General features: G+C 71.0%; 206 protein-coding genes, 7 tRNA genes, 3 pseudogenes and 1 riboswitch (1 of these 217 cut by a window edge). Of the genes and pseudogenes, 137 read left to right on the top strand and 79 right to left on the bottom strand.

Going from position 1 to position 224242, the window contains the following annotated elements:
- Both ACGFJ7_RS01080 and ACGFJ7_RS01075 read left to right on the top strand, forming a co-directional pair.
- Positions 1-393, top strand: partial view of an ATP-dependent DNA ligase gene (locus ACGFJ7_RS01080; RefSeq protein WP_360241416.1) — the 3' end only. It extends 675 nt beyond the left edge of the window; 393 of the gene's 1068 nt are visible here — the last part of the coding sequence; its start codon lies beyond the left edge, outside the window; the stop codon is at positions 391-393.
- Positions 394-455: 62 nt separating this feature from the next.
- Positions 456-2018, top strand: coding sequence for an alpha/beta hydrolase (locus ACGFJ7_RS01075; protein WP_392640075.1), 1563 nt, complete (start codon positions 456-458; stop codon positions 2016-2018).
- Here ACGFJ7_RS01075 and ACGFJ7_RS01070 read toward each other — a convergent pair.
- Complete coding sequence (locus ACGFJ7_RS01070) at positions 1969-2415, bottom strand: potassium channel family protein (protein ID WP_392640072.1); 447 nt, start codon at positions 2413-2415, stop codon at positions 1969-1971. The genes ACGFJ7_RS01075 and ACGFJ7_RS01070 overlap by 50 nt on opposite strands.
- A gap of 45 nt (positions 2416-2460) precedes the next feature.
- On the opposite strand from ACGFJ7_RS01070, the gene ACGFJ7_RS01065 reads away from it, so the two are divergent.
- Positions 2461-2907 (top strand): GNAT family N-acetyltransferase, encoded by a 447-nt coding sequence (locus ACGFJ7_RS01065; protein WP_392640069.1) that lies wholly within the window; start codon positions 2461-2463, stop codon positions 2905-2907.
- On the opposite strand, the gene ACGFJ7_RS01060 is transcribed toward ACGFJ7_RS01065, so the two are convergent.
- The 3 genes from ACGFJ7_RS01060 to ACGFJ7_RS01050 all read right to left on the bottom strand — a co-directional run bounded on the left by ACGFJ7_RS01060 (position 2904) and on the right by ACGFJ7_RS01050 (position 5110).
- Positions 2904-3287, bottom strand: a complete 384-nt coding sequence (locus tag ACGFJ7_RS01060; RefSeq protein ID WP_392640066.1) for a VOC family protein — start codon at positions 3285-3287, stop codon at positions 2904-2906. The two genes, ACGFJ7_RS01065 and ACGFJ7_RS01060, sit on opposite strands and share 4 nt — an antisense overlap.
- Before the next feature lie 58 nt (positions 3288-3345).
- Positions 3346-4413 (bottom strand): non-homologous end-joining DNA ligase, encoded by a 1068-nt coding sequence (ligD, locus tag ACGFJ7_RS01055; RefSeq protein ID WP_392640063.1) that lies wholly within the window; start codon positions 4411-4413, stop codon positions 3346-3348.
- Positions 4414-4762: 349 nt separating this feature from the next.
- Positions 4763-5110: a hypothetical protein gene (locus tag ACGFJ7_RS01050; RefSeq protein ID WP_392640060.1), complete on the bottom strand. Its 348-nt coding sequence runs from the start codon at positions 5108-5110 to the stop codon at positions 4763-4765.
- A gap of 90 nt (positions 5111-5200) precedes the next feature.
- On the opposite strand from ACGFJ7_RS01050, the gene ACGFJ7_RS01045 reads away from it, so the two are divergent.
- Complete coding sequence (locus tag ACGFJ7_RS01045) at positions 5201-5395, top strand: hypothetical protein (RefSeq protein ID WP_360241395.1); 195 nt, start codon at positions 5201-5203, stop codon at positions 5393-5395.
- Here the strand turns inward: ACGFJ7_RS01045 and ACGFJ7_RS01040 are convergent.
- Positions 5392-6837 (bottom strand): dGTP triphosphohydrolase, encoded by a 1446-nt coding sequence (locus ACGFJ7_RS01040; RefSeq protein ID WP_360241392.1) that lies wholly within the window; start codon positions 6835-6837, stop codon positions 5392-5394. The two genes, ACGFJ7_RS01045 and ACGFJ7_RS01040, sit on opposite strands and share 4 nt — an antisense overlap.
- Positions 6838-6847: 10 nt before the next feature.
- A complete protein-coding gene (locus tag ACGFJ7_RS01035) occupies positions 6848-7426 on the bottom strand; it encodes a hypothetical protein (RefSeq protein ID WP_360241389.1) in 579 nt (192 codons plus the stop codon).
- Between the two features lie 90 nt (positions 7427-7516).
- Between ACGFJ7_RS01035 and ACGFJ7_RS01030 the strand changes: the two genes are divergently transcribed.
- From ACGFJ7_RS01030 to ACGFJ7_RS01020, 3 genes are read left to right on the top strand one after another with little or no spacing between them, the layout of a single operon-like run.
- The gene (locus tag ACGFJ7_RS01030) at positions 7517-8620 is read left to right on the top strand and encodes an MBL fold metallo-hydrolase (protein ID WP_392640056.1); all 1104 of its coding nucleotides are present in this window, start codon (positions 7517-7519) and stop codon (positions 8618-8620) included.
- Positions 8602-9189, top strand: a complete 588-nt coding sequence (locus ACGFJ7_RS01025; protein WP_392640053.1) for a YdcF family protein — start codon at positions 8602-8604, stop codon at positions 9187-9189. Before ACGFJ7_RS01030 ends, ACGFJ7_RS01025 begins: the two co-directional genes overlap by 19 nt.
- Before the next feature lie 8 nt (positions 9190-9197).
- Positions 9198-9827 carry a glycosyltransferase family 2 protein gene (locus ACGFJ7_RS01020; protein ID WP_360241380.1) on the top strand — a complete coding sequence of 210 codons (630 nt, stop codon included), beginning with the start codon at positions 9198-9200 and terminating at the stop codon, positions 9825-9827.
- On the opposite strand, the gene ACGFJ7_RS01015 is transcribed toward ACGFJ7_RS01020, so the two are convergent.
- Genes ACGFJ7_RS01015 through ACGFJ7_RS01005 form a run of 3 tightly spaced genes read right to left on the bottom strand, consistent with a single transcriptional unit; the run spans position 9824 to position 11764 of the window.
- Positions 9824-9949, bottom strand: coding sequence for a hypothetical protein (locus tag ACGFJ7_RS01015; RefSeq protein ID WP_360241377.1), 126 nt, complete (start codon positions 9947-9949; stop codon positions 9824-9826). The two genes, ACGFJ7_RS01020 and ACGFJ7_RS01015, sit on opposite strands and share 4 nt — an antisense overlap.
- A gap of 58 nt (positions 9950-10007) precedes the next feature.
- On the bottom strand, positions 10008-11216 hold the full coding sequence (locus tag ACGFJ7_RS01010) for an MFS transporter (protein ID WP_392640050.1): 1209 nt from the start codon (positions 11214-11216) through the stop codon (positions 10008-10010).
- Positions 11216-11764, bottom strand: a complete 549-nt coding sequence (locus ACGFJ7_RS01005) for a helix-turn-helix domain-containing protein (RefSeq protein ID WP_392640047.1) — start codon at positions 11762-11764, stop codon at positions 11216-11218. Before ACGFJ7_RS01005 ends, ACGFJ7_RS01010 begins: the two co-directional genes overlap by 1 nt.
- A 73-nt stretch (positions 11765-11837) precedes the next feature.
- Here ACGFJ7_RS01005 and ACGFJ7_RS01000 point away from each other — a divergent pair, with 73 nt between their 5' ends.
- Positions 11838-12317, top strand: a complete 480-nt coding sequence (locus tag ACGFJ7_RS01000) for a YcxB family protein (RefSeq protein ID WP_360241368.1) — start codon at positions 11838-11840, stop codon at positions 12315-12317.
- A gap of 4 nt (positions 12318-12321) precedes the next feature.
- Here ACGFJ7_RS01000 and ACGFJ7_RS00995 read toward each other — a convergent pair whose 3' ends face one another.
- From ACGFJ7_RS00995 to ACGFJ7_RS00985, 3 genes are read right to left on the bottom strand one after another with little or no spacing between them, the layout of a single operon-like run.
- Positions 12322-12843 (bottom strand): DUF1697 domain-containing protein, encoded by a 522-nt coding sequence (locus tag ACGFJ7_RS00995; protein WP_392640044.1) that lies wholly within the window; start codon positions 12841-12843, stop codon positions 12322-12324.
- The gene (locus ACGFJ7_RS00990) at positions 12840-15032 is read right to left on the bottom strand and encodes a glycosyl hydrolase family 65 protein (RefSeq protein ID WP_360241362.1); all 2193 of its coding nucleotides are present in this window, start codon (positions 15030-15032) and stop codon (positions 12840-12842) included. Before ACGFJ7_RS00990 ends, ACGFJ7_RS00995 begins: the two co-directional genes overlap by 4 nt.
- Positions 15025-15864 (bottom strand): PfkB family carbohydrate kinase, encoded by an 840-nt coding sequence (locus ACGFJ7_RS00985; RefSeq protein WP_360241359.1) that lies wholly within the window; start codon positions 15862-15864, stop codon positions 15025-15027. The genes ACGFJ7_RS00990 and ACGFJ7_RS00985 overlap by 8 nt, the downstream gene beginning before the upstream one ends.
- Before the next feature lie 148 nt (positions 15865-16012).
- Here ACGFJ7_RS00985 and ACGFJ7_RS00980 point away from each other — a divergent pair, with 148 nt between their 5' ends.
- Both ACGFJ7_RS00980 and ACGFJ7_RS00975 read left to right on the top strand, forming a co-directional pair.
- Positions 16013-16591: a GAF domain-containing protein gene (locus ACGFJ7_RS00980; protein ID WP_360241356.1), complete on the top strand. Its 579-nt coding sequence runs from the start codon at positions 16013-16015 to the stop codon at positions 16589-16591.
- Positions 16592-16625: 34 nt separating this feature from the next.
- Entirely contained in the window at positions 16626-17540 is a 915-nt protein-coding gene (locus ACGFJ7_RS00975; RefSeq protein WP_392640039.1) for a diacylglycerol/lipid kinase family protein, read from the top strand.
- Here ACGFJ7_RS00975 and ACGFJ7_RS00970 read toward each other — a convergent pair.
- Both ACGFJ7_RS00970 and ACGFJ7_RS00965 read right to left on the bottom strand, forming a co-directional pair.
- Entirely contained in the window at positions 17523-17918 is a 396-nt protein-coding gene (locus ACGFJ7_RS00970; protein ID WP_392640036.1) for a hypothetical protein, read from the bottom strand. The genes ACGFJ7_RS00975 and ACGFJ7_RS00970 overlap by 18 nt on opposite strands.
- A 47-nt stretch (positions 17919-17965) precedes the next feature.
- Positions 17966-18631, bottom strand: coding sequence for a TetR/AcrR family transcriptional regulator (locus ACGFJ7_RS00965; protein WP_392640034.1), 666 nt, complete (start codon positions 18629-18631; stop codon positions 17966-17968).
- An 81-nt stretch (positions 18632-18712) separates the two neighbouring features.
- Between ACGFJ7_RS00965 and ACGFJ7_RS00960 the strand changes: the two genes are divergently transcribed.
- Positions 18713-19624, top strand: a complete 912-nt coding sequence (locus ACGFJ7_RS00960; protein WP_360243521.1) for an SDR family NAD(P)-dependent oxidoreductase — start codon at positions 18713-18715, stop codon at positions 19622-19624.
- Here ACGFJ7_RS00960 and ACGFJ7_RS00955 read toward each other — a convergent pair.
- From ACGFJ7_RS00955 to ACGFJ7_RS00930, 6 genes are all read right to left on the bottom strand, one after another.
- Positions 19621-20019: a DUF1707 domain-containing protein gene (locus ACGFJ7_RS00955; RefSeq protein WP_392640031.1), complete on the bottom strand. Its 399-nt coding sequence runs from the start codon at positions 20017-20019 to the stop codon at positions 19621-19623. The genes ACGFJ7_RS00960 and ACGFJ7_RS00955 overlap by 4 nt on opposite strands.
- Before the next feature lie 103 nt (positions 20020-20122).
- Entirely contained in the window at positions 20123-20812 is a 690-nt protein-coding gene (locus tag ACGFJ7_RS00950) for a SprT-like domain-containing protein (protein WP_360241344.1), read from the bottom strand.
- Between the two features lie 47 nt (positions 20813-20859).
- Positions 20860-21831, bottom strand: coding sequence for a hypothetical protein (locus tag ACGFJ7_RS00945; protein WP_360241341.1), 972 nt, complete (start codon positions 21829-21831; stop codon positions 20860-20862).
- Positions 21828-24377, bottom strand: coding sequence for an SMC family ATPase (locus tag ACGFJ7_RS00940; RefSeq protein WP_360241338.1), 2550 nt, complete (start codon positions 24375-24377; stop codon positions 21828-21830). Before ACGFJ7_RS00940 ends, ACGFJ7_RS00945 begins: the two co-directional genes overlap by 4 nt.
- A 70-nt stretch (positions 24378-24447) precedes the next feature.
- Entirely contained in the window at positions 24448-25599 is a 1152-nt protein-coding gene (locus tag ACGFJ7_RS00935) for an exonuclease SbcCD subunit D (RefSeq protein WP_360241335.1), read from the bottom strand.
- A gap of 9 nt (positions 25600-25608) precedes the next feature.
- Positions 25609-27390, bottom strand: a complete 1782-nt coding sequence (locus ACGFJ7_RS00930) for an ATP-binding protein (protein WP_392640025.1) — start codon at positions 27388-27390, stop codon at positions 25609-25611.
- A 141-nt stretch (positions 27391-27531) separates the two neighbouring features.
- Here ACGFJ7_RS00930 and ACGFJ7_RS00925 point away from each other — a divergent pair, with 141 nt between their 5' ends.
- The 3 genes from ACGFJ7_RS00925 (at position 27532) to ACGFJ7_RS00915 (ending at position 30389) form a co-directional block, all read left to right on the top strand.
- Positions 27532-28242 carry an SDR family NAD(P)-dependent oxidoreductase gene (locus ACGFJ7_RS00925; protein WP_360241329.1) on the top strand — a complete coding sequence of 237 codons (711 nt, stop codon included), beginning with the start codon at positions 27532-27534 and terminating at the stop codon, positions 28240-28242.
- 272 nt (positions 28243-28514) lie between these two features.
- The gene (locus ACGFJ7_RS00920; RefSeq protein ID WP_360241326.1) at positions 28515-29222 is read left to right on the top strand and encodes an amino acid-binding protein; all 708 of its coding nucleotides are present in this window, start codon (positions 28515-28517) and stop codon (positions 29220-29222) included.
- Between the two features lie 120 nt (positions 29223-29342).
- Complete coding sequence (locus ACGFJ7_RS00915; protein WP_360241323.1) at positions 29343-30389, top strand: GNAT family N-acetyltransferase; 1047 nt, start codon at positions 29343-29345, stop codon at positions 30387-30389.
- A gap of 172 nt (positions 30390-30561) precedes the next feature.
- Here ACGFJ7_RS00915 and bioB read toward each other — a convergent pair whose 3' ends face one another.
- Complete coding sequence (gene bioB / locus ACGFJ7_RS00910) at positions 30562-31557, bottom strand: biotin synthase BioB (protein WP_360241320.1); 996 nt, start codon at positions 31555-31557, stop codon at positions 30562-30564.
- A 66-nt stretch (positions 31558-31623) separates the two neighbouring features.
- Here bioB and ACGFJ7_RS00905 point away from each other — a divergent pair.
- The 3 genes and pseudogenes from ACGFJ7_RS00905 to bioD form a co-directional block, all read left to right on the top strand.
- A pseudogene (locus tag ACGFJ7_RS00905) lies at positions 31624-32085 on the top strand (aminotransferase class I/II-fold pyridoxal phosphate-dependent enzyme); the annotation flags it as partial.
- A gap of 261 nt (positions 32086-32346) precedes the next feature.
- Positions 32347-33231 (top strand): annotated as a pseudogene (locus ACGFJ7_RS00900) (aminotransferase class I/II-fold pyridoxal phosphate-dependent enzyme); the annotation flags it as partial.
- Positions 33232-34601: 1370 nt separating this feature from the next.
- Positions 34602-35342 carry a dethiobiotin synthase gene (gene bioD / locus ACGFJ7_RS00895; RefSeq protein WP_360243518.1) on the top strand — a complete coding sequence of 247 codons (741 nt, stop codon included), beginning with the start codon at positions 34602-34604 and terminating at the stop codon, positions 35340-35342.
- A gap of 11 nt (positions 35343-35353) precedes the next feature.
- Here the strand turns inward: bioD and ACGFJ7_RS00890 are convergent, their stop codons facing one another.
- The gene (locus tag ACGFJ7_RS00890) at positions 35354-35929 is read right to left on the bottom strand and encodes a TetR/AcrR family transcriptional regulator (protein ID WP_392640020.1); all 576 of its coding nucleotides are present in this window, start codon (positions 35927-35929) and stop codon (positions 35354-35356) included.
- A 45-nt stretch (positions 35930-35974) separates the two neighbouring features.
- Here ACGFJ7_RS00890 and ACGFJ7_RS00885 point away from each other — a divergent pair, with 45 nt between their 5' ends.
- The 8 genes from ACGFJ7_RS00885 (at position 35975) to ACGFJ7_RS00850 (ending at position 44127) form a co-directional block, all read left to right on the top strand.
- A complete protein-coding gene (locus ACGFJ7_RS00885) occupies positions 35975-36784 on the top strand; it encodes a class I SAM-dependent methyltransferase (protein WP_392640017.1) in 810 nt (269 codons plus the stop codon).
- A gap of 437 nt (positions 36785-37221) precedes the next feature.
- Positions 37222-37902 (top strand): sigma-70 family RNA polymerase sigma factor, encoded by a 681-nt coding sequence (locus tag ACGFJ7_RS00880; protein WP_360241311.1) that lies wholly within the window; start codon positions 37222-37224, stop codon positions 37900-37902.
- Positions 37899-38672, top strand: coding sequence for a zf-HC2 domain-containing protein (locus tag ACGFJ7_RS00875; RefSeq protein WP_360241309.1), 774 nt, complete (start codon positions 37899-37901; stop codon positions 38670-38672). The genes ACGFJ7_RS00880 and ACGFJ7_RS00875 overlap by 4 nt, the downstream gene beginning before the upstream one ends.
- Positions 38673-38893: 221 nt before the next feature.
- A complete protein-coding gene (locus ACGFJ7_RS00870) occupies positions 38894-39613 on the top strand; it encodes a hypothetical protein (RefSeq protein ID WP_360241306.1) in 720 nt (239 codons plus the stop codon).
- A 43-nt stretch (positions 39614-39656) separates the two neighbouring features.
- Complete coding sequence (locus ACGFJ7_RS00865) at positions 39657-40424, top strand: DUF4142 domain-containing protein (protein ID WP_360241303.1); 768 nt, start codon at positions 39657-39659, stop codon at positions 40422-40424.
- Between the two features lie 42 nt (positions 40425-40466).
- On the top strand, positions 40467-41660 hold the full coding sequence (locus tag ACGFJ7_RS00860; RefSeq protein WP_360241300.1) for a Pecanex-like protein 1: 1194 nt from the start codon (positions 40467-40469) through the stop codon (positions 41658-41660).
- A 265-nt stretch (positions 41661-41925) separates the two neighbouring features.
- Complete coding sequence (locus tag ACGFJ7_RS00855; protein WP_360241297.1) at positions 41926-42834, top strand: DNA-3-methyladenine glycosylase 2 family protein; 909 nt, start codon at positions 41926-41928, stop codon at positions 42832-42834.
- 45 nt (positions 42835-42879) lie between these two features.
- Positions 42880-44127 (top strand): hemolysin family protein, encoded by a 1248-nt coding sequence (locus tag ACGFJ7_RS00850; protein WP_392640013.1) that lies wholly within the window; start codon positions 42880-42882, stop codon positions 44125-44127.
- Here the strand turns inward: ACGFJ7_RS00850 and ACGFJ7_RS00845 are convergent.
- Positions 44090-44902, bottom strand: coding sequence for a TrmH family RNA methyltransferase (locus ACGFJ7_RS00845; protein WP_392640010.1), 813 nt, complete (start codon positions 44900-44902; stop codon positions 44090-44092). The two genes, ACGFJ7_RS00850 and ACGFJ7_RS00845, sit on opposite strands and share 38 nt — an antisense overlap.
- 79 nt (positions 44903-44981) lie before the next feature.
- Here ACGFJ7_RS00845 and ACGFJ7_RS00840 point away from each other — a divergent pair, with 79 nt between their 5' ends.
- Both ACGFJ7_RS00840 and ACGFJ7_RS00835 read left to right on the top strand, forming a co-directional pair.
- Positions 44982-45737, top strand: coding sequence for an ROK family protein (locus tag ACGFJ7_RS00840; RefSeq protein ID WP_360241288.1), 756 nt, complete (start codon positions 44982-44984; stop codon positions 45735-45737).
- Position 45738: 1 nt separating this feature from the next.
- Positions 45739-46458: an HAD family hydrolase gene (locus tag ACGFJ7_RS00835; protein ID WP_392640007.1), complete on the top strand. Its 720-nt coding sequence runs from the start codon at positions 45739-45741 to the stop codon at positions 46456-46458.
- Positions 46459-46519: 61 nt separating this feature from the next.
- On the opposite strand, the gene ACGFJ7_RS00830 is transcribed toward ACGFJ7_RS00835, so the two are convergent.
- Positions 46520-47161, bottom strand: a complete 642-nt coding sequence (locus ACGFJ7_RS00830; protein WP_360241282.1) for a 50S ribosomal protein L11 methyltransferase — start codon at positions 47159-47161, stop codon at positions 46520-46522.
- A gap of 93 nt (positions 47162-47254) precedes the next feature.
- On the opposite strand from ACGFJ7_RS00830, the gene ACGFJ7_RS00825 reads away from it, so the two are divergent.
- Entirely contained in the window at positions 47255-50221 is a 2967-nt protein-coding gene (locus ACGFJ7_RS00825) for a putative bifunctional diguanylate cyclase/phosphodiesterase (protein WP_392640004.1), read from the top strand.
- A gap of 9 nt (positions 50222-50230) precedes the next feature.
- Here ACGFJ7_RS00825 and ACGFJ7_RS00820 read toward each other — a convergent pair whose 3' ends face one another.
- The gene (locus ACGFJ7_RS00820; protein WP_392640001.1) at positions 50231-51307 is read right to left on the bottom strand and encodes an NAD-dependent epimerase/dehydratase family protein; all 1077 of its coding nucleotides are present in this window, start codon (positions 51305-51307) and stop codon (positions 50231-50233) included.
- Between the two features lie 61 nt (positions 51308-51368).
- Here ACGFJ7_RS00820 and ACGFJ7_RS00815 point away from each other — a divergent pair, with 61 nt between their 5' ends.
- Genes ACGFJ7_RS00815 through ACGFJ7_RS00805 form a run of 3 tightly spaced genes read left to right on the top strand, consistent with a single transcriptional unit; the run spans position 51369 to position 54834 of the window.
- Positions 51369-51842, top strand: a complete 474-nt coding sequence (locus ACGFJ7_RS00815; RefSeq protein ID WP_392639999.1) for a 2Fe-2S iron-sulfur cluster-binding protein — start codon at positions 51369-51371, stop codon at positions 51840-51842.
- Positions 51839-52786: a xanthine dehydrogenase family protein subunit M gene (locus ACGFJ7_RS00810; protein WP_360241270.1), complete on the top strand. Its 948-nt coding sequence runs from the start codon at positions 51839-51841 to the stop codon at positions 52784-52786. Before ACGFJ7_RS00815 ends, ACGFJ7_RS00810 begins: the two co-directional genes overlap by 4 nt.
- Positions 52783-54834, top strand: a complete 2052-nt coding sequence (locus ACGFJ7_RS00805) for a xanthine dehydrogenase family protein molybdopterin-binding subunit (RefSeq protein ID WP_360241267.1) — start codon at positions 52783-52785, stop codon at positions 54832-54834. Before ACGFJ7_RS00810 ends, ACGFJ7_RS00805 begins: the two co-directional genes overlap by 4 nt.
- Positions 54835-54861: 27 nt before the next feature.
- Here ACGFJ7_RS00805 and ACGFJ7_RS00800 read toward each other — a convergent pair whose 3' ends face one another.
- Both ACGFJ7_RS00800 and ACGFJ7_RS00795 read right to left on the bottom strand, forming a co-directional pair.
- On the bottom strand, positions 54862-55917 hold the full coding sequence (locus ACGFJ7_RS00800) for an amidohydrolase family protein (protein ID WP_360241264.1): 1056 nt from the start codon (positions 55915-55917) through the stop codon (positions 54862-54864).
- A gap of 129 nt (positions 55918-56046) precedes the next feature.
- Complete coding sequence (locus tag ACGFJ7_RS00795; protein ID WP_392639994.1) at positions 56047-57171, bottom strand: cellulose binding domain-containing protein; 1125 nt, start codon at positions 57169-57171, stop codon at positions 56047-56049.
- Positions 57172-57406: 235 nt separating this feature from the next.
- Between ACGFJ7_RS00795 and ACGFJ7_RS00790 the strand changes: the two genes are divergently transcribed.
- The 5 genes from ACGFJ7_RS00790 (at position 57407) to ACGFJ7_RS00770 (ending at position 61369) form a co-directional block, all read left to right on the top strand.
- Entirely contained in the window at positions 57407-57751 is a 345-nt protein-coding gene (locus ACGFJ7_RS00790) for an Lsr2 family protein (RefSeq protein WP_360241258.1), read from the top strand.
- A gap of 61 nt (positions 57752-57812) precedes the next feature.
- Positions 57813-58550 (top strand): SDR family NAD(P)-dependent oxidoreductase, encoded by a 738-nt coding sequence (locus tag ACGFJ7_RS00785; RefSeq protein WP_360241255.1) that lies wholly within the window; start codon positions 57813-57815, stop codon positions 58548-58550.
- Positions 58551-58618: 68 nt separating this feature from the next.
- Positions 58619-58918, top strand: coding sequence for a hypothetical protein (locus ACGFJ7_RS00780; RefSeq protein ID WP_360241252.1), 300 nt, complete (start codon positions 58619-58621; stop codon positions 58916-58918).
- A 461-nt stretch (positions 58919-59379) separates the two neighbouring features.
- Entirely contained in the window at positions 59380-59781 is a 402-nt protein-coding gene (locus ACGFJ7_RS00775) for a hypothetical protein (protein WP_360241249.1), read from the top strand.
- Positions 59782-59791: 10 nt separating this feature from the next.
- The gene (locus ACGFJ7_RS00770; RefSeq protein WP_360241246.1) at positions 59792-61369 is read left to right on the top strand and encodes a glycosyltransferase family 39 protein; all 1578 of its coding nucleotides are present in this window, start codon (positions 59792-59794) and stop codon (positions 61367-61369) included.
- Here the strand turns inward: ACGFJ7_RS00770 and ACGFJ7_RS00765 are convergent.
- From ACGFJ7_RS00765 to ACGFJ7_RS00750, 4 genes are all read right to left on the bottom strand, one after another.
- Complete coding sequence (locus ACGFJ7_RS00765) at positions 61346-62002, bottom strand: TetR family transcriptional regulator (RefSeq protein WP_360241243.1); 657 nt, start codon at positions 62000-62002, stop codon at positions 61346-61348. The genes ACGFJ7_RS00770 and ACGFJ7_RS00765 overlap by 24 nt on opposite strands.
- An 11-nt stretch (positions 62003-62013) precedes the next feature.
- On the bottom strand, positions 62014-62841 hold the full coding sequence (locus tag ACGFJ7_RS00760) for an oxidoreductase (protein WP_360241240.1): 828 nt from the start codon (positions 62839-62841) through the stop codon (positions 62014-62016).
- Between the two features lie 85 nt (positions 62842-62926).
- Entirely contained in the window at positions 62927-64498 is a 1572-nt protein-coding gene (locus tag ACGFJ7_RS00755; RefSeq protein WP_360241237.1) for an AMP-binding protein, read from the bottom strand.
- 68 nt (positions 64499-64566) lie between these two features.
- A complete protein-coding gene (locus ACGFJ7_RS00750) occupies positions 64567-64851 on the bottom strand; it encodes a hypothetical protein (protein WP_392639989.1) in 285 nt (94 codons plus the stop codon).
- Between the two features lie 143 nt (positions 64852-64994).
- Here ACGFJ7_RS00750 and ACGFJ7_RS00745 point away from each other — a divergent pair, with 143 nt between their 5' ends.
- Entirely contained in the window at positions 64995-66002 is a 1008-nt protein-coding gene (locus ACGFJ7_RS00745) for a zinc-binding dehydrogenase (RefSeq protein WP_392639986.1), read from the top strand.
- 39 nt (positions 66003-66041) lie between these two features.
- Positions 66042-67673, top strand: coding sequence for a GMC oxidoreductase (locus tag ACGFJ7_RS00740; protein ID WP_392639984.1), 1632 nt, complete (start codon positions 66042-66044; stop codon positions 67671-67673).
- Between the two features lie 153 nt (positions 67674-67826).
- Here the strand turns inward: ACGFJ7_RS00740 and ACGFJ7_RS00735 are convergent, their stop codons facing one another.
- Together ACGFJ7_RS00735 and ACGFJ7_RS00730 are read right to left on the bottom strand one after the other, a co-directional pair.
- A complete protein-coding gene (locus ACGFJ7_RS00735; protein ID WP_392639982.1) occupies positions 67827-69497 on the bottom strand; it encodes an AMP-binding protein in 1671 nt (556 codons plus the stop codon).
- Between the two features lie 25 nt (positions 69498-69522).
- A complete protein-coding gene (locus ACGFJ7_RS00730; RefSeq protein WP_392639980.1) occupies positions 69523-70167 on the bottom strand; it encodes an intradiol ring-cleavage dioxygenase in 645 nt (214 codons plus the stop codon).
- Between the two features lie 71 nt (positions 70168-70238).
- Here ACGFJ7_RS00730 and ACGFJ7_RS00725 point away from each other — a divergent pair, with 71 nt between their 5' ends.
- The 18 genes from ACGFJ7_RS00725 (at position 70239) to ACGFJ7_RS00640 (ending at position 91280) form a co-directional block, all read left to right on the top strand.
- Positions 70239-72635: a TRAP transporter fused permease subunit gene (locus ACGFJ7_RS00725; protein WP_392639978.1), complete on the top strand. Its 2397-nt coding sequence runs from the start codon at positions 70239-70241 to the stop codon at positions 72633-72635.
- Between the two features lie 388 nt (positions 72636-73023).
- Positions 73024-74004 (top strand): TAXI family TRAP transporter solute-binding subunit, encoded by a 981-nt coding sequence (locus tag ACGFJ7_RS00720; protein WP_392641261.1) that lies wholly within the window; start codon positions 73024-73026, stop codon positions 74002-74004.
- Positions 74005-74071: 67 nt separating this feature from the next.
- Positions 74072-74848: a DUF6745 domain-containing protein gene (locus tag ACGFJ7_RS00715; protein ID WP_360241216.1), complete on the top strand. Its 777-nt coding sequence runs from the start codon at positions 74072-74074 to the stop codon at positions 74846-74848.
- 56 nt (positions 74849-74904) lie between these two features.
- Positions 74905-76413 (top strand): dolichyl-phosphate-mannose--protein mannosyltransferase, encoded by a 1509-nt coding sequence (locus ACGFJ7_RS00710; protein WP_392639975.1) that lies wholly within the window; start codon positions 74905-74907, stop codon positions 76411-76413.
- A gap of 44 nt (positions 76414-76457) precedes the next feature.
- On the top strand, positions 76458-78401 hold the full coding sequence (locus ACGFJ7_RS00705) for a methyl-accepting chemotaxis protein (RefSeq protein ID WP_392639973.1): 1944 nt from the start codon (positions 76458-76460) through the stop codon (positions 78399-78401).
- A 465-nt stretch (positions 78402-78866) separates the two neighbouring features.
- Positions 78867-78939: transfer RNA gene (locus ACGFJ7_RS00700), tRNA-Trp, on the top strand.
- 725 nt (positions 78940-79664) lie between these two features.
- Positions 79665-79737: transfer RNA gene (locus ACGFJ7_RS00695), tRNA-Ala, on the top strand.
- Between the two features lie 31 nt (positions 79738-79768).
- Positions 79769-79841: transfer RNA gene (locus ACGFJ7_RS00690), tRNA-Met, on the top strand.
- Between the two features lie 5 nt (positions 79842-79846).
- Positions 79847-79920: transfer RNA gene (locus ACGFJ7_RS00685), tRNA-Arg, on the top strand.
- A gap of 138 nt (positions 79921-80058) precedes the next feature.
- Positions 80059-81510: a LamG domain-containing protein gene (locus ACGFJ7_RS00680; RefSeq protein WP_392639970.1), complete on the top strand. Its 1452-nt coding sequence runs from the start codon at positions 80059-80061 to the stop codon at positions 81508-81510.
- Between the two features lie 91 nt (positions 81511-81601).
- On the top strand, positions 81602-83593 hold the full coding sequence (locus ACGFJ7_RS00675; protein WP_392639968.1) for a BTAD domain-containing putative transcriptional regulator: 1992 nt from the start codon (positions 81602-81604) through the stop codon (positions 83591-83593).
- Between the two features lie 89 nt (positions 83594-83682).
- On the top strand, positions 83683-83832 hold the full coding sequence (locus tag ACGFJ7_RS00670) for a hypothetical protein (RefSeq protein WP_360241201.1): 150 nt from the start codon (positions 83683-83685) through the stop codon (positions 83830-83832).
- 76 nt (positions 83833-83908) lie between these two features.
- Complete coding sequence (locus tag ACGFJ7_RS00665; protein WP_360241198.1) at positions 83909-85171, top strand: YcaO-like family protein; 1263 nt, start codon at positions 83909-83911, stop codon at positions 85169-85171.
- Positions 85150-85752: a TOMM precursor leader peptide-binding protein gene (locus ACGFJ7_RS00660; protein ID WP_392639965.1), complete on the top strand. Its 603-nt coding sequence runs from the start codon at positions 85150-85152 to the stop codon at positions 85750-85752. The genes ACGFJ7_RS00665 and ACGFJ7_RS00660 overlap by 22 nt, the downstream gene beginning before the upstream one ends.
- On the top strand, positions 85749-87230 hold the full coding sequence (locus tag ACGFJ7_RS00655; RefSeq protein WP_360241192.1) for a nitroreductase family protein: 1482 nt from the start codon (positions 85749-85751) through the stop codon (positions 87228-87230). Before ACGFJ7_RS00660 ends, ACGFJ7_RS00655 begins: the two co-directional genes overlap by 4 nt.
- A 15-nt stretch (positions 87231-87245) precedes the next feature.
- Complete coding sequence (locus tag ACGFJ7_RS00650; RefSeq protein ID WP_360241189.1) at positions 87246-87773, top strand: hypothetical protein; 528 nt, start codon at positions 87246-87248, stop codon at positions 87771-87773.
- The gene (locus tag ACGFJ7_RS00645) at positions 87770-89509 is read left to right on the top strand and encodes an ABC transporter ATP-binding protein (protein ID WP_392639960.1); all 1740 of its coding nucleotides are present in this window, start codon (positions 87770-87772) and stop codon (positions 89507-89509) included. The genes ACGFJ7_RS00650 and ACGFJ7_RS00645 overlap by 4 nt, the downstream gene beginning before the upstream one ends.
- A gap of 31 nt (positions 89510-89540) precedes the next feature.
- The gene (locus ACGFJ7_RS00640) at positions 89541-91280 is read left to right on the top strand and encodes a pyruvate dehydrogenase (RefSeq protein WP_392639957.1); all 1740 of its coding nucleotides are present in this window, start codon (positions 89541-89543) and stop codon (positions 91278-91280) included.
- On the opposite strand, the gene ACGFJ7_RS00635 is transcribed toward ACGFJ7_RS00640, so the two are convergent.
- A complete protein-coding gene (locus ACGFJ7_RS00635) occupies positions 91277-92284 on the bottom strand; it encodes an acyl-CoA desaturase (RefSeq protein WP_360241180.1) in 1008 nt (335 codons plus the stop codon). The genes ACGFJ7_RS00640 and ACGFJ7_RS00635 overlap by 4 nt on opposite strands.
- Before the next feature lie 110 nt (positions 92285-92394).
- Here ACGFJ7_RS00635 and ACGFJ7_RS00630 point away from each other — a divergent pair, with 110 nt between their 5' ends.
- Positions 92395-93681 carry a sensor histidine kinase gene (locus ACGFJ7_RS00630; protein ID WP_392639954.1) on the top strand — a complete coding sequence of 429 codons (1287 nt, stop codon included), beginning with the start codon at positions 92395-92397 and terminating at the stop codon, positions 93679-93681.
- The gene (locus ACGFJ7_RS00625; RefSeq protein WP_360241174.1) at positions 93633-94268 is read left to right on the top strand and encodes a response regulator transcription factor; all 636 of its coding nucleotides are present in this window, start codon (positions 93633-93635) and stop codon (positions 94266-94268) included. Before ACGFJ7_RS00630 ends, ACGFJ7_RS00625 begins: the two co-directional genes overlap by 49 nt.
- On the opposite strand, the gene ACGFJ7_RS00620 is transcribed toward ACGFJ7_RS00625, so the two are convergent.
- Entirely contained in the window at positions 94253-95179 is a 927-nt protein-coding gene (locus tag ACGFJ7_RS00620; RefSeq protein ID WP_360243512.1) for an LLM class F420-dependent oxidoreductase, read from the bottom strand. The two genes, ACGFJ7_RS00625 and ACGFJ7_RS00620, sit on opposite strands and share 16 nt — an antisense overlap.
- Before the next feature lie 259 nt (positions 95180-95438).
- Here ACGFJ7_RS00620 and ACGFJ7_RS00615 point away from each other — a divergent pair, with 259 nt between their 5' ends.
- The 4 genes from ACGFJ7_RS00615 to ACGFJ7_RS00600 all read left to right on the top strand — a co-directional run bounded on the left by ACGFJ7_RS00615 (position 95439) and on the right by ACGFJ7_RS00600 (position 98955).
- Complete coding sequence (locus ACGFJ7_RS00615) at positions 95439-96428, top strand: ABC transporter substrate-binding protein (RefSeq protein WP_360243509.1); 990 nt, start codon at positions 95439-95441, stop codon at positions 96426-96428.
- A 56-nt stretch (positions 96429-96484) separates the two neighbouring features.
- On the top strand, positions 96485-97306 hold the full coding sequence (locus ACGFJ7_RS00610; protein ID WP_392639951.1) for an ABC transporter permease: 822 nt from the start codon (positions 96485-96487) through the stop codon (positions 97304-97306).
- 99 nt (positions 97307-97405) lie between these two features.
- Positions 97406-97813, top strand: coding sequence for a YciI family protein (locus ACGFJ7_RS00605; protein WP_360241168.1), 408 nt, complete (start codon positions 97406-97408; stop codon positions 97811-97813).
- Positions 97810-98955, top strand: a complete 1146-nt coding sequence (locus tag ACGFJ7_RS00600; RefSeq protein WP_360241165.1) for a sigma-70 family RNA polymerase sigma factor — start codon at positions 97810-97812, stop codon at positions 98953-98955. Before ACGFJ7_RS00605 ends, ACGFJ7_RS00600 begins: the two co-directional genes overlap by 4 nt.
- On the opposite strand, the gene ACGFJ7_RS00595 is transcribed toward ACGFJ7_RS00600, so the two are convergent.
- Positions 98952-99749: a HEAT repeat domain-containing protein gene (locus tag ACGFJ7_RS00595; RefSeq protein ID WP_360241162.1), complete on the bottom strand. Its 798-nt coding sequence runs from the start codon at positions 99747-99749 to the stop codon at positions 98952-98954. The two genes, ACGFJ7_RS00600 and ACGFJ7_RS00595, sit on opposite strands and share 4 nt — an antisense overlap.
- A 31-nt stretch (positions 99750-99780) precedes the next feature.
- Here ACGFJ7_RS00595 and ACGFJ7_RS00590 point away from each other — a divergent pair, with 31 nt between their 5' ends.
- Both ACGFJ7_RS00590 and ACGFJ7_RS00585 read left to right on the top strand, forming a co-directional pair.
- A complete protein-coding gene (locus ACGFJ7_RS00590) occupies positions 99781-100113 on the top strand; it encodes a hypothetical protein (RefSeq protein ID WP_392639947.1) in 333 nt (110 codons plus the stop codon).
- Between the two features lie 41 nt (positions 100114-100154).
- Positions 100155-100925 (top strand): SAM-dependent methyltransferase, encoded by a 771-nt coding sequence (locus ACGFJ7_RS00585; protein WP_360241156.1) that lies wholly within the window; start codon positions 100155-100157, stop codon positions 100923-100925.
- A gap of 11 nt (positions 100926-100936) precedes the next feature.
- On the opposite strand, the gene ACGFJ7_RS00580 is transcribed toward ACGFJ7_RS00585, so the two are convergent.
- Both ACGFJ7_RS00580 and ACGFJ7_RS00575 read right to left on the bottom strand, forming a co-directional pair.
- Complete coding sequence (locus ACGFJ7_RS00580; protein WP_360241153.1) at positions 100937-101119, bottom strand: hypothetical protein; 183 nt, start codon at positions 101117-101119, stop codon at positions 100937-100939.
- Between the two features lie 98 nt (positions 101120-101217).
- Positions 101218-101889, bottom strand: a complete 672-nt coding sequence (locus ACGFJ7_RS00575; RefSeq protein WP_392639944.1) for a VOC family protein — start codon at positions 101887-101889, stop codon at positions 101218-101220.
- A gap of 99 nt (positions 101890-101988) precedes the next feature.
- Here ACGFJ7_RS00575 and ACGFJ7_RS00570 point away from each other — a divergent pair, with 99 nt between their 5' ends.
- Positions 101989-102207: a hypothetical protein gene (locus ACGFJ7_RS00570; RefSeq protein WP_392639942.1), complete on the top strand. Its 219-nt coding sequence runs from the start codon at positions 101989-101991 to the stop codon at positions 102205-102207.
- A gap of 353 nt (positions 102208-102560) precedes the next feature.
- On the opposite strand, the gene ACGFJ7_RS00565 is transcribed toward ACGFJ7_RS00570, so the two are convergent.
- On the bottom strand, positions 102561-103040 hold the full coding sequence (locus tag ACGFJ7_RS00565; RefSeq protein ID WP_360241144.1) for an SRPBCC family protein: 480 nt from the start codon (positions 103038-103040) through the stop codon (positions 102561-102563).
- Entirely contained in the window at positions 103037-103399 is a 363-nt protein-coding gene (locus ACGFJ7_RS00560) for a metalloregulator ArsR/SmtB family transcription factor (RefSeq protein WP_360241141.1), read from the bottom strand. Before ACGFJ7_RS00560 ends, ACGFJ7_RS00565 begins: the two co-directional genes overlap by 4 nt.
- A gap of 230 nt (positions 103400-103629) precedes the next feature.
- Here ACGFJ7_RS00560 and ACGFJ7_RS00555 point away from each other — a divergent pair, with 230 nt between their 5' ends.
- On the top strand, positions 103630-104388 hold the full coding sequence (locus tag ACGFJ7_RS00555) for a GNAT family N-acetyltransferase (RefSeq protein WP_392639939.1): 759 nt from the start codon (positions 103630-103632) through the stop codon (positions 104386-104388).
- Positions 104389-104486: 98 nt separating this feature from the next.
- Here the strand turns inward: ACGFJ7_RS00555 and ACGFJ7_RS00550 are convergent, their stop codons facing one another.
- Positions 104487-105530 (bottom strand): WD40/YVTN/BNR-like repeat-containing protein, encoded by a 1044-nt coding sequence (locus tag ACGFJ7_RS00550; protein ID WP_392639937.1) that lies wholly within the window; start codon positions 105528-105530, stop codon positions 104487-104489.
- Positions 105531-105613: 83 nt separating this feature from the next.
- Between ACGFJ7_RS00550 and ACGFJ7_RS00545 the strand changes: the two genes are divergently transcribed.
- The gene (locus ACGFJ7_RS00545; RefSeq protein ID WP_360241132.1) at positions 105614-106165 is read left to right on the top strand and encodes an antibiotic biosynthesis monooxygenase; all 552 of its coding nucleotides are present in this window, start codon (positions 105614-105616) and stop codon (positions 106163-106165) included.
- Here ACGFJ7_RS00545 and ACGFJ7_RS00540 read toward each other — a convergent pair.
- Positions 106162-107853, bottom strand: a complete 1692-nt coding sequence (locus ACGFJ7_RS00540) for an alpha/beta hydrolase (protein WP_392639935.1) — start codon at positions 107851-107853, stop codon at positions 106162-106164. The two genes, ACGFJ7_RS00545 and ACGFJ7_RS00540, sit on opposite strands and share 4 nt — an antisense overlap.
- A 165-nt stretch (positions 107854-108018) precedes the next feature.
- On the opposite strand from ACGFJ7_RS00540, the gene ACGFJ7_RS00535 reads away from it, so the two are divergent.
- The 7 genes from ACGFJ7_RS00535 to ACGFJ7_RS00505 all read left to right on the top strand — a co-directional run bounded on the left by ACGFJ7_RS00535 (position 108019) and on the right by ACGFJ7_RS00505 (position 117712).
- Positions 108019-109806, top strand: coding sequence for a sensor domain-containing diguanylate cyclase (locus tag ACGFJ7_RS00535; protein ID WP_360241126.1), 1788 nt, complete (start codon positions 108019-108021; stop codon positions 109804-109806).
- A gap of 47 nt (positions 109807-109853) precedes the next feature.
- The gene (locus tag ACGFJ7_RS00530; protein WP_360243506.1) at positions 109854-111560 is read left to right on the top strand and encodes an acyl-CoA dehydrogenase; all 1707 of its coding nucleotides are present in this window, start codon (positions 109854-109856) and stop codon (positions 111558-111560) included.
- Between the two features lies 1 nt (position 111561).
- A complete protein-coding gene (gene ligD, locus ACGFJ7_RS00525; protein WP_360241123.1) occupies positions 111562-112512 on the top strand; it encodes a non-homologous end-joining DNA ligase in 951 nt (316 codons plus the stop codon).
- Positions 112513-112563: 51 nt separating this feature from the next.
- Positions 112564-115008, top strand: a complete 2445-nt coding sequence (locus tag ACGFJ7_RS00520; RefSeq protein WP_392639931.1) for an excinuclease ABC subunit UvrA — start codon at positions 112564-112566, stop codon at positions 115006-115008.
- Positions 115009-115071: 63 nt separating this feature from the next.
- The gene (locus ACGFJ7_RS00515) at positions 115072-115203 is read left to right on the top strand and encodes a hypothetical protein (RefSeq protein ID WP_392639928.1); all 132 of its coding nucleotides are present in this window, start codon (positions 115072-115074) and stop codon (positions 115201-115203) included.
- Between the two features lie 276 nt (positions 115204-115479).
- Positions 115480-117258, top strand: coding sequence for a penicillin acylase family protein (locus ACGFJ7_RS00510; RefSeq protein ID WP_392639925.1), 1779 nt, complete (start codon positions 115480-115482; stop codon positions 117256-117258).
- Between the two features lie 4 nt (positions 117259-117262).
- Positions 117263-117712, top strand: a complete 450-nt coding sequence (locus ACGFJ7_RS00505) for a YdeI/OmpD-associated family protein (protein ID WP_360241111.1) — start codon at positions 117263-117265, stop codon at positions 117710-117712.
- A gap of 2 nt (positions 117713-117714) precedes the next feature.
- Here the strand turns inward: ACGFJ7_RS00505 and ACGFJ7_RS00500 are convergent, their stop codons facing one another.
- Positions 117715-118926 (bottom strand): hypothetical protein, encoded by a 1212-nt coding sequence (locus ACGFJ7_RS00500; RefSeq protein WP_392639922.1) that lies wholly within the window; start codon positions 118924-118926, stop codon positions 117715-117717.
- Between the two features lie 141 nt (positions 118927-119067).
- Here ACGFJ7_RS00500 and ACGFJ7_RS00495 point away from each other — a divergent pair, with 141 nt between their 5' ends.
- The 7 genes from ACGFJ7_RS00495 to ACGFJ7_RS00465 all read left to right on the top strand — a co-directional run bounded on the left by ACGFJ7_RS00495 (position 119068) and on the right by ACGFJ7_RS00465 (position 126616).
- Positions 119068-119760, top strand: a complete 693-nt coding sequence (locus ACGFJ7_RS00495; protein WP_392639919.1) for a SemiSWEET transporter — start codon at positions 119068-119070, stop codon at positions 119758-119760.
- Between the two features lie 96 nt (positions 119761-119856).
- Positions 119857-121518: an alpha/beta hydrolase gene (locus ACGFJ7_RS00490; RefSeq protein WP_392639917.1), complete on the top strand. Its 1662-nt coding sequence runs from the start codon at positions 119857-119859 to the stop codon at positions 121516-121518.
- A 228-nt stretch (positions 121519-121746) separates the two neighbouring features.
- A complete protein-coding gene (locus ACGFJ7_RS00485) occupies positions 121747-122706 on the top strand; it encodes a helix-turn-helix domain-containing protein (protein ID WP_360241099.1) in 960 nt (319 codons plus the stop codon).
- 30 nt (positions 122707-122736) lie between these two features.
- Positions 122737-124128, top strand: a complete 1392-nt coding sequence (zwf, locus tag ACGFJ7_RS00480; protein WP_392639914.1) for a glucose-6-phosphate dehydrogenase — start codon at positions 122737-122739, stop codon at positions 124126-124128.
- Between the two features lie 105 nt (positions 124129-124233).
- The gene (locus ACGFJ7_RS00475) at positions 124234-124671 is read left to right on the top strand and encodes a MarR family transcriptional regulator (protein WP_360241093.1); all 438 of its coding nucleotides are present in this window, start codon (positions 124234-124236) and stop codon (positions 124669-124671) included.
- Complete coding sequence (locus ACGFJ7_RS00470; RefSeq protein WP_392639911.1) at positions 124668-126035, top strand: MFS transporter; 1368 nt, start codon at positions 124668-124670, stop codon at positions 126033-126035. Before ACGFJ7_RS00475 ends, ACGFJ7_RS00470 begins: the two co-directional genes overlap by 4 nt.
- An 11-nt stretch (positions 126036-126046) precedes the next feature.
- Entirely contained in the window at positions 126047-126616 is a 570-nt protein-coding gene (locus ACGFJ7_RS00465) for a hydrolase (RefSeq protein ID WP_360241087.1), read from the top strand.
- A gap of 17 nt (positions 126617-126633) precedes the next feature.
- Here the strand turns inward: ACGFJ7_RS00465 and ACGFJ7_RS00460 are convergent, their stop codons facing one another.
- The 4 genes from ACGFJ7_RS00460 to cbiE all read right to left on the bottom strand — a co-directional run bounded on the left by ACGFJ7_RS00460 (position 126634) and on the right by cbiE (position 130238).
- Positions 126634-127119: a hypothetical protein gene (locus tag ACGFJ7_RS00460; protein ID WP_392639908.1), complete on the bottom strand. Its 486-nt coding sequence runs from the start codon at positions 127117-127119 to the stop codon at positions 126634-126636.
- Between the two features lie 199 nt (positions 127120-127318).
- Positions 127319-127972: a cobalt-precorrin-6A reductase gene (locus tag ACGFJ7_RS00455; protein WP_392639906.1), complete on the bottom strand. Its 654-nt coding sequence runs from the start codon at positions 127970-127972 to the stop codon at positions 127319-127321.
- Between the two features lie 332 nt (positions 127973-128304).
- Positions 128305-129090, bottom strand: coding sequence for a precorrin-4 C(11)-methyltransferase (gene cobM / locus ACGFJ7_RS00450; protein ID WP_360241078.1), 786 nt, complete (start codon positions 129088-129090; stop codon positions 128305-128307).
- A complete protein-coding gene (gene cbiE / locus ACGFJ7_RS00445) occupies positions 129045-130238 on the bottom strand; it encodes a precorrin-6y C5,15-methyltransferase (decarboxylating) subunit CbiE (RefSeq protein ID WP_392639903.1) in 1194 nt (397 codons plus the stop codon). Before cbiE ends, cobM begins: the two co-directional genes overlap by 46 nt.
- A gap of 117 nt (positions 130239-130355) precedes the next feature.
- On the opposite strand from cbiE, the gene ACGFJ7_RS00440 reads away from it, so the two are divergent.
- The 3 genes from ACGFJ7_RS00440 to ACGFJ7_RS00430 are packed head-to-tail and all read left to right on the top strand — an operon-like array spanning position 130356 to position 133214.
- Positions 130356-131954 carry a ferric reductase-like transmembrane domain-containing protein gene (locus tag ACGFJ7_RS00440; protein WP_392639900.1) on the top strand — a complete coding sequence of 533 codons (1599 nt, stop codon included), beginning with the start codon at positions 130356-130358 and terminating at the stop codon, positions 131952-131954.
- Positions 131955-131967: 13 nt separating this feature from the next.
- Positions 131968-132453 (top strand): FMN-binding protein, encoded by a 486-nt coding sequence (locus tag ACGFJ7_RS00435; protein WP_360241069.1) that lies wholly within the window; start codon positions 131968-131970, stop codon positions 132451-132453.
- Between the two features lie 32 nt (positions 132454-132485).
- On the top strand, positions 132486-133214 hold the full coding sequence (locus ACGFJ7_RS00430; RefSeq protein ID WP_360243503.1) for an FAD:protein FMN transferase: 729 nt from the start codon (positions 132486-132488) through the stop codon (positions 133212-133214).
- Positions 133215-133336: 122 nt separating this feature from the next.
- Here ACGFJ7_RS00430 and ACGFJ7_RS00425 read toward each other — a convergent pair whose 3' ends face one another.
- A complete protein-coding gene (locus ACGFJ7_RS00425; RefSeq protein ID WP_392639896.1) occupies positions 133337-134182 on the bottom strand; it encodes an enoyl-CoA hydratase/isomerase family protein in 846 nt (281 codons plus the stop codon).
- 37 nt (positions 134183-134219) lie between these two features.
- Positions 134220-136706 (bottom strand): LuxR C-terminal-related transcriptional regulator, encoded by a 2487-nt coding sequence (locus ACGFJ7_RS00420; protein ID WP_392639893.1) that lies wholly within the window; start codon positions 136704-136706, stop codon positions 134220-134222.
- Between the two features lie 120 nt (positions 136707-136826).
- Between ACGFJ7_RS00420 and ACGFJ7_RS00415 the strand changes: the two genes are divergently transcribed.
- On the top strand, positions 136827-137711 hold the full coding sequence (locus ACGFJ7_RS00415) for an NADP-dependent oxidoreductase (RefSeq protein ID WP_392639890.1): 885 nt from the start codon (positions 136827-136829) through the stop codon (positions 137709-137711).
- Here the strand turns inward: ACGFJ7_RS00415 and ACGFJ7_RS00410 are convergent.
- Positions 137706-138305 (bottom strand): TetR/AcrR family transcriptional regulator, encoded by a 600-nt coding sequence (locus tag ACGFJ7_RS00410; protein WP_360241057.1) that lies wholly within the window; start codon positions 138303-138305, stop codon positions 137706-137708. The genes ACGFJ7_RS00415 and ACGFJ7_RS00410 overlap by 6 nt on opposite strands.
- Positions 138306-138389: 84 nt before the next feature.
- On the opposite strand from ACGFJ7_RS00410, the gene ACGFJ7_RS00405 reads away from it, so the two are divergent.
- Both ACGFJ7_RS00405 and ACGFJ7_RS00400 read left to right on the top strand, forming a co-directional pair.
- Positions 138390-139175: a TIGR03620 family F420-dependent LLM class oxidoreductase gene (locus ACGFJ7_RS00405; protein ID WP_360241054.1), complete on the top strand. Its 786-nt coding sequence runs from the start codon at positions 138390-138392 to the stop codon at positions 139173-139175.
- 2 nt (positions 139176-139177) lie between these two features.
- Positions 139178-139915, top strand: coding sequence for an SDR family oxidoreductase (locus tag ACGFJ7_RS00400; protein WP_360241051.1), 738 nt, complete (start codon positions 139178-139180; stop codon positions 139913-139915).
- On the opposite strand, the gene ACGFJ7_RS00395 is transcribed toward ACGFJ7_RS00400, so the two are convergent.
- From ACGFJ7_RS00395 to ACGFJ7_RS00385, 3 genes are all read right to left on the bottom strand, one after another.
- Positions 139885-140946, bottom strand: coding sequence for a PH domain-containing protein (locus tag ACGFJ7_RS00395; RefSeq protein WP_360241048.1), 1062 nt, complete (start codon positions 140944-140946; stop codon positions 139885-139887). The genes ACGFJ7_RS00400 and ACGFJ7_RS00395 overlap by 31 nt on opposite strands.
- On the bottom strand, positions 140943-141278 hold the full coding sequence (locus ACGFJ7_RS00390) for a helix-turn-helix transcriptional regulator (protein WP_360241045.1): 336 nt from the start codon (positions 141276-141278) through the stop codon (positions 140943-140945). Before ACGFJ7_RS00390 ends, ACGFJ7_RS00395 begins: the two co-directional genes overlap by 4 nt.
- Positions 141279-141353: 75 nt before the next feature.
- Positions 141354-144239 carry a tetratricopeptide repeat protein gene (locus tag ACGFJ7_RS00385; protein ID WP_392639884.1) on the bottom strand — a complete coding sequence of 962 codons (2886 nt, stop codon included), beginning with the start codon at positions 144237-144239 and terminating at the stop codon, positions 141354-141356.
- A 291-nt stretch (positions 144240-144530) separates the two neighbouring features.
- Here ACGFJ7_RS00385 and ACGFJ7_RS00380 point away from each other — a divergent pair, with 291 nt between their 5' ends.
- Positions 144531-145589: a hypothetical protein gene (locus ACGFJ7_RS00380; RefSeq protein WP_360241039.1), complete on the top strand. Its 1059-nt coding sequence runs from the start codon at positions 144531-144533 to the stop codon at positions 145587-145589.
- Positions 145586-145861, top strand: coding sequence for a hypothetical protein (locus ACGFJ7_RS00375; protein WP_392639881.1), 276 nt, complete (start codon positions 145586-145588; stop codon positions 145859-145861). Before ACGFJ7_RS00380 ends, ACGFJ7_RS00375 begins: the two co-directional genes overlap by 4 nt.
- Here the strand turns inward: ACGFJ7_RS00375 and ACGFJ7_RS00370 are convergent.
- Positions 145772-147943: a tetratricopeptide repeat protein gene (locus tag ACGFJ7_RS00370; protein ID WP_392639878.1), complete on the bottom strand. Its 2172-nt coding sequence runs from the start codon at positions 147941-147943 to the stop codon at positions 145772-145774. The genes ACGFJ7_RS00375 and ACGFJ7_RS00370 overlap by 90 nt on opposite strands.
- On the bottom strand, positions 147924-148301 hold the full coding sequence (locus ACGFJ7_RS00365; RefSeq protein WP_392639875.1) for a hypothetical protein: 378 nt from the start codon (positions 148299-148301) through the stop codon (positions 147924-147926). Before ACGFJ7_RS00365 ends, ACGFJ7_RS00370 begins: the two co-directional genes overlap by 20 nt.
- 286 nt (positions 148302-148587) lie before the next feature.
- On the opposite strand from ACGFJ7_RS00365, the gene ACGFJ7_RS00360 reads away from it, so the two are divergent.
- The 3 genes from ACGFJ7_RS00360 to ACGFJ7_RS00350 all read left to right on the top strand — a co-directional run bounded on the left by ACGFJ7_RS00360 (position 148588) and on the right by ACGFJ7_RS00350 (position 152380).
- On the top strand, positions 148588-148710 hold the full coding sequence (locus ACGFJ7_RS00360) for a hypothetical protein (RefSeq protein WP_360241027.1): 123 nt from the start codon (positions 148588-148590) through the stop codon (positions 148708-148710).
- Positions 148711-149078: 368 nt separating this feature from the next.
- Positions 149079-150668 (top strand): ABC transporter ATP-binding protein, encoded by a 1590-nt coding sequence (locus tag ACGFJ7_RS00355; protein ID WP_360243500.1) that lies wholly within the window; start codon positions 149079-149081, stop codon positions 150666-150668.
- Positions 150665-152380 carry an ABC transporter ATP-binding protein gene (locus ACGFJ7_RS00350; RefSeq protein ID WP_392639872.1) on the top strand — a complete coding sequence of 572 codons (1716 nt, stop codon included), beginning with the start codon at positions 150665-150667 and terminating at the stop codon, positions 152378-152380. Before ACGFJ7_RS00355 ends, ACGFJ7_RS00350 begins: the two co-directional genes overlap by 4 nt.
- On the opposite strand, the gene ACGFJ7_RS00345 is transcribed toward ACGFJ7_RS00350, so the two are convergent.
- From ACGFJ7_RS00345 to eis, 3 genes are all read right to left on the bottom strand, one after another.
- Positions 152354-153205, bottom strand: a complete 852-nt coding sequence (locus ACGFJ7_RS00345; protein WP_392639870.1) for a TetR/AcrR family transcriptional regulator — start codon at positions 153203-153205, stop codon at positions 152354-152356. The genes ACGFJ7_RS00350 and ACGFJ7_RS00345 overlap by 27 nt on opposite strands.
- A gap of 158 nt (positions 153206-153363) precedes the next feature.
- On the bottom strand, positions 153364-153597 hold the full coding sequence (locus ACGFJ7_RS00340; protein WP_392639867.1) for a hypothetical protein: 234 nt from the start codon (positions 153595-153597) through the stop codon (positions 153364-153366).
- A gap of 11 nt (positions 153598-153608) precedes the next feature.
- The gene (eis, locus tag ACGFJ7_RS00335) at positions 153609-154790 is read right to left on the bottom strand and encodes a GNAT family N-acetyltransferase (protein ID WP_360241015.1); all 1182 of its coding nucleotides are present in this window, start codon (positions 154788-154790) and stop codon (positions 153609-153611) included.
- Positions 154791-154967: 177 nt separating this feature from the next.
- Here eis and ACGFJ7_RS00330 point away from each other — a divergent pair.
- The 3 genes from ACGFJ7_RS00330 (at position 154968) to ACGFJ7_RS00320 (ending at position 155240) form a co-directional block, all read left to right on the top strand.
- A tRNA-Gly gene (locus tag ACGFJ7_RS00330) sits at positions 154968-155040 on the top strand.
- 37 nt (positions 155041-155077) lie between these two features.
- Positions 155078-155148: transfer RNA gene (locus tag ACGFJ7_RS00325), tRNA-Cys, on the top strand.
- Positions 155149-155168: 20 nt separating this feature from the next.
- Positions 155169-155240: transfer RNA gene (locus tag ACGFJ7_RS00320), tRNA-Val, on the top strand.
- 216 nt (positions 155241-155456) lie between these two features.
- On the opposite strand, the gene ACGFJ7_RS00315 is transcribed toward ACGFJ7_RS00320, so the two are convergent.
- Positions 155457-155654: a DNA-binding protein gene (locus tag ACGFJ7_RS00315; RefSeq protein ID WP_392639864.1), complete on the bottom strand. Its 198-nt coding sequence runs from the start codon at positions 155652-155654 to the stop codon at positions 155457-155459.
- A gap of 174 nt (positions 155655-155828) precedes the next feature.
- Between ACGFJ7_RS00315 and ACGFJ7_RS00310 the strand changes: the two genes are divergently transcribed.
- The 3 genes from ACGFJ7_RS00310 (at position 155829) to ACGFJ7_RS00300 (ending at position 157148) form a co-directional block, all read left to right on the top strand.
- Positions 155829-156038: a hypothetical protein gene (locus tag ACGFJ7_RS00310; RefSeq protein WP_392639861.1), complete on the top strand. Its 210-nt coding sequence runs from the start codon at positions 155829-155831 to the stop codon at positions 156036-156038.
- A 764-nt stretch (positions 156039-156802) separates the two neighbouring features.
- Positions 156803-156991 carry a hypothetical protein gene (locus ACGFJ7_RS00305; RefSeq protein WP_392639859.1) on the top strand — a complete coding sequence of 63 codons (189 nt, stop codon included), beginning with the start codon at positions 156803-156805 and terminating at the stop codon, positions 156989-156991.
- On the top strand, positions 156984-157148 hold the full coding sequence (locus tag ACGFJ7_RS00300; RefSeq protein WP_392639856.1) for a hypothetical protein: 165 nt from the start codon (positions 156984-156986) through the stop codon (positions 157146-157148). Before ACGFJ7_RS00305 ends, ACGFJ7_RS00300 begins: the two co-directional genes overlap by 8 nt.
- A gap of 486 nt (positions 157149-157634) precedes the next feature.
- Here the strand turns inward: ACGFJ7_RS00300 and ACGFJ7_RS00295 are convergent, their stop codons facing one another.
- Complete coding sequence (locus tag ACGFJ7_RS00295; RefSeq protein ID WP_392639854.1) at positions 157635-158222, bottom strand: hypothetical protein; 588 nt, start codon at positions 158220-158222, stop codon at positions 157635-157637.
- A gap of 298 nt (positions 158223-158520) precedes the next feature.
- Between ACGFJ7_RS00295 and ACGFJ7_RS00290 the strand changes: the two genes are divergently transcribed.
- The 8 genes from ACGFJ7_RS00290 to ACGFJ7_RS00255 all read left to right on the top strand — a co-directional run bounded on the left by ACGFJ7_RS00290 (position 158521) and on the right by ACGFJ7_RS00255 (position 165911).
- Positions 158521-158775, top strand: coding sequence for a hypothetical protein (locus ACGFJ7_RS00290; protein ID WP_392639851.1), 255 nt, complete (start codon positions 158521-158523; stop codon positions 158773-158775).
- 313 nt (positions 158776-159088) lie between these two features.
- Positions 159089-160588, top strand: coding sequence for a TROVE domain-containing protein (locus ACGFJ7_RS00285; RefSeq protein WP_392639849.1), 1500 nt, complete (start codon positions 159089-159091; stop codon positions 160586-160588).
- Between the two features lie 20 nt (positions 160589-160608).
- Positions 160609-161580, top strand: a complete 972-nt coding sequence (locus tag ACGFJ7_RS00280; RefSeq protein ID WP_360241000.1) for an NAD(P)-dependent oxidoreductase — start codon at positions 160609-160611, stop codon at positions 161578-161580.
- Between the two features lie 11 nt (positions 161581-161591).
- On the top strand, positions 161592-162194 hold the full coding sequence (locus ACGFJ7_RS00275; protein ID WP_360240997.1) for an ElyC/SanA/YdcF family protein: 603 nt from the start codon (positions 161592-161594) through the stop codon (positions 162192-162194).
- 25 nt (positions 162195-162219) lie between these two features.
- Positions 162220-162732, top strand: coding sequence for an NADAR family protein (locus ACGFJ7_RS00270; protein ID WP_360240995.1), 513 nt, complete (start codon positions 162220-162222; stop codon positions 162730-162732).
- 80 nt (positions 162733-162812) lie between these two features.
- On the top strand, positions 162813-163550 hold the full coding sequence (locus ACGFJ7_RS00265) for a hypothetical protein (RefSeq protein WP_392639845.1): 738 nt from the start codon (positions 162813-162815) through the stop codon (positions 163548-163550).
- A gap of 24 nt (positions 163551-163574) precedes the next feature.
- On the top strand, positions 163575-164201 hold the full coding sequence (locus tag ACGFJ7_RS00260) for an NAD(P)H-dependent oxidoreductase (RefSeq protein ID WP_360240989.1): 627 nt from the start codon (positions 163575-163577) through the stop codon (positions 164199-164201).
- Between the two features lie 147 nt (positions 164202-164348).
- Positions 164349-165911 (top strand): protein kinase, encoded by a 1563-nt coding sequence (locus ACGFJ7_RS00255; protein WP_392639841.1) that lies wholly within the window; start codon positions 164349-164351, stop codon positions 165909-165911.
- On the opposite strand, the gene ACGFJ7_RS00250 is transcribed toward ACGFJ7_RS00255, so the two are convergent.
- Complete coding sequence (locus tag ACGFJ7_RS00250) at positions 165908-167560, bottom strand: alpha-keto acid decarboxylase family protein (RefSeq protein ID WP_392639838.1); 1653 nt, start codon at positions 167558-167560, stop codon at positions 165908-165910. The genes ACGFJ7_RS00255 and ACGFJ7_RS00250 overlap by 4 nt on opposite strands.
- A 103-nt stretch (positions 167561-167663) precedes the next feature.
- Here ACGFJ7_RS00250 and ACGFJ7_RS00245 point away from each other — a divergent pair, with 103 nt between their 5' ends.
- Positions 167664-168173, top strand: coding sequence for an Lrp/AsnC family transcriptional regulator (locus ACGFJ7_RS00245; protein ID WP_360240980.1), 510 nt, complete (start codon positions 167664-167666; stop codon positions 168171-168173).
- A 360-nt stretch (positions 168174-168533) separates the two neighbouring features.
- Complete coding sequence (locus tag ACGFJ7_RS00240; RefSeq protein WP_097322302.1) at positions 168534-169085, top strand: GNAT family N-acetyltransferase; 552 nt, start codon at positions 168534-168536, stop codon at positions 169083-169085.
- A 23-nt stretch (positions 169086-169108) separates the two neighbouring features.
- On the opposite strand, the gene ACGFJ7_RS00235 is transcribed toward ACGFJ7_RS00240, so the two are convergent.
- The 3 genes from ACGFJ7_RS00235 to ACGFJ7_RS00225 all read right to left on the bottom strand — a co-directional run bounded on the left by ACGFJ7_RS00235 (position 169109) and on the right by ACGFJ7_RS00225 (position 171992).
- A complete protein-coding gene (locus tag ACGFJ7_RS00235; RefSeq protein ID WP_360240977.1) occupies positions 169109-169723 on the bottom strand; it encodes a GNAT family N-acetyltransferase in 615 nt (204 codons plus the stop codon).
- A 29-nt stretch (positions 169724-169752) separates the two neighbouring features.
- The gene (locus ACGFJ7_RS00230) at positions 169753-171291 is read right to left on the bottom strand and encodes an APC family permease (protein ID WP_392639834.1); all 1539 of its coding nucleotides are present in this window, start codon (positions 171289-171291) and stop codon (positions 169753-169755) included.
- Between the two features lie 62 nt (positions 171292-171353).
- On the bottom strand, positions 171354-171992 hold the full coding sequence (locus ACGFJ7_RS00225) for a GPP34 family phosphoprotein (RefSeq protein WP_097322305.1): 639 nt from the start codon (positions 171990-171992) through the stop codon (positions 171354-171356).
- Between the two features lie 224 nt (positions 171993-172216).
- Here ACGFJ7_RS00225 and ACGFJ7_RS00220 point away from each other — a divergent pair, with 224 nt between their 5' ends.
- From ACGFJ7_RS00220 to ACGFJ7_RS00210, 3 genes are all read left to right on the top strand, one after another.
- Complete coding sequence (locus tag ACGFJ7_RS00220) at positions 172217-173065, top strand: helix-turn-helix transcriptional regulator (protein ID WP_360240970.1); 849 nt, start codon at positions 172217-172219, stop codon at positions 173063-173065.
- A 41-nt stretch (positions 173066-173106) separates the two neighbouring features.
- Positions 173107-173340: a DUF397 domain-containing protein gene (locus ACGFJ7_RS00215; RefSeq protein WP_245923337.1), complete on the top strand. Its 234-nt coding sequence runs from the start codon at positions 173107-173109 to the stop codon at positions 173338-173340.
- A gap of 251 nt (positions 173341-173591) precedes the next feature.
- The gene (locus tag ACGFJ7_RS00210) at positions 173592-173780 is read left to right on the top strand and encodes a hypothetical protein (protein WP_392639830.1); all 189 of its coding nucleotides are present in this window, start codon (positions 173592-173594) and stop codon (positions 173778-173780) included.
- A gap of 230 nt (positions 173781-174010) precedes the next feature.
- Here ACGFJ7_RS00210 and ACGFJ7_RS00205 read toward each other — a convergent pair whose 3' ends face one another.
- The 3 genes from ACGFJ7_RS00205 to ACGFJ7_RS00195 form a co-directional block, all read right to left on the bottom strand.
- Entirely contained in the window at positions 174011-176977 is a 2967-nt protein-coding gene (locus tag ACGFJ7_RS00205; RefSeq protein WP_392639827.1) for a hypothetical protein, read from the bottom strand.
- Between the two features lie 50 nt (positions 176978-177027).
- On the bottom strand, positions 177028-177522 hold the full coding sequence (locus ACGFJ7_RS00200) for a CAP domain-containing protein (RefSeq protein ID WP_360240961.1): 495 nt from the start codon (positions 177520-177522) through the stop codon (positions 177028-177030).
- Positions 177523-177648: 126 nt separating this feature from the next.
- Positions 177649-179556: a M4 family metallopeptidase gene (locus ACGFJ7_RS00195; RefSeq protein ID WP_392641257.1), complete on the bottom strand. Its 1908-nt coding sequence runs from the start codon at positions 179554-179556 to the stop codon at positions 177649-177651.
- A 202-nt stretch (positions 179557-179758) separates the two neighbouring features.
- Between ACGFJ7_RS00195 and ACGFJ7_RS00190 the strand changes: the two genes are divergently transcribed.
- The gene (locus ACGFJ7_RS00190) at positions 179759-180688 is read left to right on the top strand and encodes a helix-turn-helix transcriptional regulator (RefSeq protein WP_360240958.1); all 930 of its coding nucleotides are present in this window, start codon (positions 179759-179761) and stop codon (positions 180686-180688) included.
- On the opposite strand, the gene ACGFJ7_RS00185 is transcribed toward ACGFJ7_RS00190, so the two are convergent.
- The 6 genes from ACGFJ7_RS00185 to ACGFJ7_RS00160 form a co-directional block, all read right to left on the bottom strand.
- Positions 180668-181234, bottom strand: a complete 567-nt coding sequence (locus ACGFJ7_RS00185) for a peptide deformylase (protein ID WP_392639824.1) — start codon at positions 181232-181234, stop codon at positions 180668-180670. The genes ACGFJ7_RS00190 and ACGFJ7_RS00185 overlap by 21 nt on opposite strands.
- A 102-nt stretch (positions 181235-181336) precedes the next feature.
- The gene (locus ACGFJ7_RS00180) at positions 181337-182095 is read right to left on the bottom strand and encodes a class I SAM-dependent methyltransferase (protein WP_392639821.1); all 759 of its coding nucleotides are present in this window, start codon (positions 182093-182095) and stop codon (positions 181337-181339) included.
- A 66-nt stretch (positions 182096-182161) separates the two neighbouring features.
- On the bottom strand, positions 182162-183358 hold the full coding sequence (locus ACGFJ7_RS00175) for a CynX/NimT family MFS transporter (RefSeq protein ID WP_392639819.1): 1197 nt from the start codon (positions 183356-183358) through the stop codon (positions 182162-182164).
- Between the two features lie 31 nt (positions 183359-183389).
- Positions 183390-184214, bottom strand: a complete 825-nt coding sequence (locus ACGFJ7_RS00170; protein WP_360240946.1) for a siderophore-interacting protein — start codon at positions 184212-184214, stop codon at positions 183390-183392.
- A gap of 113 nt (positions 184215-184327) precedes the next feature.
- A complete protein-coding gene (locus ACGFJ7_RS00165; protein ID WP_392639816.1) occupies positions 184328-185884 on the bottom strand; it encodes a hypothetical protein in 1557 nt (518 codons plus the stop codon).
- Positions 185885-186195: 311 nt separating this feature from the next.
- A complete protein-coding gene (locus ACGFJ7_RS00160) occupies positions 186196-186963 on the bottom strand; it encodes a glycerophosphodiester phosphodiesterase (protein ID WP_392639814.1) in 768 nt (255 codons plus the stop codon).
- A gap of 151 nt (positions 186964-187114) precedes the next feature.
- On the opposite strand from ACGFJ7_RS00160, the gene ACGFJ7_RS00155 reads away from it, so the two are divergent.
- The 8 genes from ACGFJ7_RS00155 to ACGFJ7_RS00120 all read left to right on the top strand — a co-directional run bounded on the left by ACGFJ7_RS00155 (position 187115) and on the right by ACGFJ7_RS00120 (position 196421).
- A complete protein-coding gene (locus ACGFJ7_RS00155; protein WP_360240940.1) occupies positions 187115-187897 on the top strand; it encodes an L-type lectin-domain containing protein in 783 nt (260 codons plus the stop codon).
- An 81-nt stretch (positions 187898-187978) separates the two neighbouring features.
- On the top strand, positions 187979-188809 hold the full coding sequence (locus tag ACGFJ7_RS00150) for a glycosyltransferase family 2 protein (RefSeq protein WP_360240937.1): 831 nt from the start codon (positions 187979-187981) through the stop codon (positions 188807-188809).
- Positions 188806-189909 (top strand): glycosyltransferase family 4 protein, encoded by a 1104-nt coding sequence (locus ACGFJ7_RS00145; RefSeq protein WP_392639809.1) that lies wholly within the window; start codon positions 188806-188808, stop codon positions 189907-189909. The genes ACGFJ7_RS00150 and ACGFJ7_RS00145 overlap by 4 nt, the downstream gene beginning before the upstream one ends.
- The gene (locus tag ACGFJ7_RS00140) at positions 189906-191810 is read left to right on the top strand and encodes a hypothetical protein (RefSeq protein WP_360240931.1); all 1905 of its coding nucleotides are present in this window, start codon (positions 189906-189908) and stop codon (positions 191808-191810) included. The genes ACGFJ7_RS00145 and ACGFJ7_RS00140 overlap by 4 nt, the downstream gene beginning before the upstream one ends.
- Entirely contained in the window at positions 191807-192763 is a 957-nt protein-coding gene (locus ACGFJ7_RS00135; protein ID WP_392639806.1) for a hypothetical protein, read from the top strand. The genes ACGFJ7_RS00140 and ACGFJ7_RS00135 overlap by 4 nt, the downstream gene beginning before the upstream one ends.
- Entirely contained in the window at positions 192757-194055 is a 1299-nt protein-coding gene (locus ACGFJ7_RS00130) for a sugar transporter (RefSeq protein WP_360240925.1), read from the top strand. Before ACGFJ7_RS00135 ends, ACGFJ7_RS00130 begins: the two co-directional genes overlap by 7 nt.
- Positions 194003-195217: a glycosyltransferase family 4 protein gene (locus ACGFJ7_RS00125; protein ID WP_360240922.1), complete on the top strand. Its 1215-nt coding sequence runs from the start codon at positions 194003-194005 to the stop codon at positions 195215-195217. Before ACGFJ7_RS00130 ends, ACGFJ7_RS00125 begins: the two co-directional genes overlap by 53 nt.
- Complete coding sequence (locus tag ACGFJ7_RS00120; RefSeq protein WP_392639802.1) at positions 195201-196421, top strand: glycosyltransferase; 1221 nt, start codon at positions 195201-195203, stop codon at positions 196419-196421. Before ACGFJ7_RS00125 ends, ACGFJ7_RS00120 begins: the two co-directional genes overlap by 17 nt.
- On the opposite strand, the gene ACGFJ7_RS00115 is transcribed toward ACGFJ7_RS00120, so the two are convergent.
- From ACGFJ7_RS00115 to ACGFJ7_RS00100, 4 genes are all read right to left on the bottom strand, one after another.
- Positions 196355-197875 (bottom strand): cellulase family glycosylhydrolase, encoded by a 1521-nt coding sequence (locus ACGFJ7_RS00115; RefSeq protein WP_360240916.1) that lies wholly within the window; start codon positions 197873-197875, stop codon positions 196355-196357. The two genes, ACGFJ7_RS00120 and ACGFJ7_RS00115, sit on opposite strands and share 67 nt — an antisense overlap.
- Before the next feature lie 138 nt (positions 197876-198013).
- On the bottom strand, positions 198014-199516 hold the full coding sequence (locus ACGFJ7_RS00110) for a precorrin-2 C(20)-methyltransferase (protein WP_392639799.1): 1503 nt from the start codon (positions 199514-199516) through the stop codon (positions 198014-198016).
- A gap of 2 nt (positions 199517-199518) precedes the next feature.
- Positions 199519-200139, bottom strand: coding sequence for a precorrin-8X methylmutase (locus ACGFJ7_RS00105; protein WP_360243494.1), 621 nt, complete (start codon positions 200137-200139; stop codon positions 199519-199521).
- A complete protein-coding gene (locus ACGFJ7_RS00100; protein ID WP_392639796.1) occupies positions 200136-201272 on the bottom strand; it encodes a precorrin-3B synthase in 1137 nt (378 codons plus the stop codon). The genes ACGFJ7_RS00105 and ACGFJ7_RS00100 overlap by 4 nt, the downstream gene beginning before the upstream one ends.
- Before the next feature lie 129 nt (positions 201273-201401).
- Positions 201402-201474, top strand: a riboswitch (cobalamin riboswitch).
- Between the two features lie 52 nt (positions 201475-201526).
- Here ACGFJ7_RS00100 and cobN point away from each other — a divergent pair.
- From cobN to ACGFJ7_RS00065, 7 genes are all read left to right on the top strand, one after another.
- On the top strand, positions 201527-205087 hold the full coding sequence (gene cobN, locus ACGFJ7_RS00095) for a cobaltochelatase subunit CobN (protein WP_360240907.1): 3561 nt from the start codon (positions 201527-201529) through the stop codon (positions 205085-205087).
- Between the two features lie 198 nt (positions 205088-205285).
- Positions 205286-206983 (top strand): discoidin domain-containing protein, encoded by a 1698-nt coding sequence (locus tag ACGFJ7_RS00090; protein WP_392639792.1) that lies wholly within the window; start codon positions 205286-205288, stop codon positions 206981-206983.
- Positions 206980-208227: a DUF1996 domain-containing protein gene (locus tag ACGFJ7_RS00085; protein WP_392639789.1), complete on the top strand. Its 1248-nt coding sequence runs from the start codon at positions 206980-206982 to the stop codon at positions 208225-208227. The genes ACGFJ7_RS00090 and ACGFJ7_RS00085 overlap by 4 nt, the downstream gene beginning before the upstream one ends.
- A 29-nt stretch (positions 208228-208256) precedes the next feature.
- A complete protein-coding gene (locus ACGFJ7_RS00080) occupies positions 208257-209282 on the top strand; it encodes a LacI family DNA-binding transcriptional regulator (RefSeq protein WP_360240898.1) in 1026 nt (341 codons plus the stop codon).
- Positions 209283-209317: 35 nt separating this feature from the next.
- Positions 209318-210049, top strand: coding sequence for a tetratricopeptide repeat protein (locus ACGFJ7_RS00075; RefSeq protein ID WP_392639785.1), 732 nt, complete (start codon positions 209318-209320; stop codon positions 210047-210049).
- Positions 210050-210136: 87 nt separating this feature from the next.
- A complete protein-coding gene (locus tag ACGFJ7_RS00070; RefSeq protein WP_392639782.1) occupies positions 210137-210490 on the top strand; it encodes a hypothetical protein in 354 nt (117 codons plus the stop codon).
- Between the two features lie 81 nt (positions 210491-210571).
- A complete protein-coding gene (locus ACGFJ7_RS00065) occupies positions 210572-211246 on the top strand; it encodes a DUF6766 family protein (protein ID WP_360240889.1) in 675 nt (224 codons plus the stop codon).
- On the opposite strand, the gene ACGFJ7_RS00060 is transcribed toward ACGFJ7_RS00065, so the two are convergent.
- Entirely contained in the window at positions 211243-212145 is a 903-nt protein-coding gene (locus tag ACGFJ7_RS00060) for a GNAT family N-acetyltransferase (RefSeq protein WP_360240886.1), read from the bottom strand. The two genes, ACGFJ7_RS00065 and ACGFJ7_RS00060, sit on opposite strands and share 4 nt — an antisense overlap.
- Before the next feature lie 114 nt (positions 212146-212259).
- Between ACGFJ7_RS00060 and ACGFJ7_RS00055 the strand changes: the two genes are divergently transcribed.
- From ACGFJ7_RS00055 to ACGFJ7_RS00020, 8 genes are all read left to right on the top strand, one after another.
- Entirely contained in the window at positions 212260-213690 is a 1431-nt protein-coding gene (locus ACGFJ7_RS00055; protein ID WP_360240883.1) for an Hsp70 family protein, read from the top strand.
- A 9-nt stretch (positions 213691-213699) separates the two neighbouring features.
- Positions 213700-214614, top strand: a complete 915-nt coding sequence (locus tag ACGFJ7_RS00050) for a TIGR03619 family F420-dependent LLM class oxidoreductase (RefSeq protein ID WP_392639778.1) — start codon at positions 213700-213702, stop codon at positions 214612-214614.
- Positions 214615-215202: 588 nt separating this feature from the next.
- The gene (locus tag ACGFJ7_RS00045; RefSeq protein ID WP_360240877.1) at positions 215203-216228 is read left to right on the top strand and encodes an ABC transporter permease; all 1026 of its coding nucleotides are present in this window, start codon (positions 215203-215205) and stop codon (positions 216226-216228) included.
- A gap of 31 nt (positions 216229-216259) precedes the next feature.
- The gene (locus ACGFJ7_RS00040; protein WP_360240874.1) at positions 216260-218011 is read left to right on the top strand and encodes an ABC transporter substrate-binding protein; all 1752 of its coding nucleotides are present in this window, start codon (positions 216260-216262) and stop codon (positions 218009-218011) included.
- A gap of 135 nt (positions 218012-218146) precedes the next feature.
- Positions 218147-219124: an ABC transporter permease gene (locus ACGFJ7_RS00035; protein ID WP_392639775.1), complete on the top strand. Its 978-nt coding sequence runs from the start codon at positions 218147-218149 to the stop codon at positions 219122-219124.
- A gap of 46 nt (positions 219125-219170) precedes the next feature.
- Complete coding sequence (locus ACGFJ7_RS00030) at positions 219171-220259, top strand: ABC transporter ATP-binding protein (protein WP_360240868.1); 1089 nt, start codon at positions 219171-219173, stop codon at positions 220257-220259.
- 14 nt (positions 220260-220273) lie between these two features.
- Positions 220274-221332, top strand: coding sequence for an oligopeptide/dipeptide ABC transporter ATP-binding protein (locus ACGFJ7_RS00025; RefSeq protein ID WP_360240865.1), 1059 nt, complete (start codon positions 220274-220276; stop codon positions 221330-221332).
- 199 nt (positions 221333-221531) lie between these two features.
- Positions 221532-222095 carry a carbohydrate-binding protein gene (locus ACGFJ7_RS00020; protein ID WP_360240862.1) on the top strand — a complete coding sequence of 188 codons (564 nt, stop codon included), beginning with the start codon at positions 221532-221534 and terminating at the stop codon, positions 222093-222095.
- Positions 222096-222131: 36 nt separating this feature from the next.
- On the opposite strand, the gene ACGFJ7_RS00015 is transcribed toward ACGFJ7_RS00020, so the two are convergent.
- A complete protein-coding gene (locus ACGFJ7_RS00015) occupies positions 222132-222533 on the bottom strand; it encodes an Hsp20/alpha crystallin family protein (protein WP_360240859.1) in 402 nt (133 codons plus the stop codon).
- Between the two features lie 217 nt (positions 222534-222750).
- Between ACGFJ7_RS00015 and dinB the strand changes: the two genes are divergently transcribed.
- Together dinB and ACGFJ7_RS00005 are read left to right on the top strand one after the other, a co-directional pair.
- On the top strand, positions 222751-223926 hold the full coding sequence (gene dinB / locus ACGFJ7_RS00010; protein ID WP_392639770.1) for a DNA polymerase IV: 1176 nt from the start codon (positions 222751-222753) through the stop codon (positions 223924-223926).
- Positions 223927-223973: 47 nt separating this feature from the next.
- A pseudogene (locus tag ACGFJ7_RS00005) lies at positions 223974-224242 on the top strand (transposase); the annotation flags it as partial.

Genomic DNA, 224242 nt, shown 5'->3' with positions numbered 1-224242 from the left:
CTGGGCCTCTACGACGAGCGGGACGTGCTGGTGTCGGTCGGCGTCATCGGTTCGTTCCCCATGGCCGTACGGGAAGAGCTCTTCATCGAACTTCAGCCCCTGGTGACCGAGTTCGAGGGCCATCCGTGGAACTGGGCGGCCCACGAGCAGGGCGAGCGCACGCCGCGCAAGAACGAGGTGAGCCGCTGGAACGCCGGCAAGGACCTGTCGTTCACGCCGTTGCGGCCGGAGCGGGTGGTCGAGGTCCGCTACGACTACATGGAGGGTGTGCGGTTCCGCCACACCGCCCAGTTCGAACGGTGGCGCACCGACCGTGATCCGCACTCGTGCACCTACGAGCAGCTCGAGCGCCCGGTCCAGTTCAATCTGGCCGAGGTACTGACCAGCCGCTGACCGCGGATTGTCAGACTCACCGGATAGCCTCGGTGGGACAGTCCGACGTCGAAAGGGCAAACGTGCGCCGCTCTCTGCTGGCCGTCGCGGCCGCGCTCGTGGTCACCATCTCGGGCTGCACCGTGCCCTCGTTCGCCCCGGACGGGTCGGGCGACACCACGCCCGCGCCGCAGAGCACGAGCAGCGCGGCGCCGAACACGAGCGGCACCGCCTGGAAGCCCTGCCCCGAGATCCCCGACCAGCTCGTGGGCCGGGGCGCGGCCGGCATGACGTACGACTGCGCCACGGTCTCCGTCCCGCGTGACTGGTCCGATCGGGGCAACGGCCAGACGTACGCGATCGCGATGATCCGGATCCGCTCGGCCACCCAGAAACAGCGGACCGGCTCGCTGCTGATCAACCCGGGCGGCCCCGGCGGCTCCGGCATCGACACCGCGGTCTACCTGTCGTTCGGCCAGCAGTTCGGCGGCCTGCCGACCGCGATCACCGACAAGTTCGACATCATCGGCTTCGACCCGCGCGGCGTCGGCCGTTCCGATCCGGTCAAGTGCATCAGCGCCCAGGACCAGGACGCGAGCTTCGCCGCCGTGCCCGACCCGGTCAGCCAGGCCGACTTCACCAAGGTGGTCGCGCTGAACGAGAGGATCGCCGGCGACTGCGCGAAGAAATACAGCCCGGCCCAGCTGGCCACGTTCTCGACCGTGCAGGCGGCCAAGGACATGGACGCGATCCGCGACGCGGTCGGCGACGAGAAGCTCACCTACCTGGGCTATTCGTACGGCACGCTGCTCGGGGCCACGTACGCCCAGCTCTTCCCCACCAAGATCCGCGCGCTCGTGCTGGACGGCGCGGTCGACCCGAAGCAGAGCTTCATCGAGGGCTCGGAGACCCAGGCCAAAGGCTTCGAGCGCGCGTTCACGAACTTCACGAACTGGTGCAAGGCCAACACCGGCGACTGCCCGATCGCGCCGGACGCGCGAAAGGCGGTCACCGACGCGCTCAAGGCGGCCGACAAGAACCCGGTGAAGGGCGCCGACGGCCGTAACGCCACCTCCGGCTGGATCTTCGTGGCCGTGGTCTCCTCGCTCTACACCGAGACCGGCTGGACGGCGCTGGCCAAGGCGATCGGCGAACTCAAGACGGGCGACGCCGAGGGCGTCTTCGAACTGGCCGACCAGTACGCCGAGCGCAAGCCCGACGGCACGTACAGCAACCTGTTCGACGCCAACCTCGCGGTGAACTGCTCCGACACCAAGGACGCGCCGACGATCGAGGAGGTGCGCCGGCTCCAGGGCGAGTGGCGCAAGAAGTACCCGCTGTTCGGCGGCTCGATGGCGATCGGGATGCTGGCCTGCGCCGTTTGGAAGGGCGACCGTGATCCCTACCCGGCCGCGGCGGCCGTGGGCGCCCCGCCCATCGTCGTGGTCGGCACGACCGGCGACCCCGCCACCCCGTACGAGAACACCGCCGATCTGGCCTCGATGCTCGGCGTCGGGCACGTGCTGACCTGGGAGGGTGAGGGCCACACGGCCTACCCGAGCACGCCGTGCATCGTGCAGGCGGTCGACGGTTATCTCATCGATCTGAAGGTGCCGCGGGAGGGGCTGCGCTGTCCGGCGAAGTGATGCCGTCGCGCGCCGCCATCTGCTCGAGCAGGGCCCGTACGTGCCGCAGGTTCTGCTTGAGCTCCTCCTGCTCCTCGTGCCGGAAGACGTCCCGGTCGACGATGAGCTTGCTGGCGAAGTGCGCGGTGATCAGCGGGATCACGACCAGCACCATCAGCGAGATCAGCAGCCCGGCGATCACCCGGCCCTGCCACGACGCGGGCGAGATGTCGCCGTACCCGACGGTCGACGCGGTCACCACGGCCCACCAGATCGCGTCGCCGAGCGACTTGCCCTTCTCGAAAATGGAGAAGAGCGCACCGCAGACGACGATCAGGATGGCGTACGAGAGAATCAGCGTGCCCGGCGAGTTAGCCAGCCAGACGATCCCGCGATAGACCCTGAGCAGCATCTTCATGGCAGACATCGTGCCCGAGCAACGATCGGAAGGGGAGAGGCGCCGATGTTCCGGATCGCCGAGCGGGCCGACGTTCCCGCGATTCTGGCCCTGTTGGCCGATGACGAGATCAGCCGTTCGCGCGGTTTCGTGTCCGAGGACGTCGACGCGACGATCTGGGCCGCCTTCGAGCAGATCGACGCCGACCCGAACAACGAGCTGATCGTCGGCGACAACGGCGAGATCATCGCGACCTGCCAGCTCACGGTCATCCCCGGCCTCAGCCGGGGCGGGACCAAGCGGATGACCATCGAGGCGGTCCGGGTCCGGGCCGACCGTCGTGGCGGCGGCCTGGGGCGGGCCATGATGGCGTACGCGATGACGCGCGCCCGCGAGCAGGGCGCCGGCCTCATCCAGCTCACCACCGACAAGCGCCGCACCGAGGCCCGGCGCTTCTACGAGTCGCTCGGCTTCACCGCCTCCCACGAGGGCATGAAGCTGACCCTCGGCTAGGCCCAGTTCCGGGCCAGGCGGTCGAAGACCTCCGGGTCGCTGTGCGGCGGGATCACGCAGAGCAGGTGGCCGCCCGGGGCCTTCAGCGTCACGCACTCGAGCCAGCGGCCCACCTCGACCGCGCCGAGGCCGATCAGCCGGGCCGTCTCGGCCTCGACGTCGTCGGTCTCGATGTCGAAGTGGTAGCGGGGCGCGTCGTCGACGGCCTGCACGGCCAGGTCGTGGTCGGGCAGCACACCGCGCAGCGAGATGAACTGCTCCTCGCCGGGCACGGGCTGGGCCGGTACGCCGAGCGCCTGTGACCAGAAGCCGGCGGCCTGTGGGGCCTCTTTCCGGGGCGCGTCGATCAGGAAGGTCGAGAGCCGACTGCGATGTGCCATGACCGCGTAGTCTCCCGTTCCGGACCGGTTCAATCCACAGGTTTCCCGGGCCGCGCTGTCACTGTGACGAGCGCAATCCCGGAGGTTCTTTCCGGCCCGACCCACCCTCCCAGTTGGCCTTGTTCATCTTGCTGGGCTGCACGCGGGGCGGCTCGCCCGGCATCTTCGGGTGATCGGGCGGGTAGGGCAGGTCACCCAGGCCGTCCTTCTCGTCGCGGGCCGACCACTCCAGCAGCGGGGTGATGTCGTGGGCGACGTCGTCGATAGCCGCGTGCGGGTCACCGATCGCGGCGAAACGTTTCGGCACCGTCCGCAAATCGAAGTCGTCCGGCTCCACATCGGCCAGCTCGTCCCAGGTCACGGGGGCGGAGGCGGTGGCCCGGCCGTTGGCCCGCAGCGAATAGGCGCAGGCGATCGTGCGGTCCCGCGCCATCTGGTTGTAGTCGATGAAGACCCGCTCGCCGCGCTCCTCCTTCCACCACGACGTGGTGATCGCCTCGGGCCGGCGCCGCTCCACCTCGCGCCCCAGCGCGATCGCGGCCCGCCGCACCTGCACGAAATCCCACTGGGGCGCGATCCGCACGTAGACGTGAACGCCGCGCCCACCCGACGTCTTGGGAAAGCCCACCCAGCCCAGATCGTCGAGCACCTCCCGGATCACCCCGGCCGCAGTCCGTACGTCATCGAAGTCGGTACCCGGCTGCGGGTCGAGATCGATCCGCAGCTCATCGGGCTGATCGGCGGCCGCGGCCCGCACCGGCCACGGGTGAAACACGATCGTCCCCATCTGCGCGGCCCAGGCCACATGAGCGAGATCGACCGGGCACAGTTCCTCCGCCGTACGCATGCTGGGGAACTTGATCGTCGCCCGCTGGATCCAGTCGGGCACCCCGCGCGTCCCGATCCGCTTCTGGAAGAAGGTCTCCCCCTCGATCCCGTCGGGAAAGCGCTGCAACGTCGTCGGCCGCTCCCGCAGCGCCCGCATGATCCCGTCCCCGACGGCCAGGTAGTACTCGAAGACATCGCGCTTGGTGTATCCCTTACCCGGGAACACCACCTTGTCCGGACTGCTCAGCCGCACCGTGTGGCCGGCGATCTCATGCTCTTCCGCTGCGGCTTTCGGCATACCCCGACCCTAAGCCCTGGGTACGACACTCGCGCCCACCCGGCACGGGGAAGCCCAGCCACCCTTCAGTTCCTGGAGAACGATCTCGTCGATGCGGGCATGGTCCGGCGCGACAAGTACTGCTTCGGCTTCCAGATCCGGCTCGTGCAGGACCCGGCAGACAACTCAAGAGCAGCTACTGCGCGAAGCTCTCCGCCGGAGAGGGCGGCCTGCCCAATAAGTGCCGGGTGCGAGTCGTCGCCGTCCAGCCGCTGCTCAAGTCGGCGGAGCGGCTCGAAGAAATTCAGGCTCGGCTCTTCCCGTACCTGGGGCTGGCGATCGAAGACCTGGACGGCCGGTCGTCGACTAGTCAGGACTTGTCGGCGGCGCGGGTCAGGCGCAGCACCAGCAAGGTTCCCTCGGTCAGGAGCGTGAGCACGGTCAGGCCCGCGGCGGTTCCAAGGCCCAGCAGGGAGGTCTGGCCGAGCCAGGTGATCGCCGGTGAGGTGGAGCCGAAGGCGTCGGCCCAGTGCTGCACGCCGCTGCCCGGGGTGTCCGGGCCGCCGAGTGCGGCGACCAGGCCGATGACGAGACCGGTCCCGCAGGCCAGGGGGGCGAAGTAGAGCCGGAACTCCCACGTGCTGAACCGCCACGACAGGGCCCAGAGCGCCGTGATCAGGGCGGGCGCGGTCCAGGCGAGCGGGGTTACGGACGCCACCCTGCCATATCGCCTTTTTCGAAGCGGCGACCGTGTCACCCGGTCGGGCATTGCCGGGCGGGTGATGGTGTGCGGCCTTAGGCTCGAGGCATGGACTATCAAGTATCGGTCAAGTGCGAACAAATCGCCGAGTGGTACGTGAGGGTCAAGGGGCTCGCGGACGCTCACCACGGGCATGCCACGGGCGATCATCTGAAGGCGCTCGCGGACGAAATCTACGCCGAGGTGCCGTCGGAGTGGTGGGTCAGCCAGCCGGCCCCGCTCGACAACCGGGTGCGGTCCTAGAGGACGAAGGCGTCGGTCCAGAGCTGGCGTGACCGGCCGCCCAGGGCCTCCATCAGGCCGACCGCCTGCTGGTCGGTCAGGCCCGCGACGAAGTCGACGACAGCGCGGCCGCGAGCCCGGTGGAGGCGCTCGGGGGTGCCGGGCGGCAGCTCGGCCTCTGCCAGTTCGACCAGGTCCTGCAGGCGGCGCGGGATGCGTTCCTGCTCGTCGGGGTCGGTCAGCCAGGCCGAGAGCGCCTCGACCAGGGAGGCCAGCAGCCGGCCCTGGCCGCGCTGGTGCAGGGCCAGGTCGGGGCGGGCCAGGACGAACCTGTTCTGCACGAACTTGAGGATCTGTACCTCGTGCCACTGGGCGGTGGCCAGCTGGACGTGGCCGGAGCGGACCGCGGGGTCGGCGATCGTCTGGCACGACTCGACCAGGCGGCGGGTCCAGGTGGCGGAGAACGCCGCTACCCGGGCCTCCGCCTCCAGCGAGCCGTCGAACGGGCGGGCCAGCAGGCCGTCGACCAGCTCGGCCCGCACCAGCTCGACGGCGGCCGCGAAGGCCTCGTCGTCGGCCATCCAGCCGTCCTTGCGGTGCAGCTGGCGGCGCAGCGACTCGATGGCGCCGCCGGCCCGGTTCAGGTCGGTCGACGTGCCCCAGCGCTGCCACGCCATCAGCTCGGTGGCGACCGCGCCCTGCTGCAGGACGCCGACCCGGTGCACGTCCTCGAGGTCGTGGATGGCGTAGGCGATGTCGTCGGCGGTGTCCATGACCGAGGCCTCGACCGTCTGCTGCCAGTCGGCGACCCGGCCCGCGAACGGGGCCCGGGCCGCGCGCATGTCGTTCGCCTCGGTCGAGTAGGCGTTGAACTTCACCGAGCCGCCGTCGGGGTCGTCGGCCGGCGGGGCCGCTCCGCGCGGCGGCGGGTCCATGAAGCGCGCGGCGCCGCGGCGCGTCCACGGATATTTGAGGATCGCCGCCCGTACGGCGTTCGTCAGATTGAGCCCCAGAGTGGTCTGGCCGCGGCTCTCGGTGCTGGTGACGATGCGGTACGACTGGGCGTTGCCCTCGAAACCGTCGTTGAGGCCCAGGCGATGGCGGGCCAGCCGGTCGAGGACCCGCTCGCCGAGGTGCCCGAAGGGCGGGTGGCCCAGGTCGTGGGCCAGGGCGGCCGCCTCGACCACGTCGGGGTCGCAGCCGCCCAGCTTCTCGGCCAGCGACGGGTCGACCCGGTCGGCGATGGCCCGGGCCACCTGGGCGACCTTGAGGCTGTGGGTCATCCGGTTGTGCACCAGCAGGCCGGCGCCGCCCGGGCTGATGACCTGGGTGACGCCGGCGAGCCGGGCGAAGAAGGGTGAACTGACGATCCGGTCGCGATCGACCCGGAACGGGCTCGACGCGAGGTCACCGGGGGCGACGAGACTGTCGCCGAACAGGCGCTGAGCCCGGGGATCATCCATCCCGCGAAGGTTACCTGGCCTGCAGAGCGTCCAGCGCGACGGACATGGCGGCGACCAGACGGCGGTCGACGCGCGGGTCGTGGATGGTGACGACGTACTTGTCGCGCAGGCCCCACTTCTTCACGACCGAGAAGACCGGGCGGTCCGCGATCACGAAGTCGAAGTGGTACGGCAGCCAGGACAGGCTGTCGACGAAGCGGCGCAGGACGGCCACCCACACGTTGGTCTCGCGGCCGATCATCTCGCCGAAGCCGGGCTGCTCGAGGTGCCACGTCGAGCGCAGCAGCGACTCCTTGAAGTTCTTGCGGAACAGCCCGATCGGGGCGCCGTTCGCGTCGACCACGTCGTAGGTGGCGCCCAGGTCGATCACCTGGCGGGCCTTGAAGCCGAGCACCGGCACCGACTTGGTGTCGTCGCTGTAGAGGGTGACCTGCTCCTTGAACGCCATCCGCTTCTGCTGAGCGAACGCGAGCATGCCGGCCTCTTGGCCGTCGGGGGTGACGGCGTGGATCTCGTATTGGTTGACCATCAGCCGGACGCGCTGACGGACGATCAGCTGCTGCTGAGTTTGAAGGGTGTCGACAGTCACGGCGAGAGAGTGTGTCATACCCGGCGAATACTGTGGGGAACCCGAGCACCTCGGTGGCGGCACCCCTGGCCTGGAGGTCAGACTGGGTCAATGGCGAAACGAGGACGTACGGGTTCATTGATCGCGCTGGCTCTGGGCGCGGCGGCGGTCTGGGTGGCGAAAGACATACCCCGCCAGATGGGCGCCAAGGCCAAGGGCGAGCGGCTGGCCCGCATGCAAGCCTCCCCGCAGTACGCCGACGGCAAGTTCCGTAACACCGTGCCGGCCACCGAGATCACGTTCTCCTCGATGCCGCGGCTGCTCGCCGCGACCCTGCGCGACCGCGACGGCCGCCACCCGCACCAGCCGGTCCCGCTGGTCACTCCCGACCCGGGCGCCACGGCCGACGGCCTGCACGTCACCTGGTACGGGCACTCGTCGGCGCTGGTCGAGATCGAGGGCAAGCGGGTGCTGCTCGACCCGGTCTGGAGCGAACGCTGCTCGCCCTCGCGCCTGTCCGGCCCCAAACGGCTGCACGAGCCGCCGGTGGCGCTGCGTGACCTGCCGCCCCTCGACGCGGTGCTGATCTCGCACGACCACTACGACCACCTCGACATGGAGACCATCCACAACCTGGTCGACCTGCAGGCGGCGCCGTTCCTGGTCCCGCTGGGCGTCGGGGCCCACCTGGAGCGCTGGGGCGTGCCGGCCACCCGCATCGTCGAGATGGACTGGAACGACACCCACCAGGTCGCCGGTATCGAGTTCGTGGCCACCGCCGCCCGGCACTTCTCGGGCCGAGGGCTGGGCCGCGACGAGACGCTCTGGACCAGCTGGGCCATCAAGGGACCGAACCGCAAGGTCTTCTACTCGGGCGACACCGGCTACTTCCCGGGCTTCGCCCGGATCGGCGAGGAGCACGGCCCGTTCGACGTCACGCTGATCCAGGTCGGTGCGTACGGCGACGCCTGGCCCGACATCCACATGGTGCCCGAGGACGGCGTCGCCACCCACGTCGACGTCCAGGGCGCCCTGATGATTCCGGTGCACTGGGCGACGTTCAACCTGGCCCTGCACGAGTGGCCCGAGCCGGCCGACCGCGCGTGGGCCGAGGCCAAGGCCCGGGGGGTACGGCTGGCCGTCCCGCGCCCGGGCGAGCGCGTCGACGTCGACAACCCGCCGGCGGTGGACGGCTGGTGGCAGCAGATCGCGTAGCGGTCGCGCTGCTGGTGCTCGGCTACGGGGTGACGCCCGCGGGGCTCACCCCCGGCAGCCTGGCCCGGGTGCGGGCGGCGATCTCGTACGTCGAGGCCGGCGGCCGGCCGTCGCGGATCATCTTCAGCGGCGGCTGGGCGCAGGTCCGCGACGGCGCGGCCGAACCGCCGCCGGCCTGCCGCGAGGCCACGCTGATGCTGGAGGCGGCCCGCGAGGCCGGCCTGGGCGAGGTGGCCGAGCTGCGCGCGGAGTGCCGCTCGCGCAGCACGCTGGAGAACCTGCTGCACATCCAGGCCGACGGGCTGCTGGACGGGCTCGATCTGGGCCCGTCGCGGCCGCTCGGGGTGGTCACCCACGCCTGGCATCTGCCGCGCGTGCGATACCTGGCCGGGAAGGTCCTGGGGCTGCGCGGCGAGGCCCTTCTGGGCATTCCGGCCGCCGGCTCGCCGCCGCTCGACGAGTACGGGATCAGGGCCGCGTCCCGGATCGGCTTCCTCGGCGTACGGGATCCGCAGGAGTTGCTCCGCCGCGAGCGACGGATGGTGGCGTTGTTGCGGCGCGGGGTATAGAGGCCGGCATGGTCCTGCTGCTGCCCGTATATCAGCCCTCGTCCCATCTGCCCGAATTGATCGCCCAGGCCGACGGCCCGGTCGTGGTGGTCGACGACGGCAGCACGCCGCCGGTCACCGGACTGCCCTGCACGGTGTTGCGGCACCCGCGCAACCTGGGGAAGGGCGCGGCCCTGCGTACGGGACTCCGGCATGTCGCCTCGGCTTTTCCGGGGTCGTCGGTGGTGTGCGCGGACGCGGACGGGCAGCATGACATCGCGGACATCAGGCGGGTGGCCGAACTCGTCGATCAGAGCGGCCACATGGTGCTGGGCGTGCGGCGGGTCCGGCGGATGCCGTGGCGCAGCCGGATCGGCAACGCGGTGACACGGCTGCTGTTCCGGGCCACCACCGGCCGCTCGGTGCGCGACACCCAGACCGGCCTGCGCGGATTCCCCGGCGACCTGATCCCGTGGCTGCTCACGGTGCCCGGCGACCGCTTCGAGTACGAGATGAACGTGCTCATGGAGGCGGCGCGCGAGGGCCACCCGTACTCGCAGGTGGAGATCGCCACGACGTACCTGAACGACAACGCGTCGTCCCACTTCGGCCCGGTCGGCGACGCGGTGCGCGTCTATCGGTCGCTGCTGCGTTTCTAGCCGGTGGCGACGGTGTAGGCGGCGAGGAACAGGGTGCCGAGGACCAGGAGCAGACCGACTATCAGCCGGGCGGTGCTTGCGCTTTCCCGGCGTACGGGCCGGGACCTCTGACGTGACGGCATGGCGCCAGTGTGGGGCCCGGCCAGGGTGCGGACCAGGGGATATGTGGGCGGATAGCGCCTAGCCGGGCACCAAGCTCCTGTCGTCTATCCGTCTTTGCGCCAGGGTGAACGGCACAAGCGAGACGGCCAGATAGAGACCGCCCGCGAGCAGGAGCGCCGGGCGCGGGCCGGCGTGGTCGACGGCGAGGCCGCCCAGGAGACCGCCGAGGGGTACGCCGGCGAAGCCGATCGCCACGGCCGGGCCGAGGACGCGGCCGCGAAGGTGGCCCGGGACGCGTTCGTAGCCCAGGGCCATCAGGATCGGGTTGACGGCGGCGACCGCGAGGCCGGCGCCGAAGGCGATGGCGAGGACCGGCCAGAGGCGGCCGGTGGCGGCGAGCGCGAAGAACCGGGGCGAACCGGCGAGCAGGAAGCAGACGGCGAAGGTGGGCACCCGGGGCAGGCGGGTGGCCAGGGCCGCGTAGAGCAGCGAGCCGACGACGGCGCCGAGCCCGAAGACGCCGCCGAGCAGGCCGAGGACGGCCGGGCCGGCGCCGGACTCGCGCACCCAGACCGGGACGAAGACGATGCTGTACGCCTGGTCGGCCAGATTGGTGAAGAACAGCACGCCGACGATGAGGGCGAAAAGCTTGTCCCGGCGCAGGAACGCGAACCCGGCGGCGAGGGAGGCCAGGTAGCTCTCTCCGGGCTCGCCGGTTTTCACCGAGGTCGGACCGCGGACTCCGGCGGCGATCACCGCTGCGCCGGCGGCGAACGAGGCGGCGTCGATGGCCAGGACGGCGGCCGGGCCGATGGTGGCGACCAGAACGCCGCCGAGGGGGAGGCCGACCAGGATGGCGGCCCGGCCGATGCCGTCGAACAGGGCTGTGGCCCGGGCCATGGGGGTGTCCCCGACGGCCTGGGGGAGCAGCGCGCGCTTGGCCGTGTTGGTGGCGCCGCCCAGGGCGCCGGCGGCCGCGACGATCGCCACCAGCGGCCCGAACGAGAGCAGGCCCAGAACGTGCAGCAGCGGGACCAGGGCGACGACGGCGGCGCTCGCCGCGTCCGACACGATCGCCACCCGCCGGGCGCCGAGGCGGTCGACGAGCGGGCCGCCGAACATCCCGGCCAGCACGAACGGCAGCGTCTGGGCGAGCGCGACGGCGCCGACCCGGGTCGCCGACCCGGTGGTGGTCAGCACCAGCCAGGGGACGGCCACACTGGACACATGGCTGCCGGCCAGCGACACCGCCTCGGCGACCAGTAGACTCGCCAGCGGGCGCCGCATCAGCCGTCGCTCAGCGGAAGGATCTGCCACTGCACGGCCACGCGGCCGTCCCCGTGGTCGCCGCCGTACTCGGCGACCAGGGCGGACATCCGCTCGCGCAACTCGGCGGCCCGCTCGGGACGAAGCCGCAGGATGTCGGTGCCGAGGTGGAGCGCGTCCTGCCACTCGCGCGACACGGCCGGCAGGTTGGCGATGGCGGCCTCGGTCCGCTGGAAGTCGGCCTGGGCCACGGCCCGCAGGTAGCCCTCGGCCAGCTCCCACGACTGCCGGCTCTCCTCCGGCGTCAGCACCGTGCGCCGGCGCGCGGCCCGCCACCAGCGTTCCCGGGCGGTGCCGCGCCCGGCGTCCTCGACCACGAAGCCGTACGCCGCGAGCTGCCGGAGGTGGTAGCTGGTGGCGCCGCTCGATTGCCCGAGCTGCTCGCCCAGCCGCGAGGCCGTCGACGGCCCGCGCTCGCGGAGCAGATTCAACAGCCGTACCCGCAAGGGATGGGCCAGCCCGCGCAGCGTTCGCGGGTCCAGCGCAACCGTCTCGTCGTCGTCCATCATGGATGCAAAGATAAATTTGCAAAGCTTTCTTTGCAATAGCACGGCCGATGTCCGGGGTGGCATACTGCCGCGCATGGTGTTGACGGGGGAGATCCACATCACGTACGGGATCTATCGCAAGATGGCTTTGAGTTCGTACGGTATTCGGCCCACCATCGGGCGGGCGCTGCCGCTGGCGTTCCTGGTCATCGGGGCGGTGCAGACGCTGATCGCGGAGAACCCGGACCCGCCGTTTCTGCGCATGGGAGTGTTCTTCCTCGTCATCCCGGCGTTCTTCGAGCTGATGGTGCTGATCAGCTGGGCGCTGCGGCACCAGGCGTACGCCCAGCCGTTCCGGTACGAGTTCGGCGCCACCGGCATGACCGAGCGGACCGCCACCGGCCGCACCGACCTGCCGTGGACCGACGTCACCCGGGTCGACCGCTGGCCCTCCACGTGGATCATCCACTTCCGCGGCGGCCGCTACCTGCGCGTACCCCGCAAGGCGCTGGCCCCGGCCGACCGCCGGACTCTCAACGAGTTCTTCCTGGCCAACCCCGCCGTCTTCGGTTAGCGCCTCAGAGCAGGGCGGCGATCTCGGCCAGCTTGGTGACGGTGGCCCAGTTGCGCTCGGTGCCGTGCAGGCCCAGGCGGCGGGCAATCATGGCGGCGTTGACCGGGTTGCCGTGAACGCGATCGCGGTAGTCGATGTAGACCTCGCGGTCGAGCAGGCGTACGTCGTCGTGGGATTCCAGGAGCTTGGCGCGGGCGGCCGGCGGGTGGTCGGCCAGGAAGACCACCCGCAGGAACGTGGGGCGTGACGTCGCCGCGGCCGGGAACGGGTTGGCGGCGATGATCTCCATGAGGCGGGCGTGGCTGCGGACCATGACCGGCTCGTTCAGGTCGAAGCGCTCGCGCAGGACCTTGTGGATGATGGGGCCGACGTCCAGGTCGGAGCGGACCACCACGTTGCCGCTCTGCAGGTGGGTTCTCGCGCCGGGCAGGCCGGCCGCCTCCAGTTCGGCGCGCAGGGCCGCCATCGGGACCTTGTTGCGGGTGCCGAGGTTGACCGCCCGCAGCAGGGCCACCCAGACCGTCATTCGCTGATCGTACGAGGTGGGCGCGGGGTCGGCGGGGCGGGCAGCTCCTCGATCGGGTCCAGCGTGAAGGTCTTCTCCTGGCCGGCGGTCAGCCGCACGTCCTCGCCCTGGTGGCGGAACTCGACGGGTGCGTGCCGGGCCGCGTACGTCACGGAATCGGGGGTGACCGCGACCGAGAGACGGCAGCCGCGCCAGCGCAGGCCGAAGGCCAGGCGGGTCAGCCGGGGCGGCAGGCGCGGCGCGAAGGACAGCCGGCCGTCGTGGTCGCGGAGGCCGCCGAAGCCCATGACCAGGGCCGTCCACGCGCCGGCGCAGGCGGCGATGTGCAGGCCGTCGCCGCCGGACTCGCCGCTGCCGCGCAGGTCGAGCAACGCCGATTCGGCCAGGTATTCGTGGGCTCGGGTCAGGTAGCCGAGTTCGGCCGCGAGCACGGCCTGGATCGGGGCCGACAGGGACGAGTCACGCACCGTGCGGGCCTCGTAGTACGCGAAGTTGCGGCGCTTCTCGTCCAGGGTGAACGCGTCGGGCCGCTTCATCATCGCCAGTACGAGGTCGGCCTGCTTGATCACCTGCTTGCGGTAGAGGTTCAGGTAGTGGTGATGGAGCATCAGCGGATACGCGTCGTCCGAAAAATCCCAGGCGGGCAGCCGGGTGAAGCCGGCCGACTGATCGTGGACCTCCCGCCGCTCGTCATAGGGCACATGGAGCCGTACGGGCGAGCCCGCGGCCCGCAGGTTCTGTTCCACCATCAGGTTCGTGTAGATGTTGTCGTCCATCAGCGCCGTGTATTCGTCGGGCCCGGTGACCCCGGCGATGTGGCCGACGTGCTCCTCGTCGAAGTAGACGACCGACTTCCACAGGCGCGCCGTCTCGTCCAGGAGCTCCTTGCCGGCCGAGCGCATGAAGTCCTCGTCGCCGGTCGCGGCGTGGTAGCGCAGCACCGCGTCGGCGATGTCGGCGTTGACGTGCAGCGCGGCCGTGCCGGCCGGCCAGTAGCCGGAGCACTCGGGGCCGCTGATCGTGCGCCACGGGAAGGCGGCGCCGTCCAGGCGCAGCTCACGGGCCCGGGCGCGGGCCTGGTCGAGGGTGCTGTGCCGCCAGCGCAGGGCCAGTCCCGCGCAGTCGGGATGGGTGTAGGTGAGCACCGGCAGCACGTACGTCTCGGTGTCCCAGAGGGTGTGCCCGTCGTAGCCGTTGCCGGTCAGGCCCTTGGCCGGGATGGGATGCGGGCCGGCCTGGGCCGCCGCCTGCAGGACGTGGAAGAGCCCGAACCGGACGGCCTGCTGGATGTCGGGGTCGCCGTCGACCTCGACGTCGGCGCCGTCCCAGAACTCGTCGAGGTAGTCGCGCTGCTCGGCCAGGAGCACGTCGAAGCCGTCGCGGGCGGCGGCGTCCCGGTCCTTCAGCGCCTGCCCGCGGAGGTCGTCCTCGTTCCAGCGGTACGCGGTGAACTTGTCGAAGCTGATCTCGCCGTGCCCGGTGGCCGTCCACCGGATCAGGTCGAGCGAGGTCACGACGGTGCCCTCGTGACCGGTATGGATCACCGCGGCGGCGACCGGCAGGCCGCTGCGGCGGGTGCGGTGAACCAGCACGTCCGGGTCGCTGGAGACGCTGCGGAAGGGCGTCGTGATGATCGCGCTGGCCCGCGGGTCGTCGCGTTCCGCGGGCAGGGCCTCGTTGACCACCAGATCGGATTCGACGGTCAGGGGCGCGTCGGCTCGCACGGTGTAGCGGACGGCGGTCACCGAGGGGCGTGGGAACGAGACCAGCCGTACGCTGCGTACCCGCACCTCCACTCCGGAGGGTGAGGTCCATTCGACCTCGCGGGTCAGCGTGCCGGCCCGCAGATCGAGGACCCGTTCGTGCCGGGTCAGCGTCCCCGTGCGTACGTCGAAGGGATCATCGCCGACGCGCAGCGCGATCGGCTTCGCGTTGGGCGCGTTCACCACCGTCTCGGTGCGTTCCGGGAACGCGTACCCGGCCTCGGGGTAGGTGACGTCCCGTTCCTCGAAGAGCGAGTTGAGGAAGGTGCCGGGCATCCCGCCCGCGTGCGGCTCGTCGAGGTTGCCGCGCAGGCCGACGTGGCCGTTGCCCAGCGCGAAGATCGACTCGGCCTGGCGCAGTCCGTCGTCGCCGGGCAGGGCGGTCTCGCGTACGGCCCAGGGCTCGGCCGCTCCGATCTCAGACATAGCGCAGGTCCGGCCGCCCGCTGACGTGCATGACGGTGACGCCGGAGGCCAGGGTCGCCCGGCGGCCGGCCTCCTCGTACGACCCGCCGGTGAGCAGGGTCGCGGTCAGGGCGGCCGTGAAGGAGTCGCCGCCGCCGGTGGTGTCCACCGGCTCGCCGTCGGTCAGCGGGATCGTCGCCTGGCCGTCCTTCCAGATGAGAAGGTTGCCGTCCTCCCGGGCCAGGGCGAGCAGGGACGGGCCGCCGTCGAGGACGCCGGCGTCCAGCCCGTCGGCCTCCTTCTCGTCGGCGCGCACCACATCCGCGTACGCCAGAATCGCCCGGTCTTTCACCTCGCCGTCGAGGACGACCAGCTTGCCGGCCTGATGGCCGATCCGGGCCGCGGCCAGCGCCGCCTCGAACGGCTGCTGCAACTGCACGAGTACGGCGTCGGCGCCGGCGATGACGTCCCGCGCGGCCAGCACGTCGTCCTCGGTCAGCAGCACCTCCGGCGGAAGGTGCTCGACGTAGCGGTAGTGCGACCCCGGTTCGAGAATTTCGACGATCAGGCCGGTCAGCGCGCCGCGCCGGCGCACCACCCGGCGTACGTCGATGCCGTCCTGCCGGGCCTGATCGATAAGCACGTCGCCGATCACGTCGTCGCCGGCCACCGCGACCAGCGACGGGCGCACCCCGAGCTGGGCCAGCGCGACGGCCTGGTTGGCGCCCTTGCCGCCCAGCTGCTCGCGGCGGCTGGTCGCCGCGGCCGAGGAACCGACGTCCGGGAGTTCGTCAACGGTCAATACGAGGTCGCGGGCGAGCTGTCCGATCACGGCGGCGGTTGGTGGCGTCACGCCCGACCAATACCCCGCCGACCGACAGAATGTGCGACATCCCAGCCTCTTCACAGGATCGGCGGCCGATCCGGCCACCGAGGGCATTGCGGGACACCAATGCCCTTTCTAGGCTTCCAGGCATCGTAGCCACCTGCGAGGAGCAGCCATGACGAGCAGCAGCCCGGTGTCGTCGGACGCCTACGAATACTTGGACAACATCAACCCCGAGGAGCAGGCCCGTCTCGAGGCCGTCCGCCGCTACCGGCTGGTCGACCAGCCGGTCGAGGACGCGTACGACCGGATCGCCTTCGTCGCGGGCGCCATCTTCGACACCCCGATCGCCACCGTCTCGCTGGTCGAACAGGACCGGGTCTGGCTGGCCGCGTGCCAGGGGCTCAGCGGGGTACGCCAGGTCGGCCGCGAGCCGGGCCTGTGCGCGTCGGTGATCGCCCAGGACGACGTGTACGTCATCAACAACGCCGCGGTCGACCCCCGCACGCTCGAACACCCGCTGGTCCGGGGCGAGCTGGGCCTGCGCTTCTACGCCGCGGCGCCGATCCGGACGCACGACGGCTACCGTCTCGGCACGGTCAACGTGATCGACAACAAGCCCCGCGAGGCCAACCCGCGCCAGCTCAAGGCCCTCGAGCACCTCGCCTCGATGGTCTCGGACGAGCTCGAGCTGCGCCTCATGGTCATCCGCAGCGCGGCCGCCGAGCAGCGCATGCGAGAAACCGTCAACTGATTACGTTTTCGTCGATACGGGTAGTGCGCTGCCCATGAGCACCCCCCGAACGATCGCTGTAGTGGCGCACCAGCGCAAGACGTTCGGCGGCGGCCTGGACGAGCTCCGCCGCCGCCTCACCGACACGGGCGTCGAGGACCTGCTGTGGTTCGAGGTGCCCAAGAGCAAGAAGGCCCCCGACCAGGTCCGGAAAGTCGTCAAGGCCAAGCCGGATCTGCTGGTGGTGTGGGGCGGCGACGGCATGGTCCAGCGCTCGATCGACGTCCTGGCCCGCGAGAAGGGCGGCTCGAAGATCCCGCTGGCCATCATGCCGGCCGGCACCGGCAACCTGCTCGCGTCCAACCTGGGCATCCCCACCGATCTCGAGCAGGCCGTCGACATCGCCCTGCACGGCGACCGGCGCCGCATCGACCTGGGCAAGCTCAACGGCGAGTACTTCGGCGTGATGGCCGGCGTCGGCTTCGACGGCGCGATGATCAGCGACGCCGACCGCAACATGAAGGACCGGCTGGGCAAATTGGCGTACGTGTGGGCCGGCGTCCGCCACGTCAACGGCGAGGCGCCGAAGGCCCTGATCAAGATCGACGGCAACGACTGGTTCGAGGACGAGGCCAGCTGCGTCCTGATCGGCAACGTCAGCAAGATCACCGGCGGCATCAAGGCGTTCGACGACGCGAAACCGGACGACGGCTGGCTCGACGTCGGCGTCGCCACGGCCCAGGGCGCCCTGCAGTGGGCCCGCGCCCTCGGCACGATGGCGGTCGGCCGCAGCGACAGCTCCCCGTTCGTCCGCACCACCCGGGCCCGGCGGGTCGAGGTCAAACTCAAGTCCAAGATGGAGTACGAGCTGGACGGCGGCGCCCGGACGAAGACGAAGACCTTCACGGCCAAGGTCGCCCCGGCCGCGGTGCGGGTATGCGTCCCGCGGGAGTCAGCCGACCAGCGCTAACGCGTGCGCCCGGCCCGGGCGGCGCCGCGGGCCGGCCCCGAACGCCGTCTCGCCCGCCAGCCGCTCGACGGCCGGATCGGCCAGGTCGGCGTCCCCGGTGCCTGGCTGACAGGCCTGAGCCACGTCCTCCACCAGCGGCGCCACGCCCGGATCGGCGGCGCCCATGGCCCGGGCCAGCACGGCGACCGGATGCCCGCGCCGCCCGCTCAGCGTCTCCGGCGGGATCCCGTCGAGAATCGCCTCGGCCAGCCCGCGCCGCCGCACGTGATCGGCCCCTTCGCAGAACCGCCCGACCGTGGCCCGAAGCCACCCCACACCCGTGTCTCCCGGCGGCACGGCGGGCACGACGTACGCCGGGTCGTACAGAATCTCTCGCATCGCCGCAGGCTAGGCCCGGAAATCTTCGGCGATGGCCGAAGCGGGGATCACGGCCGGGGGAGCGCGCCCAGCAGGGTCGCGGTCAGGGCCTGCTCCAGGTAGGGCCCCGGCTCCGGGTGAAAGCGGGCCAGCTCCGGTTCGGCCTCGTAGGCGGCCCGGAGGCTGGCCGGGGGCGTGCTGTACGCGGCCAGGATGCCCGCCGTGAGCATGGCCTGCAGGCTGAAGAACGTCGCGTTGTCGCCCAGTTCCGGCAGGTGCTCGCGGAGCAGGGTGGTCATGGTGGTCAGGCGCTCGAGGGAGACGCGCTTGTAGTGGGCGACCACCTCGACCGACACATTGTGCTCGAGGACGCTGCCCTGCGCGCCGAACAGGTCGCACAGCACCGGCCGCTCGGCCAGGGAGCGGCCGAGGACCGCGGCCACCGCCGTGGCCCGCTCGTCCATCGGCCCCTGGGCGTCGACGCCGGCCGCCAGCTCTCCGGACAGCTCGGCCAGCCACTCCTCGAGGAAGCGGTTCAGCAGTTCCAGCAGGACGGCCTCGCGCGACTCGAAATAGCGCAGCACGTTCGGCTTGGCCAGGCCGACCCGGCGGCTGAGCTCGTTCAACGTCACCGCGGCCACCGGCATCTCGCCGAGCATGGCCGACGCCGTGTCGAGGATCGCCCGCCGGCGGATCTCCCGCTGCTCCTCGGTTCGCGCCCGCTGGAAGGTCATGATCGCCAGTTTAACTTACGTACCTCCGGTACGTTGACAACGTACCGGAGGTACTTTAACGTTCGTCGCATGGGAAACGACATGAGCGAAAAGTGGACGACAGCCGCCATTCCGAGCCAGCACGGGCGAGTGGCCGTGGTGACCGGGGCCAATACCGGGCTCGGGTACGAGACCGCCAAGGCGCTCGCCGAGCGCGGAGCGACGGTGGTGCTCGCCGTGCGCGACATCGAAAAGGGCGAGCGGGCCGCGTCCCGCATGAGCGGCGACGTCTCCGTACAGGCGCTGGACCTGACCTCGCTCGACTCCGTCCGGACCGCGGCGGCGGCCCTCCGGTCCCGCTTCACCGGAATCGACCTGCTGATCAACAACGCCGGCGTGATGTACACGCCGAAGCAGACGACCCGCGACGGTTTCGAGGCCCAGTTCGGCACCAACCACCTCGGGCACTTCGCGCTCACCGGGCTGCTGCTCGACCGGATGCTGCCGGTGCCCGGCTCCCGCGTGGTCACGGTCAGCAGCACCGGCCACCGGATCCGGGCCGCCATCCACTTCGACGACCTGAACTGGGAACGGTCCTACAGCCGGACCGCCGCCTACGGCCAGTCCAAACTGGCCAACCTGATGTTCACGTACGAGCTGCAGCGCCGGCTCGCCGCGCACGGCACCACCGTCGCGCTGGCCGCACACCCCGGCCTGTCCAGCACCGAACTCGCCCGCAACAGCCCGGCCGCCCTGCGGATCCCGCTGACCTGGCTGACCCCGCTGATCACCCAGCCGCCGGCGATGGGCGCGCTGCCGACATTGCGCGCGGCCACGGATCCGGCCGCGCTGGGTGGCCAGTACTACGGGCCCGGCGGGCGCTACGAGATCAAGGGCCACCCCCGGCTGGTCACGTCCAGCCGGCAGTCGTACGACGTGGCCGTCCAGCAGCGGCTGTGGGCGGTGTCCGAAGACCTCACCGGGGTGACGTTCCCCAGCGTGGTGCCCGCTTAACGGGAGCGCAGGTGCTCGACGTAGGCCATCGCCACGGTGGCCACGACCGGAAGGGCCAAGGTCCACCACAGGCCGTACGCGAAACCGAGCACCACCGCGACCGGCAGCCCGAGGGCGAGCGTCAGCACGCCGACCAGGAAGATCGGCGGCGGGTTGTCCTCATCCGGATCGGGCGGCGCCGAGGGCGGCAGCTCGGGGTGAGGCAGCGGCAGGTCGGCGAAGATCAGGGCCAGCTCGGACCGGGTCCGGGCCCGCTGGACGGCTGCGACGCGCCGCTCGTACTCGGGCGAAGGCAGGCGTTTCTCGGCCAGATGCTCTTCGAGCGCCTCCTGCGCCGAGTCACGCTCGGGCTCACCGATCAGCAGGTCGGGCGACGGCTCCGGCTCATGCGGCATCGCACTCACCGGCGAGCGGCTTGGACGACGGCTCCGGGCCTCACCCGGCCAGAGTAGACAGCTTCGGCTCGCCCGGCGCCCCGCTCACTCGTGGGTGCGGTGGTCAGCGGTCGGTGGCGGTCAGCGGCTGGGCGGCGGCGAAGGCGACGCTGAGCAGGCCGGCTCGGGTGCGGACCTGGTAGCGGGTGCGGCCGCGCTTCTCGACGGTGCCGGTGAGGCCGGCGTACTTGCCGGCGCCGGTCAGGCGGACTCGGGCGCCGACGGGGATGGGGGCCGGGGTGGGCTCGGGGTGGTGGTTGCTCAGGCGGGCCAGTTCGGCGTCGTAGCGGGGGTCCATGGCGGCCGGGCGGCCGTGATGGGTCCAGGTGTAGCGGGCGGCCAGGTCGAAGCGGGGTGTGCACTTCGGGCACGAGCGGACGCGGACCGGGCGGCGGTGGGCGGTCGTGCGGTGGCCGGCCGGGCAGGTGCCGACCCAGGCGCCGTCGACCTGGGGTGCGTCGGCGGGCAGGCAGCGGCCGCCGGTGTAGCCGATGCGCCGGGCGGTCGCGCGCCACACCCTGTCGTGACCGTGGCCGGAGCCGGCCAGGGCGTGCGCGATCTCGTGCAGCATCGTGTCGGTGACCTGCTCAGGTGAGTACAGGCTGATCAGCGGCCGGGACAGGGTGATCTCTTTGCGGTCCGAGCGGCAGGCGCCGGCCCGGGTCTTGGCGTTGTCGAACGACAGCCGCCAGCCGGCCAGCCTGTGCCGGGCCATGAGATCGGTGGCGAGATCGCGGGCTTGCGTGAGGTCCAACTTCGATACTCCGTGGTGCGAAAACGCCGAGGGGTGAGGCGGTGAGGTCAGCGGGTCAGGGCGGTGGCCTTGGTCAAGGCTCGGTGCAGGAAGCGGGCGTCGCCGAGCATGGTGCGCAGGCGGCGTTCCAGGCCGGCGATGGGTACCAGGTTCTGTGGGGCGCGCGGGTCCTTGTAGGACGCCGAGGCGAAGCGGGGCAGGGTGGCGCTGGAGATCTCGGCCAGCTCGATGGCCTCACCGGGGGTGAGGTCGGGGGAGCACTCGACGCGGACGATGCCGGACCAGGGGGCGCCCGAGCCGCCGGGCAGGCGCAGGTACCAGGACCAGCCGCCCCACACCGTGCCCAGGTGGAAGACGGGGGTGCGCTGGCCGGGGCGCAGTGACGTCACGACCGGGGTCAGGGCGCCCGGCAGGTACTGCTTCTGCTGGGTCTTGACGTACCCGATGGTCCGGGGAAGCTGGCGCCGGTTGCGCAGTGGACCGTCGACCACCAGGAGGTCGGCGCCGTCGGAGCCGGTGGCGCGGGCCTCGGACGAGATGTCGATCTCGAGGGCGGTCAGTGACGGCTGGACGGCCGACGGCAGCTTGGACGCCTCGCCCGCGCCCTCGATGCGGTGGACCGTGTAACGGACCGTGCCGGCCTGGACGTCGGAGGCGGTGGGGCTGGCGGTGAACAGGCCGCGGCCGACCTTGGCCCCGACCAGTTCGGCCTGGCCGCGGCCGAGGTCGCAGCGGACCACGCCGGCGGCGTACGAGGCGGCCAGGCCGGCGTACGACGTACCGTCCTCCTCGGCCGTCCACAGGCCGGCGTCGTTGCGGCGGACGCCGTCGACCAGGAAGACGACGTCGGGGCGGCGCACCGAGGCCGACACGTCGATCGGGGCCCACTCGGCGGCCGGGATCTCCACGTCGGTGTCGACCTGGGCGCTGCTGGGCGACGCCGGGCCCTCGCCGCCGTCGGCGCCCTCGTAGGAGGCGCCGTACGAGGGATCCCACGCGTCCACGAACATCCTGGTCAAAGGCCAACCCTCTCCACATGGGCGGTACGCGCGTCCTTGCGCACCTCGAACCGGACCGGCACCCGCTCGGCGAGCGCGTTGACGTGGGTGACGACACCGACCATCCGGTCGCCGCGGGCGGCCAGGTTCTCCAGCGTCGCCGCGACCACGTCCAGCGTGGCCGCGTCGAGGGTCCCGAAGCCCTCGTCCAGCACGATCGACTCGAGGCTGGCGGCGGTGGTCGACATGCCGGCCAGCTGCTCGGACAGGGCGAGCGCGAGGGCCAGCGAGGCCTGGAACGTCTCGCCGCCGGACAGCGTGCGCACGCCGCGGCGCAGGCCGGCGTCGTGGTGGTCGATCACGAAGAACTCGCCCTTGTCGTGGATCAGGTCGTACTGGCCGCCGGTCAGTTCGCGCAGGATCCGCGAGGCGCCGCCGACGAGCAGGTCGAGCGCCTCCTCGAGCAGCCAGCGCTCGAAGTTGTTGGCCCGCAGGTGACCGGCGAGGGCCTTGGCGACGCGGCTCTCGCGCTGCAGGGTCATGCGCTGCTCGGTCAGCTCGGCCGCCGAGGCCCGCCGGTCGTCGAGACGCTTCCACGCGGCCTCGGCCCGCTCCGCCGCCACCGCCGCCGCCCGGATGAGATCCGCATCTGAAAGAGAGGAGATGTCGGAAAGTGGCGCGGAGGCCCGGGCGCCCGAGGAGTAGCCGGCGGAGGAGCGGGAGGGCGCCGGCACTCCCGCCGCCACGAACAAGTCGGAAATGTCGGAGATGGTGGTGAGGGTGGCCTGGTGGGCGGCGGTGACGGCGTCCTCGGCCTCCGCGCGGGCCGAACGGCGGGCGACGACCAGCTCGGCGGCCCAGGCGACCAGTGTGGACCAGGCGGCGGCGAGGTCGTCGCGGTCGGCCGGAGGTGGGGAGAAGCGGGCGACCCCGTCCCGTACGGCGTCGAACTCGCGCCACGCCGTGCGCTGCTGCTCCTCGGCGGCGACCACGGCCGCCTGCGCCTTGCGGTGAGCCGCGCGTGTCGTCCGTACCGACGAAGCGGCCTGATCGAGCTGCTTCTGGAGCCGGCCCAGCTCGTCGAGCCGCCGCCGCAACGCCTCGACCCCGGGCGACTCGGCCACCGCGGCACGGGCCTCGGCCAGGCGCGACAGGTGGTGCTCGTACTGGGCGCGCTTGCGTTCGAGGTTGCTCTCCAGCTTGCGCGCGACCGCGTCCCGCTGCTTCCAGGTCTGCTCGGCGGCCTCGGCGGCGGCCCGCGCGGCCTTGCCCGCGGCCTCGGCCGCCCGCACCGCCGAGCCCTCCGGTACAGCCGGGACCGTCGTCACCGTCTGCTCGCACACCGGGCAGTTGTCACCCACCGCGAGATGGGCTCGCAGGGCGGCCGCCCGGTCCGTACGCTGGGCCTCCGTGTAGTCGAGGCGGGCCTGCTCGAGCAGCTGGGCCGCGCCGGCGTGCTCACTGTGCGCGAGTTCCAGCGCCGCCACCGCGTCCTTGTGCTCGACGTCGGCCACCGACACCTCGCCCGCGAACCACTCCTCCTGCCCGGTCAGCCGCTGCAACTCGGCGTGCCGGTCGAGCATCAGGCTCAGCGAACCCGCGTCGCCGGCCGCGGCCAGCTCACCCCGTACCTTTTCTTCCTTCTCCTCGGCCGCGCGAACCTCGTCCGCGGCCTCGGCGGCGGTCGCCCTCGCGGCCGCCGTCACGCCGGCGGTCTCCACGCTTGCGGCCGGTGTACGTACGTTGCCCAGCTGCCGCAGCTCCGCGTCGAGCTCGTCCCGCTTCGCGGCGGCGGCCGCCTCGGCCTCCCGCTTGTCGCGCAACCCGGGCACGGCCCGCTCGACGGCGGTCGTGAGCTCCCGCATGCGTACGAGATGGGCCTGTGCCTCCTCGACCGCCTCGTCGGTGGCGTCGGCCAGCCCGGCCAGACTCTGATCGACCACGGCCAGTTTGCCCTCGGCCGTCTGCGCGCGCCCGGTGGCCTTGGTCTGCACCTGTTCGTAGACGTGCAGCCCGAGCAGGTTGACCAGGATCTGCTGGCGGGTGGCCGGCTTGGCGTGCAGGAAGTCGGCGAACTGGCCCTGCGGCAGCACGACACAGCTGGTGAACTGCTCGAACGGCAGGCCGACGGCGTGCTGCACGGCCTCGTCCATCTCGGCCGGGGTGCCCGCGAGGACGTCGCCCAGGTCGTCGAGGTCCATGCCGGTGTCGAGCTTGGTGACGTCGAAGCCGGGCGGCATGAGCTGGAGGCCGGCCCCGGCGGTCTTGACGTTGCCCCGGCCGTCGCGGCGGACGACCCGGGTCGCCACGTAGCGGTCGCCGGCCGACTCGAAGACCAGGCGCACCCGGGCCTCGGTGGCCGAGGGGGCGAGCGCGTTGACGATGCCGCGGGCGCCACCCCAGCGCGGGACCGTGCCGTAGAGGGCGAACGTGATCGCGTCGAGCACCGTCGACTTGCCCGAGCCGGTCGGCCCGACCAGCGCGAAGTAGTCGGCGTCGGTGAAGTCCACGGTGGTCTCGTCCCGGAAAACCGTGAACCCTGCCATGTCGAGCCGTATGGGCCTCATGATTCGACTCCGCTTCGCTCGGTCGAACCTGAGACCAGGCCACTGAGCTGCCTGCGCTCGCTACGCTCGCTCATTTGTTGGTGCTCACCTCGTCGTACAGCTCGTCGAACAGCTCGCGGACGCCGTCCTCGGCGTTGTCCTTGCTGTCCAGGTAGTCGCCGAAGAGCTCGCGCGGCGACCGGCCGGCCCGCTGCGCCATCCGCTCTCCCGTCCGGTCCGGCATCATCTCGGGGTCGATCCGCACCTCGAGCGCGTTGGGCAGCAGCTCCTGCACGTCCTCGCGCAGGCCGACCCGCGGCTTCTCGCGCACCAGAACACGGAGCCAGGCGTCCGGAAGGTTCACCGTCGCGAGCTGTTCGAGGGTGCCGCGGACCGTGCGCAGGGCGATCGCCGAGGAGATCGGCACGTCGCGGACCCGGGCCGCCCGATCGACGCCGACCTCGACGATGGCCACCGACGGGATGTTCTCCTCCTCGCCGAAGTCGATCGCGAGCGGGCTGCCGCTGTAGCGGGTCGGGCAGGGGGCGATGACCTGCTGCGAGCGGTGCAGGTGGCCCAGCGCGACGTAGTGGGTGTTCTGCGGGAAGACGGTGGCGGGCACGGCGTACCCCATGACCGTGTGCGCCTCTCGTTCGCCGCCACCCGTGGTGGCCCCGAAGATCGTGAGATGAGCGGTCAGAAGATTGATCACGCCGGGGTCGGCGAACCGCTCGCTGAGCTTGGCGATCAAACGGCCGAGATGATCGGCGTACGTCTGTGAGGCCTCCGCCGCCGTCAATTCGTACATCTCCGCCGCCCGGATCGCGTACCGCTGCGACAGGAACGGCAGGGCGACCAGCTGCCAGCGCTCGCCGTCCTCGGTCTGGCCGGTGATCAGCAGGTCCTCGGGGTTGGCCAGCACCGAGCCGCGCAACTCGATGCCAGCCGCGTCGGCCCACGGGCGCAGCGCGTCGAGGGCGGCCCCGTTGTCGTGGTTGCCGCCGATCGCGACCACCCGCGCGCCGGTCTTGCGCAGCGCCGACAGCGCCCGCGTGACCACCCGGGTGGCGTCGGCCGTCGGAGCTGCGGTGTCGTAGAGATCACCCGCGATGATCACCAGATCGGGCCGCTCGGCCTTGGCGATCTCGACGACCTGGCCCAGCACGCGGATGTGCTCCTCGTGCCGGTTCCGGCCCTTGAGTACCTTGCCGACGTGCCAGTCGGAGGTGTGCAGGATGCGCATCGCGGAACCTTAGAACGGAATGTCGTCGTCGAGCGAACCGCCCACGACGGCGAACGGGTCCGCGCCTTGGACGATGGACTTGAGGGAACCGGCGGGCGGGGGGCCGGACTCGGACTTGCGGGTCGCCCAGGCCGGGAACGGGAACTCCACGCACAGCGGCACCGGGATGTCGGGCTGGTTGACGAACATCGTGCCGGGGCGGGCCAGCAGGGCGCGCTGGCGCATCGCGGGCGGCAGGAAACCGTACTCGGGGCGGGCCGCCTCGGCCGGGTCGAGCCGGCCGACCACGCGGATGGCCGAGTTGGTCACGATGCGCCGCTCGACCTCGCTCGCGGTCTGCTGGGCGCCGATCAGGATGACGCCGAGCGAGCGGCCCCGCTCGGCGATGTCGAGCAGCACCTCTTTGATCGGCGAGGTGCCCTCGCGCGGGGCGTACTTGTTGAGCTCGTCGAGGACCACGAAGAGCAGAGGACGGCCGGTGCCGGACTTCTCCTTCTCCTCGAACTCGGTCTTGAGCGTGACACCGACCACGAACCGCTGCGCGCGGTCCGGCAGATTGTGCAGGTCGACCACGGTGACCTGGGCCGACTCGGCCGTCTTGATCTGGTGCGGGCGGCGCTGGGCCAGGTCGCCGCGGATCAGCCGGGACAGGTCGCGCTTGCTGCCGATCAGGCGGCGGGCGAACGCGTTGACGGTGCCCATGTTCACCGCGCTGCCGGCCCAGGTGGACCGGGTGTCGTCGTCGGTGAGCTGCTCGACGATGTGGTCGACGAGATCGCCGTACGACCCGATCCGGCGGCCGTCGATGCTGATGCCGCCCTCGGCCGGCACCGCGTGGCGGTTCAGGTGGGCGGTGACCGAGTGGACCACCATCGTGTACTGCTGGCGCTCGTCGTCGGCGTCGGCGAACACGTACGGCAACAGGCGGGCCGAGCAGAACTCCTCGAGCGTCCAGTAGAACGCGTCGACGCCGGTGAGGCGGCTGCTGACATCGGGCGCGCCGGAGGAGTCGCCCGTTCGTGGGGGCGCGTACACGCGTACGTCAGGGAAAGGGTTGGCCGGTAGCTCGAGAAGCTTGTAAGCGGCCCGCGTGCTCTCGTCGAGCTTGGTGTTGGGGTGATCGAGGAAGAGCAGGTCCTCGCCCTTGACGTTGAAGATCAGCGCGCGGGCGTTGGCCCCGTCGGCGCCGAGCTGGCCCGAGCGGAAGACCGAGTAGAGCAGGAAGGTCGCGAAACTGGTCTTGGTGGCGACGCCCGAGATGCCGGAGATGGACACGTGGGCACCGCGGGTGCCGTCGAGGAAGTCGGCGTTCAGGAAGACCGGTACGCCGTCGCGGCCGGTGCCCATCGGGATACGCCGCTCCATGCGGTCGAAGTGCAGCGCGGCGTCGCGGGCCTCGCCGGAGGCCCGGTGCACGACGGCGCCGGGAGCGGGTGGCACGTACAGCTCGGGATCGACCCGGGTCGTGGTGATCTCGGCCGCCTCCTGCACCATGGCCGGCAGGGTGCCGTCGGCGATCGCGAAGACGTCGGAGTCGAACTGGGCGCCCTCGTGGCGGGCGCGGACCTGGGTCACCACGCCGGCGATGGTGACCGGCTCGCGGTCGGGGAGCTCGCGCTTGGTGACCACGACGTCGTCGAGCTGCAGGTAGCTGCCGGGGGTCACGGCCGTCCAGAACTGGAGCGGGGTGGCGTCGGCAGTACCCAGAACCCGCCCGACGGGGTCCACGTCCGGTTTGTCATTTTGTTTTCCGCCGCGGGGAAGGGCAGCTTCGTCAGACACGCTGATCATCGTGCACCAGGGGTACGACAAAAGACGCACGCGGAGTGGGTTGGCACACGTTGTCCACAACTTCTGGTGCTCATACACAGAGTTATCCACAAGATCTTGCTCGTACGAGGGAGGCGCGCCCAGCTTCGATACGGTTGCCCGGTGACACTCACTGGGCGCGTCCATGTCGTGGCGGGCGGCACCGGCCGGGCCGGAACGGCCGTCGTGCGCGAATTGATCTCCCGGGGCGCGGTAGTTGCCGTGCCCTCACGTAACCCCTCACGACTCGCCCGGTTGCAGGACAAGATCCAGTCGGATCTGCTGCACGGGTTCGTCGGTGACATATCAGATTTGCCGGATTCGACCCGGCTGCGTTCTTTGATCGCGGCGGAGCTGGGGCCGATCGACGCGGTCGTCGCCTCGCTGGGGGAGTGGTGGGAGGGGGCGCCGCTGGCCGGCCTCGACCCCGCCGTGTGGCAGCGGATCATCTCCGACAACCTGACCAGCCACTTCATGGTGGCGCGGGTGTTCCTGCCGGCGCTGGCCGGGCGGGCGGACTCGGTCTATCTCGCGCTCGGCGGTATCGCCTCGGTGCTCGCCGTGGCGGGCTCCGGGCCGATCTCGGTCACCGGGGCCGCCCAGGCCATGTTGATGCGGGTCCTGGCGGCGGAGAACGAGTCCGTACGGCTGCATGAAGTGGACGTCTACACGCCGATCGTCACCGAGGACTGGGACGGCGGGGCGATCGAACCGGGCTGGCTCAGCGGGCGCGACGTCGGGGCCTTCGTGGCCGACGCGCTCACGCCGGGATTCAAGGGCGAGCTGTTCCTGCCGATCCCGGCGGACACGACCTTCCGGCGCAACGAAGCCTAGAAGGCTTTTACGGACCGGGCGCGCCGGTCGCGGGTGGGGTCGGCTCGGGTGGGCGATGCTGACAGTCGCACCAGGAGCCGCCGCGGCACTTGTCGTGTTCCTTCGCGCGACACGCTGGGCAGATCACGCTACGACGATACTCCGATGACGCGGCGTGACACTTTCTCCTGAGAGCGATTGACACGGCGGCGCAACCGGTGCGAAACGCCGAGTTGGCACGCTGGACGCCGGAGGCCGGCATCGCTGTGCCGGCCTAAGACGGGAGGAGTTGCATGTTGCTGCGGGTACGAGTCACCCTGCCGGACCGTCCCGGTGCCCTCGGCCAGGTCGCGCGCACGCTCGGCGTGGCCGGCGCGGACATCGTCCAGGTCGTCGTGCTCGAGCGACTCGGCGGCCGCGCCGTCGACGACTTCACCGTCGTGTGGCCCGGCGCCTCCCGCGTGGAACGCCTCCTCGCCGGGCTCGCCGCCATCCCGGGCGTGCAGGTCGACGGCGTCTGGAAGGCGATCGGCGCCCCCGTCAACGGCGGCCACGACGCCGAACTGCTGGCCCAGGTCGCCGCGAACCCGGCCGACGGCCTGGCCACCCTGGTCGACGCGATGCCCGCCCTGCTCGCCGCCGACTGGGCCGCGGCCGCTGTCGTGCCGGCCGACTGGGCCTCGCGCACGGGTGCTCCCCGCGCGCTGACCAACGAGCCGGCCGTGACGTACGCCAGCTGGCGCGCCCCGGCCCCGCTCCAGCTGCCCGAGGTCACCCCGCTGCGGGCCCGCCCGCTCACCGGCGCCGACAACACCAAGTACGCGGTGGCCCCGTTCGGCCGCGACGGTCTGGTGCTCGTGGTGGCCCGCTCGGCCGACGACGAGCTGCCGGCGGCCGCCTTCCACGTGACCGAGGTCGACCGGGTGGCCCAGCTGGTCCGCGCGGCCGCCGTCATCCTGGGCGACCGCCTGAGCCCACCCGTGGCGGCAAACCCCGTGTGATCGGACTCGCACTCAAATCCCAGCTCAAGCAATGTCCGGTTAACACCTGCGGGGCAGTATTGGCGTTGGTACAGCTGACGTGACTCGCCGCCCATCCGGGGCGAGAAGGAGGTGCCGGAGATGGCGCTGTGGCGGATCCGGGCAACGGTCGACGACCGTCCGGGCTACCTTTCCGTGCTGACCGCGAGCCTCGCTCTGCGGTCGGTGAACATCCTGGCCGTGCAGGTGCACACCACCGAGGCGGGCGCCGTCGACGACTTCCTGGTCGACGCGCCCGACTCGATGACCGAGACCGAATTGCTCACCGCGGTCGCCAAGGGCCGCGGCCGCGACGCGTTCGTGGCCCGCGCCGAGGCGCAGGGCCTGGCCGACCAGCCGACCCGGGCGCTGGCCCTGGCCGGCCGGCTGGTGCACGAGCCCGACACGCTGGGCGAGGCGCTGGTCGCCCTGCTCGACGCGACCGAGGTGCGCTGGCGCCCCGAGCCGCTGAGCGGCGGCCCCGGCCACGACACCGAGCGGATGCGCCTGGCCGACCCGGGCGGCGGTTCCCTCGAGGTGCTGCGCAGCGCCCCGGCCTTCACCCCGGCCGAGTACGCGCGGGCGCAGGCCCTGATCGAGCTCTCCGCCGCGATGCTGCGCCGCCGGCGCGAACAGTCCACCCTGCTGCTGCCCGACGGCACCGAACTGGCCGTGCGCCTGGCCACCGCCGACGACCTGGAGGGCGTCCGCCGCCTGCACCAGCGCAGCTCCGCGGAAACCCTGCAACGCCGCTACCTGGGCGGCGGCGGCCCGAGCGAGGCCCGGCTGCGCCGCCTGCTCGAACCGTCCGGCGCCGGCCGCACCCTGCTGGCCGTCGTGGGCGACCGCGTGGTGGCGATGGCGAACCTGCTCACCGAGGGCGACCTGGGCGAGATCGCCATCCTGATCGAGGACGCCTGGCAGCGCCGCGGCATCGGCACGGCCCTGCTGCGCCGCCTGATGGCCCACGCCGAGCGCAGCGACATCGCGGCCGTGGTGGCCCACACGGCGGCCGACAACGTCGCCATGCTGCGCACCCTGCGCCGCCTCGGCGCCGGCCCGGCCGACCGCGACGGCGGCATGGTCAGCGTCACCCTGCCGATGCCGGTCGAGCGCCCGGTCGGCTCGGTCGACTCGGTGGTCCCCTAAGAGGCGCGGGTGCCGTGCTCCACGCAGGTGGCTGTCCACCCGGTGGGCACCACCTGCACCTTCATCCGGCGGCGGCACTCGGCGCAGTAACGCGGCGGCTCCAGGGCGCGGGCTTTCTCGCAGGCCGCGTGGTCGCCCTCGGCCGCGGCCCCGCCGCACCGGTCGCAGAACACTAGAGCGTCGCCGACAGGGCTTTGACCGGCATCTTCAGGTCGGCCAGCAGCGCCAGATCCTCGGTGGCCGGCCGGCCCAGGGTGGTCAGGTAGTTGCCGACGATCACCGCGTTGATCCCGCCGAGCAGCCCGTCGCGCGTACCCAGGTCGCCGAGGGTGATCTCCCGCCCACCCGCGTACCGAAGAATGGTCCTGGGCATCGCCAGCCGGAAGGCGGCGATGGCGCGCAGCGCGTCCTTGCCCTCGACCACGGGCTGATCACCCAACGGCGTACCCGGGCGCGGGTTGAGGAAGTTCATCGGCACCTCGTGCGGGTCGAGCTCGGCCAGCTGAGCCGCGAACTCCGCCCGCTGCTCGACGGACTCGCCGAGCCCGAGGATGCCGCCGCAGCAGACCTCCATGCCGGACTCGCGCACCATGGTGAGCGTGCTCCAGCGCTCCTCCCACGAGTGGGTGGTCACCACGGTGGGGAAGAAGGACCGGCAGGTCTCGAGATTGTGGTTGTACCGGTGCACGCCCATCTCGACCAGCTCGTCGACCTGCTCCTGGGAGAGCATGCCGAGGCTGGCCGCGACCTGGATCTCGACGGACTCCCGGATCGCCCTGACCCCCTCGCGCATCTGGGCCATGAGCCGCTTGTCGGGCCCGCGCACGGCGGCGACGATGCAGAACTCGGTGGCCCCGGTCGCGGCGGTCTGCCGGGCCGCCTCGACCAGCGACGGAATGTCGAGCCAGACGGACCGCACCGGCGACGCGAACAGCCCCGACTGCGAGCAGAAGTGACAGTCCTCCGGGCAGCCACCGGTCTTGAGCGAGACGATGCCCTCGACCTCGACTTCAGGACCACACCATTTGGTACGTACGTCGTGGGCGAGCTGAAGAAGCTCGGGCAGGTGATCGTCACCGAGGCGCAGAACGTCGAGAATGCCCGCCTCGTCGAGGCCGGCTCCGCCGGCGAGAACCTGGGCACGGGCCTTGTCGAGGATCTCGGGCATGCCCGTACCCTACAGACCTTTGCGCCCGGTAGGACTGTCAGTGGCGGGTGATAGTTTCCCATTCTCGTGATCGCTGGAGGTGTCTTGTCGGGCTGGCTGGAGGAGCTGGATCGCCTGGCCGCGAGCAGGGCCAAGGCGGGGCTCACCCGTCAGTTGAGCCCCCGCCCGACCGCCGTCGACCTGGCCGGCAACGACTACTTGGGACTGGCCGGCGACCCCCGAGTGACGGCGGCCGCGGCCGAGGCCCTGTCGCGCTACGGCCTGGGCGCCACCGGCTCCCGCCTGGTCCGGGGTTCGACGCCGGCCCACGCCGCCCTGGAATCCGAGCTGGCCGCGTGGCTGGGCACCCCGGCGGCCCTGGTCTTCTCGTCGGGCTACATGGCCAACCTCGCCGCGGTCCGAAGCATGGCCACCTTCTGCGACCTGATCGTCTCCGACGCGTACAACCACGCGTCCTTGATCGACGGCTGCCGCATGGCCACCCCCAGAACGATCGTCGCCCCCCACAATTCACCGTCCGCAGTGGCCGCCATCCTCGACGCCCACGCCGCCGCGACCTCCACCTCGGCCGCGCTCCTGGCTTCCTCCGCTGCCGTGCCGCCGGCTTCCTCCCTGGCCGTCCCGCCGCCTTCCGCGACCATTCCTCAGGCCGCGAACTCTTCTCCGGCCGCGACCACTCCTCAGGGCGCGACCACTCCTCAGAGCGCGGCTACTTCTCCGGCCGCGGCCACTACCACTCCTCCGGCGACAGCCACTTCTCCGGTCGCGGCCACGCCCCCGGCTTCGTCCGCGGTGGCGGCGGCCTATCCCGGGGTCATGCCGCCGTCTTCCGTGGCCGCGTCTCCGGCTTCGTCCGCACCTCTGGCTTCCTCCGCGGCTGCGGCTGCCTCCTCCGGGGTCGCGCACACGGCTTTCCCTGCGGCCGCGCCGCCGACTTCTCCCGGGGCTGTGGCTGCGGCTTGCTCGGCGGGTGCGGGTGCGGGTGCGGGTGTCGGTGTCGGCGGGGTGGGGCGGCCCCTCGCGCTTGTCGTGACGGAGTCGGTGTTCTCGGTTGACGGCGACCTTGCGCCGCTGGCTGAGCTTTACGAAGTGACCTCCTCCCGGGGTGCTCTGCTGCTGGTGGACGACGCGCACGCCCTGGGGCTGCTGGGTCCCGGCGGCGCGGGCGGTGTCGCGGCGGCGGGCCTCGCCGGGCGGCCGGACGTCGTCATCACCGCGACCCTTTCCAAGTCTCTCGGCGGGGCCGGCGGCGTCGTCGCCGGTCCCGCGCAGTTCATCAAACATCTGGTCGACACGGGCCGTACGTTTATCTATGACACCGCACTGCCCCCTGCCGTTGCAGCCGGCGTCCAAGAATCTTTGCGGATCGCCCGGGCCGCCGATGACCGCCGCGAGGTGGTGGCCGAACGGGCCGCTCGGGCCGTCTCTCGTCTGCGGGCGGCCGGTTTCGACGTGAAGGCTCCGGCGGCCGGCGTACTGTCCGTTGTGGCCCCCGGGCCCGAGGCGGCCCTGGCGTGGGCCGCCGACTGCCGCGACCGGGGCGTCGCCGTAGGCTGCTTCCGGCCGCCGTCCACCCCCGACGGCACGTCGCGCCTGCGCCTGACCCTCAACGCGGGTGTCTCCGACTCCGACTTCGCCCGCGCCCTGGACGTGATCGTGGAGTGCGCCCCGTGAGCAGCAAGCCCCGCCCCCTCCCCACCGGCCCGTCCTGCCCGGACGTGACCGAGGTGGTGACCCGCCTCCCCACGGCGAACGTGGTCCTGACCCGCAGCCCCGGCGCCAAGGGCTTCACGTTCCCGCCGCTGCCGGGCCGCGGCACGGTCCGCACCGCGGGGCCGGTTTCCGAGGCTGCGGTGCCTTCCGCCCGTACGCCGGATGAGGCTCCCGCTCTGGTCGCCGCCACAGCGGTTCGCACTGACGCCGCTGCGCCTTCATCACCGTCCGGGCCGGACATCACAGTGCCGGCTGCGGTCTTGTCCAGCGACGGAGCCGGGACGGGGCTGTCCGAGTCGCCTCTTCGCGCCGATGAGCCGGAGGCCGAGCCCGCGGCTGAGTCGGCCGGGAAGTCGAAGACAACAGCCCCGGTCGAGGAGCCGACGGCCTCGTCTATTGATGCTCTCTCCACTTCGCCGGTCGGGAAGACCGAGGCCTCGTCCGTGGGTGAGTCTGTGACGGTGCCGGTCGGGGAGCCCGAGGCCTCGTCCGTGGGTGGGTCTGTGGCGGTGCCGGTCGGGGAGCCTGAGGCCTCGTCCGTGGGTGGGTCTGTGGCGGTGCCGGTCGGGGAGTTCAACGCTTCGACCGCCGGCGAAGAGCAGGCCGGTGTCATGCCGGGGCCTTCCGCCGTGAAGGGCGGGTCCGTGACTGATGATGTCCTGCCTTCTGGGGAAATATCGCCCAAACCTTCGTCTGTTCGAGCTGTGGGTCGTGGGCTTTCGGCCGTAGTGGCGCCGGCTGTCTCCTCGCTCGCTGGGCGATCGGACTTCTCCCCGGGCCAGCAGGCGCCCGCCGAGCCGGCCGGTCACCGCAATTCCACCGAGGCGGCAGGTCGCCGCGATTGGACCGAGGCGGCAGGTCGCCGCGATTGGACCGAGGCGGCGGGTCACCGCGATTGGACCGAGGCGGCGGGCCAGCGCGATTCGATCGAGGCGGCGGATCACCATGATTCGACCGAGGCGGCGGGTCAGCGTGATTCCACCAAAGCGGCGGGTCGCCGCGATTCCACCGAGGCGGCGGGCCGGCGTGATTCGACCGAGGCGGCGGATGGCCGCGATGGCGGCGCGGCCGCAATGTCCTCCGGCGGATTGCCGGGCCGTGCTGACGTGAATGCGGCTGGGGCGTCGTCCGGTGGCGTGGCTGAAACACTGCCGGCTGAGGTGGACGGTCGTGCCGGCGGTGGCGTGGGTGAGGCGCATGCGGAGGGAACGGCGGCCGGGGAGCCGTCGCCCGCCGGCCAGCCGGAAGGTGTTCCCGCGGAGGCCGCTCCGGACGCCGGGGATCTGTCTGGTGCGGATGCCGCCAAGGGGCAGCCCGCGCCGCGGCGGGGTGTGCCGGGTGAGTGGCGGGGGATCGTGCTTGTCACCGGCACCGATACCGATGTCGGCAAGACCATTGTCACCGCCGCTGTGGCCGCCGCCGCGCAAGCTTCGGGGCTTCGGGTGGCTGTGATCAAGCCGGGGCAGACCGGCATCGTGACCGGTGCGCCGACCGACATCGAGGTCATCAGCCGGCTCGCGGGACCCGACACCGCCCGTACGCTCGCCGAATATCCCGAGCCCATGGCGCCGCTGGCCGCCGCCACGGTGGCCTCCATGCCGCCGCTCGAACTCTACGAAGTGGTCGACGCCATTCGGGCCGAGGCCGACAAACACGACCTGGTGCTCGTGGAGGGCGCCGGCGGCCTGCTCGTGCCGATGGGTGTGCGGCCCTCCGGTGAGTCGTGGACCGTTGCCGACCTGGCCACCGCCCTCGGTGTCAGCACGATCGTCGTGGCCCGGGCCGGTCTGGGCACGCTCAACCACACGGCCTTGACCCTGGAAGCCCTCAACCGCCGTGGCATCCCGGCCGGTGTGGTCATCGGCGCCTGGCCCTCCCACCCCGACCTGGTTCATTGGGCCAATCTGAGCGAGATGGTCCCGCACCTGCTCGGCGCCCTGCCCTCGGACGCCGGCCGGATGGACCCGGGTGTCTTCCGCCGGTCAGCGCCGGGCTGGCTCACCCCTTCGTTGTACGGCGTCCTCGACAACTGGCGCGTCTGGGCCGAGGAAACGGGCGACGGCCACCATTAGATGGGCCACCACTAGACAGCGCCGGCGAGGACCGAGGTGACCAGCTTCTCCACCTCGGCCGGGCCGGGTGGGGTGTCCTCGTGGCCGGCGAAGACCAGGTGGCCGGTGCCGATCAGGGTCAGGGCCAGGGTGTCCGGGTCGGCCTGTGGCGCCAGGCGGCCCTCGGTCTGTTCGGCCTTCAGATAGCTGGCCAGCACCGCCGCCGCCTCGGTCAGCAGGGGGATGCCGGTGGGGCGGTGGCGGCGGAGGCGGGTCCGGAGTTCGTCACGGGCGATGATCAGAGCCACGATGTGCAGCGCGACCGGGCTGAAGATCGCGGTCAGGGCGCCGGTCAGGTTGGTGACGACCGTCGCCGTGCCGGCGCGGGCCACGACGGTGTGCGGCAGGGCGGCGACGCGGTCCTCGACCAGGGCGGCCAGGAAGTCGTCGAAGTCGGCGAAGTGCCGGTGCAGCACGCCCTTGGCCACGCCCGCCTCGGCGGTCACGGCACGGCTGGTCAGGCCGGCGGCGCCCGCCCGGCGCAGCACGCGGTCGGCGGCGTCGAAGAGCTGCTGTCGTACGTCGCGCAGGGCCACACCGGTCGGCATGCGACCAGGCTATCCAGGCGGGCGCCGGCTCCCTAGAGTGGGCGCATGCCCACTCAACCTCACCACCAGCGCCAGGTTGCCGAGTCCTTCGGGATCGACCCGGGGAGGTACGACCGGACTCGGCCCCGCTACCCCGGCGAGCTGATCGAGCGGCTGGTGGCGCCGGACGTGCTCGACGTCGGGATCGGTACGGGAATCGTGGCCCGCGCGCTGCGGGATCGGGGCTGTCGTGTGCTCGGGGTCGAGCCCGACCTCCGGATGGCCGAGTTCAGCCGGCGGGACGGGTTCGAGGTCGAGGTGGCGACTTTCGAGCGGTGGGAGCCGCGCGGGCGGGTCTTCGACGCCGTGGTCGCCGGGCAGGCCTGGCACTGGGTCGACCCGGTGGCCGGCGCGGTCAAGGCCGGTCAGGTCCTGAAGGAGGATGGCCGGCTGACTCTGTTCTGGAACGCCGGCCAGCCGTCGCCGGAGGCGGCCGCCGCGTTCAAGGAGGTCTACGAGCGGCTGATGCCGGAGAGCATGATGGCCCGGGCGTACGGGTCCTCGGCCACCGCCGTGCAGATGTACACCTCGATGCTCGACCGGGCCGAGGAGGGCATGCGGGAGGCGGGCGTCTTCGGGCCGGCGGAGCGGTGGCGGTGGGACTGGGAGCAGGTCTACGGCCGCGCGGAATGGCTCGATCAGCTGCCGGCCCAGGGCGCGCACACGACGCTGCCGCCGGAGCGGCTGGCCGCGCTGCTGACCGCGACCGGTGAGGCGATCGACGCGCTCGGCGGCTCCTTCACGATGGGCTTCGCGACCGTCGCGGTGACCGCGACACGCGCCGTACGTCCTGAAGATCTCAAGAATTCCGGGTGACCGTCAGAACGGACGAAATGCGCCAAGCGGTACGCATCCGGCGGAGATCACCTGAACGGGCCGAGACATTGCCTGAACGGCTCAGTTGCCCCTTCGGGCAGTCGCTGGGAGCGCTCCCAGATGGTGGGACGGGAACGCTGCGGAAGCGTGGAACTACTTTCCGGTAATGCCGCACCCGTAGTGCGTCGCGCCTGCTCAGAAGGACGTTTCATGGGACCCGTGTGGCTGAGTATTATTCGGCTGCCCTGGCCGTCATATCGGTGCAGATCGATGAATTTTGATCGTCTGCCCACGCGCCTCGTGACTCCTGGCCGGAGTCTCGCGAGACCGGAGGACCGTTTGAGACCGCTCCCGAAAAATTTCCCGTCGGCGTTGATCCCGAGGGCTGTCCCCAGCCGTATCTCAGGCGACGGGGAAAGCTCCGGGCGGAGGTATCGATGCATGCGGTGGCCGAGGATCGGCTGGCGCCGGGCGGGGTTGGCCTGATGACACAGCGTTCCGGTGGACGGTGGCAGTCACTCGACGGGAGCCGTGGTGTGGGCGATGGTGGTTCGGTGATTCCCCGGCAGGCGCCGCGGCACGAGGCTGCGCCCTCGACCGGCCCCAGCCACGAGGACACCTTGGTCAAGATGCTCTACGAGGAGCATGCGGGCCCGTTGCTGATGTTCGTGCTGCGGCTGACCGGCGGTGACCGGCAGCGAGCCGAGGACATCGTGCAGGAGACCCTGCTGCGGGCCTGGCGCAACGCGCACCGGCTCGGCGCCCAGGGTCAGCAGTCGCTGCGGCCGTGGCTGGTCACGGTGGCCCGGCGGATCGCGATCGACGATCACCGCAGCGCCAGCGCCCGGCCGGCCGAGACGTACGACCGGGAGCTCGAGAGCTTCCCGAGTACGGCGGATGACACCGACCGCGTCCTGCAGTCGATGACCGTCTCGGACGCGCTGCGCGAGCTGAGCCAGTCGCACCGCGAGATCCTCATCGAGACGTACTTCCGGGGCCGTACGGTGCCGGAAGCGGCGGAGAAGCTCGGCCTTCCGTTGGGCACCGCCAAGTCACGCGTGTACTACGCTCTGCGTGCGCTGCGGACCGCGTTGCAGCAGCGGGGGGTGACGGAATGACACAGGAAGACCACTTCGACGTCGCGTCGTACGCCCTGGGCGTGCTCGACAGCCGCGACGCCGAGCGCTTCGAGGACCACCTCATCGAGTGCCCGCGCTGCGCGTACGAGCTCGAGTCGTTCGTCGAGGTCGCCGACCTGCTGGCCGACGTCGACGCGCAGTCGGTGATCGCCGCCGAGGAGACCCGGCGCGACGGGTTCATGCTGCAGAAGGTGATCGGCGAGGTCGCCCACGAGCGTCACCGGGCCAACAGCCGGCGGCTCTACTCGCTGGCCGCGGCCGTCGTCATCTTCGCGATGCTCTCGATCGGCGCCTTCTTCGTCGGTGGCCAGGTGGTCGGCGACAAGGGCGGCACCACCACGGGCAACACCACCGCGCAGGGCGGCAGCAGCCAGACCGACCCACTGCCCAACAGTGGCCAGGGTCCGGGCATCGGTGGCCCCGACCTGACCGGTGAGCGTTTCGACGGCGCCGACCCGCGTACGGGCGTACAGGCCTCGGTCGCCTTCGAGCAGAAGGACTTCGGCACCCAGATCCAGTTCGCCATCTCCAACATCACCGGCCCCAAGACGTGCCGGCTGGTCGCCGTGCACACCAACGGCACCACCGAGCCGCTCGTCTCGTGGACGGTGGGCACCAAGGGCTGGGGCACCGCGGCCAACTCGCAGCCGCTGCTGCTCCAGGCGGTCACCGCGACGCCGCGCGCCGACATCGCGCACGTCCAGGTGCAGGAGGTCCCCTCCGGCGAGACCCTGGTTCGCGTTCCGTAATCAATTCCTCACTAAAAGGGCCCGGCCGATTCGGCCGGGCCCTTTTTTGGTGTGCGCCGGAGAGCTTGGTACGGAACGGGAGCCCGAAGGGTTCAAACAAAATTCTGGGAAATTGATCGGCGCTTTTTTCAACCCGAAGCGATCCCCGCCGCGTACTACAGCCCGGAAACGCCAGTTGCAGAAATGATGGAGGGCACGTGTTCCCGGAGAAGCGAAAGTTGATGGTTGTCGGCACCGCCATCGCCGCAGCGTTCGCACTGCAGGGTTGCGCCCCGGCCGGATACGGCGGCAACGCCGCCGCCGACTACGGAAACGCCGCGGAGCCCGCCTCCGAGAACGTGGCGGCCACCGCCGGCGCCACCGCCGCCCCGAACGCCACGGCCGACCCCGCCGCGGAGGCCGACCCGAACGCGACAGCGCCTCCCGGCTCCGAGGACGCCGCGCCCGAGCTGAGCGAGGCGGCCGAGACCAACAAGCTCACCGGCACCAAGGTGGCCCGGATGGGCCAGGTCGTCGAGAACGAGGAACAGCAGGTGCTGTACCGCTTCGACAACGACACCAACAGCCCGCCGAAGTCCAACTGCGAGGGTGACTGCCTCAAGGTCTGGCCGGCCGCGCTGACCACCGACGGCAAGCCGACCCTCAAGGGCGTCGACTCCAAGCTGGTCGGGACGATCACCCGGTCCGACGGTTCGAAGCAGCTGACCCTGAAGGGCTGGCCGCTCTACACGTACATCGGCGACACCAAGCCGCACGCGTGGAAGGGCCAGAACGTGGCCGGCAAGTGGTTCGTGATCCAGCCCGACGGGGCCAAGAACCTCACCTGCCTTCCGGCGGTCTCGAAGGCGGTCGCCCCGCCCAAGGACGACGCCGCGGACGACGAGGGCGCGGCCGGCGCCGCCGGGTCGAGCGACGACTCCGGCAGTGACTACAGCTACTGACTTAACCGTCTTTTAAGAATTGCTCGATCGGAGGTTGAGGAAAATGCGTTCGCGGTTGCTGGTGGGCATTTCGGCGGCGATTCTGGCGTTCCTGATCGCCCCCGTCACCCCGGCCCACGCGGCCGGCGGCGACGGTGTCCCGGTCCCCGCGGCGACCGGGCTGTCCGACAAGGGCACCGGCGCGATCTCGGATGCCGACAAGGACTTCGTCATCAAGGTCCGGCTGGCCGGCCTGTGGGAGATCCCGGCCGGCAACATGGCGCAGGAGAAGTCGAACGACCCGCGCGTCGTGGCGATCGGCAAGGCCATCGCGGCCCAGCACGTGACCCTCGACGCCCTGGACCGCGCGGCGGCCAAGAAGCTCGACATCGACCTGCCCAACCAGCCGAACACCGACCAGCAGTTCTGGCTGCGCGAGATGCGCAACGCGACCGGCACGCGGTTCGACCAGATCTTCGTCGACCGGCTCCGGGCCGCCCACGGCAAGATCTTCCCCGCGATCGCGACGATCCGGGCCAGCACTCGCAACGACAGCGTTCGCAAGCTGGCCCAGCAGACCAACCAGTTCGTGCTGACTCACATCACGCTGCTCGAGTCGACCGGCATCGTCGACTACGGGTCGCTGCCCACAGCTCCCGCCCCCGCGGCGGCCGGAAAGGGACCGGTCCCAGTGGACGGGCAGATGCTCCAAGCCGCCAGCAGCAACAGCGGCGGCGTACCAGGCGTCAACACCACTGTGATCCTCCTTGTCCTCGCCGCCGCGCTCGTGGCCGGCGTCATCACGACCATGCGCATCTTCCGGGCGCGGTAGCCCCAGCCGCCGTCCGAGTCGCGTAAGAGAAAGGTTCACCCCATGCGAAGGTCCAAGTACCGGCGCGCCGCCAGGAGCAACAACTGGTTCAGCGGAAAACGCCGGATCATCGCGGTGGCTGCCACGCTGGTCGCCTTCGGCGGCATCGTGACCGTCACTCAGGTCTCCAACGCGAGCACCGACCGGAACCAGCGCAAGGCGCTCAGCGCGTGCGATCGGATCCAGGCGCCGCCACCGGCCGAACTGTCCACCAAGACACGCAAGGGCACCTACACCACCAACAACGGCAAGGTGACCCAGCACGCGGACGACGGTGCGGGCGAGACGGTGTCGGTCTCGACGCTGCGTACCCGGTGCCGTAACTGGGTGATGAACAACGTCGGCAACAACGGCAACAACAACGGTGGCGGCAACAACGGTGGTGGCCAGGCCACGACGCCGCCCACCACGCCGGCCACCCCGGCCGCCGACCCGAGTGCGAGCGTGCCCGCGGAAGAGGGCGGCAACAACGGCGGCGGCAACAACGGCGGCGGCAACAACGGCGGCAACAACGGTGGCCAGCCGAGCGAGAGCGCGCCCGCGGAAGAGGGCGGCAACAACGGTGGCGGCCAGGGTAACGGTGGCAACCAGCCCGACCCGCAGCCGACCGAGTCGCAGACCACCCCGCCGCCCGGCGCCGGCCTCGGCGTTTTGACCAACAGCTGCGACACCAGCCAGCTCGCGCCGCACGACGGCTTCCAGAACGGCAACCGCTGCGTCTCCACCGAGTTCGGTGAGGTCGGCGAGGCCGCGAACAACCCGACCCTGCTGATCACGCAGGCGCCGCGCCAGGTCGCGCCCAACACCCCGTTCACGCTGACCGTCAGCACCCGCAACCTGATCCGTGACCGCTTCCTGGCGGCCGGCAAGGGCGGGTACTACGTGGAGAGCTCGGTCCTGCAGAACGGCCTGGTCCGCGGTCACTTCCACACCGCGTGCCGGATGCTCGAGAACACCAACGCCGCCCCGGCGCCGGATCCGGTCCCCGCGTTCTTCGTGGCGACCGAGGACAGCCGCGGCAGCGCCACGCCGGACTCGGTGCAGATCCAGGTTCCGGGCCTGCCCACCGCCGGCACCGCGCAGTGCGCCTCGTGGGCCGGTGACGGCTCGCACCGCATCCCGATGATGCAGCGCGCCAACCAGATCCCCGCGTACGACGCCGTCCGGATCTCGGTCCGCAACGGCCGCGGGCGCTAAAGGTCGAGGAGCGGCGCCGCCTCACCGGCGGTGAACCCGGCCGGGGCGAGGCCACCGACATGGCCTCCGTCCCGGTCCGGGACCCCCCATCCCCGCCGGCTGGTCGTCCTTCCCCCTGATGGACGATGTGCGGCGGTCTCCGCTCCCAACGGCGGTCCGGACCAACTCGGGTGTCCGGTCGCCCCTCCGATGGCCCTGACCGGGAGCGCGGTCAGGGCCATCGGTCTGCCTGGGCAATCGCCGCCGAAGGTGGCACAGTGTTCCGGTGACTTCCGAGGTGACCCGCCGGCTGACGACGCCGCCGCGCTATCACTTCGGCGCCTCGGTCCGTCAGCTCGTGGTCCCCAAGCACGACCCGTGCGGCCACGTCACCGGGGACGACCTCTGGCTCGCGGCCCGCACCCCGGCCGGCCCGGCCACCCTCCATCTCTGCCGCGACAAATCGGGCATGGACGCCACGGCGTACGGGCCCGGCGCCGAGTGGATCATCGAGCGGGCCGACGCCATCGCCGGTCTCCGCGACGATGTCGAGGGCTTCGCCGAGCTGGCGGCGGGCAACCCGCTCGTCGCGCGATTGGCCAAGACCTTTTCCGGTGTACGGATGCCGTCCACCGCCATGGTGTTCCCGCGCGTGCTGCGGGCGATCCTGGAGCAGAAAGTCACCGGCAAGGAGGCCCACCGGTCGTACCGGGGAATCTGTAAGGCTCTGGGCGAGCCGGCGCCGGGCCCGGCCGATCTCGTGCTGCCGCCCGACCCGGCGGCGGTCGCGGCCATGGCGTACTGGGAATTCCATCCGTTCGGGGTCGAGCAGCGCCGCACGCAGGCCCTGCTGCGCGCCGCCCAGGTGGCCGAGCGGCTCGAGCGCTGCGCGGACTCGGCCGAGGCGACCCGCCGGCTCGTCGCCCTGCCGGGGATCGGGCCGTGGACCGCGGCCGAGGTGGTTCGGGTGGCCTACGGCGACGCGGACGCGGTGAGCGTCGGCGACTTCCACATCCCGAACACGGTCGCCTGGGCGCTGGCCGGCGAGGCCCGCGGCACCGACGAGCGCATGCTGGAGCTGCTGGAGCCGTTCCGCGGCCACCGGGGCCGAGTCTGCGACCTGCTCGCGCACGGCGGGATAGGCGCGCCGAAATTCGGCCCCCGGATGCCGATCCGCTCGTTCGCGCGCTTTTGAGGAAGCCGGGAAGCGCCCCTTCAGGGATGCTCTAAAATCGGGCGAATGGGCGAAATCGTCCTGGTGCTCGTGCTCGTCCTGGTCAACGCGGTCTTCTCGGGCAGCGAGATGGCCCTGGTCTCCTTGCGCGACAGCCAGGTGCAGCGGCTCGAACGGCAGTCGGGCGGTGGGCGGGTGCTGGCCCGGCTGACGCGTGACCCCAACCGGTTCCTCGCCACCATTCAGATCGGCATCACGCTGGCCGGCTTCCTCGCCTCGGCCACCGCCGCGGTGTCGCTGTCCGAACCGCTCGTGGGGCCGCTCGGCTTCCTCGGCAGCGCCGCCGAGCCCGCCGCGATCTTCGTCGTGACCGTGCTGCTGACCTTCGTCACCCTGGTCATCGGCGAGCTCGCGCCCAAGCGGATCGCCATGCAGCGCACCGAGGGCTGGGCCCTGCTGGTGGCCCGGCCGCTGGACGTGCTGTCGATGATCTCGCGACCGGCGGTCTGGCTGCTCGGCGCCTCGACCAACCTGATCGTCCGGCTGGCCGGCGGCGACCCGGCCGCCCAGCGCGAGGAGGTCACCACCGAGGAGATCCGCGACATGGTCGCGGCCCAGCAGGACTTCTCGGCCGAGCAGCGGACCATCATCAGTGGCGCCTTCGATATCGCCGACCGGATCCTGCGGGAGATCCTGGTGCCCCGCCGCGACGTGCTCACCCTGCCCAGCGGCGCGTCCGCGCACGACGCGCTGCGCCTGCTGATCGACGGCGGCCACTCGCGGGCCCCGGTGGTCGGCCCGGCCGGCCTGGACGACGTGGTCGGCACGGTGCACCTGCGGGACCTGGTCGACGTCGCCGGCACCGTCGACGAGCACTGCCGCCCCGGCGTCTTCCTGCCCGAGACGTTACGGGTCTCCGACGCCCTCATGCAGCTGCGCGGCGAGCGGCGGCAACTCGCCTTCGTGGTCGACGAGCGCGGCGCCATCGACGGCATCGTCACCATGGAGGACCTGGTCGAGGAGATCGTGGGGGAGATCTACGACGAGACCGACCGGGACGTGGCGGCGGTGGTCCACGAGCCGGACGGCGCCATGTCGATGCCCGGCTCGTTCCCCGTGCACGACCTGCCCGACCTCGGCTTCCACCCCGCGGGCGACTCGACCACGGTGGCCGGCATGGTGCTGGAGGCGCTCGGGCACATCCCCACCTGCCCGGGCGAGGTGGTGGCGCTGCCCGAGTTCACGGCCGAGGTGACCGAGGTGACCGGCCGGGCGATCACCCGTGTGCGGATCCGCGCGACCGCTGCCGGCTGACCTCGTAGAGCACGACGGAGGCGGCGGTGGCCGCGTTCAGTGAGCTGGCCGCCCCGGTGATCGGAATGCGGACCATGGCGTCGGCCGCCTCCCGCCAGCCGGCGCTGAGCCCGGTCGTCTCGTTGCCCACCAGCAGCACGCGCGGCCCGGTGAGGTCGTAGTCGGCCACGTCGACCGTGCCGTGCTCGTCGGTAGCGACGAGCCGCACGTCAAGTCCCTCCGAGCGCAGCCGGGACACCCAGCTCAGCACCTCCTCGTGGCCGTCGGCGCGGATCACCGGCAGCGCGAAGAGCGAACCCGTGCTGGCCCGGACCGCTTTCGGGTCGTACGGATCGGCGGCGTGCCCGGTGATCACCACGGCCGCCGCCCCGAACGCGTCGGCCGACCTGATCAGCGTCCCGATGTTGCCCGGCGTGGACGGCCGGTCGAAGACGACCACGAGAAGATCGTCGCTCCCGCGCGGCAGATCCGCCATTTCCGGAACGCGGACCACGGCCACCAGCTCAGCCGACTCCTTGTCGGCCAGCTCGGCGAACAGATCGGGCGCCATGGCCACCGGGCGCGCGCCGGACCGATCGAGGGTCGACCGAGCCCAGGCCGACAAGGAGTGGTTGTCGGGATAAATCAGGTCGGAGATCTCCCACCCGTAGTCCAGGGCCAGCGAGATCGGGCGCACACCGTGAACCAGAAACGAGCCGGCGCGGTGCCGCTTCGTCCGGTTGGTGAGCAGCGCCTGCCACTGCTGAAAGGAGGCATTCCGGGTAGTTACTCGCACGGCCGTCGACCCTACCCAACCGCACACACGCCAGTCACAATCGCTAGGCGAGGAGGTGTCCGCCATGCAAACTGACGGCGTGGCTTTCACCCTGACGATCGATTGCGGCGGCGGCGGCATCAAGGGGTCCGTCCTCGACGAGGCGGGCACGATGCGGGCGCAGCCGCTGCGCGTCCCGACCCCGTACCCGCTGCCTCCCGACCTCTTCGTGAAGACGCTGGTGCAGCTGGGGGAGCGCCTGCCCAGCGCCGACCGGGTCACCGTCGGCATGCCGGGCATGCTGCGGCACGGCGTGGTGGTCGCGACCCCGCATTACGTGACGCGGAGCGGGCCCCGCACCAAGGTCGATCCCGAGCTCGTCGAGGCGTGGAGCGGGTTCGACGCGCGCACCGCGCTGGCCGAGGCCTTCGGCATGCCGACGCTGGTGCTCAACGACGCCGAGGTGCACGGGGCCGGTGTGGTCGCCGGTACCGGGTGCGAGCTGGTGCTGACGCTCGGCACCGGGCTCGGCTGCGCGCTGTTCGACGGCGGCAAGCTCGCGCCGCACCTGGAGATGTCGCAGGCGCCGGTGCGCTGGGGGATGTCCTACGACACGTACATCGGCGAGCACGAGCGGCGCCGCCTGGGCGACGCCCTCTGGTCGCGGCGCGTCCGCAATGTCATCGAGGGGCTGCGGCCGGTCTTCCTGTGGGACCGGGTCTATCTGGGCGGTGGCAACTCCCGCCTCATCACTCCCGCCCAGCTGGCCCGCATGGGCGACGACGTCGTGGTGGTGCCGAACACGGCGGGCATCGTCGGGGGTGTCCGGGCCTGGACGTTGGGTACCGTTCGTTGACATGCGGCCCGCTGCGCTTCTCCTCGACTTCGGGGGCGTACTGGCGGACGCGCCGCCGCAGCGCAGCGCTCCGCCCGGTCTCGTCCTGCGGATCTTCAATCTGACCCGGGGCGCGCTGTCGCCGGGGGAGATCCAGCGGTCGGTCACCAAGGGCGCGGCCGATTACGCGCGGTGGCGCGACGAGGACTGGCCGGACGAGCTGAGCCAGGCCGAGGTGTTCGAGCGATTCATCCTGCCCGGCTGGCCGCCCGCGGCTCAGGTGCCGGTGCGCGGGGCGGTGCGGAAGCTGGCGTACGAGTGGGCGTGGCGCGACGACTGGGCGCTGCGGGCCGGGATTCCGGAGATGCTGCATTTCGCCGAGCAGGCTGAGATCCCGCTCGCGGTGGTCAGTAACTCGCTGGCCGGCGCGGCCCACCGTGACTTCCTCGACAAGGCCGGTATCGGCGGGTTCTTCGCCGCCCAGATCTACAGCGACGAGGTGGGCGTCCGCAAACCGAACCCGCAGATGATCTGGCACGCGACCGACGCGCTCGGCGTGGAGCCCGAAAAATCCTGGTTCGTCGGGGACACCCCGCGCCGCGACATCGAGTGCGGCCGCCGCGCCGGCGTCGGCCGGGCCCTGCTCATGCCGTCCCCGCGGACCAGGACGGAACCGGACGGCCCGGCCCCGGACGACGTCGTCGAGGACGGTTTCGCCCTGCTCAGGCTCCTGCGGGAATGAGCCCCGCTCAGGCTCCGGCGGGAATGAGCCCCGCTCAGGCTCCGGCGGGAATGAGCCCCGCTCAGGCTCCGGCGGGAATGAGCTGCCAGACGGTGGTGTGACGCACCGGCACGCTTTCCAGCGACACCGGCACCGGTACGTCGTACGACGCCCGCCTGGTCAATCCCTCGGACGGCAGGTAGGCCCGGCCCGGGTCGCCGATCAGCACCAGGCTGCCCCGGCCGGCCGCGCGCCGCAGGAAGGGCAGGACCCGGCCCGCCATCTCGCGGCTGTAGAAGACGTCACCGGCCAGGATCACGCCGTACGGGTCGTCGGTGTCCAGCAGATCGGCCTCCACCGTCAGTACCTCGACGCCGTTGGCCTCCGCGTTCACAGCGGCCGCGGCCAGCGAGTACGGATCGACGTCGTTGGCCGTGACCGGCCGCGCCCCCGCCTTGGCCGCGGCCACGGCCACCAGCCCCGAACCCGTGGCCAGGTCGAGCACGCTGCGCCCGCTCACCAGGTCGGGATGGTCGACCACGTGCCGGGCCAGCGCCTGCCCGCCCGCCCAGGCGAACGCCCAGAACGGCGGCGGCTGCTCGGCCCCGGCCTCCTCGGTCTTCTCCCACAGCGCGATCGGTTCCTCCGCCTGGTACAGCGAGAGCTCGGGGACGAAGGGCACGGGTGCGAGCACGGTGTTGCCGCGGATGAACTCGAGGAGCACACCACGATTGTGCCGGTTTCACTCAGGTCACCCCGCGCCGGGCCGATCAGGCACGCCGCGGAACCGATCGCGGAAGTGGGGGGCGGATCAAGAATGCCGGCACGCTGGGCCGCCGCCTTCGGTGGCTGGATGGCGCTGATCGCCGTCCTTTTCGTGCTGGCGCCGGCCGAGGCGCAGAGCCTCGTGCGGGTGGCCGGTGGTCTCTCGGCGGTCGCCGCTGTCGCTTATGGGGTACGCCGTTCCCAGCCGGCCGACCGCATGCCGTGGCGCCTCCTGGGTCTCGCGGTGGCGCTCTCCTCGGTCGGCGCCGCCGCCGTCGCGGCACCGGCCTGGCTTCTCGGCCACGTTCCGGGCCTGTCCACGGCCGGCTCGGTGCTGGCGCTGGTCGCCTACCCGGTGCTGGCCGGCATGCTCCTCGTGCTGATCCGCCGGCGTACCGGGGGGATCCGCGACCGGGCCGCCCTGCTCGACGCGCTCACCCTCACCGCCGGTGTCGCGCTGCTCGCCTGGAGCTTCGTGCTCGGCCCGGACCCGCAGCGGACCGGCGCCTTCGCCGAGATCGCGTTCCCGCTGGCCGACCTGTTGCTGCTGGGCACGCTGACCCGCCTGCTGACCGCGGGCCGCCCGGTGACGGCCGGCCGGATCCTCGGCGCCGGCCTGCTGGTCATGGTGGTGTCCGACGCCGCCTGGCCGCTGTCCGCTGTCGGCGGCTTCGCCCTGTACGCGGCGGCCGGCCTGGCCGCGCTGCACCCGTCGATGATCGAGCTGAGCCGGACCGCCCCGGCCGCCGAGACCGAGCTGACCCGCGTCCGGCTGGCCCTGCTCGGTCTCGCCTCCATGGTGGCGCCGGCGGTGCTGGTGATGCGGATGTTCCGTGCCGGCGAGGCGCCTGATCTGACCGTCGTCGCGATCCTGAGCGCCCTGACGTTCCTGCTCGTGCTGGTGCGGATGGCCGGCATCATGGCCAGTCACCGGCAGGCGCTGGCCCGGGAGCGGGCGCTCCGCCGGGCCTCGGCCGCCCTGGTCTCGGCCAACGCCACGGACGAGGTCAACGCGGCCGTCCGCGTCGCGGTGGCGGAGCTGCTGCCGCCGGACACCTCGCACGGGGTCGTGCTGGCGCTCGCCGAAAGCGAGGCCGAGCCCGGCGGCACCGAGGCCCGGATCGTGCCGACCAAGGACGTCGACTGGGCGGTCGCGGTGCGGCTCACCAACTTCAGCATGACCCTGCGCAGTCCGATGGTGCTCGGCGATCGCCCGGCCGGGGCATCGCTGCTCGGCGTGCTGCACGTCGGCGCGCCCACCGCGCTGCTGCCCGGCCTGCTGCGGGCGGTCGAGGTGCTGGCCGGGCAAGCGGCGCTGGCGCTGGAACGGATCGCGCTCAGCCACGAGGTGATCCGGCGCAACAGCGAGACGTACTTCCGCACCCTCGTGCAGAACACCTCCGACGTCATCCTCATCGTCGACGAGTTCGACCGGATCCGGTACGCCAGCCCGTCGGCGGCGACGGTGCTCGGCGCCGACCCGAGCGGCACGCTGCTGCCCGGCGTGATCCATCCGGGCGACCGGAGCCGGCTCGACGAGGTGCTGGCCGCTATCCGGGCCGGTGACACGATGCGGGAGGGGCTGGACTTCCGGGCGGTCGGCCACCGCCGTACCTCCGTGCTGCTGGAGATGCGGGCGCAGGATCTGCGGGCCGATCCGACGGTGGCCGGCCTGGTGGTGACCCTGCGGGATGTGACCGAGCGGCGCCGGCTCGAGCAGGAACTGACCCATCAGGCGTTCCACGACTCGATGACCGGGCTCGCCAACCGGGTGCTGTTCCACGACCGGCTCGGGCACGCGCTGCACCGGGGTGCCCGCGACGGCTCGGTCGTGGGCGTGCTCTTCATCGACCTCGACGACTTCAAGAAGGTGAACGACACGCTCGGCCACGCGGTCGGCGACCAGCTGCTGATCACGGTGGCGCACCGGATCGCCGGGGCGCTGCGGGCCGACGACACGGCGGCCCGGCTCGGCGGCGACGAGTTCGCCGCGCTGGTCGAGAACGTGCAGGACCCGGGTGCGGTCGAAGAGACCGCCCAGCGCATCCTGGCCGCGCTGGCCGAGCCGGTGCCGCTCGACGACGGCACGAGCATCATGGCCGTGGCCAGCATCGGCATCACCACCACGCCCGAGGCCGACTCGGCCGACGAGTTGCTGCGCCAGGCCGACCTGGCGCTGTACGTGGCCAAGGGCGCCGGCAAGAACCAGTGGCGCCGCTACCGGGCCGATCTGCACGGCGCGATGGTCGAGCGCCTGGAGCTGCGCTCGGCTCTCGACCACGCCGCCCGGGAGGGGCAGTTCGTGCTCGCCTACCAGCCGATCGTGGACCTCGGCTCGGACGAGCCGGTCGGCTACGAGGCCCTGGTCCGCTGGCACCACCCGGCCCGCGGCGTGGTCCAGCCGGCCGAGTTCATCGAGGTGGCCGAGGAGAGCGGCCTGGTCGTCCCGATGGGCCGCTGGGTGCTGGAGCAGGCGCTGCACACGGTCGCCCAGTGGCGCCGCATCCTGCCGCGCTCGCGCCAGCCGTACGTCAGCGTGAACGTCTCGGTCCGCCAGTTCCGCGAGACCGGCTTCGTCGACGAGGTCAAGCAGGCCCTGGCCCGGGCCGCCGTGCCGCCGCACGCCCTGATGCTGGAACTGAACGAGACGGCGCTGACCCCGGAGAACGAGGCGGTCCGGCCCCTGCTGCGGGAGTTGCGGGAGCACGGCGTCCGGATCGCCGCCGACTACTTCGGCCCGGACCTGGATGGTCTGCCCCTGGACGTCGTGAAGATCGACAAGTCGGCCATCGACGACATCGCCCAGAGCCAGGAGCAGCTGGCCCGGGTGCAGGGCATGGTCGCCCTGGCCCGCCAGTACGGCGTGACGGTCATCGCCGAGGGCATCGAGAGCACGACCCACCGCGACCTGCTGTCCTGGCTCGGCTGCCCGCTGGGACAGGGCTACCTCTTCTCCAGCCCGGTCGACGGCACCGACGCCCTCAGCCAGATGACCGCCCGCCTGCCGCTGACCGCATAGAAAAAAGCGCTAGTACGGGTTGCCGGTGCCGGGCAGGCGCCCCCGGAGCAGGCCGCCGAGGCGGCCCGGGAGGGCGGGGTCGGCCGACAGGGGCGGGCCGTCGCCGTGGGCGCGGTCGGCCATGCCGGCGATCAGCTCCCGCAGCGACTCGACGGCGTCGTGGGCCGGGCGCCAGCCGAGTTCGGTGGCCGCCCGGTCGCAGGACATCAGCGGGGCCTTCAGGGCCAGCCGCACCCAGCCGGCGTCGATCGGCTGCAGGCGCAGCCACCACGACAGGGCGGCCGCGCCGGTCAGGGCGGCGCCCGGAACCGGGACCCGGATCCCGTGGAAGGCCTGGGCCGCGACCCGCGTGTCGAGCACCGGGCCGGCGGCGATGTTGAAGGCGCCGTGCACGTCCGAGAGCACCGACCGGGCGTACGCCTCGGCCACGTCGTCGGCGTGGACGGCCTGGACCCGCAGGGCCGGGTGGGACGGGATGGCCGGGATCCACTGCGGCCGCAGCAGCCGCGCCGGCAACAGCGGCCCCGCGAAGTAGCGGGCGATCTCGGTGCCCACGGCCCGCTGGAAGATCAGGCCGGGGCGCAGGCGGACCACGCGCAGCGTCGGATGTTCCGACTCGACAGCGTCCAGCATCCGTTCGACCTGGGCCTTGTGGCGGCTGTAGGAGGAGGCGAGCACCCCGCCCCGGGCCCAGTTCTCCCGGACGTAGGCGTCCTTCGGCCCCGGCGAGTAGACGCCCACCGACGACGCCTGCACCAGGGCGCGGGCCCCCGAGCGCAGCACCGCCCGGGCCACCGCGCGGCTGCCCAGCACGTTCGTGCGGTACAGCAGGTGCTGGTCGTGGCTGGGCTGGATCTGCCAGGCCAGGTGCACCACCGCGTCGGCGCCGGTGAAGACCTCGGTGAGGCGCTCGGTGGCGTCCTCGGCCCCGATGTCCACCGAGTGCCAGGTCGCGCCCGCGTACACGCCGACGGGGTCGGGCAGCCGCCGGGCCACCCCGGCCACCTCGACCTCGGGTTCCGCGGCCAGACGGCGCAGCAGGGCGGTTCCGGCGTTGCCGGTGGCTCCGACGATGACGACTCGCATGTATTGGCCGTACCCGAGGCGGCGCGGTTGAATCACCCCGGCCGGGGTAGGCAGTCCACTCATGAACCTCGTCGTGAACGGCGTCGAGCACGAGCTTGACCTGGACCCGCGCACCACGCTGCTGGACGCGCTGCGCGAACACCTCGGCCTGACCGGGGCCAAAAAGGGCTGCGACCACGGCCAGTGCGGCGCCTGCACGGTGCTGCTCGACGGCCGCCGGGTGAACAGCTGTCTGATCCTGGCCGTCACCCAATCGGGCACCCCGGTCACCACCATCGAGGGGGTCGATCATCCGGTGCAGCGCGAGTTCCTGGAGCACGACGGCTTCCAGTGCGGGTACTGCACGCCGGGCCAGATCTGCTCGGCGGTCGGCATGCTGGACGAGGTGGCCCGGGGCTGGCCGAGCGCGGTCACCGACGGCGGTGACGATCTGCTCAGCGACGCCGAGATCCGGGAGCGGATGAGCGGCAACCTGTGCCGCTGCGGGGCCTACGCGAACATGGTCCCGGCCATCAAAGAGGCGGCGGCCCGGTGAAGACCTTCACCTACCGGACGGCCACCGACGCGGAGGGCGGCCTCGAGCCGGGCGCGACGTTCCTGGCCGGCGGCACCAACCTGGTCGACCTGATGAAGCTGGGCGTGGCCACGCCGGACGTGCTGGTCGACGTGACCCGGCTCGGCCTGGACGAGGTCAGCGAGCGACCCGGCGGCGGGCTGCGGATCGGAGCCGGCGTGCGCAACAGCGACCTGGCCGCCCATCCGCTTGTGCGCCGCGACTTCCCGGTGCTGAGCCAGGCGTTGCTGGCGGGGGCTTCGGGTCAGCTGCGCAACATGGCCACCACCGGGGGCAACCTGCTGCAGCGAACCCGGTGCCGCTACTTCATGGACCCCACCAAGCCGTGCAACAAACACGCGCCGGGTACGGGCTGTCCCGCGCGCGAGGGCGACCATCGCAACCTGGCCGTCCTGGGCGGCTCCGAGCACTGCATCGCCACGCACCCGTCGGACATGGCGGTGGCCATGGTCGCGCTGGACGCCGTGGTGAACACGTCGCAGCGGGCCATTCCGGTCAGCGATCTCTACCGGCTGCCCGGCGACGACCCGTCCCGGGACACCGTCCTCGAGCACGGTGAGCTGATCACCTCAGTCGATCTTCCCGTTCTGAAGGGGAAGTCGGCCTACCGGAAAGTGCGCGACCGGGCCTCGTACGCCTTCGCCGTCTCCTCCGTCGCGGCCGCGGTGACCGTCGCGGACGGCCGGGTGACCGACGTCCGGCTCGCGTTCGGCGCGGTGGCGCCGAAACCGTGGCGGGCGCTGATCGCCGAGGAGGCGCTGCGCGGACAGCCCGCCACGCGGGAATCCTTCCTGGCCGCGGCCGACGCCGAGCTGGCCGCCGCCGAGCCGCTACGGGACAACGCTTTCAAGATTCCGCTCGTCCGCAACCTGGTCGCCTCCGTGCTCGAAGGGCTGACGTCATGACCGCCACCGCACACCGCGCCGTCGGGCAGCCGCTGCCGCGCGTCGAGGGACCGGACAAGGTCACCGGCACGGCGAAGTACGCGGCCGAGTATCAGGTGGGCGACGACGTCGCGTACGCCTGGGTCGTGCAGTCGCCGGTGCCCCGGGGGCGGCTCGTCGACGTCCAGGTCGATCCGCTGCTCGACGTGATCGCCGTTCTCTGGCACGGCAACGCGCCCCGGCTCGCCGACGGCGACGACCCCGAGCTGGCCGTCCTCCAGTCCGACCAGATCAGCTACCGGGGCCAGGCCGTGGCGCTGGTCGTAGCCCGCACCCTCGAAGCCGCCCGGCGCGGGGCGCAGGAGCTGTCACTGACCATCGAGAAGGAGCCGCACGACGCCGTCCTGCGCACCGACCATCCGGACCTTTACACCCCTTCGGTCGTCAACCCGAGCTTCCCCTCGGAGACCTCGGCCGGCGACGTCTCGGTCGCGGCGCCGGTGACGGTCGACGTCACCTACACGACGCCGGCACTGCACAACAACCCGATGGAACCCCACGCCACGACCGCCGTGTGGTCCGGCGACGACCTCATCCTGTACGACTCGAACCAGCACCCGGCCGGCGTCGCGGCCACCGTGGGCGCGCTCTTCGGTCTCGAACCGGAGCAGGTGCACGTGGTGACCGAGCACGTCGGCGGCGGGTTCGGCTCCAAGGGAACGGCCCGGCCCAACGCCGTCCTGGCCGCGATGGCGGCCCGGGTCACCGGCCACCCGGTGAAGCTGGCCCTGCCCCGGCAGGCGCTGTTCAGCATGGTCGGCCACCGCACGCCGACGATCCAGCGGGTCCGCCTCGGCGCCACCGCCGACGGGGTGCTCACCGTGATCGACCACGAGGCGTACTCGCAAAGCTCCCGTCTCCTGGAATTCGCCGAGCAGACGGCGGTGGCCACCCGGCACATGTACGCGGCCCCGAACCGCCGCACCGGCCACCGCCTGACCCGGCTCGACATGCCGACGCCGCGCTGGATGCGCGCCCCCGGCGAGGCGCCCGGCATGGTGGCGCTGGAATGCGCGATGGACGAGCTGGCCGTGGCGCTCGACATGGACCCGATCGAGCTGCGCGTGCGCAACGAGCCGACGGTCGACCCGGACTCGGGCAAGCCGTTCACGTCACGCCACTACGTGGAATGCCTGCGCCGGGGCGCCGACCGTTTCGGCTGGGTGAACCGCAATCCCCGGCCCCGGCAGCGACGCGAGGGCGACTGGTGGATCGGCACGGGCGTGGCCGGCGCGACGTACCCGACGATGGCCCAGCCGTCCACGGCCCGCGTCCGCGACCTCGGCGAGGACCACTTCGAGGTGGCGATCGCGGCGGCCGACCTGGGCACGGGCGCCCGCACCATCCTGACCCAGATCGCCGCCGACGCCCTCGGCGTGCCGGTCACCCGGGTGCGCCTGCGGATCGGCGACAGCACGCTGCCCAAGGCGTCGGTGGCCGGCGGCTCGTCGGGCAGCGCCTCCTGGGGCTGGGCGGTCACCGGGGCCTGCCGGTCGCTGCGCGAGACCGGACAGAGCGAAGTCGTCTTCGACAGCACGGAGATCGTCGGCCGGCAGGAGAAGGAGGGAAAGCACGCCTTCGGCGCCCACTTCGCCGAGGTACGGGTGGACGCGGTCACCGGCGAGGTGCGCGTGTCCCGGCTCTTCGGCATGTACGCGTGCGGCCGCATCCTGAACCCGCGCACGGCCCGCAGCCAGTTCATCGGCGGCATGACGATGGGCATGGGGATGGCCCTGTTCGAGGAGGGCGTCCTCGACCCGGCCATGGGCGAATGGGTCAACCACGACCTGGCCGAGTACCACATCCCGGCGCACGCCGACATCGAGTCCATCGAGGCGGAGTGGCTGGACGAAGAGGACTCCGCGGTCAACCCGATGGGCAGCAAGGGCATCGGCGAGATCGGCATCGTGGGGTCCCCCGCCGCCATCCTCAACGCCGTCTGGCACGCCACCGGCGTCCGGATCCGCGACCTCCCGGCCCGCCTGGACAAGATCCTGCCGTTCCTCTAGCCCGTTCCGCCGGCCCCCGGGGGCACGTCAGCGGCCGCCGATCCGCCGGCGCCGCCCACGAATGATCACCGCTCGCGGTTCACCGAGCAGGGCGAGATCGTGGCGGGGGTCGGCGTCGTAGACGACCGCGTCCGCCGGAGCGCCCTCGACCAGGCCGGGCAGGCCGAGATAGGCGCGGGCGGTCCAGGACGCGGCGGCGATCGCGTCGTGCGGGGACACCCCGGCCGCGACCATGGCCCGGATCTCCCGGGCGATGCCGCCGTGCGGCCGGGTGTCCGTGCCGGCCAGCACGGTGACCCCGGCCTCGACGGCGGCGGCGGTCAGCCGGCCGTGCGCGCTCGCCCCCGGCACGTACCAGCTCCGGCCGGCCCGATCCGGGTCGGCGGTGATCCGCTCAAGGGACTCGGTGATCACCGCCAGCGTCGGGGTCAGCGCGATGCCTCTCTCCGCCATGCGGGGCAGAAGCCGGGGATCCAGGCCCATGCCGTGCTCGATCGAGTCCACGCACGCCTCGACCGCGACCTCGCCACCCGCCGCGTGCTGCGAGTGCACCGCCAGGCGCCCGCCCACCGCGTGTACCCGCGTGACGGCCTCCCGCAGCACGTCCACCGGCATGACCTCGTCGCCGGGCTTCCAGTCGACGACCACCTTCGCCCATCCCGTACGGGCGGCCTGCTCGGCGGCGACGGCGGGCAGGTCCACCGGCTCGGGCCGGCGACCCCACCCCTCGAAGAACTGTCCGTGCTGGACGATCCACGGCCCGGCGTGCCGGGCCCGGGGGCTGTCGTCGTGCCGGCCGAACCACTCGGGCGGATCGCCGGCCAGGCCCGGGGACCGGATCAGCGTGACCCCCGAGTCCAGGTGCGCCCGGAGGTCGCGGCGCAGGGTGCCGTCGTCCAGCGGCCGGCCGGGCGCCTCCGCCCCCGGGTGCGTGTGCGCGTCGACCAGCCCCGGCAGGATCCAGCCCTCGGCCACCAGTTCGGCGTGGGGAACCGGGTCGGCCGTCCATCGGTCGCCGTCCGCGTAGAGGTCGATCGGCTCACCGTGGGGAAGGGCGAAGCCCCGGATGCGCAGCGCTGCCATGCCGGCGATCCTAAGGTCGATCGACACCTCGCGATGGCCGGCGATCGGCGAACCGTGATGGTGTGCGGAATTGGACGAGCCGCCCCGGCGCCGGAGAATCGGCTACGAGGCGGCTCGGGTCTTTGCGGGCTAGGCCCTGGCGCAGGCGGTGCCGTTGAGGGTGAAGGCGGCCGGGGCCGCGGTGTTGCCGGTGTGGGTGGCCTGGAAACCGAAGCTGGTGCTCGCGTTCGGGGCCAGCGTGCCGTTGTGGGCGACGTTTCTGGCGGTGACCGCACCCGAGGAACCGGTCAGGTTGGCGTTCCAGGAGCCGGTAATGGTCTGGCCGGAAGGCAGCGTGAATCCGAGCGCCCAGCCGTTGAGGGCAGTACTGCCTGTATTGGTCACCGTTACATTTGCGGTAAGGCCGGTGTTCCAAGTGTTGGTCGCATAGGTGACGCGGCAGGCGGAACTGGCGGGCGGCGGCGAGGTTGTTGTCGGCGGGGAAGTGGGGACGCCTCCACCGTTAACCGTGGCCGCGAAATCGGTCACGGCCAGACCGGCGCCGCCGATCCACGGCTCGAATCCGGCTTGAATGCTCGTCAAATACCAAGCGTTGGTGATCGCGCCGCGATTCTGCACGTCGCGGATGAAGTCGAGGACGCTGAACGACCATGACGTGATCGGTGCCGGTGCCACGTACGAAATCACGGCATTGGCGCCGTTGCTCCCCCGCCACACCTCCCAGGACCGGCCGCCGATCGTGGTGGTGCCGACGACCGAGCCGATGGGCTGGATGGAGCCCTGCCGGTTGAACCAGATCATGATTTCCTGCTGGTTGACGCCGTCGGTCCGCGGCGAGGGGTCCAGCCAGATGTCGAACGCGGCGTCGTAGGTGGCGCCCTGCACGTAGTTGAAGCTGACCCGGCTGGTGGCGCTGGAGATGTCGCTGACCCGGATCGGCAGGTTCGTGCCGGGGGAGCACTTGGTGTAGTGGCAGCCGAAATAGACCGCCGGATAGGAGACCGGGGCACCGCTGGTGCTGCCGGTGCCCTGCTGGCTGGTGATGGTGAAACCGCTGCCGGTCACGTTGATGCACTGCTGGGCCGAGGTGCCCCAGCGGTTGTTCATCACGACGTAGCGGCCGCCGATGGTGGTGGTCCCGTATTGCTCGCAGATCTCGGCGTCGGCCGAGGCGGGCCCGGCGACGGCGAACGCCGCCACGCCGGCCGCGGCGAGCAATCCGGCGGCCAGGCAGGCACGGAAGAGGCGTCTCATTTCCACATGCTCCGGGGGAGGGGGACGGGGGTGGGAGCGCTCCCAGCACACGTTACAGGACATTCACAAGCATGAAAAGAGGGGCACCGGAGGAGCGGAATTGCGACATGCGAAGGGGTCAAATTTGCTCTGACAAGGGTCGGGAGACAGAATGAAAGCGTATCGACATTCACGGCGTCGCCGACGTGCGCATAGTCGTGACTCAAATGACATCGCTGTAGGAGCGGGGCACACCATGGCCAAGCAGGTAATAACCCTTCTGACCGACGACCTCGACGGTGGGGAGGCCGACCGCACGGTCGAGTTCGGACTGGACGGTGTGAACTACACGATCGACCTCTCCGAGAAGAACGCCGGCAAGCTGCGCAAGGCGCTCGACCCGTTCCTGAACGCGGCGACCCGGGTCGGCCGCAGTTCGGTCGCGTCGCCGGCGCGCCGGGGCGCCCAGGCCAGCACGGGCCGGGCCAGCCGCGACCAGAACCAGGCGATTCGCGAGTGGGCGAACAAGAACGGCTATGAGGTCTCCGAGCGCGGCCGCATCCCGAGCCACATCGTCGAGGCGTACCACAGCAAGCGCTGAACCGAATCGGCGCCGCCGGGAAACCGGCGGCGCCGCTTTGTTTTGTGGGGGAGGCAAGCGAATGCCGGTCGTCATCGTCACGGGCGCGTCGAGCGGGATCGGGCGCGCCACCGCCCAGCGCCTGGCCCGCAACGGCACCACAGTCGTGCTGGCGGCCCGCCGCGCCGACAAACTGCGGGCGCTGGCCGAGGAGACCGGCGGCCTCGCCGTCCCGACCGACGTCCGCGACCCGGCGGCGATCACCGCCCTGGTCGCCCGGGCCCGCGAACTGACCGGCCGCGTCGACGGCCTGGTGAACAACGCCGGCCTCGGCGGCGCCGCGTCGATCCTCTCGGACGACGAGGTGGTGGTCGGCATGGTCGAGGTGAACCTGATCGCCCCCATCCGCCTGATGCGCGCGGTCATCCCCCTCATGCGCGACCAGGGCACCGGCGCCATCGTCAACATCGGCTCGGTGGCCGGCGAGGTCGGCATGAGCGGCGCCTATTCGGCCACCAAGTTCGCCCTGCGGGGCATGACCGATTCCGTACGCCGTGAGCTGGCCGGCACAGGCATCGGCGTCACCCTGGTGGAGCCCGGCTACATAGCCGGCCCCGCCAACAAGAACCGCCCCGGCCTCCCCGGCCCCGAGATCGTCGCCGCCGCCATCGAAAAGGCCCTGAAACACCCCCGCCGCCGGGTGATCGTCCCCGCCAAATACCGGGCCGCCGTCGCCGCGGCCAACGTTTTCCCGTTTCTCGCCGACCGCATGTACGCGGGCAAGGCCGCCGGCAAGAACGAACTGAAAGGCCGCCTCTGAGCCGGCCGCCCCACCTTGCCGGCTCACTCCGCTTCTCCGCTAGCCGCCTGGCCGCCGACTTCGATCGGGTGAGGCGGCAATTCGCCGCCGCCGCCCGCACCGACGACGATCGACGACCCGGTACGGTGCCGCCGGTGGACCACGGCGCGTCTGGTCGCGCTCGACCTCGAAGGAAGCTCGCCGAGCCGGCCCGGCGGGGTGAGGCCGCCTTCGACGAGATCCGCGGTGACCTGCTCGCCCGGCTGGCCGGTGTCTACCTGGTCGGGCACAACATCGGCGTGGACTGGCGGATGCTGCACTGGCATCTGCCGGAACTGTCGGTCGCGGGGCTGATCGACACTCATCGCCTGGCAAAGCCGCCAACGTGACCGGCGCTAGGCCTCGCCGATCTGCTCCCCACCGTCCGCCTCACCGGCGCCGTCACCCACGCTGCGCCCGGCAGCCGGCCGCATCGGGCGCTGGGGGATGCCGCCGGCGCCGCGTTGCTGCTGCCTGAACTGGTCCGACGGCGACCCGGCGCTTCACTACCGGCATCCCGACGGCGCCGGCAGCCTCACCGCCGTTGGGCTCACGGGCCCGGCTGACCGGCACAGGCGGAGACGCTGCTGCGCACCGCGGTCCGCGGCGTCACCCACATCGACACCGCCGCCGTCCCCGGGCCGCGCACCGTTCTCTGCGCGACGGCGATTCGCCGCTGGTAGCGGGGCGGGCGGGGAGAACGATGGGCGCGGACGTCGCCTTCGGCGCGGGAATTGGTGCTCGGGCTGCCATGGTTGCTCTGGGGCCGCGCGGTTCTACGACCCTTCGCCGGGCTGAGAGGATGGTGGGTGTGGATCTGAGTGAGGCGCGGGAATTGGTGCTCGGGCTGCCGCGGCTGCTCGGGAGCGCACGGCGGGTTCGGATCTACGACCAACGGGGGCCGATGGCGCCGCCGCGGAAGCGGCGGGACTGGGGGGAGTCGTCGCTTCTCGCTGATGTCACGTATGTCCCGGCGGTGGCGGCGTTCGCCGAGGCGCTTCGGGTGCGGGCGGACACCGAATTCATGGACTGGATGGAGCATCCGGGGCTCTGGCTCGTGTTCGACGGGGCGGACGGGCGCCCCCTCGTCCGGCTGGGGCTGCTCGGAACCGAGTGGCTGCGATGGGGCTCGCGCGGCGATGTTCAGCTTGCCTCGCCGGACACGTTGCGGTCGGTGCTGTCCGCGTGGGTAGGTCCGGGCGGCGCGCAGTAGAGTTTGCGCGATGCTGCGACGGCGCCTGCTCTATCCGATCGTGGTCGCGCTGTTGCTCGGGCAGATGGCGTTCGCCATGGTGACGACGGCGGTTCAGCAGTCGCCGACCATCGACGAGCCGGTCTATGTGGGTACGGCGGCGGTCTACGCGCAGCAGCACAGCCTGCGCTACAACCCGGAGCATCCGCCGCTGGCCAAGCTGCTCATGGCGGCCGGGATGGCCTTCGAGGACGCGGAGCTCGATCCGGCTTACCGGGGCGATCAGACGATGCTCGGACGGCATCTGCTGTACGAGTCGGGGAACAACCCGTTCCGGCTGATGCTCGCGGCGCGGCTGCCGATCATCGTGCTCACGCTGCTGTTCGGGCTGGTGGTGCTCTTCTTCGCCCGGGACCTGGCCGGGCCGTGGGCGGGGCTGGTGGCGCTGGCCCTCTACAGCTTCTCGCCCGACCTGATCGCCCACGGATCGCTGGCGACGCTCGACGTGCCGGCGGCGGGTCTCGTGCTGACCACGTTCTGGCTGCTCTGGCGGGGGCGCGAGAAGCCCAAGCTCTACCTGCCGCTGGCCGGGGTCGCGCTGGGCGCGGCGCTGGCGACCCGGGCCAGCACGCTTCCGGCGGTGCCGATCGCTTTGCTTCTTGCGCTCTTTCCCCTCCGTACGCCATGGAAAGCTCTGGGCAGGAAGGTTTTGACCGCCGTGGGGGTCGGGGTGATCGCGGTCGCCGTGGTCTGGGCGGTCTACCTGGCCGTGGATCCGCGGCTCCGCTTCACCACGCCGGCCGGGGTGACGAACCCGGGCGGACTGCGCGGGCTCGCGGTGGACCTGCTGCCGTTCCCGAAGGCGTACCGGGACGGGGTGCTGATCCAGTTCAAGTTCGAGTCGCAGACGTTCAACGGGTTCCTGCTCGGCGAGGCGTACCGGGGGTCGCGCTGGTACTACCTGCCGGCCGCGCTGCTGATCAAGACGCCGCTGGGGATGCTCGCGCTGTGGGTCGCCGGGACGGTCGCGCTGCTGGTCAGGAAGTGGGTCGCGGGGCTGTACACGCTGCTGCCGGCCGGGGTGCTGACGCTGGTGGCGATGACGGGGGCGCGGGACTACGGCAGCCGGTACGTCATCTTCCTGCCGATGTTCCTGGCGGTGGTGGCCGGGACGGTGATGCTGATCCGGTGGAAGTGGACGTGGATCCCGGCCGCGGTGCTGGTCGCGGTCGTGGCGGTGAGTTCGTTGCGCACGTTCCCGTACTACCTGCCGTACTCGAACGAGGCTTTCGGCGGTACCGCGAACACCCACAACAACCTGCACGATTCGAACGTCGACTGGGGTCAGGACCTGCCGCGGCTGGCGGCGACGCTGAAGAAGAAGTACCCGGGCGAGAAAGTGTGGCTGGTCTACAAGGGAAGCGGGGTGCCGAGCTACTACGGCATCGACGCGCCGGACCCGCTCGGGGTGCCGCTCGACGAGGTGCACGGGATCGTCGTGGTGTCGGACTCGCGGGTGGCCCTCGCCACCAACCAGCTGAAGCGGCTGATCGACTCGAGCACGGTGATCGATCAGGTCGGCTTCTCAATGACCGTCTACCGCCGCTGAGCCGAGCGTGAGCAGGCCGGTCACCGCCACCACCAGGGCCCGGCCGAGCCGCGAGGCGAAGTCGACCCGCGAACCCGCCAGCCGGGGGTCTCGAACGGCCTCGGCCACCCCGGGGGACGGGTTGGCGAACGGCCACAGGCCGGCCAGGAGCAGGATCGTGTACGAGACGAGCTCGCGGGACGACGGCCCGGTCAGCTCCGGGATCCGCTCCCGCAGCTTGCCGGCCAGCGCCGCCTGGAGCTCGCCGTTCGCCAGTTTGAAGTCGCGGACCGCCTCGGCCGAGATGTTGCGTTCCAGCTCGGTGCCGAGCGAACTCCACAGATCGCAGATCAGCGGCCGCCCGGCCAGGGACCGGGCCAGCGCCTCCACCACCCCGGCCGGCGGGCCGGCGGGCAGCTCGAGCGTGTCGAGCCACTCGCCGACGGCCTGGTTGAGCAGCGCGAAGAACACCGCCTCGCGCGTCTCGAAGTAGCGGACCACGTTGGTCTTGGACAGGCCGACCCGGCGGGCGAGCTCGCGGAGGCTGATCTCGCTCACCGGCATCTCGGCCAGCAGTTGCTCCGCCACCTCGAGGATCGCCCGCCGGCGGGCCTCGCGCTGTTCGGGGCTGCGGGCCCGCTGGAAGTCAGTCATCGCCGGTCACCTTACGCAAAGCTGACCGACTCGCTCACCGCCCGCCACTCGGCGTCCGAGGCGGCGAGCGCGTCGGCCTTGGCCTGGGCGACCGCGACGGCGTCGGCACCGAGCAGCAGGTGCAACGGCGGCTCGGGGTGGTTTGCCACGTCGATCAGGACCTGGGCGATGCGGGCCGGGTCGCCGGGCTGGTTGCCGTTGTGCTCGCTGAAGCGGGCCACGGCCGGCTCGAGGACCGGCTTGTACGCGTCGCTGATGGGCAGCGTGCCCATCGAGTCGCCGGCCCAGTCGGTGCGCATGCCGCCCGGCTCGGCCACGGTGATCCGGATGCCGAACGGCGCGACCTCCCGGGCCAGTACCTCGGAGAAGCCGCCGACGGCCCACTTGGCCGACTGGTAGCCGCCGAGGCCGATGCTGGCGACGCGGCCGCCGACCGAGGAGATCTGGATGATGTGGCCGCCGCCCTGCTGCCGCATGACCGGCAGCGCGGCCCGGGTGACGTTGACGACGCCGAAGAAGTTGGCCTCGATCTGGGCCCGGAAGACGTCCTCGGGCATGTCCTCGATCGCCGCCACGTCGGCGTATCCGGCGTTGTTGACCAGCACGTCGAGCCGGCCGAAGGCGCTGACCGCCTCGGCGACCGCGTGCCGGGCGGCGGCGGGGTCGGTGACGTCGAGCGCGACGGCACGGACCCGGTCGCCGTAGGTCGTGGTGAGGTCTTCCAGTTGTTCCGGGCGGCGGGCGGTGGCCACGACCCGGTCGCCGTGCTCCAGCACGGAGACGGCCAGCTGGCGGCCCAGGCCGCGGGACGTACCGGTGATCAGCCAAACCTTGCTCATTGCGGGCTCCTTAAGAGGCCAGTGGACTTTTGCTACGTCCACCGTAACGGGCCACCGGCCTCTTATATGCCCGTCGTGTCGGGGGTCACTCGAGTCCGAGGATGCCGGCCGCCTCCTCGCGCATCTGGACCTTGCGGACCTTGCCGGTGACGGTCATCGGGAAGCCGTCGACCACGTGCACGTAGCGCGGGATCTTGTAGTGGCTGAGCTTCCCGGCGCAGAACGCCTTCACGTCGTCGGCGGTCAGCGGGGAGGCCCCGGGGCGCAGGACCACCCAGGCCATCAGCTCCTCGCCGTACTTGGGGTCGGGGACGCCGATCACCTGGACGTCGGCGATGTCGGGATGGGCGTAGAGGAACTCCTCGACCTCGCGCGGATAGACGTTCTCGCCACCGCGGATCACCAGGTCCTTGATCCGGCCGACGATGTTCAGGTAGCCGTCGGCGTCCATGGTCGCCAGGTCGCCGGTGTGCATCCAGCGGGCGGCGTCGATCGCTTCGGCGGTCGCCTCGGGCTGGTTCCAGTAGCCGAGCATCACCGAGTAGCCACGGGTGCACAGCTCGCCCGGCTCGCCGCGGGCCACGGCCAGGCCGGTGGTGGGGTCGACGACCTTCGACTCCAGGTGCGGCATGACGCGGCCGACGGTCTCGGTACGCCGGGCCAGGTTGTCGTCGGGGCGGGTCATGGTGGAGACCGGCGACGTCTCGGTCATGCCGTAACAGATCGCCACCTCGGCCATGTTCATCTCGGCCACGACCCGCCTCATCACCTCGACCGGGCAGGGGGAGCCGGCCATGATGCCCGTACGCAGGGAACTCAGGTCGTACGCGGCGAAGTCGGGCAGGCCCAGTTCCGCGATGAACATGGTGGGCACCCCGTACAGCGAAGTGATCTTCTCTTGCGAGACGGCCCGCAGCGTGGCGGCCGGGTCGAAACCGGGGGCGGGCAGCACGACGCACGCGCCGTGGGAGGTGGCGGCGAGATTGCCCATGACCATGCCGAAGCAGTGGTAGAGCGGCACCGGCAGGCAGACCCGGTCGTGCTCGGTGTAATCGATCAGCTCGCCGACGAAGTAGCCGTTGTTGAGGATGTTGTGATGCGACAGCGTCGCGCCCTTGGGAAATCCGGTCGTTCCGGACGTGTACTGGATGTTGATCGGATCGTCGAACGACAGGTCGGCGACGACCGGACCGCCCTCCTCGTAGATTTCCGGCAAGTCGGAAATGTAGATGACGTCGCGGAACCCGATCTCGCCGATCATCGCGCGATAGTCGCTGGTCTTGAATGAGGCGGCGCTGATCAGCAACCGCATGCCGGACTGTTCGACGACATAGCGCAATTCGTGCGTACGGTAAGCGGGGTTGACATTTACCAGAATTGCCCCGATTTTGGCCGTCGCGTACTGCGTGATCACCCACTCGCCGCAGTTCGGGGCCCAGATGCCGACCCGGTCGCCCTTGGCGATCCCGCGCCGGAGCAGTCCCCGCGCCAGCCGATCCACGTCGTCGTTCAGTTCCGCGTACGTCCAGCGGCGCCCGGCCGCCACGTCCACCAGAGCCTCCCGCTCACCGAAGCGGGACACCGTCCGTTCGAGGTTGGCGCCGATCGTCTCGCCGAGCAGGGGCAGATCCGAGGTTCCCGATGCATACGACAGCATTTCCGCAGCATGGACCGGCCGCCACCGCCGGCGCTAGAGTCAGCGCGGAAGTGGCGGCCGGAGCGGGCTCAGTGCTTCTTGATCCAGGCCTGCTGGTGGTTGTTCGTCTTGTTGCTGCACTTGGCGGCGTCGCCGCGGAGCAGCGTGGCCGTGATGACGTCCACATTGACCTGGCAGATCTGCGCCGCCTGGAGCACCGACACGTTCTGGAACAGGTAGTACTCGTTACCGGAGGCGATGTCGGTCACCGTGATGTCGACGTTGCCGATGTCGATGGTGGCCTGGGCCGGGGCGCTGAAGGCCAGCACCGCGGCGGCGCCGGCGGCCACCGCGAAAGCAGAGCGAATCCGCATGGAGTCCCTTTCTCAACGGCGGGCGTCCTGCCCGCACGGCGGCAATTTGTCCATAAAAAGGGGCTTTGTAAAAGTGGAAACGCCGGGACCGGGAAAGGTCAGACCGCACCGCGACACTTTCGGATTAAGGTCAGCCCGTGAGAATGCAGCGTGCAATTGTCTCGGCCGGCGGAGTCGCGGTCGTGGACGCCGAAGTGCCCACGCCCCGGCCCGGTGAGGTTCAGGTGCGAACGGCGGTGGCCGGGATCTGCGGGTCGGACACGCACGCGCTGCACGGGCTGCATCCGTTCATCGAGCTGCCGTACGCGCCCGGCCACGAGGTCTCCGGCACGATCTCCGCGCTCGGCGACGGCGTCAGCGCGTTCCAGGTGGGGCAGCGGGTCACCGTCGAGCCGTTCCTGCCCTGCTGGGAGTGCAAGCAGTGCCGGGCCGGCCGGCAGAACATCTGCGAGCGGCTGCGGTTCTTCGGCTGCGCCCACGACCAGGGCGGCATGGCCGACTACTTCACCATCGACCAGCGCCGGCTGCACGTCATCCCGGACGAGCTCGACTGGCCGGCGGCGGCGTTCATCGAGCCGCTGAGCACTCCGGTGCACGCGGCCGGGCTGGCCGGCGGCGTGGCCGGAAAGACCGTGGCCATTCTGGGGGCCGGGCCGATCGGGCTTCTCACGCTGCAAACCGCTTGGGTGTACGGGGCCACGCGCGTCGTGATGACCGCGCGTTCCGCCGCCAACCGCGAACGGGCGCTGTCCTTCGGCGCCTCGGCCGCCGTCGACGCGACCGCTGACGATGCCGTCGAGCAGATCCGGGACGCGCTGGGCGAGAGCGCCGACGTGGTGTTCGACTGCGTCGCCACGCAGAGCTCGATCACCCAGGCGCTGGGCCTGGCGGCCAAGGGCGGCACCGTCGTCGTGGTCGGGGTGCCGCCGGCCGACGTGACCATCCCGCTGCCGCTCGTCCAGGACAGTCAGCTGCGGATCCAGGGCAGCGCCACCTACCTGCCGGACGACTTCACCGAGGCGATCCGGCTGCTGGTCACGGGAGCGGTCGACGTGTCCCGGCTGGTGTCGGCCACGTACCCCCTGTCGCAAGCCGCATCGGCCTTCGACGATGCCGCCTCGGGCCGCCATCTCAAGGTTTTACTGGTCTGAGGTCTGGTGGTTACCGGCGGGTAATGCAAAAGTGGGGCCGTGGCTGATTACGACGTCGTGATCGTGGGCAGCGGCTTCGGCGGCAGCGTGAGCGCGCTGCGCCTGGCCGAGAAGGGCTACCGGGTCGGCGTGCTCGAGGCGGGCCGGCGATTCACCGCGCGGACCCTGCCGAAAAGCTCGTGGGATCTGCGGAACTTCCTGTGGGCGCCGAAGCTCGGCTTCCGCGGCATCCAGCGGATCACCCTGCTCAAAGACATCGTGGTGCTGTCGGCGGCGGGGGTCGGCGGCGGCTCCCTGGTGTACGCCAACACGCTGTACCGCCCACCGGCCACGTTCTTCGAGGACGCGCGCTGGTCGGGCATCACCGACTGGGCGGCCGAGCTGGCGCCGTACTACGACCAGGCGTCGCGCATGCTGGGCGTGACCGAACAGCCCACCATGACACCGTCCGACGTGGTCATCCGCGACGTGGCGGAGGAGATGGGGGTCGGGCACACGTTCCGCCGTACGCCGGTCGGGGTCTTCTTCGGCGAAGCCGGCAAGAGCGTCCCCGACCCGTTCTTCGGCGGGGCCGGCCCGGCCCGCACCGGCTGCACCCAATGCGGCAACTGCATGATCGGCTGCAAGGTGGGCGCCAAGAACCGCCTCGACGTCAACTACCTCTACCTGGCCGAACAGGCCGGCGTGACAGTGCACCCGCTGACCACGGCGACCTCGCTGCGGCCCTCGGCCGGCGGCTGGACGGTGACCACCTCGCGGGGTACCTTCACCGCGCGCGACGTGATCCTCTCAGCCGGGGCGCTGGGCACGCAGTCGCTGCTGCACGCCATGCGCGACAAGGGAATCCTGCCGAACATCTCACCCCAGCTGGGCGCCCTGACCCGGACCAACTCGGAGGCGCTGCTGGGCGCGCAGGCGGGCACGGTGCCGGCCGAGCCGTTCTCGACCGGCGTGGCCATCACATCGTCGTTCCACCCCGACGAGACCACCCACATCGAGCCGGTCCGGTACGGCCCCGGCAGCAACGCGATGGGACTGCTGTCGACCCTGCTGGTCGACGGCGGCGGACGGGTGCCCCGCCCGCTGCGCTTCCTGGCCGAGGCGCTGCGCCACCCGTACCTGCTGATGCGGTCGCTGTCGGTGCGCCGCTGGAGCGAACGGACCATCATCGCGCTGGTCATGCAGACGGCGGACAATTCGCTGACCGTACGCCGGACGAAAAGCGGCCGCCTCACGACCGGCCCCGGACACGGCGCCCCCAACCCGGCCTGGATCCCGGTCGGCCACGAGGCGGTACGCCGGATAGCCGCCCGGATCGGCGGCTTCCCGGGCGGCACGGTCGGCGACATCTTCAACATCCCGATGACCGCCCACATCCTCGGCGGCGCCACCATCGGCGCCGACCCGTCCGCGGGCGTGGTCGACGCCTACCACCGGGTCTTCGGCTACCCCGGCCTGCACATCATCGACGGCTCGGCGGTGCCGGCCAACCTGGGCGTGAACCCGTCCCTGACCATCACCGCGATGGCCGAGCGGGCCATCGCCCTGTGGCCCAACAAGGGCGAACCCGACCAGCGCCCGGCCGAGGGCTACGCCCGCCTGGCCCCGATCGCACCGCACACACCGGCCGTCCCGGCCCACGCCCCGGCCGCACTGAGGCTGCTCGGCTGACGTAGCGCCAGCCCTGCTCGATGCCACCATCGAGACGACAAACGCCCACCGCGACACCGCCGGCGACGTCGCCGCCGCCGGCGTTTCGATCCGTGCCGTCCAGCCCGGCGGGACCACGCGGTCAAGGCCGCGGTCGCGGTGCAACGGGTGGGATCAGCCGGTGAACTCGCCGGGTGGGGTGGTGTCGGGGGTGGGGCGCTTGGTGAGTTCGGCGGCCCGTAGTTCCACTCGGCGGATCTTGCCGGAGATGGTTTTCGGGAGGTCGGTGAACTCGAGGCGGCGGATGCGGGCGTACGGCGGCATGTGCTCACGGGCGTACTGGAAAATCGCCTCTGCCGTCTTCTCGTCGGCGGGCCAGCTCTCGGCCAGCACGATGTACGCCTTGGGGACCGCCAGGCGCACCGGGTCGGGGGACGGGACCACGGCCGCCTCGACCACGGCCTCGTGCTCGATGAGGATGCTCTCCAACTCGAACGGGGAGATCCGGTAGTCCGACGCCTTGAAGACGTCGTCGGTGCGTCCCACGTACGTGATGTAGCCGTCCTCGTCGCGGGAGGCCACGTCGCCGGTGTGGTAGTAGCCGCCGGCCATGCGGTCGGCGGTCAGTTCGGCGTCGCCGTGGTAGCCGACCATCAGGCCGGCCGGGCGCGGGTCCAGGGCCACGCAGATCTCGCCCTCGGTGGCCGGCTCGCCCGTGTTCGGGTCGATCAGCTCGATGCGGTATCCGGGGACCGGGCGGCCCATCGACCCCGGCTTGACCGGCTGGCCGGGGGTGTTGGCGATCTGCACCGTCGTCTCGGTCTGGCCGAAACCGTCGCGGATCGTCACGCCCCAGGCCTTGTTCACCTGGTCGATGACCTCCGGATTGAGCGGCTCGCCGGCGCCCACCACCAGGCGGGGTGGGGTGTCCAGGGCGCTCAGGTCGGACTGGATGAGCATCCGCCAGACGGTCGGCGGGGCGCAGAAGCTGGTGACGCCGCAGCGCTGCATCTCGGCCATCAGGCGGCCGGCGTCGAAGCGCGTGTAGTTGTAGATGAAGACGCAGGCCTGGGCGTTCCACGGGGCGAAGACGTTGCTCCACGCGTGTTTCGCCCAGCCCGGCGACGAGATGTTCAGGTGCACGTCGCCCGGTTGCAGGCCGATCCAGTACATGGTCGAGAGATGCCCGGCCGGGTACGAGGCGTGGGTGTGCTCGACCAGTTTCGGGTTGGCCGTCGTGCCCGACGTGAAGTAGAGCAGCAGCGTGTCGTCGGCCCGGGTCACGCCGTCCGGCTCGAAACCCGCGCCGGAGGAGTAGGCCGAGCGGAAGTCGAGCCAGCCGTCGACGGCCGGGCCGACCGCGATGCGCGTGATTCCGGGGTCGACCGCGGCGAACTTCTCGGCCGCGGGCGAGCCGGCGATCACGTGCTTGGCCCCGCCGCGGGCCACCCGGCCGGCGGCGTCGGCCGGGCCCAGCAGCGGCGTGGCCGGGATCAGCACGGCGCCCAGCTTCATCACGGCCAGGATGGTGTCCCACAACTCGACCTGGTTGCCCAGCATCAGCACGATGCGGTCCCCACGGCGTACACCCTGAAGCCGCAACCACGACGCGACCTGATCCGACCGCCGGGACATCTCGGCGAAGGAGAACCGCTGCTCGGAGCCGTCCTCCTCGACGATCCACAGCGCCGGCGCGTCGTTGCCGGCCGCGATCACGTCGAACCAGTCGAGCGCCCAGTTGAACTCGCCGAGCTCGGGCCAGCGGAAACCGGCCAGGGCGCCCTCGTAGTCGGTGGCGTGGGCGAGCAGGAAATCCCGAGCCTGGCGGAACGAATCTGCTGTCATTCGGCCGAGTCTGCCCCCGATGGGCTCAGATGTTAATCGTGCGGGTGGCCGTGAAGCCGCGTTCAAGATCACCCGTGACGCAGGCCATCGCCAGCGCGTGCGGATTCGTGCCGGCCGGGTCGGCCCCGGTCAGGCGGTCGCGGCTGCCCTCGTACCCCTTGGTGGTGTAGACCTGCTGGCAGACGTCGCCGGGCAGGGAGATCTGACCGCGTACGCCAAGCTCGGCCTCGAAGTGCAGATGCGGCCACTCGTCGCGGTAGGCGCCGGGGAAGACGCTGGTGAAGGTGACCCAGCCGGTGTCGTCGGTGGTCTGGAGCCCGCGCAGGTAGTTCTGCCCGGCCAGGCTCGGCGAGTAGAGCGAGTACGCGCCGTCCCGGTCCCCGTGCCAGAGATAGACACCGTGCCCGCTCAGCGGCCGCCCGGAGGTGGCGCTGGTCAGCCGCAGCCGAATGGTCAGCGGGACGCCCTTGGCGACGCCGGTCGCCGTGCCGAAACCCCAGCGCAGGTCGCTGCGCACGATGCCCGAGCGGCTGAGGGCGTCGCCCCCGGGCGTGGCCAGCGCCGCCACCGTGACCCCGGTGACCAGGCCCAGCATGCGGCGCCGCCGCAGCGTGGGGAAGTCGAGCGCGAGGCCGCCGTCGTGCTGCCGGGTTTGCGTCTGCACGGTCATGCCTTCATTGGGCCGGGCCCCGGTTGCCAATCGGGTTTCCCGGCGGGTGCGAGTCGGTTACTGTCCGTTCCATGGGCGGTGATCGATCTTTGAGCCCGGAGGTCGTCTACGACGACGAGGAGCTGCCCGCCCGCCGGCTGGCCGGGCGCGTCGGGCTCGCCGTCTCGATCGTCGCGTTCGCCGTGGCCGTGCTCGTGCTCGTGCAGGTGTTCCGGCCGCTCGCCCGGGGCAGCCAGTACTACCTGATCATCTTCCTGGCCGGGACGCTGCCGCTGGTCTTCCTGGCGTACAAGTTCCGCCTTTCCTCCCGAGAACGCCCGACAACACCGGACTGGATTCTTTCCGGTACGGCGGTGCTCGTCGGCCTCTACCCCTTGAACCCCTTCACCGGCGGGTACGACGCGTTCCTCGACCGCCAGGGCCTGCTCGACCCGATCGACGTGGTCTTCGGCGCGATCATGCTGGTGCTGGTGGTCGAGGCGTGCCGCCGGACCACCGGCTGGGCGCTGCCCGTCGTCTGTCTCGCTTTCCTGGGGTATGCGTATTACGGCGGTCTCCTGCCGCAGAGCTGGCCCATCGCCCACGCCGGTCTCGACTTCGCGCAGATCGTGGACGCGCTCTACAACTCGGGCAGCGGTTTCTACGGCACCCCGCTCGACGTCGCGGCCACGTACATCGTGCTCTTCACCATCTACGGCGCCGTCCTCGACCTCAGCGGCGCCAGCCGCTTCTTCGTCGACCTGTCGGTGGCCGCGTTCCGCCGCTCGCGCAGCGCCGCCGGCCGCACCGCGGTGGCCGCCGGCTTCCTGCTCGGCACGGTCTCCGGCTCCGGCACGGCCACAGCGGTCAGCGTCGGCGCGGTCACCTGGCCGATGCTGCGCCGCGCCGGCTACCCGGCCGAACAGGCGGGCGGCATGCTGGCCGCGGCCGGCGTCGGCGCCATCCTGTCACCACCCACGCTCGGCGCGGCCGCGTTCATCGTCGCCGAATACCTCGACGTCTCCTACCTGACCGTCCTGGGCTGGGCGACGATCCCCACGATCCTCTACTACCTGGGCATCCTGCTGGCCGTCGAGATCGACGTCCGTCGCTTCCGGGTACGGTCGCTGGACACCCCGCCGGTCAGCACGCTCCGGCTGCTGGCCCGGTTCGGCTACCACTTCTCGTCGCTGGTGCTCATCGTCGTCCTGCTGGCCCTGGGGGAGAGCGCCACCCGCGCGGTCGTCTACGCGACGCTGCTGGCGTTCCTGCTCTCGTTCCTCGACCGGAGCTCCCGGCTGACCCCGGGGCGGGTCTTCGAGGCGCTGAGCGCCGGCGTCCGCGGCGTCCTGCCGGTGGTGGCGGTCTGCGCGGCCGCGGGCATCATCACCGCGACCACCACGAAAACCGGACTGGGCGCCCAGCTCGCCTCGCTGCTGGTCCGAGGCGCGCAGGCCCTGTTCACCGACCCGACAGCGGTGCTGGCCACGACGGTGGTGCTGGCGGCGGTGGCACTGGCCCTGCTCGGCCTGGCCGTACCGGTCACGGCCAGCTTCATCATCGGCTGGGTCATCATCGGCCCGGCGCTGCTGGCCCTGGGCGTACCGGCCCCCGCGGCGGCGATGTTCGTCTTCTACTACTCGGTGCTGTCGGAGGTGACACCCCCGACGGCCTTGGCCGCGGTGGGCGCCAGCGCCATCACCGGCGGCCGAACCATCCCGACGATGTGGCAGACGCTGAAGTACGCGCTGCCGGCGTTCCTGGCCCCGATAGCGTTCGTGCTGACCCCCGCCGGCTCCTACCTGTTGGCCCGAGGCTCAGCCCTGGAGGTCACCTGGGCCACAGCGGTCGCCATGCTGGCGGTGACCGCCCTCGCCGTGGCAACCGGCGGCTGGATCCTCGGCCTGGGCCGAGCCGGAACAGCTCCCCGGGTCCTGGCCGCCCTGTCCGGCTTGTTCCTGCTCTACCTGTCCCCGACAGCCATAACGGCCGGCATCGCGCTGTTCGCCGCGGCCATCATCTGGACCTTCGCCCAGCGCCGCCGCTCCTCACCCACCGCCGACCCTTCTCCCGCCCCCTCCGCCGACCCTCGCGCCGATTCTTCCTCCGGGTCGTCGTCCGAGCCTCGCACCGAGCCCTCCTCCGAGCCCCGCGTCCAGCCCCGCTCCGAGTCATCGGTCGTGTCCTCCGTTGAGCCGTCTGCCGAGCCGTCTGCCGAGCCCCTCTCGGGGCCTTTCGGTGAACCCGCCGGGGAGCCTGCTTCCGAGGCTTCGGTCGCGACGCCGACTTCGCCGAGTGGCCGCCCCGTCCAGCCGTCCACGTCCTCCTCACCCGCCCGGCCGTCTGCGGGACACCCCGCGCCGGCGGGGCCGTCTGCGGCGCACCCCGCGCCGGCGGGGCCGGCCGATGCCGCTCTCGGCGAGACCGGCAGCCGGCCCTCCGCTCCGCTCCCTTCTCCGCCCTCCTCCTCTTCCAACGAACGGGGTTGACATGAAGCTAAATATCGGATTTGTCCGAGCGATGACCCGCCGGGCGGCGGGGTTCAGAGCCTGGGCTTTGCCCTCCCGCGGCGTCCGGTCGGCGGCATGGCCGGTTCCCGGCGCCTGGTCGGCTGGCCAGCCTGTCCGCGTTGGGTTGGCGGCCGAGCCTGTCTGCGTTGGGTTGGTGGCCGAGCCTGTCCGCGTTGGGTTGGCGGCCGAGCCTGTCTGCGTTGGGTTGGTGGCCGAGTCCGTCCGCGTTGGGTCGGCGGCCCAGCCATTCCGCGTTCAGTCGGCGGCTTTGGCCGGACATGGCGGTCGTTCTGTGGGCCTGGCCGGTCGTGGCGGTCGGTCTGTGGGGCTAGGCGGTCGTGGCGGTCGGTCGGTGGGTGTGCCTGTGATGCTGGCGGCGACGCTCGTGGTGGGTGTTGCCGGGTGTGGTGGGCGGCAGGACGCCGCCACGACCGATGCCGGTGGGGAAGTTACGTGCACTGTGGACAAGGAGACTCGGGTCGGCATTGCCACCGGGAACGCGACCGGTGTCTACTTCGCCCTGGGCAATGCTTACGCCGAGCAGATCAATGCCGGTGGGGGGAAGCTCAAAGCCACCGCCTCCGAGACCGGCGCCTCCGTGCAGAACATTCAGCAGGTTGTCGCCGGGCAGTATGCCGTTGCCTTTTCGCTGGCCGACACCGCCGCCGATGCCGTCGACGGGAGTGGGAGTTTCGACAGCCGGCAACCTGTGGCCGCGCTGGCCCGGATCCATACGAACTACACGCAGGTGATCGTTCGTAAGGCGGCCGGCATCAAGGATGTCGCCGGCATGAAGGGTAAGCGGGTCTCCACCGGGTCGCCCAAGTCCGGTACCGAGGTGATCGCCAACCGGATGCTCACCGCGGCCGGGCTCGACCCCGCCCAGGATGTCAGCGCGCAGAAGCTCGACCTCACCAAGACCGTCGACGGGATGAAGGACGGCTCGATCGACGCCCTGTTCTGGTCGGGTGGTCTGCCCACGCCCGGCATCACCGACCTGCTCACCACGTCGGCCGGGCAGGTCGAGTTCCTTGACGTCACGCCTCTGCTGCCGGCCCTTCAGAAGATCAATCCGGTGTACGAGGCCGGCGCCATCCCGGCCGCGACCTACAAGCTCGCCGCCGACACGCCGACCGTTGTCGTGCCCAACCTTCTTCTCGTACGCGATGACCTCGACCCGAATGTGGCCTGCGTGCTCACCAAGACCCTGTTCGAACGGCAGCCGCAGCTCGTCCAAGCCAACGCCGCCGCCAAGGAGATCTCGCTCGGCCAGGCCCGCAGGACCGATCCGGTTCCGCTGCACCGTGGGGCCGTGAAAGGGCTCGACGATCTGAACGCCCCCAAGTAACCGGGTTGCCGTTCCGGCGGGAGGGGGTCATCATGGTCGCCATGATGATCTTCTCCCGGAAGGGCGCGTGCGCCCTCGCGCTGTGATCGCGCTCGCGCGGCGGGACGCCGCGCTCCGTACGAACCTCTGGCAGCAGGCGGTGGACATCCGCCGCGAATGGCTGGACATCGGATTCTCCACCGAGCCGGCCGACCGCCAGACCGCTGAAGAGGCCATCGCCTCGATCTGTCATCGCCGGCCCGAGTTCGTCTGGGTCGACTCCCCGCGCGCGGCCCGGCCGTACCTCGCAGGTCTGCCCACGCACGACGACCTGCGCTCCTGGGTCGCCTCCCGGCGCCCACCGGGCCGCCCGCCGATCGCCAGCGACATCGCGGCGGGGCTCTCGTTTCTCAGGTCCACGGTGGACGAGACGTACACCGAACCGCCCTCGGACCGGCCCGCCCCGAAGCGCAAGAAAGGCGAGTCCTGGCCCCTCCTGCCGCCGGAGCGGGCCCTCGAGATGGGCCTTCCGTTTCGGGAGATCCTGGCCCAGGGCGTACGCCAATCGCTGTTCCAGACATTCTCCACCTTCTATCTTGCCGTGCGGGCGGCTCTCGGTCCGGTCCCGGTGGGCTGGTACGGGCAGCAGGACGCCTGGTGGATCGCCCACGTCGACGTTCTGCGCCGGCTCGGGCTGGTCGCGCCCGGCGCCGGTCGTGAGCTGGCCGCCTGGGAGGCGCTGGCCCGGTCGACGGGATGGTGGTGGCCCGGTGAGGACCGCTGTGTGCTCGTCGAGCGACCTGCCGCCGTACACAGCAAGCGTGTCGAATTTCGCGACGGGTGGGTCGTGAACCTGGGCGGCTGACGATTTGATGGTTCGCCGGGCATCGATTTGCCGGTGCCCGGCCCTACGATCGCGGAGTGACGACAACGCTGGCTCCGGAGCCGACGACTCTTCGCGCGGTGCCCGACATCGTCCGGCGCCGGCTGGCCACCCTCGACAACTGGCTCGACCCGCATTCGTGGGCGGTCACCGGGGTGATCGTGGTGATCGCGGCGATCCTGCGGCTCAACGGCATCACCAGCGCCAAGGGTTACGTCTTCGACGAGGTCTACTATCCGACCGACGCCTGGGACATGCTCCAGCACGGCGTCGAGTGGGACGAGAAGACCAACGGCCCGGCGTACGTCGTGCATCCACCGCTGGGCAAATGGCTGATCTCGGTCGGCGAGGCGCTGTTCGGCAACACCGAGCTCGGCTGGCGGTTCATGCCCGCCGTGGCCGGCATCCTGATGATCCTGGTGCTCATCCGGGTGGCGTACCGGCTGTTCCACTCGGTCGTCCTGGCCGGCGCGGCCGGGCTGCTGATGACCCTCGACGGCTATCAGCTGGTGCTGTCGCGGATCTCGCTGCTCGACATCTTCCTCGGCCTGTTCATCCTGATGACGTTCGCCGCCGTCGTGCTCGACCGCGACCACTACCGGCGCGGACTGCTGCGGGCGCTGGAAACCGGCGGCGACCCACCCCGGGTGCCCTGGTGGCTGCTGACCTCGGGAGTGATGCTGGGCCTGGCCTGCGGCGTGAAGTGGAGCGCGCTGTTCTTCGCGCCCTTCTTCGCCGCGCTGGTGCTCGTCTGGCGGATCCAGGCACGCCGCTCGGCCGGCGTCCCGGGGCGGATCGGCCGCGACCTCGGCTGGCTGATCCTGACGCTGGGTGTGGCGCTCGTGGTGTACCTGGCCACGTGGACCGGGTGGTTCGTCACCGACACGGGCTACTTCCGGCACGACCGCGCGCGCAACGGGCGCGACGAACCGCCGGTGATCGGCGCGCTCATGAACCTGTGGCATTACCACCGGATGGCGTACGAGTTCCACAGTGGCCTGACCTCGAAGCATCCGTACCAGTCGTGGCCGTGGCAGTGGCTGCTGCTGGGCCGCCCGGTCAACTTCTACTGGCCCAGCGCGACCGGCTGCGGCGCTCCCAGCTGCGTACGGCAGATCCTGCTCCTCGGCACGCCGGTCCTGTGGTGGTCGTTCCTGCCCGCGCTGGCCGCCCTGACCTGGTTCGGCATCGCCCGGCGGGACTGGCGGGCGTGGGCGATCGGCACCGGCGTGGTGGCCGGCCTGCTCCCGTGGTTCTACTACGCGATCAAGGACGGGCGCACGATGTTCTCGTTCTACGCGCTGCCGGCCCTGCCGTTCCTGATCCTGGCCGTCGTCTACGTGCTCGGCGCGATCATGACCCCGCCGGAGGGCGTCACCACCGGGGCCGCGCGGTCGGACCGGCAGATGATCGGCACGATCGCGGCGGCGGCGTACGTGGTCCTGGTCGCTCTCTGCTTCGCGTACTTCTATCCGATCTTCGTGGGCTCGTCGATCCCGTACGACAGCTGGTCCCAGAGAATGTGGCTGGGGAGCCGCTGGATCTGAGGAATCCCCTCATTCGGGGGCATCCGGCGTGGGAGCCTCCAGAAGTGTCGTTCACGATCAAGATGAGAATCATCGTCTCGATGGTGCTGATGCTGGTGATCTCGATGGTGGCGGTGGTCTGGTACATCACCCACCGCAACGCCGGCAACGCGCGGGACACCGGCTTCGCCTACGCCGACGAGGTCGCCCAGCGCAACGCCGCCGAGGTCCGGCAGGTGGTGCTGGGCGGCCTCGATACGGCGCGGGACATGGCTCAGGCGCTCTCCGTGACCTCGAGCCGGGCCGCCGCCAACGCCCAGCTGCGCTCGGTGCTGGCCGGCCACGACGACTTCCTCGCCGTGTGGACGGCCTGGGAGCCCGGCGCGTTCGACGGGCGGGACAGCCGGCACCGCAACGCGGGCGCGGGTGACGACGCCACCGGGCGCTTCGTGCCGTACTGGTACCGCGACGCCGGCAAGATCGCTCTCACGCCGCTGACCGACTACGACAAGAGCGGGCCGGGCGACTACTACCAGATTCCCAAGACCACCGGCGCCGAGAAGGTCATCGAGCCTTACCTGTACGAGGTCGGCGGTGTCGACACTCTGATCACTTCCGTCTCGGTGCCGATCAAACGCGGCGGTACGGTCGTCGGTGTCTCCGGCATCGACATGTCGCTGGCCAGCCTGCAGACGCTGGTCGGTGCGATCAGGCCGTTCGGCACGGGCCGGGCCGTGCTGGTCAGCACCGCGGGCGTGGTGGTCGGCGGTGGGGACTCCGCCGCGGCCGGCAAGGCGGCCCCGGACGACATCGCGGCGCTGGCGGCCAAGGCCGTGCAAGCGGGCGACACCACCCAGGAGGTCGGCGACACCGGCGACGAGACGCTGTGGACCGCGGCGCCGGTGGCGCTCGGGGCGAGCGACACGTGGACGCTCGTGGTCTCGGTGCCGACCGCCACGATCCTGGGCACGGCGAACACGACCCGCCAGATCAGCGTCGTCCTGACGCTGATCGCCGTGCTCGTCGCCGCGGCGGCGGCGCTGTACCTGGCCCGCACGATCGTGCGCCCGATCGAGAAGCTGCGCGACCGGATGGCCGAGATCGCCGACGGCGACGGCGACCTGACCCAGCGGGTCACCATCGCCCGCGACGACGAGGCCGGGCAGCTCGCCGGCGCCTTCAACCGCTTCGTGGAGAAGGTGGCGGTGACGATCCGCGGCATCGCCGACTCCACGGGCCGGCTGACCGGCGCCGCCCAGGACCTCAACCAGGTCAGCGCCCAGCTGCAGGCGGGCGCGGCCGACGCCTCGGGCCGGGCCCTGACCGCCCGTTCGGCCAGCGAGCAGGTCAACTCGGGCGTGCACTCCATCGCGGCCGGGGCCGAGCAGATGACCGCCTCCATCGGCGAGATCTCCACCAACGCGGCCCGGGCCGCGCAGGTCGCCAACCAGGCCATGTCGGTCGCCGAACGCACGAACAGCCAGGTGGCCGAGCTGGGCTCGGCCAGCGCCGAGGTGAGCGAGGTGGTCCGGCTGATCACGTCGATCGCCGAGCAGACCAACCTGCTGGCCCTAAACGCGACGATCGAGGCGGCCCGGGCCGGCGAGATGGGCAAGGGCTTCGCGGTGGTGGCGGGCGAGGTGAAGGAGCTGGCCCAGCAGACCGCCCAGGCCACCGAGCAGATCACGGCCCGGATCGGTGCCATCCAGTCGTCGAGCACGGCCGCCGCGGCCGCGATCGGCGAGATCGCCGAGGTCATCAACCAGATCGGCGAGTACACGACGACGATCGCCTCGGCGGTCGAGGAACAGACGGCGACAACGGCCGAGATGAGCCGCACGGTGACCGAGGCCGCGGCCAACAGCGGCGACGTGGCCCAGACCATCACCGGCGTGGCCGACGTGGCCTCCTCCACCGCCGGCGTGGCGGCGACGACCCAGCAGGCCGCGGCCAACCTGTCCGAGCTGGCCGCCGACCTGACCACCCTGGTCCGAGCATTCCGCTACTAGGGTTCGCCCGGCACGACGATCACGACCTCGCCCCGGCCGGGCGGGTTCCACCCCTCGCACGGCACAGTCGTACGGCTGGATGCCGGCCGTCCGGATCCGCACACCCACCGGCCCAGCGGGCGCCTCCATCTCCTTCAGAACCTCGGGCGGTCCCGGCGTCTCCGAACGCAGCTGCTCGCATTCCCACCCGCCAACCTGAACCGCGCTTGAGGTCAACCGCTATTGCGCGGGAAAAAGGGATTGTCAGAATGGCGAGCACCGGCTAATGTTCAAAAAGTCAGAACGTCGAACGTACGAGAAAGGGGAGCGAGATGATGTGGCAGGCCACCAACATGGTCGCCCTCCGCGCGTGCGGACCGGCGTCCTGGCGACGAGCCGTCTCGGGAGTGTGCAGGCGAAACAGCTGATCAGCAGCTGTATGGTCGCCGCCCTCCCGGTTCGGGACGGGCGGCTTTTTCATGTCGTATGGGCGTAGCTCAATGGGGAGAGCGGCGGCCTCCAAAGCCGAAGGTTGCGGGTTCGATTCCTGCCGCCCGTGTGCTTAATTCCAAAACAATTTAATAGCACCCAGAAATGGGTCGAGAACGTGGCCACGCGGGCCGGCTGCGGCGGGTAGGACAACCGCCGGGCTAGCTGGGCGGGACTACTTGCGCTACCCACCCAACGCGCCGGCCACCTCTTCCCGAACCCGCCACCCTTCCCACCCCGCGCTCCCCGGCCACCGTCGTCGGCTGGCGTCTCTTCCCGCGTTCCCGGCCACCGCTCTTGCTGTCCGACTCGTCGGCTAGCGTTTCCCGCGTTTCCGGCCACCGCTCTTCCTGCCCCACCTGTCGGCTGGCGTTTCCTCCGCCCACGCTTCTGACCACGGCTCTTCATGCCAGCCCGACGGCTGCCCTTCCGATCCGCGCTCTCGGCCATTCACACCTCACCCCACTTCTCCTTGCCAGCGCAGCCGTGTCGGGTGGGGAGTGGGTGCGGTAGGCGTGGTCGTGCTGGGGGAGTGGGTGCGGTAGGCGTGGTCGTGCTGGTGGCGGTGGGCGCGGAAGGGCTCGCGGTGCTGGGGGCGGGCACGCTAGGGCGCGCGGTACTGGGAGCGGGCGCGGTAGGGCTGGCGGTGCTGGGTGGGAGCGGGCGCGGTACGGCTGGCGGTGCCGGGTGGGCATTGGACGCGGTAAGCCTGGCAGTGCCGGATGGGCAGTGGACGCGGTAAGCCGGGCGGGAGTGGGTGCGGTAAGCCCGGCGCGGCCGAGCCGGGTAAGTGATGGGCTCGTAGCTCAGTAGGGAGAGCGCCCGCCCTGCAAGCGGGAGGTGGCCGGTTCGAGACCGGCCGGGTCCACGGTGGCGCGGCGGTAGCCGTGTCTCGACGCGTCGTCGTAGCTCAGCGGTAGAGCGCCGCCCTCATAAGGCGGAGGCCGGATGGTTCGACACCACCCGACGACATGCAAGCCCCTGTAGCGCAGCTGGACAGCGCGCCGGTCTACGAAGCCGGAGATCGGGAGTTCGAATCTCCCCGGGGGCACGGAGTGCCGCTAGCTCGACAGGTAGAGCAATCGCAGGGTGGAGGAGTTCGGTCTCATGAGCCGGGGATCGAATCCCGCCCCTGCCACCAAATCCCGGCGTTGTCGATACACTCCGGCCTCAACACGAGGGGGGATCGATGCGCGTCAGTCGGCGGGGGTTGTTCGGTGGGGTGGCCGCGGTGGGCGTGGGAGCGTTCGCCGGGTCGGAGCCGGCGCGGGCCGAGAGCTTGGACCGGCCTTTCGCGCCGGTGTCGGCACCCCATCTGATCGTCGCCGAGCAGATGGTGCAATATCAGCGGCTGCTTGCCGCGGGGCATCTGCCGGAAGGGCTGGCCGGGCACTGGCCGCTGTGCGGGGACGGCGTCGACCGTACGGGGCGTGGGGCGCTCGTCCGGGGCGCCGGCACCAGTTTCACCACGCTGCGGGCCGGTGGGGAGCTCAGTTTCGACACGACGCCGGCCGCCAACGCGACTGCCGCCGCCGTTCTCGACACGAGCAAGCCGTTCACCGTGTCGGCCTGGGTTCGGCTCGCGGCGGGTGCCGCCCTCACCACCATGTACACCGCGGTCAGCCAGGATTCGGGGGCGACCAGCCGGTTCCTGTTGCAGTGGGATCCGGAGTTCGGCTGGGCGTTCAAGGTGCGTGACCCGGCCGGAACCGTCAAGGAGTCGGCGGCCGGCGGCAACGGCGGTGATCCGCGTGGGGTCTGGGTCCATCTGGCCGGGGTCAGCGCCGGCGGCACGATCCGGCTTTTCGTCGACGGCGTGCCGGGCGCCGAGGTCGCCTCCTCGATCACGCCGTGGGCCGCGACCACCAGCCTCCACCTCGGACGGGCCACCTGGAACAGCGCGCCGGCCAACCGGTGGAACGGGGCGATCTCCGACGTCCGGGTCTATCAGCGCGCCTTGAGCGCCGACGAGGTCCGGGTGGTGTCCGGGGTCAAGGCCCGGGCCAACAACGTGTACGACATGGACAACCCGGCCGTGCTCACGTTCGGGAGTCCGGGTGATCCGGCCTCCTGGATCGCCCGCGCCCGGTGCGCCTCGTTCATCTCCGGGGTTCTCGGGCGTACGTACCCCTGGGTGACCGCCGCGTTCTTCGACCAGTTCTTCGGCGAGTCCCCGGAGGCCGAGGACTACCAGCGGGTCTTCGCCGCCGGCAGCTGTACCCGCTTCCGGCGCGTGGAGCGGGTCACCGATCTCCAGCCGGGCGACCTGATCGCCATCGACTACGACCCGGCCCGCACCGGACCGGGCCAGGTGAACAGCGGGCACATCGTGATGGTGCGCGAGCTGAAGGGTGAGAACCCGAACGGCCCGGCGATCGAGGGCGCGAAGCAGTACGCGGTGGAGGTGGTCGACTGCACGGCTGACCCGCACGGTGTGTACGGCAAGGCCACCTACGCGCCGTACCCGGACACCCGGATGGTCGACGACGTGAGCAATTTCCAGGGCGCCGGGATCGGCCACATGATGTTCTACGCCGACGCCGCCGGCCTGTTCGCCGGGTACCGCTGGAGCGCGAACAGCGGCAGCGACGGCACGTACCCGATCGCGAAGAGGCCTGTGGCCGCCGCCCGCGTCGTCTGAGCCCGGCGAGAGCGGACCGAGAGCGAAACGGAAGGCGCTCCCCGGATGATCCCTCCTGCCCGCACCTATCGGGCCGGGAGTGGGTTCAGGAGTGAGTGTTCTTTCTTTCCGCGTGCTCGGGCCGCTCGTCGTGGAGCGGGGAACCGAGACGATCGATCTGGGTGGGCCGCAGCGGCGCCTGGTTCTGGGGCTGTTGCTGGCCCACGCCGGCCAGGTGGTCTCGGCCGACGAGCTGGCCGACGCGTTGTGGGGCGAGCACCCGCCACCCTCGTACCGTGTGCAATTGCAGGGGATGGTCTCGGATCTGCGCCGGCGACTCGCGGCCGGCGGCGACCGGGCGGCCGCGCCGATCCTGACCAGGCCGCCCGGCTACCTGGTCCGGGTGAGCGGCGACAGCTTCGACCTGGCGCAGTTCCGCGCTGACGTCGCCGGCGCCCGCGCGCTGCGGGCCTCGGGTGACGACGAGGGCGCGGCCCGGCTGCTCGAAGTGGCCCTGGGGCGCTGGCGCGGGCCGGCCTTCAGCGGCCTCGAGCACGCCGCGATCGGCTTCGTCGCCGCCGCGGCCGAGGAGTCGCGGGCCGAAGCCCATGAGGAGCGGGTCGACGCGCTGCTCGCCGGCGGCCGCGTCGCCGGGCTGGCGGCCGAGTTGACCGCGCTCGTGGCCGAACACCCGCTGCGCGAGACCTTCCACCGGCAACTGATGACCGTGTACGCCGGGACCGGCCGCGCCGCCGAAGCCTTCACCGTCTACCGCGATCTGCGCCGGCGGCTGGTCGACGAGGTCGGCGTCGAGCCGTCCGAGCCACTGCGGGAGCTGCACCGGCGGATCCTGGCCGAGGATCCGGGGGTGCTCGCCGGGGACGGCCGCCCGCCGGTGAACACCTACCGCCAGCTGCCGCCGGACATCGCCGAGTTCACCGGGCGGGCGGCCGAGGTCGCGGCCATGGCCTCGTCCGTGTGCGGCGACCCCGCGACGGCGGCGACCCTGTGGACCGTGGCCGGCATGGCCGGCGTCGGCAAGACGCGTCTCGCGCTGCGCGTGACCCATCAGCTGGTCGCCGCCGGCCGGTACGACGAGGGCCAGCTCTACGTGGATCTGCGGGGCTTCGCGCCGGCCGAGGCGCCGGCCGACCCATCCGCCGTGCTGGAGTCCTTTCTGCGGGCCTCCGGTATGCCGGCCGGCCGGATCCCGCCCGATCTCGGCGGCCGGTCCGCCGTCTACCGCGATCTGCTGGCCGGCCGGCGGATGGTGGTCGTGCTGGACAACGCGGCCGACGAGGAGCAGGTCCTCCCGCTCCTGCCGGGCAGTTCGGCCTGCCTGGTCATCGTCACCAGCCGGCGCACGCTCGCGCTGGACGGGGCCCTTTCGGTCGAGCTGCACCCGTTCACCGAGGCCGAGGCGGTGGAACTGCTCGGCGAGATCGCCGGCCGGGCCCGGCTCGACGCCGAACCGGCCCCGGCCCGCGAACTGGCCGCCCTCTGCGGGCATCTGCCGCTGGCCGTGGCCCTGGCCGGGCAACGGTTGCGGGCGCGACCGTGCTGGACGGTCGAGCACCTGGTGACCCGCCTGTCCGGCCGGGCCCACCGGCTGGACGAGCTGGTGGCCGGCCGCCGGGCGGTCGAGCCGGTTCTGGCCCGGTCGTACGACGCCCTCGACCCGGCCGCTCGCCGCCTGTTCCGCCTGCTCGGCCTGCACCCCGGCGACGACATGACGCCGGCCTCGGTGGCGGCGCTGGCCGGGCTGGAGGTGGCCGAGGCCGAGGCGGGGCTGGAGGCGCTGCTCGACGAGCACCTGCTGCAGCAGTCCGTCCCCGGGCGCTACCACCTGCACGACCTGCTGCGGGAGTACGCGGTCCGGCTGAGCCGTCGCGACGACAGCACCGAGGAACGCGACCGGGCGTTGCGAGCGGTCCTCGACTGGTACCTGCACGGCACCCACGCCGTGCCGCTGCCGGCCGACCGCCGCGCCGCCCGCCAGTGGACCCGCGCCGAGTACGCGAACGTCCGGGCCGCGCTGTTCCTCGCGGCCAGCACGCCCTGGTACGAGCACGCCCAGCAACTGGCCACCTTCCTGCAGGCTTAGCGGTTTGTTAGCGGCCGCCGATACGTTCCGATCCGTTCCGCCGCAAGATCCGCGGCGGGGCGGATCGCACACCATCGAGGAGGTTGGACATGCACGAGCTTCACGTGCTGGACCTGTCCGTCGAGGACGTCACCGAGGGCTTCCAGAAGGAAGACACCGATCTCGGCAGCGAGACCTGGTGCGAGGCCAGCGCCGGCGGTGGCGGCAACGCCTGGTGTGACTGCTCGCGCAACGAGTGACGGTCACCGTGCGGGGTGGCGTGGACGCGCCACCCCGCACGGCATCACCCGACCGAGGCCGCGAAGGGAAAGTCCCATGACATCCACCCTGGACCACCTGGTGTCGCCGGCGGGCATCGTCGCCACCGTCGGCCGCCCCGACGCCGCCCGCGGCCTGGCCCGGCTGACCGGTGTCGGCGCCTCCGCCGGTGGCCCGCGCGACGACCGGACGCGGGGCGGCGGCCGCTCGCTGCGCGGGCCGGAACACGCCCGCCTGATCGCCATCGCGGAGGCGGCGGAGCGGTACGCGGCGCGCGTCTACGGCGAGACCGCGCCGGCCGTGACCGCGACGGCGCGCGACCTCGACGGCATGGTGCTCGACCCGGCCCGGTACCCGCGCTGTTCGGCGGCCGAGCGCGCGCGACCGCAATGCCGTGTCGTGCCGTTCGATGCCGGTACGCCGATCCGCTGGGTGCGCGGGCTGGAGCTCACCTCGGGCGAACCGATCTGGGTGCCCGCGGTGCAGGCGGCCTATCGCCTGCACGACGTGACACCCGCGGAACGGTTCACCTACCGGATCTCCACCGGGTGGTCGGTGCACACCGACCCGGTCGAGGCCGTGATCGGAGCCGTCTGCGAGGTCGTCGAGCGGGACGCCATCGCGCTGACCTGGCTCCAGCGCCTGCCGCTGCCGCTGATCGGCGCGGAGGTCACCTCCGAGGACCTGCGTTATCTGCTCCGCGGGGCCGAGCGGCATTTCGTCCGGACGTACCTGTTCGACGCCACGACCGACCTCGGCGTGCCGACCGTCTACTGCCTGCAGGTCGCCGAGCACGACCCGGTGCTGCGCAACGTGGTCGGCTGTGCGACCGCCCGCGATCTCGTCACGGCGGCCGAGAAGGCGCTGGTCGACACGATGACGATCACCCCGTACCTGCACTCGGCCACCACACCGGTTCCCGACTCGGTGGACCGGATCCGCGAGATCGACGACGGCGCCCGGTACATGGGGTTGCCGGAGCGGGCGCACGCCTTCGACTTCCTGGTCGACGGCGCCCGGGACCGGCCGCGCCGGCGCCGCGAGCCGTTGCCCGCCGATCCGCGGGCCGCTCTGGCCCGGCTGACCGCTGTCTTCGCCGAGCGCGGCATGCCGGTGGCCGTGGTCGACACGACACCGGAAGACCTGGCCGACGCCGGACTGACCTCGGTGAGCGTCGTCATCCCCGACCTCCAGCCGATGAGCCTGCACCCGTACGCCCAGTTCCTGGCCCATCCCCGGCTGTACGGCGCGCCGGCCCGGATGGGACACCGGGTGCTGCCCGAACAGGAGTTGAACACATGGCCCCAACCGTTCGCGTGATCAGTGCCCTGGGCGTCGGCGCGTTCGGCCGCCGCGTCGCCGCCGACCTTCCGGCCACGCCGGCCGGTGATCTGGGAACCGCGTTCGCGAGCCGCCCGGACGTCGTGGTCGTGGCGTTGTGGCGGCCGTCGCCGGCCCTCTGCGACGAGGCCGACCGGATGTCGTTCGGCACCGGCACGCCGTGGCTTCCGGTGATCCTCGACCATCCCGTGGTCCGGATCGGCCCGTGGATCGAGCCGCCGGCGGCGCCGTGTTTCGACTGCTGTCGCCGGCGCCGCGCGCAGCACACCATGCACGGTGACAAGAGCGCGATGCTGCACGAGGCGTACGACCGGGACCCCGCCCTCGGTCCGTCCGGCTTCCTCCCGCATCACGCGCGGGCCACCGCGGCCACCGTCCGGCTCCTGCTGCGGCGCGTGGCGGATCTGGCCGGGCGCGTGGTCACGCTTCAGCCGGACGGGCCGCGCCTGACCGCCGATCCGGTCGCGCCCATGCCCGGCTGCGCCCGCTGCGGGCCGCCGGTGCGTCCCCGCGATCCGGCCGCGCTGTTCGGGCTCGGCACGCCGGTGGGTGCGCGGTGACCGCCCCTCGGCTGGCCCGCGGACTGGCTGTCGTGCCCGGGCCGAACGGCCTGCTCATCGAGGGCGGCCCGAGCCGGCACTGGTTCACCGGCCGCGCCGCCACCACGGTCCTGCCCCGGCTGCTCGACCTGCTCGACGGCCGCCACGACACGGGCGAGCTGGCCGCGGGTCTCGGGCTCGGCCCGGAACAGCTGGCGCCGGCCCTGGCCATGCTCGAGGCCCGCGGGCTGCTGGACGGCTCGCCCGGCGGCGACGCCTATTTCTCCCGCATGCTTCCGGCCGCGGGCGGCTACCGCTCCAGCGCCGAGTTGCGTGACGTCCTGCGCCGCGCGGTGGTCGTGCCGGCCGTCGCGGGTCCCGTCCGTGACCAGCTCGCGGCCGACCTGCTCGAGGCCGGTGTCGGGACGGTCTCGTCCGACCTCGGCGCCGCCCTCGACGGCGACGGGCCGCGGCTGGTGGTCGCCGGTGACGACCAGCTCGAGGCCGTGGTGGCGGTGTGCCGCCCGGCCGGGGTTCCCGTCCTGCGGGCGGCGGCCGGCGCCGATCAGATCCAGCTCGGCCCGCTCTTCGACCGGCAGATGCCGCTGTGCCCGTCGTGTCTGTCGACCGGCCTGGCCGGCGCCGGCTGGACGGTCGGTGGCGCCCCGGACGACGCGACCGCCGGCCTGCTCGCCGGTCTCGCCGCGGGTGAGGTGCTGGCCCGGGTGGCACACACCCATCAGCCCGCGCCGCCGCCTCGGGTCGTCCGGGTCACGGTGGCCGGCCTGACCTCGGAGGCCCGGCTGGCGGTGCCCGAGCCGGGCTGTGCCGAGTGCGGCCTGGCCGGCGGGGACGCCACCACCGCGGAGGCCTACGAGTGGTGGATGCGGACCCGCCGGCACGAGCCGGTGTGGGCGGGCCGGACCACCCCGGAGGAGGAGCGCCGGCTGCTGGAGCTCCAGACGACGCGCCCCGCGTTCTGGTCCTCGCCCCGCCGGCCGCTGCCGTCCGGCGACCCGCTCGGCACGGTCCTGTCCCGCGTCGCCGGGCAGCGGGCCGTGGCGGATCCGGCCGACCGGCGGCGGTGGGCGCCGAGCGGCGGCAATCAGGCGTCGCCGGCCGCCTACGTCATCACCGCCGACGGCGAGGTCTGCCGCTACGACGACCTCACCCACGAGCTCGTCGTGGCCCACGCCGACCGGATCGGCCTGGGCGAAGCCCTGGCCGGCACCGACCTGGCGCCCGGCGGGCTCGACGCGGTGCTGGTGCTGGTCGGTGACGTCGGCCGGCTCGGGCAGAAGTATGGCGCCTTCGCCTTGCGCCTGGCGCACCTCGACGCGGGCTGCGCGGCGATGCAGCTCGCGGTGGTGTCCCGCGAACTCGGCCTGACGGCGCGGCCGGCGACGGCCTGGGACGAGCGCCTCGCGGACGTGCTCGACCTGCGCCCGGACCGGGAGATCGTGACCGTCGTCGCCGGCCTGGCCGGCCTCGTGAGCTGAGAGGAGCGGGCGACCATGCCCCTTGTCGAGGAAACCGTGCTCATGGAGGAGGCCGGGCGTCTGCTGGGCCGTCGCCACAGTGGACCGGCACCCACTCCGGTCCGGCCGGTGGCGGCCCCACGGCCCGGCCCGCGGCCGTGGTCCGACGTTCTCGGCGACCGCCGGTCGGTCCGCCGGTTCACGGCCGATCCACTGTCGCCGGCCGAGCTCGCCTTCATCACGGGCAACGCCGTGGACATGCTCCGGCCGGAGTTCCCCCTCGCCGCGGACCTGCTCACCATCGGGACCACCGAGGTGCTCGGGTCGCTCGCGCCGACGGCCCCGGTGATCCTGGCCGTCCGGGGTGACCTCGTCCGCGCGTGCTCGCCGGCCGGGCCCGGATACGGCGGGCTGCTGGTCGCGGCCGGTGCCCTCGGTTACGCCGCGTGGCTGTCGGCCCTGTCGGTGGGGCTGTCCGCCTCCGTCTACGGCGCGACGACCGAAGCGGCGGGCCGCGCCGGCCTGCGGCATCTGTTCACCGTGGCGATCGGCCGGGCCGCGTGACCGGGGCGTCCCGGTGGCGGCGGATCGCCGCCCGGTTCCGGCCCCACCGCCGGGCGGTGCTGCTCGCGGTGACGCTGATGGCGGTCTCGGTCGGCTTGTCGGCGGGAAGCCAGCTGTTGCTGCGGAGACTCATCGACGAGGCCCTGCCCCGTCACGACGTCACGGCGGTCGGCTGGCTGTGCGGCGGGATGCTGGCCGCCGGCGTGATCGGCACGCTCGCCTCGGTCGGGCAGACCGCGCTCACCCACCGGACCGGCCTGCGGGTCGTGCGGGACCTCCGGGCCGATCTGTACGACCGGGTCCAGCGCCGGCCGCTCGGTTTCTTCACCGAGAACTCCACCGCGGAAGTGCAGGCCCGGCTCGTCAGCGACATGGGCGGCATCAGCGAGATCCTGACCTCGACCGGGCAGAGCGTCGTCTTCGCCGCCCTCGGCCTGATCGCCGGCTTCGCCGTCATGCTGGCCCTCAACTGGCCGCTCGCGCTCATCTCGATCGGCCTCGCCCTGCTGCTGAACCTGGCCAACAACGTGCTGGCCCGCCGGGGCCGGGTGCTGGCCCGGCAGCGCCAGGACGGCGTCGGCGAGATGATGCGCGTCGTCGGCGAGGACCTGAGCCTGTCCGGCATCGTGCTCGGCCGCACGCTCGGCCGGCAGGAGTGGCAGCGTGACCGCTTCGGCACCGTGTCCGAGCGCATCGGCGACCTGTCGTACCGCCAGCGGATGGTCGGCACCAACGCGTGGGCGCTGAGCGCGGTCACCTTCGCCTGCCTCCCGCCGGCGGTGTACTGGCTGTCCGGGACGGTCTTCCCCGGCCTGACTCTGGGCACGGTCGTCGTGATCGCCACGCTCCAGTTGCGGCTGTCCGGCCCGATCCAGCAGCTCCTGCAGCTGAGCACGACCGTGCAGAGCGCCGGGGCGATGGTCGACCGGGTCTTCGACTACCTCGACGCGCCGGCCACTGTGGAGCCGGCCGGCCCGGTGACACCGGGGCCGGTGCCGGCGCTGAGGGTACGGGGGGTCGGATACACGTACCGGAATCGTCGCGCCCTGCACGACGTCGACCTGGAGATCCCGGCCGGATCGTTCGTGCTGATCGCCGGCGCGACCGGATCGGGCAAGAGCACGCTGGCGCTGGCCCTGGCCGGGCTCCTGCCGCCCGGCGAGGGTGTCATCGAGGTGGCCGGCTCGGGCCCGGCCGACGAGAGGCGGCTGCGGGAGCTGGTGACCCTGGTGCCGCAGGAGTCGGTGCTGTTCAACGCCTCGCTGCGGGAGAACCTGATGCTGGCCCGGCCCGGCGCCACGGCCGCCGAGCTGGCCGCGGCGACCTCGGCGGCCGCCCTCGACGAGCTCGTCGCCCGGCTCCCGGACGGGCTCGACACGACGGTGGGCGAGCGCGGTTACCAGTTGTCGGGCGGCGAACGGCAACGCCTCGCGGTGGCCCGCGGCTTGCTGGCGCCCCGTGGCGTGATCGTTCTGGACGAGGCGACGAGCGCCCTCGACCCGGCGACCGCCGACCGGGTCGTCCGCGGGGTCGTCGACCACGCCGGAGGCCGCACGGTGGTGATGATCGCGCACCGGATCCCGGCTCTGCACGCCGGCGACCGGGTGGTGCTGCTGGACGGCGGGCGGGTGCGGGAGTCGGGCACGCACGAGGAACTGATGGCGCTGGGAGGCGCCTACGCGGCGATGGGTGTGAGGCGCGACTCCGTTGCGCCGGCAACGGCGGCGGGTAGGTAGGTCCTCGTACTCACGAGGGCGGGAGGCGGAAATGTTCGGCAGGAGTCAGACGGTCGCGGATCAGCTGGTCGAGGTGCTGGTTCAGGCGGGTGTGCGGCGGATCTACGGGATCGTGGGGGACAGTCTCAACTCCCTGAGCGACGCCATCCGGCGCAGCGACGAGATCGAGTGGGTGCATGTGCACAACGAGGAGGCCGCGGCGTTCGCGGCGGCCGCCGAGGCGCAGCTCACCGGCAAGCTGGCCGTGTGTGCCGGCAGTTGCGGGCCGGGTAACACGCACCTGATCCAGGGCGTCTTCGACGCGCACCGGTCGGGCGTGCCGGTGCTGGCCCTCGCCTCGCACATCGTCTCGACCGAGATCGGCACCGGCTTCTTCCAGGAGACCGACCCGAAGCGCCTGTTCGAGCAGGCCAGCCACTGGACCGAGATGGTCTCGGCGCCCGAGCAGATGCCGCGGATGGCCCGCGTCGGCATCCAGACCGCGGTCGGCAAGCGGGGCGCGGCCGTGCTCGTGCTGCCGGGTGACGTGCTGGCCATGGAGGCGACCAACGAGACCGGTACGGGGCATCCGGTGGCCGGTCCGGTGATCGGCGCGCCGCCGGCCGACGTGCTCGAGGACCTGGCCGTACGGATCAACGCCGCCGGCAAGGTGGCCATCTTCGGCGGCATCGGCTGCACCGGCGCCCGCGACGAGGTGCTGCAGCTGGCCGGCGTGCTGAACGCGCCGATCGGGCACACGCTGCGCGGCAAGGACGTGCTGCAGTACGACAACCCGTACGACGTGGGAATGACCGGTCTTCTGGGTTACGGCTCGTGTTACGAGGCCATGCACGAGGCCGACCTGGTCCTGCTGCTGGGCACCGACTTCCCGTACCGTCAGTTCCTGCCCCAGAAGAACACGATCCAGGTCGACATCGACCCGTCGCGGCTCGGCCGGCGCACCGCCCTCGAGCTGGGCGTGGCCGGCGACGTCGGCGCGACGATCCGGGCGCTGCTGCCCAAGCTGCGGCGCAAGGACGGCAAGTTCCTCGCCAAGATGCTGCACAAGCACGTCGACGAGCTCGACAAGGTCGTCAACGCCTACACCCACGACGTCGACAACCTCGTGCCGATCCACCCCGAGTACGTGGCGCGGGTGCTCGACGAGGAGGCCGCCGACGACGCGGTCTTCACCGTCGACACCGGCATGTGCTGCAGCTGGGCCGCCCGTTTCATCACCCCGAACGGGCAGCGCCGGATCCTCGGCTCGTTCGTGCACGGGACGATGGCGAACGCGCTGCCGCACGCGCTCGGCGCCGCCAAACTCGACCCGCGGCGTCAGGTCGTCTCGATGTCCGGCGACGGCGGCCTGGCCATGCTGCTCGGTGAGCTGCTGACCGCCCGTACCCATCAATTGCCCGTCAAGGTCGTGGTCTTCAACAACTCGAGCCTGGGCATGGTCCGCCTCGAGATGATGGTGGCCGGCGACCCGCCCTACGAGACCGATCACGACGCGGTCGATTTCGCGGCCATCGCCCGGGCCGCGGGTTTCCACACGGTACGCGTGGAGAAGCCGGGCGAGCTCAGGGCGGCCCTGCGCTCGGTGCTCGACCACGACGGCCCGGCCCTGCTGGACGTGGTCACCGACCCGAACGCGCTGGAGATCCCGCCGCACATCACCGCCGAGGAGGCGAAGGGTTTCGCGCTCTCCGCCGGCAAGACGGTGCTGGCCGGTGGGGTCGGCCAGATGCTGCAACTGGCCCGCACGAACCTGCGCAACCTCCCGCGTTAACGCCCGGCGCGGAGGTCGGCGCCCACCTCGTGGAGGTGACTCAAGGCTTGGCGGTACGAATCGGTCAGGCTGGTCATCTCGTACGGGACGCCGATCTCCGCGCAGTACGCCTGCACGATGGGCTGCGCCGTGGGCAGGTTGGGCGTCGGCATCGCCGGGAACAGGTGGTGCTCGATCTGGTAGTTCAGCCCGCCCAGGGCGATGTCGGTGAGCCGTCCGCCGCGCACGTTGCGCGAGGTCAGCACCTGCTTGCGCAGGAAGTCCTCGGTGCCGTCGGGGTGCGGCATGCCCTTGTGGTTGGGCGCGAAGGTCAGGCCGAGATAAACCCCGAAGATCGCTTGGTGTACGACGAGGAACGCCACCGCCTGCAGCGGGGTCAGCACGAGGGCGAGCGCGGCGATGTATCCGACGAAGTGGACACTCAGCAGAAGCGCTTCCATGCCCCGGTGCTTGCGCACGGTGCCGTTCATCAAGGCGCGCACGCTGTCCTTCTTGAGCGAAAGGCCGAGCAGGGTCAGGAGCGGGAAAAAGAGATATGCCTGGTATTTGCCGATGAAACCGCGTGCATTCTCCGGCGACCAGGCGAGCACGCCCGGGCCCACGTCCGGATCGAGGTCGTCGTGGTTCGGGTTGGCGTGGTGCTTGGTGTGTTTGTCCATCCAGTAGCCGTAGGACATGCCCATGGCCAGGTTGGCCACGATCAGGCCGGCCCGGGAACTCGGCTTGTTGGTGCGGAACACCTGCCGGTGGGCCAGGTCGTGCGCGACCAGCGCCGTCTGCGCGAAGACCACGGCCAGGACCGCGGCCACGGCCAGGGTCCACCAGGACGCGCCGATCAGGAAGAAGGCGGCCCAGCCGCCCACCAGCGCGGCGGCGACCAGGCCGAGGCGAAGCACGTAGTAGGCCGGGCGCCGGCGCAGCAGACCGGCCGCGTTGATCCGTCGGTTGAGCTCGGCGAAGTCGCTGCCGGCCGTCGATCTCGGCCGCTCTGCCATTGTCGTCATGCCGGTCAAGGCTTCTCGGTTTCGCCCGCGAGGGCAGTAATGCCAGGCCCCCGAATTCGGTAGGGCTAGCACTACTGCACCGACCGGCACCGGTGGGTCACGATGAGTCGGTGGAGACACGAGACTGGATTCGCGACGGACTGCGGGCGGTGGCCACCGGGCTGCTGACGATCGTGCTGGCGATCATGAACATCCCGCTGTTCGTGTTCTTCGTGCTCGGCCTGGTGCTGACCCCGGTGCTCGGCCTCGGCCTGGTGATCCTGCCGGGCGTGACCGCGCTGATCCGTGCCAAGGCCGACGTGTCCCGGCGGCTCGCCGGGTGGTATGGGGTGCGGATCGACCGGCCCTACCGCCCGCGCCCCGAGGGCAGCCTGCCCATCGGGTGGGGCGCGTTCCGGCGGATCGTCACCGACCCGGCCACCTGGCGCGACTTCGCCTGGCTGCTGCCCGGCGCGGTGGCCGGGCTGGCCCTCGGCATCGTGACGCTGGCCCTTCCGGCGTACGGGCTGGAGGGCATCCTTCTGCTGCCGCTCTGGCTGCACCTCGGCGGCGTCTGGTACGGCTACGGTGTCAACTGGCCGATCGAGAGTGTCGCCCAGGGCTTCCTGTCGCTGCCGCAGGGCGTGCTCATCGCCATGCTGGGGCTGGTCGTCGCGCCCTACCTGCGCCGCTTCGACGCGCTGTTCAACCAGCTGTTCCTCGGGCCGACCAAGGCCGCCGAGCTGCGCTCGCGGGTCAGCCGGCTGACCGTCACCCGGGCCGACGCGGTCGACGCCCAGGCCGCCGAGCTGCGCCGCATCGAGCGCGATCTGCACGACGGCGCGCAGGCCCGGCTCGCCTCGCTCGGCATGACCATCGGCCTGGCCGAGGAACTGGTCGAGCGCGACCCGGCCACCGCGCGCAAACTGCTGGCCGAGGCCCGCGAGACGAGCTCGGACGCGCTGACCGAGCTGCGTCACCTGGTCCGCGGCATCCACCCGCCGGTGCTGGCCGAGCGCGGCCTCGACGGGGCGGTGCGCGCGCTCGCGCTGACGCTGCGCATCCCGACGTCGGTCGACTCGACGCTCACCGGGCGGCTCGAGACGCCGGTCGAGTCCGCCGCCTACTTCGCGGTCGCCGAGTGCCTGGCCAACGTGGTGCGCCACAGCGGCGCCACCTTCGCCTACGTCAGCATGCACCACGAGGACGACTCGCTGCGCCTGGAGGTCGGCGACGACGGCCACGGCGGCGCCGATCCCCGGCGCGGGACCGGGCTGGCCGGAATGGAACGCCGCCTGGCCGCCTTCGATGGCACGATGTCCGTGTCCAGCCCGCCGGGCGGACCGACCATCGTGACCATGGAGGTGCCGTGCGCGTCGTCATCGCCGAGGACCATGCTCTCCTCCGGGACGGACTGACCAGGATCCTCCAGGCGTTCGACTACGAGGTGATCGCCGTAGTCGACGACGGCCCGTCGGTGCTGCCCACGCTGCTGGAGCGCAAGCCCGACGTGGCCGTGCTCGACGTCCGCCTGCCACCCACCTTCACCGACGAGGGGCTTCAGGCCGCCATCGCCGCGCGGGCCGAGATACCGGGGCTGCCGATCCTGGTGCTGTCCCAGCACGTCGAGCCGCTGTACGCCCGGGAGCTGCTCTCCGACCGCCGGGGCGGCGTCGGATACCTGCTCAAGGACCGGGTGTCGGACGTAGCGCAGTTCCTCGACGCCGTGCAGCAGGTCGCGGGCGGCGGCACGGTGATGGACCCCGAGGTGGTGGCCCAGCTCCTCGAGCGCAACCGCCCGATCGACGTGCTCACGGCCCGCGAGCGGGAGGTGCTCGGCGAGATGGCGGCCGGCCGGTCCAACGCCGCGATCGCGGGCCGGCTCTTCGTCACCGAGAAGGCCGTGAGCAAGCACATCAACAACATCTTCACCAAGCTCGGCCTGCCGCCGTCGGAGGACGACAACCGCCGCGTGCTCGCCGTGCTGGCCTATCTGGACAGCTGAGGCAACACTTCCGAGGCGATCAGGTCGACGTGGTCGAGGTCGTCCATCTCGGTGATCCGCAGGTGGACGCGGGTCGCGCCGATCTCTCGCAGCTCGCCGATCCGCTGGACGAGCCGGTCGGGGGAGCCGACCACCGGGTCCTCCGGCGGCAGCACGCTCTTGGCGTGCAGCGGGGCCTCGCGGCGCCGGGCCTCGGCGTCCGTGCGCCCCAGGGCCACCACGACACCGGCCGACAGGGTGATCGGGCGGGTGCGCTCCTTGCATGCCACGCGGACCCGCTCGAAGGCGGCGGCGGTGTCGGCCACGCTCTTGAACGGCATGTTGTACTCGTCGGCGTACCGGGCGGCCAGCTCCGGCGTCCGCTTCGGTCCCTTGCCGCCCACAATGATCGGCGGATGCGGCCGCTGGACCGGCCGGGGCAGCGCGGGCGCGTCCCGGAGCCGATAGTGCTTTCCGTCGTACGAATACCCCTCGCCCTCGGGCGCCGACCAGATCCCGGTCAGGATCTCCAGCTGCTCCTCGAGCCGGTCGAAGCGTTCACCGAGCGCCGGGAACGGGATGCCGTACGCGGTGTGCTCGATCTCGACCCAGCCCGCGCCCATGCCCAGCTCGACCCGGCCGCCGCTCATCTGGTCGACCTGAGCCACCATGATCGACAGTGGACCGGGCAGCCGGAACGTGGCCGAGTTGACCAGCGTGCCGAGACGCAGTGTGGTCGTCTCCCGGGCCAGGCCGGCCAGCGTGATCCAGGCGTCCGTGGGGCCGGGCAGCCCCGGCTCGGGCGTCAGCGAGCGATAGTGGTCGGCCCGCAGCAGTCCCTCGAAACCGGCGTCCTCGGCGTGCCGGGCCAGCCTCAATTGGGTGTCGTACGTCGCACCCCGGTGCGGCTCGATGAACAGACAGACGCGCATCATCGTCCCTAATAATCCCTGATCCGGACGCATACCGGCTCATCATGATCGATCGTCCGAGATACGTCCACTTCGTGGTTTGAGACGAACTTGTCATCGAGACATGGACCAGTTTGCCCTACGATCCCCGGTCGGGGCATCCCCGTCCCACGTTCGACCCCCCTCGGCGTTTTGCCGGGATCACACCCCCCACCGGAGGATCACGGTGCAGAGAAGGACCTTCGTGCGTTCGGTCGTCGCCGGCGCCCTCGCCCTCACGATGAGCGCCGCGGCCGGCTGCTCCGACGACTCCGGCGACTCGGGCGACAGCAAGGCCGGCGGCGGCAACGGCTCGACCGAGAAGATCACGTACCTGACCTCCTTCAACACCTTCGGCCGGGACGCGTACGCCTATGTCGCCCTCGAGAAGGGCTACTTCAAGGACGCGGGCTTCGACGTCGACATCAAGCCCGGCTCCGGCACGGGTAACAACATCAAGGCCGTCGTGGCCGGTCAGGCCCAGTTCACCCCGGTCGACCTGACCGGCGCCCTGCTCAACGCGGGCGGCAAGGACAAGGTCACCGGCTTCACCGCGGTCGCGGCGATCCAGCAGCGCACGATGGCCGCGATCATCTCGCTCGAGGGCAACGGCATCACCTCGCCGAAGGACCTCGAGGGCAAGCTGCTCGCCGACCAGCCCGGCTCCGTGGTGCAGGGGCTGTTCCCGACGTACGCGAAGCTCGCGAACATCGACGACACCAAGGTCAAGTGGCAGCCGGCCGACGCCAAGGCGCTGATGGGCACGCTCGCCTCGGGCCGGGTGCAGGGCATCGGCCAGTTCGTCGTCGGCAAGCCCACGGTCGAGGGCATCTCGAAGAAGAAGGCGGTCGTCCTGCCGTACAGCGACTTCCTCCAGGACCTCTACGGCAACGTCCTGATCACCTCCAGCGACTACGCCAAGAACAACCCGGAGAAGGTCAAGAAGTTCAACGAGGCGTTGCTCAAGGGCCTCCAGGACTCCATCGACAACCCGGCCGACGCCGGCAAGATCCTCACCAAGTACGTCCCCACGGCCAAGGCGGACTCGGCGGCCGCCGAGCTCACCCTGATGGCGCCGTACGTCCGCTCGGCCGCCGCCGGCATCCCGGTCGGCGCGCTCGACGCCGAGCGCGTGGCCCGCAGCATCGCCATCCTGCAGGGCTCCGGCCAGATCGACCCGGGCCTCAAGCCCGAGGCGGTCATCAACTTCGACCTGACGCCGAAGGCCTGATCCTTCCTAGGGGCGCGCCGTCTCGGACGGCGCGCCCGCTCTCTTAAGGAGCCCCCGTGGTGCAGGAGACGTTGGCCCGCCCCGATTCCCCGGCGGTCGCCCCGCCCCGCCGCCGCTGGTCGCCGTCGGTGGTTCTGTGGCCGCTGCTCGGTCTCGTGGTCACCGTCGCGGTGTGGTGGCTGTCGGTCGAGATGTTCGACCTGCAGACCATCATCCTGCCGTCGCCGCCCGAGGTCGTGGACGCGTTCGTCCAGTACCCGTCGCTGCTCCTGAAGGCCACCTGGGGCACCACCAAGATCACGCTGATCGGCTTCGCGCTGTCGGTGGTGGTCGGCGTGGCCATCGGCGCCGCGCTGGCCGCGTGGAAGCCGTTCGAGCGGGCGTTCGCGCCGCTCCTGGTGGCACTCAACGCCGTACCCAAAGTGGCCCTGGCCCCTCTGATGATCGCCTGGTTCGGCTTCGGCAACACTCCGGTGCTGGCCATGGCGTTCCTGGTCTGCTTCTTCCCGATCGTGCTGTCCACCGCGACCGGCCTGACCAGCACCCCGGCCGACCTGGCCGAACTGGCCCGCTCGCTGGACGCGACACGCCTGCAGACCTTCCACCGGATCCGGGTCCCGGGCGCCCTGCCGCAGATCTTCACCGGCCTCAAGCTGGCCATGCCGCTGGCCGTGATCGGCGTGGCGGTCGGCGAGATGCAGTCCGGCGCGGTCGACGCGGGCCTCGGCACGATCATCGTGCAGACCAGCGGCCAGGGCGACACGGCGACCGCCTTCGCCGCCCTGACCCTGATGGCGATCGTCAGCATCGTGCTCTACTACGCCTTGGTCTGGCTGGAGCACGTGTCGCTGCCGTGGGTGCGCGGCACCACCGGTTAGAAGTTTTTTCGCCGGCCATGTCGAGAACGCGTGTGCGGCTCCGTCCCCGGTGGTGAGAGCGACCAGAATGGGGTCGCCGCCGCATCGAGGAGAGTTCCCATGGCCAAGTACCTGCTGCTCAAGCACTACCGTGGCGCGCCGTCAGCGGTGAACGACGTACCGATGGACAAGTGGGCGCCCGAGGAGATCACGGCCCACATCCAGTACATGAACGACTTCGCGGCCCGCCTCGAGAAGTCCGGCGAGTACGTCGACGGCCAGGCGCTCGCCCCCGAGGGCGAGTGGGTCCGCTACGACGGCGAGGGCCGCCCACCGGTCACCGACGGCCCGTTCGCCGAGACCAAGGACCTCATCGCCGGCTGGATGATCATCGACGTGGACAGCCGCGACCGCGCCGTCGAACTGGCCGGCGAACTCTCGGCCGCCCCCGGCGCCGGCGGCAAGCCGATTCACGAGTGGCTCGAGGTCCGCCCGTTCCTGACCGAGACGCCCACCATCACCGAATGAACTCGTCCCTGCTGAGGGGCCTCACCCCCGGCGTGATCGGGGTCCTCGTCCGCCGTGGAGCCGACTTCGCGGCGGCCGAGGACGCCGTCCAGGACGCCCTTCTCGAGGCCGTACGGGTGTGGCCCACCGCCGAGCCCCGCGACCCGAAAGCCTGGCTGATCACCGTCGCCTGGAACAGGTTCCTCGACGCCACCCGGGCCGACACGGCCCGCCGCCGCCGCGAGGACCTGGCCGACGCCGAACCCGCGCCGGGCCCCGCCGCGGCCGCCGACGACACGCTGCGCCTGTACTTCCTCTGCGCCCACCCGTCGTTGACGCCGTCGTCGGCGGTGGCGCTCACCCTGCGCGCCGTCGGCGGCCTGACCACCCGCCAGATCGCCGAGGCATACCTGGTGCCCGAGGCCACCATGGCCCAGCGCATCAGCCGAGCCAAGAAGACGGTGTCCTCGGTCCGCCTCGACCAGCCCGGCGACGTGGCCACGGTCCTGCGCGTCCTGTACCTGGTCTTCAACGAGGGCTACTCGGGCGACGTCGACCTGGCCGCCGAGGCGATCCGCCTGACCCGCCAACTGGCCACCACGATCGACCACCCCGAGGTAGCCGGCCTGCTGGCCCTGATGCTGCTCCACCACGCCCGCCGCCCGGCCCGCACGGCCCCCGACGGCACCCTGATCCCGCTGGCCGACCAGGACCGCACCCGCTGGAACACCACCCTGATCGCCGAGGGCGTCCAGATCCTGCAGACGGCCCTGTCCCAAGACCGCCTGGGCGAGTTCCAGTGCCAGGCGGCGATAGCGGCCCTGCACGCCGACGCTCCCACCGCAGCGGAAACAGACTGGCTGCAGATCGTCGAGTGGTACGACGAGCTGACCGCCCTGACCGACAGCCCGGTGGTCCGCCTGAATCGCGCGGTAGCGGTAGGCGAGGCCGACGGCCCGCAGGCGGGCCTGGCCGCCTTGACCCCCCTGAACCCGTCCCTGCCCCGCTACACGGCAGTCGCCGCCCACCTCCACGAGCGCGCCGGCGACCTCCCCACGGCGGCCCGCCTTTACGCCCAGGCCGCCCGAGAGGCCACCAACACCGCCGAACGAGACCACCTGACCCGTCAGGCCGCCCGCCTCAACTTCCACGACCCGCGTTAGGGCCATCTCTCGTCGCGTTCGTTCCACCAGGTGACCAGCTGTCGCGCCGCGGCCTCGTCCGGCACGCCCAGCTCGTGCAGTTCTTCGACGCCACCCTCGCTGGCCAGCGCTACCAGGGCCGGTCCGATCAGGTGGTCGTCGCCGAGAAGGCGGCGGGCCTCGTGGATCGCGTCGCGGTGGTCGAGGGCCATCGCCCGTACCTGGTCGTCGGGGTCGTCCCTCAGCCGCACGGTCATGTCCTCCACCGCGTGGACGTCCAGGGCGGCCAGCTCGCGTGTGACCGCGTACAGGGCGTAGAAACGTACGTCGGCGTCTTCGTCCTCGCAGAGCTGGAACAGCGCCTCGGCGGCGGCCGGCTCCACTGCGGAGAGATTCACCAGCCCGGGCAGTGTCCCGGCCACGGAGAACCGCACCTGCGCGTCCGGATGCGTGGCGAGGCGTACGACGGCCGGGAGATCCTCGACGGCGGCGTTGTTGCCCAACGCGTACACGAGCTGGCTGATGACGTCCGGGTCCTCCTCGTCGGCGAGGCGGCCCCGCAGCAGGGGGATCGCCTCGGTGCGGAACGGCCGCTCGTCGCCGAGCCGGCTCAGGATCGCCGCGCCGAACTCGCGTGAGGTGGCGTCCTCGTCGTTCAGGAGCTCGGCGGCCCGATCGAAGACCGGGCGCTCCGGCCGGCGGTGCAGCTCGGCCAGGTGGGGCTGTGGCACGTCGCCGCCGACGTCGATCTCGCGGCGGGCCAGGCGGAGCAGCAGGTCGAGCGGCATCTCGGCCAGCAGGTCCAGGTCAGTCACCGGGTCAGTCTGCTACGGGATGATCGACCGCATGACCATGTTGTGGAATGACGTGTTCGTTTCCGCCTCTGTGGTGGCCAGTGACGGGTTCACCGCCGAGCTCGGCGGGGTGGTCGAGATGGCTTTGCAGCTGTACGACGGTGGCGGCCCCGGGCGGGTCCACGAGCTGGCCGGACGGGTCGTCGAGGCGGATCGCACCATGTGGCCGGAGGGCTGGATGATCGATGTCGACGGGGTCGGGATCTACGTCATCGGGGTGCCTGTCCCGCCGCCGGGCGGCCTCGTGCAGGCGCGGGGGCGGCTCGGCTTCGCCGAGGACTACCTGACCGGCGACTTTCTGCTGGATCTGGCGCTCGTGCCCTAGCATGTGCCCGTCCACTTCAGACTTACCCGGGGCGGCGGCCGATGAGCGACGCGCAGTTCGACACGAATGAGCCGCAGACGGCTCGGATCTGGAACTACTGGCTGGGCGGCAAGGACAATTTCGCCGTCGACCGGGCGGTGGGCGATCAGATCCGGCAGGCCTTCCCGGACATCGTCGACAACGCCCGGGCGTCACGCGCTTTTCTCGTACGGGCGGTCACCTTCGCCGCCGGGGCCGGCATCCGGCAGTTCCTCGACGTCGGTACGGGGCTGCCGACCGCCGACAACACGCACGAGGTGGCGCAGCGGGTCGCGCCCGAGTCGCGGATCGTGTACGTCGACTTCGACCCGATGATCCTGTCGCACGCGCGGGCTTTGCTGACCAGCAGCCCGGAGGGCGCCACCCACTACGTCGACGCCGACGGCCGCGACTCGGCCACGGTGCTGGCCGCGGCGGCGGACACGCTCGACTTCGCCCAGCCGGTCGCCCTGATCATGTCGGGGCTGCTGGGGCACGTCACCGACGACGACGAGGCCGAGACGATGGTCCGGGCCTACCTCGGCGCGCTCGCGCCGGGCAGCTATTTCATCGCGCTCGACGGCTCGCACAGCGTCGAGCACGGCGAGGCCGAGAAGATCTGGAACGAGCAGGCCAATCCGCCGTACGTGCTGCGCGGGCCCGCCCAGTTCGCCCGTTTCTTCGAGGGCTTGGAGCTGGTCGAGCCCGGCGTGGTCTCGGCGCCGCTGTGGCGCCCGCCCGCAGGCGACGCCAAGCACCTCGACGTCGTCTGCGGGGTGGCGCGCAAGCCGTGACCTGACCCCCGTCAGGCCCGCCGCGCGGCGAGAGTGCCGGCGGGCTGCCCGCGGACCGCGCGCTTCTTGCTCGCCTTACGTGCGGCCCGGGCCAGCCGGGCCGAGGTGAGCAGCCGCCGGCGGTCGGTCTCGGCGATCAGGTCGCGCTGGTGCTCGGTGGCCAGGGTCAGCATCAGGTCGGGGTGCGTCAACATGGCTTGTCTCCTTGTCGGCCGGTGATGCTTCAAGTCTCGGCCGCGCAACCCCTCGCCACATCGGTCGCGGATGCGTATCTTCGCTGTTCAGCGCCCGTCTAGGTATACCTAGGCCGGACCGTGAACTTCCGCCCGTCGGGATCGGTCAGCACACCTTCCCCGGCCCGCGACGCTCCCAGGGCGACCAGCCGATCGACCTCCTCCGGCCCGTCCACCTCGACCGCCAGGAACAGGTCCTTCCCCACCCGTGGCTCCACCGGCGGCCCACCCCAGGTGATCTTCGTGCCGCCGTACGGGGACTGAATCGCCGTCTCCTCATCCTGATCCCAGACCAGGGGCCAGCCCAGCGCCGTACTCCAGAAACAGCCGACCGCCCGCGACCCGTCACAGGCCAGCGCCCCGACCGGCCCGCACCCGGCGAGGAACTTGTTCCCCGGCTCGATCACGCAGAATTCATTGCCTTCGGGATCGGCCAGTACGACGTGCCCCTCGTCCCCTTTCTGCCCGACGTCCGCGTGCCGCGCCCCGAGGGTCAGCGCCCGCTCCACCGTCCGCAGCTGCTCCTGCTCCGACTCACTGGTCAGATCGAAGTGCATGATGTTCTGTGCGAGCTTCACCTCGTCGGTCGGCACGAACCACACCGGAATCGGTGCCTCGAGCAGCAGCGGATCCTCGTCCGAGGCTTTCCACCCCAGCAGCTCGCTCCAGAAGAGCGCCAGTTCCCGCGGCCGCCGAGCCTCGAAGCAGATGGCGACAAGTCGAGATGTCATGCCCCTTCATAGGCGCCCATCGACCCCACGCGCACCCGAGTTTCGCCTGGCGTCGCCGAATGCGCCCGCCGCATCTGTCCGCCGGTCGTCGTGCCCGGCGTGGCGGTGCAGAAGGCGGCCGGCCTGCGCAACGGACCGGAACTGGCCGGCGCGATCAGCGGCTCCGACGTGCGGCTGCCGCTCTGCGGGCACTTCCACGCCCGGGACCCGCTCGCCGGCCGGACCGCGTACGAGATCGGCGTCGAAGAACTGAACGCCGTGATCGCCGAACTGGGCTCACCCCGCCCGCCTCACGACGAGCGGGCTGGCGCGAGTTGATCACCATGATGGGGTGATCGTGCTGAGGCGGGTCGGCCGGCAGCGGCTGGCGTGGATCTCGTTCGGGGAGGAAAGGACTCTCGGCGCTGGGGGACGGCGGTGATGTCGGGGCCGTCCTCATGGTGGGCATTCTCGCGGTGCTCGCCGTTGCGGTGCTGGGTGCGTTCCTGCTGACGCTGCTGCGGACCACGGTGGTTCTCCCGTGCCGGAGGATCGCCGACCGGTGGCCGGTGGTGGCGTACGTGGTGAACGGGCCGAGCGGCGAGCCGGAAAGTGGCCGATGCGCTCGTGCGGCAGTGGGCGGCCGACCTCAAGCGGTACGGCCGGCCCCGCATGCTGGTCGACGTCTTCGGCTAGCGCTGGGCCTCGAAGTGTTCCTTCATCGACGGGTAGTAGTCGTTGAAGTCGGGCATCGGCCGTCCGTCACGGGAGGCGGCCAGGCCGTCCAGGTAGTACTCCCAGCCGGGGCCGACCTCGCCGACGCTGTCGGTGTCGGTGAGGTGCTGGGTGAAGCGCAGCTCGGTCACGCCGTCGGCCTCGGTGAGCGCCAGCTCCAGGTGCCAGCTGCCGTGATCGTCCACCGAGGAGAGTGCCAACCGGTTCGGTGGCTCGCAGGCGCCGACCGTCAGGTCCATCCAGGGCCGGCCCTCCTCGTGCACCATCTGAACCTGGATGGCGGCGCCCGGAGCCGCGTCACCCTTCCACGGGCCGAACCAGCGTGCCGTACGGACGGGGTCGGTGAGGCTGGCCCAGACATCGGCGAGGGGCGCGTGGAACGTACGGACAAGAACCAGGTCTTTGCCGAAAAGCCGGCCGGTGGGTGTCGGGCTCATGCGCTCTTCTCCTCTGATCGTCCGGGCTGGCCGGCCCGGCGCCGCTCGCGGCGGGTGCGGTAGACCTCGGTCTCCAGTGCGTCGAGGTGGTGTTCCCAGCCGGCCGGCCGGTTCAGCCGCTCGATCCAGCCGGTCAGCTCGGCCAGGGGCGCGGTGACCAGCTCGTAGACGCGCAGGCGCCCGTCCGCGTGGTCGGCGACCAGACCGGCTTCGCGGAGAACCCGCAGGTGGCGGCTGACGGCGGGCCGGCTGATCTCGAAGCGGCCGGCGATCTGGCCGGCCGACAACCGCTCGTCCCGCAGCATCAGCAGGATGTCGCGCCGCACCGGGTCGGCGATCGCCGCGGCCACCTCGTCCACGCCGGAAAGCGTAACCTATCGGTTACGCGTCAGCCTAATTTCGGTTGACCCGCGTACGGCCGGGCTGGCATGCTGCTGAGGCTTCCCGCGCGATCGGCGCGGGCACTCTGCACGAGGGAATGAAGCCTGTGATCTCGGAAGGCCCGACGGCCGCCTGAGGCAAGCTGCCTGATCGGCGGCCATCTCATCACGTCTTCTCTCGTCCCTTTTCTCAGCAGAGGCTTCCTGAAATGACCTTGGATGTACGCATCCAGCAGTCCGTCGTCGCCAACCTCTCCACCCGGCCCACCCCGGTCCGGACCGGGCCGTTCGTGATCGGCATCGACCCGTCGATCGACAGCCCCGGCATCAACTACGCGACGCCGCTCCCCGGCGCCGAGATCTCCGGGGCTGATGTCACCGCGCTGGTGACGGCTTTCCGGTCGTACGACCGCAAGCCCCGATTGGAGTACGTGGTGAGCACGGCGCCCGGCCTGGAGCAGCTCCTGCTCGACGCCGGCTTCACCGTCGAAGAACGCCACGAATACCTGGTCTGCACACCCGACTCGATCCAGCTCCGGCCGGCACCCGACGGCTACGAGCTGCGCGAGCCGGCCACGGACGCCGACCGGGCCGCGATGATCGCCGCCCAGAACGCGGCCTTCGGCGGCGAGCCCATCTCCACCGAGGCGGACATCGCCCGCATCGGCGGCCTCCAGGCCAGGGGCGGCATCGCGGTCATGGCGACTGCCCCCGACGGCACCTGCGCCGGCGGCGGCATGGCGGTACCCCCGAACGACGGCGTCAGCGAGGTGGCCGGCATCGCCACCCCCAAACCGCACCGCCGCCGAGGACTCGCCGGCGCGGTGACCACGGAAATCACCCGGCGCCTCTTCACCGCCGGCGTCGACATCGCCTGGCTGGAGGCGTCGGGCGAGGATTCCTGGCGCGTGTACGAGCGTGTGGGCTACCGGCCGACTGGCCGGCGCCTTTACATAGCGCTCGACTAGCAGGTTCCGCGGGCGGCTAGTTCGCTCGAATGAGGGCGTACTGGTCGAAGTGCCTGCCGGGGCCGGCCCGGGTGAACCGGGCCGGCCTTCGGCGGCGGTCAGTGGGTCAGCCTGGCCACGCGGCCGTTCGGGCCGGACGCCCAGCATGAGCCGTCGGTCGTGCAGGCGACGGCGTCGAAGTTGCCTGTGTCGAAGCGGGTCCATGTGCGGCCGCCGTCTCGGGAGTAGTCGCTGCCCGTGGGGCCCACCGCCAAAGCCGCGCTGCGGGACGCCCACGCCGCGCCCGACCGGTATTCGCCCGGCGCCGTTCGGGCCTTCTTCCACGTGCGGCCGTGCGAGTAGGCGGCTCCGTCCGGGGCCGCCGTCGGGGCGTTGTAGTCGCCGCCGACCGCGATCGCCTCGCCCGACGGGCGCACCGCCAGGCTGTAGATGCCCGCCGTCGGGCCGCTCGGGACCGGAGTGTCGGCTACCGTCCAGGAGCGGCCGCCGTCGCGGGAGGTGAAGACCCGGGCCGTGGCTCCGCCGCCCGTGGCGAACAGGGCCTTGCCACCCGCCGCGACCAGGCAGGTGCCGCTGGCCGCGAAGGCGAACTCGCCCGGCAGCGCCGCCGGCATGCCGGCGGTGGGGCGGACCTTCCATGTGCGGCCGCCGTCGGCGGTGGCCAGGATGCGGAACTTGCCGCCGACCGGGTCGGACAGGGCCAGGCCGTGCCGGCGGTCGAGGAACGTCACGCAGTCGTAGAAGGCGGCCGGGTCGTCGTTGCGGAACGTCTCGCGCCAGGAGCGGCCGCCGTCCGTGGTGGCGTAGATGCGGGACGCCTCGCCCTCGCCGATGGACAGGGCCACCGCCGTCCGCGAGTCGAACGCCTCGATGTCGCGGAACAGCAGGTCGGTGGCGCCGGCCGGGCTCACGTCGGCCCAGTGGCGGCCGCCGTCGACCGTGCGCAGGATGGTGCCGGCCGAGCCGGCGACCCAGGCGACCCGCGCGTTGACCGGGGCGAGGCCGCGGAACTGCGCGGTCGACCCGGTGTCGGTGAGGCGCCAGGCGGGCTGGTGACTCGCGGCGGCGGCGGGCCCGGCCGTCACAAGAGCCGACAAAGCTGAGACAGTCAGGACCATCGACAACTTTCGCTTCAAGGTCATGTGGCGGAACTTACCGTGTGTGCCACGGCACGGAAACCGGGAGCGCACCCCGCCGGAAACCCGGGGATACCACAATGTGGGACATGGAGACTGTCACCGTCGCGATCACGCGCCGCGCCGACCCGTCGCGTACGGCCGAGATGATCGCCTGGGTGAACGCCGGCACCACCCTGGCCGAGGACTTCCCGGGCTTTCTCGGCACCGGCTGGGTGCGGCCCGACCAGGCGTCGAGCGAGTGGCACATGCTCTACCGCTTCGCCGACGCGGACGCGCTGCGCAACTGGGAGGAGTCCCCGCAGCGCCGCTGGTGGCTGTCGTCGGCCGAGGGCTTCGTCGAGCACACCCGCGTCGAGCGCCGCACCGGCATCGAGGGCTGGTTCGACCCGCCGCAAAGCCAAGAAGCGCAAAATGCGGAAAGTGTCCCGAAAGCGCCGGCTCGGTGGAAGCAGGCGGTGACGATCTGGCTCGGCTTCTTCCCGGTGAGCCTCCTGGCCGCGTACACCCTCAATCACCTGTTGGTTGATCTTCACGTGGTAGTGCGGACTCTGATCAGCACCCTGGTGCTGACCCCGATCATGACGTATCTGGTGTTGCCGCAGGTCACGCGCCTGCTGCAGCCGTGGCTGAAACGCTAGTCGAGCACTGAGCGGAGCCGGATGGTGTCCGCAACCGTCCAACCGGGCGGCGGCGCCAGAGCGGCCCACCCGTCGACCGCCCCCGACTTGTACACGTGTCCGTGCCCGATCGGGACCTTGTTGGCGAAGATCGCGTCCACGGTCGTCTGCCAGAACGTGACCACCGGGTACCACTGCATGGCCGGCGTGACGTCCGGCCCTCGGGTGCCGCTCAGCCACTGCGGTTTTTTCCAGAACAGGCTCGGGCTCCACCACACGACCGGGTCCGACGAGTTCTGCATGTAGACGACCTTGGGCTGCCGCCCGCCCAGATCACGCAGCTCCTCGGCCCGTGACGAGAACTCCACCGGCAGGCTCGGGTACGACGGGTCCCACACCGGCGTCCCGGCCGAGCGGCCGGCGGTCAGCTCCTGGTGGATCGGGTTGGCGAAGGTCGGCCCCTCGAGCAGGATCCCGTCCGCCCCGGAGACCATGGCCGGCGCGCTGCCGAAGGTCTTCTCGGTCCCGTACGTCCCCAGGCTCTCCCCGAAGATCAGCAGCTTGGGCCGGCTGCCCGCGGGCATCGCCGCCCACCGCGCCCGCACCGCGGTGATCAGCGCCGACGACGCCTCCACCACGTTCGAGCGGTCGGCCAGAAAGGAGATGACGCTGGGCAGGTACGAGTACTGCATCGACACGAGCGCGGTGTCGCCCGCGTACATGTACTCGAGCGAGCTCGGCACGTCGTTGTCGACCCACCCGGTCCCGGTCGGCGTGAAGACCGCGATCACGGCCCGGCCGAAGGCGCCGGTGCGGTCCATCTCCCGGACCAGCAGGTCGGCCCGTTCGGTCACCGAGCCGGCCGAGGACAGCCCCGCGTACAGCCGGATCGGGTCGGCCACCGGCCGGCGGGCGAACGCCGCCAGCTGATCGTGGCTGGGCGCCTTGGCCACGAAGTTGCGGCCCTGCCGGCCCAGCGAATCCCACGACACCAGCGAGGCCGGGCTGCCCGAGCGCAGCGGCGACATCTGCCGTTCGACGCCGCGCCCGGTGCCGCTGTCGGTGATGGCGGCCGAGCGGTCGGCCGTGGTGTACAGGTTGCTGACCAGCAGCCCGTCGAACGCGGTGTAGCTGAGCACGGTCACCACCACGAAGCCGGCGCAGTAGGCCGCCGACTCCGGCACCAGCCGCCCGAACAGCCGGGCCAGCCCGTGCGCGGCCAGCCGCAGGCAGCGGGCGACCAGCAGGAGCAGCCCGAAGGTGAGCAGGCTGATCCCCACCGTGCGGATCAGGTCGTACTCCTGCTGGGGTGGCATGCCCAGGCGCAGGCGGAGCTCACGCTGCCATCGGGTGCCGAGCCAGAGGAAGAGCAGGATCAGCGGCGGTAGGAGCAGGAACAGCACCCGCCAGGCGATCCGTTCCGCGCGCCGCGACGGCCACCAGCGCCACCGGACGAGCGCCCCGATGGCCGTGCCGAGCGCGTAGCCGATGGCGGCGGTCAGCCCGGCCACCACGCCCTGCAGCGACCAGGTGCGCGGGAGCAGCGACGGCGTGTAGGAGAGGCAGTAGAAGACGGCGCAGAGGCCGAAACCGGTGACGCTCAGTCCGCAGCTGACGACGCGGCGGCGGGGCGGGGCGGTGGCGATGACGCGGCCGCGTTGCGTGGGTATCCAGGGGCGGGGTGGCGCCAGCAGCACGAGCCTGCGCATGGATCGCCCCCAATCCGCCTCAAACGCAGGATCATCCCCTTCGGTGCCGCACCGCAAGCACCTTTTCCCTTCGTGCTCGCAGCGGGAACTTCGACAAACCGGGCCGTATTTGCTTGGACCGGCGCCGCGCGCTGCCGATAGCTAGCGCCGAGGGGGTCAACATTCATGCGATTGCGTACCTGGATCGCGGTCGTGATCAGCGTTGTTCTGCTGGCCGCCGCGGGCACCATCGGCATCCTGGTCAACCGGTCGGCGCTGCGGGCGGCCGATCAGGTCCACCGGGCCGACTCACGCGCGCTCGGCGTGAACAACAAGACTCTCGTCGGCGCCATGCAGAGGCTGTCGGCGTCCGAGCTCGGTGAGTTCCTGAACGACAACTCGCTGCACCTCGGCCGGGACAGCGCGGTCGATCGGACGGCGTTGCGGCAACTGGCCGCCAAGAGCACCTACTTCTCGTACGGGGCTCTGCTGCTCGACCTCAAGGGCACCGTCCTGACGAGCTCGCGGGACACCGGGGTGCCGGCCATGACCGACGCCGGCTGGAAGCCGATGCTGGCCATGCTGGCCGCGGATCAGACGTACGGCGTCTCGTCGATCATGTCGGTCGACGCCACCTACCTGGAGGCCGTCGCCGTCCCGGTGATGGTCGGCGGCGGCGCGGTGGCGCTGCTGGTCGGCCTGAACGACGTGGCCCACACGCCGTTGCAGAAGTACACCGTCTCCCTGGGCGGGAAGACCCACCTCACCACGATCGTCGACAGCACCGGCACGATCGCCGCGACCAGCGATTCCGCCGACCTCGGCCACAAGGTCGACCCGGCGATCCGCGCCGCGCTCGCCGCCGACCCGAACACCGAGTTCGTCGAGTACACCGACGTCTCCGGCGCCAAGATGATCGCCATCGTGGTCGGCGGCCTGCCCGGCGGCTGGGCCTACGTGCGTACGCAGAGCCAGGCCTCGTTCGACGGCGCCGTGCACTCCAAGAGCCAGACCCTGAACCTGACCCTGCTCGCCATGCTGCTGATCGGCGTGCTGGCCATCGCCGCCCTCGGATACCGCACCATGAAGCAGCGCCGCCAGGCCGACCAGCGCTTCCAGGCCCTCTTCCAGCACGCGCCCGACCTGGTCTCGGTGCTCGACGTGAACGGCGACATCGAGTACTCGAGCCCGAGCGCCAAGGCGATCCTCGGCTTCGAGCAGGGGCAGCTGGTCGGCAGCAGCGTCTTCGACATCATCCACCCGGACGACCGCGGGTACATGCGGGAGCAGTTCGCCCTGCTGCTGAGCCGCCGGGACGCCGTGCTGCGCCTGCAATGCCGCTCGCGCTCGGTGCGCGGCGAGTACCGCTGGTTCGAGTTCACCGCCTCCAACCAGATGCACAACCCGGCCCTGCACGGCGTCGTGATCAACGCCCGGGACATCTCGGAGACCCGCGCCTTCCAGGAGCGGCTGGCGCACGAGGCGCAGCACGACGCGCTGACCGGCCTGCCGAACCGGCGCCGCATGCAGGACGCCCTCGGCGCCTCGCTGCGGGAGCAGCCGGTCGGCGTGCTCTTCGTCGACCTGGACGGCTTCAAGCCGGTGAACGACGCGCACGGGCACGAGGCCGGCGACGAGCTGCTGCGGCAGGTCGCCCGGCGGCTGACCGGCTGCGTGCGGGAGGGCGACGTGCTGGCCCGGGTCGGCGGCGACGAGTTCGTCGTGCTCATGCCCGGCGTCGCCGGCGATACCGACACCGGTGCCGCCTGCGACCGGATCCGGTCGGCGATCGAGAAGCCATTCACGATCGACGGCATCGACGTACGGATCGGCGCGAGCGTCGGCGTGCATCTCGCCCCGAGCGCCGGCGATCCGGACGAGGCCCTGCGTGCGGCCGATCACGCCATGTACGCGGTGAAGAAATCCGGCCGGGATCGCCGGAGCACGGGCGGGCGGCACCGCGCGGCGGACTGAAAAGCGGCACACTGGGTGCAACTTCCCGATCGAAGGTGGTGCCGGTGGTGTCCAAGATCCTCTCGCGTCGTGATCTCGACTTCCTCCTGTACGAGTGGCTCGACGTCGAGACGCTCACCAAACGGGAGCGCTTCGCCGAGCACTCCCGCGAGACGTTCGACGCCTTCCTCGACGTCTCCGCGCAGATCGCCGAGCGCGACTTCGCCCCGCACAACCGCCGCAGCGATCTGGAGGAGCCGACCTTCGACGGGGTACGGGTCCAGGTGCACCCGGAGGTCGGCGCCGCGCTGAAGGTCTTCAACGAGACGGGTCTGATCTCCGGCACGATGGACGCCGAACTGGGCGGGCTCCAGTTGCCGGCCGTGGTGGCCCGCGCCTGTTTCCTGTGGTTCCAGGCGGCGAACATCGCCACCTCGTCGTACCCGCTGCTGACCATGGCCAACGCCCACCTGCTGACCACCTACGGCAGTCCCGCGCAGGTCGCGCGATTCGTCCAGCCGATGGTCGAGGGCCGGTTCACCGGGACCATGTGCCTGTCCGAGCCGCAGGCCGGCTCGTCGCTCAGTGACGTGCTCACGCGGGCGGTGGCGAGCGGCGACGGGTCGTACAAGATCAGCGGCAGCAAGATGTGGATCTCCGGCGGTGACCACGAGCTGAGCGAGACGATCGTGCACCTCGTGCTGGCCCGCGTCGCCGGGGCGCCGCCCGGCGTCAAGAGCCTGTCGCTGTTCATCGTGCCCAAGCACCACGTGGCCGAGGACGGCACGGTGGGCGAGCGCAACGGCGTCTCGCTGTCCGGGCTCAACCACAAGATGGGCTGGCGCGGTACGACGAACGCGGTGCTCTCCTTCGACGAGGCGACCGGATATCTGGTCGGCGAGGAGGGCAAGGGCCTGGCCTACATGTTCCACATGATGAACGAGGCCCGGATCGGTGTCGGGGCGGGCGCGGTGGCGCTGGGCTACACCGGATATCTGCACGCGCTCGACTACGCGCGCGAACGCCTTCAGGGGCGGCCGGTGGCGGCCAAGGACCCGGCCGCGCCGCCCGTGCCGATCGTCGACCATCCCGACGTACGCCGCATGCTGCTCGCCTCCAAGGCGTACGTCGAAGGGGGTCTGGGGTTGATCCTCTACGCGGCGAAGCTGCTGGACGAGCCATCGGGAGAGAACGACCTGCTGCTGGACGTGCTGACGCCGATCGTGAAGGCGTGGCCGTCGCAGTGGTGCCGGGTGGCCAACGATCACGCGATCCAGATCCATGGTGGGTACGGGTACACGCGCGAATATCCGGTGGAGCAGTTCTACCGGGACAACCGGCTGAACTCGATCCACGAGGGCACCGACGGGATCCAGGCTCTGGACCTGCTCGGCCGCAAGGCCGTGATGAAGGGCGGGGCCGGCCTATCTCTGCTTCTGTCGAAAATTCGGGCGTCATGTCAGGACGCGTCGGTACTCGCTTTCTGTGACCGCGTCGAACGCACGACCGCCAGGCTCTGGGACGGCGGCGATCCCACGGTCGCGCTGGCCAACGCGACCGCCTACCTCGACGCCGTCGGCCATCTGGTGATCGCCTGGATCTGGTTGTCGCAGCTGGACGCCGTGGGGGACAAGACGGGCGCGTTCTACGACGGGAAGCGGCTGGCGGCCCGCTACTTCATCACCCACGAGCTGCCGAAGATCGGGCCCATGCTCGACCTGCTCGACTCCCGCGACACGCTGCTGGCCGACCTCGACCCCGCCTGGCTCGGCTGACATGGCGTCCCCGGCGATCCAGGTCGAGGTCGGCGACTTCGACGTCCGCGTCTCCAACCCCGACCGTGTCTACTTTCCCGAGCTCGGGCTGACCAAGCGGGACCTGGTCGACTACTACCTCTCGGTCGGCGACGGCATCGTGCGGGCGCTGCGCGAACGGCCGTGCATGCTGCACCGCTTCCCGGACGGGCTGGCCGGCGAGAAGGTCCACCAGAAGCGGGTGCCCAACGGCGCCCCGCCCTGGCTCGAGACGGTCCGGGTGAAGTTCCCGCGCTACAACCGGCACGCCGACGAGCTCTGCGTGACCAAGCTGGCCGACGTCATCTGGGCCGTGCAGATGTCCACGGTCGAGTTCCACCCGTGGAACTCGCGCCGGGCCGACACCGAACAGCCCGACGAGTGGCGCATCGACCTCGACCCGATGCCCGACTGCCCGTTCGACCGGGTCCGCCGCGTCGCCGGCGTGGCCCGCTCGGTCCTCGACGACCTGGGCATCACCGGATATCCCAAGACGTCCGGCGGCCGCGGCCTGCACGTCTACGTCCGGATCCGCCCCGACTGGGGTTTCGGCGACGTCCGCCGGGCCGCCCTCGCCTTCGCCCGCGAGGTGGAGCGCCGCGCCCCCGACGACGTGACCACCACCTGGTGGCGCAAGGACCGCGACCCGGCGGCCCTGTTCGTCGACTACAACCAGAACGCCCGCGACCACACGATCGCCAGCGCCTACTCGGTCCGCGGCAACCAGCGCGGCACGGTCTCCACCCCGATCACCTGGGACGAGATCGCCGACGTCGAGCCGGACGACTTCACCATCCGGACCGTCCCGGCCCGCTTCGCCGGCCTGGGCGACCTGCACGCCACCATCGACGACGAGCACTTCTCGCTGGAAACCCTGCTCGAATGGGCCGACCGCGACGAGAAAGCCGGCCTGGAGGGACCGGCCGACGTGTGAGGCCGCCGACATAACGCCCCGGCGGCGATCTTTGTGGGCTACGACAGACAGATGGCCAAGCTCGGACCGCCGCCGGACTCGCTGCCCCGCGCCATCGAAGCGCGCGGGGTGCGGCACAACACGCTGCGCGACCTCGACGTCGACGTGCCCCTGTGGCGGACCGTGGCCGTCGTCGGGGTGTCCGGCTCGGGCAAGACGTCGCTGGCGATGGGCACGCTGTACGCCGAGGGCCTGCACCGGTTCCTGGAGGGCCTCAGCACGTACAGCCGCCGCCGTCTCACCCAGGCCCAGCGGCCGGACGCCGACCGGATCGACCACCTGCCGCCGGCCCTCGCCCTGCGGCAGCGGCCGCCGGTGCCGGGGCCGCGCAGCACCGTCGGCACGATGAGCCAGGTGCTCAACGTGCTGCGGCTGACCATGTCGCGGCTCGGCACCCACGTCTGCCCCAACGGCCACGACGTACCGCCGTCGATCGCCACCCAGGCCATGGAGATCACCTGCCCGGTGTGCGGCGCCCGGTTCGAGGCGCCCGGGGCCGAGACGTTCGCGTTCAACTCGATCGGCGCCTGCCCGCGCTGCGACGGTCTCGGCACGGTGTACGAGGTCGACCCGGCCACCCTGGTGCCCGACCCCGGCCAGACGATCGCCGGGGGCGCGGTGCGGCCGTGGAACGTGGGCGGCCGCCGGCTGAGCATGTACGCGGCGGGCGAGCTCGGCGTCCGGCTCGACGTGCCGTACGGAAAACTGTCCAAGAAGGAGAAAGATCTCGTCCTGTACGGCGAGCCGGTGAAGCAGCCGGTGACCGTCTCCGGCCGCGACGGCCGCCCGGTGCGGCTCAACGTCACGTACGACAACGCCGTCACCGCCGCCGAGAAGTCGGCCGACAGCAAGTACCTGAACTCGCACACCTGCCCGGTCTGTCACGGCTCCCGGCTGCGCCCCGAGGCCCTGCGCTCCCGGCTCGCCGGCCGCGACCTGGCCCAGATCAGCGCGCTCGACCTCGACCACCTGGCCGCCTTCACCCACGAGCTGCCGCCGCTGATGCCACCCGAGCTGGACCGCCTCACCACCGGCCTGACCGGCGAGCTGACCGGCGCGATCGGCCCCCTGCTCGACCTGGGCCTCGGCTACCTCGGCCTGGACCGGGCCGGCGCCACCCTGTCGACCGGCGAACGCCAGCGGATCGAGCTGACCTCGACGGTCCGCACCAGCACCACCGGCATGCTCTACGTGCTCGACGAGCCGTCGGTCGGCCTGCACCCGAGCAACGTCGAGGGGCTGCGCAGGACGATCGCCGCCCTGGCCGGCAACGGCAACTCGGTGGTGATCGTCGAACACGACCTCGACGTCATCCGCACCGCCGACTGGATCATCGAGATGGGTCCCGGCGCCGGCCGCGCCGGCGGCACGATCGTCGCCGAGGGCACACCCGCCCAGATCCAGCGCGACCGCCGCTCCGTCATCGGCCCGTTCCTGGCCGGTCGCCCGGCCGTGTCCCGCGCGCCCCTCGGCCCGGCCCGGTCCGCGATCGAGCTCAAGGTCGGCCGTCTCTACAACCTGCGCGACGTCGCCGCGACCTTCCCGATCAACCGCCTGACCGCCCTGGCCGGCCCGTCCGGCGCCGGAAAGACGGCCCTGGTCCTCGACAGCCTGGTCCCCGCCGCCCGCGCCCGCCTGGCCGGCACCCCGCTGCCGCCCCACGTCACATCCGTGGATCTGGGCACCCTACGCCAGGTGGTGGAGATCGACGCCACCCCGATCGGCCTCAACGCCCGCTCGACACCGGCCACGTATTCGGGCGCTTTCGACGCCGTACGGGCCCACTTCGCCGCCGCGTCCGGCCGCACCCCCGCCCACTTCTCGTTCAACACCAGGGAAGGCCAGTGCCCCACCTGCCGCGGCCTGGGCACCATCGACCTGGACGTGCAGTACCTGCCCGACATCACCGTCGACTGCCCCCAATGCCACGGCGCGAGATTCAACGACGAGACGCTTGCCGTACGCGTGGACGACCTCACCATCGCCGACGTGCTCACCATGACCGTCCGCGAGGCCCTGGACCGTTACACGGCGATCCCGGCGATCGCCCGCCCCCTACGCCCCATAGCCGACGTGGGCCTCGACTACCTGCGCCTGGGCGAACCCACCCCCGCCCTCTCCGGCGGCGAGTCCCAGCGCCTGCGCATAGCGGCCCGCCTGCGCTCCACCCAGCGCGACGTCCTCTACGTCCTGGACGAGCCGTCGACGGGCCTGCACCCGGTGGACATCGCCACCTTGGTGAAGGTCCTGGACCGCCTGCTGTCCGACGGCGCCACCGTAGTAGTCATCGACCACGACCTGGACCTCCTGGCCGCCGCCGACCACGTCATCGACATGGGCCCGACCGGCGGCCCCGACGGCGGCCGCATAGTCGCCCAGGGCACCCCCGCCGAAATAGCCACGTCCCCCGACAGCGTGACCGGCCCTTACCTGGCCTCCCACCTGCCGCCCTCCTGAAGCCCGTCCGCCCGTTCCCGCCGCCCGCGAAGCCGGCCCGATTCCTGGCCGACCTCGATGCCCATGGCCACGGACATCTTCAACTGCGGCGAGGAGGAGTTCGACGACTTCCCGAACTTCACCTACATCGAGCGCCGCCGAGTCAGGGCCGACATTCGCGATCTCGATGGAGGGCGTGGACGGCCCCGGCCATGAGCGACACATGGGCTGTCGTTCGCGGCCTCGCCCGGCGGCTGCCGACGGCGACGCAGTTGCACCACCGTTCGAGGTCGTGACCGCGCCGGCACGCGGACGACCCCGATTTCGCGGGCGAGTAGGTGAGCGGACGGCCCGTCGGCGCGGGCAACTGGTGGCGGGCCGCTCGGGGGACCCGTTCCACGAGGGCGTGGCGGCTCTCGCGAGGGCGGGCGCGAGTGTCCGGGGCGGGAACCGGGTCGCTCGGTGGGCGGGTTGCCGGTAAGCATGTGTGGCATGAAGGTCTTTCGTGACGCGTACGGGATTCCGCATCTGCGGGCGGGCTCGGTCGATGAGCTGGCGTTTCTGCAAGGGCGGGTGGCCGTCGCCGATCGGGGGCGGCAGCTCGAGGTGGAGCGGCGGCGGGCCGAAGGGCTGCTGGCCGAGCTGGTCGGGGCGGACGGGGTGGCCTGGGACCGGTTCGCGCGGCGGGCCCGGATCGCCGACACGGCGCGGAAGGCGTACGGCAAGCTGGATGAGCGGACCCGGGGCTGGCTGACCGCGTACGGGGAAGGGGTTCGCAGTCAAGGGCTTGTCTGGGCGGACTGGACGCCGCTCGGGGTGTTCCTGGCTCGGCACATCGTGTTCGGCAGCTTCACGGCGAAGATGTTCAACGCCCATGTCGCGCGAACGCTCGGTGAGGACAAGGTGGGGTGGTTCGACGCCGAAGGGCCGGGGGAGACCGGCAGCAACGCGTGGGCCAGGGACGGGGAGATCGCCGGGGATCCGCATCGGGCGATCGAGCTGCCCGGTGGCTATCAGCAGGTGCGGCTGAGCTGTCCGGAGTTCGACGTCTTCGGGCTCACCTTCCCCGGTGTGCCGGGAGTGCAGCATTTCGGGCAGGCCGAGACGGTGGCCTGGGCCGTCACCAACGCTCAGGCCGACTACCAGGATCTCTACATCGAGGACATTCGCGGGGATCGGGCGCGCGGGCCCGAGGGCTGGGAGCCGGTCACGCGGCACGTCGAGACGATTCCGGCCCGGGGCGGCGACGAGGTCGAGGTGGAGATCGTGGAGACGGCCCGGGGGCCGGTCATCGATCACAACCTTTCCCTGCGTACGCCGGCCCGCGCCGGCCTGGAGCTCGGGTTCGCCGCCCTTCTGCCGTTGCTGCACGCCCGGACCGTCGATGACGTGGCCGGCGCTCTTGAGGGCTGGGTGGAACCGGTCAACAGCATCCTCACCGCGGACACGAGCGGGCGGCTCCTCCAGCTCACCGTGGGGCGCGTGCCCCTGCGCGACGAGCGGAACAAGCGCCTGCCCGTGCCGGCCTGGGAGCCGGCGTACACCTGGCAGCCCGGTCACGTGCCGATGACCCGCGTGGCGATGGCGAGCGCGGTGAACGCCAACGATCGACGGCCGGACACCGAGGCGTACGGCGTCTCGTTCGCCTCGAAGAAGCGGGCCGACCGGATCCGGGAGCTGCTCGACGCGGGGACGCCGCACGAGCGGATCCACATGGACACGAGCATGCCGGCCGACAGCGTCGAGGCGGGCCGCCGGGCCGCGTTCCGGGACCGGGTGGCGCGGCGGCTCTACGACCATCCGGCGCTGGCCGGCCTGAAGGAGCCGACCGGGTTCGACGAGATCTTCGACGTCGATCCGCGGGCGCGGGTCGGGCTTCTGCAGGACAGCGTGCTGGCGGGGCTGAACCTGAAGCCGGAGGACCTGGTCGACCCGGCGACGATCACCTCGGGGCCGTGGGGCGAGCGGCACCTGCTCGACCCCGTACGGCTGCCGGGTCTTGACGTCGACCTTCCCCGCGTCGAGTTGTCGGGGGAGCGGGACACCGTGCTGTGCACGTCGAGCGCGCCCGGGATCACGGATCTCTGCCGCAAGGGCCCAGTCGCCAGGTACGTCTGGGATGTCAACGACCGCGCCCGGAGCCGATGGGTGGTTCCGTTCGGGGCGTCCGGCGACGCGGAAAGTCCGCATTTTCGCGACCAGCTGCCGCTCTGGACGCGGGGTGAGATGATCCCGCTCGTCCTGGACTGGACCGAGCTGATCGAGGAGTGACCCGATGAGGTTCCGCGCCGAACTGCAGCGCACCGGCGGCACGACCACCGGTTTCGAGGTGCCCGACGAGATCGTCACCGCGCTCGGCGGTGGTGGCCGGCCCAAGGTCGTCGCCACCTTCCACGGCTTCACCATGCGCTCGACCATCGCCAAGATGGGCGGCGGCTACTGGCTCGGGGTGAGCGCCGAGCGCCGCGCCGCCGCCGGGGTCGAGGGCGGCGAGGTCTTCGACGTCGACGTGGAGCTCGACACCGCGCCGCGCGAGATCGAGGTGCCGGACGATCTGCGGGCCGCCCTCGACGCCGAGCCGGCCGCGCGCGAGTTCTGGTCGACGCTGTCGTTCAGCAACCAGCGCTGGCACGTCGACCAGCTCACCTCGGCCAAGACGGCCGAGACCCGGAGCCGGAGGCTGGCCAAGTCGGTCGGGCTGCTCCGGGAGGGCAAGCCTCGTTAGGGCTATCGGGGGCGGTACGCGACCTCGGGGTCGAGCAACCGCGCCCACCCCGGGCGCCACGCCGGGCCGCGGGTGGCCATCTCCTCCTGCAGGTTCGTGCGCCACGGGCCGGAGACGCCGTCGTCGGCCCACCACTGCGGCCACGAGTCGTAGCGGCGTTCCACCAGCACGTCGGCGGCCGTGGTCTGCACACGCAGGAACAGCCAGCGCCCGTAACGGGGGTCGGCCTCGGCGCGGCGCAGACGGCGTACGAGATCACCCAGCTCCTGGAAGGACGCGAAGCGCGCCTCGCCGGGGCGTTCCAGCGGCGGGTGCTTGCCGGGCTGCGCGCTCAGGCTGGTCGCGTCCGCGTAGACCAGGGCCGTGCACCGGCCGTCGCCGTGCGGGGAACGGTCACGCATCCACGCCGCCAGCGCCTCGAGCTCGTCGGTGGCCGGCGGCTCCGGGCGGGTCAGCTCGGCCGCGTCCTGCATGGCCGACCACACCAGACGGTCGTGTTCGCCCTGGCTGAGCTTGCGGACCCGGCGCATCGGCGGCCGCACGCCGGGCTCGACGCGCGGTGGCCGGTGGCCGGCGGTGATCCCGCCGCGGTCGGCGCAGGCCAGGGCGGCCGCCAGGTCGAGCGTGGGCTCGGTGAGGCGGCCGAGCAGCCGTTCGAAGGCGGGGCCGGTGACCTGCCCTCGTACCGCCGCCGACAGCAGATCCTCGCCGGCGGCCCGGACGTCGTCGCGCTCGGCCGGGGTGCGCAGCTCGTGCCGGCCCCACTCGGCGACGATCTCGGCCAGCTCGGTCAGTGTGTTCTCGTTGCTCAGCACGGCACCGACCGTCTGCACGAGCCCGTCGCTCACGCCGTCGCGGTAGCGGGTGCGTGACCAGCGGCCCTCGGCGTGCCACACCACGAAGCCGAGCGCGTCGGTCTCGGCCAGGGCGGTCAGGTCGTCCCAGGGCAGCCAGTCGGGCGCGCCGGTGAGCAGGTCGATCGGCGGGTCGGCGTCGGCCGTCCCGCTGTGATCGCGGTCATAGCCGAACAGGACCGCCCGGGCGCCGTCGAGCAGCGCGAGCCGGGCCCAGCTGCCCCCGTGATCGTCGTGGTGGGCGCCCCGGTCGTCGACGAACCAGACGTCGTCGTACCCGATGCCGGTCAGGCCGGCGGCCAGGGTCGCCCATCGGGTCCAGAGCAATCCGGGCGCGGGCAGGTCCACGTCGGTCAGCATCTGTCCACTGTGCCAAACCGGGCCGAGGCAATGTCACCCCCCTTGCCTCATGCGAAAGGTTCGGACCGGACGGTTGCAGATCGGTGGCTTCGAGCCGGAGTCCTTCAGAAGCCGGTGGCCCGCGGCGATGGGAACGGGGTCATGCTTACCCACGCTCTCGGCCTCGTCGCCGCCACGCTGTCCGTTTCCCTCTCCTGGCCCCAGGTCTACAAGTCCTGCGTGCAACGCCGGACCAGCGGCCTGTCGGCCACCGCCTGCGCCCTCGGGGTGGCCATGCCGATCGGCTGGATCACCTACGGCCTGCTCAGCGGGGAGGGGATCCAGGTGATGACGAACACGGCGACCGGACTGGCCGGCCTGGCCATCCTGGTCGCGCTCCTGGTCACCCAGCCGTCGCCGCGCCCGCGGCGGGCCTTGTTAGTGGCCGGCGCGGTCGCCGTGGCCGCCCTGCTCAGCGCGGTCGCCGCGGCGCTGCCCGCGGTGACCGGTCACATGGCCGCCTCCGTCCTGGGTCCGCTGCTGGCCGGCGTCTCCTTCCTTTCCGCGATCCCGCAACCGCTGGCGTTGCTTCGCAACCGCCAGGCGGACATCAGCGGTCTCTCTCCGCTGCGCTGGCGTCTGGGAGCGGGTGCTTCCGCTTCCTGGCTTCTGTACGGCGTACTGACCGCCCAGCCGGCCGTCGCCGCGTCCGCCCTGGTCGGCCTGGTGAGCGCCACCATCGTCGTCACCTGCCTGCACCGGCGCCGCGAGCGCCGGCCGGTCACCGCCCCCGTCACCGCCGTCTCCTGGCGGCACTCGATCACCACCCGTAACCTGGCGATGGCCGGAGTCTGACCGGTTCCTAGGCATTTGTCATCGTCGCAAGATCACTGAGCGTGCATCGACCCCTTACTATGCCGGGCGTCATTCCCGTCAGAAGGGTCGTTCCGTATGCCTCTGAAGACGCACCGACTACTCACCGCCGCGCTGGCGGGGGCCCTGGCGGCGGGTGCCGTCACGGCCCCCGCGCTGGCCGGCACCGCCAAAACGGGCCCGGACGCCGTGCCCACGCCCAAACTCGGCTGGTACAAGTGCTACGACTACGCCGAGTGCGCCACGGTCAGGCTTCCGCTCGACTACGACAACCCGCGCGGCGCCACCACCGAGATCGCCGTGCTGCGGGTGAAGGCCAAGAACCAGGCCAAGAAGATCGGCAGCCTGTTCGTCAACCCGGGCGGGCCGGGCGGCTCGGCCACCCAGTTCGCGCTGGACGCGCCCAACTGGCTCACCGACCCGCTGCTCCAGCGCTTCGACGTCGTCGGCGTCGACCCGCGCGGCATCGGCGCCAGCCAGAACGTGCGCTGCTTCAAGTCCGTCAAGGACCAGACCGCGGTCCTCGACCTGATGAACGTGCCCTTCCCGGTCACCACGGCCGAGGAGAAGGCGTACGTCAAAGGGTCGCAGTTGCTCGGTAAGGCCTGCTCGACCACGGGCCGGCCACTGACCGGCGCCGCCTCCACGGCCGAGGTCGCCCGCGACATGGACGTCATCCGCCGCGCGGTCGGCGACAAGAAGCTGAACTACCTGGGCTTCAGCTACGGCAGCGCGCTCGGGCAGTACTACGCCAACATGTTCCCGAGCCGGTTCCGGGCGCTGGTCGTCGACGGCGTGCTCGACCCGAACGCCTGGGTCGGCAACACCCGGCAGATCATCGACGACCGGCTGCACTCCAGCGACGGCGCGTACAAGGCGCTGATCGAGATCCTGAAACGCTGCGACAAGGCGGGCGAGAGCAAGTGCGTCTTCGCCGAGGGTGATCCGGTCAAGCGGTTCGACGCCATCGCCCAGAGCCTGAAGAAGAAGCCGCTCGCCCTGCCGGACGGCGAGGGCGGGACGATCCAGGTGACGTACGCCGTCTTCGTCGGGGCGATCCTCGGCGCGCTCTACCAGTTCGACGCCGGCGAGCAGGTCACCGCCCTGGCCGACCTGGTCGGGGACGCCCTTCGGGGTGGTTCCACGGCGGCCCTGGTCACGCGGGTGAAGGACGCGCGGGCCTCGCGGGCGTACGACTTCCCGTACGACAACGGCGCCGAGGCGGGCACCACGGTGATCTGTACCGACGGCCGGTTCCCGGCCAACGCGGCGGACTGGCCGCGGTACGCCGACCGGCGAGACGCCAAGGCGCCGTACTTCGGCCGCTCGTGGGGCTGGATCGACAGCCCGTGCGCCCACAAGACGTGGACCGTGCGGGACGAGGACGCGTACACCGGTCCCTTCACCCGCCGGACGGCCGCCCCCGTGCTGGTCGTCGGCAGTTTCTGGGATCCGGCCACCAACTACCGGGGCGCGGTCTCGTCGAGCCGGCTGCTGCCGAACTCGGTGCTGCTGTCGAGCAACAACTGGGGCCACACCGCGTACGGCTCCGGGGTCTGCGCCACCACGGCGATCGACACCTACCTGCTGACCGGCAAGCCGCCGGCCCGCGGCAAGGTCTGCACCGACGCGCCGCAGCCGTTCCAGACCCCGGTTTTGACCGCCACCTCGTTCTTGAAGAAGCGGCCGCCGATCGCGGCGCCGTTACCGGATTCGATCCTGACTCCGGCCAAGCTCTGAAATTCTCCGATGGTGGGGCGGCTTCCGGGCCGCCCCACCGCTAGTGCCAGCCGCTTCGGTCGCGGGAGTCCGCGACCTTGCCGGTGATCGACGCGACGAGGATGACCAGGAAGAAGAGCGCGAGTACGAGTTCCATGCATTGAGCATCTTCGTCTTCCGGCCGGGCCGACAGTGGCAGATATGCCATGCATCTTCAAAATCCTGCCAACCGGCCGTATGCTGCGTCACATGCTGCGCAACGTGGCCGTGATCGCCCTGCCCGACGTCGCCCCGTTCGAGCTGGGCGTCCTCTGTGAACTGTTCGGCTACGACCGCTCGGCCGACGGCCTGCCCACCTACGACTTCGCCGTCTGCTCGATCGACGGCGCCCCGGTGCCCAGCCGGTCCGGCTTCGACGTCGCCGTCAAACACGACCTTTCCCGTACGGAAGCCGCCGACCTGGTCGTGGTCGCCCCCTTCGACAATCCCTGGTACGGGCCGCCCGAGTCGGTCAGCGCGGCCCTGCGCTCCGCGTACGACCGGGGTGCGTGGGTGATGAGCGTCTGCACCAGCGCGTTCGCGCTCGGCGCGGCCGGGCTGCTCGACGGCCGCCGCTGCACCACCCACTGGCTGCACACGGAACGGCTGGCCCGGCAGTTCCCGTCCGCGATCGTCGACGCCGACGTGCTCTACGTGCAGGACGGGCGCGTGCTCACCAGCGCCGGCACGGCCGCCAGCATCGACGCCGGCCTCCACCTGATCCGCCAGGAACACGGCAGCGCGGTCGCCACCATGCTGGCCCGGCGCATGGTCGTGCCCCCCCACCGCGACGGCGGCCAGGCGCAGTACATCGAAACCCCGCTCAAGCCGGTCGAGTGCGCCACCATGCAGCCGGTGCTGACCGCGGTGATGGAAACCCTCGACCAGCCGCACACGGTCGACACCATGGCCGACCTGGCGCACATGGCCCCGCGTACCTTCGCCCGCAAATTCCGGGAGGAGACCGGCGTGACCCCGCACGACTGGCTCACCGGCCAGCGCCTGCTGCTCGCCCGCCGCCTGCTCGAGGAGTCCGACCTCGGCGTCGACGTGGTCGCCGACCGGACCGGCTTCGGCAGCGCGGCCACCCTGCGCCACCACTTCGCGCAACGGCTGAGCACGACCCCGCAGGCCTACCGGGGAACGTTCCGGTCGTCACAGCCGGTGTGATTACCTGCCGGCGCGGGCAAACGCCCGGTCATGGCGAAGACTCCCGGCCCCACGCTGTTCGTGCTCTTCGGAGCCACCGGTGACCTGGCCCGGCGGATGGTGCTGCCGGCCTTCTACACGCTCGCGGCCGAAGGGCTGCTCCCCGACGACTGGATCCTGGTCGGCAACGGCCGCGGCGACGTCACCCACGAGAACTTCCGCAAGCACGTCCACGACGCGCTGACCGAGTTCGGCCCGGCGCCGGCCAAGGGGCCGTGGAAGGAGTTCGCGTCCCGGCTGCGCTTCGCCGGCGGCGGCTTCAACAGCGACGACCCGGGCAGCCTGCTCGACGTCATCGCCGACGCCCGATCGTCGCTGGGCTCGTCGGCGCAGCTCGTCCACTACCTGGCGATCCCGCCGGTGGCATTCCCGGAGACCACCGAGGCGCTCGGGAAACACGGGCTCGCCGACGGGGCGCGGGTGGTCTACGAGAAGCCGTACGGGACCTCGCCCTCGTCTTTCCGCTCCCTCAACCGGCTCGTGCACCGGGTGCTGAAGGAGGAGCAGGTCTACCGGATCGACCACTTCCTGGGCAAGGAGGCCACACAGAACCTGCACGTGGCCCGCTTCGCGAACGAGGCGTTGGCCGCGCTGTGGAACCGCGACCACATCGAGAGCGTGCAGATCGACGTTCCCGAGACGCTGGGCGTGGAGGACCGGGCGGGCTTCTACGACGCGACCGGCGCCGTGCTCGACATGCTGGTCACCCACCTGTTCCAGGTGGCGGCCGAGGTGGCGATGGAACCACCGGCCAGCCTGGGCGCGGCCGACCTGCAGACCGCGAGGGAGAAGGTGATCCGCGCGTTCCGCCCGATCGACCCGGCCGAGGTGGTGCTGGGCCAGTACACGGGCTACAAGTCCATCAAGGGCGTCAAGCGAGGATCGAAGACGGACACGTACGTGGCGGCCAAGCTGTGGATCGACAACCCGCGCTGGCGCGGCGTGCCGTTCCTGCTGCGTACGGGAAAGAGGCTGGCCGAAAGCAGGCAGGTGGTGAGCCTGGTGCTGAAGAGGCCGGCGGGCCCGTTCGCCTCCCTGCCGTCCCAGTCGAACGTGCTGACGTTCGACCTGGCGGGCGACGGCGCGATCGACCTGTCCCTGCTGGTCAAGAGGCCGGGGGTGGCCCTGGAACTCGATCCGGGGAGCGTGCGGCTGCCGCTGTCCGAACTGCCGCAGGCGGAGCCGCTGCCCCCGTACGTCCGCCTGATCCACGACGTCCTGCTGGGCGACCGTTCCCTGTTCACCCGCCCGGACGGCCTGAGCGCGACGTGGAAGACGATCGGCCCCCTGCTGGACGCGCCACCGGCACCGGCCGCCTACGCCCAGGGGTCGTGGGGTCCGGCCCAGGCCCGCAAGCTGGCGCCCTGGCTGCTGGGCTCCTGACAGAGTTCTCGTCGCGGATTCGTTCCGCTCCGGCCACATCCATCCGCCCGAAATGTCTTCAGGCCAAACTTGTCAGTCTGACCTGACGACATTACGGTGGGAGCCATGACAGACATCCCGGAATCGGCGGCGCACGCGGCCACCGAGGTGCGGGTCGTCTTCAGCCGGTTGCGGCGGCGGCTTCGGGAAGTGGCGAAACTCGACGAGCTCACCCCCTCGCAGACCTCGGTTCTGAGCCGCCTCGACAAGGGCGGGCCGGCCTCCTCATCCGCGCTGGCCGCGGCCGAGCAGGTGCGCCCACAGTCGATGGCGGCCACGATCGCCGCGATCGAGCAGGCCGGGCTCGTCACGCGTACGCCGGATCCGGCCGACGGGCGCAAGCAGCTGATCTCCCTGAGTGACCTCGGCCGCGAGCGGATCGGCGTCTCGCGGCAAGCGCGTGAGGAGTGGATGGCCCGCGCGCTCACCGACGACTTCACCGAGGACGAGCGTCAGACGATCATCGCGGCGCTCGCGCTGCTTGATCGACTGGCCGATCGATGACGGTAGCCACCGCCGAGACCGCTTTTGATCGGCGCCTGATAGCGCCCATGGTGCTCGGCTCGATCCTCAATCCGATCAACTCGTCGATGATCGCGGTGGCGCTGGTCCCGATCGGCCTGGCGCTCGGCGCCTCGCCGTCCGAAACGGCGTGGCTCGTCTCGGCGCTCTATCTGGCCACCGCCACCGGGCAGCCGGTGGTCGGCAAGCTCGTCGACCGGTACGGCCCCCGCAATCTCTATCTCGCCGGCAGCGCCCTGGTCGGAATAGCCGGCGTCCTCGGCCTCCTCGCCCCTGACCTCGGTGTGCTCATCGTTTCCCGCGTGCTGCTCGGTCTCGGTACTTGCGCGGGCTATCCGGCCGCGATGTATCTGATCAGGAGCGAATCCCGGCGTACGGGAAAAGACAGCCCCGGCGGCGTCCTCACCGCGCTCGCCGTCTCGGCTCAGACGATCATCGTCATCGGTCCCACCTTCGGCGGCCTCCTCATCGGGCTGGGCGGATGGCGCTCGATCTTCGCGGTCAACATTCCGCTCGCGCTCGCCTGTGTCGTGTTCGGACTGCTGCGCCTGCCGCGTTTCACCGGTGAGCCGCCGGCCACCCGTCTCGACTTCCTCGGTATCGGCCTGTTCGCCGCGACATTGACCGCGCTGATGCTGTATCTGATGGATCCGGCGCTCGATGACCTCTGGCTGCTGGCCGTCATGGCCCTGTGCGCGGCCGGATTCGCCTGGCGGGAACTGCGCGCCGCCGACCCTTTTCTCGACCTGCGCGTCCTCGGCGGCAACGGGCCGCTGATCGCGACCTATGTGCGTGCGCTGTTCGCCCAGACGGCTTCCTACGCCATTCTGTACGGCTTCACCCAGTGGCTGGAAGCGGGACGCGGACTGAGCGCCTCGCACGCCGGTCTGGTCCTGCTGCCGATGTCCCTGTTCGCCATCGTGATTTCGGGTGTGACGGGGCGCCGGAAGGCGTACCGACCGAAATTGATCGTTGGTGGTCTGGGTCAGCTCGTGGTGAGCGTCCTGATGCTCACACTGAACGCGGACAGCCCGCTCTGGCTGCCGGTCCTGGTGACGCTGATCTGCGGCCTTCCGCAGGGTCTGAACAACCTGGCAAATCAGAACGCCCTCTACTACCAGGCCGACCCATCACGCATCGGAGCGGCGTCCGGCCTGCTGCGCACTTTCAGTTACCTCGGCGCGATGGTGTCCTCGGCCGCCACCGGCATCTACTTCAAGCACGGCGCCGACACGTCCGGCCTGCACGGCCTGGCGATCTTCCTGTCCGTCGTGGCCGTCCTGATGCTCATCCTCGTTCTGGCCGACCGCTCGCTGTCGCGCGTCGGCACCCGATCCCCGTCCTGAAAGGCACCACCATGCCCGTCACCACCCTCGACCCGAAGACCGCGCTCGTGGTCGTCGACCTGCAGCGCGGCATCGTCACCGCCCCGGTCACCCCGCACTCGGCGGCCGACGTGGTCGCCCGTACCGCTTCGCTGGCGTCCGCGTTCCGCGAGAAAAACCTTCCCGTCATTCTCGTACGCGTCACCGGCCGCCCCGACGGCGCCGACTCGCTCCGCGCCCGCACCGACACCTCCCGCCCGGCCGGCCCCCGCCCCGAGGGCTGGGACCACATCGTCGACGACCTCACCAAGGGCGACGACATCATCGTCACCAAGCGCAACTGGGGCGCCTTCTACGGCACCGACCTGGACCTCCAGCTGCGCCGCCGCGGCATCACCCAGGTCGTCCTCACCGGCATTGCCACCAGCATCGGCGTCGAGTCGACGGCCCGGGCCGCCCACGAGCACGGCTACCAGGTCACCATCGCCACCGACGCGGTGAGCGACCTCGACCCCGGCACCCACCGCAACAGCATCGAGAAGATCTTCCCCCGCCTCGCCGAAACCGGCACCACCGCCGAAATCCTCGCCCTGCTCGCCTGACCAGGCCCGGCCCCGCATCAAATCTGGTGCAGCCAGGCGATGAAGAAGACGATCGCCGGCACCGGCGCCAACACGGCCACGGGGATCACCCAGGGTTCGCGGGGGCGGCCGGCCAGCCCGGCGGTCAGTCGCCGGTGCACGGCGGCGATCCCGACCAGGGCCAGCGCCGCCACAGCGGTGATCGGGATTCCGGCGGCGAAGTGGGCCAGCCAGGCGCCGGCGCGGGTCGGCCCACCCCAGGAATTGTCGTACGGGCCGTGGTCGACCAGCCCGTACAGCAATCCGCGGAGCACCCCCAGCAGCTCGACGCCGAGCGGGACGAGCGCCGCCACACCGAGCAGGACACTCAGCACGCCGTAGCCGAACGCCGCCGCTCGCCCGCGGGGCCGTCCCGTCACCACTGCGGCGACCGACCGGGGAAGAAGCGTCAAGCAGTAGACGGAGTCGCGGCCGGCGGCTGACAGCGCCCGTCCGAGCCGTGAGCGCGCAACGGCAATAGTCATGCCCCGATGCTCGGCCGATCCGGCCGGCGCCTCCAGCGTGCTGACCCGGCCATCGAAGTTCGGTTATCCACACCGGCCCCGCCCACCTGGTCGTGGGACCGTTGCCCGGCCCCGGGCGAAGCAGTCCGGGCACCGTAGCCGGCCCGGGTGGAGCGGTCGGGGACCGTTGCCCGGACCCGCTGAAGCGGTCGAGGGGCCGTTACCCGGCGCGGGTGATGCGGTCGGCGACCTCCTCGACCGAGGTGGCGGCGACCACGCCCGCGGGAAGCGGCGGCCGGTCGACCATCACCACCGGGATGCCGCGTTCGCGGGCGGCGGCGAGCTTGGCGCCGGGACCGCCGCTGTCCTTGGTGACCAGGACGTCGATGGCGTGGCCGGCGAGGATGCGCCGCTCGCCGTCCAGGGTGAAGGGCCCCCGGTCGAGCAGCACCTCCAGACGCGCGGGCATGGGCGGGGCCGGCGGCTCCACCGAGCGGGCCAGGAACCAGGCGTCCACGTCGGCGAAGGCCGCGATGCCCTGACGGCCGGTGGTCAGGAAGACGCGGCGGCCGAGGCGGGGGAGCAGCGCGGCGGCGCCGGGAAGATCCGGAACCCGGTGCCACTCGTCGCCCGGACTCTCGGCCCATCCGGGACGGCGCAAAGCAATTAGTGGTACGCCGGTGGCCGCGGCGGCCGCGGCGGCGTTCGCACTGATCCCGGCCGCGAACGGGTGAGTGGCGTCGACCAGAACATCGATCCGCGATGTCCGCAAATATCCGGCCAATCCGGCCACGCCGCCGAAGCCGCCGATCCGGACCTCTCCCGGCGGCAGCAGAGGAGCCGACGTCCGCCCGGCCAGCGAAGTGATCACCACAATCGCCGAGGCCGGCGAGCCGATCGCTGGGCCGGCCGCGGGCGAAGGGAAGCGCGGCGAAGGGCCGTGCGGCGCAGAGGAGGGCAGCGCGGACGAGGGCGGCGTGGAGGAGGGCGGCGTGGAGGAGGGCGGCGCGGAGGAGGGCGGCGCGGAGGAGGGCGGCGTGGAGGAGGGCGGCGCGGAAGAGGGCGGCGAAGAGGAGGGCGGCGAAGAAGAGGGCGGCGAATGGAAGCGTGGCGAAGGGGAGGTTGGCGGAGGGAGGTGCGGCGAAGGGGAGGGCGCGGAAGCCAGGGCGGTGGCCAGGGCGCGGGCCTCGGTGGTGCCGCCCAGGATCAGGACTCTCGGCATCGGGTGGTGGAGTAGAGGTGGCTGTCGGGGAAGTGGGCGGCGGTCAGAGCGGGCCCCACGACGATCACCGCCGTGCGCTTGATGCCGGCCTCCTTCACCTGGGCCGCGATGTCGGACAGGGTGCCGCGCAGGATCTGCTCGTCGGGGCGGCTGGCCCGGGCCACCACCGCGACCGGGCAGCCGGCGCCGTAGGACGGGATCAGGTCGGCCACCACGGCCTCGATGCGCTGGACGGCCAGGTGCAGGACCATCGTGGAGCGGCTGGCGCTCAACGTGTGCAGGTCCTCGCCCGGCGGCATGGCCGTGGCCCGTTCGGCGGTGCGGGTCAGGATGACCGTCTGCGCCACCTCGGGGACCGTGAACTCGCGGGCCAGGGACGCCGCGGCCGCGGCGAAGGCGGGAACACCGGGGGTCACGTCGTACGGGACGCCGGCCGCGTCGAGGCGGCGCATCTGCTCGGCCACGGCGCTGAAGACCGACGGGTCGCCGGAGTGCAGGCGGGCCACGTCCTGGCCGGCCGCGTGGGCGGCGACCATCTCGGCGAGGATCTGGTCGAGGTTGAGGCCGGCGGTGTCGATTTTGCGGGCGCCCGGCGGGCAGCCCTCGAGCAGTTCGGCCGGGACCAGGCTGCCCGCGTACAGGCAGACGGGCGACGAGGCGATCAACCGCTGTCCCCGTACGGTGATCAGATCGGCCGCGCCCGGACCGGCGCCGATGAAGTGGATCATCGGGTCACCGACCAGATGGTCACCGGCATCATTGCTCTCCATCCCGTGAAGCCGCCCACCGGCGACGCCCGATTGACCGCCACCCGGGTCATCTCACCGCCGTGCTCGGCGTACGCCGCGGCCAGGAACGCCTCGGACTCGACGGTCACCGCGTTCGCCACCAGGCGCCCACCGGGCCGCAGGGCCGCCAGGCAGGCCTCGAGCACCCCGTCGCGGGTCAGCCCGCCCCCGATGAAGATCGTGTCCGGCGCCGGCAGCCCTTCGAGCGCGGCCGGCGCGCTGCCCTGCACCACCCGCAACCCGGGAACGCCCAGAGATGCGGCATTCACCCCGATTGTCGAGACGCGGTCGGCGTGCGACTCGACGGCGATGGCCCGGCACGACGGATGACTCCGCATCCATTCGATCCCGATGGACCCCGACCCCGCACCCACATCCCACAGAAGCGCCCCGGGAACCGGAGCCAGGACGGACATGGTCACCGCCCGCACCTCCCGCTTGGTCAGCTGCCCATCCGAGACGTACGACGAATCCGGCAACCCGGGCACGAGCGACGACGAGGGCCCGGCCCCGCAGTCGATCGCCATCACGTTCAGCGGATCGGCGCCCGAAATATCGGAAGAGACCTGCTCCAAAGGGCCGCCGAGCTGGGAAAGCACCGTAACGGAGGCCGCCGCAAAACCGGCCGAGGAAAGCAGGGAGGCCACCGCGGCCGGCGTGGAGGCGTCCCGCGACAGCACCAGGATCTTCCGCCCGGGATTGAGAACCCGGCGCACCACGTCGACCGGCTCCGTGACCAGGCTCACGACCTCCACCGAGGCCAGCGGCCACCCCAGCCGGGCCGCCGCGAGCGACACCGACGACGGATGCGGCAACACGCGTACCCGGGAAGCTCCCAGCACCCGCACCAGAGTCGCCCCGATGCCATGGAACATCGGATCACCGCTTGCCAGTACGCACACCCCCGGCCCCGCGTGCTCCTCGAAGAGCCCCGGCAGCGCCGGTACCAGCGGAGACGGCCAGGCCACGCGCTCGGCCGGCACCGCGGGCGGCAGCAGTTCGAGCTGCCGCGAGCTACCCAGGATCACCCGTGCTTCGGTGAGCGCGCTCCGGGACGTACGGGAAAGGTCGTCCCACCCGCCGGCGCCGATGCCGACCACAGTGACCAGGTCGGGGTTGCCGTCGCGCATGCGCCGAACCTATCGCGACCCCACCTGGCGAGATTTTCCGGATCCGGTTGAGCGATGGTCGCGCCGGGTGCGTACAACCTCCCGACGGCTTGTCGGACCGCTGAACGGGTGAGGACTATGGCGCAGGGACCCCCCACGTTCCAGCAGCGCTACGTGCCGGACGAGGACGAGCAGTATTTCGCCGATCTGCGCGGAGCGCCCGACCCGGACGACCCGTGGGGCGCGCAGGACGACGATCCGCGCCTGTCCGGCGGCCACGGCGTGCGGGAGGTCGACAACTGGCTGCCCGACGACGAGTTCCGCCGCAGCGACATCCTGATCGAGTCGCAGACCGACCCGACCGGCTGGAAGACCACCGGCGCGGTGCAGCCGCCGATGTCCGACGACCGCCCGCCGGCCGAGGCCATCTCCGGCAACCGGCTGCTCACGGTCCTGCTCTTCTTCTCCGGGCTCGCCACCAGCGTCGCCCTGTGGGTCTTCGACACCCAGCCGGGCGCGGTCAGCGACACGCCGACCCTGATGCTCGCGGCCGGACGGATCACCGGGCTGATCGGCGGCTACCTGCTCTTCGTGCAGCTGCTGATGATGAGCCGGGTCTCCTGGCTCGAGGAGTGGGTCGGGGCGCGTGATCTGCTGCGCTGGCACCGCTGGCTCGGCACCTCGCTCGTGGTCTTCGTGCTGGCCCACATCGTCTTCATCGTGTACGGGTACGCGCTGACCGGCGACACCGGCGTGGTCGACCAGGGCTGGACGATCATCACCACGTTCCCCGAGATGATCAGTGCCACGGTCGCGACCGGCCTGCTGGTCCTGATCAGCCTGATCTCGATCCGGGCGGCACGGGCCAAATTGCCGTACGAACTGTGGCACTTGATCCATCTTTCCGGCTATCTGGTGCTTCTTCTCGGGTACGGGCATCAGGTCGCGACCGGCGCCGACCTGAGCGGCCGCTTCGCCTCCGTGTTCTGGCCCGCGCTGGGCGCCCTGGTCATCTCGGCGCTGGTCTGGGGCCGTCTGATCGAGCCGCTCTGGCTCAACGTGCGGCACCGCTTCGAGGTGGCCGAGGTGGTCGGCGAGGCGTCCGGCACGTTCTCGGTGTACATCGGCGGCAAGAACCTGGAGAAGCTGCCCGCGCAGGCCGGCCAGTTCATGCGGTGGCGCTTCCTGACCCGTAACGGCTGGTGGCAGTCGCACCCGTTCTCGCTGTCGGCGGCGCCCAACGCCCAGTGGCTGCGGCTCACCGTGACCGCCGTCGGCGGGCACACGTCACTGCTGGCCACGATGAAGCCGGGCACGCCGGTCTGGGCCGAGGGGCCGTTCGGGGTCTTCACGGCCCAGCGCCGTACGCGCCGGCGCGCGCTGCTGATCGCCGGCGGCAGCGGCATCGCGCCGATCCGGGCCCTGCTCGAGGACATGCCGCCGGACACCATCGTGATCTACCGGGCCTCGCGCCCGGACGAACTCGTCTTCCGCGGCGAGCTGGAGGACCTGGCCGAGCAGCGCGACGCCTGGGTCCGCTACATCGTCGGATCCCGCAACGATCCCGGCCCGAAGCGGCTGTTCACCCCGGACGGGTTGCTCGGCCTGGTCCCGGACGTGAGCCGCCGCGACGTCTACCTGTGCGGACCGCCGGGCCTGGTCGGTGCGGCCGTGGCGACCCTGCGCGAGCTGGACGTCCCCGACAGTCAGCTGCACCTGGACCCGTTCGAGTTCTAGAGGAGTTCTTCCGATGCGACGTAGTACCGCGGCCGCCGTCGGCACCCTGACCGGTGCGGCGCTGATCATCGGGGTCCGGTTGAGCGTGCAGCCGCCGGCGGCCCCGGTGGCCGCCCCGCCCGCCGTCGACCTGGCCGGCGGCACCCCGGCCCCCAAGCCCTCCACCTCCGCCGCCGGCAACAAGTCGGGCAAGACGACGGCTCCGAAGCCGAAGACCGGCCTCAAGGACGGCGTCTACAAGGGCAAGGGCGCCACCAACCCGTACGGCACGGTCCAGGTCCAGATCCGCGTCGAGGGTGGCGAGATCACCGCGGCCGAGGCGACCTACCCGACCACCGCCGACAGCGCCACCATCAACCCGCCCGCGGTCGCCGCCCTCAAACAGGAGACCCTGGGCGCCAAGACCGCCAAGGACGTGGCCGCCGTCTCCGGCGCCACCTACACGAGCAAGTCCTACGCCGAGTCCCTCCAGGCAGCGCTGGACGCCGCAAAGGCGTAGGGTCACGCTCTGTGCGCCACGTCGAGCATGTGATGGGTACGACGGTCAGCATCGAACTGACCCCCGATCGTCCCGACGACGAGCTCCGAGCCCTGATCGCGGACGTCTGCGGTTGGCTGCACGAGGTCGACGCCCGTTTCAGCACGTACAAGGCGGACAGCGAGGTGTGCCGCTTCCGCCGGGGCGAGATCACCCACGCCGACCTGTCCCCGGACATGCGCCACGTCCTCGACGCCTGCGCCGACCTGTGGCGCGACACGGACGGTTACTTCGACGCGTACGCGACGGGCCCGCTCGACCCGTCGGGCTACGTGAAGGGCTGGTCGGTCGAGGTGGCCTCGGCCCGCCTGCTGGCCAAGGGCTCGACCAGCCACTACATCAACGCCGGGGGCGACATCCGCATGCGCGGCCACCACCCCGACGGCGGCCCCTGGCGGGTCGGCATCCGCCATCCGTGGGAGGCCGGCAAACTGAGCTGGGTCCTCGCCCTGACCGACGGCGCGGTAGCCACCTCAGGCACGTACGAGCGAGGCGACCATGTCATCAACCCCCGCACCGGCCGCCCGGCCCAGGGCCTGCGCTCGGTCACGGTCGTCGGCCCCGACCTGGCCCGGGCCGACGCCTACGCCACCGCCGCCCTGGCCATGGGCGAGCCCGGCACAACCTGGCTGGCCAAACAGGCCGCCAACGGCTACGACTCAGCCGTGGTGACCGACGACGGCCGAGCCTTCAGCTCAGCCAACCTCCCCGCCGCCGTCTGAGCGCCCAGATCACTAGTCGCCGATGAAGACGATGTGATCGTGCGTCGACACCAGCCGCGCCAGAGTCAGTAGTCGCCGCGCCATGTCGGACTCCTCCGGCGGGGCCATGGGCATGCCGGCCGCTAACGCTGATGGCCACCCGCGGATGGTGATTGCCTGAGGTCGCCGATGGTGGTGCCGAGGTCTCGTTCGATGCCGTCGGGTTGTTGGAGGCCGTTGTTGAACAAGAGCTGGACGAAGGGGCGGTGTTCGGGGCGGCCGGCGGTGGCGAAGTAGGACTTCAGGCCCTCGGCGAACTCCGTGTCGGGTGGGAGGGTCGCTTCGTCGACCAGTTTCTTGATGCCGGTGACCGCTACCCGGTCGAACGCGGCGATCCGGCGGGCGAAGCCGTCGGTGAAAGCCTCGAGCTCGGCGTCGGGGACGACCCGGTTGACGTAGCCGTAGTCGGCGGCCCGGGCGGCCGGGATGTCGTCGCCGCCCAGCAGGATCTCCAGGGCCCGGCCCCGGCCCGCGAGGCGGGACAGGCGGGCCATGGCGCCGCCGCCGGGTACCGAGCCGACGCCGATCTCGAACTGGCCGAAGATGGCCTGGTCGGAGGCGAAGCGGATGTCGGTGGCCAGGACGAACTCGCTGCCGGCGCCGCGCGCTCGGCCCCGTACCTCGGCGATGGTGGCGATCGGGAGCCGGCTCAGGCGTACGAAATTGTCCACATAGGGGTGGAGTCCGGTGGGGCCCGGCTTCATGGCCACCACCCGCCGGGTGTCGGACAGGAAGTCCCAATGGGCCATGAAGTAGCCGGGTGTCTCGCTGCGGAAGACGACGACGGTCAGCGCCGGGTCGTTCTCCATCTCCGTTGTCAGGGTGGCCAGCTGCTCGACGGTGTCCGGGTCGATGAGGTTCGCCGGGCCGTTGCCGAACGTGACCCGCCAGTACGACGGCTGGACCTTGGTGACGCGGAACTGTTCCATGGCCCGAGCCTGCCGCCGGCGTCCGCCGAAGGACCGGTCAGACTCCCTGGTCGTTCGTCTCCAGGGCGGTGCCCAGTTCGCTGCGCGAGGTGATGCCGAGCTTGGGGAAGATGCGGTACAGGTGGGTGCTGACCGTGCGCGGCGACAGGAACAGCCGGCCGCCGATCTCCTTGTTGGTCAGGCCCTGCGCGGCCAAAGCCGCGATCTGGGCCTCCTGGGCGGTGAGGCGGTCGTCCGTACGCCGTACCGTCTCGCCCGTCGCCCGAAGCTCCTGCCGTGACCGGTCGGCCCAGGCCGTCGTGCCCAGGGCCTCGAAGAGGCTGGCCGCCGCCCGCAGGTAGGGCCGGGCCCGGACGTACTGGCGGTCCCGGCGCAGCGCCGCCCCGTACGCGTGATCCGCCCGGGCCTTGTCGAAGGGGTGCGCCGGGAGCACGGCCGCGATGTCGCCGGGCGCGTAGTCGTCGGCCGAGCGTTGCAGCCGCAGCAGCGCCCGGGCGTAGACGAGCCCGCGGGTCAGCGCCGGCGAACCGGTGGCCGCCTCCTCGGCCTCGAGCTTGGGCAGCAGGTCCTCGAACCGGGCGGTCCGCCCGCCCATGACCGCCGCCTCGGCCAGCGAGCCGACCGCCCAGAACCGCACCGTCGGGTGGTAGGCGATGTCGCCGGTGTCGAACAGGCGCAGCAGGTGGTCGAAGGCGGCGGCGCCGTTGCCGGCGGCCAGCGCCGCGTGGCCGCGGACGAACTGGCAGAGGCAGATCATGCCGTGCGCGCCGCTGGGCAGCAGGGCCCGGACGGCGCCGTCGGCGATCTGTTCGGCCAGGGCCTGCTCGCCGCGGAGCGCGGCCGTCATGCCCTGGGCCAGCCGGGCCACGATGGCCCAGCGGGGCTGGCCGGTCTCGGCCGCGAGCCGCAGGGCCTGGCCGGCGGCGCCCTCGATCAGGTGGGCGTCCTTGGCGAAGACGCCGACCCAGGCCTCGGTGACCAGGGTCTGGGTGAGCAGGCCGATCCGGCGCTGGGACCGGCTGGCCGTGACGGCGTCGGCGGCCAGCGTCTTGGCCGGGCCGAGCGCGCCCACGGCCAGCGCCGCCCAGGCCAGCTGGTAGTCGGGGCGGGGCGCGGCGACGAACTCGGGCAGCGCGGCCACCACCTGTTTGCCGTACTCGAGCGGCACGGCCAGGGCGAGCAGCGTGGCGATCCGGGGATGGTCGGCGCCCAGGCCCGTGCGCTGCACGAACTCGACGACGGCGGCCCGCACCTCGGCGGTCAGCGGGGTGAGGTAGAGCTGCAGGACGACCCCGTTGAGCACGTCGAACGCGTCGTCGAGGTCGCCCTCGGCCAGCGACCGCTCGGCCGCCTCGAGGTGGGTGAGCAGGCGGATGTTGGTGACCTCGATGTCCCCGCCGACCCCGGCGTTGGCCCAGTTCAGCCACAACCGTTCGGGCCGGCTGAGCACCCGGTCGTCGATCAGGGGCGACAGCCGGCGTACGGTCCGAGTCTCGCCCGCGTCGAAGGCCGTGTTCACGGCCCGCAGGTAACGGTAGGCCCGGCGTCCCGGGTCGGTGGTCAGTTCGGCCGCCCGTTCCCAGGCCACCGCGGTTCCGCGTACCCGGGCCACGCGCTGCATGGCGGCCGCCAGGTCGTCGTCCGGCCCGGTCGCGGCGAAGGCGAGATGCCAGGTCCGGCGCTCGGGGTCGTCGACCACCGCGGCCAGGGCGGCGTGGGCGCCCCGGCGGTCGGCCACCTCCAGCGGGCGGGTCAGCCGCAGGGTGTGGCCCTCCAGTGTGGCCAGCCGCGCGTCGAGGGCCGGTTGCAGATCGTCCGCCGCGAGGCCGGTGGCCCGCAGGATCTCGTCGACGTCGTTCCGGTCGTCGACCGCGGCCACCTCCAGCAGCCGCCGGGCCGGCGGGGGCAGGTCGGCCAGGATGACCCGGTACGCCTCGGCGAGCCGGGCCGGTTCGCGCAGCCCGAGCGGATTGCCGGCCGCCTCGGCCAGGACGCGGGCGCGTTCCGCCTCCGGCCGGCCCGGGGCGACGATGAGCGCCGCGGCCTCCGGCGTCACCGGGCCGATCGGCATCTCGCGCAGGCCGGAGCCGCGGAGCCGCCGCGCGGTCTCGGCGCCGTCCCGCATGCCCATCAGCAGGGCCAGTTCCGCGCCGGCGAGCCGCCGTCCCACGTACGCCAGAACCTGCCAGCTCTGTTCGTCGAGCCATTGCGCGTCGTCGGCCACCAGCAGCGTGCCGGCGCCGAGCCGGTCGAGGACGGCCAGCGAGACCCGGTACGGGTCCCGGCCGGCCAGGACGTCATCGACCGGCATGGCGGTGCGGAGCAGTCGCTCCAGGCCCGCGAAAGAGACCTGGCTCTCAGCGGGCACACCGGTTACCGTGAGCACTCGCCACCCGGTGGTCCGCGCCACATGATCCAACAGCGCCGATTTGCCTATCCCGGGCGGACCGGTCAGCACCACAGCCTGCCCGGTCAGCGCCGTGAGCTGCTCCAACTCGCCGTCGCGGCCGATCAGGTCTGACACGGTCGAAAAGTACCCGATCCGCGGGCACGCTCCCACGCGTGATCCGTCACGTGACGCAGGGATGACTCAACAGTGCCCGGACATCCGGCCGAACGTTCCTGACCGACCTACGCTCGGCCCATGACCAGGGCACTTGTGATGGATGACTTCGGGCCGCCGGATGTGTTGCGGCTCGCCGAGACCGACGTGCCCGCTCCGGGCGACGGGCAGATCCGGGTGACGGTGCGTTACGCCGGCGTCGGGCCGACCGACCTGGCCATCCGGGCCGGGCATCTCAAGGGGGTCTTCCCGGGCGGGCCGGGCACGGTTCTCGGCTTCGAGGCGGCCGGCGTGGTCGAGAGCGTCGGCGACGGCGTCTCCGACGTGGCGGTGGGCGATGAGGTCGCGGTGTTCCTGCCGCGGCTCGGCGGCTACGCGGCCCTCGCTCTAGCCGACTTCTGGGTGCCGAAGCCGGCCTCGGTGAGCTGGGCCGACGCCGCGGCGCTGCCGGCTTCGGGCGAGGCCGCCGTACGGGTTCTCGGCCAGCTGGCGGTGAGCGCGGGGGAGACCCTGCTGGTGCTGGGCGCGGCCGGCTCGGTGGGGCGCGTCGCGACCCAGCTCGCCGTGGCCCGGGGCGTACGGGTCGTGGCCGCCGTTCGTCCTTCGGATTTCGATCTTGTACGGGGTCTCGGCGCGACGCCGATCGACTATCACGAACTGTCGGGCCGGGTGGACGCCGTCCTCGACGCGTCGGGCCGTAGCGACCTGCCCCGGGCCATCGCGCTCGCCGGTGGCACGTCGCGGGTCATCACGCTGTCCGATCCGCGAGGCCCCGGGCTCGGGGTGAAGCTTTCCGACGTCGTACCGGAAGGGGTCGTTCCCGCTCTGCACGAGGCGATGAGCGGCCTGGCCTCGGGTCGGCTCGCGCTGCAGACGCAGGTGGTGGTTCCGCTTGCCGAGGCCGCCGACGTGCACCGCCGCCTGGAGTCGGGTTCGCTGCGGGCCAAGGCCCTCCTCGAGCTATAGGTTCGGCACCGCTCGCATCGCCAGGTCGACCGTGGCGTGCAGACTCGCCCGGTCGACCCCGGCGGCGGCGTGCACGGCGTTGCCCTCGCTGACCGTCATCACGTAGCGGGCCAGGGCCGCCGGGTCGGTGCCGGCGGGCAGGTCGCCCTCGTCCACCGCGCGGGCCAGGCGCTCGGCCAGGGCCCGTTCGCCGCCCAGCCGGCTCGCGGCCAGGAACTGCGCCATCTCGCCGTTGTCGCTGCCGCCGGCCAGCCCGCCCTGGATCGACAGACACCCGGCCGGGCGGTCGGCCCGGGTCAGCGCGTCGGCGTTGGACCGGAGGAACTTCTCGATCACCCGGTACGCGGTGGGCTCGGCCAGCGCCTCTTTCGCGTACGCCATGTCGTGCTCCGCGTAACGGGCCACGGCCCGGCGGAACAACTGCTCCTTATTGCCGTACGCGGCGTACATGCTCGGCCGGTTGATGCCCATCGCGCTGGTCAGGTCGGTGAGCGAGGCGCCTTCGTACCCGTGCTCCCAGAAGACCTCGATGGCGCGATCCAGCGCCTCGTCCGCGTCGAAGGCCCGCGGCCGGCCCTTTGTCTTCACCGTCACACCACCCACTCTACCGCTTGGTACAGAAGTGGGCTACTGTCATTCCGTACCGAGCGATACAAAACAACGAAGGGGGTGGCACCGATGAAACAGGCAGGACTGTGGAGCATGCGGTTCGGCGACGTGGCGAAGCTCGAGGAACTGGGCTGGGACGCGTTCTGGACGCCCGGTCTCGACGGCTCCGGCGCTCTCGGCACCGTGGCGCGACTGCTGAGCGCCGCGCCGAACAGCACGGTCGCCACGGGCGTGCTGAACATCTGGGGCCAGACACCGGCCGAGCTGTCGACGTTCTTCGCGCGGCACGGCGACCGGCTGCTGGTCGGTCTCGGCATCGGCAACGCGGCCGGCGCGGCCGCCCGGGGCCAGGACTACGGCAACCCGATCACGTCGATGAGCCGCTACCTCGACCAGCTCGAGATCCCGGCCGAGCGCCTGCTGCTGGGCGCCCTCGGCCCGAAGATGGTCGACCTGGCCGTCTCCCGGACCGCCGGCTGGCATCCGTTCCTGGTGACGCCCGAATACGTCGCCCGGGAACGTGCTCGCGTCGGCAACGATCCGCTGATCGCCCCGCACCAGGCCGTGGTCGTCGGCGCCTCGCCGGCCGAGGCCCGCGCCCTGGCCCGCGCCCAGGTCGGCATGTTCATCGGCTTCCCCGCCTACCGCAACAACCTGCGCCGCCTCGGATTCACCGACGACGACCTCGTGCCCGGCGGCAGCGACCGCCTCATCGACGCCCTCGTCGCGCACGGCACCACCGACGACATCGCCGACCGCGTCCGTCAGCACCTGGACGCCGGCGCCGACCACGTGGCGCTCCACGTGCTCGGTTCACCGACCCCCGCTTTCGCTTCAATCGTCAAGGAGAACTGATCATGGGACAGCTCGACGGCAAGACCGCTCTCGTCACCGGCGCCACCGCGGGTATCGGCCTCGCCGCCGCCCGCCGCCTGGCCGCCGAAGGCGCACACGTGTTCGTCACGGGCCGCCGCAAGGAGGCGCTGGACGAGTTCGGCGACGGCTTCACCGCCATCCAGGCCGACGTCGCCAACCCCGACGACCTCGACCGCGTCTACGCCGCCATCGCCGAGCACGGCAAGGGCCTGGACGTCCTGTACGCCAACGCGGGCGGCGGCGAGTTCTCGGCGCTGGCCGACATCACGTGGGACCACTACGCCACCACGTTCAACACCAACGTCGGCGGCACCATCTTCACTGTGCAGAAGGCCCTGCCGCACCTGAACGAGGGCGCGTCGGTCATCATCACCAGCTCCAACATCGACGTGAAGGCCGCGCCCGCGTTCAGCGTGTACGCCGCGTCGAAGGCCGCGCTGCGCTCCTTCACCCGCAGCTGGGCCGCGGAACTGGTCGAGCGCAAGATCCGGGTCAACGCCATCGCCCCCGGACCGATCAACACCCCCGGCCTGTCCGGCCTGGCCGGCACCCCCGAGGACGCCGCCCAGCTCCTGAAGGGCCTCGCCTCCGGCGTCCCGATGGCCCGCCTGGGCACGCCCGACGAGATCGCCGACACGGTCCTGTACCTGGCCTCGCCGGCCAGCGCCTACGTGACCGGCTCGGAGATCTACGTGGACGGTGGCGCCAGCCAGGTCTGACGCTCCTGACGGTCCAGGCCCTCATCGGCCTGGGCCGTCGCTCCGTCGGCCGGCCGCTGGGCGGCGGCCTGCAGCCGCAGCACCTCGACCAGCGCGTCGATGCTCCGGATCAGGGCGCCGATCTGATCGTCCTCGGGCCGGCGCTGGTCCGGTATCACCTCGAGGCCGCCGTCCTCGTCGTCCTCGTCGTGGCCGAGCCGTGCCTCGACCGCGAGCGGCTCGTACATCTCCTCGATGATCCGCAGGTAGAGCTCGCCGGGGTGGGGCAGGTCCCGAAGCCGCCGCAGCGGCCGCCGCCAGCCGGCACTCTTGTTCTCGAACGTCCCGTAGCCCAGCACGCGACCGAGCGGCGACTGGACGTACCGGATGTCGGTCACCCGCAACAGCGGCAGCATCTCCACCCGCCGCCGGACGACCCCGCGTACCACCATGATCCGTTTGTTGGTCAGCGTGAACCGGTCGAAATACCACCGCGGCACCTGCCAGAGCAGCAGAACCAGCGCCACGGCGCAGATCCCGATCGTGAACAGATCCACGTACTGCGGCTTGATCCGCAGTTGTACGGCCCAGACGCCCAGAACGGCGTACAGCAGAATGACGGAGGCCGACTTCACCGGCGAGATCCAGTGCCGCTTCCACTCGCCGCGGTACCGCTCGGTGGGGAACAGATACCGGGCGATGAGCGTGGTCGGTTCGTCCTCCAGGGCGAGCACCCGGCGCGGCCCGAGCTCGGAAAGATCGGAGACCGGGGCGTCGGTGATCGTCGTCTCGGGCCGGACCAGCCGCCGCAGCCGGAAGAGCAGAGCCGACGAGGCGAACCCGACGCCGGTGAAAAGCTTGAACAACTTCCCGGGGCGGGCGTCGATCAGAGCCTGAAGTTCCTCCTGGCGGGTGGCCCCGAGCTCGGACTCCCCATACCGCAGACGGGCCGACCAGCGCACGAAGAGGCGCCCCAGCCACGGCGACAGATCGGTCGTCTCATTGACGACAAGCCCGAGAAGAACACCGAGAACAATCTCGACGCCGCTCATGACGCCGGCGCCACAAACCCGAACTTCGGCCGCAGCGCGGGCTCGGCCCGGCCCCGCCCGGCCGCGAGCCTCGAACGAGCGGCCTCGACGCGGTCGGCCGCGATCCGGTAGTACCGCTTGCGGGGCCGTTTCTCACCGGGCCGCAGCGACTCCCAGCGGGCTTCCACCCAGCCCCACTCTTCGAGCTTGTCCAGCGACCGGTAGACCCGCGGCCCCGACCGCCCGACCTGCTGCATGATCCGCCAGCCGTGCATCTCCACGTTCTTGTCGAACCCGTCCAACAGGGCGTCAAGAACCAGCGCGGTGGTGAGGTCGAGCTCCGGCCCGCTCATTCCGTAATCATATGGTCACCGCCCGCATAAGCCCATGCCCCGGACAGGTCACTCGACCGGGGCCGCCTCTGATCGTCAGCCGGCCCGAGATTCCGGGGGTGCGCTCCGCAGGGTCCGCTCGGCGGTCTCCAGGCGTTCCCGCAGAGGTGCCGTTCGTACGCCGGACAGGTCGTCGAGAATCCGCCGCGCCATTCGGATCTGGTGGTCGGCCGATGCCGGATCCCCGGCGGCGAACAGCGTCTCCCCGATCACCGTCATGGCTTCGACCTGCCGGAACGAGTCGGACATCTGCCGGCTCAGCAGCACGGCACGCCGCCCGTTCCGGGTGGCTTCGGCGAAGCTCCCGAGGCCCCGCTGGATGTCGGCGAGAGTGATGAGGGTGTCGCACTCCGCCCTCTCGTCGTGTGCGCGAAGGTGGATGGCCAGTGCGGCCTCGCCGTGCCGCAACGCCGGCCGGAGCCGGCCGGTCGCCAGATACAGGGCGGCCAGGCTGCCGTGGCTCTGGCCGGCGCCTCGGTCGGCTCCTATCTGTTCGCGTATGGCGAGGGCCTGATGAAAGTTCTCGGCCGCTCGCTGATGCTGACCGAGCCGTAGGCGGGCCGTGCCGAGCCAGTTCAGGACCGCCGACTCGCCGGCCGGGCTGCCCATCTTGCGGCACGCCTCGAGGACCCGGTCGTAGATGTCGATCGCCCGGGAGGCCTGACCGATACTGACGTACGTCGAGGCCAGGTTGTGCGAGCAGAGGGCCTCGGCCTCGAAGTGCCCGACCGCCGCGGCGAGCTGCTGGGCTTCGTGGAAGGCGGCGACGGCGTGGCCGTAGTCGTGCAGGGCGAAGTAGGTCGCCCCGAGGTTGTTCAGTATTCCGATCTGCCCCTCGTCGTGGCGGTCCCGGCGGGCCGACTGCAAGGCCCGTTGGTTGAGCTTCAGGATGTCCTCCTGGCGGCCGAAACGCTCGAGAACCTCGTGGATGACTCCGGGAATCTGCCACCCGTGACGGTGGTACCCGTGATCCTGAGCCCACCGGCTGACGGAGCTGAGGTTGTCCCGTTCGGCGTCACACCACCGCATCGCCTCGTCGCTCGTTTCGAAGACCATCGGGCGGATCTCCGGCGCGTGCGGCAGCTCGCCCATCGCCGGCCATTCCGGCGCGATGACCGCTACCGCGTTGGCCGCCGACAAGAGATACCAATCCAGCAGCCTTCGCTGTTCCGGCTCGGCGAATCCGGGATCGTCCTCGGCGGCGGCCCGCTCGCTCGCATACCGGTGGAGCAAGCTGTGGAAGCGATAGCGGCGAGTGGTGTCGTGATTGATCATGTGAGCTTTGGCCAGGAGATTCAGGAGGGCTTCGGCGCGCTGCGGCGTCGTGCCGATGACGGCGGCTGTGGCTTCCGGGCTGAAGCTCGTTCCCGGGTAGAGCGAGACGCGCCGGAACGCGTAGGCGGCCTCGTCCGGCAGGGCTTGGTACGACCAGTCGAACACCGTGGCGAGACTGGCCGCCTGATCCTCCTCGCCACCCGCGTCGAGAAGCCGGTGCTTCAGTTCGCCGGCCAGCTCCGCGATGCCGGCCCGGGGCCGTTCCGCCACGTGTTCGCCGACGATCCGAACCGCCAGGGGGAGGCCGCCGGACAGCCGGGCCAGCTGCCGCAGACCGTCGGCCTGTGATGTTCCGCGAGGGCCGACGATGCGCGCCAGCAACGACGTGGACTCGGCCTCGGCGAGCGGCGTCGCGGTCACGGGCCGCACTCCGTCGCGGATGGTCAGCCCGCTCAACCGGGTACGGCTGGTGATCACCGTCAGACAGTGCATGGACCGGGGGATCAGCGGACGGACCTGGGCCGAATCCAGGACGTTGTCGATCAGGATCAGGATCCGCCGGTCACCGATCAGATCCTCGAATCGGTCCCGGCGCTGCTCCAGCGTCACGGGAAGCTGATCGAGCGGCACACCGAGCATCCGCAGGAAACGGTCGAGACCATCCCGCGGGTCGAGAGCGGGAGTGAGCCCGTACGCGCCGGCGTCGAGGTAGAGCTGACCGTCGGGATACCGCTCGCGGAGACGATGTGCCCAATGGATGGCGAGGGTGGTCTTGCCGACGCCGGGCATTCCGGTGATCACGACGACGTTGTTGGCGCGCAGCTGTTCCAGCTCGTCGAGCAGCGCCTGACGCCCGGTGAAGTCCGCGATGTCCGGAGGCAGATACCGGGGAACTCGTTCGGTGACCGGTTGTGGTGGCGGCCGGTCCGCCACGGCGGCGACCTCGAGGTCCGGCTCGGCACGCATTTCCTTGAGGAATCGACGCTGGAAGGCCATCGCGAACCGTTTCGCCTCGTCGTGGCGCCCCGCCGCGCGCAACGCCCGGATCCAGCAACGCGCCAATGCCTCGTCGAGGTCGTATTCGCGGATCACGCCGTCCAGTTGTTCGAGCACGGATTGCGGCTCTCCACACGACAGCCGGCTCTCCGCAAGCTGCTTGTGGGCCTCGAGAAGGACGTCGTCCAGCGAACGGCGCAGTTGCTCCGCCCGCGCACCGCGAATCTCCGGCAACGGATCGCCACGCCAGAGCAGAAGGGTCTGTACGAGTATTTCGACGGCGGATTCCGGCCGGCCCTGCGCATGTGCGCGCCGGGCCTCGGCCAGCTTCCGCCGGAAGCGGTGCAGGTCGACCGTGCCCGGATCGACGTCGAGCCGATAGGCGCCTGCTCCCGGCACGCGCACGAGTGCCCGGCCCAGGCCGACCTCGGACAGGACGGACCGCAGACGGCTGGCGAGCGAATACAGCGTCGGCCGATGGTCCTCGTTTCCTCGCCGCTCCCACAGAAAGTCGATCAGAGCGTCGGTACGGACGGGCTCGCCCGCGTGGTACAGAAGCACCGCGATCATGGCGCGTTGCTTCGCCGGTCCCAACGGGACGATTTTTCCGTCGTCGATCAACTCGGTCGTGCCCAGTATGCCGAATTCCACGTGTGCCCCCATCAGCGTGTAACAAGGCCATTACTGAGTGTGTTTCAGCTGGGCAAATGATTGGGTGGGTGCGTCGCTCTGCGCAATATCTGACACGTCATCGCCAGTTCACGTGCATCTGCCCGGCAAGGTTTCTGCAATGCCGCCGGCAAGGCGCCGCCCCCATCGTGGCCTTATCAGATCGCTGACCAGGGGGTGGGCCGGATGAGTGATCCGGATTGGGTCAAGGCGCCGATTGGTATCGACGCACGAAGATGGGTTTCGCGTCCCGGCTGCCGGACGCTGTTGGCCGTGATTCACACGATGGCGAGCTGCCAGCGCCTGCTCGACATCGTGGATCTGGTGGAGGCCGACCCTCGGGTGCAGACCGTTTTCACGGTGGCGCCCGACGTTTTCAACGCGGGTGTCGTCGCTCATCTCCAGCGGCTGGGAGCTCTCGTGGTTCCCTGGCAGCAGGCCGTTCGGGAGAACTTCGACCTGGCCATCGCGGCGGCCCATGGCGGGCTGCACGAACTGCACGCGCCCGTGATGCTGACGGCGCACGGGGCGGGCCGCGCCCGTCTCGTCCGGTCTTCGAGTGTGTACGGACTCGACGCGCCCCGGCTCGTCCGCGACGGCCGGGTGATCGCGTCGGCGCTGATGCTGTCGCACGAGAACGAACGCGCTGTGCTGGCCCGGCAGTGCCCCGACGCGCTACCGGTGGCCACGGTCGCGGGTGATCTCTGTTTCGACCGGCTCGTCACCGATCTCGCGGCGCGCTCGAGCCACCGGAAGGCGCTGGCTCTGACCGAGAGTCAGAAGCTCGTCGTCGTCACCTCGACGTGGGGGGACGACGGACTTTTCGGCGGTGTCCCTCAGCTGCTTCCGATGCTCATGGAGCAGCTCCCGCCGGCGTCGTTCCGGGTGGCGCTGCTCCTGCATCCGGCCATCGCGGCTGCCCACGGACATCGGCAGGTCAACGCGTGGACCCGGGCCTGCCGGGAGGCGGGAATGACGTTGGCCGACCCGGTCGACGACTGGCGTCCGTACATCGCGGCCGCCGATCATCTGATCGGGGACCGAGGCTCGGTGACCACGTACGGGGCGGCGGTCGGACTGCCGGTTCTCTGTGTGGCGGCCAACGGTGACGCCACCGCCCCGGGCTCTCCCCAGTCTCTGGTTCTGAACGCGGCCGACCGTCTGGACACAGCGAAGCCGATTCTTCCGCAACTGCTCGCCGCACGCCCGGTCGGCCGCCGGCGCATCGCCGCCGCGGTGACGTCCCGTCCGGGCCGGTCGGCTCGTCTTTTCCGGCGAGCGATCTACCGGCTCCTGCGGCTCCCGCAAAGAACCAGGGAGATGGCCTCGTGAATCCTCCGTACGACCCGGTGGTCGCTCTCGTGGGCGACCCCTCCGGCCTGGAGCCGGTCGCTGACATCCTCATCGACGAGACCGGCGACGCGGCGCCGGAGGAGCTGCTCGCCCGGTTCCCCGGTGCGGCCCTCGTTCTGGTCGTGACGGGCGAGGGTGCCGCCATCGGATTCCGGGACGGGCTAAGCGCCGTCCATCTGCCCGAGCTGATCCCGCTCCTGTACGCCTGGTGGTGCCGGCAGTCGCCGGCGCAGGGCGACGGCCCGCGGTGATCCATGAGCTTCCAGGATCTCCACGGCCCGCTCGAGACAGAGCCTGCCCCGGGTCGGGTCTCCGCGGCGCTCGGCGATCTCGCCGGCGATCTCGAGTGCGTCCGCTTCTCCGACGGCGGCGCCGAGCCGCCGCATACCCTCGACCGCCTCGGTCGCGGCGTGAGCGGCGGCCACGAGATCACCGCCCGCGAGGTACGCCCGGGCCAGCCCGAGCTTCACCCGGGCCAGGTTGTACGGGTCGGCTGCCACCGACCGGTCGAGCAACGTTCCCGACTCCCGCAGGAGCCCGATCGCCTCTGCGGCACGCCCCCGCCGGGACAACAGCTCCCCGAGGTTGATCAGTGTGAGCCCGATGTCGCGGCTGTCGCCCAGCCGCCGCCGGTCGGTCAACACGGACCCCAGCATGTCGATCGCGGCGTCGTCGTCGCCCGAATCGCGGTACACGAGGGCGAGCATCTCCTCCGCCTCGATGCGTCCCGCCACGTCTCCGGCCTGCCGGTACGTGGTGATCGCGGCTCGGAGCAGTTGCTCGGCCCGGCCGTACTCACCGGCCGTGCTGCAGGTGCGCCCGAGCCGTTTGAGCATGCGCCCCTCGGCGTGCGGCTCGCCCCACAACCGGGCGGCGGCCAGACCTCGTTCGTCGATCTCCCGGCGATCGACGCTCTTGCGATACAGCTGCAACGGCCACATGACGTCCGTGAGATGCCAGGCCAGTTCCGCCCATCCCCGGTCCAGGGCTGCTTGCCCGGCCAGGCCGAGGTTGGCGCGTTCCCGGTCCAGCCAGGAGAGGGCGTGGTCGCGGTCGCCGAAGGCCGGAAGACCGACGGGGTCGGTGCGAAACGCGTAGGCGAGCCGGCGCCGGTACGGCGTACTGGCGACATCGGCCGCGCCGGCCGCCCCGAGGTACCACTCGAGCATGGCGACCAGAGCCCCGTCGCGATCCGCCTCGGTGTCGTCCTCGGCCGCCTTCTGGCGCGCGAAAAGCCGGAGCAGCGGATGATAGCCAAACCGGTTCTCGGCGACCTCCTGCAGCAGGTTGACCTCGAGCAGGACGCCCATCAGGCGGTCGGCGGGTGACTCGGTCCGGATCCCCGGGAGAAGTGCCGACGCCGGGCCCATACCGAACTCCGGGCCCGGATGCAGGGCGAGCCTCCGATAGAGGACCGCGGCCGGCCCGTCCAGGGCTCGATAGGACAACTCGAATGATCCACTCACCGAGGTCTCCTCGTTGGGTGTCTCCAGCCGGGCCAGCCGATCGGAGGTGTCGGCCAGCGCCGCGACCACACCGGCCACCGACAGACGAGGCCGCGTCGACAATCGGGCGGCCACCACACAGAGAGCGATCGGCAGCCCGGCACACAACTCGGCCAGGCGCTCGGACTGCTGTCGTTCGTCGTCGATCCGGCGCCCGCCGACGATGGCCGCCAGCAACGCCGTCGATTCGCCGGCGGTCAGCGGCGGGACGTCGACGAAGGTCGCGCCCTCGGCGATCAGACCCGAAAGGCGGCTACGGCTCGTGACCACGGTCAGGCTCGACGACGAGGCCGGCAGCAGTACCCGCACCTGAGCCGCCGAGAAGGCGTCGTCCAGGACCACCAGCAGCGCACGACCGGCCGTGTGTGACCGGTAAAGAGCGGTGAGCTCGGCCAGGGTGACCGGCAGGCTCTCGCCGGGAACTCCCAGGGCGCGAAGGAACGCGCGCAAAGCGTCGGCCGGATCGACCGCCGGCGGGGAGCCGAAACCGTCGAGGTTCACGTAGAGCTGACCGTCGGGGTAGGCGTCCGCCGCCTGGTGAGCGTAGTGCCGGGCCAGCGCCGTCTTGCCGACCCCACCAGGGCCGCTGAGCACAACGACTGTCGAACCGGCCTCGGCCGCGCGCTTCAGCGCTTCCAGCTCGGACTGCCGCGCGGTGAAATGCCGCGGTGGGGCGGCTGACTGCCGAGGGATCGCCCGCGCCGGGACGCCGGCCCCGTGGTAGTGAATCCCGCCGTGGATGTCGAGCGCCTGGACGCTCGGCCCGAAGATGGTGCCCGAGACCGTGTTCTCCAGCGGCGCCGGGCGATCAGAATCTGATGTCGCCACGGACGGTCCGTGTCTGCACCACCTGATCGGCCCGGCCGCTGAAATTGTTGACGACGGCGGCACCGGTGGCGGACCCGTGCGCCGTCGCGTCGTGCCAGGCGGTGGTCACCTGCCGCGCGAAGGCGGGATCCTCGGCCATGACGCTCGCCAGATGCCGCGCGAACTCCTCGACGCGGTCGGTGTCGGCCGGATGCTCGATGGCGGCCGCGAGGCTTTCGGCCTCGGGCGTGTCCCGGCCGAAGCGCGCCCGGACGATCTCGAAGAGCGAGGCGAACGCGCTCTTGCCACCGGCGACGAGCAACTCCGACCCTTGCGCGGACAGGGCCGACGCGATGGCCGGCACGACTTCCTCGAACATCTCCGGTCCCCCAGTTGCCGCGAGCACACAACTTTAACGGCGGCGAGGCATCCTCAAGATCAGCTTTCGCATAGAGGGAGCTATATGTAAAAAGGCCCGAAACGGCGGCGCGATCACCCGGACAGGGTCGTTCGACCGTGCGCCAGGGCGGGGACGGACGTCCACTGTGGACGGACTATTCGGAGCTGAAGGTTAAATTGCACCTTAAATGCTATATGAAACGTCTTGTCCTCGGGGTTGACAGGTGTCAAGATCTTGCACTGTTCCATCCGCCGATTGTTGGAGGTTGCAGTTGCACGACCTCGTGCTGTCGCTCGCGCACATGATCGACGCGCAGCTCGTTCACGCCATTTTCGCGGCTTCGGCTCATGCGGTAGCCGAGAGCGCTGAATGGATGAAGTGGCTCTGACATAACGATGTCAAGTTCCAGGCGGCAGTGCTGACTGGCGTCTGAGTTTTCTTTCGGGCGGTGTGACCGGTCTCCAGGAGTGGTTGCACCGCTCTTGTCGTGCGTCACATAGTCGCACGGTCACTAGTCGCTAGTCCAGCTCCGTTCCACGTTAGAGGGACCGGCCGCTCGTGGAACCCAGTTTAATCGACCGGCTTCAGCATCTGAACGGGCTGGGTGGGAAGGCGCGGCACCTGTCACATCGACTGAAAACGGGCAGCGCTCGGGGGTCGCTCTGGGGCAGAGTGGCCGACGTGGAGATACGGGGACCGGGGCGGTTTTTGTGGTGGCTGGGGCGGGAGCACAAGCGGCGGGTCGGGTTGGGGGCGATGTTCGGGTCGCTGTGGTTCGTCAGCTTGGCGACCACGCCGTACCTCATCTCGCAAGCCATCGACCGCGGCCTGGGGGCGCGGCAACCAGATGTGCTGATCGGCTGGGTCGCGGCCGTTCTGGTCGTCGGGGTGGCGAGCGCGGTGCTCGGGATCATGCGGCACCGCAGCATGTCGAAGTTGCGGATGGCGGCCGCCTTGCGGACGGCCGACCTGGTCCTGACGCATGCGACGCGGCTCGGGTCGGCGCTGCCGCGGCGGGTCACGGCCGGTGAGGTGGTCACGATCGGCATCTCGGACGTGTGGACCATCGGGCGGTCGATGAACGTCGGCGGGGTCGGGGTGGCGTCCACCCTGGCGTACATCGTGGTGGCGATTCTGCTGTCGCGGACGGCGCCGTCGCTGGCGATCGTCGTGCTGGCCGGGGTGCCGGTGCTGGCCCTGTTCGTCGGGCCGCTGCTGCAGCGCAGTCAGCGCGCGTCGCAGAGCTACCGGCAGCGGCAGGGTGAGCTCAACGCCCGCCTGGTCGACGTGCTCGGCGGCCTGCGGATCCTCAACGGACTCGGCGGCAAAGAGACCCATTTGCGGCGGTACGAGGGTGAGTCCGGCAAACTCCGGGCGCAGGGTTACCGGGTCGGCGGCCCGTCGAGCTGGATCGGGGCGCTCGGTGACGGCCTGCCGGTCGTGTTCCTCGCCGTCGTCGTCTGGCTCGCGGCCCGGCTCGCCGCGCAGGGGCAGCTCACCGCCGGGGAGCTGGTGGCCGTGTACGGCTACACGGCGATGCTCGTGATCCCGGTCAACGTGCTGATCTTCTGCTCCTTCGACGTCACGCGCGGGCTCGTCGCGGCCCGCCGGGTGGTCAACTTCCTGCGGATCCCGGTCGACGACCCGGCCGGGCGGGCCGCGCCCGAGGGGCCGGCCGTGCTGCACGATCCGGAGTCCGGTGTGGTCGCCGAGCCGGGGCGTTTCACCGCGCTCGCCGGTTCCCGCCCGGCCGACGCGGCCGCGGTGATCGACCGGCTCGGACGGTACGGGCCGACCACGGCGACCTGGGGTGGCCTCCCGCTCGGGGCGATCTCCCAGCCGCTGATCAGGGAACGGATCCTGGTCACCGAGCCGTCCGCCGACCTGTTCGCGGGCGAGCTGCGCGAGGTGGTCGCCGGTCGCGGCGAACCGCACGACGAGAAGGTCCGGGCCGCGATCGACACCGCTGTCGCCCACGACGTCGCGGCCGACCTGGGCCGCCCGGTCGAGTGGGCCGGCCGCAACCTCTCCGGCGGGCAGCGCCAGCGCGTCCGGCTGGCCCGCGCCGTCCACGCCGACCCGGAGATGCTGCTCGCGGCCGAGCCGACCTCCGCTGTGGACGCGCACACCGAATCCGCGATCGCCGAGCGCCTGGTCGAAGCCCGCCGGGGCCGGGGCACTGTCATCGCCACCACGTCGCCGGTGCTGCTCGACAAGGCGGACGTCGTGCACTACCTGGTCGACGGCCGGGTCGCCGCCTCCGGCACCCACCGCGACCTGCTGGCCGGTGAACCCGGATACCGCGCGCTGGTCACCCGCGTGTTCGGTGAGGAGGACGGCGAATGAGCTCGGTACTTCCCGTCGCCGACCAGCGGACCGTCGCCCGCGCCGCGTGGCGCCTGATCATGCTGGACCGGCGTTCCGTCGTGGCGATGCTCGCCCTCAACTCGCTCGTCGCGCTGGCCGGCGTCGCCGGTCCGTGGCTGCTCGGCCGGATCATCGACGAGGTCACGCACGGCGGCGGGGTCGGCTCGGTCGACAAGCTGGCGGCGGCCGTGCTGGTCTGCGCCGTCATCCAGACAATCCTTTCCCGGTACGCCCTGGCGATCGCTTACCGCTTCGGCGAGCGGACCGCCGCCCGGATCCGCGAGAGCTTCCTCCGGCGCTCGCTGGCCCTGCCCGCCGCCGTGGTGGAGCGGGTGCCGGCCGGTGACATCGCGGCCCGCGGGACCACGGACGTGGACGCGGTCGCCACCACACTGCGCGACATCCTGCCGATGTTGCTGATCAGCTTCGTCCAGATCGTCTTCCTGGTGGCGGCGCTGCTGCTGCTCAACCCGCTGCTCGGGGTGATCGGTCTGCTCGGGCTGTCCGGGATCTGGTTCTCCACTCGCTGGTACCTGCGGCGGGCCCGTCCCGCGTACCTGAAGGAGGGCGAGGCGAACTCGCAGCTGGCCGAGGAGCTGGCGGCGACGACGGCCGGCGCCCGTACCATCGAAGCCTTCGACCTGGCCGACCGCCGTCTGGCGGCGGGCCGGGCGGCGATCGCCGAGACGCTGCGCACCCGCCTGGCGACGCTGAGGTTGCGGAGCTTCTTCTTCCCGTCGGTGGAGATCTCGTACGCCCTGCCAAGCGTGCTGGTGCTGCTGGTCGGCGGCATGCTCTACATCAACGGTCATGTCACCCTGGGCACGGTGAGCGCGGCCGTGCTGTTCCTGCGGCAGCTGGTCGGGCCGCTCGACGCGATCACAATCTGGATCGAGCAGTTGCAGAGCAGCAGCGCGTCGTTCGCCCGGGTGGAGGGGCTGGCCGCGATTCCGGCGCCGAGGTTCGAGACGCGGCTGCCCGAGGGCGATCGCATCGAGGTCCGGAACGTGCGTTACGCGTACGACGAGGGCCGTGACGTTCTGCACGACGTCGACCTGACGGTGCAGCCCGGCGAGCGCCTGGCGATCGTCGGCCTGTCCGGCGCGGGCAAGTCGACGCTGGGCCGGCTGATCGCCGGCGTGGACCGCCCGGGCGCCGGCTCGGTGACGGTCGGCGGGGTGGCGGTGGCGGAGCTGCCCCCGGACGAGTTGCGCCGCCAGGTGGTACTGGTAACGCAGGAACATCACGTCTTCCGCGAGACGCTGCGCGACAACTTGATGGTGGCGGCCCCCGACGAGGAGCTGCGCCGCGCCCTGAAGACGGTCGGCGCCGACTGGGCCGACGACCTCGACCGCGACTTGGGCGAGGACCCACCGGACGGCGCCCAGGCCCAGCAGCTGGCCTTGGCCCGCGTGGTGCTGGCCGACCCCCACACGGTGATCCTCGACGAGGCGACGGCCTTGCTGGACCCCACCGCGGCCCGAACAGCGGAACGCGCCTTGGCCGCGGTGCTGCACGAACGCACGGTCATCGCCATCGCCCACCGTCTTCAAACGGCCCACGACGCCGACCGCGTGGTAGTCATGGACGACGGCCGCATCATCGAGCTGGGCACCCACGACGACCTGGTCGGCGCCGACGGCCCCTACGCGGCCCTATGGCGCTCATGGCACGGGCATGAGGCCGTCTAGCGCAAGCTCGATCGCCTTGGCGGCATGCTCCCCGATAGCCCCTTGCCAGTAGACCCCACCGTGACCACCGCCCTCGCGCGGACTGTCGGCCCCTTGTGGGCTGCCGGTCCCGCGCTGGCTCTCGGCCCCGCGCTGGCTGCTGGCTGCGCCATGGCCGCCGGCCTTGCTTTGCCCGGCGGCTGCACCCGGTCGGCCCGCCCCGCGCTGTCCGCCGGCCGTGCCGTGTCCGCCGGCCGTGCCGTGTCCGTTGGCCGTGCCGTGTCCGCTGGCCGTGCGGTGCCAGCCGGCTCCGAGCGGCCCACCGGCGGAGCCTTCCGGGCCGGTGCCGTCGGTGAGCATGCCCTCGGCCACGCCTTCCACCATGCCGAAGAGCAGGAGCAGGTCGGCCGGTACGAGGTCACGGCGCACCAGACCCTGCTCCTGCGCCCGCTGCAACGGCCCGGCGAGCAGCCCGACGATCTGGCGCAGGTAACGCCCTTGCACGGCCGGTTCGAGGCGGCGGGCCAGATGAACGAGCGGCCGCATGGCGACCTGGGAGCTGAGGACCGCACCGAGCAGCGGCCGGAACGCGGCCGGCTGCTGCCGGTTGGCGTCCACGCAGGCCTCGAGGCGCTCCACCTGAAAGGCGATCACCCCCGAAGTCAGCGCATACCGGTCGGGAAAGTGCCGGTAGAGGGTGGCCTGCCCGATCCCCGCCCGGCGCGCGATCTCCGGCATGCCGACGGCGTCCCGCCGCCCGGTCATCAGGTCGCTCGCCGCCTCGAGAATCGCCTGGCGGTTGCGCTGCGCGTCCCGGCGGCGCGGGGTCTGTACGCCATAGATCAAGGCTCGCCCCCTCTCCCGAGTGACAAACGTTACTGGCAAGTAACGATAATGTCATGAAGTTCAATTTCTCGGAACAGGCGGCGCTCCCCACCGGCCGGCCTCAGCCTCCCTGGCCGGCTTCAGCCCACCCCCGCCAGCTTCAGCCCTCCCTGTCGGCTTCAGCCCTCCCCGCCGGCCCTCATGATCGACTTGCGGGCCCGCCACGCCATGACGGAACCGATGGACAGCGCCGACAGAACCGAACCCACCGACAGCCACGAGCCGATCGACAGGACCGAGCCGAACGACCCGACCGAACCCACCGACAGCGCCGAACCGGTGGAGCCGATCGACAGCACCGATCCTTTCGAGTAGATGCTCAGAACCGAACCTTCGGACTTGTACGACAGCACACCGACCCCTCTCAGAAGTCCGCGCAGATGTACGGCATCTGCCGCGGGAACAGACTGCTCAGCGGCCCGACCGCCGCCCCGCCGACCTGACCGAGGCCGCGCGTCACCACCTCGACCGGGTCGAGCACGCCGTACAGCAGACCACTGAAGCCACCCACCGTCAGCGTCGCCGCCGGCTCGGCCGTGCCCTTGGTTACCGACAGCCGGCCACCCTCACCCACGAGCCGCCAGACGCCGCCCACATGCTCGTCGTCGGCAATCTCGATCGTCACCTCGCCGTCGCCGACCGTCGTACCGGTCAGCGCCTCCATGTCGAGCACCCGCACCATCGCCCCACCCCGGCGCGGATGATCCACCTTCGCCTCGGTGGTCACCGAGAAGTCGGTGCCCCACAGCTCGGGCACCTCATCGGCGCTGACCCGCACCACGATCCGCGACACCTGGTCGACATGCCGGCTGAAGAACTGCAGGAGCAGCGCCCGCCCCAGCGGCCCGGTAGCCAGCAGATCGGATCCGTGCAGCTCACCGCCGTACTCATCAATGCGGTATTTGACAGCGCCCACCACCTCGCCGCCCACGCGGGCGACGGCCACCCATTGCTTGTCCTCGCGGAACTCCGCGCTGCGCACCGCGTCGAACGCCGCGAAGCCGTGCCGCTCACCGACCAAACGGCCACGGAGTTTCTCGTACGCCTCGTGGCCGTCCCACATCGAAAGCCGCTCCACCTCGCCCGGAAGATCGGCCCGCACCAGGTGGGAAAGCCCTTCCGGGGCGAAGCTGGCCATGCGGTGACGGGGAATCCCGACGAACCCGAACCGCGCGTAGAAGCTCGGACGGAACGGATAAAGCGCGCTGACGGCGAACCCCTCCTGCCGCGCCTGCCGCAGAAGCCTCGTCATCAACTCCCGCACGAGCCCCCGCCGCCGAGCCGACGGGTGCGAGGCCACGGACGCCACCCCGGCCATGTCGTGCACCAGCCCGCGCACGTTCTGCCGCATGCGCAGGGCGGCCACGCAGGCCAGCGCCTCCCCGTCCTCCTCCGCGACCATGCTGATCGTCGACTCGAAGAACGGCTGCCGCCGCCGGTAAGCGGCCACTTCCTCCTCCGGCCACGGCGAGGGCATGAACGCGTACGTCTGCAGGGGGAACATCGTCGCCGTACGCTCCGCCGCGCTGATCTGTCGGAACTCCATGAGCCCATCCAACACCGGAGGGCACTTCGCCCGCTGCCCTGTTTCCCGGCCTGTGGATAACCGCGAAACACCTGGTGAACGCCGTCCGGCGACGCGCCGGGGTACCCCGGTTTGGCAAGGCGCCCGGCGACCCGCTAATGTTTCATCCGTCGCCGGGACAACGGCCCGGACAGACAAGCGGACGTAGCGCAGCTGGTAGCGCATCACCTTGCCAAGGTGAGGGTCGCGGGTTCGAATCCCGTCGTCCGCTCGGAGAGGCCTTCACAGGACACGTGCAGGGCTGGCTCGGTGGAGTGGCCGAGAGGCGAGGCAACGGCCTGCAAAGCCGTGTACACGGGTTCAAATCCCGTCTCCACCTCGCAGTTTGCAGTACCCGAAGGGCGATTGGCGCAGCGGGAGCGCGCTTCCTTGACACGGAAGAGGTCACTGGTTCGATCCCAGTATCGCCCACGAGTGCCGGGGCCCCCTGTCCGCAGAAAGCGCGGACCGGGGGCCCTCGTCATGTCTGCCGGGGGGCCGAGCCCCCCGAACCCCCCACGGTGCGGTGGATGCGCTTGGCGGTCCGCTGGCGGCTCTCAGCCGAGGGCCCGCTCGGTGAACTTGCCTCCGAGTGACTAACTGAGTGGCTAGCGACATCGTGGTCTACGGCCGATGGCCGGCTGGGTGCTACTTCTGTTCGTCCTCTTGGATCCGGTGAGGGCGTTGGGACGTCCAGCGTCGCACGTTGGAAGTGCGCCAGATCCGGCCAACGGACAGATGCGCGAGGGGCTCGGGGAAGTCGGCCCGATCAACCAGTACGGCCACACGCTGCCGCGTGACGCCGAGGTAGTCGGCGATCTCGGCGGCGGCCAGGATCTCGTCCATCGACGCCGGTCCTCCGGCGATAGGCGTTGTCGACCTGTCAACCGGGGGCTGTCTACAAGACAACCCTACGGCGTCGTCCGACTCGGATCGGCGGTTTGCGCCCGCCGGGCTGTGCGTCACCTCGCCGCCAAGCCGGCCTCGTTCCCATCGCCGGATAGTGATTCGGAGGTCACCATGCCGACTGAGCAAGATCGCGAGCCGATATGGCGCATCGCCGGGCAGGTCGCCGACTGCTTCTCGGAAAGCGGCTATGCCTTCGTAGAGGACGACAAGCTCGAGGCTCTGTCGGCCGACTTGACCTCGTTCTTGAGCGAAGCAGAAATCCCAGTCAGCGCCGACGCCGACGGCAGCGTTCTGACGAACCGCCACGACGCCGGTAGCTAGCTTTGGCTGCTGCAGTCTCAACCTGTTCCATGCGGTCCCTGCGCATCTGAGATGCGAGCTGGGGCCCGGCGCTACTCCTTTCGTATCGTCGTCCTACTGCGACGCACCCGTCCGGGAGCGTCGCAGTAGTCAGTGCCTTTGAGTGCCATCGACCAGCGATCGGCCTGCGAAGCTGTTCAAACTTTCTGTACGTCTTCAAGGCGGCCCGAAACGGGCCGCTCACGCCGCCGCCAGGGCGTGAGCTCGACCCCGGGCAAGCCGGGCGGGGCCGAGTCTCGCAGACAGCCCGTCGGCTGGCGTGCAACAGCGCGGTCGGGCCGTAGCGAGGACAGAAGTACCCAAGGTGTGGGGCTTGAAGTGAGATTTGGCCGGCGGCCGACCGGGCGGCCTGGGTGACGCGGACCAGCTGCCCGCACCCGGCCGCGGCGCGAGTCGCGGCCATCGAGTTCCGGGCGCGGCGGCGCGCATGGTGTCCGGGCCGCCCCTCCGCCGTCAAGGGCGCTCCGCGTACCAAGCGACGGCCACAATCCGGCCGCCCTGGACGGCGGAGCCTCTGCGACCCTGAGCGGTCAGAGGTCAAGCGGCAGGCCGGTGGCCTGCCGCACGTAGTCGCACGCCGCCGCGCCTATCACCGACTCATTGCAAAGTCGCCCTCCCGGCTGTCAAGGACGGCTTGACAGCGGCCGTCTCGACCGCAGGCTGCGAGATGCGCTGTTCAGACAGTATGTGCGACATGGCGGGCTAGATCATCCTATCGTGTAAACGTGACCGATAGAGAAGATCTCGAAGCCGGAATCGAGCGCCTGGAAAGCGGACGCAAAGAAGGTGCAAAAGCGCATCAGTCGCTAAAGACTGAGATGCAGGCGCCGGAGCGGACGGTTCTCCAGGACGCGTACGAAATGCGAGAGAGAATCATTCGCGCAGGCCGGGGTGATCTTCTCAAGAGTGGATGAGACTATTCGAAATCTTGAGGAGAAGGAACAGGGTACTCGCGATGCGGCACTAGGTTTGGCCCGTGCGGATGAACAAGCCGACCGAGCAATTGACATGTCGAAGGATGCAATCGCAGCGCTCGACAAGCTCAAGGACGGGCAAGCGGGCGACGAGTGACTAACTGGGTGACAACCGTGGGCCACAAGCCCGGACGCCAGCGGACACTTGCGTACTTTTTGCGCAGTTCAGATGGGCTCCACGCCAAGGTCAAGACGCCATGATCGTTCCTTGACACGGAAGAGGTCACTGGTTCCATCCCAGTATCACCCACGAGTGCCGGGGCCGAGCCCCCCGACCCCCCCCACGGTGCGGTGGTTGCGCTGGGCGGTCTGCTCGCGGCGCTTGGGTGAACGTCGCGTTCGAGTGGGCAACTGAGTGACCAGCGCGACCGATGGCCTGATCAAACGGTGGGGACGCTACTGCTTGTTCTCTTGGATTCGGTGAGGTCGTTGGCGAGCCCGGCGCCGCACGTCGGAAGTGCGCCAAACTCGGCCTACGGACAGGTGCGCGATGGGCCCGATCAACCAGTACGGGCACACGCTGCCTCGTGACGCCGAGGTGGTCGGCGAGCGCGGCATGACCGTCTCTACTCCTCTACGCGGTTCAGCAGGAGGTGATGGCCGAACGCTTCGAATTTCCTCGCATTGTGTAAGCCCATCCCTCAAGTATTGTCGGCCACGACCGTCCATCGTCGAGGTCGGGTTGACCGCCATTGTGGCGTCGAACCCACTGACGGCCGAGCGAGTCGGTGTAGTGTACGAATCCATAAAGGCCGGCCGGACGTTTGCCAAGCGCCACAACGCCAAGGGCGACTTGGGTGCACGCCTCTACGATGCCGAGGTGTTTTATGTTGCGGTCCACGCGGCTCGACTGAGGTCCTTCCAGTGTCGCGCCTTTGCCTTCAGGTGCGTCCCGGACCTCGATCCAAACATTGTATGCGGGTGTCTTGGCGGTATTCAGGACGACAAGTTCTCTGTCCACGCCGCCACCCGAGATCAGGTCCCGGATCTCAAAACTGACGTACTGCGCGTTCTGTTGCGCGTTGTTGCGGTTGGCTTCTTCCGCGACCGCGACACTTCGATTGGCCGAAATGTACGACAGTAGCGACAAAAGTAACGCACCGGAGGAAATTAGGAGGGAAGCGGCGTCAAGCCAATGGCGCTGTTTTGTCTGAGATCTTTCTTCTCCCATGGCGCCTCCCGTCTTCTGGGGCACCTACCCATGGGGGTCACTATATTCCTGGACGCCGTCCAGGCGGTGTGGTCTGGTCTGCCGGGGGCCTCCGAGCCCCGCATGGTGCGGTGGCTGCCTTCGGCGGCACTGCGAACTGGGTGGCCTACTGCCCAGGGCATGGCATTGGGCTGCCCACCGGCGCACGTCGGAGGTGTCCAGATGCGGTCTACCGAGGGGTGCGCGGCGGGCTCCGGGAAGTCGACGCGAGGCCGCGTGACGTCGGGAAGGGGCCGGCGGCGTCTGGCAGGCTTGAGCTGTGGCCGGAAGCCTGTATCCCGAGTTCGAGTTCGATGCGCCCGACGAACATCGGCAGTACTTTCGGGACATCGCGACTGCCATGGTGGAGCGTCACGACGTGTTGTACGCCTACGCCGTCCGGGTCATCAATCGGCATTGGGGTTGGCAGGACCACTACGGCGAGTACAACTGGTTGGTCTTCCATGAGGAGCCTGACAACTGGGCCGATCATCTGTATGGCTTGCAGCGGGATCCGGGCTTCTGGGGTGAGTAGTTGGGCGAGGAAAAAGCGTTGCGAGGCGGTCGTGTGGCGATGTTATGGTCGGCGCCGCACCTCCCGGTGTGTGGCCTTGGGTTACCCCGGGGCGTTTGATCTCGGGAGACGCGGCGATGTCGGATGGGGGTGCCCGGTGCGCAGGCAGCGGTTACTTCCACTTTTAATGGGCGGGTCGCGGGTTCGAGTCCCGTTCGGCGCTTCGGGCGCCGGTAGCTCAGTTGGTAGAGCAGCTTCGTACCGAGGCCGACTTTGATCTCGGGCACCTCCATCTGACATCGAGGCTTCTTCCGGTGCGGAAGGAGCCATTTTCGTGGCCAAGTTCAATGTCGTCACGTATGAGGGTGCGGTCGGCGCTGTCCGGGATGACCGGTCGGAGCTTTTTCTTCTCGCCGTCGCCAACATGGTTGGTGAGGCGACGTTCTATGAGGCGGCCGGAGAGCGGGACAGCCGGTTCGTCGAGCTCGTTCACCGGGTTGCCGTTGCCGATCCGTACTGGACCGAAGGGTTTCTGAGGTGGCTGCGGACGGGGGCGAACATGCGCTCGGCGGCACTCGTCGGCGCGGCTGAGGCGACCCGGGCATTGCTGGCCGCGAAGCTGCCCGGTGGGCGCCGGATCGTCGCTTCCGTGCTTCAGCGTGCTGATGAGCCGGGGGAGATGCTCGCCTACTGGACGGGGCGCTATGGGCGGGCCATTCCGAAGCCGGTCAAGCGGGGTGTCGCCGACGCGGTCGGCCGTCTCTACACCGAGTTCGCGCTTCTGAAGTACGACACCGCCGGTAAGGGCTTCCGGTTCGCTGACGTCATCGATCTCGTACACCCGGAGCCGTCGGCTCCGTGGCAGGGGGAGCTGTTCGCGTACGCACTCGACCGGCGTCACGGCCGGGACACCGTCGTGCCGTCGGTGCTGGGGATGGTCGTTCGTAACGGCCGGCTCCGCGCGGCCGTCGCCGGTGAACCGGGCCGGCTGCTGGACGCGGAGGCGCTGAAGGCGGCCGGTATGACCTGGGAGGACGCGTTGTCGCTGGCGGGGTCGAATCTTGACAAGGCCGCCCTGTGGAGCGCGCTCATCCCGACGATGGGCTACATGTCATTGCTGCGGAACCTGCGCAACTTCGACCAGGCGGGCGTCAGCGACGAGGTGGCCGCGGCCGTGGCCGCGCGGCTGGCCGATCCGGAGCAGGTGGCGCGGTCCAAGCAGTTCCCGTTCCGGTTCCTGGCCGCCTACCGGGCGGCGCCTTCGCTGCGGTGGGGGCACGCCCTCGACGAGGCGCTGTCGGCGTCGCTGGCGAACGTGCCGGAGCTTCCCGGCCGTACGCTCGTGCTGGTCGACCGGTCCGGGTCCATGTTCGGGCGGGTGTCTCAGCGGTCGGAGCTGACCAACGCCGACGCGGCGGCGATCTTCGGGGCGGCCGTGGCCGTGCGCAACCACGGCCGGGCCGACCTGGTTCAGTTCGGCAACGGCTCGGATCGGATCGACGTCCGTCCGGGGGAGTCCCTGCTGCGGGTCGTCGACCGGTTCGGCAACCTCGGCGGTACGGAGACCCTCGCCGCGGTCCGCCGGCACTACGACGGGCACGACCGGGTCCTGATCGTCACCGACGAACAGGTCTGGGCCCACCAGGGCGATCCCGGGTCGGCGCTCCCGGCCGGGGTGCCGCTCTACACCTGGAACCTGGTCGGCTACCGCGCCGGGCACGGGCCGAGCGGCCCGCACCGGTACACGTTCGGCGGTTTGAGCGACGCCGCGTTCCGCATGGTCGGCCTGCTGGAGCGGGGCGCCGACGGCGCGTGGCCCTGGCTCGCCGAGTAGGCGGAGCTTATGGTGACGGCATGCGGATCGTTGTTATCGGTGGTAGCGGGCACATCGGCACGTTCCTGGTTCCGCGGCTGGTGCGGGCCGGGCACGAGGTGGTCAACGTCAGCCGGGGGCAGCGGAGCCGCTATGTGGACGACCCCGCGTGGGAGCAGGTGCGTCATGTGGTCGCGGACCGGGAGGCCGAGGACCGGGACGGTACCTTCGCCGCGCGGATCGTGGGGCTGCGGCCCGACGTCGTCGTCGACCTGATCTGCTTCACGGTGGAGTCGGCGACCGCGCTGGTCGACGGACTCCGGGGCGAGGCCGGTCATCTGGTGCACTGCGGGTCGATCTGGCGGTTCGGGCCCAGCCAGAAGATTCCGATCACCGAGGAGAACGGGACGCCGGCCTTCGGGGAGTACGGGATCGGCAAGGCCGCCATCGCCCAGATGCTCCAGGAGGAGACCCACCGGGGTGGACTGGCCACCACCTCGCTTCATCCGGGGCACATCGTGGGGCCGGGCTGGCATCCGGTGGGTCCGCTCGGCAACCTCGACCCGGGGGTGTGGCGGAAGCTCTCCGGTGGGGAACCGCTGGAGATTCCGGGGATCGGGGCCGAGTTCATGCATCACGTGCACGCCGACGACGTGGCTCAGGCGTTCGAAGCGGCCGTCGCGCGGCGGGAAGCGGCCGCCGGGGAGGACTTCAATGTGGTCGCGCCCTCGGCCCTCAACGTGCGGGGGTTCGCCCAGATCGGCGCGTCGTGGTTCGGGCAGACCGCCGAGCTGCGCACGGTGACGTGGGAGGAGTTCCGCCGTACCACCGAAGCCGAAGCCGCCCAGGCCAGCTGGGAACATCTCGTCCGCAACCACTATGTCAGCATCGACAAGGCGCGGGCGATGCTCGGCTACGCGCCGCAGCACGAGCCCGAGGACGCGGTGCTGGAGTCGGTGCGCTGGCTGGTCGAGCACGGACAGCTGGACGTGGCCGGTCCGCTCAAGGTCTGAGCTCCGCGGTCATGGACCGGGTGATCGACACGGACGACCCGCTGCTCGACCTGATGGCTTCGGTCATCGCCATCCTGACCGTGCCGGCGCCGTCCGAGCCGGACGCGCTGGCCGTGCCGATCGGTCAGGGCGAGGAGTGGCGCCTGCGGCACGCCATCGAGCTGTGGGAGGCGTCGCCGCGCACGCGCCACCTGCTGATCGCCAACGGCAACCCGGCCGAGCGGACCTACGTCGGCCTCACCCGCGACTACCTCGGCACCCTGGGTCTGCGTCGCTTCGAGGGGGTACGGGTCCAGCCCGAGCCCGCCCCCAACACGGGACTGCAGGCCGCATGGATCGCCGCCGAGTCGTCCCGCCTGGGCCTGCGCGACCTTGGGCTCGTCGTGTCGGCGTACCACCTGCCCCGGGTCTATCTGACCGTCCTGAAAGCGCTGACGCTCCGGATCCCGCTCCACCCCGTGCCGGTGCCCGTGCCCCCGCACGAGAAGATCCCGGAGACCGGCGCGACCTCGTACGACCTGGTCCCGGGCGAGATGACGCGCATCCTCGAGTACGCCCGGAAAGGCTGGCTCGCCACCCCGGCCGAGCTGCGCGAATACTTGATGGCGCGGTAGCGGCGGGCCGGGCACACTGCTGGCCATGCCGAAGTACCTGTTCTTCTGGGGGCACCAGCCCGAGGCCGGCGGCCGTGTCGGCGCCGGGTGCCTGAGCCAGTGGTGGCCGTCGCCGTTCGAGGTGGACGGGGTCCGGTTCGCCACGGCCGAGCACTACATGATGTGGGGCAAGGCCCAGCTGTTCGGCGACCGGGAGATGGCCGGGCGGATCCTCGCCGCCGAACACCCGCACGCGGCGAAGAAACTCGGCGGGCGCGTCGCCGGCTTCGAGCAGCGGACCTGGGACGAGCACCGCCTGCCGATCGTGGTCGCCGGCAACACCGCCAAATTCAGCGCGTACGAGGATCTGCGCGCCTTCCTGCTCGGCACCGGCGACCGGATCCTGGTCGAGGCCAGCCCGCTGGACCGGGTCTGGGGCATCGGCCTGAGCCGGGACGACCCCCGCGCCCAGGACCCGAAGCAGTGGCGCGGCCTCAACCTGCTCGGCACCGCCCTCATGCGGGTCCGCGACACGCTGTCCTCGGGAGCGTCTGAGTAGCGGGCCGGTAGCAGGGCTCAGGTTCCCGCTCCAGGGGCCGAACCTCAGGGCCACAAAGAACGCCCCTGGAAGGAACCTTCATGAAGCGCCGACTTGCCGCTGTCACCGCTGTCGCCACGCTGACGGCCCTGTCGATGTCCGGAACGGCGATGGCCGCGTCCAAGGCCCAGCCCAAGCCGAAGCCGGCGGTGCCGGCCGCCAAGGACACCGACCGCGACGGGATGCCGGACGCGTACGAGAAAGCGCACGGCCTGAACCCGCGCAAGAAGGACGCGAGCGGTGACAAGGACGCGGACGGGCTGACCAACCTGGCCGAGTTCAAGGCCGGCACCAGCGCCGACGACGCCGACACCGACGGCGACACGCTGCCCGACGGCTACGAGGTCGGCAAGAAGCTCAACCCCAAGAGCAACGACGCCAAGTCCGACCCGGACGCCGACGGTCTGATCAACAAGACCGAGCGGATGCTCGGCCTCGACCCCCGCAACGCCGACAGCGACGGCGACGGGGTCAAGGACGGCGACGAGGACACGGACGGCGACGGGATCGTCAACAGCAAGGATTCCAAGCCCAAGGTGTACGACCGTCCGGCCGCCGCCAAGGCGACCGTCAGCACCTTCGACGCCGCGACCGGGGCGCTCACCGTGGCGTACCCCAAAGGTCTGTCCGTGACGGTGACCGTGACCGAGAAGACCGAGATCGAGTGGCACGGCAAGTCGGCGGCCTGCCCGGACCCGGCGACCGTGGCCGACCTGACGCCGGGCCGGGGTGTGCACAGCGTCTCCGCCAAGGAGATCAGTCTGATCTGCGCGGCGTAACCCGCAAGCTCTATCGTCTGCGGCATGACGCGCATCCTGCTGATCTCGGGCAGCACCCGCGATGAGTCCCTGCACAACGCCGCGCTGCGTACCGCCGCTCATCTCGCCCCGGACGACATCAACGCCGGCCTGTTCGAAGGCCTGCGCGGACTGCCGGCCTTCGTGCCGGGCGAGGACAACCCGCACGACACCGTCGTCCTGCTGCGCCACCAGGTGCGCATCGCCGACGCGGTGCTGTTCAGCACGCCCGAGTACGCCGGGTCCATCCCCGGCAGCCTCAAGAACCTGCTCGACTGGCTGGTCGACGAGAACCTCCTCGACGGCAAGCCGGTCGCCTGGCTCTCGGTGGCCCACGCGGGCGAGGACGACCTCGCCCGCGCCACCCTGGAGGCCGTGCTCACCCACGGCAACGCCAAGATCCTGCGGGCGGCGTGCATCCGCATCCCGCTCGCCGCCGAGGCCGTCGACCAGTACGGCTTCGTGGCCGACCCGCTGCTGCACCAGGCCCTGCGCGACGCCCTCCAGGGCCTGGCCCGGATGCTGGCGCTCAGCGAGAAGCCGTCCCGCCCGTCCTGGCAGACGTACTCGAGCGTGTTCCCGATCATCGAACGCCGGGACACGTCCTCCCTGCCCGACTGGCAGGCCGGCTGACACCCCTTCTTACTTTTGGGGGAATCCAGTGACGGGCATTTGACCGTACGGGGTCCGCGCTCCCGATCAACCTCCACCCTGGGGTGTCCCCATCGCCCTTCGCGAAGGCACACCCATGTTTCCTTCACTTTGCCAACGGCCGGCCTCGTGACTGATTTCGAACGCGCCCACCCGCGGCAGACCCTCGCCGACTTCGAGCTCGCGGCGAAGCTCGGCGAGTCGCCGGCGGCCGAGGTGTTCCGCGCCCGCAACCGCACGTTCGGCATCGTCGTGGCCCTGAAACGGTGGCGGCAGCCGTTCGCGCCGGCGACCCGGCGGGCGTTCGACGAGACGTGCCGGCTGCACTACGAGCTGTCCGAACACCCGAACGTCGTCCGCCTGCTCTGGGCCGACCTGGCGGGCGACCCGCCGTGGCTGGCCACCGAGCTGCAGCCGTGGTCGCTGGCCGACCTGCTGCGCCGGGGACCGATCCCGCCGGCGCGGGCGTGGCGGATCGCGGTGGACGTGCTGCGGGCCCTGACCGCCGTACACCGTCGGGAAAGGCCGCACGGGGCGCTGAAGCCGGCGAACGTCCTGGTGACGGACGGCCGGGCGATGCTGCGTGACCTGGCCCCGACAACATGGTCGGTGCCGGACATGCGGGCGGTGGTCCCGCTGATGGGTGTGCTCTTCCCCGATCCGCCCCCGGCGTTGCGGGCGGTGCTGGCCGAGCCGCCGCGTACCGCCGAGGCGTTCCTGGCGGCGGTGGAGACGGCGAGGGGCGAGGGCCGGGAGCCGTACGTGGAGAACGCCGGCCCGTTCCGCACGGGCTCCACGACGCAGACGCCCCCGGCCACCGGAGACAGAACGGGACCGGGAACGGCGACACAGAACACCGGCACGTACGACAGGTCGGCCGAGCCCGGCCAGCTGCCCGCGAACTTGCACACGCCGCTTCCCGCCTCCCGCCGCGAGAACGCCAGGACTTATCCCGAAAAATCGGGCCTGGCGGCCGCGCCGGAGAACGCCGGCCTCCCACTCCGCGAAACCGACTCGGACCGGGAGGCCGGCCGCGGGGGCGCTCAGCAGATGCCGGATCCCCAGGGGACCGTCGGTCCGGCGCAGCGGCGTCCGTCCGGCCCGGGGGATGCTTCAGCGCAGTGGCCTTCGTCCGGTCCGGGGGATGCTTCAGCGCAGTGGCCTTCGTCCGGTCCGGGAGATGCTCCGGCGCGGCGGCCTTCGTTCGGTCCGGGGGATGCTGCGGCTCGGGGAGGGGCGACGGCATCCGAAGGTGCGGCCGCTTCCCGGAGCGCGCCGGCGTCCGGAGGCCGGACAGTTCCAGAGGACCCGACTGCGGCGCGAGACGTGACGGTGCCGAAGAGCCGGATGGGCTCAGCAAATGCGGCGGCGTCGGAAAGTGCGGCGGGCATTCCAGGCGCGGCGGGCTTCGGAAGTGGCGCGGGTTCGAGGAGTGCGGCGGGCTTCGGAAGTGCCGGAGGTTCGGCGGGCTCGTGGGGCGGCGCTGAGGTGGCCGGTGAGGGCGGACAGGCGGTGCGGCGCCCAGAAGGAGGTCGGGGCGGGCGTCGGGGGCTGCGGATCGTGGTTGTGGTGGCCGGGGCGCTGGTGCTGGCGGCCGTGGTGGCTGTCGTCGTCGCGTACGGGAGAAGGAATGCAAGCCTGCCGGAGCCGGCGCGGTCGATGTGGCCGGCTCCGGGGCTCAGTCGGTCCTAGGCCGTTGCCTTGGCGGCCGCGGTGGCGCGTTCGGCCAGGCGGCGCAGGAGCGGGGGCGTGTCGTACGCGTCGAGTTCCACCTCGATGAAGGCCAGGCGGTCCGGGTGGTCGGCGGCCGCGCGGAGCGATTTGTCCAGCTCGGTCGGCGTGGCGGCGTGGTGGTAGTCGGTCTCGGGGCCGGTGAGGCCGGCGACCAGGGCCCGCCAGTTCCACGGTGTCACGTCGTTGTAGACGGCCTGCGGGCTCTGCAACGCCCGCTCGATCGTGTAGCCGCGGTTGTTGAGGAGCAGGATCACCGGCCGCAGGCCGGCGGCGGCGATCGTGCCCAGCTCCTGAACGGTCATCTGGGCCGCGCCGTCACCGATGACCAGGACGGGCCGGCGATCGGGTTCGGCCAGGCCCTGGCCGAGCACCGCGGGCAGCGCCCACCCGATGGAGTTCCAGATCGGCTGCCCGACGAATGTCGTGTCCGCCGGGAGCCGGAGCGACAGCGCGCCCCAGTACGCCGTGCCGGTGTCCGCGATGAGCGCCGAGTGCCCGGGCAGCCACTCCTGAAGCATCCGCCACATGCTCGCCTGCGTCAGTTCCTCGCCGACCGGGCCGTCCTCATGCCCGGCCCCGGCCGCGCCGCCGCTGAACCTGCGGTCGGTGAGGGCTGCGGCGACGGCGTTCACGGCGTCGGGGAACAGGACGTTCTCGAAGCGCTGCTCGCCCACGCCGGCGGCGGTGGCCGAGGTCCATGCCGTGCGGTCGTCGAGCGGGCGGGCCGAGAAGAAGCCGGTCAGCTCGGCCGTCTGCACCGAGCCCAGGTGGAGCACCACGTCCGCCTCGTCGACGGCGGCGGCCGGGGCGGGGTCGAGCATCGTGCCCGCGTAGTCGCCCAGGTAGCCCGGCGTGCCCTCGTCGATCACGCCCTTGGCCGCCAGCTGGGTGACCATCGGGACGCCCAGGCCGGCGATCTGAGCACCCAGCCCGTAGCGCGCGGCCAGCTGTCCGACCACCACCACCGGGCGCTCGGCGGCGGACAGCAGCTTCTCGACGGCCGCGCTGAACGCCCGTACGGCAAGCGGGTCTGAAGCGATCTTCAGCGGCTCGCGCAGGGGCGCCGCCGGGATCCGGTGCAGGGCCAGGTCCTGCGGGACGCTCAGGTAGGCCGGCTTGCGTTCGCGGCGGGCCGCCGTGACGACCGCGTCGATCTGTTCGCCGGCGCGGTCCGCCGTCAGCACCTCGGTGGTCACGCTGATCTCGGCGTACGCCCGGTGGAAGTGCCCGAAGTCGCCGTCGGCCAGGGTGTGGTGCACGAGCGAGCCGGCCGCGACCGTGCCCGTCCGCGGCGATCCGACGATGTGCAGGACGGGGGCGTCCTCGGCGGCGCTGCCGGCCACCGCGTTGATCGCGCTCAGCTCGCCCACGCCGTAGGTGGTGATCAGCGCGGCCAGGCCGCGGCGGCGGGCGTACGCGTCGGCGGCGTACCCGGCGCCGAGCTCGTTGGGCGACCCGGTCCAGCGCAGCCCGGGCACCTCGGCCAGGCCGTCGAGCAGGTTGAGGTTGAAGTCGCCGGGCACGCCGAACAGGTGGGACACGCCGGCCTGCCGGAGCCGTTCGCCCAGGTACTCGGCGACGGTGACCGTGGAGGCAAAGTCGATCATGAGGATGACACTGGTGCCTGTTGCGCATCCTGCACAATGTGATGTCTCCTGCTTGTGCGTTCTGCTCAACCCGGGCGGGCATCATGGGGAAGGATTGCGCACGATGCGAATCTTGGACGCCACCGACGCGCGCATCCTGCTCGCCCTCGACGCCGACCCGGACGCCACCGTGGTGGCCCTGGCCGACCGCCTGGCCATGTCGCGCAACACCGTTCAGGCCCGGCTGCGCCGCATGCGCGAGTCCGGCGCGCTGGGCGCCTACTCGCGGCGTCTCGACCCGGCCGCCCTGGGCTACCCGCTGATGGCCTTCATGACCCTGTCGCTGAGCCAGCGTGAGGGGGACCGCGCGGCGCAGCAACTGGCCCGGATTCCCGAGGTCGTCGAGATCCTGGCCACCACCGGCGACGGCGACCTGCTGGTCCGGGTGGTCGCGCGGGACACGGCCGACCTCTACCGCATCACCAATCTGATCGTCGCCGCGCCCAGCGTCGTGCGGACCTCTACCTCGATCGTGCTGCACGAGGTGGCGCCCAGCAGCCTCGACGGGCTTCTTCGGCGCCACACTTCCGAGGGGCCCGATTTAACCGTACGTAATGTGGACCGTGGCGCGTAGAGTGGGGCCTTGTGATGATTGATCTCTATTGACGGAGATCAATGATCAAGGCGCTTCGGAGAAATCAATAGCGGCGACGGCGGGCGGTAATGAGGGCCTGGACCAGGAGTAATGCGCAACGTGCGTAGTACTCGAAGGCTACAACCGTCTGCTGGATCGAGGGCGATTTCGTGCCGGTGTTTGCAACTTGCACACCAAAACGGGCACGGAGGGCATCCGGTAGATGAATTGGCACATTCAATCGGCGCACACGCATTGTCATGACGCGCTCACTCTTCGTACAGTGATGAGCACAGATCATCGATCAAGATGAGTGCGACAAGCGGGCCGACCTGGCGGCGGCCTGCGGGGGAGCCGAACATGCTTATCAAAGTCATCGACCAGATCACCGATGCCGAGCAGAACCAGGCAATGTGGACCATGTACACGGACGCCTTCGAGGAGTTGAACCACCTCGCGGTCCAGCGTCACCTGATGTACAAGTCGGAGTTCGACGAGGTAATGGCGGATCCGCGGGTCGGCAAGTACCTGGCCCTCGATGATGACGGCACGATGTGCGGCGTCGCCACCTACACGAACGATCTCAACGCGGTTCCGTTGATCGCTCCCCAGTACTTCGAACGGCATTGGCCTGAGCACTACGCGGCCCGGAAGATCTGGTACATCGGATTCGTCGCCGTGAGTCCGCATGCCCAGGGTCGTGAAGCCTTTTCCCAACTGGTCGAGCAGATGTACCACATCGCGTCGGCCCAGAACGGGCTCGTCTGCTTGGACATCTGCAACCACAACGACGAGGTTCGCCGCATGTCCCGAGTATTCCGGATGATGGTCAGCCGGCTCTCGGACAACATGAAGTTCACCCGGATCGACCAGCAGTCGTACTGGCTCTACGAGTTTCCGGCAGCCGCGTAGTAACTCGGCAGGGGGCACCACTGTCAGTTCATAGGCAACCTCCACATGGACCACAGCGGTGGTCCGCCGGGAAGCTCGATGACTGACCGGATCCGGTATCCGTGCCGGAGGTAAAGGTCCCGGTTACGCGGGTCGTTCGCCTCCAGATACGCGGGGATGCCGGCCTCGTCCAAGCGGGCGTGGTGGCGGTCGAGGAGCGCACTGCCGATCCCACGGCCCTGGTTCTCCGGATGGACGGCCAGGAAAGCCAGATAGTGGTGGGGATCGGTGGGATGGCGTGCCTCGACCGCCGCTGTCAATTCACAGGTTCGGTCGTACGCCGGGCCGGTCACCTCCTTCATGCGCTGCTCATAGTCGAGCGGCGGCGGGATCGTGGCGGTCATCGGGAACCACAGCGCTACCCCGGAGACGTGGCCGGTGTCGTAGTCCGAGGTGGCGTACACCTCGCCGTACCGGACCGCGTGCTCGACGAAGATCTCGAAGTAGCGCGGACTTTCCTGCCGGCGCACCTCGGCATCGGGGTGCAGCCAGCGGGCCACCGGCCCGTCCCACATCGCCGCGGCGACGAGGCCGGTGATCTCCTCGACGTCCACGGGTGCGACGTCGCGGATCACCAGTTCCTGGATCGCGTAGGTCATGACTTCCTCTCGTGGCACGGGTGTGCTGGTCAGTAGTACTGGCCGCCGCGCGCGCCCACGGGGTCGGCGTGCAGCGCGCGCATGAGTTCCTGGGTCTCGGCGGCCACTGTGGACCGGCTGTCGGAGCCGCGGCCGATCGCCGCGTACACCTCGGGACGGGCCGCCCGCATGATCAGGGCCCAGACGATGCCGATCACGCCCACGGCCAGGTAGCAGACCGGGATGAGCCACTGGAACGGCGAGTCGCCGGAGACCTGGAGAAGCTCACCGAAGCCGATGCAGGTTGCCGCCAGCACGACCGTGAGCAGCAGGAACGCCAGTCCGGGAGCGAAGTAGGCGCGCCAGATGTTCTCCCCTCGCCGCTTGTGCACGAAGAACGCGATGACCGCGGCCGACGCGGCCCACATGAGGATGAGGACGCCGAGCCCGCCGATCGTCGTGAGCCACGCGAAGACGTAGACCAGCGGGTCGGCGCCGGCTAGGGCGTACGCGCTGAGCACGATGATCGCCAGCACGCTCTGGGTGATGGAGCCGAGGAGCGGAGCGCCCGTACGCGGGTGGGTGCGACCCCACGCCGCCGGCAGGACGCCCTCGCGGCCGAGGGCGAACTGGTAGCGCGACACCGCGGCGTGGAAGGCCAGCAGCGCGGCGAAGACACTGGTCAGGAACAGGATGTAGCCGAGGTCGACCATGAACTTGGGCAGGTGCGGGCCGACCAGGGTGAAGACCAGGTCGGTCCGGTGCTCGGCCGCCTTGGCGGCGATCTGGTCGGGGCCGGTGTTCACCGACATGGCCCAGGCCGAGATCGCGCACAGGATGCCGGCCAGCACCACCGCGATGTGGGTGGCCCGGGCGATCGTGCGCTTCGGGTCCTTGGCCTCCTCGGACAGGACCACCGTCGCCTCGAAGCCGACGAAGCCGGCGATGGCCAGCACCAGCAGCACGCCGACGACCGGGGTGGCCAGCGGCGCCGGCGAGAACTGCGAGAAGGTGACCTCGCCGTTCGCCGGGTTGCCGACCATCACGAGGTCGTAGATGAGCACGATGCCGATCTCCAGCACCAGCAGGACCGCCAGGACCCGGCCGCTCAGATCGACCCAGAGGAGGCCGAGCACCGTCACCGCGGCCCAGGCCGCCACCGCACACGCGTACCAGGGAACCGAGAAGCCCAGAGCCGCGAGGATGCCGGAAGCAGCCGAACCGAAGAGGCCGAAGAGGCCGATCTGCATGAGTGAGTAGGCGGGCAGGGCGACGAAAGCCGCCCCGACGCCGACCATTCGGCCTAAACCGTGACTGATGTACGAGTAGAAGGCGCCCGTGTTCACGATGTGCCGGCTCATGGCGACAAACCCGACGGTGAACAGCGACAGCAGCCCGGCCACCACCACGTACGCGATCGGGACGGCGGTGCTCCCGATGATCGCGTAGATCGTGGTGATGGACCCGATGATCACGGTGAGCGGTGCGGCTCCCGCGACGCCGAAGAACACCACAGACGGAATGCCCAACCGGTTCTTGGCCAGCGCCTGTGTGACGATGTCCGGCTCTGCGGGTTTCGTACGCTCCATCAACATCCTCCCGGCCCAGTGGTCGTGGTTGTTAGGCCGGAGGTGATGGCGCCCGACGCCGCTCACCGTCGGCCGACGGTCAGCACCGAGCCCACGGAGGTCTCGGTGATTTCGACGAGCTCCCGAAGGTCGCCCGGAAGCGACCCGACCGCACTCGGCAGCGAATGGAACGCGTGCCGGTGCATCTCGAAGTCGTAGAGCACGTGTCTGGTGAGGCCGGTGGCGGCCACCAGCCCGATGAGCACCCGGTCGCTGGTGCTCATGCCGATGCCGCGCACCAGCAGGTTGGCCAGCCGGGCCGGGGCCCAGGCGGCCGCGTTGCGCTGGGCCGCCGTGTTCGGCATGTACAAGGTCTCGGTGGAGAGCATGCGGCGCCGGGTCACGGCCTCGACCGCGCCGAGCCGCGACAGGCGCTCGCCGACCCGGATCGCCGCGTCCTGCGAGAGGAACGCCAGCCACACCCGTACATCACGGTGTTGTGGTTGTGCGATGAGTAGGTCCAGGATGTCGTGTGCGAGCGCGTCCGTCGGAGGATGCCGGTCGAGGATGACCAGGTCTCCGTCGGTGATGCCGATCCGTCCTTCGAGGACGAGCTCGCCGAGGAGAGCGGCGGCCAGCCCCAAGCCGGTCGCGCGTGGATGGAGACGGGACCGGCCGGTGCGGTCCTCGTGTGCGATCAGGAAATACTGGTCAGCCAACACGCCGCCACGCCCCTTAGACAACGTCTTGATGGTCTTGTCCCTTTTAACGGGATTACCGCGAAGATCACTGTGTGTACAGAAAGGTATGACTCGATGTGCTCCGCATCATGTACCCGACAGCAAGGTCATGACAAGAAGTACTAGACTTTTTGTGGAGTCCTCCTTGTTTGGATCATCAGCACGGCGGTCGTACTATCGGCATCATCAGGACCAAGGGAGTCCAGGTGTCCGTTGATGAAGGACCCACGCTGCGCCGTCGTCGTCTCGGGGCGGAGCTGAAACGGTGCCGCGAGGCCGCCGGATTGACGCAAGAGAATGTGTCGCGTCATTTCGAGTGGCACGCCGCCAAGGTGACGCGGATCGAGACCGCGCGCGTGGCGGTGACCCCGCGCGACGTGAAAGACCTGCTGACGCTGTACGGCGTCGGCGATCAGGAGTACCGCGACGCCCTGGTGGAGCTGGCCCGCCTCTCGCGCGAGCGCACCTGGTGGACCGACTACCGCGACATCATGCGGCCCGGCAACTTCGTCGGGCTGGAGGCGGCGGCCGCCTCGATGCGCTGCTGGGAACCGGTGCTGGTGCCCGGGCTGCTACAGACCGAGGCGTACATGCGGTCGCTGATGGAGGCCGGCCGCACCAACGACACCCCGCAGCACATCGACCGCCGGGTGAAGCTGCGCCTGACCCGGCAGGGCCGGCTCCGGGCCGACCGGTCGCTCGAGCTCGAGGTCGTCATCGACGAATCGGTCGTACGCCGCGTGGTCGGCGGCCCGCGCGTCATGAATGAGCAGCTTCGGCATCTGATCGAGGCCGCCCAATTACCGAATGTGACGTTGCGGATTCTCCCGTTCCACGCCGGCGAACACACGTTCCTCGGCGGGTCAGCAGCCCTTTTGGAGTTTCGGGAGACCACCCATTTGGATGTTGTCTATCTTGAAGGTCTTGCGGGAGACTACTACGAAGAGCAACCATCCGAGGTTGCCCGTTACCGACAAGAGTTCGAGCGATTGAGCGCTATGGCGCTCGACCATCGCATGACCATCAAGATGATCGAGAGCCTGCTGGTCGCCTAGGGCTCCGGAGACAACCGCATATCCGAAGGGGGGTGCTTGAATTGCTCACGCACCAGCTCGCCGATGCCACCCTGCTTGCCGAGGCCACTTGGCGCAAGGCCAGCCGTAGTAATGGCAACGGTGGCAACAACTGTGTCGAAGTCGCCTTCCTCGACACGGGAGTCGCCGTCCGGGACAGCAAGGACCGCTCCGGTCCTGCGCTCCTGTTCACCCAGGCGGAGTGGACCGCCTTTGTGGACTCTGCCAAGGAAGGCGAGTTCGACATCAATTCCTGAGGCTAGAGACTAACCATAGGCACGGACCGATGGGAAGTGCCTACGCAAAGTCAACTTCTCCGCGAAGAGGCCCGCGGCTCCGCTCACCGGGAGTCGCGGCGCCCCTACTCTGCATAAGCGCTATTTCGATCCAGCAAACGCGAAGCTCCTTCGGGTGAATGTCTCCGTCGGATCCGCGACATGTCTCGGTTATCGGCGGCGGCACCTTCCGCCCACCGGCCGTTCCCGGCCGGCGGCGTACTTTTGCACCCGTGACCGATCTTGAGGGCATCCTCCTGTTCGCCGGCATCCCCCTCGCCATCGTGGCGCTGATTTTCGCGGTCGTCTTCATGACCAGCGCCAAGCCGAGCCGAGAGCCCATCACCGGGCCCGTCATGGACAGAAACGCCGACGAGCCGCCCACCAAGCCGGTCCTCCCCGAGTCCTCCGACGAGCCGTAGGCCGCGCCGGTTCTCCCCGAGTCCCCGACGAGCCGCAGGCCGAGCCGGGTCTCAACTGAGTCCCCCAACGGGCGGCGGGTCTTGGAAGAGACCCCTATGGGCCGCGGGCTGCGCCGGTCCTGGGTGAGGTTCCCGACGGGCCGCGGGTTGCGCCGGTTTTGGATGAGGTCTCCGGTCGGCTGCGGGCTGAGCCGAGCCGGGAGCCGATCGCCAACCCGGTGGCGGCCGGTCTAGCTCTTTCCGGCCTTGCGGGGCCACCAGCGGCCGCGGAGCGAGGCCAGGACGATCAAGCCGCCGGCCAGGAGGGCCAGGCCCAGGACGCTGGCGGTGGCCAGAGGACTTCCGCTGAACGGCACGGGGTCGGGGATGGGGTCGGCCCAGTACCGCTGTTCGCGGGTGGGAACCACGGCCGGCGGTGGGGTGATCACCGTGGGGGTGGGGTTCGGCACCGACGGGTTCGGCGTGGCGGGGGCGCTGAGCTGCGGGGCTGCGCCTCGGGAGGGAACGGTCGCCGGAAGAGCGGGGGCGGTGGGAGCCTGCTGCGCGGTGCTCTGCCCGGCGGTGGATGGTGAGGCGGCCTGGCCTGGTGCTTGAGCTCGGGCTTTCTCGGATGAAAGCCTGGCTTGTCCTTGGGCCGCACTTTGTCCTTGAGGTGCGCTTTGCCCCTGGGCTGCGCCTTGCCCTTGCGCTTCACCGCTGGTCGGGGGGCCGTCTTGCCCTGGCGCTTCAGCGCTGGTCGGGGGGCCGCCTTGTGCCTCGCTGCCCGTTGAAGGCTGGGTTTCGCCTTGTGTGCTGCTGCCGGTTGAGGGCCCGTGCGCCTCGTTGCCGGTTGAGGGCGGGGTTTCGCCTTGTGTGCTGCTGCCGGTTGAGGGCCCGTGCGCCTCGTTGCCGGTTGAGGGCCCCTGCGCCTCGCTGCCGGTTGAGGGCTGGGTTGCGCCCTGTGTGCCGTTGCTTGTGGAGGAGTCCGGGTCGCCGTGGGCGGGGTGGGTGGGGAAAGGGCCGAAGGCGGTTGCGGTCGTTGCGCCGGGAGTCGTGCCGTAGGCGTAGACGGAGGTGGGGGCGGAGGTGGGGGCGGAAGGGGAAAGCGGCTGGGCGGTGAGAGCGCAGGTGGTCGTGGCGCCGGGAGGCAGGGTCGTGGTGGTGCAGGTGGCTCGGCCGGTTTCGGTGCTTGAGACACGGACGTTGCTCAGCGTCTGGTTTCCGTTGTTACGGAGCAGGTAGGTGGTGGGTGCGGCCGTCACGGTGAGCGAGGGGCGGGCGGTCACGAGGGGTAGGTCGGCCTTGGTGGGGCCGAAGAACAACGGGTCGGTCGAGGTGGGGGCGTGGGCCTCGGCGGTGACGATCGTGGTCAAGGGGAGGGCGGCGTCCACGTCGTCCTGGGTGACTGTGTACGGCGGGGCCTCGCAGAGCATGGTGGCGTTCGGGGTCAGGAAGGCCTTGGGGCAGGTGGCGGGGCCGGTCAAGGTGTCGGTGACGAGGATGCGGTCCAGAGGCTCGGTGCCGTCGTTTGTCAGGCGGTAGCGGAGCGGGATGGTGTCGCCCACGTCGAACGCGGCGGGGGAACGCGGGCGGTCGACGGTGATGGCCAGGGAAGTGCTGGCGGGGGTGGCCGTGATGGTGGCCTTCTTCTTGGTGTCGCCGGTGGAGACGGTCAAGGTGAGGTCGCCGGTGGCCAGGGCGGTCGCGGTGAGGTTCAGGTGGGCTGTCGTGTGTGGTGGGAGGCCGGGGACGGTCCACGTGCCGTCGGTGTAGGTGCCCAGGTCGGGGATGCCGTCGGTGATGGCCAGGCCGGGGGCGGGGTGGACACGGACGGTGGCTGAGGTGGCGGTGGGGGTGTCGTTGCGTACGGTCGCTTCGAAGCTGGCTGTGCCGTCGCGGGGGACGCTGGGATCGCTCGCGGTGACGGCGAGGGCTGCCGGGTGGTCGGCCGGGGGAGTGGCGGGGGCTTCCGGCTGGAAGCCGATCACGTTGTCCTGGGGAGTCAGCTCGCCGGTGGCGCTGGAGGCGGTGACGGTGACTCCGGAGGCGGGCATGACTCCGGCGGGGGTCGCGACGGCGGGGGTCGCGGTGGCGGGGGTCGCGGTGGCGGGGGTCGCGGTGGCGGGGACGGCGGTGACGGTCATGGTGCGGGACTCGCCGGGCCGCAGGGTGGAGTAGGCGCACTCGGCGGTGGTGCTGGTCAGGGAGCACGTGCCGGTGGCGGAGGCGGCCGCGACGCCGGTGGTGCCGTCGGGGAGGGCGACGGTCACCTGGGTGGCGTCGGCGGGGCTGGGGCCCTTGTTGGTGGTGGTGATCCGGTAGGTGGTCACGTCACCGGCGGCTGTGGTGGCGGCGACGGCGAGGTCGGCGGCGGGGGCGATGGTGGTGCCGACGGTGTTCGACGTCGAGGATTCCGTGGCCGCGCCGGTCAGCGACGTGGAGTAGGCGGTGGTGGCGCGGGTGCGCAAGGTGGTGCCGGCCATGGTGGGGGCTACCGGGACCTCGTACGTGAAGGTGTGGCTCTCGCCGGGGCGCAGCAGGCCCACCGGCTTGGAGTGGGGGCCGGGCTCGGCGGTGACGGTGGTGGCGCGGGCCGGGTTGCCGCCCGCGTTGCGGGTTGTCACGGCGTACGTCAAGCGGTCGTTGACCTTGGCCTTCGCCGTGGCCACCGTGGTGGTGGTGAGCAGGCAGGCGGGGGTGCCGAAGGAGACGGCGTCGACCGCGGTGGGGCCGGTGGCGCGCAGGGCGAACCGGGTCTTGGTCTGGCCCTCGGGGACCGTGTAGGCGCCGGCGTAGGTGGCCCAGGCGGCCCGGTCGCCGGTGATGGTGTCGCCCTGCTGGTCGAGGGGGCCGTCCGCCGGGCCGGCCAGGACCGTCAGCGTGCCGCCTCGGTGGCGTAGCTCCCAGCGCAGGGTCTGGCCGGGGGTCGTGGTCACGTCCTGGTGGATCGTGCCGGTCGTCAGCTCGGCGTGCTGGCCGCCGTCGCGGCGGAGGAGCACCGGGGCCGGCTGCCAGCCGGCGAGGGGCACGGCGGCGACCGAGCCGGCGGCGATCAGCGGGGACTCGAAGTCGCCGTTGCGCAGGGCCACCGGGGTGGCGCAGGTGGTCGGTGCGGCGGTCACCGGATGCTGGTCCAGTGGATCGGCGGCTCCGACGACGTACAGGACGGCGGCCATCATGATGACCGCCATCCACCGGGAAAACGCAGCCCAAGGCACATCAGCACGCTAACCGGGGGTTAGGTACCTTTCGGGCTGTATCGGCAAAATCAGACGCGGCCGAAGTCCTGCGTCCAGTACGGTGCGCCGCCCGCGGTGTAGGCCAGGCCGACCCCGACCGCGGTGTTCGCGCAGTTCAGGATGTTCTTGCGGTGGCCCGAGCTGTTCATCCAGCCGGTCACGACCTGCTGCGGGCTGCGGTAGCCCCAGGCGATGTTCTCGGCGGCGGCGCCGTTGCGCGGGTAGCCGGCGCGGACCTCGCGGGTGACGAAGTTGCTGCCGTCCGAGCCGGTGTGGCTGAAGAAGCCCTGCTTGACCATGTCGGTGCTGTGGGCGCGGGCGGCGGTGGTCAGGCGGGCGTCGGTGCGCAGGGCCTGGCAGCCGTGCGCGGTGCGCTGGGCGTTGGTGAGCTTGACGACCTCGGCCTCGTACGCGGCGGGGGTCGTCGGCGCGGCCGTGGCGGCCGCGAAAGCCGGAGCGCCGAACAGCGTGGGAACGGCGGCGAGGGCGGCGGTGACGACGGCGCGGCGGACGAAACGCTTCAAGAGGTGGCTCCTTCTCTCGATCGGCTGTACGCCAGTCAGATCGGGGATCGGGAGCGCTGATGAAGAAGCGGAACCGGGAAGCAACCTGGGGCAACCCAGGTGCTCCCCGGCACCGATGTCCGAAATCTAGAGGGTCAGGGTCCAGGTGTTGATGTAGCCGGTGTCCTGCGAGTAGACGTCCTGGGCGCGCAGCTTCCACGCGCCGTCGGCGGCCTCGCTCGACAGGTTCTTGGTGTACGTGGTGACGATGTTGTCGGCGCTGTCGGTCGACGACGTGCTCTTCAGCGCGTAGACCGTGCCGTCCGGCGCCACCAGGTCGAGCTTGACGTCACCACGGTAGGTGTGGGCGACGTTCACGGCGATCGTGGCGGTCGAGGAGGCGGCGCGGCCGCAGCCGGCGATCGTGATCGTGCTGGTCACCGCGGAGCCGGCGTCGGGGATCGTGACGTCGGTGGCGTTGGTGCCGGTGCAGCCGGTGGTCGGCGGGGGCGTGGTGGTGGGCGGCGGGGTGGTGCCGCCGCCGGTGCAGGTCGGGTCGGCCGACTGGGCCGGGACGCTGACGGCGTCCCACGCGGCCTTGACCGTGTTGAACTCGGCGCAGCTGTTCGGGTAGAGGTTCTTGGCCGCGGTCAGCGTCCAGGTGCGGTACTTCAGGTACGACGAGCTGGACGTCTTCATCAGCATCGCGTTGTACATGATCTTGATGGCGGCCTGGATGCCGAGGCCGGTGACCGTGCTGCTGTTGCAGGTGGTGCTGGTCGGCTGGCCCGAGCCGCCGCCGCTGGTGCCCTGGGCGAGCAGGTAGAACCAGTGGTTGCCCGGACCGGCCGCGGCGTGCACCTCGGAGCCCGGCGTGCTGCTCGAGTAGCAGTTGCTGTCCCCGGCCAGCGACGGGTTGTACATGTACCGGATCGGGCCGCTGCCGACCAGGTTGACCTCCTCGCCGACCTGGTAGTCGGGGGCGTCGTTGGGGTTGTTGATGTACCACTCGGTCGCGGCGCCGAGGGTGTCGGCCACGAACTCCTGGGTGCCCGAGCGCGAGATGCCGCCCGGTGTGGTGTCGTCGATGCCGTGGCCCAGCTCGTGGCCGACCACGTCGGCCGACGCGATCCACTGGCCGGCGGTGTTCTTGCCGATCTGGACCTGGGTGCCGTCGTAGTACGCGTTCTGGTCGTTGAGGCCGACGCGGATCGGCCAGGCGCCGCCGCTGCCGTTCTGGCCGTTGCGGCCGAGCCACGCCGACAGCATCGCGTACTGCTTCTGCGCCACGTAGAAGGCGTCGACGCAGCCGGTCTCCTTGTTCGTCCCGGTGCCGTTGCCCCAGACGTTGTCGCTGCCGCTGAAGGTGGTGTTGTTGGCGGCGTCCTGGCAGCGGATCGTGGTGTGGCTCGGGTCCTGCAGCGTGTACGTCGAACCGGACTGGGTGGTGTCCAGCGTGACCGAGCCGTTGATCCAGCCGGTTCCGGTGCCGGAGACGTCGGTGACGTGCTCGTACTCGCGCAGCACGGCGCCCGAGGTCGCGTCCACGTCGACGGTCAGCCGGCTCGGCCCCTCGGCGCTCGTGCCCTTGACGGTGGTCTCCCAGGCCAGCTTGCCCGGCTTGCCGTCGAGGGCGACCACGACGAGCTTCGTGCCCTCCACCTCGGTGACGGTCTTGAGCTGGGCCTTCGCGATGCCCGCGGCGGCGCTGTCGGCCAGCTGGGGCACTGTCGAGATCTGGCCGATCGGCTGGGTCAGGGCCACCGACGTGTACTTGGTGGCGCCGGCCGAGTCTGTGACGACGACGAAGTCACCGCCGATCACCGGGAAGCCGTTGTAGGTGCGGTCGTAGGCGACGTAGTTGAAGCCGGACGAGCTGTACACCTGGCGCCGCTGGAAGGTCTCGTTCGGACTGGCGGCCAGGACGGCGGGGCGGGAGGCGACGAGAGCATCGGCCTTGGCGGCGGCCGACTGCGGATCCTGTGGGACGGCGGTGGCCGGCTGGGCGACGGCGACCAGGGCGGTGGCGGCCAGGGTTCCGGCGGCCGCCGCCATGATCAGAGGGGTTCGACGTTTCACGCGCGTACTCCTTCAGGGGTGACTTGATGAAGGACGCTAGGCATCGACGGTCGTCACCGAATCAGGGAAAACCCTTGCGCCGGTCATTCAACAATTTCTTTCGGTGACGCCCTGAGCGCTGGCAGTGACTGTCGCTGTGGGGCATCATGGCCGGACAGCGTCCCGTCAGGAGTGTGTGATGACCTCACAACTCGAGTTCGCGGCCCGATCCGCGTTCGCACAGGTGCTGAACGCCTGGCGTACGCGCAGAGGCCTCTCCAAGAAGCAGCTCGCCGCGTCGATGGGTTACCACCCGTCGTACATCAGTCACGTGGAGAGCCTTCGCCACCACCCGACCTTCGAATTCGCCTGCCGCGCCGAGGCGGTCCTGGCCAGCGGGTCCGAGATCATCGAGGCGTACACGGGCTGCCGCCCCAACGGCACGCTCGAGCCGGCCGCCCGCTCCGGCTACGAGCCCAGCCAGATGCTGCCGGCCACGATCGTCATCGAGGACGAGCTGGCCACCCTCACCTACACCGACGACTGGTACGTCTGCCGCGTCGAACGGCTGGTCCGCAACGTCGGCGACCGTCCGGTCACGACCTGCCCGGTACGCATCGACGTCGACCGGTTCCCCGACCAGCCCGGCGTCTCCCGGCAGCTCTACCAGGAAAGACCGCTGCGCCTGGCCGATCTCGACTTCGCGGCCGCGGCGGGCGGGGAGCCCATGGACGTACGGGTCACGCGCACCAGCGACGCGTACCTGAAACTGGCCCTGGTGTTCGGCAACGCCCGGGCCCGGTTCCCGCTCTACCCGGGTGAGCAGACCCGCGTGGCCTACTCCTACCGGGTGCCGGCCAGCCAGTACGGCCAGTGGTTCCAGCGGGAGATCCGCTTCCCGACCCGGGCCCTGACCGTGTCACTGCGGCTGCCCGAGTCGCTCGGGGCCGAGGTCGGGGCCGAGGTGCTGTCGTACGCGGGCATCAAGTCGTACACCCCGACCGTCGCGCACGGCGACGACGGCACGGTGCTGCACACGATGCGGATGCGCGAGCTGCTGCTGACCAGCCAGGTGCGGTTGCGCTGGCGGTTCGCGGCGCCACGGGCCTCAGCCCCACGGGCGGCCTGAGCCGCGGTACTGCGACAGCGGGATGACCTCGTCACCGGCCGGCATCCGGTCGGTGTAGAAACGGCCCTCCAGGTGGTCGATCTCGTGGCCGGCGTGGCGGGCCAGCCCGCCGGTGAACCGCGTGATGACCAGGCCGCCGTCGAGGCGACGGTGCTCGACCTCGACGCTGAGCGGGCGGTCGACCCGGCCGCGCACGTCGAAGAAGCTCATGCAGCCCTCGTACTGCACGTCGCGGCGCCGGGACTGGTCCACGACGCGCGGGTTGAGCAGCACGATCTCGCTGGCGCCGGGCTCGGCCGGGCGGATCACGGCGGCCGCCCGGTCGAGGCCGATCTGCGGCGCGGCCAGGCCCACGCCCTTGGCGAAGACGTGGGCCCGGGCGACGAGGTCCATCGAGCGGCGGATCCGGTCGATGATCTGGCGGGCCTCGGCGGCCTCGCGGGGAAGATCGAAGAGACGGGCCGGCGTACGCAGGGCGGGATCGTCACGCTGGAGGATGCCGATCGCCGCCATCCGGTGGGCTGGGGTGAGTTCTTTGGAAACCACGAGAACCCCTCGGTTTTGGTTCGGTCAGCCCTATTGATACATGGGCACGAGCTGAAAACCGCATGAACGGTCGTGAATGAGACCGTGAATGAAGGGGAGGACTCAGCCTGCGGTTTTACGCCCTCGGACGGCCCAGGCGGAGGCGGTCAGCGCGATGTCGCCGGACGCCGTGGCCGGCAGCCGGCGCCGCAAGGCGTCACGAATCCGGCTGCGTTCCCCGCTGTCCAAACCGGCCAGGTAGGCGGGCGCGGGACCGGTGGCGCCGAGGAACGGCGTCCAGTAGTCGTCGAAGCCGGCGAAGACCGTGGGGATCTCGATGGCACGGGTCCGCACCTCGTCGAGACCGGCTCGGGACCACGCTTCCCGCAGGGCATCCTCGCGGCAGATCGGAAATCTCGCACCCTCGTCGCGGTCGGGGGCGGCGACGTCCCAGAAGTGGCGCATCATCTGCATGCCGGAGGCATAGTCCCAGACGTACGCGGCCACGACCGCCCCGGGCGCGGCGACCCGCGTGAACTCGGCGACGGCGCGGGCCGGATCGGGCACGAAATTGAGGGCGAGGCCGCTCACGACCGCGTCGAAGGCGCCGTCCCGCAGGGGGAGCGCGGCCGCGTCGGCCGCGACCCGGGTGGCGTCCAGGGCTGATCGGAGGAAGCTCTGGGACGGGTCGACGCCGACGACATCCGCCGGGCCGGAGGCCAGGATGGCGGAGCTGAGCGCGCCCGTCCAGCAACCGGCGTCGAGCCAGCGGCGGCCGGCCGGGACACCGAGCCACTCGACGAAGAGCGGGGCGACCCGGCGGCTCCACCGCCCGACGTACGCCTCATAGGCGTCGCCGGCCGCCCAGACGTCGCCGGTCATGGGGTTGAAGGTAGGCCATCCGCCGCCGGGGTCGAAAGGGGTGCGCGGCCGCGACGGGAGCGACGGTCAGATCTGGCGGTCCCGGCCGGCGAAGAAGCCGGCGACGATCTGCGGGATCATCAGCAGGGTGACGAAGGTGAGCGGGGCTCGCCAGCCGTCGGTGTGATCGTGCAGGACGCCGACCAGGATGGGGCCGGGAATGGCGAACAGGTAGCCGGTGCTCTGGGCGAAAGCGGACAGCTTCACCACCGTGGCGGGAGTGCGGCCGCGGAGCGCGATCATCGTCAGGACCAGCGGGAACGCCGTGTTCACGATGCCCAGCAGGACGGCCCACAGCAGCGGGGCGGCGGCCGGGTCCCACCACAGGCCGCCGTAGCCGGCCAGGCCGAACAGGCCCAGGCCGACGGCTATCCAGCTCTGGCTCCGGACCCGGCCGGCCAGCGACGAGAGCAGGAAACCCAGGGGCACGCCCAGGAACGAGGTCACGGCGAAGTAGACGCCGGCGCGCTCGGCCGAGATGCCGGCGTCGCGGTAGATCTGCGGCAGCCAGCCGATGATCACGTACGCCGAGGTCGACTGCATGCCGAAATAGACGGCCAGCGCCCAGGCCACCGGGTGGCGGCTCACCCGTACGGCCTCGGCCTTGGGAACCTCCGGAGCTCGGGTGAACGGCTGCCGCGCCAGCGGAAGCCAGGCCGGCACGGCCAGCACGGCCACCGCCGCCCAACAGGCCAGGCCCAGCCGCCAGTCGTCGCCGAACACGCTCGTGGTCAGCGGGACCGTGGTGGCGGCGGCCACTGTCGCGCCGATGTTCAGCGAAACCGTGTAGAGGCCGGTCATCGTGCCGACCCGATCCGGGAAGTACGCCTTCACGACCGACGGCAGCAGCACGTTCACCACCGCGATGCCGGCCAGCGCGACCAGGCTCAAAAGCAGGAAAAGAGCGGTTCCCGGCGCGTACGGGCGGACCGCGAGCCCGGCGGCCAGCACCACCATGCCGGCCAGGATCACGCGGGCCGGGCCGAACCGCCGGGCCAGCCGCGGCGCCAGGAAGCCGACACCGGCGAAACACACCGCCGGCACGGAGGTGAGCAGGCCGGCCACGCTTGAGCTCATGCCCAGCCCGGAGCGGATCTCGCTGAGCACCGGGCCGACGCTCGTCACGGCCAACCGCAGGTTGACCGCGGCCAGCAGCAGGGCGGCCACCGCGATCAAGCGGCCCTTGGTGGAGCTATGTGTCAGGTCTTCTTCGGCGGTCACCACTTACCTATCATTGACCGCCGCTCCGGGCGGCTTACGCCCGGTCCTGCTCCAGTTCCACCTGCTGGTTCCACTCGCGCTTGGAGGACTGCCAGCCGTCCTCGTTCAGGCCGCGCCGCCAGTAGCCCGAGATCGACAGCTGATCCATCGGGACACCGCGCTCGACCTTGAGGTACCGGCGCAGCTCCTTGACGAAGGTGGCCTCGCCGTGGACGAAGGCCTGCACGTCACCGTCCGGGAAGTCGAGGTGGCGTACGGCCTCGATCAGCAACTCGCCCGGGACGCGATCACCGCGGTGCAGCCAGGTGATCCCGGCCTCCGTCTCGATCTTCTGCTCCTCGTCGGGGCCCTCGACCTCGATGAACGCGGTCACCCGGGCGCCCGCGGGCATGCCCTCGAGGGCGGCCGCGATCGCCGGGAGGGCGCTCTCGTCACCGGCCAGCAGGTGCCAGCCGGCGTCGGCGCTGGGGGAGTAGCCGCCGCCGGGGCCCATGAACCGGAAGACGTCGCCGGGCTTGGCCCGGGCCGCCCACGGGCCGGCCACGCCCTCGTCGCCGTGCACCACGAAGTCGACCCACATCTCGGGGACCTCGGGCAGCCACTTGCGGATCGTGTACGTCCGCACGACCGGCCACTGCTCACGCGGGAAGCTCTCGCGAATCGCGCCCATGTCGAACGGCTCGGGATAGGTGACGCCGTCGGCGGGGAAGAGCACCTTCACGTAGTGGTCGGTGCACCGGCCGGCGTCGATGGCCTTGAGGGCGTCGCCTCCGACCACCACGCGCACCATGTGCGGGGTGAGCTGCTCAACCCGGGTGACGACCGCCTCGGTCGCCGCGCGTGCCGGCCTGTTCGCCATGTCGAACCTCTTCCCTTGGGCGTCCGGTTGGTAAGGCTACCCTCAGTTTCGCCGTCAGCGCAGAAAGGGGCGGCCCGCACTCGGCGGGCCGCCCCTTCGATGCTTGCCGGTTGTTACTCCCAGGTGCTGCCCGGACGGCGGCGGCGGGTGAAGGCCATGATGGCCATGCCGGCCAGGAGCAGAACCGCGGCGCCGGCGATCGCGGCGAACGTGTTGCTGCCGGTCAGGGCGAGCAGGCCGCCCTGCTCCTGGTTGCCGCTCTCGGCCTGCACCTGCGCGACCTGCTCGGCCACCGGGGCCTTGTTGCCCGAGTTGAACTGGCCGTCCTCACCACTCGAGTAGGTGTAGTCGGTGCCGCCGGCCGCGGCGGCCGCCGAGCTGCTGGCGCGCGGCTTGGGCGCCTTGGTGGTCCGCGGCGCGGGCGCCTCGGTTTCCTGCGGCGTCTCCTGCTGCGTTTCCTGCTGCGTTTCCTGCTGGTCGTTGGTGTCCGGCTCGTCGGTGTCGCTCTTGGTGCCGCCGCCGTTGGCGGTGGCCGGCTTGGTCGTCGTGGCCGGCTTGGCCGGGGCCTTGGTGGTCGCCGGAGTCGTCGGGTCCGGCGTGAAGTCGTCCTTGGTGTCGGCCGGGGTGCCGGGCGGGGCCTGCGTCGGGGCCTTGGTGGGCGGCTTGGTCGGCGTCACACCGCCGCCGTTGGTGCCGTTGCCCCCGGTGTTCCCACCGTTGTTCCCGCCACCGTTGTTGCCGCCACCGTTGTTCCCGCCGCCGTTGTTGCCCCCGCCGTTGTTGCCACCGCCGTTGTTGCCACCGCCGTTGTTGCCCCCACCGTTGTTCCCGCCGTTGTTCCCGCCGTTGTTGCCGCCGCCGTTGTTGCCGCCGCCGTTGTTGCCGCCGCCGTTGTCGCCGCCGCCGTTGTCGCCGCCGCCGCCGTTGTCGCCACCGCCGTTGTTGCCGCCGCCGGTGCGGACGGTGATGCGGATGGCGTCGATGGCGGGTGTCTGGTTGGCGCGCTGCATCATCGGCACGCGGTGCGAGCCGTCACCGGCCCACGAGGCGCACTGGGCGGTGCCCTCGGTCGGCACGCCCGGCACGGTGATGCTCACCTCGTCCGGGGTGGCGCTGCCGCGGCTGTCCTCGGTCGCCACGAAGAACGCGGGGACCGGGTCCGGCGCCGGGGCGGCGTCGGTGTTCTCGAGCATCCGGCACGCGGTGTGGAAGTGACCGCGCACCAGGCCGCCCTGCAGGACGGAGCTCTCCACGTAGTACCCGCCCTTGCCGGCCGCCAGGAAGCGGTCGCGGATCAGGTTGCGGGTGCTGATCTTGAGGGTGAAGGGGGTGTTCGGCGCCACCTGCCGGGGCGCGTCGGTGATCAGCAGGGTCGGGTTGTTCGCCGCCTCGCCGACCTCGCCGAACTCGGTGGAGACGCACCGGTTGCCGTTCTGGAAGCCGTCGTGCGGGGCCAGGTTGCTGTCGACGCACGTGTCGGTGAGGATCACCTGCCCGTTCACCACCTTGCCGGCGCCGCTTCCCTCGGGCCGGTCGTTGGTGGCGGCGTTACCGATCTGGGCGAAAGCGACCGCCGCGCCGGCGGCGGTGACGACCGCGCCGACCGCGAACAGCCGCCGGTTGCGTCCCGGCGGCGTGGCGGCCGCACGACGGTAAGCGGACCTGCGCATGCGCGATACCTCATCTTCCCTACAAATCCACCCGGCAACAATTCCCACCGGCACCCAGACGGTAGGAGCGCGCCCGCCGAAACGCAATTCCGCCAGCGAACTTGATGAATTCTTATCCGGGAATTAAAGAAAAGATATGCGACCACCCTCGAACCCCGGACATCGTCCGAACGGGGGATGCCGGAGGTTCACCAAGATCACGAAAAATTTCGCTGACCAGTGGCGATTCCGTAGCGTCACTAGATGGCTGCACTGTAGGGGCCGAACCTGAGAATAGCCTCGGAAGGTTACTGCGAAACGATTCTGGGTGACTATTCACCCGGCCAGATATGCCGCGTGCGATAAACATTCCGCAGGACGTCGAGGCGGTCGGTCATGATGCCGTCCACGCCCAGGTCGAGCAGGCGGTTCATCTCGTCCGGGTCGTCCACCGTCCACACGTGGACCTGGAGGCCCGAGCGGTGGGCGGTGGTCACGAACCGGCGGTCGACAATGGTCACCGGACCCTGGCGCACGGGCACCTGGGCCGCCGCGACCGACGGGGGCGGGCTCACGCGTACCCCCGCAAGCGACGCCAAGCGCAAGCGGGCCACCCAGGCGGGACCCATCGACGTCGCCACCTCGGGGCCGGCCAGGGCGCGCAGCCGGGCGAGGCGGCGGTCGCTGAACGACGCCAGCAGGACGCGCTCGTTCGCGCCGGCCCGCCGGACGGCCGCGACAGTGGGCTCGGCGCCGGCCTCGGCCTTGACGTCGATGTTGAAGCGGATCGTGGGCCAGGCGTCGAGAACCTCGTCCAGCCGGGGGATCGCGGCCGCGCCCCCGATCCGTACCGTCCGCAGGTCGGGCCAGCTCAGGGCGCCGATCCGGCCGTCGGTGCCGGTGAGCCGCAGCAGTGAGGAGTCGTGGAAGACGACGGGGACGCCGTCGGTGGTGGCGTGCACGTCCGTCTCCACGTACCGGTAACCCAGGGCGACCGCGCGCGCGAACGCCTCGGCCGTGTTCTCGTCGCCTTCGGCGGCGCCGCCCCGGTGGGCGAAGGCCAGCGGGGCGGGAGCGTCCAGAAACGCGAATCGGCGCACGGACCACAGCTTAGGAGCCGGGGTGGGCTAACCGGCCGACTGCCTCCCATTAGGGACAAATAGTCGAGGATCGGACCCGCGGCTCGGTGTGCTGCCCTACCTTAAGCGACGTCCCACTTGGGGCGAATAATCCGATTTGGAGCGCAGAACCGTGTCTTCTTCACGTTCCACGAGAATTGCCCGGGGAGGTCTGGCCGCCGCCTTCGCCCTGTCGATAGCGGCCGCCCTGGCCCCGGCGGGCGCCTCGGCGGCGTCCGACGACCCGTTGATCGACTACGAGACCTTCAAGGGCGCGTCGTCGACCCTCGACCGCAACGGCAGCGCCGACCTGATCTGGTCGTCCGGCAGCCGGGTCGACCAGCGGGTGCTGCGGCTCACCGCCGGTGGCTACAAGCAGATGGGCTCGGCCTGGTCCACCCAGAAGCTCGACGTCACGCGGTCGTTCGAGTCGACCTTCAAGGTCTACCTGCACCACGGCCAGCCCGGCGCCGACGGCGTCGCCTTCGTCGTGCAGTCGAAGGGCCCGCGGGCGCTCGGCGGCTGGGGCGGCGGCATGGGGTACCGCGGTATCCGGCCCAGCGTCGCCGTCGAGTTCGACACCTGGCAGAACACCAACGACCCGAGCAGCAACCATCTGGCCGTGGTGCTCGGCGGCAACCCGGACCACCAGGCCGGCACGGCCGAGGCGGGCATCCCGCTGTTCGGCAAGCCGTTCGAGGCCCGGGTCGTCTACGACGCCGACGAGTCCCTGCTTCAGGTCTACGTCAAGTCGCTGAGCGCGGGGGCCGAGGAGCAGCTGGCGCTCGAGCGTGAGGTCGACCTGGCCGACGAGATCGAGCAGTCGGACGCGTGGGTCGGCTTCACCGCCGGCACCGGCACCGCCCTGTCCAAGCAGGACATCTACTCCTGGTCCGTCGACGGCTCAGGGGCCTGACCGAACAGAAACGCCGGTGCCGCCGGCCGAAGGCGGTGCCGGCTCCCCGGGGAACACACCACCGAGTCTTGGAGAACAGTCATGTCTACGGTCCCCTACGTCCGCCCCGAGGCCGGGACGGGAACCGAGCTACCGCCGCCGGTGGTCGTGCCCGCGAGTGAGCCTCTGGTCAGCGTCATCATCCCCGCCCTCAACGAGGCCAAGAACCTGCCGCATGTGATGGCCCGGCTGCCCGAGGTGGACGAGGTGATCCTGGTCGACGGCGGCTCGACCGACGACACCGTCGAGACGGCCCGCCGGCTGATGCCCGGCATCCGCATCGTCACGCAGAACCGCAAAGGCAAGGGCAACGCGCTGGCCTGCGGTTTCGCCGCCGCCACGGGCGACATCATCGTCATGATCGACGCCGACGGGTCGACCGACCCGAAGGAGATCCCCAGCTTCATCGCGGCGCTGCGCTCGGGCGCCGACTTCGCCAAGGGATCGCGGTTCAGTGGCACCGGCGGCAGCGCCGACATCACCCGCCTGCGCCGGGCCGGCAACCGCTGCCTGAGCCTCATGGTCAACGTCATGTTCCGCACCCGCTACAGCGACCTCTGCTACGGCTACAACGCCTTCTGGTCGCGCTGCCTGGACGTCTTCGACCTGGACAGCACGAGCCCGGTGCCGGTCAAGAGCCGCGACGGCCGGCTGTGGGGCGACGGCTTCGAGATCGAGACCCTGCTGAACCTGCGGGCGGCCCGCGCCCGGCTGCGCATCGTCGAGGTGCCCAGCTTCGAGCGCGAGCGCATCCACGGCGAGAGCAACCTGAACGCGCTCACCGACGGCCTGCGCGTGCTGCGGACCATCGCCCGCGAGTGGCCGCGCCGGCGCTCGGCCGGGGCCCGGCGCGCGCCGGAGCGGGCGCGGTGAGGATCGGCGTCGTCACGAACGCCTACCACCCGGACATAGGCGGGGTGGAGACGCACGCGCGCCGGCTCTGCGCCGCCCTGGTCGCCGCCGGCGACCAGATCGAGGTGCTCACCCAGCACGCCGCCGCCTCCGAGGAGGAGATCGACGGGGTTCTGGTACGCCGGTTCCCGCTCACCGTGTCGGCGGCCAACTACCGTTTCTCGCTTCCGCTGTGGCGGTGGTTGCGGCGTCACGCCGGGCGGTACGACGTACTGCACGCGCACAGCTACCACGCGCTGGCCGCGCTGCCGGCCGCCCTGACCAACAGCACCCCGCTGGTGTTCACGCCGCACTACCACGGCACCGGGCACAGCCGCCTGCGGGCGGCGCTGCATCCGATCTACCGCCCGGTCGGCCGCCGGATCGTGGCCCGCGCGGGCCGGATCATCTGCGTCACCCGGGCCGAGCGCGAGCTGCTGATCCGCCACTTCCCGGAGGCCCGGGACCGGATGGTGGTGGTGCCCAACGGCACCGACCCGGCCGCGATGCCGGCGGTGGACGCCGAGGAGGGCAAGTCGCTGCTCTGCGTCGGCCGGCTCGAGCGGTACAAGCGGGTCGACCGGGTGATCCGGGCGATGGCGCACCTGCCGGCGGACCACCGGCTCGACGTGGTCGGCGCGGGACCGGCCGCCGACGAGCTCGAGCAGCTCGCCCGCCGGCTCGGGCTCGGCCCGGAGCGGGTGGCCTTCCACGGGCGGCTGCCGGACGACGCCTTCGCCGGCCGGATGGCCAACGCGGCCGCGCTGGTCTCGGCCTCGGAACACGAGGCGTTCGGGATGGCCGTGGCCGACGCGCTGACCGCCGGCATCCCGACGGTGGCCTCGTTCATCCCGGCCCACCGCGAGCTGGCCGCGATGGCCGGGCCCGGGGTGCCGCTGTGGCTGGTCAACCCGGACGACGAGGCGGCACTGGCCGAGGCGCTGCTGACCGCGGCCGAGGCGGAGCGGGCCACGCTGGGCCGGAACCCGCTGCCCACCTGGCATGACGTCGTCGTGGCGACGCGGGAGGTCTACGCGAGCGTCGCCCCGCCGGTCCGGGTCATCCAACAGGCCGGCCGATGACCCTGGTTCTGGCCCGCTCGGAGGAGCGGACCCGCCCGGCGCCCGCTCCGGCGCGAAGCCGTCCCGAACTGTGGTGCGCCGCCTCCCTGACCGCCGCCGGGGCGGCCGGGGCGGCGCTGCTGGTGGCCGCGAACCGCGCCGCCGAATGGGACCGGGGCACCCAGTTCGGCCTGTTCTGGCTGGGCCTGCTGGTCTTCACGCTGCCGGCCGTGTGCTGGGCGGTCCGCCGGTCGACCAGCCCCCGGCTGCGCGTCGCCGTGCTGGCCGGGTACGCCGGTTTCACGTTCCTGCCCAAGCTGCTGCGCAACCCGTTCGGGCCGCTCTACCACGACGAGTTCGCCCACTGGCGGCAGAGCAAGGAGATCCTGCTCGACGGCCGCCTGTTCGAGCAGAACCCGATCGTCAAGGTGGTCGGCGACTTCCCCGGTCTGCACTCGACGGTGGCCTCGGTCAGCGCGCTGACCGGCGTCTCGATCTGGCACGCGGCGCTGCTCGTGCTGGCCGCCGCCCACGTGCTCGTGGTGCTGGGGGTGACCGTACTGGCCGAGGAGATCTGGCAGGACGGGCGGATCGCCGCCGTGTCCGCGATCATCTACAGCCTGAACAGCTCGTTCCTGTTCTTCGACACCCAGTTCGGGTACGAGTCGCTGGCCATCGCGCTGCTGGTGTGGACGCTGGTGGCGCTGCACCGGGCGATGCGCGGACCGGCCCGCCGCTCCCGCGCCGGCTGGGCCGCGGTGACCGTGATGCTCTGCGGGGCCACCATCGCCACCCACCACCTGACCGCCATCGCCCTGATCGCCGTCATGATCATCATCTGCCTGGTCGTCACCGTCCGGGCCGTGCGCCGGGGCACCCCGGTCGCGGTGCCGATGACCGCGTGGGCCCTGACCCTCGCCGCGGCCGCGCTCGTGGTGGCCTGGCTGGCCCTGGTCGCGCCGCGCACCACTGGATATCTCGACCCGTACCTGGCCCGTGCCCTCGACCAGATCGCCGGGATGGCCGGCGAGGGCGGCGGTGGCGGCCGAACGCTGTTCCGCGCGTCGGTCGCGCCCTGGTGGGAGCAGGCGGCGGCGTTCGGCGCGCAGGGCCTGGCCGCGGTTGCGATGGCGGCCGCCGCGCTGCGGCTGCGCCGGGGGCACGGCACCGAGCCGGTGGCCCGCAGCGGCGCGCTGGCCATGCTCCTGCTCGGCTCGTTCTACTTCCCGGCGGCCCTGCTGATCCTCACCCCGTCCGGGGCCGAGGGCGCGCGGCGGTCGTGGGCGTTCAGCTACCTCGGTATCGCGCTCGTCGTCGCCCCGCTGGTGGTGGCGCTGCTCGACCGCCCGGCGCGCCGGGCCGGCAAGGCGACCGCGGCCGGACTGCTGCTGGTCGTCTGCGCGGTGGCGCTCGTCGGCAACACGGCGGCCGGGATGAACCCGTCCTACCGCTTCCCCGGCCCGCCGGTCTTCGGCTCGGACACCCGCTCGTCGATCCCCGAGGTGCGGGCGGCGTCGGCCTGGCTGCGGGCCACCCAGGGACGCGAGCTGCGGATCGTGGCCGACCGCTACTCCGGCCTGATCTTCGGCTCGTACGGCGGGCAGAACCCGGTCACCGGCTCGGTCACCTTTCCCACGTACGAGCTCTACCTCACCCAGCCCGGCCGGCCGGCCCCGCGCCAATTGCTCCAGCAGCTCAGTGCGTGGCGGTTCGGCTACCTGATCGTCGACAAGCGGATGGCCCGGGAGGTGCCGGAGATCCAGATCTACTTCGAGACCAACGAGCCGGTCCCGCACGACGGGCGGCCCGCGTTCACGCTGGGCCAGCTGACCAAGTTCGACAGGACCCCGTGGACCATCAAGATCTACGACAGCGGCAACATCGCGATCTACCGCTTCGACTTCGCGCGGGCCGGGCGATGACGACCTTCCGGCTGCTGCCGGCCGGCGCGGCCGGTCTGCTCCTGCTGGCGTTCGGCCCCGGCCTGCCACTGGTCTTCCCGGTCCTGCTGCTGGCCGTGCTGCTCGTCCTGGGCGAGCTGTGGTTGCGGGCGCTGGCCGCCGAGACCATGCCCGCCCTGGCCCGCCTCGGCCTGGCCACCGCGGCCGGCCTGGTCAGCCTGCCGTTCACGGCGATCGCCCTGCACGCGGCGGGCGTCCGCATCGAGGCCCGGTCGATCACGGCCGGGCTCGGGGTGATGCTCCTCGTGGTGACCGTCGTGGTGCTGGTCCGCGAGCGGACGGGCACGGTGGCGGACGATCCGCGTCTGGCCCGCACCGCCCTCGCGATCGCCGTTCCCGGTGTGCTCACGCTGGTCGTCGGGATTGCGGCGGTTCAGCTGTACGCCCGGATGCCGCACCCGCCGGAACCGGGGTACACGAGCCTCGCGCTGAACGGCTGGGCCGGTGACATCACCGGCCCGGTGCGCATCCCGGCCGGCGGCCTGATGCTGCCGCTGCGGGTGAGCAGCGCCGGTTCGCCGGCCGCGGTCGAGCCCCTGCGGGTCCGCGTCGGCGAGCGCCTGGTCTCGGCCCGCCCCCTGCGGATCAGCGCGAACACGACGCGGGCCCTGGAGGTATTCGTGCCGTCCCCGCCTCCGGACGGCTGCCTGCACCGCATCGAGGTCAGCCTCGGCGCCACCAGCACGGTCCTGTACGGCCGCGGAGCGGGCGCCGGCCACAACTCGGCGGCCGGGCGCGTGGCCGGGGCCGGGCCCGGAGCGAAGGCGGGGAGTGGGACGGCGGTCGCGCGCGGAACGAAGGCCGGGAGTGGGACGGCGGTCACGCGCGGAACGACGGTCCGGAGTGGGGTCGCGGGTGGACGTGGCGCGGTGAGCGGGCGCGGGGTCGGCGGGCGCGGGGTGGGCGCGTGCTGAAGGTCGTCGCGCGGGACTCGCTGGCCCGCAACAGTGTGCTGATCATGGGCAGCACGGTCGGCACGGCCGGGCTCGGCTACCTGTACTGGCTGCTCGCCGCGCGCGGGCTGCCGCAGCCGGCGATCGGCACGGCGACCGCGCTGATCTCGGTCGCCACCGTCGTCAGCATGGTGTCCAACCTGGGCGTCGGTCACATGTTCATCCAGCGGCTGCCCGGCGCCGACCTCGCCGCCTGGTCGCGGATCGTCAGCGCCGGCCTGCTGTTCGGCTGCTCGTCCACCGCCTTCGCCGCGTTCCTGGCGGCGGCCGTGCTGCCCGCGGCCGGGGCCAACTTCGCGTTCCTGGCCGGCGCCGGCGGAGCCTCGGCGCTGATCGTCACCGCCGTCGCGCTGACCGCGTCGACGCTGCTCGACTACGTCTTCATCGCGCACCGGGCCAGCCAGGGAATGCTCGGGCGCAACCTCGGGGTGGCCGTCGGCAAGGTGCTCACCCTCTCGGTGCTCGTGTGGGCCGGTGTGGGCGGCGCGGCCGCCGTGCTGCTGGCCTGGACGGTGCCCTCGGTGGCCGTCACCGCGTACACCCTGGGGGTCAGCCTGACCCGGCTGCGGCCGGGAGCGAAACTGGCCGGCGCCGGGATCGGCGCCGAGCTGCCGCACGTGCGCGGCTCGCTGACCGGCCACCACCTGATCAACCTGGCCCAGGCCGGTCCCAGCGCGCTGCTGCCGGTGCTGGTCACGGCCCGGCTCGGGGCCGAGGCCAACGGGCATTTCTACGTGGCCTGGATGACCGCCTCGGTGCTGTTCATGGTCTCGCCCGCGGTCGCCTCGGCGATGTACGCCGAGCGCGCCAACAAGTCGGCGGCCGGCCTGCGCCGGGCCGCCCTGGTCGTGCTGGCCGTGATCGGTGCGCCGGCGCTGGCCCTGTTCACCTGCGGCGATCTGATCCTCGGCCTGTTCAGTGCCGGCTACGCGGCCGAGGGCGAGCTGCTGCTGCGGATCCTCGTGCTGGCCGCCATCCCGGACGCCGTCACCAACCTGGCCGTGGCGCACTGGCGCTCGCTCGGCCGGTACCGCCGCTGCCTGCGGCTGAACCTGCTGATGGCCGTCACCTGCCTCTCCCTCACCTGGCTCTGGCTGCCCGGCACCGGCATCGAGGGCGCCGGCATCGCCTGGCTCGCCGGACAGTCCGTGGGCGCCGTCGCGGTGGCCGTCCACGCCGTTTCCCCGCTTTGGAGAAGAGTTGAAGATCCTGCACCTGTCCAACCTGTACGCGCCGATCATCGGCGGGCTTGAGCGCAGCATCGCCACCAGCAGCGAGGAGCTGGTCCGGCGCGGGCACGAGGTCACCGTGCTCACCCTGGCCACGCCCCGCGCGGCGCACGACGAGACGATCAACGGGGTACGGGTGAAACGCGTGCGCAGCGTGGCCAACACCGTCCTGCCCGGCATGAACGAGGACGCGGCCAAGCCGTTCCACCCGACCACGGCCGACCCGCTGACCATGGCCGCCCTCCGCTCTCTGCTGAGAGAGAACGACTACGACGTGATCCACAGCCACGACTGGCTCATGTACAGCTACCTGCCGCTGCGGTTCGGCCGCCTCGGCCGGCCGCACGTGCACACCGCCCACGACTTCGGGCTCACCTGCGTCAAGAAGACCTTCACCCGCGACGACCGCACCTGCGGCGGGCCTCGGCTCGGCCGTTGCCTGCCGTGCGCCTCCGGCCAGTACGGGCGGCCCCGCGCGGCCCTGCTCACCACCGCCCTGCGCGCGCAGCGGCACCGCGGCATCGACGCGCTTACCGCGATCTCGCCGGCCGTGGCCGAGGCCATCGGGCACGGCCGCGTCCCCGGCGACCTGCCGGTCAAGGTGATCAGCAGCCTGGTGCCGGACGGCCTGGACGAGCTGGCCCGCCGGACGCCGCGGCCGTCCTGGCTGCCGGACCGGCCCTACCTGCTGTTCGTCGGCGCGCTCGGCCCGCACAAGGGCGTCGACGTGCTCTTCGACGCCTACCAGCGGCTCGGCGACGACAAGCCGCCGCTGGTCTGCGTCGGCACGCCCCGGCACGACACCCCGCCCATCCCGCCCGGGGTGATCGTGCGGCACAACGTGCCCCACCACGAGGTGATGGCCGCCTGGCACGGCGCCGCGGCCGGCGTCGTCCCCTCCCTCCTCGAGGCGATGGGCCAGGTCGCGGTCGAGGCCCTGCTGGCCGGGGCCCCGCTGATCGCGTCGCGGACGGGCGGGCTGGCCGACATGATCCGCGACGGCGAGACCGGCCTGCACGTGCCGCCGGGCGACCCGGTCTGGCTCGCCGCCGCCATCGTCCGGGTGCTCACCCAGCCCGGCCTGGCCGACCGGCTGCGGGTGGCCGGTCACCAGCGTGGCCTCGACTACACCGCCGCGCGCGTCGTACCGCAGATCGAGGAGGTCTACCGTGAGTGCATCGCCTGACGACCGTCCGACCAGGATCGTCGTGGTCGGATCGGGCTGGCGGTTCCTCTCCGGAATCAGCTACTACACCTGCCGGCTCAGCAACGCCCTGGCCTCCCGGTACGAGGTCGGCGCGATCCTCATGCGGCAGCTGCTGCCGACCCGCCTCTACCCGGGGCGTTCCCGCGTGGGGCAGCGCCTGAACGACCTCGACTACGCCGACGGGGTGCGTGTCTTCGACGGGATCGACTGGTGGGCCGTGCCGAGCCTGATCCGGGCCGTACGGTTCCTGCGCTCCTTCCGGCCGGACGTGCTGGTGCTGCAATGGTGGACGGGGACGGTGCTCCACTCGTACCTGATCCTCTGCCTTGCCGCCCGGCTCTTGAAGATCAAGGTCGTGGTCGAGTTCCACGAGGTGCAGGACACCGGCGAGGCCGCGCACAAGTGGGCCTCGCTCTACTGCCGCAAGCTCATCCGTCCCCTGCTGCGCGGGACGGACGGCGTCGTGGTCCACTCGCGCTTCGACCGGGTCGCGCTTCGGCAGACGTACGACCTGACGGGCGTCCCGGACGTGATCGCGATTCACGGGCCGTTCGACCACCATGCTGTGCCGGCGCCCCGGACTGCCGAGCCGGGCCGGCGCCGGCTGCTGTTCTTCGGCACCATCCGCCCGTACAAAGGCCTCGAAGATCTGATCGAAGCCTTCGCCTTGTTGCCGGACGACTATGAGCTCACCGTGGTGGGGGAGACGTGGGAGGGCTGGACGCTCCCGGCTTCGCTGATCGAGGCGTCGCCGGCGGCCTCACGCATCACCTTCGTCAACCGGTACGTGACCGATGCCGAGGTGGACGGATTCTTCGCGGCGGCTGACATGGTCGTGTTGCCGTATCGGCGCAGCTCGGCCAGTGGCCCGTTGCACATCGCGATGAGTCACGGGCTTCCGGTGGTGGTCACCGCGGTCGGCGGGCTGGTCGAGGCGGCAGAGGAATACTCGGGAGCTGTCTTCGCGGCTGCCGCGTCGCCTTCGGCGTTGGCTGCTTCGATCGAGGCCGCCATGTCCGACAAAGCGGGCAGGCGGCACACCGACCCCTCCTCGTGGGAGCGGTCGGTGGCATCGTTTGAGAGCTTATTTACTGAAATTGGGGTTGTTCCGGTCGGTCACGACGCTGTGATCACCGCGTCGTCGAACCAGACCGTGCCCTTGTTCTCGCCCGACTTGAGGTGAACCTGCATGCTGGCCGAGCCGACCGGGGCGACACCGTCGACCGCCAGCCTGGTCCAGCCCACGGTGCCGTTGGGCAGCGAGTTCGAGGACACCCCGCCCAGCCACTTGTCGTTGAGGTCGAACCAGCTCAGCGCGATCTGGGTGGCACCGGTGGTGGCGTTGCCCCGGGCCCACACCTCGGCGTGCCACTTCTGGTTCGACTTCACCGGGGTGACCGGGGAGACCCGGTAGGAGGGCGAGCCGGTCGCGGTCTTGCCGGTGTTGGACATGGTCACCGACCACTGGCCGGTACGGCGGACGGCCTGCGTCTTGGTGGCCAGGCCCAGCTCCGGCAGGTAGGCGCGCCACGGGCTCTGTCCGGCGGCCAGCTCGAAGCCCGGGTCCATCAGGTTCGACGGCATGGCCGCGCCGGCGAAACCGGCCTTGACCACGGCGGCCGCCGGCTTGGCGGTGCCGTCGAGACGGAACAGGCCGTAGTAGTACTGGCCGGGCAGCTTGGAGACGGCCGAGGTCGGGATCGAGCCCTGCGCCGAGTCGACCAGCGTCCACGGCGCGACCGGCACGTCGGCGATCTCGGCCGCCTCGAACACCCGGGCCAGGAAGGCCGCCTGCTCGCCCTCGGTGTTCTGCAGGGTGTTCAGGCCGGTCTCACCGATCACCATGGGCGCCGGGGCGACGGTGGCCTCGGCCTGGTTGATCATGGCGAGGGCGCGCTCGGAGTTGCCGTAGAAGTGGAAGTCGTAGTAGTCGATCGGGGTCGCGGCCAGCGCCGTCTTGATCTTGGCCATGCCCTTGGCGCCCTGGCCGCCGTCGACCGAGAACGTCAACGGCATGGTGGGGAAGGCCGAGCGTACGGCGGGAACGATCTTCTTGGCCCAGGCGACGGCGGCGGCGTTGTCCGGGTTGAACTCGTTCTGCAGCTCGACCGAGATGACGCGGTTGTCGTCCCGGTACGGCGCGAGCAGGGTCTTGGCCCAGGTGATGCTCCGGTCGACGTCGGTGTATCCGTCCCACCAGTCGAAGAGCGTGAACTTGACCGACATCCCCCGGGCGCCGGCCATGTCGACGAACTGGTCGAGGCGGCTGGCGTAGGTGGCCGACGGCGTGGGCCAGCCGAAGGTCGACGGGAAGACGATGAGGCGGACGTTCGTGGTGCCCAGCGCGGCCGCCTTGGCCAGGTCGGCGTCGATCTTGGCGGCGTCCCAGCTCGTCCACATCTTCGACCAGCCGGCGGCCGACGGGTAGTAGTTCAGCGTCTTGGCGTTCTTCACCGCGTTGAGGCGGCTGGCCAGGGTGGGTACGGACGTCGCGGCGGCCTTGACCGTGGTGGCCACGGCCTTGGCGGGGGTGGCCGCCTTGGCCGTGGTCTTCGCAAAAGCGGCGGAGTCCACCAGGCCGATGCCGAACAGCAACGACGAGGCCAGCACGGCGGCGCAGTGGCGAGGGGAGATCACGTAGGTCCCGGCCTTTCAGTCGGACGAACGGGGTGCGGAAGTGCCCCTCAATTCGGCGGACTGCGGACCGGGTGTCGAAGAGTGTTGATTGCAACGCGGGTGCACCGCGTTGCATCCGGGTTCGTGGCCGGCGAAAGATCAGACCGAGTAGTGCCGGGGTGTGTAGACGACCGTCGAGCCGTCGCCCCGGGCCACCGCCCGGGTCTGCGACGACCCGATGATCAGCAGGCAGCGCATGTCGATCGTGGCCGGGTCGAGCTCGCCCAGCGTGGTCACCCGCACCGACTCGTCCGGGCCGCCCACATCGCGGCCCACGACCACCGGCGTCCGGGGCGAACGATGCCCCAGTAGCACCTCGCGGGCTCGTACCAGCTGCTCCCGCCGGGTCTTGGAAGCCGGGTTGTAGAGGGCGATGACCAGGTCGGCGGCGGCGGCGCCGGCCAGCCGCGCCTCGATCACCGGCCACGGCTTGAGCCGGTCGGAGAGCGAGATGACGCAGAAGTCGTGTCCGAGCGGGGCGCCGGCGCGGCTGGCGACGGCCTGGGCCGCGGTCAGCCCGGGGACGATCCGGACCGGGACGTCCTTCCACTGCGGGTCCTCGGCCACCTCGAGCACCGCGGCGGCCATGGCGAACACACCGGGGTCGCCGGAGGAGACCACGGTGACGCGGCGGCCCCGCTTGGCCAGATCGAGGGCGAAGGCGGCCCGCTCGGCCTCGACCCGGTTGTCGGAGGGGTGCAGCCGCTGGTGCGGCCCGGGCACCACCCGCTGGAGGTAGGTCACGTAGCCGACCAGGTCGTCCGCTTCCGCCAGAGCCGCCCGCGCTTCCGGCGTGAGCCAGCGAGGATCACCCGGGCCGAGCCCGACGACCGTCACCTGACCCTTTCTTTCCGGCTCCTCGCCTTCGTCGCCCATGAAAGCCGCGGCGGCCGGGCTCGGCAGCAGGGCCAGCGAGAAGTACGGCACGGTCTCGGGGTCCACCTCGGCGAAGCGGGCGGAACGCTCGCGGTCGGTGGTGGCGCGCTCCACGTACCAGGCGTCGCCGAGCCGTCCGGCCCGGTCGAGGGCCTCGCGGACGCCGTCGAAGGTGCGGCCCAGCTTCATGACAGCGGCCGACTCGGTGCTCGACAGGCGGGCGGCCAGCTCGGCCGGGGGCAGCGTGCCCGGCAGCACGGTCAAGGTCTCGTCGCGCTCCATCAACGGGCGGCCCAGGACGGCGCTCGCGGCGCTCACCGAGGTCACGCCGGGCACGACCTCGGTCTCGTACCGATGCGCAAGCCGTTTGTGCATGTGCATGTAGGAGCCGTAGAAGAACGGGTCGCCCTCGGCCAGCACGACCACGGTGCGACCGGCGTCCAGGTGGGCGGCCAGGCGGGCGGCGGCCTCGGTGTAGAACTCGTCGATCGCGCCCTGGTAGCCGCCCGGGTGGTCGGTGCCCTCGGTGGTCACCGGATAGATCAGCGGCTCCTCGATCTGCTCCTCGCGCAGCAGCGAAGCGGCGATCGCCCGGGCGTTGCTGCGGCCGTGCCGCGCGGCGTGGTACGCCACCACATCGGCCCCGGCGATCAGCCGGGCCGCCTTCAACGTGATCAGTTCGGGGTCGCCGGGCCCGACGCCGACACCGTACAGCCGTCCCGCCATGATCACTCCGCCTCCGAGGCCAGCGCGTTGATCGCGGCGGCCGTCATCGCGCTGCCGCCCCGGCGGCCGCGCACGATCAGATACTCCAGATCGGACTGCGCCAGCGCGTCCTTCGACTCGGCGGCCCCGATGAAACCGACCGGGATGCCGAGCACGGCGGCCGGCCGCGGAGCGCCGTCCGCGATCATCTCGAGCAGCCGGAACAACGCGGTCGGCGCGTTGCCGATCGCCACCACCGAGCCCTCCAGCCGGTCGGCCCAGAGGTCGAGGGCGGCGGCGCTGCGGGTGGTCCGGTGCTTCTCGGCGAGGGCGGGCACCGACGGGTCGCGCAGCGTGCAGACGACGTCGTTGCCGGCGGGCAGCCGCTTACGGGTGACGCCCGAAGCCACCATCTCGGCGTCACAGAGGATCGGGGCGCCGGCGAGCAGCGCCTTCCGGGCCGCCGAGGCGACATTCGGGCTGTACGCGATGTCACTCACCAGATCGACCATGCCGCAGGCGTGGATCATCCGCACGGCCACCTTCGCCACATCGGACGGGAAGCCGGTGAGATCGGCCTCGGCCCGGATGGTGGCGAACGAGCGCCGGTAGATCTCCGCGCCGTCGCGCTCGTACTCCATCAGATCCTCCTCGCCGACGCGATCGCATCGAACGTCTCGCCGGTCGGTTGCCGGGTCACGGCATAGCCGGTCGGGGTCGCTTCCACTCGGACATGGGCACCGGACGGGCTTCCGCACCCTCGGGCGCAGCCGATCCAGTGCACCGGCAGGCCGTCGGTGAACTCGCTGGTCGCGGCGGCGTCGGCGCGGACGTCGGCCAGGGACTTGGCGCAGCCGGGGCGGCCGGCGCAGGCGGTCACGCCGGTCCAGCGGGAGCCGGGGGTGGTGGGTAGGCCGGCATCCTCCAGGCGGCGCTGCCAACGGCGGGCGGCCTCGGGGGTCAGGTCGGGGACGACGACGCCGCGCTCGGGGGTGATGACCAGGCGGCGGGCGGTGGTGAGCAGCCGCAGCGCCTCGCCGCCGAGCATGCCGAGTGGGACCAGCGCGCTGACCGCCACCAGGCCGTCGGGCTGCTGGAGCAGGCCGATGCCGGTGGGCTCGGGGGTGCGGGTCACGGGGTGGGGTGTCAGGGGGGCGCCCAGCTTCGCGGCCACCCGGGCCGGGCCGTCGGGCATCTCGTGCAGGCGCCAGGCGGTGACGTCGGCTCGCTCGCCGAGGAAGGCGTGGGCGGCGGCCAGCAAGGTCGCGACCACGGCCGTGGCGGGGACGCGCAGGCCGGCGTCATGGCCGGCGAAAAGGATCGTGAACGCGCCGCCGTCGCCGAGAGGGACCGCGGCCAGGTCGGCGGTGAGGGGGACGTCGCCGAGGGCGAACAGGAAACGGCCCGGAAGGGCGGCCAGGGCCGGGTCGGCGCACAGGGCGCGGTCCAGGTCGGCGACCAGGGTGCGCAAGGTGGTGCCGGCCAGGGGCGGGGCCGCGATGTTGCGTACGGTCTCGTGAGTTGACGACGGCAGCAGGCCGACGGCCGACAGCCGGGCCGCGAGGGCCGTCGGGTCCACGTCGTTGAGGGCCCTGAGCTGGAGGTTCGCTCGGGAAGTGAGCTCCGGCGGGCCGATCTCGCCCAAGGCCGCCAGCTGGGTGCCGGTGAGCATGCCGCCGGGGACGCGGACGCGGGCCAGGGGGCCGTCGGCGGCCGCGTGGAGCCGCAGGGCGCCGGGGCAGGCGTCGACCTTCGTCTGGCGGATGGGGGGAGGCACGGCCCGGATACTACGTTCGCCCACCGTTGTGTCCGCATCCTCGGGTCGGGATCGTCACACCGCCGGACCCTCCTTGACGGCGGGTGGGACCGCCCGGAAGGGTGGTAGGTCACGAGCGGCGACGCCGCGGAGGAAGCCGGTGCGATTCCGGCGCGGTCCCGCCACTGTCACCGGGTCTTACCGGCCCGGGAGCCAGGAACTCCGCCTCGCCGTGGATCCTACGACCCGGGGCGCGGACCCCGAGGGGAGCGCGTGTGTTCCTGTTGCTGTCGACTTCCGACACCGACCTGCTCAGTGCCCGGGCCAGCGGCTCGGCGTGGCGGCTGGCCAACCCGGCCCGGACCCAGGTGAGCGACCTGCCGGCCCTGCTCGACGGCGTCGAGCTCGTCGTGGTGCGCATCCTCGGCGGGCGCCGGGCCTGGGAGGAAGGGCTCGACGCCCTGCTGGCCGGGCCGGTGCCGGTGGTCGTGCTCGGCGGTGAGCAGGCGCCCGACGCCGACCTGATGAAGCTGTCCACCGTACCGGCCGGTGTGGCCGCCGAGGCGCACGCGTACCTGGCGCAGGGTGGGGCGGACAACCTGGCGGCGGTGCACGACTTCCTCTCCGACACGGTGCTGCTGACCGGCCACGGGTTCGCCCCGGCGCAGGCCGCGCCCGACTGGGGGCCGCTGCCGTGGGAGACGAGCGCGACCGGCCCGGTCGTGGCGGTGCTCTACTACCGCGCCCACCACATGGCGGGCAACACGGCCTTCATCGAGGCGCTGTGCCGGGCGATCGAGGCCAAGGGCGGCCGGCCGCTGCCGCTGTTCACCTCGTCCCTGCGTACGGCGCCGGACGACCTGCTGGCCGAGCTGCGCACGGCGGACGCCCTGGTGGTGACCGTGCTCGCGGCGGGCGGCACCAAACCGGCGACCGTCGGCGCGGGCGGCGACGACGAGGCGTGGGACGTGGGCGTGCTGGCCGGGCTCGACGTGCCGATCCTGCAGGGGCTGTGCCTGACCAGCAGCCGGGCCGCGTGGGAGGCGAGCGACGACGGGCTGAGCCCGCTCGACGCGGCCACCCAGGTGGCGATCCCCGAGTTCGACGGCCGGATCATCACGGTGCCGTTCTCGTTCAAGGAGATCGACCCGGACGGGCTGTCGGTCTACGTGGCCGACCCCGAGCGCGCGCTGCGGGTGGCCGGCATCGCGGTGGCCCACGCCCGGCTGCGGCACGTGCCGCCGGCCGAGCGGCGGATCGTGCTCATGCTGTCGGCGTACCCGACCAAGCACTCCCGCATCGGCAACGCGGTCGGCCTGGACACCCCGGCCTCGACGGTCGCCCTGCTGGCGGCCATGCGGGAGCGCGGCTACCGGATCGGCGACTTCGGGCAGTACGACGGCGACGGCCTGATCCACACGCTCATCGCGGCCGGCGGGCAGGACCCCGACTGGCTCACCGAGGAGCAGCTCAGCGGCAACAAGGTGCGGATCTCCGGCGCCGCGTACGCGTCCTGGTTCGCCACCCTCCCCGAGGACCTGCGCGCCTCGGTCGAGCAGCACTGGGGCCCGCCGCCGGGCGAGCTCTACGTGGACAACGGCGACATCGTGCTGGCCGCCCTGCAGGACGAGAACGTCGTGGTCATGGTGCAGCCGCCGCGCGGCTTCGGCGCCAACCCGGTCGCGATCTACCACGACCCCGACCTGCCGCCCTCGCATCACTACCTGGCCGCCTACCGCTGGCTGGCCGACGACTTCGGCGCGCACGCGGTGGTCCACGTCGGCAAGCACGGCAACCTGGAGTGGCTGCCCGGCAAGAACGTGGGCATGTCCGCCTCGGACGGCACCGACGCCGCCCTGGGCGACCTGCCGCTGATCTACCCGTTCCTGGTCAACGATCCGGGCGAGGGCACCCAGGCCAAGCGGCGGGCGCACGCCACACTGGTCGACCACCTCATCCCGCCGATGGCCCGGGCCGAGTCGTACGGCGACATCGCCCGCCTGGAGCAGCTGCTCGACGAGCACGCGACGATCGCGACGCTCGACCCGGCCAAGCTGCCGGCCATCCGGGCCCAGATCTGGACGCTGATCCAGGCGGCCCGGATGGACCACGACCTCGGCCTGTCCAACCGGCCCGAGGACGAGGAGTTCGACGAGTTCATCCTGCACATCGACGGGTGGCTGTGCGAGGTCAAGGACGTGCAGATCCGCGACGGGCTGCACGTCCTGGGCGCCGCCCCGGCCGGCGAGGCCCGGGTCAACCTGGTGCTGGCCATGCTGCGGGCCCGGCAGATGTGGGCCGGCCAGGTGGCGGCGCTGCCCGGCCTGCGGGAGGCGCTCGGCCTGGCCGACGACGCCTCCACCGCCGAGACCGACCGTGTCGAGGCGGTGGCCCGTGCCTTGGTCACCGCGATGGAGGAGGCGGGCTGGCCGACCGACGCGGCCGCCATCGCTCGCGTCTCCGACATTCCGGAAATGTCCGAGGCGGCAGACGTGGGCCGGGTGCGGGACGTGCTGGCGTTCGCGGCCACCGAGGTCGTGCCGCGGCTGGACCGGACGAGCGACGAGCTGGGAAACCTGCTGCACGCGCTCGACGGCGGCTACGTGCCGGCCGGGCCGAGCGGGTCGCCGTTGCGCGGGCTGATCAACGTGCTGCCGACCGGGCGCAACTTCTACTCGGTCGACCCCAAGGCGATCCCGAGCGCGCTCGCCTGGGAGACCGGCCAGGCCATGGCCGAGTCGCTGTTGCAGCGTTACCGCGCCGACTACGGCGAGTGGCCGCGCTCGGTCGGCCTCTCCGCGTGGGGCACCAGCGCCATGCGCACCGCCGGTGACGACATCGCCGAGATCCTGGCCCTGATCGGCTGCCGCCCGGTCTGGGACCCGGCCTCGCGGCGGGTCACCGGGCTCGAGCCGATCGCGCGGGCCGAGCTGGGCCGGCCGCGGGTCGATGTCACCGTGCGGATCTCCGGGTTCTTCCGGGACGCCTTCCCGCACGTCGTGGCCATGCTCGACGACGCCTTCCGGATGATCGCCGAGCTGGACGAGCCGGACAACTTCGTCCGGGAGCACGCCCTCGCCGATCAGGAGCGCCACAGCGACTGGCGCCGGGCCACGACCAGGATCTTCGGGTCGCGGCCGGGGGCGTACGGCGCCGGGATCCTGCCGTTGATCGACAGCCGCAACTGGCGTGACGACAAGGACCTGGCCGAGGTGTACGCCGTGTGGGGTGGCTTCGCCTACGGGCGCGGGCTCGACGGCGTGCCGGCCCGCGACGACATGGAGAACGCGTACAAGCGGATCGACATCGCGGCCAAGAACATCGACACCCGCGAGCACGACATCGCCGACTCGGACGACTACTTCCAGTACCACGGCGGCATGATCGCCACCGTGCGGGCGCTGACCGGTAAGGCGCCGGCCGCGTACGTCGGCGACTCGACCAACCCGGACGCCACCCGGACGCGCAGCCTCACCGAGGAGACGGCGCGGATCTTCCGGGCCCGCGTGGTGAACCCGCGGTGGATCGCCGCCATGCGGCGCCACGGCTACAAGGGGGCGTTCGAGCTCGCCGCGACCGTCGACTACCTGTTCGGCTACGACGCGACGGCCGGCGTGGTCACCGATTGGATGTACGAGCAGCTGGCCGCGACCTACGTGCTCGACCCGGAGAACCAGAAGTTCTTCCAGCAGTCGAACCCGTGGGCGCTGCACGGCATCGCCGAGCGGCTTCTGGAGGCGGCCGAGCGCAAGCTGTGGGAGTCGCCGTCGCCCGAGACGCTGAGCGCCCTCCAGGAGCTGTACCTCGAGACCGAGGGCGATCTCGAGGACGCGTAGTTCCGGAACCGTCACCCCATTCACAGGTTCACCTGCGTCGATCCGGGTCGGGAAGATCAGAAAGCGCTTCCCGGCCCGCGACCAGGCATTGACAGGCGTTGAAACCCCGGTTCAGAGTGGCGTCACGAAGAGCGCTTTCACACGGTGTTCCCCCACCGGAAATCGCTCCGACACATCCCCCCATTCTGGAGTCGCCCCATGACATCCCCAGTCCTGGTGAGACCGTTGCGAATAGCCGCCCTCGTCGGCCTGTTCGCCGCCTATCTCGTCGCCACCATCCAGCCCGCCCAGGCGGCCGAGGTGCTGGTGTCGCAGGGCAAGACCGCCACCGCGTCCTCGAGCGAGGCGGCCGGCGCCTATCAGGCCGCCGAGGCCGTCGACGGCAACGCCGGAACCCGCTGGGCCAGCGCGTTCTCGGCCGCCCAGTGGTGGCAGGTCGACCTCGGCGCCACGACCGCCGTCTCGCGGGTCGCGATCAACTGGGAGGCCGCGTACGCCAAGGCCTTCACCATCCAGTTCTCGACCGACGGCAGCAACTACACCCAGGCGTACGCCACGACGACCGGCACCGGCGGTCAGCAGAGCATCGCCGCCACGGGTAACGCACGCTATGTCCGGATAAACCTGACCCAGCGGGCGCTGGAAGCGTACGGCTACTCGTTCTGGGAGTTCCAGGTCTACTCGGGTGACGGCGGGACCACCCCGCCTCCCACCGGGGGAACGCGGCTGCTGTCGTACAACAAGCCGGCCCAGGCCAGCACCTGGCAGAACGACGTCAACTGCAACCCGTGCAGCCCGGACAAGGCGTTCGACAACGACCCCGCGAGCCGCTGGGCGACCAGCTCCACCAACGGCTGGGTCGACCCCGGCTGGATCTCGGTCGACCTCGGCGCCACCGCCCAGATCAGCCAGGTCGTCCTGCAGTGGGACCCCGCCTACGGCAAGGCTTACCAGTTGCAGACCTCGGCCGACAACGCCAACTGGACCACCTTCTACTCGACCACCACCGGTGACGGCCTCAAGGACGTCATCAACGCCACCGGCACCGGCCGGTACGTGCGCCTCTACGGCACCGCCCGCAGCGGCCCGTACGGCTACTCGCTGTGGGAGTTCAGCGTCTACGGCACCGGCGGCAACCCGACGGCGCCCCCGGCCAAGCCGGCCGACCCCACCTTCCCGGCCACCCGGCTGGTCTTCTCCGACGAGTTCAACGGCGCCGCCGGCGCCAAGCCCGACCAGGCGAAGTGGACGTACGACCCGGGCGTCCCGCAGAACGGCGAGATCCAGTACTACACGCCGAACAGCGAGAACGCGCAGATGAACGGCCAGGGTTCGCTGGTCATCGAGGCCCGCCGGCAGGACTACCAGGGCCGCCAGTACACCTCGGCCCGGATGAACACCAGCAACAAGTTCCACGTGCAGTACGGCCGGGTCGAGGCCCGCGTCAAGGTGCCCAAGGGCAACGGCCTGTGGCCCGCGTTCTGGATGATGGGCGCCGACTTCCTCACCGGGCGCCCGTGGCCGTACAACGGCGAGATCGACATCATGGAGGTCCTGGGCCGCAACACCAGCGAGGCCTACTCCACGCTGCACGCGCCGGCCTACAACGGCGCCGGCGGCTACGGGCAGAAGTACGCCACGGCCGACCTGTCGCAGGACTTCCACGTCTGGGCGGTGGAGTGGGACAGCAAGGGCATGCGCTTCCTGCTCGACGGCAACCAGGTCTTCTACGCCAGCAAGGAGACCGTCGAGAACACCCGCGGCCCGTGGATCTACGACCACCCGTTCTACGTGATCCTCAACCTGGCCGTCGGCGGCGACTTCCCCGGCCCGATCGACGCCAGCACCCCGTTCCCGTCGCAGATGCTCGTCGACTACGTGAGGGTGTACCAATGAAATGGGTCGCCGCGGCCCTGCTGGCCGCTTCTCTCCTGTTGATTCCCGCCGGTGCGAACGCCGCCGACACCCTGATCTCGCAGGGCAGGCCGGTCACCGCGTCGTCCACCGAGTCGGCCGCCTTCCCGGCGTCGAACGCGGTCGACGGCAACCTCGGCACGCGCTGGTCCAGCGCGTTCAGCGACCCGCAGTGGCTGCAGGTCGACCTGGGCGCCACCGCCACGGTCTCGTCGGTCGTGCTGAACTGGGAGTCCGCGTACGCCCGGGCCTTCAGCGTCAAAGCCTCGGCCAACGGCTCCACCTGGACCACCCTCTACAGCACCAACGCCGGCACCGGCGGCCGCCAGGCGCTGACCGTCACCGGCAGCGGCCGCTACGTGCGGCTCGAGACGACGGCCCGGGCGACCCAGTGGGGCGTCTCGTTGACAGAGTTCCAGGTGTACGGCAGTGGCGGCGGCAGCACGACGCCGACCATCCCGCCGGGCGCCGTCCGGGTGGCCGAGTTCCTGGCCGACTGCCCGTTCAGCCACCGGCTGCCGGACGACCCGATCGTCTTCCCCAACCTGCCCGGCGCCTCGCACATGCACAGCTTCTTCGGCAGCGAGGTGACGAACGCGGCGACGACCACGCAGGACCTGCTCAACGCGAACAGCAACTGCAACCCGTCGATCGACAAGTCGTCGTACTGGATCCCGACCCTCTACAACGGCGACACCCCGGTCGAGCCGACCACCGGCATCTTCTACTACCTGGGTGAGGGTGTGCGGGACGACCTGATCGCGCAGACCCAGCCGTTCCCGCTGGGGTTGCGGATCGTGGCCGGCAACGCCAAGGCGACCGGCCCGGCCGACAACACCATCGCCCGCTGGTCGTGCCTGCACGCGGGCGAGGTGGGCTCGTCGCCCAACTTCGTGACCTGCCCGGCCGGCACGATGCTGGAGTCCTACCTGGACTTCCCGCACTGCTGGGACGGCGTCAACCTGGACTCGCCGGATCACAAGAGCCACATGGCGTACCCGGTGAACAACGCCTGCCCGGCCAGCCACCCGGTGGTCGTGCCGAAGCTGCGCCAGGTGATGCGGTACCCGGTGAACGGCAACCCGGCCAACTTCCGGCTCGCCTCGGGCGCGGGTTACACGATGCACGGTGACTTCTTCAACGCGTGGCCGGTGGACGAGCTGGCCCGGCGGGTCAACGACTGCATCCGCCCGATCGTCAAGTGCGGCACCGACGGGCGTCCGTGAGCATGGGCCGGGGTGTTATAACGATGCGCATGACACCCCGGCCCCGCCATCCGACCATGGATCAGGTCGCCGAGGCGGCGGGCGTCTCCCGGGCCACGGTGTCCCGGGTGATCAACGGCGCCACCAGCGTGGACGCCAAGATCCGGGAGGTGGTCCAGCGGGCCGTCGCCGAGACCGGGTACGTGCCCAACGTGGCCGCCCGGAGCCTGGTGACCCGCCGCTCCAACTCGGTGGCGCTGGTGATCAGCGAGCCCGACCGGCCGGACGACCACTCGTTCCTCAACCGGATCTTCACCGACCCGTACTTCGGCCGGGTCACCGCGGGCGCGACCGGCGCCCTCCGCCCGCACGACATCCACCTGGTGGTCATCCCGACCGACTCCACCGACCACCACCAGGTGATGCGCTATCTGCGGCAGGGCCATGTGGACGGTGTGCTGCTGATCAGCAGCCACGAGCAGGACACGCTGCCGCGCCAGGTGCACGACCTCGGCATCCCGGCCGTGGTCTCGGCCCGCCCCTCCTCGCCCATCGCGGTCAGCTACGTCGACGTCGACCAGCGGCTGGGCGCGCGGCTGGCCGCCGACCGGCTGCTGTCGCTGGGCCGTACGCGGCTGGCCACGATCAGCGGGCCGCTGGACATCCCGAGCGGCCTCGACCGGCTGGAGGGCTTCCGGGCCCACCTGGCCGGGCGGGAGGTGCCGGCCGTCGAGGGCGACTTCACCCGGGCCGGCGGCGAGGCCGCGGCCCGGCGGCTGCTCGAGGAGCACCCCGACGTCGACGGGCTCTTCGTGGCCAGCGACCTGATGGCCGAGGGTGCGCTGCGCGCGGTGCAGGACCTGGGCCGCCGGGTGCCCGAGGACGTCGCGGTGGTCGGCTTCGACGATTCCAGCGCGGCCCTGGACTGCCGTCCGCTGCTGACCACCGTGCGCCAGCCGGTCGAGGAGATGGCGGCCGAGATGGCCGAGGTGCTGCTCGCGCACATCAGCTCACCCGGACGATTGCCGCGCTCGGTGACTTTCCACCCCACTCTGGTCGTACGCGACAGCGGGTAACCACAGAGCGTCCTCGGCCGGTAACGTACCGTCTCATGGGGAGCGAACCGACCGCCGGGGCGCTGCTCGCCGCCGGGAACGAGGCCATGCTCGAGGCCGCCTTCCGGACCGGCGACTTTCTGCCCGCGCGCCAGATGCTCGAAGCCGCCCGCGACCGCGCCTACGCACAACGGGACCGGGTGGCCGAGGCGACCGCGCTGACCCGGCTCGGCATGCTCGCGCACTTCGCCGCGATCTCCGGCGACCTCAGCCGCGCCGACTGGGCCGGCGAGCAGCGGCTGTTCGCCGAGGCCCTGCTGATCCAGCGCGAGGCCGACGACCCGGCCGGCGCCGCCGAGTCCCTGTTCGGCCTGGGCCTGGTCCACCAGGTGCTGCGCGGCGACTGGGGTACCGCGATGCCGTTCTACACCGAGGCGCTGACCCTGGCCGAGCGGTACGCCGACGAGATGGTCCGCTCCGAGGTGCACCGCCACATCGGCTTCTTCCACGTCTTCGTCTCCGGCGACACCGAGCGGGGCCTGCGCCACCTGCGCATGTCCCAGGTGCTGCGCGAGCGCTACGGCGACCCCCGCCGGGTGGCGACCGGCACGCTGGCACTGGGCGAGGCCGAGCTGGCCGCCGGCAACCGGCCCGAGGCGTTGCGGCTGCTGCGCGAGGCCGTGCACCAGGCCCGCATGGCCGGGCTCAGCGAGCAGCGGGTCGGCTGGGCCGAGCACGCCCTGCGCGACGCCGAGCGGGCCGGGGCCCTCCCCGACCGGGGGGCATAGCGACCGGATCATGCTTAACTTCCGCGCTTTTGGGGCATGCTGGGCCGCGTGCCACGTCGAGGCCTAGCGTTGATAGTGGGAGCGGCCATGCTCAGCGGTTGCGCGACCGTGGGCAGCCAGGAGGACGCGGCCGCGGGGAAGGCGACCAGCCTGCTCGCCGCGGTCGGTGCCGGAGACGGCGAGGCGGCCTGCGCGCTGCTCGCCCCCGACACGATCACGACGGTGGCCGAGGACGAGCCGTGCCCCGAGGCGATCCTGGACAAGCGCCTGCCGCGGCCCGGCGCGGTCGTCGAGACCTCCGTCTACGGCCAGTGGGCGCAGGTCAAGCTCACCGATGACACGATCTTCCTGGCCGCCTTCCCGGAGGGCTGGCGGGTGGTCGCGGCCGGCTGCACGCCGCGCGCCTCGCGGCCCTACGACTGCACGGTGGAGGGCGACTGACATGCGCGCGCTCTTCGTCCTGTTGCTCCTGATCGTGGGGGCCGGCCTGGCGTACGTCATCACGCTGGGGGTGTTGCACCGGTGAAGAGGTTTCTGCGGGAGAACGGGATAGGGCTCGTCTTCGGCCTGCTCTTCCTGATCGTTCTGGTCGGTCAGGCCTTCGCCGGGCTGGCCCAGTTCAACGACGCGCAGCGCGCCTCCGGCCTGCCCGACATCGCGTTCTGGCGTTACGTCACCTCGGCCAGTTTCGGCGTCGACGTGGCCGAGAACTGGCAGTCCGAGTACCTCCAGTTCTTTCTCTTCATCCTCCTGACGGTCTGGCTGCTCCAGAAGGGTTCGCCGGAGTCGAAATCGCTCGACAAGCCCGGCCGCGAGACCGACAAGGATCAGAAGATCGGTCCGTACGCCACGCCGGCTTCGCCCCGGTGGGCCCGTGCCGGCGGCTGGCGCACCGCGCTCTTCGCCAACTCGCTCGGCCTGGTGATGGGCCTGATCTTCCTGGGCTCGTGGCTGGCTCAGTCGATCGCCGGCGTCGCCGCGTTCAACGAGGAGCAGCTCAGCGACCGCCAGGACCCGGTCTCCTGGGGGCAGTACCTGCTCGAGGCCGATTTCTGGAACCGTACGTTGCAGAACTGGCAGTCCGAGCTGCTGGCGGTGGCCTCGATGGCCATCCTCGCCATCTTCCTGCGCCAGCGCGGCTCCTCACAGTCCAAACCGGTCGGCTCCCCGCACGAGGCCACCGGCGTCGAGGGTTAAAGGTCTTTGACCAGCTGCTCGGAGACGACGGGGAAGGCGAGGCGGTCGGCGAACTCCTGGGCGCCGTGGCTCGAGGCCGAGACGAAAAGCCCGATCTGGGGTACGCGGTGACTCGCGACGGTGGCCTCGGCCGCGGCCACCAGTTGACGGCCGAGACCCTGGCGGCGGTACGGCTCGTCGACCGACACGTAGAGGATGGTGCCGGCGCTGGGGCGCGCCGGTGACGGTTTGGTGATCCAGACCCAGCCCACCGGGCGCCCGTCGGCGATCGCGGTGTGCAGGCCGTCCGGGCCGAGCTCGGCCGCGCGCTCCCGGGCCCGCTCGGGACATTCCCGCACCAGCACCATCGGGTCGGTGGCGATGAGCTCGTCCAGGCGCCGCCGGTACTCGTCGGGCGTCATCGGGGCCAGCGTGACCGAACTGGGCGGGTTCCCGGCCGGGCGGGCCCGGACCTGGGTGAGCAGGCGGTATCCGAGGCGGCGGTAGAGGCGCCGGGCCCCGGTGTTGTGGCCGAAGACGTGCAGGCCGACCCGGCCGACGCCGCGGGCGGCCAGCGCGGCCTCGCCGGCCCGGATCATGGCGCTGCCGTAGCCCTTCGAACGGTGCTGCTCGGCCACCTCGATCTCGGAGATCCAGGCCATGGTCGTGAACGTGGTGCCGGGCAGCGAGATCCAGAGGAAGCCGACCTCCTCGCCGCCGGCCACGCCCTTGCACAGCAGCTGGCCCTCGGTGGCCACGCCGTCGGGCAGCATCGAGCGGGTCTGCCGCTCGGATTCCCGCCGGGCCTCCTCGGCGGCGAAGCCGTGGTGCTCGGCCAGGGCGTTCGCGAACTGGGCGGTCATGGCCGGCATCCGCCGGTCGAGGTCGGCCGGGGTGAGCGGGACCAGTTCGATAGTCATCTTTGTTGTCCAGCCTTCGTCGGATGTGCGACGGATCGATGTCGGTCTGTTCTTCCGGCTCCGTGACCGATGGTAATTTGACGGCCAGAAGCACGACGGTCACAGGGGGCGGCCTTGACCGATGACTCGGGTTTCCACGGCGTGGTCGGCATAGACGTCGGCACCAGCTCCTGTGCTGTGTCGGTGTGGGACGGCACCAAGCTCGTCGTCGTGCCGTGCCCCGACGGCGCGACCGCCATGCCCGCCGCCGTCGGCCAGGACACGACGGGCCAGGTCGTCGCCGGCGTCCCGCCCGCGGCCGATCCCGAGGCGGTCATCGCCGGCATCAAGCGCCAGCTCGGCAGCGGCGACCGGGTCCGGTTCCGCGGCCGCTCCTATCAGCCGCGCGAGATCTGCGCCTTCCTGCTGCTCGAGCTCAAACGGCAGGCCGAGGCGTTCGTCGGCGGCGCCGTGCACGACGCCGTGATCACCGTGTGCGCCGCCGCCGGCGAGGCTCAGCGGCGCGCCCTGCGCGAGGCGGCCGGTCTGGCCCAGCTCAACGTGCGCCGCCTGGTCGAGGACCCGGTGGCGGCCGCGATGGCGCTGGCCGCCGACGACCGCCCCGGCGTCTACGCGATCTACGACCTGGGCGGCGGCACCTTCGAGGCGTCGATCGTGCGGATCGCGCCGGGCACCGTCGAGGTCCTCGGCAGCGCCGGCGACCCCCGGCTCGGCGGCGACGACTTCGACGCGCGCATCGTGGAGTTCACCCTGCGGCAGATCCGCGAGCGATACCACGTCGACCTCAGCCAGGACGCCCGGATCCGCCGGCGGATCCGCTGGGAGGCCGAGATCCGCAAGCGGGAGCTCTCGGTCACCGACACCACCACCCTGGAGCTGCCCCGGCTCACGGCCACGGTCAGCGCGGCCGTGCCGCTGACCCGGCGCGCGTTCGAGGCCATGATCGAGCCGGACGTGCAGCGCTCGCTCGACCTGCTCACCGAGGCGATCGCGGCCGCACACACCGCGCACGGCGTCGGCTGGGGCGACATCGACCAGGTGGTGCCGGCCGGCGGCTCGTCGCGGATCCCCGTGGTCCGGGAGCGGCTGGCCGGATATTTCGGCTTCGGCCCGGCCGGCATCCGCGACGATCTCGACCCGGACGAGCTGATGGCCCGCGGCGCCGGCCTGGTCGCCCGCGACTACCAGCCGGCCCAGCTCTTCGAGGGCTCGCCGGTCGGCCTGCTCAGCGCCAGCCTGCGCCTGCGGGCCGAGCTGGCCGGCGCGCCGGTGGTCCCCTCGGCGACCGGCCCGCCCGAGGCCACCGGGCCGCCCGACCTCTCCGGGCCACCGGCCGAGACCCCGGCCGACTTCCGCCCGGCCGCCGTCGCCGCGTACCTCCTGCTGATCGCCCCGTCCCCCTCGGCCGACGGCCTTCTCGCCCCGCTGCGCACCGCCTACCTCGATTTCGTCGCGGCCGTGCACGCCGCCGCCCCCGACGACCGCCTGTCCGAGCTCGGCGAGGCCCTGACCGCCGAGTACAGGCGGGCCCGGCCGGCGGGCTAACGTTGTCGGATGTTGATCAGTTGCGGCGCTCCGGTGGCCGGGGCCTGGGCCGATCCGGCCTCGCTGACCAGCTTCGCCCGCCGGGCCGAGGAGCTCGGCTACCACGGGCTCTGGGCGTTCCAGCGGCTGCTGGTCGGCCAGGAGCAGCGGCTGGAGCCGGTCTACCACCGGGTGCTCGACCCGCTGCTCGCACTGAGCTGGGCCGCCGCCCACACGACGTCGATCCGGCTCGGGGTCGCGGTGCTCAACATTCCGTACGTGTCGCCGGTCTACCTGGCCAAACAGGCGGCCACCCTGGACGTGCTGTCCGGCGGCCGGTTCGACCTGGGCCTCGGCACCGGCTGGTCCGAGCCCGAGTTCACGGCCACCGGCTCCGGCCCGCACCCGCGCGGCGAGCGGATGACCGAGTACCTCAAGGTGCTGCGCACGCTCTGGAACGACGAGGTGGCCTCGTTCGACGGCCGGTTCTACCAGGTGCCGCCGAGCGTGATGGCGCCGCCGCCGGTGCAGCCGGGCGGGCCGCCGGTGCTGCTGGGCGGCACGGCCGACGCCGCCCTGCGCCGGGCCGGCCGGCTCGCGGCGGGCTGGGTGAGCAGCAGCCGCACCAGTTTCGAGCAGATCGCCCGGGGCACCCAGATCGTGCGGCGGGCGGCCGAGGAGGCCGGGCACGACCCCGACCGGGTCCGGGTCGTGGTGCGCGGCGTGGTCCGCCCGGGGGAGCGCGACGACGCCGTGCCGCTCTCCGGCGACTGGGAGCAGATCAGGGCCGGGGCCGAGTTGTACGGGCGGGCCGGCGTGACCGAGCTCTTCTACGACCTCAACTGGGATCCGGTCGTCGGCTCGCCCGGCACGGACCCCGCGGTGGCCGCCGAGCGGGCCGAGGAGATCCTGACCGCCCTGGCGCCGGGGATGACGGGCGTCTAACTCCGGTATTGGCCCGCGAATGGCTACCCGATTCGTTATCGGAATGGCCGTCGTCTCCGTCTGAGGTTCTTTCCGCCCTCTACGCGGCGTGACCCCGGGGCAACGGAGATCACTCGGTGATCCGCGTCCCGCGGGCCGGGATCACCGTCGATACGGTCCCGTCTTCACACATGTACCGAAGATCTTGCGCCGTGGGGCCTCGCTCGCCGGAGGAATGAACGGCGACGAAGGCTGATGATCGACACTCTCGCGAAACTGTCGTGAAACAGCGGTCTGTTGCGTGCCGATCGAGTCTGCCATAACTTTGCGCAACAGTACGATTGCCCTCTGGCTTTCCAAATCGGACATAGGAGGCAAACGTGAGAGGTTTTACGGGTGATTTGCCCACCGAAGTGGCACTTCTGGCGTACTCCCGGTTGGCCCTGATGTGACATGGGCCATCCCCCGCTTTCAGCGGGCCGTTATTCATTCGATGCGTCAACTCATTTCCTACGCGCCGAGTTCGAAGTACCTTGCCAACCGCAGCATCCGAATACCTCTCACGCACGGCGCATGTGAGGTGTGTCGTTCGAAGGAGGTGACCGACGCGTGGAACCGCTGATCGAGGAAGCCGAGCTGACCCGGACCGGCGCCTCGACCGATGCCATGGCCGCACCCGCCGGTGATCACAACGCCAAGGTGAACACCCGGCGTAAGTCGCCGACCCAGATCGCCCTGTCCCGCTTGCGCAAGGACAAGGTCGCGGTGATCTGCGGCAGCATCTTCCTGTTCTTCGTGCTGGTCGCGATCTTCGCGCCCTTGCTGGCCAAGCTCGAGGGGCAGAATCCGACCGATTTCCACCAGGACCTGATCGACCAGTACGGCTACCCGACGATCGGCCCGACCAGCGAGCACTGGTTCGGTGTCGAGCCGCGCCTGGGCCGCGACCTGTTCGCCCGGTTCGTCTACGGCGCCCGGCCGTCGTTCATCGTCGCCGGCTCGGTCACGATCATCACCACGCTGATCGGTGTGACGGTCGGCCTGCTCGCCGGCTTCGTCGGCGGCTGGCTCGACCGGATCATCTCGTGGGTCATCGACTTCGTCCTGAGCCTGCCGTACCTGCTCTTCGCGATCGCCGTCCCGGCGGTGCTGCTGAGCCTGTTCGTCGGCACGTCGGAGAACGCCGCCGCCGCCGACGTGGCCCAGGCGCGGTTCTACTCACTGATCATCGTGCTCGCCTTCTTCGGCTGGGCCAGCCTCGCGCGACTGATCCGCGGCGAGGTGCTGTCGCTGCGCGAGCGGGAGTTCGTCGCCGCGGCCAAGGTGCTCGGCGTGCCGACCCGCAAGATCCTCTTCAAGGAGCTGCTGCCCAACCTGGTGGCACCCATCGTCATCTCGGTGTCGCTGGCTCTACCGACGTACATCGTCACCGAGGCGGGCCTGACCTATCTCGGCGTCGGTCTCACCGAGCCCACGCCGTCCTGGGGCCTGACAATCGCCAACGCACAGACCTTCTACCGGGCCGATCCGCTCTACCTGTGGATCCCGGTAGCGGCCATCACGATCGTGGTGCTCTCGCTGAGCCTGCTCGGTGACTCGATCCGTGACGCATTCGATCCCCGCACCCGACGGTGACGTGGTGACGCCCAGTATGAGAAGAGGAGAAATGGCAAGGCGATTCAAAGTCGCTGTGGCGGCAACCGCCGCTGTGGCTCTTGGCCTAGCAGGCTGCAGCAGCCCGTCGTCGAACAACGACAGCTCGGGCGGCACTTCCAATGACACCGGCAAGATCTCGACGCAGACCAACGCGACCGACCCGAGCGCGAAGGGCCCGGCGAAGGACGTCCCCGGTTCGCGCAAGGGCGGCATCCTGACCGTTCAGGCGCAGGTCACGCCGAACACGTTCGACCCGACGGACATCTACTACGTCGACTCGAACGAGATCGGCAAGCTCCTGTTCCGCACGCCGACCCAGTTCGACATCCGTGACGGCAAGCCCACGCTCGTCCCGGACCTCACCGACCTGGGCACCCCGTCGGCCGACAAGCTGACGTGGACCTTCAAGATGCAGCCCGGCATCAAGTACGAGGACGGCACCGAGGTCAAGGTCGAGGACCTGGCGTACGCCATCAAGCGGTCCTTCGCCCACGACATCTACGTCAACGGCCCGACGTACCAGCTGAGCTACTTCAAGGACGGCGACAAGTACAAGGGCCCGTACAAGGACGGCGACACGTACGCCGGTGTGGAGACCCAGGGCACCGACACCCTGATCGTCCACCTGGCCACGCCGTTCCAGGACCTGCCGTTCTTCATGACCTTCCCGATGTTCACGCCGATCCCCAAGGCGAAGGACACCAAGCAGGAGTACAAGAACCACCCGCTGTCGACCGGCCCGTACAAGTTCAAGAGCTACCAGGCCGGCACCTCGCTGGTCCTGGAGAAGAACACGAACTGGGACGCGAACACCGACCCCGCCCGTCACCAGTACGTCGACGGCTACAGCTTCAAGTGGGGCGTCGACGCGGTCAAGGCGCAGCAGGCCATCCTCAACAGCGCCGGCACCGAGGACGCCAACTCGATCAACTACGACAACGTCGACGCGACGCTGATCCCGCAGTTGACCGGGGACAAGAAGGAGCAGCTCGTTCAGGGTGAGAGCCCCTGCAACCGCGTGTTCCAGTTGGACAGCCGCAAGATTCCGCTCGAGGTCCGCAAGGCGATCGCCAAGGCGTGGCCGGCCGACGCCGTCTACAAGGCCGCCGGTCTGAGCGACTACATCGCGGAGCGGTCCAGCACCATCCTGCCGCCCTCGGTTCCCGGTTACGAGAAGTACGCCCCCGTTCCGGACCTGAACGGCACCGGCCCCGGTGACCCGGCCGCGGCCAAGGCGATGCTGGAGGCCGCCGGCAAGGTCGGCTTCGAGGTCAGCTGGTACTTCGACAACACCAAGCCGATCCCGCAGCAGCGCACCCAGGTCGTCGTCGACGCGCTGACGAAGGCCGGCTTCAAGGCCAAGCCGATCGGTGTCGCCACCGCGGACCTGCGGACCAAGACCGGCGACTACGACGCCCCGGTCAACATCGGCCAGAGCCCGGCCGGTTGGTGCTCGGACTGGCCGTCCGGCGGTTCGTGGTTCCCGGTCCTCTTCCGCTCGCAGAGCATCGCCGAGGGCCAGAGCTGGGGCATGCTCAGCGACAAGGAACTCGACAAGAAGATCAACGACGTGGCCAACCTCCCCGCCGACCAGTCGACCCCGAAGTGGGCCGCTCTGGACAAGGAGATCCTGGAGAAGTACATCGCGATCCCGTGGTACTACGACAAGATGGCCGTCATCAAGGGCAAGAACGTCGGCAACACGACCGGCGACCCCACGATGGGCGTGCCGAACTTCGGCAACATGTACCTCAAGAGCTGAATTCCGCTCTGAACAGTAAGAACTAGCTTCATCCCGGGGTGGTCCGGTCCGCTCATCCGGCGGACGGGCCACCCCGGGCGTAAGAACGATCTCCGGGAACACCAACCCGGCGCCGTGACGAAAGAGGAGCAAGCGGTGCTGCTGTACATCCTTAAACGCGTCCTGAGCGCGATCTCCGTCGTGATCGTGACGCTGGTGGCCAGCTTCGCGTTGTTCTTCCTGGCGCCGACCGACCCCGCCGGTGTCATCTGTGGACCCCGATGCACGCCCGAGCGGGTCGCCGACATCGAGTCGAGCCTCGGCCTCGACGAGCCTCCGCTGCAGCAGATCGGCTCGTACATGAAGGGCATCGTCGTCGGTCGCGACTACGAGGCCGGCGGTACGACGCAGCACTGCTCCGCCCCGTGCCTGGGCTACTCGTACACGCTGGGCCAGCCGGTCACCAAGCTGCTGGCGCAGGCGCTCCCGGTCACCGTCTCGATCGTCCTCGGTGGTGCCGTCGTCTATCTCGTCGTGGGCATTCTGGCCGGCACGATCGCCGCCCAGGTACGCGGAACGTCGCTGGACAAGGCGGTCGTCGGCACGACGCTGTTCATCCAGTCGATCCCGTACTTCGTGGTCGCTCTGCTGGTCGCCCTCTACGCGACCTTCCTGCCGCAATCGGGATACACCCCGTTCCTGCAGAACCCCTGGGCCTGGGCCAGCGGACTACTCGCGGCCTGGCTGTGCGTGGGCCTGACGAACGCGGCCGCGTACACCCGCTACTCCCGGGCCTCCATGATCGAGACGCTGGGCCAGGACTACGTCCGTACCGCCACCTCCAAGGGCATCAGCCGCCGCCGCGTCGTCTACCGGCACGGCCTGCGCGCCGGACTGACCCCGGTCGTCACGATCTTCGGTATCGACCTGGCGTTCCAGCTCACCGGCGCCATCTTCACCGAGAGCATCTTCGGCCTGCCCGGCCTCGGCCAGCTCACGCTGCGGGCCTTCGGCCAGTACGACCTGCCGGTCCTGCTGGGCGGCGTCCTGGTCGGCTCCGTGGTACTTGTGGTGATGAACCTCGTGGTGGACATCGCCTACACCTTCCTCGACCCCCGGGTCCGGCTCGGATGATCCCGAACCGCCCCGTTTCCCCACCCCGCAGCACGAAGGCGGCAGTATGAGCGACCAGACGATCCCGGGCCCCTCCACGGTGACCCGCGTTGACCGCACCCCCGGGACCAACGAGGAGCCGTACCTCGAGGTCAGCGATCTCCACGTGCAGTTCCCGACGGCCGACGGACTGGTCAAGGCCGTTCAGGGCCTGAGCTACTCGGTTCCGCTGCGCCGCACGCTGGCCATCGTCGGCGAGTCCGGCTCCGGCAAGAGCGTCTCCAGCATGGCCGTGCTCGGCCTGCACGACCGCCGGGTCGCCCGGATCACCGGCTCGATCAAGGTCGGCGGCCGCGAGGTGGTCGGTATGAACGAAAAGGAGCTGGAGAAATACCGCGGCGGCGACGCCTCGATGATCTTCCAGGACCCGCAGTCCTCGCTCCACCCGTACTTCACGGTCGGCGACCAGATCATGGAGTCGTACCGGGCGCACCACAGCGTCAGCAAGCGCAAGGCCAAGGAGCGCGCGGTCGACATGCTCGGCCGGGTCGGCATCCCCAACCCGCGCCGCCGCGTCGACCAGTACCCGCACGAGTTCTCCGGCGGTATGCGCCAGCGCGCGATGATCGCCATGGCGCTGGTCAACGACCCGAAGCTGCTGATCGCGGACGAGCCGACGACCGCGCTCGACGTGACGGTGCAGGCGCAGATCCTCGACCTCATCGCCGACCTCCAGCGCGACTTCGGCTCCGCCGTCGTCTTCATCACCCACGACCTCGGCGTCGTGGCCGAGGTGGCCGACGACATCCTGGTCATGTACGCCGGAACGGCCGTCGAGCACGGACCGGTCAAGAAGATCCTGGGCGAGCCGCTGCACCCGTACTCCTGGGGTCTGCTGGAGAGCATCCCGGCGCTGACCGGTGAGCCGGCCCCGCTGCACCCGATCCCCGGCTCGCCGCCCAGCCTGCTCGCGGTGCCCAGCGGCTGCCCGTTCCACCCCCGGTGCGAGTTCAAGGACCGGGTGCCGGACGACCTGTGCCGCACCCTGAGGCCCGAGCTGATCTCGCGGACGGCGGATCTGGGCCGCACCTCGCGGTGCCACCTGAAAGACCCCGACAAGGTCTTCGAGACCGACGTCCTGCCCCGGCTGCCGTAAGAGGGACCGTCACCATGACCACTGCCACCACCACCGAGAACACCGGCGTCAAGACGGTTCCGGGTGCGCCGTTGCTCGAGCTCGACAACGTCAAGATGCACTTCAAGACCAAGGGCGACGGCTTCTTCGCCCGCGGTACGAAGTGGGTCCAGGCCGTCGACGGGGTCAACCTCACCATCAAGCCGGGCGAGACGCTGGGCCTGGTCGGCGAGTCCGGCTGCGGCAAGTCGACCACGGCCCGGCTGATCACCCGGCTGCTCGAGCCGACCGGCGGCGAGATCCGCTACCAGGGCGTCGACATCGCGCACATGAACGAGCGGCGGCTGCGCCCCTACCGGCGCGAGATCCAGCTGATCTTCCAGGACCCGTACTCCTCGCTCAACCCGCGCCACACGGTCGGCACGATCGTCGGCACGGCGCTGCGCACCCACGACATGGTCGACAAGAAGGGCGAGCTCGGCCGCGTGCAGGAGCTGCTCGAACTGGTCGGCCTCAACCCCGAGCACTACAACCGCTACCCGCACGAGTTCTCCGGCGGCCAGCGCCAGCGCATCGGCATCGCCCGCGCGCTGGCGGCCCGCCCGAAGATCATCGTGGCCGACGAGCCGGTCTCGGCGCTCGACGTGTCGATCCAGGCCCAGGTGATGAACCTGCTGGAGAACCTCCGCAAGGAGCTCGGCATCGCGTTCGTGTTCATCGCGCACGACCTCGGCGTGGTCCGGCACTTCTGCGACCGGGTCGCGGTCATGTACCTCGGCCGGGTGGTCGAGGAGGCGCCGCGCAACCAGCTCTACGAGGCGCCGCAGCACCCGTACACGCAAGCGCTGCTCTCGGCCGTGCCGGACATCGCGGTGGTCCGCGGCGTGCCCCCGAAGAACCGGATCCGCCTGGTCGGCGACGTGCCCAGCCCGGTCGACCCGCCGTCGGGCTGCCGCTTCCGGACCCGCTGCTGGAAGGCGCAGGACATCTGCGCCACCAAGGACCCGGCCCTCGAGGAGAAGGCCCCGTCCCAGCGCGTGGCCTGCCACTTCGCCGAGCCGCCGGCCGAGTCGATCATCGCCGAGGTGGTCTGACCCGTTGTCCGCTCCGCCCTACCCACCGGCGTCGGCTGGGCCGCCTTACCCGCCGGCGTCGGCTGGGCCGTTCCACGCGCCTACGTCACCTTTGCCGGCGTCTCCTCCTCCGCCCCCTGAGGGGTCCGGCGGGGGCAGCACGGTCTACCGGACGCGGGCGCATCGGTGGCGGCAGCGGGCGCTGTTCGGGCTGGCGGCGGTGGGGCTCCTGCTCGCCGGCTATCTGATCGGGCGCTGGCAGGACTCGCCGGCGCCGGCCGTCGCGCTGCCGCCGGCGCCGACTGTGGCGGCGTCCGCTTCGCAGGACGCTTCGGCGGCGGCTGAGGAGCCGGTGCCCACCACGAGTCCGCCGCCGACACCGAGGGTCTATCCGACGCTTCAGGCCGAGGCGGCCGATGAGAAGGTGGGCATCGAGGCGCAGGACACCGAGGATCAGGGCGGCGGGCAGAACGTCGGCTGGATCGCCAACGGGGACCGGCTGCGCTTCGACGACTTCGAGTTCGGTGAGGTACCGGCGACCAAGGTCGACGTGCGGGTGGCCACCGACGCCCAGGACGGCGGCCGCATGGAGATCCGGCTGGACAGCGCGGACGGTCCCGTGATCGGCACCATGCGGGTGACCCGCACTGGCGGCTGGCAGACCTGGCGTACCGACGAAGTGACCCTCACGCCGACCACCGGGAAGCACACGATCTTCCTGGTGTTCGCCCGGGACGACGGCAGCGAGTTCCTGAACGTGAACTGGCTGCTGTTCGGGCACTGAAAAGGCCCCGCGGGAAGCGGGGCCTTCGGCGTCTCGTCAGGCGACGGCGACCGCTACCTTGCGCGGCCGCGCCTTCTCCGCGACGGGGATGTCGAGGATCAGGACGCCCTGCTCGTAGCGGGCCTCCAGCCGGTCGGTGTCGAGCGTGTCGGACAGGAACACCTGGCGGCTGACGGGGCCGTCCGGGCGCTCGGTGACGATCACCTCGGCGTCCTCGCCCTCGGCGCGGCGCTTGCGCTCGGCGCGGACGGTCAGGACGTTGTGGTCGACGGTGATGTCGATCCCGGCCGGGTCGACGCCGGGCAGGTCGATGTCGATGTAGAAGTGGTCGTCGATGCGGTAGGCATCGAGGCGCGCGCCGGAGCTGCGGGTGGCAGTGTCGAACACGCGAGCGGTGAGCCGGTCCAGGTCACGAACCGTCGCGCTACTGAGCAACATGGGTGGTTCCTCCAGCGGAACTCTCACTTAGGTTGAGCGTGGTGCGCTCAAGTCTGATTGCGACAACAGAGATTCTTGTCGTGGAATTCCGTGACGGACATGACCGGCGTCACGATCCGACGTAAAGCTTCGTTACATTCCGTTGTCCGGCGCGCGAATAGGCGCGAATTCCGGCACGGACAGTGACGTATTCGAACACGTGTTCTATGCTCGTCGCGTGGCCATTCTGCACGCCGACCTGGACGCCTTCTACGCGTCGGTCGAGCAGCGCGACGACCCGGCCCTGCGCGGCCGGCCCGTGCTGGTCGGCGGCGGCGTAGTGCTGGCCGCCAGCTACGAGGCCAAAGCCCGGGGCGTCCGTACGCCGATGGGCGTGAGCCAGGCGCGGGCACTCTGCCCCGATGCGATCGTCGTGCCGCCACGGATGAGCGCGTACTCGGCCGCCAGCAAGGCCGTCTTCGCGATCTTCCGGGACACGACGCCGCTGGTCGAGGGCATCTCGATCGACGAGGCGTTCCTCGACGTGAGCGGGCTGCGGCGGGTCAGCGGCACCCCGCGCGAGATCGCCGCCCGGCTGCGGTCCGAGGTTCGCGAGCGGGTCGGCCTGCCCATCACGGTCGGCATCGCCGGCACGAAGTTCCTGGCCAAGGTGGCCAGCGCCGTCGGTAAACCGGACGGGCTGCTCGAGGTGCCGGCCGGCGGCGAGGTGGCCTTCCTGCACCCGCTGCCGGTCGAGCGGCTGTGGGGCGTCGGCCCGGTCACCTCGGCCAAGCTGCGCGAGCACCACATCGAGACGGTCGGCCACGTGGCCCGGGTCGGCGAGGCGGCGCTGATCGCCCTGCTCGGCGCCGGCGCCGGCCGGCACCTGCACGCGCTGGCCCACAACAGAGACCCCCGGCGGGTACGGGTCGGTCACCGCCGGGGCTCGATCGGGGCGCAGTGCGCCCTGGGCCGCCGCCCGCGCCCGTACGCCGAGATCGAGGCGACCCTGGACGCGCTGGTCGACCGGGTGACCCGCCGGATGAGACGGTCCCACCGAGCCGGCCGCACGATCACCCTGCGCCTGCGCTTCGACGACTTCGGCCGCGCGACGCGCTCACGCTCCCTGCTCAAGGCCACCATGCAGACCCGTGCGATCGCCGAGACCGCCCGGCAGTTGCTCACCGAGGCCCGCCCCCTGATCGACACCCGGGGCCTGACCCTGGTCGGCGTAGCGGTGAGCAACCTCGACGGCGACGGCCACGTCCAGCCGTCCCTGTTCGACGACACCATCGACGACGGCCTCGACGTCGCCATGGACGCGATCCACGACCGCTTCGGCTCATCCTCCCTGACCCGCGCCGCCACCATCGGCCGCCAACTGGGCCCGTCCGTGCCGATCCTCCCCGACTAGTCCGTGTCCTGCCGATCAGTTGATCAGTTCTGGTTGATGTGTCAGGTGTGGGGCGTGGTGAGCTGACGGATAAGGCGTGGGCGGTGATCGCACCGTTGCTGCCTGAGCCGGGCCGCAGGTCAGGCCGGTGGCGTGATCACCGTCAGGTGATCAACGGAATCTTGTGGAAGCTGCGTACGGGCGCGCCGTGGCGGGATCTGCCGGAACGCTACGGGCCGTGGAAACCTGCCATGAGCGGTTACGCCGGTGGACCGACGACGGCACCTGGGACGCGATCCTCGCGAAAGCTCAGGTCTATGACGACGGTCAGCCGGTC

The sequence above is a fragment of the Actinoplanes sp. NPDC048988 genome, from assembly GCF_043197815.1.
Lineage (GTDB): Bacteria > Actinomycetota > Actinomycetes > Mycobacteriales > Micromonosporaceae > Actinoplanes.
Note: the sequence above shows the minus strand (reverse complement) of the source record. Positions and strands in the feature narration are given on the sequence as shown.

Excerpts from the sequence above, each read along its gene's own strand:
- ACGFJ7_RS01070 (WP_392640072.1), bottom strand. The coding sequence starts at position 2,415 with ATGAAGATGCTGCTCAGGGTCTATCGCGGGATCGTCTGGCTGGCTAAC.
- ACGFJ7_RS01065 (WP_392640069.1), top strand. The coding sequence starts at position 2,461 with ATGTTCCGGATCGCCGAGCGGGCCGACGTTCCCGCGATTCTGGCCCTG.
- ACGFJ7_RS01060 (WP_392640066.1), bottom strand. The coding sequence starts at position 3,287 with ATGGCACATCGCAGTCGGCTCTCGACCTTCCTGATCGACGCGCCCCGG.
- ligD (WP_392640063.1), bottom strand. The coding sequence starts at position 4,413 with ATGCCGAAAGCCGCAGCGGAAGAGCATGAGATCGCCGGCCACACGGTG.
- ACGFJ7_RS01045 (WP_360241395.1), top strand. The coding sequence starts at position 5,201 with ATGGACTATCAAGTATCGGTCAAGTGCGAACAAATCGCCGAGTGGTAC.
- ACGFJ7_RS01040 (WP_360241392.1), bottom strand. The coding sequence starts at position 6,837 with ATGGATGATCCCCGGGCTCAGCGCCTGTTCGGCGACAGTCTCGTCGCC.
- ACGFJ7_RS01030 (WP_392640056.1), top strand. The coding sequence starts at position 7,517 with ATGGCGAAACGAGGACGTACGGGTTCATTGATCGCGCTGGCTCTGGGC.
- ACGFJ7_RS01020 (WP_360241380.1), top strand. The coding sequence starts at position 9,198 with ATGGTCCTGCTGCTGCCCGTATATCAGCCCTCGTCCCATCTGCCCGAA.
- ACGFJ7_RS01015 (WP_360241377.1), bottom strand. The coding sequence starts at position 9,949 with ATGCCGTCACGTCAGAGGTCCCGGCCCGTACGCCGGGAAAGCGCAAGC.
- ACGFJ7_RS01010 (WP_392640050.1), bottom strand. The coding sequence starts at position 11,216 with ATGCGGCGCCCGCTGGCGAGTCTACTGGTCGCCGAGGCGGTGTCGCTG.
- ACGFJ7_RS01005 (WP_392640047.1), bottom strand. The coding sequence starts at position 11,764 with ATGATGGACGACGACGAGACGGTTGCGCTGGACCCGCGAACGCTGCGC.
- ACGFJ7_RS01000 (WP_360241368.1), top strand. The coding sequence starts at position 11,838 with ATGGTGTTGACGGGGGAGATCCACATCACGTACGGGATCTATCGCAAG.
- ACGFJ7_RS00995 (WP_392640044.1), bottom strand. The coding sequence starts at position 12,843 with ATGACGGTCTGGGTGGCCCTGCTGCGGGCGGTCAACCTCGGCACCCGC.
- ACGFJ7_RS00990 (WP_360241362.1), bottom strand. The coding sequence starts at position 15,032 with ATGTCTGAGATCGGAGCGGCCGAGCCCTGGGCCGTACGCGAGACCGCC.
- ACGFJ7_RS00980 (WP_360241356.1), top strand. The coding sequence starts at position 16,013 with ATGACGAGCAGCAGCCCGGTGTCGTCGGACGCCTACGAATACTTGGAC.
- ACGFJ7_RS00975 (WP_392640039.1), top strand. The coding sequence starts at position 16,626 with ATGAGCACCCCCCGAACGATCGCTGTAGTGGCGCACCAGCGCAAGACG.
- ACGFJ7_RS00970 (WP_392640036.1), bottom strand. The coding sequence starts at position 17,918 with ATGCGAGAGATTCTGTACGACCCGGCGTACGTCGTGCCCGCCGTGCCG.
- ACGFJ7_RS00965 (WP_392640034.1), bottom strand. The coding sequence starts at position 18,631 with ATGACCTTCCAGCGGGCGCGAACCGAGGAGCAGCGGGAGATCCGCCGG.
- ACGFJ7_RS00960 (WP_360243521.1), top strand. The coding sequence starts at position 18,713 with ATGAGCGAAAAGTGGACGACAGCCGCCATTCCGAGCCAGCACGGGCGA.
- ACGFJ7_RS00955 (WP_392640031.1), bottom strand. The coding sequence starts at position 20,019 with ATGCCGCATGAGCCGGAGCCGTCGCCCGACCTGCTGATCGGTGAGCCC.
- ACGFJ7_RS00940 (WP_360241338.1), bottom strand. The coding sequence starts at position 24,377 with ATGAGGCCCATACGGCTCGACATGGCAGGGTTCACGGTTTTCCGGGAC.
- ACGFJ7_RS00935 (WP_360241335.1), bottom strand. The coding sequence starts at position 25,599 with ATGCGCATCCTGCACACCTCCGACTGGCACGTCGGCAAGGTACTCAAG.
- ACGFJ7_RS00930 (WP_392640025.1), bottom strand. The coding sequence starts at position 27,390 with ATGATCAGCGTGTCTGACGAAGCTGCCCTTCCCCGCGGCGGAAAACAA.
- ACGFJ7_RS00920 (WP_360241326.1), top strand. The coding sequence starts at position 28,515 with ATGTTGCTGCGGGTACGAGTCACCCTGCCGGACCGTCCCGGTGCCCTC.
- ACGFJ7_RS00915 (WP_360241323.1), top strand. The coding sequence starts at position 29,343 with ATGGCGCTGTGGCGGATCCGGGCAACGGTCGACGACCGTCCGGGCTAC.
- bioB (WP_360241320.1), bottom strand. The coding sequence starts at position 31,557 with ATGCCCGAGATCCTCGACAAGGCCCGTGCCCAGGTTCTCGCCGGCGGA.
- ACGFJ7_RS00890 (WP_392640020.1), bottom strand. The coding sequence starts at position 35,929 with ATGCCGACCGGTGTGGCCCTGCGCGACGTACGACAGCAGCTCTTCGAC.
- ACGFJ7_RS00885 (WP_392640017.1), top strand. The coding sequence starts at position 35,975 with ATGCCCACTCAACCTCACCACCAGCGCCAGGTTGCCGAGTCCTTCGGG.
- ACGFJ7_RS00880 (WP_360241311.1), top strand. The coding sequence starts at position 37,222 with ATGCATGCGGTGGCCGAGGATCGGCTGGCGCCGGGCGGGGTTGGCCTG.
- ACGFJ7_RS00875 (WP_360241309.1), top strand. The coding sequence starts at position 37,899 with ATGACACAGGAAGACCACTTCGACGTCGCGTCGTACGCCCTGGGCGTG.
- ACGFJ7_RS00870 (WP_360241306.1), top strand. The coding sequence starts at position 38,894 with ATGGTTGTCGGCACCGCCATCGCCGCAGCGTTCGCACTGCAGGGTTGC.
- ACGFJ7_RS00865 (WP_360241303.1), top strand. The coding sequence starts at position 39,657 with ATGCGTTCGCGGTTGCTGGTGGGCATTTCGGCGGCGATTCTGGCGTTC.
- ACGFJ7_RS00860 (WP_360241300.1), top strand. The coding sequence starts at position 40,467 with ATGCGAAGGTCCAAGTACCGGCGCGCCGCCAGGAGCAACAACTGGTTC.
- ACGFJ7_RS00850 (WP_392640013.1), top strand. The coding sequence starts at position 42,880 with ATGGGCGAAATCGTCCTGGTGCTCGTGCTCGTCCTGGTCAACGCGGTC.
- ACGFJ7_RS00835 (WP_392640007.1), top strand. The coding sequence starts at position 45,739 with ATGCGGCCCGCTGCGCTTCTCCTCGACTTCGGGGGCGTACTGGCGGAC.
- ACGFJ7_RS00825 (WP_392640004.1), top strand. The coding sequence starts at position 47,255 with ATGCCGGCACGCTGGGCCGCCGCCTTCGGTGGCTGGATGGCGCTGATC.
- ACGFJ7_RS00820 (WP_392640001.1), bottom strand. The coding sequence starts at position 51,307 with ATGCGAGTCGTCATCGTCGGAGCCACCGGCAACGCCGGAACCGCCCTG.
- ACGFJ7_RS00815 (WP_392639999.1), top strand. The coding sequence starts at position 51,369 with ATGAACCTCGTCGTGAACGGCGTCGAGCACGAGCTTGACCTGGACCCG.
- ACGFJ7_RS00805 (WP_360241267.1), top strand. The coding sequence starts at position 52,783 with ATGACCGCCACCGCACACCGCGCCGTCGGGCAGCCGCTGCCGCGCGTC.
- ACGFJ7_RS00800 (WP_360241264.1), bottom strand. The coding sequence starts at position 55,917 with ATGGCAGCGCTGCGCATCCGGGGCTTCGCCCTTCCCCACGGTGAGCCG.
- ACGFJ7_RS00795 (WP_392639994.1), bottom strand. The coding sequence starts at position 57,171 with ATGAGACGCCTCTTCCGTGCCTGCCTGGCCGCCGGATTGCTCGCCGCG.
- ACGFJ7_RS00790 (WP_360241258.1), top strand. The coding sequence starts at position 57,407 with ATGGCCAAGCAGGTAATAACCCTTCTGACCGACGACCTCGACGGTGGG.
- ACGFJ7_RS00785 (WP_360241255.1), top strand. The coding sequence starts at position 57,813 with ATGCCGGTCGTCATCGTCACGGGCGCGTCGAGCGGGATCGGGCGCGCC.
- ACGFJ7_RS00770 (WP_360241246.1), top strand. The coding sequence starts at position 59,792 with ATGCTGCGACGGCGCCTGCTCTATCCGATCGTGGTCGCGCTGTTGCTC.
- ACGFJ7_RS00765 (WP_360241243.1), bottom strand. The coding sequence starts at position 62,002 with ATGACTGACTTCCAGCGGGCCCGCAGCCCCGAACAGCGCGAGGCCCGC.
- ACGFJ7_RS00760 (WP_360241240.1), bottom strand. The coding sequence starts at position 62,841 with ATGAGCAAGGTTTGGCTGATCACCGGTACGTCCCGCGGCCTGGGCCGC.
- ACGFJ7_RS00755 (WP_360241237.1), bottom strand. The coding sequence starts at position 64,498 with ATGCTGTCGTATGCATCGGGAACCTCGGATCTGCCCCTGCTCGGCGAG.
- ACGFJ7_RS00750 (WP_392639989.1), bottom strand. The coding sequence starts at position 64,851 with ATGCGGATTCGCTCTGCTTTCGCGGTGGCCGCCGGCGCCGCCGCGGTG.
- ACGFJ7_RS00745 (WP_392639986.1), top strand. The coding sequence starts at position 64,995 with ATGCAGCGTGCAATTGTCTCGGCCGGCGGAGTCGCGGTCGTGGACGCC.
- ACGFJ7_RS00735 (WP_392639982.1), bottom strand. The coding sequence starts at position 69,497 with ATGACAGCAGATTCGTTCCGCCAGGCTCGGGATTTCCTGCTCGCCCAC.
- ACGFJ7_RS00730 (WP_392639980.1), bottom strand. The coding sequence starts at position 70,167 with ATGACCGTGCAGACGCAAACCCGGCAGCACGACGGCGGCCTCGCGCTC.
- ACGFJ7_RS00725 (WP_392639978.1), top strand. The coding sequence starts at position 70,239 with ATGGGCGGTGATCGATCTTTGAGCCCGGAGGTCGTCTACGACGACGAG.
- ACGFJ7_RS00720 (WP_392641261.1), top strand. The coding sequence starts at position 73,024 with ATGCTGGCGGCGACGCTCGTGGTGGGTGTTGCCGGGTGTGGTGGGCGG.
- ACGFJ7_RS00680 (WP_392639970.1), top strand. The coding sequence starts at position 80,059 with ATGCGCGTCAGTCGGCGGGGGTTGTTCGGTGGGGTGGCCGCGGTGGGC.
- ACGFJ7_RS00670 (WP_360241201.1), top strand. The coding sequence starts at position 83,683 with ATGCACGAGCTTCACGTGCTGGACCTGTCCGTCGAGGACGTCACCGAG.
- ACGFJ7_RS00665 (WP_360241198.1), top strand. The coding sequence starts at position 83,909 with ATGACATCCACCCTGGACCACCTGGTGTCGCCGGCGGGCATCGTCGCC.
- ACGFJ7_RS00660 (WP_392639965.1), top strand. The coding sequence starts at position 85,150 with ATGGCCCCAACCGTTCGCGTGATCAGTGCCCTGGGCGTCGGCGCGTTC.
- ACGFJ7_RS00650 (WP_360241189.1), top strand. The coding sequence starts at position 87,246 with ATGCCCCTTGTCGAGGAAACCGTGCTCATGGAGGAGGCCGGGCGTCTG.
- ACGFJ7_RS00640 (WP_392639957.1), top strand. The coding sequence starts at position 89,541 with ATGTTCGGCAGGAGTCAGACGGTCGCGGATCAGCTGGTCGAGGTGCTG.
- ACGFJ7_RS00635 (WP_360241180.1), bottom strand. The coding sequence starts at position 92,284 with ATGACGACAATGGCAGAGCGGCCGAGATCGACGGCCGGCAGCGACTTC.
- ACGFJ7_RS00620 (WP_360243512.1), bottom strand. The coding sequence starts at position 95,179 with ATGCGCGTCTGTCTGTTCATCGAGCCGCACCGGGGTGCGACGTACGAC.
- ACGFJ7_RS00615 (WP_360243509.1), top strand. The coding sequence starts at position 95,439 with ATGAGCGCCGCGGCCGGCTGCTCCGACGACTCCGGCGACTCGGGCGAC.
- ACGFJ7_RS00605 (WP_360241168.1), top strand. The coding sequence starts at position 97,406 with ATGGCCAAGTACCTGCTGCTCAAGCACTACCGTGGCGCGCCGTCAGCG.
- ACGFJ7_RS00600 (WP_360241165.1), top strand. The coding sequence starts at position 97,810 with ATGAACTCGTCCCTGCTGAGGGGCCTCACCCCCGGCGTGATCGGGGTC.
- ACGFJ7_RS00590 (WP_392639947.1), top strand. The coding sequence starts at position 99,781 with ATGACCATGTTGTGGAATGACGTGTTCGTTTCCGCCTCTGTGGTGGCC.
- ACGFJ7_RS00585 (WP_360241156.1), top strand. The coding sequence starts at position 100,155 with ATGAGCGACGCGCAGTTCGACACGAATGAGCCGCAGACGGCTCGGATC.
- ACGFJ7_RS00580 (WP_360241153.1), bottom strand. The coding sequence starts at position 101,119 with ATGTTGACGCACCCCGACCTGATGCTGACCCTGGCCACCGAGCACCAG.
- ACGFJ7_RS00575 (WP_392639944.1), bottom strand. The coding sequence starts at position 101,889 with ATGACATCTCGACTTGTCGCCATCTGCTTCGAGGCTCGGCGGCCGCGG.
- ACGFJ7_RS00565 (WP_360241144.1), bottom strand. The coding sequence starts at position 103,040 with ATGAGCCCGACACCCACCGGCCGGCTTTTCGGCAAAGACCTGGTTCTT.
- ACGFJ7_RS00555 (WP_392639939.1), top strand. The coding sequence starts at position 103,630 with ATGACCTTGGATGTACGCATCCAGCAGTCCGTCGTCGCCAACCTCTCC.
- ACGFJ7_RS00550 (WP_392639937.1), bottom strand. The coding sequence starts at position 105,530 with ATGACCTTGAAGCGAAAGTTGTCGATGGTCCTGACTGTCTCAGCTTTG.
- ACGFJ7_RS00545 (WP_360241132.1), top strand. The coding sequence starts at position 105,614 with ATGGAGACTGTCACCGTCGCGATCACGCGCCGCGCCGACCCGTCGCGT.
- ACGFJ7_RS00540 (WP_392639935.1), bottom strand. The coding sequence starts at position 107,853 with ATGCGCAGGCTCGTGCTGCTGGCGCCACCCCGCCCCTGGATACCCACG.
- ACGFJ7_RS00535 (WP_360241126.1), top strand. The coding sequence starts at position 108,019 with ATGCGATTGCGTACCTGGATCGCGGTCGTGATCAGCGTTGTTCTGCTG.
- ligD (WP_360241123.1), top strand. The coding sequence starts at position 111,562 with ATGGCGTCCCCGGCGATCCAGGTCGAGGTCGGCGACTTCGACGTCCGC.
- ACGFJ7_RS00520 (WP_392639931.1), top strand. The coding sequence starts at position 112,564 with ATGGCCAAGCTCGGACCGCCGCCGGACTCGCTGCCCCGCGCCATCGAA.
- ACGFJ7_RS00515 (WP_392639928.1), top strand. The coding sequence starts at position 115,072 with ATGGCCACGGACATCTTCAACTGCGGCGAGGAGGAGTTCGACGACTTC.
- ACGFJ7_RS00510 (WP_392639925.1), top strand. The coding sequence starts at position 115,480 with ATGAAGGTCTTTCGTGACGCGTACGGGATTCCGCATCTGCGGGCGGGC.
- ACGFJ7_RS00505 (WP_360241111.1), top strand. The coding sequence starts at position 117,263 with ATGAGGTTCCGCGCCGAACTGCAGCGCACCGGCGGCACGACCACCGGT.
- ACGFJ7_RS00500 (WP_392639922.1), bottom strand. The coding sequence starts at position 118,926 with ATGCTGACCGACGTGGACCTGCCCGCGCCCGGATTGCTCTGGACCCGA.
- ACGFJ7_RS00495 (WP_392639919.1), top strand. The coding sequence starts at position 119,068 with ATGCTTACCCACGCTCTCGGCCTCGTCGCCGCCACGCTGTCCGTTTCC.
- ACGFJ7_RS00490 (WP_392639917.1), top strand. The coding sequence starts at position 119,857 with ATGCCTCTGAAGACGCACCGACTACTCACCGCCGCGCTGGCGGGGGCC.
- ACGFJ7_RS00485 (WP_360241099.1), top strand. The coding sequence starts at position 121,747 with ATGCTGCGCAACGTGGCCGTGATCGCCCTGCCCGACGTCGCCCCGTTC.
- zwf (WP_392639914.1), top strand. The coding sequence starts at position 122,737 with ATGGCGAAGACTCCCGGCCCCACGCTGTTCGTGCTCTTCGGAGCCACC.
- ACGFJ7_RS00475 (WP_360241093.1), top strand. The coding sequence starts at position 124,234 with ATGACAGACATCCCGGAATCGGCGGCGCACGCGGCCACCGAGGTGCGG.
- ACGFJ7_RS00470 (WP_392639911.1), top strand. The coding sequence starts at position 124,668 with ATGACGGTAGCCACCGCCGAGACCGCTTTTGATCGGCGCCTGATAGCG.
- ACGFJ7_RS00465 (WP_360241087.1), top strand. The coding sequence starts at position 126,047 with ATGCCCGTCACCACCCTCGACCCGAAGACCGCGCTCGTGGTCGTCGAC.
- ACGFJ7_RS00460 (WP_392639908.1), bottom strand. The coding sequence starts at position 127,119 with ATGACTATTGCCGTTGCGCGCTCACGGCTCGGACGGGCGCTGTCAGCC.
- cobM (WP_360241078.1), bottom strand. The coding sequence starts at position 129,090 with ATGGAGAGCAATGATGCCGGTGACCATCTGGTCGGTGACCCGATGATC.
- cbiE (WP_392639903.1), bottom strand. The coding sequence starts at position 130,238 with ATGCGCGACGGCAACCCCGACCTGGTCACTGTGGTCGGCATCGGCGCC.
- ACGFJ7_RS00440 (WP_392639900.1), top strand. The coding sequence starts at position 130,356 with ATGGCGCAGGGACCCCCCACGTTCCAGCAGCGCTACGTGCCGGACGAG.
- ACGFJ7_RS00435 (WP_360241069.1), top strand. The coding sequence starts at position 131,968 with ATGCGACGTAGTACCGCGGCCGCCGTCGGCACCCTGACCGGTGCGGCG.
- ACGFJ7_RS00430 (WP_360243503.1), top strand. The coding sequence starts at position 132,486 with ATGGGTACGACGGTCAGCATCGAACTGACCCCCGATCGTCCCGACGAC.
- ACGFJ7_RS00425 (WP_392639896.1), bottom strand. The coding sequence starts at position 134,182 with ATGGAACAGTTCCGCGTCACCAAGGTCCAGCCGTCGTACTGGCGGGTC.
- ACGFJ7_RS00415 (WP_392639890.1), top strand. The coding sequence starts at position 136,827 with ATGACCAGGGCACTTGTGATGGATGACTTCGGGCCGCCGGATGTGTTG.
- ACGFJ7_RS00405 (WP_360241054.1), top strand. The coding sequence starts at position 138,390 with ATGAAACAGGCAGGACTGTGGAGCATGCGGTTCGGCGACGTGGCGAAG.
- ACGFJ7_RS00400 (WP_360241051.1), top strand. The coding sequence starts at position 139,178 with ATGGGACAGCTCGACGGCAAGACCGCTCTCGTCACCGGCGCCACCGCG.
- ACGFJ7_RS00395 (WP_360241048.1), bottom strand. The coding sequence starts at position 140,946 with ATGAGCGGCGTCGAGATTGTTCTCGGTGTTCTTCTCGGGCTTGTCGTC.
- ACGFJ7_RS00390 (WP_360241045.1), bottom strand. The coding sequence starts at position 141,278 with ATGAGCGGGCCGGAGCTCGACCTCACCACCGCGCTGGTTCTTGACGCC.
- ACGFJ7_RS00365 (WP_392639875.1), bottom strand. The coding sequence starts at position 148,301 with ATGTTCGAGGAAGTCGTGCCGGCCATCGCGTCGGCCCTGTCCGCGCAA.
- ACGFJ7_RS00355 (WP_360243500.1), top strand. The coding sequence starts at position 149,079 with ATGTTCGGGTCGCTGTGGTTCGTCAGCTTGGCGACCACGCCGTACCTC.
- ACGFJ7_RS00350 (WP_392639872.1), top strand. The coding sequence starts at position 150,665 with ATGAGCTCGGTACTTCCCGTCGCCGACCAGCGGACCGTCGCCCGCGCC.
- eis (WP_360241015.1), bottom strand. The coding sequence starts at position 154,790 with ATGGAGTTCCGACAGATCAGCGCGGCGGAGCGTACGGCGACGATGTTC.
- ACGFJ7_RS00315 (WP_392639864.1), bottom strand. The coding sequence starts at position 155,654 with ATGGACGAGATCCTGGCCGCCGCCGAGATCGCCGACTACCTCGGCGTC.
- ACGFJ7_RS00310 (WP_392639861.1), top strand. The coding sequence starts at position 155,829 with ATGCCGACTGAGCAAGATCGCGAGCCGATATGGCGCATCGCCGGGCAG.
- ACGFJ7_RS00295 (WP_392639854.1), bottom strand. The coding sequence starts at position 158,222 with ATGGGAGAAGAAAGATCTCAGACAAAACAGCGCCATTGGCTTGACGCC.
- ACGFJ7_RS00280 (WP_360241000.1), top strand. The coding sequence starts at position 160,609 with ATGCGGATCGTTGTTATCGGTGGTAGCGGGCACATCGGCACGTTCCTG.
- ACGFJ7_RS00275 (WP_360240997.1), top strand. The coding sequence starts at position 161,592 with ATGGACCGGGTGATCGACACGGACGACCCGCTGCTCGACCTGATGGCT.
- ACGFJ7_RS00270 (WP_360240995.1), top strand. The coding sequence starts at position 162,220 with ATGCCGAAGTACCTGTTCTTCTGGGGGCACCAGCCCGAGGCCGGCGGC.
- ACGFJ7_RS00265 (WP_392639845.1), top strand. The coding sequence starts at position 162,813 with ATGAAGCGCCGACTTGCCGCTGTCACCGCTGTCGCCACGCTGACGGCC.
- ACGFJ7_RS00260 (WP_360240989.1), top strand. The coding sequence starts at position 163,575 with ATGACGCGCATCCTGCTGATCTCGGGCAGCACCCGCGATGAGTCCCTG.
- ACGFJ7_RS00250 (WP_392639838.1), bottom strand. The coding sequence starts at position 167,560 with ATGATCGACTTTGCCTCCACGGTCACCGTCGCCGAGTACCTGGGCGAA.
- ACGFJ7_RS00245 (WP_360240980.1), top strand. The coding sequence starts at position 167,664 with ATGCGAATCTTGGACGCCACCGACGCGCGCATCCTGCTCGCCCTCGAC.
- ACGFJ7_RS00240 (WP_097322302.1), top strand. The coding sequence starts at position 168,534 with ATGCTTATCAAAGTCATCGACCAGATCACCGATGCCGAGCAGAACCAG.
- ACGFJ7_RS00235 (WP_360240977.1), bottom strand. The coding sequence starts at position 169,723 with ATGACCTACGCGATCCAGGAACTGGTGATCCGCGACGTCGCACCCGTG.
- ACGFJ7_RS00230 (WP_392639834.1), bottom strand. The coding sequence starts at position 171,291 with ATGGAGCGTACGAAACCCGCAGAGCCGGACATCGTCACACAGGCGCTG.
- ACGFJ7_RS00195 (WP_392641257.1), bottom strand. The coding sequence starts at position 179,556 with ATGGCGGCGGCCGCCGGAACCCTGGCCGCCACCGCCCTGGTCGCCGTC.
- ACGFJ7_RS00190 (WP_360240958.1), top strand. The coding sequence starts at position 179,759 with ATGACCTCACAACTCGAGTTCGCGGCCCGATCCGCGTTCGCACAGGTG.
- ACGFJ7_RS00180 (WP_392639821.1), bottom strand. The coding sequence starts at position 182,095 with ATGACCGGCGACGTCTGGGCGGCCGGCGACGCCTATGAGGCGTACGTC.
- ACGFJ7_RS00170 (WP_360240946.1), bottom strand. The coding sequence starts at position 184,214 with ATGGCGAACAGGCCGGCACGCGCGGCGACCGAGGCGGTCGTCACCCGG.
- ACGFJ7_RS00165 (WP_392639816.1), bottom strand. The coding sequence starts at position 185,884 with ATGCGCAGGTCCGCTTACCGTCGTGCGGCCGCCACGCCGCCGGGACGC.
- ACGFJ7_RS00150 (WP_360240937.1), top strand. The coding sequence starts at position 187,979 with ATGTCTACGGTCCCCTACGTCCGCCCCGAGGCCGGGACGGGAACCGAG.
- ACGFJ7_RS00140 (WP_360240931.1), top strand. The coding sequence starts at position 189,906 with ATGACCCTGGTTCTGGCCCGCTCGGAGGAGCGGACCCGCCCGGCGCCC.
- ACGFJ7_RS00135 (WP_392639806.1), top strand. The coding sequence starts at position 191,807 with ATGACGACCTTCCGGCTGCTGCCGGCCGGCGCGGCCGGTCTGCTCCTG.
- ACGFJ7_RS00110 (WP_392639799.1), bottom strand. The coding sequence starts at position 199,516 with ATGGCGGGACGGCTGTACGGTGTCGGCGTCGGGCCCGGCGACCCCGAA.
- ACGFJ7_RS00090 (WP_392639792.1), top strand. The coding sequence starts at position 205,286 with ATGACATCCCCAGTCCTGGTGAGACCGTTGCGAATAGCCGCCCTCGTC.
- ACGFJ7_RS00085 (WP_392639789.1), top strand. The coding sequence starts at position 206,980 with ATGAAATGGGTCGCCGCGGCCCTGCTGGCCGCTTCTCTCCTGTTGATT.
- ACGFJ7_RS00080 (WP_360240898.1), top strand. The coding sequence starts at position 208,257 with ATGACACCCCGGCCCCGCCATCCGACCATGGATCAGGTCGCCGAGGCG.
- ACGFJ7_RS00075 (WP_392639785.1), top strand. The coding sequence starts at position 209,318 with ATGGGGAGCGAACCGACCGCCGGGGCGCTGCTCGCCGCCGGGAACGAG.
- ACGFJ7_RS00070 (WP_392639782.1), top strand. The coding sequence starts at position 210,137 with ATGCTCAGCGGTTGCGCGACCGTGGGCAGCCAGGAGGACGCGGCCGCG.
- ACGFJ7_RS00060 (WP_360240886.1), bottom strand. The coding sequence starts at position 212,145 with ATGACTATCGAACTGGTCCCGCTCACCCCGGCCGACCTCGACCGGCGG.
- ACGFJ7_RS00050 (WP_392639778.1), top strand. The coding sequence starts at position 213,700 with ATGTTGATCAGTTGCGGCGCTCCGGTGGCCGGGGCCTGGGCCGATCCG.
- ACGFJ7_RS00040 (WP_360240874.1), top strand. The coding sequence starts at position 216,260 with ATGGCAAGGCGATTCAAAGTCGCTGTGGCGGCAACCGCCGCTGTGGCT.
- ACGFJ7_RS00030 (WP_360240868.1), top strand. The coding sequence starts at position 219,171 with ATGAGCGACCAGACGATCCCGGGCCCCTCCACGGTGACCCGCGTTGAC.
- ACGFJ7_RS00025 (WP_360240865.1), top strand. The coding sequence starts at position 220,274 with ATGACCACTGCCACCACCACCGAGAACACCGGCGTCAAGACGGTTCCG.
- ACGFJ7_RS00015 (WP_360240859.1), bottom strand. The coding sequence starts at position 222,533 with ATGTTGCTCAGTAGCGCGACGGTTCGTGACCTGGACCGGCTCACCGCT.